The organism is Halobacteriovorax sp. RT-2-3 (genome assembly GCF_047085075.1).
Lineage (GTDB): Bacteria > Bdellovibrionota > Bacteriovoracia > Bacteriovoracales > Bacteriovoracaceae > Halobacteriovorax_A.
On the sequence record NZ_JBKIYF010000001.1, the window covers coordinates 171,398 to 402,083 of the forward strand.

General features: G+C 36.6%; 198 protein-coding genes, 1 tRNA gene and 1 riboswitch (2 of these 200 cut by a window edge). Of the genes, 101 read left to right on the top strand and 98 right to left on the bottom strand.

The genetic code is table 11. The features are described 5' to 3' along the window. Nucleotides 1–1,991, bottom strand: partial view of a hypothetical protein gene (locus tag ACMAYX_RS00835; protein ID WP_412469480.1) — the 5' portion only. 1,192 nt of this gene lie to the left of the window's left edge; the window shows 1,991 of its 3,183 coding nt (coding positions 1–1,991); the start codon lies at nucleotides 1,989–1,991; the stop codon falls past the left edge of the window. 236 nt (nucleotides 1,992–2,227) lie between these two features. Between ACMAYX_RS00835 and ACMAYX_RS00840 the strand changes: the two genes are divergently transcribed. After that, the gene (locus ACMAYX_RS00840) at nucleotides 2,228–3,889 is read left to right on the top strand and encodes an RDD family protein (protein WP_146037785.1); all 1,662 of its coding nucleotides are present in this window, start codon (nucleotides 2,228–2,230) and stop codon (nucleotides 3,887–3,889) included. Between the two features lie 23 nt (nucleotides 3,890–3,912). Then, nucleotides 3,913–4,710: an undecaprenyl-diphosphate phosphatase gene (locus ACMAYX_RS00845; protein ID WP_103217103.1), complete on the top strand. Its 798-nt coding sequence runs from the start codon at nucleotides 3,913–3,915 to the stop codon at nucleotides 4,708–4,710. Here the strand turns inward: ACMAYX_RS00845 and ACMAYX_RS00850 are convergent. The 8 genes from ACMAYX_RS00850 to ACMAYX_RS00885 are packed head-to-tail and all read right to left on the bottom strand — an operon-like array spanning nucleotide 4,687 to nucleotide 12,797. Further along, a complete protein-coding gene (locus ACMAYX_RS00850) occupies nucleotides 4,687–5,664 on the bottom strand; it encodes an NAD-dependent epimerase/dehydratase family protein (RefSeq protein ID WP_412471389.1) in 978 nt (325 codons plus the stop codon). The genes ACMAYX_RS00845 and ACMAYX_RS00850 overlap by 24 nt on opposite strands. 4 nt (nucleotides 5,665–5,668) lie before the next feature. After that, nucleotides 5,669–7,300 carry a fatty acid CoA ligase family protein gene (locus ACMAYX_RS00855; RefSeq protein WP_412471390.1) on the bottom strand — a complete coding sequence of 544 codons (1,632 nt, stop codon included), beginning with the start codon at nucleotides 7,298–7,300 and terminating at the stop codon, nucleotides 5,669–5,671. Beyond that, on the bottom strand, nucleotides 7,284–8,150 hold the full coding sequence (locus ACMAYX_RS00860; protein ID WP_412470585.1) for an alpha/beta fold hydrolase: 867 nt from the start codon (nucleotides 8,148–8,150) through the stop codon (nucleotides 7,284–7,286). The genes ACMAYX_RS00855 and ACMAYX_RS00860 overlap by 17 nt, the downstream gene beginning before the upstream one ends. Next, nucleotides 8,150–9,178, bottom strand: coding sequence for a 3-oxoacyl-ACP synthase III (locus tag ACMAYX_RS00865; RefSeq protein ID WP_412471391.1), 1,029 nt, complete (start codon nucleotides 9,176–9,178; stop codon nucleotides 8,150–8,152). The genes ACMAYX_RS00860 and ACMAYX_RS00865 overlap by 1 nt, the downstream gene beginning before the upstream one ends. A gap of 10 nt (nucleotides 9,179–9,188) precedes the next feature. Continuing rightward, nucleotides 9,189–10,577, bottom strand: coding sequence for a phytoene desaturase family protein (locus tag ACMAYX_RS00870; protein ID WP_412471392.1), 1,389 nt, complete (start codon nucleotides 10,575–10,577; stop codon nucleotides 9,189–9,191). A 45-nt stretch (nucleotides 10,578–10,622) separates the two neighbouring features. Beyond that, nucleotides 10,623–10,868, bottom strand: coding sequence for an acyl carrier protein (locus tag ACMAYX_RS00875; protein WP_103217109.1), 246 nt, complete (start codon nucleotides 10,866–10,868; stop codon nucleotides 10,623–10,625). 25 nt (nucleotides 10,869–10,893) lie between these two features. Next, nucleotides 10,894–12,138: a beta-ketoacyl-[acyl-carrier-protein] synthase family protein gene (locus tag ACMAYX_RS00880; protein WP_103217110.1), complete on the bottom strand. Its 1,245-nt coding sequence runs from the start codon at nucleotides 12,136–12,138 to the stop codon at nucleotides 10,894–10,896. Then, nucleotides 12,135–12,797, bottom strand: a complete 663-nt coding sequence (locus ACMAYX_RS00885) for a GbsR/MarR family transcriptional regulator (protein WP_103217111.1) — start codon at nucleotides 12,795–12,797, stop codon at nucleotides 12,135–12,137. Before ACMAYX_RS00885 ends, ACMAYX_RS00880 begins: the two co-directional genes overlap by 4 nt. 336 nt (nucleotides 12,798–13,133) lie before the next feature. On the opposite strand from ACMAYX_RS00885, the gene ACMAYX_RS00890 reads away from it, so the two are divergent. From ACMAYX_RS00890 to ACMAYX_RS00900, 3 genes are all read left to right on the top strand, one after another. Beyond that, nucleotides 13,134–13,979 (top strand): hypothetical protein, encoded by an 846-nt coding sequence (locus ACMAYX_RS00890; protein WP_103217112.1) that lies wholly within the window; start codon nucleotides 13,134–13,136, stop codon nucleotides 13,977–13,979. A 145-nt stretch (nucleotides 13,980–14,124) separates the two neighbouring features. Further along, entirely contained in the window at nucleotides 14,125–17,253 is a 3,129-nt protein-coding gene (locus ACMAYX_RS00895; RefSeq protein WP_412471393.1) for a hypothetical protein, read from the top strand. Next, nucleotides 17,250–20,087: a S8 family peptidase gene (locus ACMAYX_RS00900; protein WP_412471394.1), complete on the top strand. Its 2,838-nt coding sequence runs from the start codon at nucleotides 17,250–17,252 to the stop codon at nucleotides 20,085–20,087. The genes ACMAYX_RS00895 and ACMAYX_RS00900 overlap by 4 nt, the downstream gene beginning before the upstream one ends. On the opposite strand, the gene ACMAYX_RS00905 is transcribed toward ACMAYX_RS00900, so the two are convergent. Continuing rightward, nucleotides 20,080–20,886, bottom strand: a complete 807-nt coding sequence (locus ACMAYX_RS00905) for a TIGR02147 family protein (protein WP_103217115.1) — start codon at nucleotides 20,884–20,886, stop codon at nucleotides 20,080–20,082. The two genes, ACMAYX_RS00900 and ACMAYX_RS00905, sit on opposite strands and share 8 nt — an antisense overlap. 119 nt (nucleotides 20,887–21,005) lie before the next feature. Here ACMAYX_RS00905 and ACMAYX_RS00910 point away from each other — a divergent pair, with 119 nt between their 5' ends. Continuing rightward, on the top strand, nucleotides 21,006–21,467 hold the full coding sequence (locus ACMAYX_RS00910) for a hypothetical protein (RefSeq protein WP_103217116.1): 462 nt from the start codon (nucleotides 21,006–21,008) through the stop codon (nucleotides 21,465–21,467). A 9-nt stretch (nucleotides 21,468–21,476) separates the two neighbouring features. On the opposite strand, the gene ACMAYX_RS00915 is transcribed toward ACMAYX_RS00910, so the two are convergent. Continuing rightward, nucleotides 21,477–22,322, bottom strand: coding sequence for a hypothetical protein (locus tag ACMAYX_RS00915; RefSeq protein ID WP_103217117.1), 846 nt, complete (start codon nucleotides 22,320–22,322; stop codon nucleotides 21,477–21,479). Between the two features lie 53 nt (nucleotides 22,323–22,375). Between ACMAYX_RS00915 and ACMAYX_RS00920 the strand changes: the two genes are divergently transcribed. Further along, a complete protein-coding gene (locus ACMAYX_RS00920) occupies nucleotides 22,376–23,674 on the top strand; it encodes an inosine/guanosine kinase (protein ID WP_103217118.1) in 1,299 nt (432 codons plus the stop codon). Nucleotides 23,675–23,682: 8 nt separating this feature from the next. On the opposite strand, the gene pyrF is transcribed toward ACMAYX_RS00920, so the two are convergent. The 3 genes from pyrF to ACMAYX_RS00935 are packed head-to-tail and all read right to left on the bottom strand — an operon-like array spanning nucleotide 23,683 to nucleotide 29,765. Then, on the bottom strand, nucleotides 23,683–24,357 hold the full coding sequence (gene pyrF, locus ACMAYX_RS00925) for an orotidine-5'-phosphate decarboxylase (protein WP_412471395.1): 675 nt from the start codon (nucleotides 24,355–24,357) through the stop codon (nucleotides 23,683–23,685). Continuing rightward, on the bottom strand, nucleotides 24,350–28,798 hold the full coding sequence (carB, locus tag ACMAYX_RS00930) for a carbamoyl-phosphate synthase large subunit (protein ID WP_412471396.1): 4,449 nt from the start codon (nucleotides 28,796–28,798) through the stop codon (nucleotides 24,350–24,352). The genes pyrF and carB overlap by 8 nt, the downstream gene beginning before the upstream one ends. Continuing rightward, nucleotides 28,779–29,765, bottom strand: a complete 987-nt coding sequence (locus ACMAYX_RS00935) for an aspartate carbamoyltransferase catalytic subunit (RefSeq protein WP_412471397.1) — start codon at nucleotides 29,763–29,765, stop codon at nucleotides 28,779–28,781. Before ACMAYX_RS00935 ends, carB begins: the two co-directional genes overlap by 20 nt. 113 nt (nucleotides 29,766–29,878) lie before the next feature. Between ACMAYX_RS00935 and ACMAYX_RS00940 the strand changes: the two genes are divergently transcribed. Genes ACMAYX_RS00940 through ACMAYX_RS00965 form a run of 6 tightly spaced genes read left to right on the top strand, consistent with a single transcriptional unit; the run spans nucleotide 29,879 to nucleotide 34,034 of the window. After that, a complete protein-coding gene (locus tag ACMAYX_RS00940; protein WP_412462554.1) occupies nucleotides 29,879–30,916 on the top strand; it encodes a hypothetical protein in 1,038 nt (345 codons plus the stop codon). 1 nt (nucleotide 30,917) lies between these two features. Next, nucleotides 30,918–31,871 carry an HAD-IIIA family hydrolase gene (locus ACMAYX_RS00945; protein ID WP_392992092.1) on the top strand — a complete coding sequence of 318 codons (954 nt, stop codon included), beginning with the start codon at nucleotides 30,918–30,920 and terminating at the stop codon, nucleotides 31,869–31,871. Between the two features lie 33 nt (nucleotides 31,872–31,904). Next, entirely contained in the window at nucleotides 31,905–32,330 is a 426-nt protein-coding gene (locus ACMAYX_RS00950) for a hypothetical protein (RefSeq protein ID WP_103217124.1), read from the top strand. A gap of 12 nt (nucleotides 32,331–32,342) precedes the next feature. Further along, nucleotides 32,343–33,299: a lipoate--protein ligase gene (locus ACMAYX_RS00955; RefSeq protein WP_412469492.1), complete on the top strand. Its 957-nt coding sequence runs from the start codon at nucleotides 32,343–32,345 to the stop codon at nucleotides 33,297–33,299. Between the two features lie 15 nt (nucleotides 33,300–33,314). Further along, entirely contained in the window at nucleotides 33,315–33,662 is a 348-nt protein-coding gene (locus ACMAYX_RS00960; RefSeq protein ID WP_392992088.1) for a Crp/Fnr family transcriptional regulator, read from the top strand. 12 nt (nucleotides 33,663–33,674) lie between these two features. Then, complete coding sequence (locus ACMAYX_RS00965; RefSeq protein WP_103217127.1) at nucleotides 33,675–34,034, top strand: Crp/Fnr family transcriptional regulator; 360 nt, start codon at nucleotides 33,675–33,677, stop codon at nucleotides 34,032–34,034. Here ACMAYX_RS00965 and ACMAYX_RS00970 read toward each other — a convergent pair. From ACMAYX_RS00970 to pgsA, 4 genes are all read right to left on the bottom strand, one after another. Beyond that, nucleotides 34,031–34,582, bottom strand: coding sequence for a leucine-rich repeat domain-containing protein (locus ACMAYX_RS00970; RefSeq protein WP_412462556.1), 552 nt, complete (start codon nucleotides 34,580–34,582; stop codon nucleotides 34,031–34,033). The genes ACMAYX_RS00965 and ACMAYX_RS00970 overlap by 4 nt on opposite strands. 28 nt (nucleotides 34,583–34,610) lie before the next feature. Then, entirely contained in the window at nucleotides 34,611–34,955 is a 345-nt protein-coding gene (panD, locus tag ACMAYX_RS00975) for an aspartate 1-decarboxylase (RefSeq protein WP_021267374.1), read from the bottom strand. A 93-nt stretch (nucleotides 34,956–35,048) separates the two neighbouring features. Continuing rightward, nucleotides 35,049–36,254 carry a phosphoserine phosphatase SerB gene (gene serB, locus ACMAYX_RS00980; protein WP_103217129.1) on the bottom strand — a complete coding sequence of 402 codons (1,206 nt, stop codon included), beginning with the start codon at nucleotides 36,252–36,254 and terminating at the stop codon, nucleotides 35,049–35,051. A gap of 15 nt (nucleotides 36,255–36,269) precedes the next feature. After that, nucleotides 36,270–36,932, bottom strand: a complete 663-nt coding sequence (pgsA, locus tag ACMAYX_RS00985) for a CDP-diacylglycerol--glycerol-3-phosphate 3-phosphatidyltransferase (protein WP_103217130.1) — start codon at nucleotides 36,930–36,932, stop codon at nucleotides 36,270–36,272. Between the two features lie 111 nt (nucleotides 36,933–37,043). On the opposite strand from pgsA, the gene ACMAYX_RS00990 reads away from it, so the two are divergent. The 8 genes from ACMAYX_RS00990 to ACMAYX_RS01025 all read left to right on the top strand — a co-directional run bounded on the left by ACMAYX_RS00990 (nucleotide 37,044) and on the right by ACMAYX_RS01025 (nucleotide 45,804). Next, entirely contained in the window at nucleotides 37,044–37,763 is a 720-nt protein-coding gene (locus ACMAYX_RS00990; RefSeq protein WP_103217131.1) for a PilZ domain-containing protein, read from the top strand. A 115-nt stretch (nucleotides 37,764–37,878) separates the two neighbouring features. Further along, nucleotides 37,879–38,832 (top strand): class II fructose-bisphosphatase, encoded by a 954-nt coding sequence (glpX, locus tag ACMAYX_RS00995; RefSeq protein WP_103217132.1) that lies wholly within the window; start codon nucleotides 37,879–37,881, stop codon nucleotides 38,830–38,832. A gap of 32 nt (nucleotides 38,833–38,864) precedes the next feature. Beyond that, entirely contained in the window at nucleotides 38,865–39,293 is a 429-nt protein-coding gene (locus tag ACMAYX_RS01000) for a type II toxin-antitoxin system RatA family toxin (protein ID WP_412462557.1), read from the top strand. A gap of 10 nt (nucleotides 39,294–39,303) precedes the next feature. Then, nucleotides 39,304–39,627, top strand: coding sequence for a hypothetical protein (locus ACMAYX_RS01005; protein ID WP_103217134.1), 324 nt, complete (start codon nucleotides 39,304–39,306; stop codon nucleotides 39,625–39,627). Further along, complete coding sequence (locus ACMAYX_RS01010) at nucleotides 39,624–40,256, top strand: YggS family pyridoxal phosphate-dependent enzyme (RefSeq protein WP_412471398.1); 633 nt, start codon at nucleotides 39,624–39,626, stop codon at nucleotides 40,254–40,256. Before ACMAYX_RS01005 ends, ACMAYX_RS01010 begins: the two co-directional genes overlap by 4 nt. Nucleotides 40,257–40,422: 166 nt before the next feature. After that, nucleotides 40,423–41,379, top strand: coding sequence for an isopenicillin N synthase family dioxygenase (locus ACMAYX_RS01015; protein ID WP_103217136.1), 957 nt, complete (start codon nucleotides 40,423–40,425; stop codon nucleotides 41,377–41,379). Nucleotides 41,380–41,567: 188 nt separating this feature from the next. Beyond that, nucleotides 41,568–43,358, top strand: a complete 1,791-nt coding sequence (locus ACMAYX_RS01020) for a hypothetical protein (RefSeq protein ID WP_103217137.1) — start codon at nucleotides 41,568–41,570, stop codon at nucleotides 43,356–43,358. A 28-nt stretch (nucleotides 43,359–43,386) separates the two neighbouring features. Next, nucleotides 43,387–45,804, top strand: coding sequence for a hypothetical protein (locus ACMAYX_RS01025; RefSeq protein WP_392992075.1), 2,418 nt, complete (start codon nucleotides 43,387–43,389; stop codon nucleotides 45,802–45,804). Nucleotides 45,805–45,874: 70 nt separating this feature from the next. Here ACMAYX_RS01025 and ACMAYX_RS01030 read toward each other — a convergent pair whose 3' ends face one another. Further along, entirely contained in the window at nucleotides 45,875–46,765 is an 891-nt protein-coding gene (locus tag ACMAYX_RS01030; protein WP_103217139.1) for an ImmA/IrrE family metallo-endopeptidase, read from the bottom strand. A gap of 225 nt (nucleotides 46,766–46,990) precedes the next feature. Between ACMAYX_RS01030 and ACMAYX_RS01035 the strand changes: the two genes are divergently transcribed. Next, nucleotides 46,991–47,476, top strand: a complete 486-nt coding sequence (locus tag ACMAYX_RS01035; protein ID WP_412469494.1) for an Hsp20/alpha crystallin family protein — start codon at nucleotides 46,991–46,993, stop codon at nucleotides 47,474–47,476. Here ACMAYX_RS01035 and ACMAYX_RS01040 read toward each other — a convergent pair. After that, entirely contained in the window at nucleotides 47,463–47,873 is a 411-nt protein-coding gene (locus ACMAYX_RS01040) for a response regulator (RefSeq protein WP_103217141.1), read from the bottom strand. The two genes, ACMAYX_RS01035 and ACMAYX_RS01040, sit on opposite strands and share 14 nt — an antisense overlap. A gap of 209 nt (nucleotides 47,874–48,082) precedes the next feature. Here ACMAYX_RS01040 and ACMAYX_RS01045 point away from each other — a divergent pair, with 209 nt between their 5' ends. Further along, nucleotides 48,083–48,538: a cupredoxin domain-containing protein gene (locus ACMAYX_RS01045; RefSeq protein ID WP_103217142.1), complete on the top strand. Its 456-nt coding sequence runs from the start codon at nucleotides 48,083–48,085 to the stop codon at nucleotides 48,536–48,538. A gap of 30 nt (nucleotides 48,539–48,568) precedes the next feature. Beyond that, nucleotides 48,569–49,705, top strand: a complete 1,137-nt coding sequence (locus tag ACMAYX_RS01050) for a CpaF family protein (RefSeq protein WP_103217143.1) — start codon at nucleotides 48,569–48,571, stop codon at nucleotides 49,703–49,705. A gap of 3 nt (nucleotides 49,706–49,708) precedes the next feature. Here ACMAYX_RS01050 and ACMAYX_RS01055 read toward each other — a convergent pair whose 3' ends face one another. Next, a complete protein-coding gene (locus ACMAYX_RS01055; RefSeq protein WP_146037789.1) occupies nucleotides 49,709–49,957 on the bottom strand; it encodes a hypothetical protein in 249 nt (82 codons plus the stop codon). A gap of 196 nt (nucleotides 49,958–50,153) precedes the next feature. Between ACMAYX_RS01055 and ACMAYX_RS01060 the strand changes: the two genes are divergently transcribed. Then, entirely contained in the window at nucleotides 50,154–51,029 is an 876-nt protein-coding gene (locus ACMAYX_RS01060) for a hypothetical protein (RefSeq protein WP_412469495.1), read from the top strand. 2 nt (nucleotides 51,030–51,031) lie between these two features. Here ACMAYX_RS01060 and ACMAYX_RS01065 read toward each other — a convergent pair whose 3' ends face one another. Further along, entirely contained in the window at nucleotides 51,032–51,760 is a 729-nt protein-coding gene (locus ACMAYX_RS01065; RefSeq protein ID WP_103217146.1) for a hypothetical protein, read from the bottom strand. Nucleotides 51,761–51,812: 52 nt separating this feature from the next. Between ACMAYX_RS01065 and ACMAYX_RS01070 the strand changes: the two genes are divergently transcribed. The 5 genes from ACMAYX_RS01070 (at nucleotide 51,813) to ACMAYX_RS01090 (ending at nucleotide 56,691) form a co-directional block, all read left to right on the top strand. Further along, entirely contained in the window at nucleotides 51,813–52,589 is a 777-nt protein-coding gene (locus ACMAYX_RS01070; RefSeq protein WP_158246810.1) for a glutamate racemase, read from the top strand. A 63-nt stretch (nucleotides 52,590–52,652) separates the two neighbouring features. After that, nucleotides 52,653–53,933, top strand: a complete 1,281-nt coding sequence (eno, locus tag ACMAYX_RS01075) for a phosphopyruvate hydratase (RefSeq protein ID WP_412470595.1) — start codon at nucleotides 52,653–52,655, stop codon at nucleotides 53,931–53,933. A gap of 39 nt (nucleotides 53,934–53,972) precedes the next feature. Next, a complete protein-coding gene (locus ACMAYX_RS01080; protein WP_392992068.1) occupies nucleotides 53,973–54,599 on the top strand; it encodes a hypothetical protein in 627 nt (208 codons plus the stop codon). A 56-nt stretch (nucleotides 54,600–54,655) separates the two neighbouring features. Then, nucleotides 54,656–55,837 (top strand): hypothetical protein, encoded by a 1,182-nt coding sequence (locus ACMAYX_RS01085; protein ID WP_412471399.1) that lies wholly within the window; start codon nucleotides 54,656–54,658, stop codon nucleotides 55,835–55,837. 83 nt (nucleotides 55,838–55,920) lie between these two features. Next, the gene (locus ACMAYX_RS01090) at nucleotides 55,921–56,691 is read left to right on the top strand and encodes a hypothetical protein (RefSeq protein WP_103217151.1); all 771 of its coding nucleotides are present in this window, start codon (nucleotides 55,921–55,923) and stop codon (nucleotides 56,689–56,691) included. A gap of 37 nt (nucleotides 56,692–56,728) precedes the next feature. Here the strand turns inward: ACMAYX_RS01090 and ACMAYX_RS01095 are convergent, their stop codons facing one another. The 4 genes from ACMAYX_RS01095 to lexA form a co-directional block, all read right to left on the bottom strand. Continuing rightward, nucleotides 56,729–57,463 carry a trypsin-like serine peptidase gene (locus ACMAYX_RS01095; protein ID WP_103217152.1) on the bottom strand — a complete coding sequence of 245 codons (735 nt, stop codon included), beginning with the start codon at nucleotides 57,461–57,463 and terminating at the stop codon, nucleotides 56,729–56,731. Between the two features lie 139 nt (nucleotides 57,464–57,602). Further along, entirely contained in the window at nucleotides 57,603–58,349 is a 747-nt protein-coding gene (locus tag ACMAYX_RS01100) for a trypsin-like serine peptidase (RefSeq protein WP_103217153.1), read from the bottom strand. 91 nt (nucleotides 58,350–58,440) lie between these two features. After that, nucleotides 58,441–60,543, bottom strand: a complete 2,103-nt coding sequence (locus tag ACMAYX_RS01105) for an AMP-binding protein (RefSeq protein WP_412471400.1) — start codon at nucleotides 60,541–60,543, stop codon at nucleotides 58,441–58,443. After that, a complete protein-coding gene (gene lexA / locus ACMAYX_RS01110; RefSeq protein WP_103217155.1) occupies nucleotides 60,536–61,192 on the bottom strand; it encodes a transcriptional repressor LexA in 657 nt (218 codons plus the stop codon). The genes ACMAYX_RS01105 and lexA overlap by 8 nt, the downstream gene beginning before the upstream one ends. 176 nt (nucleotides 61,193–61,368) lie before the next feature. On the opposite strand from lexA, the gene ACMAYX_RS01115 reads away from it, so the two are divergent. Beyond that, the gene (locus tag ACMAYX_RS01115; protein WP_103217156.1) at nucleotides 61,369–62,112 is read left to right on the top strand and encodes a hypothetical protein; all 744 of its coding nucleotides are present in this window, start codon (nucleotides 61,369–61,371) and stop codon (nucleotides 62,110–62,112) included. Between the two features lie 38 nt (nucleotides 62,113–62,150). Here the strand turns inward: ACMAYX_RS01115 and ACMAYX_RS01120 are convergent, their stop codons facing one another. The 3 genes from ACMAYX_RS01120 to ACMAYX_RS01130 are packed head-to-tail and all read right to left on the bottom strand — an operon-like array spanning nucleotide 62,151 to nucleotide 67,935. Further along, a complete protein-coding gene (locus ACMAYX_RS01120; RefSeq protein WP_412471401.1) occupies nucleotides 62,151–66,170 on the bottom strand; it encodes a hypothetical protein in 4,020 nt (1,339 codons plus the stop codon). Between the two features lie 54 nt (nucleotides 66,171–66,224). Next, the gene (locus ACMAYX_RS01125; RefSeq protein WP_103217158.1) at nucleotides 66,225–66,980 is read right to left on the bottom strand and encodes an N-acetylmuramoyl-L-alanine amidase family protein; all 756 of its coding nucleotides are present in this window, start codon (nucleotides 66,978–66,980) and stop codon (nucleotides 66,225–66,227) included. Nucleotides 66,981–67,005: 25 nt separating this feature from the next. Beyond that, nucleotides 67,006–67,935 (bottom strand): class I SAM-dependent methyltransferase, encoded by a 930-nt coding sequence (locus tag ACMAYX_RS01130; protein ID WP_103217159.1) that lies wholly within the window; start codon nucleotides 67,933–67,935, stop codon nucleotides 67,006–67,008. Between the two features lie 184 nt (nucleotides 67,936–68,119). On the opposite strand from ACMAYX_RS01130, the gene ACMAYX_RS01135 reads away from it, so the two are divergent. Together ACMAYX_RS01135 and ACMAYX_RS01140 are read left to right on the top strand one after the other, a co-directional pair. Further along, nucleotides 68,120–69,052: a hypothetical protein gene (locus ACMAYX_RS01135; protein WP_103217160.1), complete on the top strand. Its 933-nt coding sequence runs from the start codon at nucleotides 68,120–68,122 to the stop codon at nucleotides 69,050–69,052. A 33-nt stretch (nucleotides 69,053–69,085) separates the two neighbouring features. Continuing rightward, a complete protein-coding gene (locus ACMAYX_RS01140) occupies nucleotides 69,086–72,214 on the top strand; it encodes a hypothetical protein (protein ID WP_412471402.1) in 3,129 nt (1,042 codons plus the stop codon). Between the two features lie 45 nt (nucleotides 72,215–72,259). Here ACMAYX_RS01140 and ACMAYX_RS01145 read toward each other — a convergent pair whose 3' ends face one another. After that, nucleotides 72,260–72,613, bottom strand: coding sequence for a response regulator (locus ACMAYX_RS01145; RefSeq protein WP_392992057.1), 354 nt, complete (start codon nucleotides 72,611–72,613; stop codon nucleotides 72,260–72,262). 98 nt (nucleotides 72,614–72,711) lie between these two features. Beyond that, the gene (locus ACMAYX_RS01150; protein ID WP_412469501.1) at nucleotides 72,712–74,304 is read right to left on the bottom strand and encodes a peptide chain release factor 3; all 1,593 of its coding nucleotides are present in this window, start codon (nucleotides 74,302–74,304) and stop codon (nucleotides 72,712–72,714) included. A gap of 184 nt (nucleotides 74,305–74,488) precedes the next feature. Here ACMAYX_RS01150 and ACMAYX_RS01155 point away from each other — a divergent pair, with 184 nt between their 5' ends. From ACMAYX_RS01155 to ACMAYX_RS01190, 8 genes are all read left to right on the top strand, one after another. Beyond that, the gene (locus ACMAYX_RS01155; RefSeq protein WP_412469502.1) at nucleotides 74,489–76,021 is read left to right on the top strand and encodes an arylsulfatase; all 1,533 of its coding nucleotides are present in this window, start codon (nucleotides 74,489–74,491) and stop codon (nucleotides 76,019–76,021) included. A gap of 53 nt (nucleotides 76,022–76,074) precedes the next feature. Next, nucleotides 76,075–77,037, top strand: coding sequence for an AAA family ATPase (locus tag ACMAYX_RS01160; protein ID WP_412471403.1), 963 nt, complete (start codon nucleotides 76,075–76,077; stop codon nucleotides 77,035–77,037). 5 nt (nucleotides 77,038–77,042) lie between these two features. Further along, the gene (locus ACMAYX_RS01165) at nucleotides 77,043–77,960 is read left to right on the top strand and encodes a DUF58 domain-containing protein (RefSeq protein WP_412471404.1); all 918 of its coding nucleotides are present in this window, start codon (nucleotides 77,043–77,045) and stop codon (nucleotides 77,958–77,960) included. Then, complete coding sequence (locus ACMAYX_RS01170) at nucleotides 77,953–78,423, top strand: hypothetical protein (protein WP_392992048.1); 471 nt, start codon at nucleotides 77,953–77,955, stop codon at nucleotides 78,421–78,423. The genes ACMAYX_RS01165 and ACMAYX_RS01170 overlap by 8 nt, the downstream gene beginning before the upstream one ends. Before the next feature lie 73 nt (nucleotides 78,424–78,496). After that, nucleotides 78,497–79,390: a VWA domain-containing protein gene (locus ACMAYX_RS01175; protein WP_412469505.1), complete on the top strand. Its 894-nt coding sequence runs from the start codon at nucleotides 78,497–78,499 to the stop codon at nucleotides 79,388–79,390. Beyond that, nucleotides 79,387–81,006 carry a vWA domain-containing protein gene (locus tag ACMAYX_RS01180; protein ID WP_412469506.1) on the top strand — a complete coding sequence of 540 codons (1,620 nt, stop codon included), beginning with the start codon at nucleotides 79,387–79,389 and terminating at the stop codon, nucleotides 81,004–81,006. Before ACMAYX_RS01175 ends, ACMAYX_RS01180 begins: the two co-directional genes overlap by 4 nt. Continuing rightward, on the top strand, nucleotides 80,999–82,261 hold the full coding sequence (locus tag ACMAYX_RS01185) for a hypothetical protein (protein ID WP_412471405.1): 1,263 nt from the start codon (nucleotides 80,999–81,001) through the stop codon (nucleotides 82,259–82,261). Before ACMAYX_RS01180 ends, ACMAYX_RS01185 begins: the two co-directional genes overlap by 8 nt. Further along, the gene (locus ACMAYX_RS01190; protein ID WP_412471406.1) at nucleotides 82,261–84,495 is read left to right on the top strand and encodes an ammonia-forming cytochrome c nitrite reductase subunit c552; all 2,235 of its coding nucleotides are present in this window, start codon (nucleotides 82,261–82,263) and stop codon (nucleotides 84,493–84,495) included. The genes ACMAYX_RS01185 and ACMAYX_RS01190 overlap by 1 nt, the downstream gene beginning before the upstream one ends. A gap of 329 nt (nucleotides 84,496–84,824) precedes the next feature. Here the strand turns inward: ACMAYX_RS01190 and gcvPB are convergent, their stop codons facing one another. Continuing rightward, nucleotides 84,825–87,875 carry an aminomethyl-transferring glycine dehydrogenase subunit GcvPB gene (gene gcvPB / locus ACMAYX_RS01195; protein WP_412471407.1) on the bottom strand — a complete coding sequence of 1,017 codons (3,051 nt, stop codon included), beginning with the start codon at nucleotides 87,873–87,875 and terminating at the stop codon, nucleotides 84,825–84,827. 121 nt (nucleotides 87,876–87,996) lie between these two features. Here gcvPB and ACMAYX_RS01200 point away from each other — a divergent pair, with 121 nt between their 5' ends. The 5 genes from ACMAYX_RS01200 (at nucleotide 87,997) to ACMAYX_RS01220 (ending at nucleotide 92,707) form a co-directional block, all read left to right on the top strand. Beyond that, nucleotides 87,997–88,815: a class I SAM-dependent methyltransferase gene (locus ACMAYX_RS01200; RefSeq protein WP_412469510.1), complete on the top strand. Its 819-nt coding sequence runs from the start codon at nucleotides 87,997–87,999 to the stop codon at nucleotides 88,813–88,815. An 86-nt stretch (nucleotides 88,816–88,901) separates the two neighbouring features. Then, complete coding sequence (gene yaaA, locus ACMAYX_RS01205) at nucleotides 88,902–89,678, top strand: peroxide stress protein YaaA (protein ID WP_103217166.1); 777 nt, start codon at nucleotides 88,902–88,904, stop codon at nucleotides 89,676–89,678. Between the two features lie 16 nt (nucleotides 89,679–89,694). Next, complete coding sequence (locus ACMAYX_RS01210; RefSeq protein ID WP_392992035.1) at nucleotides 89,695–90,693, top strand: adenosine kinase; 999 nt, start codon at nucleotides 89,695–89,697, stop codon at nucleotides 90,691–90,693. Nucleotides 90,694–90,705: 12 nt separating this feature from the next. After that, nucleotides 90,706–92,118 (top strand): asparagine--tRNA ligase, encoded by a 1,413-nt coding sequence (gene asnS / locus ACMAYX_RS01215; protein ID WP_103217167.1) that lies wholly within the window; start codon nucleotides 90,706–90,708, stop codon nucleotides 92,116–92,118. Continuing rightward, on the top strand, nucleotides 92,108–92,707 hold the full coding sequence (locus tag ACMAYX_RS01220) for a hypothetical protein (RefSeq protein ID WP_412469512.1): 600 nt from the start codon (nucleotides 92,108–92,110) through the stop codon (nucleotides 92,705–92,707). The genes asnS and ACMAYX_RS01220 overlap by 11 nt, the downstream gene beginning before the upstream one ends. Here ACMAYX_RS01220 and ACMAYX_RS01225 read toward each other — a convergent pair. The 5 genes from ACMAYX_RS01225 to ACMAYX_RS01245 form a co-directional block, all read right to left on the bottom strand. Then, entirely contained in the window at nucleotides 92,697–94,175 is a 1,479-nt protein-coding gene (locus ACMAYX_RS01225; protein WP_103217169.1) for a stage 0 sporulation family protein, read from the bottom strand. The genes ACMAYX_RS01220 and ACMAYX_RS01225 overlap by 11 nt on opposite strands. A gap of 72 nt (nucleotides 94,176–94,247) precedes the next feature. Further along, nucleotides 94,248–95,099: a hypothetical protein gene (locus tag ACMAYX_RS01230; protein WP_412471408.1), complete on the bottom strand. Its 852-nt coding sequence runs from the start codon at nucleotides 95,097–95,099 to the stop codon at nucleotides 94,248–94,250. Continuing rightward, the gene (tmk, locus tag ACMAYX_RS01235) at nucleotides 95,077–95,760 is read right to left on the bottom strand and encodes a dTMP kinase (protein ID WP_103217171.1); all 684 of its coding nucleotides are present in this window, start codon (nucleotides 95,758–95,760) and stop codon (nucleotides 95,077–95,079) included. Before tmk ends, ACMAYX_RS01230 begins: the two co-directional genes overlap by 23 nt. Before the next feature lie 68 nt (nucleotides 95,761–95,828). Next, nucleotides 95,829–97,079, bottom strand: coding sequence for a hypothetical protein (locus tag ACMAYX_RS01240; protein ID WP_412471409.1), 1,251 nt, complete (start codon nucleotides 97,077–97,079; stop codon nucleotides 95,829–95,831). A 138-nt stretch (nucleotides 97,080–97,217) separates the two neighbouring features. After that, nucleotides 97,218–98,120 (bottom strand): hypothetical protein, encoded by a 903-nt coding sequence (locus ACMAYX_RS01245; RefSeq protein WP_103217173.1) that lies wholly within the window; start codon nucleotides 98,118–98,120, stop codon nucleotides 97,218–97,220. Between the two features lie 197 nt (nucleotides 98,121–98,317). Between ACMAYX_RS01245 and ACMAYX_RS01250 the strand changes: the two genes are divergently transcribed. The 11 genes from ACMAYX_RS01250 (at nucleotide 98,318) to ACMAYX_RS01300 (ending at nucleotide 109,760) form a co-directional block, all read left to right on the top strand. Then, complete coding sequence (locus ACMAYX_RS01250; RefSeq protein ID WP_412469515.1) at nucleotides 98,318–99,661, top strand: hypothetical protein; 1,344 nt, start codon at nucleotides 98,318–98,320, stop codon at nucleotides 99,659–99,661. Between the two features lie 13 nt (nucleotides 99,662–99,674). Beyond that, on the top strand, nucleotides 99,675–101,003 hold the full coding sequence (locus ACMAYX_RS01255; RefSeq protein ID WP_412469516.1) for a hypothetical protein: 1,329 nt from the start codon (nucleotides 99,675–99,677) through the stop codon (nucleotides 101,001–101,003). 11 nt (nucleotides 101,004–101,014) lie between these two features. Then, nucleotides 101,015–101,266, top strand: a complete 252-nt coding sequence (locus ACMAYX_RS01260; protein ID WP_103217176.1) for a Flp family type IVb pilin — start codon at nucleotides 101,015–101,017, stop codon at nucleotides 101,264–101,266. Nucleotides 101,267–101,405: 139 nt separating this feature from the next. Next, nucleotides 101,406–102,425: a hypothetical protein gene (locus ACMAYX_RS01265; RefSeq protein ID WP_412471410.1), complete on the top strand. Its 1,020-nt coding sequence runs from the start codon at nucleotides 101,406–101,408 to the stop codon at nucleotides 102,423–102,425. 125 nt (nucleotides 102,426–102,550) lie between these two features. Further along, nucleotides 102,551–103,840 (top strand): thiolase family protein, encoded by a 1,290-nt coding sequence (locus tag ACMAYX_RS01270; RefSeq protein WP_103217178.1) that lies wholly within the window; start codon nucleotides 102,551–102,553, stop codon nucleotides 103,838–103,840. A 27-nt stretch (nucleotides 103,841–103,867) separates the two neighbouring features. After that, a complete protein-coding gene (locus ACMAYX_RS01275) occupies nucleotides 103,868–105,985 on the top strand; it encodes a 3-hydroxyacyl-CoA dehydrogenase NAD-binding domain-containing protein (protein WP_412471411.1) in 2,118 nt (705 codons plus the stop codon). 77 nt (nucleotides 105,986–106,062) lie between these two features. Further along, a complete protein-coding gene (locus ACMAYX_RS01280; RefSeq protein ID WP_412471412.1) occupies nucleotides 106,063–107,163 on the top strand; it encodes an ABC transporter permease in 1,101 nt (366 codons plus the stop codon). After that, a complete protein-coding gene (locus ACMAYX_RS01285; protein ID WP_412471413.1) occupies nucleotides 107,163–108,290 on the top strand; it encodes an MBL fold metallo-hydrolase in 1,128 nt (375 codons plus the stop codon). The genes ACMAYX_RS01280 and ACMAYX_RS01285 overlap by 1 nt, the downstream gene beginning before the upstream one ends. A 20-nt stretch (nucleotides 108,291–108,310) precedes the next feature. Beyond that, nucleotides 108,311–108,829 carry a lipocalin family protein gene (locus ACMAYX_RS01290; RefSeq protein WP_412469521.1) on the top strand — a complete coding sequence of 173 codons (519 nt, stop codon included), beginning with the start codon at nucleotides 108,311–108,313 and terminating at the stop codon, nucleotides 108,827–108,829. Nucleotides 108,830–108,971: 142 nt separating this feature from the next. Continuing rightward, nucleotides 108,972–109,334: a hypothetical protein gene (locus ACMAYX_RS01295; protein WP_412469522.1), complete on the top strand. Its 363-nt coding sequence runs from the start codon at nucleotides 108,972–108,974 to the stop codon at nucleotides 109,332–109,334. A gap of 18 nt (nucleotides 109,335–109,352) precedes the next feature. Next, nucleotides 109,353–109,760: a hypothetical protein gene (locus tag ACMAYX_RS01300; protein ID WP_392992016.1), complete on the top strand. Its 408-nt coding sequence runs from the start codon at nucleotides 109,353–109,355 to the stop codon at nucleotides 109,758–109,760. A gap of 136 nt (nucleotides 109,761–109,896) precedes the next feature. On the opposite strand, the gene ACMAYX_RS01305 is transcribed toward ACMAYX_RS01300, so the two are convergent. Beyond that, complete coding sequence (locus ACMAYX_RS01305) at nucleotides 109,897–112,263, bottom strand: Tex family protein (protein ID WP_412471414.1); 2,367 nt, start codon at nucleotides 112,261–112,263, stop codon at nucleotides 109,897–109,899. A 121-nt stretch (nucleotides 112,264–112,384) separates the two neighbouring features. Here ACMAYX_RS01305 and ACMAYX_RS01310 point away from each other — a divergent pair, with 121 nt between their 5' ends. Next, nucleotides 112,385–113,341 carry an FAD-dependent oxidoreductase gene (locus ACMAYX_RS01310; RefSeq protein WP_412469524.1) on the top strand — a complete coding sequence of 319 codons (957 nt, stop codon included), beginning with the start codon at nucleotides 112,385–112,387 and terminating at the stop codon, nucleotides 113,339–113,341. Here the strand turns inward: ACMAYX_RS01310 and ACMAYX_RS01315 are convergent. Both ACMAYX_RS01315 and ACMAYX_RS01320 read right to left on the bottom strand, forming a co-directional pair. Then, on the bottom strand, nucleotides 113,324–114,079 hold the full coding sequence (locus ACMAYX_RS01315; protein ID WP_412470611.1) for a DUF3050 domain-containing protein: 756 nt from the start codon (nucleotides 114,077–114,079) through the stop codon (nucleotides 113,324–113,326). The two genes, ACMAYX_RS01310 and ACMAYX_RS01315, sit on opposite strands and share 18 nt — an antisense overlap. 58 nt (nucleotides 114,080–114,137) lie before the next feature. Next, entirely contained in the window at nucleotides 114,138–115,760 is a 1,623-nt protein-coding gene (locus ACMAYX_RS01320; RefSeq protein WP_412471415.1) for a YiiX/YebB-like N1pC/P60 family cysteine hydrolase, read from the bottom strand. Nucleotides 115,761–115,889: 129 nt separating this feature from the next. Between ACMAYX_RS01320 and ACMAYX_RS01325 the strand changes: the two genes are divergently transcribed. Next, on the top strand, nucleotides 115,890–116,405 hold the full coding sequence (locus ACMAYX_RS01325; RefSeq protein WP_103217192.1) for a TetR/AcrR family transcriptional regulator: 516 nt from the start codon (nucleotides 115,890–115,892) through the stop codon (nucleotides 116,403–116,405). Nucleotides 116,406–116,445: 40 nt separating this feature from the next. Here the strand turns inward: ACMAYX_RS01325 and ACMAYX_RS01330 are convergent, their stop codons facing one another. The 3 genes from ACMAYX_RS01330 to ACMAYX_RS01340 form a co-directional block, all read right to left on the bottom strand. Next, nucleotides 116,446–119,304: a hypothetical protein gene (locus ACMAYX_RS01330; RefSeq protein WP_103217193.1), complete on the bottom strand. Its 2,859-nt coding sequence runs from the start codon at nucleotides 119,302–119,304 to the stop codon at nucleotides 116,446–116,448. After that, entirely contained in the window at nucleotides 119,291–120,481 is a 1,191-nt protein-coding gene (locus ACMAYX_RS01335) for a hypothetical protein (RefSeq protein WP_412462583.1), read from the bottom strand. Before ACMAYX_RS01335 ends, ACMAYX_RS01330 begins: the two co-directional genes overlap by 14 nt. 230 nt (nucleotides 120,482–120,711) lie before the next feature. Next, nucleotides 120,712–120,788, bottom strand: a tRNA-Met gene (locus tag ACMAYX_RS01340). Nucleotides 120,789–120,879: 91 nt separating this feature from the next. Here ACMAYX_RS01340 and tilS point away from each other — a divergent pair. The 6 genes from tilS (at nucleotide 120,880) to ACMAYX_RS01370 (ending at nucleotide 127,982) form a co-directional block, all read left to right on the top strand. Then, nucleotides 120,880–122,037, top strand: a complete 1,158-nt coding sequence (gene tilS / locus ACMAYX_RS01345) for a tRNA lysidine(34) synthetase TilS (protein WP_412471416.1) — start codon at nucleotides 120,880–120,882, stop codon at nucleotides 122,035–122,037. Between the two features lie 144 nt (nucleotides 122,038–122,181). Then, nucleotides 122,182–124,092, top strand: coding sequence for an ATP-dependent zinc metalloprotease FtsH (ftsH, locus tag ACMAYX_RS01350; protein WP_103217196.1), 1,911 nt, complete (start codon nucleotides 122,182–122,184; stop codon nucleotides 124,090–124,092). Nucleotides 124,093–124,098: 6 nt separating this feature from the next. Next, complete coding sequence (locus ACMAYX_RS01355) at nucleotides 124,099–124,944, top strand: dihydropteroate synthase (RefSeq protein WP_412462584.1); 846 nt, start codon at nucleotides 124,099–124,101, stop codon at nucleotides 124,942–124,944. A gap of 61 nt (nucleotides 124,945–125,005) precedes the next feature. Beyond that, complete coding sequence (locus ACMAYX_RS01360; protein WP_103217198.1) at nucleotides 125,006–125,944, top strand: trypsin-like serine peptidase; 939 nt, start codon at nucleotides 125,006–125,008, stop codon at nucleotides 125,942–125,944. A 3-nt stretch (nucleotides 125,945–125,947) separates the two neighbouring features. After that, a complete protein-coding gene (locus ACMAYX_RS01365; RefSeq protein WP_021267033.1) occupies nucleotides 125,948–126,340 on the top strand; it encodes a glyoxalase/bleomycin resistance/dioxygenase family protein in 393 nt (130 codons plus the stop codon). A 241-nt stretch (nucleotides 126,341–126,581) separates the two neighbouring features. Continuing rightward, nucleotides 126,582–127,982, top strand: a complete 1,401-nt coding sequence (locus tag ACMAYX_RS01370; protein ID WP_412470617.1) for a S8 family peptidase — start codon at nucleotides 126,582–126,584, stop codon at nucleotides 127,980–127,982. Here ACMAYX_RS01370 and ACMAYX_RS01375 read toward each other — a convergent pair. The 3 genes from ACMAYX_RS01375 to ACMAYX_RS01385 form a co-directional block, all read right to left on the bottom strand. After that, entirely contained in the window at nucleotides 127,969–128,586 is a 618-nt protein-coding gene (locus ACMAYX_RS01375; protein ID WP_412471417.1) for a response regulator, read from the bottom strand. The genes ACMAYX_RS01370 and ACMAYX_RS01375 overlap by 14 nt on opposite strands. Before the next feature lie 109 nt (nucleotides 128,587–128,695). Further along, the gene (locus tag ACMAYX_RS01380) at nucleotides 128,696–129,376 is read right to left on the bottom strand and encodes a response regulator transcription factor (protein ID WP_158246814.1); all 681 of its coding nucleotides are present in this window, start codon (nucleotides 129,374–129,376) and stop codon (nucleotides 128,696–128,698) included. 86 nt (nucleotides 129,377–129,462) lie between these two features. Then, nucleotides 129,463–130,434 (bottom strand): 2-hydroxyacid dehydrogenase, encoded by a 972-nt coding sequence (locus tag ACMAYX_RS01385; protein WP_412469532.1) that lies wholly within the window; start codon nucleotides 130,432–130,434, stop codon nucleotides 129,463–129,465. A 153-nt stretch (nucleotides 130,435–130,587) separates the two neighbouring features. Here ACMAYX_RS01385 and ACMAYX_RS01390 point away from each other — a divergent pair, with 153 nt between their 5' ends. Continuing rightward, nucleotides 130,588–131,949, top strand: a complete 1,362-nt coding sequence (locus ACMAYX_RS01390) for a S8 family serine peptidase (RefSeq protein ID WP_412470618.1) — start codon at nucleotides 130,588–130,590, stop codon at nucleotides 131,947–131,949. A gap of 38 nt (nucleotides 131,950–131,987) precedes the next feature. Here ACMAYX_RS01390 and ACMAYX_RS01395 read toward each other — a convergent pair whose 3' ends face one another. Next, complete coding sequence (locus tag ACMAYX_RS01395) at nucleotides 131,988–133,592, bottom strand: hypothetical protein (RefSeq protein WP_412470619.1); 1,605 nt, start codon at nucleotides 133,590–133,592, stop codon at nucleotides 131,988–131,990. A 75-nt stretch (nucleotides 133,593–133,667) separates the two neighbouring features. After that, nucleotides 133,668–135,869 (bottom strand): penicillin acylase family protein, encoded by a 2,202-nt coding sequence (locus ACMAYX_RS01400; RefSeq protein ID WP_103217205.1) that lies wholly within the window; start codon nucleotides 135,867–135,869, stop codon nucleotides 133,668–133,670. Nucleotides 135,870–135,952: 83 nt separating this feature from the next. Here ACMAYX_RS01400 and ACMAYX_RS01405 point away from each other — a divergent pair, with 83 nt between their 5' ends. Both ACMAYX_RS01405 and ACMAYX_RS01410 read left to right on the top strand, forming a co-directional pair. After that, nucleotides 135,953–137,299: a KamA family radical SAM protein gene (locus ACMAYX_RS01405; protein WP_412470620.1), complete on the top strand. Its 1,347-nt coding sequence runs from the start codon at nucleotides 135,953–135,955 to the stop codon at nucleotides 137,297–137,299. A gap of 172 nt (nucleotides 137,300–137,471) precedes the next feature. Further along, nucleotides 137,472–141,731, top strand: coding sequence for a hypothetical protein (locus tag ACMAYX_RS01410; RefSeq protein WP_412470621.1), 4,260 nt, complete (start codon nucleotides 137,472–137,474; stop codon nucleotides 141,729–141,731). Between the two features lie 42 nt (nucleotides 141,732–141,773). On the opposite strand, the gene ACMAYX_RS01415 is transcribed toward ACMAYX_RS01410, so the two are convergent. The 3 genes from ACMAYX_RS01415 to ACMAYX_RS01425 all read right to left on the bottom strand — a co-directional run bounded on the left by ACMAYX_RS01415 (nucleotide 141,774) and on the right by ACMAYX_RS01425 (nucleotide 145,946). Next, nucleotides 141,774–143,126 (bottom strand): TldD/PmbA family protein, encoded by a 1,353-nt coding sequence (locus ACMAYX_RS01415; RefSeq protein WP_412471418.1) that lies wholly within the window; start codon nucleotides 143,124–143,126, stop codon nucleotides 141,774–141,776. Next, nucleotides 143,126–144,511 (bottom strand): TldD/PmbA family protein, encoded by a 1,386-nt coding sequence (locus tag ACMAYX_RS01420; RefSeq protein ID WP_103217567.1) that lies wholly within the window; start codon nucleotides 144,509–144,511, stop codon nucleotides 143,126–143,128. The genes ACMAYX_RS01415 and ACMAYX_RS01420 overlap by 1 nt, the downstream gene beginning before the upstream one ends. 82 nt (nucleotides 144,512–144,593) lie before the next feature. Beyond that, the gene (locus ACMAYX_RS01425) at nucleotides 144,594–145,946 is read right to left on the bottom strand and encodes a cyclic nucleotide-gated ion channel (RefSeq protein ID WP_103217209.1); all 1,353 of its coding nucleotides are present in this window, start codon (nucleotides 145,944–145,946) and stop codon (nucleotides 144,594–144,596) included. A gap of 192 nt (nucleotides 145,947–146,138) precedes the next feature. On the opposite strand from ACMAYX_RS01425, the gene htpX reads away from it, so the two are divergent. After that, a complete protein-coding gene (gene htpX, locus ACMAYX_RS01430) occupies nucleotides 146,139–147,023 on the top strand; it encodes a protease HtpX (protein ID WP_412471419.1) in 885 nt (294 codons plus the stop codon). Here htpX and ACMAYX_RS01435 read toward each other — a convergent pair. Next, nucleotides 147,020–148,144, bottom strand: coding sequence for a succinylglutamate desuccinylase/aspartoacylase family protein (locus ACMAYX_RS01435; protein WP_412471420.1), 1,125 nt, complete (start codon nucleotides 148,142–148,144; stop codon nucleotides 147,020–147,022). The two genes, htpX and ACMAYX_RS01435, sit on opposite strands and share 4 nt — an antisense overlap. A gap of 154 nt (nucleotides 148,145–148,298) precedes the next feature. Here ACMAYX_RS01435 and ACMAYX_RS01440 point away from each other — a divergent pair, with 154 nt between their 5' ends. Then, nucleotides 148,299–152,474, top strand: a complete 4,176-nt coding sequence (locus tag ACMAYX_RS01440) for a hypothetical protein (RefSeq protein WP_412471421.1) — start codon at nucleotides 148,299–148,301, stop codon at nucleotides 152,472–152,474. Nucleotides 152,475–152,483: 9 nt separating this feature from the next. Here the strand turns inward: ACMAYX_RS01440 and ACMAYX_RS01445 are convergent, their stop codons facing one another. From ACMAYX_RS01445 to lysC, 5 genes are read right to left on the bottom strand one after another with little or no spacing between them, the layout of a single operon-like run. Beyond that, nucleotides 152,484–153,680, bottom strand: a complete 1,197-nt coding sequence (locus tag ACMAYX_RS01445) for a PLP-dependent decarboxylase (protein ID WP_103217213.1) — start codon at nucleotides 153,678–153,680, stop codon at nucleotides 152,484–152,486. 12 nt (nucleotides 153,681–153,692) lie between these two features. Then, nucleotides 153,693–154,448 (bottom strand): 2,3,4,5-tetrahydropyridine-2,6-dicarboxylate N-succinyltransferase, encoded by a 756-nt coding sequence (locus ACMAYX_RS01450; RefSeq protein ID WP_103217568.1) that lies wholly within the window; start codon nucleotides 154,446–154,448, stop codon nucleotides 153,693–153,695. 5 nt (nucleotides 154,449–154,453) lie between these two features. Next, nucleotides 154,454–155,350, bottom strand: a complete 897-nt coding sequence (gene dapA / locus ACMAYX_RS01455; protein ID WP_412471422.1) for a 4-hydroxy-tetrahydrodipicolinate synthase — start codon at nucleotides 155,348–155,350, stop codon at nucleotides 154,454–154,456. Nucleotides 155,351–155,379: 29 nt separating this feature from the next. Further along, nucleotides 155,380–156,060, bottom strand: a complete 681-nt coding sequence (locus ACMAYX_RS01460; protein ID WP_412471423.1) for a 4-hydroxy-tetrahydrodipicolinate reductase — start codon at nucleotides 156,058–156,060, stop codon at nucleotides 155,380–155,382. Further along, nucleotides 156,060–157,430, bottom strand: a complete 1,371-nt coding sequence (gene lysC, locus ACMAYX_RS01465; protein WP_412471424.1) for a lysine-sensitive aspartokinase 3 — start codon at nucleotides 157,428–157,430, stop codon at nucleotides 156,060–156,062. The genes ACMAYX_RS01460 and lysC overlap by 1 nt, the downstream gene beginning before the upstream one ends. A gap of 105 nt (nucleotides 157,431–157,535) precedes the next feature. Next, a riboswitch (Lysine riboswitch) is annotated at nucleotides 157,536–157,748 on the bottom strand. A 90-nt stretch (nucleotides 157,749–157,838) separates the two neighbouring features. On the opposite strand from lysC, the gene asd reads away from it, so the two are divergent. The 5 genes from asd to ACMAYX_RS01490 all read left to right on the top strand — a co-directional run bounded on the left by asd (nucleotide 157,839) and on the right by ACMAYX_RS01490 (nucleotide 162,410). After that, nucleotides 157,839–158,936, top strand: coding sequence for an aspartate-semialdehyde dehydrogenase (gene asd / locus ACMAYX_RS01470; protein WP_103217217.1), 1,098 nt, complete (start codon nucleotides 157,839–157,841; stop codon nucleotides 158,934–158,936). A 7-nt stretch (nucleotides 158,937–158,943) separates the two neighbouring features. After that, on the top strand, nucleotides 158,944–159,687 hold the full coding sequence (locus ACMAYX_RS01475; RefSeq protein ID WP_103217218.1) for a phytanoyl-CoA dioxygenase family protein: 744 nt from the start codon (nucleotides 158,944–158,946) through the stop codon (nucleotides 159,685–159,687). A gap of 91 nt (nucleotides 159,688–159,778) precedes the next feature. After that, the gene (locus ACMAYX_RS01480) at nucleotides 159,779–161,341 is read left to right on the top strand and encodes a DUF1254 domain-containing protein (protein ID WP_103217219.1); all 1,563 of its coding nucleotides are present in this window, start codon (nucleotides 159,779–159,781) and stop codon (nucleotides 161,339–161,341) included. Between the two features lie 8 nt (nucleotides 161,342–161,349). Continuing rightward, nucleotides 161,350–161,526, top strand: a complete 177-nt coding sequence (locus ACMAYX_RS01485; RefSeq protein WP_412462596.1) for a hypothetical protein — start codon at nucleotides 161,350–161,352, stop codon at nucleotides 161,524–161,526. Nucleotides 161,527–161,603: 77 nt separating this feature from the next. Further along, nucleotides 161,604–162,410 carry a hypothetical protein gene (locus tag ACMAYX_RS01490; protein ID WP_392991967.1) on the top strand — a complete coding sequence of 269 codons (807 nt, stop codon included), beginning with the start codon at nucleotides 161,604–161,606 and terminating at the stop codon, nucleotides 162,408–162,410. A 10-nt stretch (nucleotides 162,411–162,420) separates the two neighbouring features. Here the strand turns inward: ACMAYX_RS01490 and ACMAYX_RS01495 are convergent, their stop codons facing one another. Further along, the gene (locus ACMAYX_RS01495) at nucleotides 162,421–163,791 is read right to left on the bottom strand and encodes an alanine/glycine:cation symporter family protein (protein WP_103217221.1); all 1,371 of its coding nucleotides are present in this window, start codon (nucleotides 163,789–163,791) and stop codon (nucleotides 162,421–162,423) included. Between the two features lie 354 nt (nucleotides 163,792–164,145). Between ACMAYX_RS01495 and ACMAYX_RS01500 the strand changes: the two genes are divergently transcribed. Then, nucleotides 164,146–167,514 carry a hypothetical protein gene (locus tag ACMAYX_RS01500; protein WP_412471425.1) on the top strand — a complete coding sequence of 1,123 codons (3,369 nt, stop codon included), beginning with the start codon at nucleotides 164,146–164,148 and terminating at the stop codon, nucleotides 167,512–167,514. 13 nt (nucleotides 167,515–167,527) lie between these two features. Here the strand turns inward: ACMAYX_RS01500 and ACMAYX_RS01505 are convergent, their stop codons facing one another. Together ACMAYX_RS01505 and ACMAYX_RS01510 are read right to left on the bottom strand one after the other, a co-directional pair. Then, complete coding sequence (locus ACMAYX_RS01505) at nucleotides 167,528–168,361, bottom strand: MipA/OmpV family protein (protein ID WP_158246817.1); 834 nt, start codon at nucleotides 168,359–168,361, stop codon at nucleotides 167,528–167,530. Beyond that, on the bottom strand, nucleotides 168,316–169,440 hold the full coding sequence (locus ACMAYX_RS01510; protein ID WP_392991962.1) for a DegT/DnrJ/EryC1/StrS family aminotransferase: 1,125 nt from the start codon (nucleotides 169,438–169,440) through the stop codon (nucleotides 168,316–168,318). The genes ACMAYX_RS01505 and ACMAYX_RS01510 overlap by 46 nt, the downstream gene beginning before the upstream one ends. A 225-nt stretch (nucleotides 169,441–169,665) precedes the next feature. Here ACMAYX_RS01510 and ACMAYX_RS01515 point away from each other — a divergent pair, with 225 nt between their 5' ends. From ACMAYX_RS01515 to ACMAYX_RS01525, 3 genes are all read left to right on the top strand, one after another. Further along, nucleotides 169,666–170,625: a hypothetical protein gene (locus tag ACMAYX_RS01515; RefSeq protein WP_412469544.1), complete on the top strand. Its 960-nt coding sequence runs from the start codon at nucleotides 169,666–169,668 to the stop codon at nucleotides 170,623–170,625. 78 nt (nucleotides 170,626–170,703) lie between these two features. Continuing rightward, a complete protein-coding gene (locus ACMAYX_RS01520; RefSeq protein WP_103217226.1) occupies nucleotides 170,704–171,207 on the top strand; it encodes a hypothetical protein in 504 nt (167 codons plus the stop codon). 76 nt (nucleotides 171,208–171,283) lie between these two features. Then, nucleotides 171,284–171,847 (top strand): hypothetical protein, encoded by a 564-nt coding sequence (locus ACMAYX_RS01525; protein ID WP_412470630.1) that lies wholly within the window; start codon nucleotides 171,284–171,286, stop codon nucleotides 171,845–171,847. A gap of 146 nt (nucleotides 171,848–171,993) precedes the next feature. Here the strand turns inward: ACMAYX_RS01525 and ACMAYX_RS01530 are convergent, their stop codons facing one another. From ACMAYX_RS01530 to ACMAYX_RS01555, 6 genes are all read right to left on the bottom strand, one after another. Beyond that, nucleotides 171,994–172,632: an HNH endonuclease signature motif containing protein gene (locus ACMAYX_RS01530; RefSeq protein ID WP_412471426.1), complete on the bottom strand. Its 639-nt coding sequence runs from the start codon at nucleotides 172,630–172,632 to the stop codon at nucleotides 171,994–171,996. Nucleotides 172,633–172,793: 161 nt separating this feature from the next. Then, the gene (locus ACMAYX_RS01535) at nucleotides 172,794–173,669 is read right to left on the bottom strand and encodes a CPBP family intramembrane glutamic endopeptidase (protein ID WP_412471427.1); all 876 of its coding nucleotides are present in this window, start codon (nucleotides 173,667–173,669) and stop codon (nucleotides 172,794–172,796) included. Then, entirely contained in the window at nucleotides 173,666–174,460 is a 795-nt protein-coding gene (locus ACMAYX_RS01540; RefSeq protein ID WP_412471428.1) for a hypothetical protein, read from the bottom strand. Before ACMAYX_RS01540 ends, ACMAYX_RS01535 begins: the two co-directional genes overlap by 4 nt. 76 nt (nucleotides 174,461–174,536) lie before the next feature. Beyond that, nucleotides 174,537–175,397: a trypsin-like serine peptidase gene (locus tag ACMAYX_RS01545; protein WP_412471429.1), complete on the bottom strand. Its 861-nt coding sequence runs from the start codon at nucleotides 175,395–175,397 to the stop codon at nucleotides 174,537–174,539. A 184-nt stretch (nucleotides 175,398–175,581) separates the two neighbouring features. After that, the gene (locus ACMAYX_RS01550) at nucleotides 175,582–175,860 is read right to left on the bottom strand and encodes a hypothetical protein (protein ID WP_412469549.1); all 279 of its coding nucleotides are present in this window, start codon (nucleotides 175,858–175,860) and stop codon (nucleotides 175,582–175,584) included. 118 nt (nucleotides 175,861–175,978) lie between these two features. Continuing rightward, entirely contained in the window at nucleotides 175,979–176,413 is a 435-nt protein-coding gene (locus tag ACMAYX_RS01555; RefSeq protein WP_412471430.1) for a hypothetical protein, read from the bottom strand. A gap of 109 nt (nucleotides 176,414–176,522) precedes the next feature. Between ACMAYX_RS01555 and ACMAYX_RS01560 the strand changes: the two genes are divergently transcribed. Next, nucleotides 176,523–177,407, top strand: a complete 885-nt coding sequence (locus ACMAYX_RS01560) for a LysR family transcriptional regulator (RefSeq protein WP_412471431.1) — start codon at nucleotides 176,523–176,525, stop codon at nucleotides 177,405–177,407. Here ACMAYX_RS01560 and ACMAYX_RS01565 read toward each other — a convergent pair. Both ACMAYX_RS01565 and ACMAYX_RS01570 read right to left on the bottom strand, forming a co-directional pair. Further along, nucleotides 177,396–177,818, bottom strand: coding sequence for a hypothetical protein (locus tag ACMAYX_RS01565; RefSeq protein WP_412471432.1), 423 nt, complete (start codon nucleotides 177,816–177,818; stop codon nucleotides 177,396–177,398). The two genes, ACMAYX_RS01560 and ACMAYX_RS01565, sit on opposite strands and share 12 nt — an antisense overlap. Nucleotides 177,819–177,926: 108 nt before the next feature. Further along, the gene (locus ACMAYX_RS01570; RefSeq protein ID WP_412470637.1) at nucleotides 177,927–178,361 is read right to left on the bottom strand and encodes a thioredoxin family protein; all 435 of its coding nucleotides are present in this window, start codon (nucleotides 178,359–178,361) and stop codon (nucleotides 177,927–177,929) included. A 157-nt stretch (nucleotides 178,362–178,518) separates the two neighbouring features. On the opposite strand from ACMAYX_RS01570, the gene ACMAYX_RS01575 reads away from it, so the two are divergent. Then, on the top strand, nucleotides 178,519–179,244 hold the full coding sequence (locus ACMAYX_RS01575) for a hypothetical protein (protein ID WP_412471433.1): 726 nt from the start codon (nucleotides 178,519–178,521) through the stop codon (nucleotides 179,242–179,244). 33 nt (nucleotides 179,245–179,277) lie between these two features. Here ACMAYX_RS01575 and ACMAYX_RS01580 read toward each other — a convergent pair whose 3' ends face one another. After that, entirely contained in the window at nucleotides 179,278–179,616 is a 339-nt protein-coding gene (locus tag ACMAYX_RS01580; RefSeq protein WP_392991941.1) for a hypothetical protein, read from the bottom strand. A gap of 112 nt (nucleotides 179,617–179,728) precedes the next feature. Further along, entirely contained in the window at nucleotides 179,729–180,487 is a 759-nt protein-coding gene (locus tag ACMAYX_RS01585) for a lysozyme inhibitor LprI family protein (protein WP_412471434.1), read from the bottom strand. 100 nt (nucleotides 180,488–180,587) lie between these two features. Between ACMAYX_RS01585 and ACMAYX_RS01590 the strand changes: the two genes are divergently transcribed. Further along, on the top strand, nucleotides 180,588–180,896 hold the full coding sequence (locus tag ACMAYX_RS01590) for a hypothetical protein (protein WP_412471435.1): 309 nt from the start codon (nucleotides 180,588–180,590) through the stop codon (nucleotides 180,894–180,896). A 201-nt stretch (nucleotides 180,897–181,097) separates the two neighbouring features. Here ACMAYX_RS01590 and ACMAYX_RS01595 read toward each other — a convergent pair whose 3' ends face one another. Then, nucleotides 181,098–181,649, bottom strand: a complete 552-nt coding sequence (locus ACMAYX_RS01595) for a hypothetical protein (RefSeq protein ID WP_412471436.1) — start codon at nucleotides 181,647–181,649, stop codon at nucleotides 181,098–181,100. A gap of 184 nt (nucleotides 181,650–181,833) precedes the next feature. Here ACMAYX_RS01595 and ACMAYX_RS01600 point away from each other — a divergent pair, with 184 nt between their 5' ends. Then, a complete protein-coding gene (locus ACMAYX_RS01600; protein WP_412471437.1) occupies nucleotides 181,834–182,496 on the top strand; it encodes a hypothetical protein in 663 nt (220 codons plus the stop codon). A gap of 24 nt (nucleotides 182,497–182,520) precedes the next feature. On the opposite strand, the gene ACMAYX_RS01605 is transcribed toward ACMAYX_RS01600, so the two are convergent. The 13 genes from ACMAYX_RS01605 to ACMAYX_RS01665 form a co-directional block, all read right to left on the bottom strand. Beyond that, a complete protein-coding gene (locus tag ACMAYX_RS01605; protein ID WP_412471438.1) occupies nucleotides 182,521–183,522 on the bottom strand; it encodes a tyrosine-type recombinase/integrase in 1,002 nt (333 codons plus the stop codon). After that, complete coding sequence (locus ACMAYX_RS01610) at nucleotides 183,522–184,139, bottom strand: hypothetical protein (RefSeq protein WP_412469558.1); 618 nt, start codon at nucleotides 184,137–184,139, stop codon at nucleotides 183,522–183,524. Before ACMAYX_RS01610 ends, ACMAYX_RS01605 begins: the two co-directional genes overlap by 1 nt. Nucleotides 184,140–184,359: 220 nt before the next feature. Then, on the bottom strand, nucleotides 184,360–187,836 hold the full coding sequence (locus ACMAYX_RS01615; RefSeq protein ID WP_412471439.1) for a DUF3857 domain-containing protein: 3,477 nt from the start codon (nucleotides 187,834–187,836) through the stop codon (nucleotides 184,360–184,362). Between the two features lie 107 nt (nucleotides 187,837–187,943). Further along, nucleotides 187,944–188,861: a hypothetical protein gene (locus ACMAYX_RS01620; protein ID WP_412471440.1), complete on the bottom strand. Its 918-nt coding sequence runs from the start codon at nucleotides 188,859–188,861 to the stop codon at nucleotides 187,944–187,946. Between the two features lie 70 nt (nucleotides 188,862–188,931). Then, complete coding sequence (locus ACMAYX_RS01625; RefSeq protein ID WP_103217242.1) at nucleotides 188,932–189,501, bottom strand: hypothetical protein; 570 nt, start codon at nucleotides 189,499–189,501, stop codon at nucleotides 188,932–188,934. 37 nt (nucleotides 189,502–189,538) lie between these two features. Further along, the gene (locus ACMAYX_RS01630; RefSeq protein ID WP_412470645.1) at nucleotides 189,539–190,120 is read right to left on the bottom strand and encodes a hypothetical protein; all 582 of its coding nucleotides are present in this window, start codon (nucleotides 190,118–190,120) and stop codon (nucleotides 189,539–189,541) included. Next, entirely contained in the window at nucleotides 190,120–191,697 is a 1,578-nt protein-coding gene (locus ACMAYX_RS01635; RefSeq protein ID WP_412469562.1) for a hypothetical protein, read from the bottom strand. Before ACMAYX_RS01635 ends, ACMAYX_RS01630 begins: the two co-directional genes overlap by 1 nt. Before the next feature lie 25 nt (nucleotides 191,698–191,722). Next, nucleotides 191,723–193,063, bottom strand: a complete 1,341-nt coding sequence (locus tag ACMAYX_RS01640; protein WP_412469563.1) for a cytochrome P450 — start codon at nucleotides 193,061–193,063, stop codon at nucleotides 191,723–191,725. A 12-nt stretch (nucleotides 193,064–193,075) separates the two neighbouring features. Further along, a complete protein-coding gene (locus tag ACMAYX_RS01645) occupies nucleotides 193,076–194,008 on the bottom strand; it encodes a hypothetical protein (RefSeq protein WP_412471441.1) in 933 nt (310 codons plus the stop codon). 132 nt (nucleotides 194,009–194,140) lie between these two features. After that, nucleotides 194,141–194,716, bottom strand: a complete 576-nt coding sequence (locus tag ACMAYX_RS01650; RefSeq protein WP_103217247.1) for a hypothetical protein — start codon at nucleotides 194,714–194,716, stop codon at nucleotides 194,141–194,143. Nucleotides 194,717–194,790: 74 nt separating this feature from the next. After that, nucleotides 194,791–195,771, bottom strand: a complete 981-nt coding sequence (locus ACMAYX_RS01655) for a PHB depolymerase family esterase (RefSeq protein WP_412462624.1) — start codon at nucleotides 195,769–195,771, stop codon at nucleotides 194,791–194,793. Between the two features lie 119 nt (nucleotides 195,772–195,890). Further along, nucleotides 195,891–196,337 (bottom strand): hypothetical protein, encoded by a 447-nt coding sequence (locus tag ACMAYX_RS01660; protein ID WP_103217249.1) that lies wholly within the window; start codon nucleotides 196,335–196,337, stop codon nucleotides 195,891–195,893. Nucleotides 196,338–196,506: 169 nt separating this feature from the next. Then, nucleotides 196,507–197,862 (bottom strand): hypothetical protein, encoded by a 1,356-nt coding sequence (locus ACMAYX_RS01665; protein WP_412471442.1) that lies wholly within the window; start codon nucleotides 197,860–197,862, stop codon nucleotides 196,507–196,509. Nucleotides 197,863–197,957: 95 nt separating this feature from the next. Between ACMAYX_RS01665 and ACMAYX_RS01670 the strand changes: the two genes are divergently transcribed. Together ACMAYX_RS01670 and ACMAYX_RS01675 are read left to right on the top strand one after the other, a co-directional pair. Then, nucleotides 197,958–198,431, top strand: coding sequence for a hypothetical protein (locus tag ACMAYX_RS01670; RefSeq protein ID WP_103217251.1), 474 nt, complete (start codon nucleotides 197,958–197,960; stop codon nucleotides 198,429–198,431). 38 nt (nucleotides 198,432–198,469) lie between these two features. Beyond that, on the top strand, nucleotides 198,470–200,734 hold the full coding sequence (locus ACMAYX_RS01675) for a hypothetical protein (protein WP_412471443.1): 2,265 nt from the start codon (nucleotides 198,470–198,472) through the stop codon (nucleotides 200,732–200,734). On the opposite strand, the gene ACMAYX_RS01680 is transcribed toward ACMAYX_RS01675, so the two are convergent. Further along, a complete protein-coding gene (locus tag ACMAYX_RS01680) occupies nucleotides 200,727–202,382 on the bottom strand; it encodes a S8 family serine peptidase (RefSeq protein ID WP_412471444.1) in 1,656 nt (551 codons plus the stop codon). The two genes, ACMAYX_RS01675 and ACMAYX_RS01680, sit on opposite strands and share 8 nt — an antisense overlap. Nucleotides 202,383–202,556: 174 nt before the next feature. On the opposite strand from ACMAYX_RS01680, the gene ACMAYX_RS01685 reads away from it, so the two are divergent. Then, a complete protein-coding gene (locus ACMAYX_RS01685; RefSeq protein WP_158246820.1) occupies nucleotides 202,557–202,859 on the top strand; it encodes a metal-sensitive transcriptional regulator in 303 nt (100 codons plus the stop codon). On the opposite strand, the gene ACMAYX_RS01690 is transcribed toward ACMAYX_RS01685, so the two are convergent. Then, nucleotides 202,856–203,131, bottom strand: a complete 276-nt coding sequence (locus ACMAYX_RS01690) for an acylphosphatase (RefSeq protein ID WP_103217255.1) — start codon at nucleotides 203,129–203,131, stop codon at nucleotides 202,856–202,858. The genes ACMAYX_RS01685 and ACMAYX_RS01690 overlap by 4 nt on opposite strands. 70 nt (nucleotides 203,132–203,201) lie before the next feature. On the opposite strand from ACMAYX_RS01690, the gene ACMAYX_RS01695 reads away from it, so the two are divergent. Next, nucleotides 203,202–203,930: an SOS response-associated peptidase family protein gene (locus ACMAYX_RS01695; protein ID WP_103217256.1), complete on the top strand. Its 729-nt coding sequence runs from the start codon at nucleotides 203,202–203,204 to the stop codon at nucleotides 203,928–203,930. A gap of 10 nt (nucleotides 203,931–203,940) precedes the next feature. On the opposite strand, the gene ACMAYX_RS01700 is transcribed toward ACMAYX_RS01695, so the two are convergent. Continuing rightward, complete coding sequence (locus tag ACMAYX_RS01700) at nucleotides 203,941–204,417, bottom strand: GreA/GreB family elongation factor (protein WP_146037798.1); 477 nt, start codon at nucleotides 204,415–204,417, stop codon at nucleotides 203,941–203,943. Nucleotides 204,418–204,510: 93 nt separating this feature from the next. Between ACMAYX_RS01700 and ACMAYX_RS01705 the strand changes: the two genes are divergently transcribed. The 3 genes from ACMAYX_RS01705 to ACMAYX_RS01715 all read left to right on the top strand — a co-directional run bounded on the left by ACMAYX_RS01705 (nucleotide 204,511) and on the right by ACMAYX_RS01715 (nucleotide 206,593). Beyond that, nucleotides 204,511–205,347 (top strand): hypothetical protein, encoded by an 837-nt coding sequence (locus tag ACMAYX_RS01705; protein WP_412471445.1) that lies wholly within the window; start codon nucleotides 204,511–204,513, stop codon nucleotides 205,345–205,347. Nucleotides 205,348–205,423: 76 nt separating this feature from the next. After that, nucleotides 205,424–206,056: a PAQR family membrane homeostasis protein TrhA gene (gene trhA / locus ACMAYX_RS01710; RefSeq protein WP_103217259.1), complete on the top strand. Its 633-nt coding sequence runs from the start codon at nucleotides 205,424–205,426 to the stop codon at nucleotides 206,054–206,056. 102 nt (nucleotides 206,057–206,158) lie between these two features. Continuing rightward, entirely contained in the window at nucleotides 206,159–206,593 is a 435-nt protein-coding gene (locus ACMAYX_RS01715; RefSeq protein WP_103217260.1) for a Dps family protein, read from the top strand. 13 nt (nucleotides 206,594–206,606) lie between these two features. Here ACMAYX_RS01715 and ACMAYX_RS01720 read toward each other — a convergent pair whose 3' ends face one another. Continuing rightward, nucleotides 206,607–207,215, bottom strand: a complete 609-nt coding sequence (locus tag ACMAYX_RS01720; RefSeq protein ID WP_412469570.1) for a tRNA-uridine aminocarboxypropyltransferase — start codon at nucleotides 207,213–207,215, stop codon at nucleotides 206,607–206,609. 60 nt (nucleotides 207,216–207,275) lie between these two features. On the opposite strand from ACMAYX_RS01720, the gene ACMAYX_RS01725 reads away from it, so the two are divergent. Beyond that, on the top strand, nucleotides 207,276–209,036 hold the full coding sequence (locus ACMAYX_RS01725) for an acyl-CoA dehydrogenase family protein (RefSeq protein WP_392991900.1): 1,761 nt from the start codon (nucleotides 207,276–207,278) through the stop codon (nucleotides 209,034–209,036). A gap of 34 nt (nucleotides 209,037–209,070) precedes the next feature. Here ACMAYX_RS01725 and ACMAYX_RS01730 read toward each other — a convergent pair whose 3' ends face one another. Beyond that, nucleotides 209,071–209,781, bottom strand: coding sequence for a hypothetical protein (locus ACMAYX_RS01730; protein ID WP_146037799.1), 711 nt, complete (start codon nucleotides 209,779–209,781; stop codon nucleotides 209,071–209,073). Nucleotides 209,782–209,858: 77 nt separating this feature from the next. On the opposite strand from ACMAYX_RS01730, the gene mnmD reads away from it, so the two are divergent. Further along, nucleotides 209,859–210,611, top strand: coding sequence for a tRNA (5-methylaminomethyl-2-thiouridine)(34)-methyltransferase MnmD (mnmD, locus tag ACMAYX_RS01735; protein ID WP_412471446.1), 753 nt, complete (start codon nucleotides 209,859–209,861; stop codon nucleotides 210,609–210,611). Further along, nucleotides 210,601–211,545 (top strand): NAD(P)H-dependent flavin oxidoreductase, encoded by a 945-nt coding sequence (locus tag ACMAYX_RS01740; protein WP_412471447.1) that lies wholly within the window; start codon nucleotides 210,601–210,603, stop codon nucleotides 211,543–211,545. The genes mnmD and ACMAYX_RS01740 overlap by 11 nt, the downstream gene beginning before the upstream one ends. Here ACMAYX_RS01740 and ACMAYX_RS01745 read toward each other — a convergent pair whose 3' ends face one another. Beyond that, nucleotides 211,546–212,304 (bottom strand): hypothetical protein, encoded by a 759-nt coding sequence (locus tag ACMAYX_RS01745; protein ID WP_103217265.1) that lies wholly within the window; start codon nucleotides 212,302–212,304, stop codon nucleotides 211,546–211,548. Nucleotides 212,305–212,316: 12 nt separating this feature from the next. Beyond that, nucleotides 212,317–214,512, bottom strand: a complete 2,196-nt coding sequence (locus tag ACMAYX_RS01750) for a hypothetical protein (protein ID WP_412471448.1) — start codon at nucleotides 214,510–214,512, stop codon at nucleotides 212,317–212,319. A gap of 293 nt (nucleotides 214,513–214,805) precedes the next feature. On the opposite strand from ACMAYX_RS01750, the gene ACMAYX_RS01755 reads away from it, so the two are divergent. After that, nucleotides 214,806–215,369, top strand: a complete 564-nt coding sequence (locus ACMAYX_RS01755) for an HNH endonuclease (RefSeq protein ID WP_103217267.1) — start codon at nucleotides 214,806–214,808, stop codon at nucleotides 215,367–215,369. A 36-nt stretch (nucleotides 215,370–215,405) separates the two neighbouring features. Here ACMAYX_RS01755 and ACMAYX_RS01760 read toward each other — a convergent pair whose 3' ends face one another. The 3 genes from ACMAYX_RS01760 to ACMAYX_RS01770 form a co-directional block, all read right to left on the bottom strand. Continuing rightward, entirely contained in the window at nucleotides 215,406–215,879 is a 474-nt protein-coding gene (locus ACMAYX_RS01760; protein ID WP_103217268.1) for a hypothetical protein, read from the bottom strand. A gap of 135 nt (nucleotides 215,880–216,014) precedes the next feature. After that, nucleotides 216,015–216,989 carry a DUF4423 domain-containing protein gene (locus tag ACMAYX_RS01765; RefSeq protein ID WP_392991890.1) on the bottom strand — a complete coding sequence of 325 codons (975 nt, stop codon included), beginning with the start codon at nucleotides 216,987–216,989 and terminating at the stop codon, nucleotides 216,015–216,017. An 82-nt stretch (nucleotides 216,990–217,071) separates the two neighbouring features. Beyond that, on the bottom strand, nucleotides 217,072–218,613 hold the full coding sequence (locus ACMAYX_RS01770) for an FMN-binding glutamate synthase family protein (protein WP_103217270.1): 1,542 nt from the start codon (nucleotides 218,611–218,613) through the stop codon (nucleotides 217,072–217,074). A 149-nt stretch (nucleotides 218,614–218,762) separates the two neighbouring features. On the opposite strand from ACMAYX_RS01770, the gene ACMAYX_RS01775 reads away from it, so the two are divergent. From ACMAYX_RS01775 to ACMAYX_RS01795, 5 genes are all read left to right on the top strand, one after another. Then, a complete protein-coding gene (locus tag ACMAYX_RS01775) occupies nucleotides 218,763–219,626 on the top strand; it encodes an acyl-CoA desaturase (RefSeq protein ID WP_392991886.1) in 864 nt (287 codons plus the stop codon). Nucleotides 219,627–219,726: 100 nt separating this feature from the next. Next, nucleotides 219,727–220,683 (top strand): tyrosine-type recombinase/integrase, encoded by a 957-nt coding sequence (locus ACMAYX_RS01780; protein ID WP_412462635.1) that lies wholly within the window; start codon nucleotides 219,727–219,729, stop codon nucleotides 220,681–220,683. A gap of 440 nt (nucleotides 220,684–221,123) precedes the next feature. Beyond that, on the top strand, nucleotides 221,124–222,095 hold the full coding sequence (locus ACMAYX_RS01785; RefSeq protein ID WP_233189698.1) for a ribonucleotide-diphosphate reductase subunit beta: 972 nt from the start codon (nucleotides 221,124–221,126) through the stop codon (nucleotides 222,093–222,095). A 3-nt stretch (nucleotides 222,096–222,098) separates the two neighbouring features. Further along, the gene (locus ACMAYX_RS01790) at nucleotides 222,099–224,468 is read left to right on the top strand and encodes a ribonucleoside-diphosphate reductase subunit alpha (RefSeq protein WP_103217273.1); all 2,370 of its coding nucleotides are present in this window, start codon (nucleotides 222,099–222,101) and stop codon (nucleotides 224,466–224,468) included. Between the two features lie 100 nt (nucleotides 224,469–224,568). Next, nucleotides 224,569–225,219 carry a hypothetical protein gene (locus ACMAYX_RS01795; RefSeq protein WP_412471449.1) on the top strand — a complete coding sequence of 217 codons (651 nt, stop codon included), beginning with the start codon at nucleotides 224,569–224,571 and terminating at the stop codon, nucleotides 225,217–225,219. A gap of 27 nt (nucleotides 225,220–225,246) precedes the next feature. Here the strand turns inward: ACMAYX_RS01795 and ACMAYX_RS01800 are convergent, their stop codons facing one another. The 3 genes from ACMAYX_RS01800 to ACMAYX_RS01810 form a co-directional block, all read right to left on the bottom strand. Beyond that, nucleotides 225,247–225,567, bottom strand: coding sequence for a hypothetical protein (locus tag ACMAYX_RS01800; protein ID WP_103217275.1), 321 nt, complete (start codon nucleotides 225,565–225,567; stop codon nucleotides 225,247–225,249). A gap of 10 nt (nucleotides 225,568–225,577) precedes the next feature. Next, on the bottom strand, nucleotides 225,578–226,996 hold the full coding sequence (locus ACMAYX_RS01805; protein WP_412471450.1) for a DUF4105 domain-containing protein: 1,419 nt from the start codon (nucleotides 226,994–226,996) through the stop codon (nucleotides 225,578–225,580). Nucleotides 226,997–227,103: 107 nt separating this feature from the next. Next, complete coding sequence (locus ACMAYX_RS01810; protein WP_412471451.1) at nucleotides 227,104–227,961, bottom strand: methyltransferase domain-containing protein; 858 nt, start codon at nucleotides 227,959–227,961, stop codon at nucleotides 227,104–227,106. A 93-nt stretch (nucleotides 227,962–228,054) separates the two neighbouring features. On the opposite strand from ACMAYX_RS01810, the gene ACMAYX_RS01815 reads away from it, so the two are divergent. Both ACMAYX_RS01815 and ACMAYX_RS01820 read left to right on the top strand, forming a co-directional pair. Further along, nucleotides 228,055–228,630 carry a Maf family protein gene (locus ACMAYX_RS01815; protein WP_103217278.1) on the top strand — a complete coding sequence of 192 codons (576 nt, stop codon included), beginning with the start codon at nucleotides 228,055–228,057 and terminating at the stop codon, nucleotides 228,628–228,630. A gap of 95 nt (nucleotides 228,631–228,725) precedes the next feature. Next, nucleotides 228,726–230,342, top strand: coding sequence for a YiiX/YebB-like N1pC/P60 family cysteine hydrolase (locus tag ACMAYX_RS01820; protein ID WP_412471452.1), 1,617 nt, complete (start codon nucleotides 228,726–228,728; stop codon nucleotides 230,340–230,342). 1 nt (nucleotide 230,343) lies between these two features. Here ACMAYX_RS01820 and ACMAYX_RS01825 read toward each other — a convergent pair whose 3' ends face one another. Continuing rightward, nucleotides 230,344–230,686: the 3' portion of a dihydrofolate reductase gene (locus ACMAYX_RS01825; protein ID WP_199177521.1), read on the bottom strand. Its footprint extends 146 nt past the window's final position; 343 of the gene's 489 nt are visible here — the last part of the coding sequence; its start codon lies off the right edge, out of view; the stop codon is at nucleotides 230,344–230,346.

Sequence of the window (230,686 nt, forward strand, 5' to 3'; positions counted from 1 at the left end):
GCTTGATCAAGGTCTTGAAGTTTTCCAAAAGTTAAACCTGAAGAAGCTGGAATACCATATGCTCTTGCCATTTCTGGTGTTAGGTTAGGGAACATATTTTTGTATGCATGATCCGAAACTTTTTGCATATGTGCTTGCATTTGCGCCATAAGTGCTTTTGCTTTATTTTCGTATTGCTGCATTTGTGCGTTGTAGACGTCTGCTTTTTGCTTAAGTTCTGCTGTTTTTGCGTTTACTAGTGTTTCTGTAAAAGTAGCACATGTATTAACATTGTCTGAACAAGCTGCGGCCTGTGTTACACAAAATGATTTACTAGAAGTTTCGTAAACATCTGGGCCACACTTGCTAAGCTCAACTGCATTTCCATTACAGTTGTAAATAAGCTCATCGATTTCGGCCATGATACTTCCACTCCCTTCAGAGGCAAGTGTTCTCTTTGTAAGAGACTGAAGTTCTTTAGCTTCTGCCTTAAGTGCTTTCGCTTCAGCACGGTATGTTTCAAGGTTTGCTACATCACCAGCTGGCTTAAGGTCACCATTGTAGATGGCCACACATTCATTTTTAATATCGCTATAGTATTCTCTAGCTGTTTTTGTCACACTTTTTCCACTGCTATTAGAAACAGTGATTCTAATATCATTATTATTAAATGAATTTGCTACGCTATCTAAAGAAGATAATGAAGTCGGATCAGAGAAGGCATTTGAAGCAGCTCTTTTAAAAGATGATAGTGTATCACCTTGGTTCCCAAGTCTAACGTTATCAAATGAGTTAACTGCTTGGTTAATTGGAGTCGAGTAGGCTGCGGCATTTTTACCTGTCATACATTCGATAATGAATTTTTCTTTGTATGAGTCTTCTGATTTTGAAGCTAAGCGATCAACTTTAATTAAAAAACTTGGATCATCAAATTTTGGAAGGTCTGCATCGCTTACACCAAGACTAGAAAGCATTGTTTGAACTTTCTTAAGTTTTGCTGTTGTATTTTGAGCAGCAAAAGTTCTTGCAGATGAGAATAGGTTAGCAAATTGAGTACCTTTGAAAAGGTCTTCTCTTAATGCTTCATCATATCCACCTGTAGCAAGTCTTTGAGCAACTTTCTTCTTATCAGACTCAATTTGATTTCTCATTGTGATAAGAGAGCTTCCTCTAAAGCGCTTTGCTTTACGATCATCACTGCTCATTCTATCTTTTAATCCTACTAGGCCACCTTGCTTCTTGATGATTTTATTTACATCATATGCTTCTACACATGAAGCAGGCATTAATTTGTTAAAGTCAGTATTAATAAAGTCCTGACTTACGTTATTTCCACCACCATTTAGTAGGGCATGGATTTCTTTAATTTTGATTCTATTCTTCTTTTGAATTTCTGCTACTTGCTTAAGCTCTGCTTCGAATTGTTCAATCATGCGATCATACTGAGATGTCATTGAAGCAAAGTTATCTTGAATACTCTTCATACCATCTTCGATACATTGAGATCCAATGTAAGGAGGTGTGTTTCTTGGTTTTAGAAAACTTGTATATTCGTTTAAAATATTTTGTCCAAACTCTAGTGCCTGCTCTGGAATTTTTAGATTCCCACCAATATTACAAGCTCCGTTTGGTGCAAGGATTGGCTCAGGTGCAAGAGGACAATTAAATGCAGGGTGCATTCTTCTAGACTGAAGCTTTTGTTGAGCATCGGCCTTTGACTTGTTGAAAGCTTGAAGTGCTTGGATCTCTGTATTTGAAAGACGTCCTTGGTTGTACATTTGTTGAGAGATATCCCCAATCATGTTTAGACCACCAATAACCGTCTTCATACCTGAACCAGACGTGAACTCTGACCAAGACTCACCATTTTTCTTAAAAGCGAATGCGCTCATTGGAATAGATGAATGAATAAGAGTCAGTGCCATTACGCTAACTTTAACTTTTTTGAAAGAGGAACTCGTTCCTTTCTTTCCTAAGTTATTTTGCTCTTTGGCCTTCGTTAATCTTTTCACTTTACTTCCCCTGTCAATTCAATGCTTTATACTTATCGACATTTTAGTAATTTTCTTTATTTTATTAATGAATCGATGCCTGACCTAATAAATTGGTTAATAAAATGGCCAGGGGTGCAAATAAGTCGCTGATTTTATGTGATGGAACATGAGATTTCATAGTGTTAAAATACTTCTATAATTGAGAATATTTAAAATTTCAGTGCCAAAAATAGTGGCCGTTGGTTGATTTATCTATGACGTTTTATTCAAATCGCTACCTAAGAATTACTGCTACCATCATCGATTTATGCCTGTGCTTATTTATAAGTTATGCTCTACTTGGTAGTGAATTTATCTTATCCATTACAAATGCTATTTTTTCGATAAAAAATCTAAGCGCTTCACTACAGCATCTCTATGTTTATCTGATGACGTATTTTCTCTACGTTTTCTATTGCTCATTATTTTTCAGCATAACAATTGGACAATACTTTTGTGGTGTAAGGATCATTGCTAATACGGCCATGCAAAAGAGATTGGGTGCAATCATGCGCTTGATTCTCTTACCAGTACGCTTATTACTTGATGTTTTTGCAAAGGGGATTGAGTCTCCATTTAGTGTGAGGCTTACAGCATCCCGAATTACATATAAGTCAAAAGTAGTCTCTTATCTCATGGCCACAATCATCTGTGTTGTTGCAATTGGAGTAACTCCATTTAGTGCCTTAATGTATAAGCAACAATTGTTTAGCTCGCAGTTTGTTGATTTCGGCCTAAAAACTTTTGTTGAGGGTGAAATTACTGATTTTGAATCTTTTGCTGAAATTGGCTCAACATCTTTGGGATTTTCAAGTTTTACAAATTTAGATAATTCGAGATTTACAATTAGGCCTAGTTTTGAAATTAGAAAAGTTGATTCGAAAACGATTTATCGTCCACTAATTTCTATTTGGGATACGAAGCTTAATAATAAGGGAATCTTTAAAATTTCTTCTCGCTTTGATCTTTATTCGTTGGTTAAGATTGCTCGTGATAATCTGTTTCTATTTGATCTGTATTATCCCGAGTTGAGTAAAGTATTAGAGTTATCAAAAAGGGGAGATGATGAACTTTACTATTTAAGTAGTAGAGCTAGTTTGGAGTTATTTGAATTGATTTCAAATGCATTTCTCGTTAACTATAAAAGTATTCCGAGTTTACTATTAAGGGGTCATTTTCAATTCCTTCCTTATCTTCAACTTAAGTTAGAATTAGAGAAGTTACTTGAAATAACTAATGATAATTATATCGACTTTATTAAAAGTGGTGAAAATATCCTGATTAGAAAAAAAGATTATTCTGGTGAAAATATAATTTACCGTGAGACTTTTTTCAGCCTTTCACTTCTAAGGCCTGTCGTTTATAAAAGCATTTGGGACAGAAACCTTGATAATGATAAAGCGCAAACTGCTTTTGCAAATGCTCTTTTTTTTAAAGCAAGATGGGGAGAGCAAGTAAGTGAACGCTTAGCAATTTGGGTAAAAGATCAGATTTTTAATCCATTGGCAGGTTTTGATCTTATCTCTAATAATTCACAAGTCGAGATCTCGAAAAACTACTCCCGTGGACTAGAGAACTACCTAGTTGAATATTACAAGAAAGATGCAATTAGAGCGATAGAGTCTGGAAATGATAATTATATTTCTAGTGTACGTTCGGCCTTACAGCGATTTGCATTAGTTTTTCAACTAGCAATGGAAAAAAATGTAAATTCTTATTCAAAGGCAACAATAAAAGGTTTTAATGATATCTTACTTGCTCTAAAATTAAAGGATGCAAAAATGCTTTCAGAATTAAAGAGTAATTCTGAAGACAAGAAAAAAGATACGTCAAAAAATACTAAAAAGAATAAAAGTAAGCGCAAACGCAAGCGTTAAGAAGTAACAAAGGAAGTTGAGAGATGACATTATGGATGGCAGTCGTCTATGGAATTATTCAGGGGCTAACAGAATTTTTACCAGTTTCTAGCTCTGGACATCTCGCTCTACTACCTTTTATCTATGAGTTTAAAGACCCAGGTATTTTCTTTGATTTGGCCATGCACGTAGGGACTGCTCTTGCGGTTGGTATCTATTTTCATCACGATGTGAGAAGAATTGCTAAGAACTCTTTCTTATTTTTTATTCCCGGAAGAAGCTGCGATAACTTTACTAAGAACTTTATTATAGCAACTTTCTTCACGGGCTTTTTTGGCCTAATCTTAAAATCTACGGCCGAAACTTATGGCCGAAACGAAGTCTTTATTGCATTTAATTTGGCGTTCTTTGGTATTTTACTTTTTATTTCAGATCGAATCGGTAAGACGAATAAAAATATGGAAGGCTTCAGGGCATCTTCTTCAATTGTAATAGGCCTTTCGCAAGTTCTATCAATCTTTCCTGGTGTTTCTCGTTCTGGAATAACAATAACGGCAGCTCGATTTCTAGGGCTTTCAAAAGAGGATGCTTCTTCTTTTTCATTCCTTTTATCTCTTCCCTTAATCTTTGCCGCATTCTTATTAAAGTCTTACAACTTGATTGGCAATCCACAAGACGCTCAATTTGAGGTTTTAAATTGTGCTATTGGCGTTCTTGTTTCTTTTCTTGTAGGCCTTGCGACAATACATTTCTTTATGAAATTGATTAAGCGAATTCAATTCAGCTACTTTCTGATCTATCGCTTAATCCTAAGTGCTTTAGTTTTTTATCTTCTCAATTGATTCGTCGATTGAAATTCTTGGAGAATAGCCAAAATCATTTAATGCGTTATTGTGTTTAAAATAATGAGATGTTCCCATTTGAAGGGCCACAAATCTTGTCATTGCCGGTTGGCCATCGTATTTACCGATTAACTTATAGATGAACTCACAAATTGCACCAATAATGTAGACTATCCTTAATGGTACTTTCTTTGTTAAAGGAGCAACTCCTTTTGCCATAAGTAGTTCATTAATAAAGTGCCATAGATTTACTGGTCGCTCTTGACCAATAAAATAGGCCTTACCTTTATTCTTGGCCTCTCCAACAAGCTCATTTAGGGCCATTACATGCGCATAAGAGGCATTCTCGACATAGTTAATATCGACGAGATTATCTCCATGACCAATTATTTTTAATCGTCCACTCTTGGCCCTTTCAACTAGAGTAGGGATGATATTCTTGTCTCTTTCTCCGTAGATTAAATGAGGGCGAATTGCTGTTGTTAGAAGATCTTGAGTGTTTGCTGCAAGGACAAGCTTTTCCGCAATAGATTTTGTCCTGGCATATTCATTCAAATAATTTTCTGGATATTCTAAGGCTTCATCACCATTTTTTATTTCATCTTTTCCAAAGACAACACTTGGGGTACTCGTGTAGACAAGATATTTAACGCCTGCTTCTTTCATTGCTTTTAAAAGATTTTTTGTTCCTTCAATATTAATTCTTTCAAAATCTTCTTTTCTTCCCCACATCCCAACTTTTCCGGCAACGTGGAAAACAGCATCGATTTCAGACAATGCGTTTCTGATATCTTGATAATTGGTAAGGTCTCCTTGGTGTGTTTTTATACCCAGCTCTTTAACTTCATCAGTTTCACGTCTAGAGAAGTTAAATACATCATGACCTGCGGCCAAAAGATCCTTTGCTATATGATAGCCTAAAAAGCCTGTTACACCTGTGACGAGTATATTCATTTAATTACCTAAGTTTTCCCTGTTGTGCCATTTGGGCCAGTGCCTTGCGATCAATTTTTATATTATGTCTAATATCTACTGGAAATTTAGAACAGATGTAGATCTCATCTATATCTTTAGTATGACTATATTTATTTGCCATAATCTTAAGCTCTTGCTTAAGGCGTGATTTATTAAGAACTCGTCCTTTCGGTTCAATACTCAGGGCAGGACGAACACGGTTATTTCTTAAAATCCAAATCAGTGCCGATTTATTTACTTGAGGGTGCTTATTGAAAATTGCTTCCGTTGAAATAGGGTAGTATGTCGTAGCGTGGGCCTTTACCTGATGGGCCTTTCTTCCATAAAACCATACTCGCCCTTGTGCATCTATCTTTCCAAGGTCTCCCATTCGGTGCCAGAATGTATCACCATCATAAATTTTAGCTTCTCTCGTTTTGTTTGGAAGCTCATGATAGGCCGCTGTCGCAGTTTTTGTACGAACAATAATTTCCCCAACAACACCTTTTGCTAATTGCTTAGTATCTTGAATGTCTTTGATAACACCATCAACATCTTTAATGATTCTAATTTCGACACCAGGACAAGGTAGGCCTATACAAGTTCCACCACCTTGTGCCGTCTCAAATTGTGTGTTCGTTAAGACTTCTCTTCCATTAAAGCAGCTCACAGGCAAGCACTCAGTTGCTCCATAAGGTGTATAAGTGTCAGCATCCTCTCGTTCAAGGCGAGCGATTAGTTTTTCATGGACTTCATTTCTAACTGGCGCTCCAAACATGACGACATATTTCACCGTCTTTAGTGTTTGGTTGGTTTTCTCTAGGTAGTCCCCAACGCGCTCCCAAATTGCTGGTGAGCCAGCAATGAAAGTGGCACCATTATCATTAATATTCTTAACAAGTGCCTCAGGATTACATTTTGCAGGCTTGCTTGGGTTCATATCTGGAATGACACTCGTCATCCCCATCGACATTGTAAAAAATGAAAAGAGGGGAAAGCCTGGTACATCAACATCTTCAGGTGTTAAGCCAAAGAGTTCTTGTAAGACATCAGTTTGACGATTAAAGATCTCATGAGTGTATTCTACACCCTTAGGTCTTCCTGTTCCGCCTGATGTAAAAAGAATTGCTGCAAGATCAGAATTTTCAACTTTCTCAGTATCATATGTTAGCTGATCTTTTTCTTTTAGTGACTTGGTTGTTGTTAAATGTGAAAATAGTTTACCTTCAGTCGTAAAATATTTTTTTATACTTTTGAAGCTATCCTTTTTAAACATTCTTAGGATATGAACAATATTTACTGCAATTAGGTAGTCAGGTTTTGCATCTTTAATCGCTTTAAAAAGGTTTTTAAGTCCCATTCCAGGGTCAATTAAAATTGGTATTGCTCCAATTTTAAAAAGTGCAAATGTTAGGGCAGGAAAGTCAAAAGATGGCCTTACAAATAAAAGAACCTTGTCTCCTTTTTGAATTCCTTCCTGGTTTAATGCAGCTGCATAGTGAGAGCTTAATTGATTAAATTCTTTAAATGTCAGCTCATCATAGAGATAACCACTACCAGTTTTTTTAGGGAATTTTAAACAGATTTTATCAGGTGTCTTTTGGGCCCAATTTTCGATCCTATGCGCGATATTCATTTAAGAAACCTTTTATTTCCTTAAGACAATTTTCTTTCTCATCTTCAATCACGTAGTGGCCAGCATCTTGGTATACTACATACTTGCTGTCAGGGTAAAAATCCTTCCAACGCTTTAGGAAATCCATATTAAAACAGAAGTCTTGAGCTCCCCAAAGAAACATCTTAGGGCATGTTACATTTTTCAAATTGTCTTCAATTTGAGAAAGCTTCGAATATGTTGGATGTTTACTTGATAAAGGGATATCCTTTACAAAGCGAGCTGTCGCAATACGATTTGCATAGTTATTGTAAGGATGAAGGTATCCTTCTTTAATATGCTTTGCTAAAGGCTTTGTCGTCGTCATAAAAGTTGCAGGCCAAGCGAATGCATTAAATGCACGCACCATTGGCTCTCCAATTACAGGCAGCTTACAAAGGGCAATTCTTTTTGGAATATCAAGAGATCTGAATGCTGCTGTATTTAGTAAGATTACACCAGTTACATCTTGCGGGCGTGATGTTGCAACACCCATTCCAATCGCACCACCCCAATCATGAACAAGTAGTTTAAATTTTTTCACTCCCAATTTATCTAGGAGAGTCAATACATTGTTAATATGATTTTCTAATGTATAGTCATAATCTTGTGGCTTATCAGATAGGCCGCAACCAAAATGATCTGGCACAATACAGCGGTATGTATCTTTTAATTCATTTACAATATTTCTGTAATAGAACGACCATGTTGGGTTTCCGTGAAGCATAACAATGACTTCAGCATCTTTATTTCCTTCGTCTAGATAGTGATAATTCTTATTCTCAATTTCGATGAAGTTACTCTTATATGGATATTCTGTTTTCCAGTTCATTACCAACTTACTCCTAGTACTGAGCATGATAGCCCAGACCCAATGCCAACAAGGGCAATTTTCTTACCTTTTTCAATTCCTTCAATGTCATTCATCTTTGCAAGAGTGATTGGTAGTGCGGCAGAGCCGGTATTTCCCAATGTATCAAAGGTATCAAAAGTTTTATGATTAAGTAGACCAAGTTCTCCCAAGACTATTTCTTTGTGGGCCTTTCCTACTTGATGGCCAATCACAATATCAATCTCGTCTTGATTAAGTCCTGAGTCAGCAAATGTTTTCTTTGCAAGGGCCTTTCCATACTTTAGTAATTCCTCTGAATCCGTCTCCATTACTAAAGATTCTGGATTCCCATCACCTTGACATAATTTATTTGCCGCTGAATCACTACGATTTGTAATAGAAGTAATTTGCGGCGCACTTGGTGCTTCGCTTTTGTGAGCAAGGCAGTAGGCGACACCTGCTGAACCAATTGTTAAATTTGCAAAGAATTTCTTCACAGACTTTCTTGTAATTGACTCGTCTTCATTTAAAGTTTTGATAGTATTTTCTAATAGAGGAGCGCTGTTTTCACCTGAAACAATAATGGCCCTTTTAATCGCACCTGTTTCAATCATATTGGCAACCACTTCCCAAGCACTCACCATTCCAAGACAAGCATTTGAAATATCAAAGAGCATGCACTCGCTAGGCATCTCTAAATTTGAGTGTATTACTGATGCTGTTGATGGCTCAAGAAAGTCACGACATACACTTGAATTGATAAGAAGATTTACATCTGCTTTTTTAATTCCTTTCTTAGATAATTTATCTAAGAGTTTATTTGCAGCTTCTGTTGCAATTGAACTTGGCCTAGTTGAGTTAGGCCAAAAACCACGTGATTTGATTCCCGTCATAAGCTCAAGCCTTCCTTGTGGAAGCTTTAGTCTCGTGTAAAGAGGTGAGAGCAGCTCTTCAAGTTTATCACTTGTTAGAACCTCTGGCGGTTCGATGTATGCATAGTCTTCTATTACAACATTATTATATTTCATATGGTGCCTTTTATTCCATTAATCCATGTAGGTTTGCCATGGAAATTCCACTTAGCATGGATCCGATAATCCCAAGGAAGCCTTGATCCGTTCCGCATAGATAAAGTCCTTCAACTGGAGTTCTTCCATCTCTTAGCTTATCTGTTGATCCATATACACATCCACGAAGGTGTCCAGTGTAGCGCTCAATTGTATGTGGAGTGAAAACATCTTTGAATTTCACATCAAGTGAGGCATTTGGATATATCTTTTTTAAAGTTTGAAGTGATTGCTCATAAACTTCATTTTTCATCGCAAGGTAGGCCTTGCGATCTGAGTTTACTAACTCTTTCCATTTTTCATAATTTGCCATATAGGTAAGGCGAATAACTCCCTCATCACTATCATCACTTGCAAAATTATTTGGAAAGCAGATTACGGCGCTCTTATTGTCAATAAAGTCGCTTGGCCCGCGATACTGATAATCTTCTCTCTCATTATAGAAAAGAATAGTATCATTCATGTCAAAGTCTTTTGGTCGCTCATCAAGACAAAGAATTGTTTCACAAAAAGTCATCGGTCCTACTGCAACCTTTTGTGCGCTTTGACCTTCTGTAATGGCCATCGTTTCTGGATGTCCCATGCTTGAGATGACCTTGTCACATTCAAGGATTTCACCATTTTCAAGAGTCACACTCGTTACTTTATCTGAGTTAGTGTTAATAGAAGCAACACCTGCGCGAAAACGAAGTTCTCCGCCAAGTCCTTCATACTTATCAAGTAAGAGGTTAATGATTTTTCTAACCCCACCATCAGGTCTTGCAAAACCTTCAAGGTAGATACTCTTAAACATGATAACAAATTGAGAGAAATCCATATCATCTTCCCATGCTGATCCGTAAATCAACAGCGGAGCAAAAATCATGGAAATTAGCTTTTCATTCTTAATATATTTTCTGGCAACATCTTTTGCCATATAAGTTTCATTATTTAGGGCGACTTCGTTGAAGTCTCTAATATAGGCAACAAATTGATTAAACTCATCAATTGATGCTGGGAATTTGTCTGCAATTTCTTGCGTAAGAACTGCAAAGTCATTTGTAAATGTCAGTGTTGTCTCAGGGAATATAATCTTTGATTGTTTCTGTTCAATAAGATCAAGTTCTGACCAAGGAATTCTTAGTTGTTTAAGAAGTTTTGTTAGAGGTTTTCCTCTTTCTCCTCTGGTCGCAAAATTTGTTAGGGCATGAAGGCCAACATCGAAATTTCTTTTACCGCGACGGTAGTAAGAGTTAAGCCCTCCTGAAATTGAGTGTTTTTCTAAGCACACAACTTTCTTGCCAAACATAGCAAGGCGAATGCTTGCTGCAAGTCCACTCATTCCAGCGCCAATTACAATTACATCATATTTTTGTGTCATAGTTTTTACTTTATAAAAGGGCCACGGTTGTGGCCCTTATTAAATTTATTGAAATTTTGGTGTTAGGTAAGCAACACAAGAGTTCATTGAAGCTAGCTCAGGGTAATCTTCTTGAGGTACTTCAATTGAGTGTTGTTTCTTAAGTTCCATTACGATATCAAGGAAGTCCATTGAATCTAGGTCTAGTTGATCTCTTAGTGGAGTTGCATCATCGATTGAAGTTACATCGTCATCAACTGCAATATCTGCGATAATATCAACTACGATTTGTCTTACTTGTTCTGGTGTCATATTTTTCTCCTGTGATAATTTAAAGTTAAGCCTTAGCTTCGTATTTTTTTATAATTAAAGTTGAATTAATTCCTAACATCCCAAATGAGTTGTTAAGGATATATTTAACGTCTTTCTTTAGTGGTGCTTCAAGTACAAGCTGATCCATTGCACACTCAGGATCGATTTCATCAATCTTGTGACATGGGTGTACTAGGCCATCTTCAAAACTAGGTAGGTTCCCTGCAAGCTCAAGTGCTCCGGCCGCACCCATTGCATGACCAATTAAACCTTTAGTGCAATTTACTGCAACTTCTGGTGCATCTTTAAAAGCTTCTTTTATTCCTGCTACTTCTTGGATATCACCCATCTTTGTACCAGTTGCATGAAGGTTCACAATATCGATATCATTAATTGTGATACCTGCTTTTGCTATTGCTTTGTGGACACATTCCATCTGGCGCTCAGGATTAGGAAGAACAAAGTCTGTTGCATCACTATTTGTATGATAACCTGCAACTTCTCCGTAAATCTTAGCTCCACGAGCTAGAGCATCTTCTAATCTTTCTAAAGTGTAGACACATCCACCTTCTGAGATAACGATTCCATTTCTATTATTATCAAGTGGGCGCGAGGCACGCGTTTGATCTTCTGGAAAATCTGCTAGTGCACCTTGTGCTTTGAAAGATACATGGTTACCAAATGAGTTCGATGACTCTGAAACTCCACCAGCAAGTGCAAGATCAACTTCTCCAAGTTGAAGCATTTGAACTGCTTGAATTAGTCCCATATTTCCTGCCGCACACGCAGCTCCAATTGTATAGTGAGGTCCAGTAATTCCAAGGTTTAGTGAAACTTCCCCTGCAGGATTATTTGCAACTGTTCTTGGGTTATGGTGATGAGTCCAAAGCTCAGGCTTTTCTTCATTGTTTTTATAAAATTGGAAAAGCTCTTCTTCAGTTTCAACAGGTCCGTGCTCTGTAATACCTAAGTAAATACCAATTCTTGATTTATCAAGTGTTGCAAGATCAAGTCCAGCATCATCGAGCGCTTCTTTTGAGCAGTAGACAGAGATTCCACCGACGCGAGTTCCACGTTTTCTCATTTTTCCTTTTTGGTGCTTTCTTTCGTCAAAGTCACATTTTCCTACAGGGATCTGGCCCATAAAACGTACTTCTTCATAAGTGATTCCCGACTTTTGCTCTAAAAGAGCGCAGCGGAATTCATTTAAGCTATTTCCATTTGGTGCAGTAAGGCCTACACCCGTGATGACAACACGAGATAAGTTCATTCATTAACTCCATTATTACTATGTTTTTCATTTTCTATTTTTGAAACAATATTAAGGAAAGAGTTCCTTAAACCAGATGTGATCCCTGACTTTATTTGATTAATATCTGTCAGTGAGTTCTTCAGCACTTTAGTGACCATTGGAAACTTTTCAATGGCCATATAAGGATTATCAAGCTCCTTGCTAATAGAGATGATAAATTCACTTAGAGACCTAGCAAATCGAGTCGTTGTTAGGATGTTAGTTAAGCGCTTCTTTCTTTTTTCATCGTGAACAAATTTAAGAGATTCTTGTGTGATATTTTCAAATTCTTCGATTATTTCGAGCTCACGCTTCTTTACGATATTTGAGACAATATTGATGGCATCATCATTGGCCTCATGTATCTTCATACGTTTAATTTCTGGGTGATCATGAGTGATGATCATTTTATAAGTCGCAAGAGTCTTTAGAGCACTAGAGACTGCAGGCTGAGATAAGCCTAAGATTTTTTCAATTTCATCAGAAGCTAGTGGCCTAGATGAATAGACAAGTACACCAAAGATGGCACCTTCAATTCTTTTAAAGCCAACTTTTGAAAAAAATGCTTCATAATGAGGTAAGTACTCAAGTAGCTTCTTTTCAACAATCTCAATGTCCATATCAACAGCTTCTTTCATCTTGAAATAACCTTTATATTTTAAAAATAAAATATAAGTAATATTGTCTAAGTGGTCAATCTTAAAAGGATCCTAAATCTTTATTGGTGTGCACAGTGTCTTTATTTTGCGATGCAAGGTGCATCTTGGACCTGATATTTCTAACAGTTTCTTAAAGCACCAGTAAATAATCCAGTTTAGGGCCAATGTGGTACTAAAAACATCAACTTTATGAGACAAAAGTTGGCATGAATCTTGAACTAGTTTCATTATTCTAATTTTAAAATCACGAAGATTTTATTAATGACTGGCCTTGCTGAATAGCAGAGGTATCAATTTTTTTGAGGGAGAGTATAAATGAAAAAATTATTAGCGGTTGCAGCACTTGGTACGTTACTTGTTTCTTGCGGTGGGAGCGGAGGCTCAAGTTCATCGTCTACTTATGGAAGATACACTTCTCCATATGTGACAGCACAAGGTTTTGTATCGGCACTTAATAGTGTAGATCCTTATTACTATGACCTAAACACTCTTGAGAAGGATCAGTATGATTCTCTTAGAGAAGATTTCTTTGTTTATTTCGATGCTAAGTATAATGAGTTCGTAGCAGTTGATATTACATACCTAAGAACACTTGCATATTGGGATTACTATTCGAATAACCAAGGTTTAGCTGATGAGTTCCGTGATATTCAATCAGATGATGCTTGGGACTATGGAATCATCGGTGATGGATGGGGTGATAACTATGAAATCGTTGATTATGTAGGATCTGATGTATTTGGTGATCCAGTATTCCAAGGTTTTGATACTGGTTACTACTATGAAGATGAAGAAGAGACAATGGATACAGGTCTTATGGCCGCAAATGATGAAGAGCTACAGATGTTCAATAAAGCATCTCTATACTCTCAGGCCTTCAAGCTTCCTGCTGATAAGGCACTTTCTCTAGTAACGATGGAAAAAGAAGTTAAAAAGATGCTTGATAATGCAAAAGATGGTGAGCTACTTGAGCAAGATCAACAAGCAATCGCAAACAATATCAAGCACTTCACAGGTAAATCAATCGAAGAGTTTATGGCAGCTAAAAATGATCTAAATGCACGTGAACAAATCATTGATGATGTAGCTGGACACCTAGGAACAACGACTCAAAATATCGAAGACGTAATTCTTCCAGAGCTACTTTCAATTGAATTATAAGTAATTGAAATTATATCCAAATACCACACATTTAAGAGGGCCTGAATAGGCCCTTTTATTTTGAACTTGTACATCGCTTAAACAGCACTTGTAGATCTTTCAAAAGATCGGTCTCATGCGCCAAATATTGTTATTTTATAACGTAATGAAAATATTAAATTTAAGTATATTGATTTTACTGATCTCGATCTTAACGGCCAAAGTTTACGCCGCCGATGGACTTGTTGCCATTAATGGTGAATCACTTCCAGCAGGTGATCTTTATAGTATAGAATATGGGCCAATTGATTCAGAACAAGCATATGAGCTTCAGGCCGAAGGAGTTGATCTTTCAACTCTATCTCCCGTTTTATCTAATCTTTGGAATGGCGCCAATAATTTCTCCGATTACAAAGATGATCTCAACTTACCAATTAACGACTTTGAAACTTTGAATTTTTCTGGTGTGATTAGCTCTCCTGCGGGAGTTTTGAGGTTTAATGCACAAAATGGAGAAGGAAATTTTCAGGTACATTTATCTAAAACACTTCATACGATTCTTCTTAGAAAGAATATGCTTAGAAGATTAGGTTATGTTGTTCCAGCTTCGAAGTATCTTAAAAATATAAGAATTAACTTCAAAGATGAAAAGCAAAAAGATTACTTCAAAGATGTTGAGCTAGTAATTAAGTTGGGTGCTTCTTATAAAAACTGGCTAGTTGAAGAGGGAAGTGATTTTCTTGTTTTAAAAGATATCTTTGTAAGGCAGCCTAAAGAAGACGATTTCTATGATGTTGCTCTTACATCAATTAATGACACAAAAGACTTAAGAACACTAAGAAGTCTTATCGTGGTTTATTCACTTCTAAATCTTGAAGAATCGATTAATAAGTATTCTTTTAATTTTCTAAAAATAAAAAATGATCACTTACTTTTTGAGTATCCTAGTTCAACTGATTTCAGTGCTACTTATGATGATGTAAAATGGATTTCGCGATTAATCGGTGATCTTAATCGCCACGAGATTACCCAAGTCGTAAAGCAGTCACACTATCCGGCCGTCGTTGAAAAACTATTAATTGAAAAGATTATTGGCCGTCGAAATAACCTTATATCAACACTTAAGTTAAATGCACCACTTATTGAATATAGTAAGGATATTAAAGACCCTCTTGTTAAAGATGGATTTCTAATTCCACATGAATTTGAAGGTTACGCTGGCCAGTTTAGCTTCGGTGCTAGTAAGTCGCCAATGGATGATATTCCGGCCTTTCTCTTTTCTGAAGCGCAAAGTAGTACATTCAAATGGATTACGGGCAAAATTAGTGAAGGACTTAGCGCATTTGATCTATCAAAGGCCAAGGTTAAGTGGTTACAAGAAGATTTCCTTGCAAATAAAGACTACGCTATTGATTATTTTGCGGAACATGGAGAGTTTCCACCTCTACCTTTCTCATCTTGGAAGTCTCCAGTTGTTAGAGGAAATATTATATTTGGCCGAGACATCGTTGTTGGTCAAAGCCTTGGTACGGACAACTTTGTTCAGCTTGCTGACACAATTGGCTTCACAACAAACCTTGGCCTATTTATTGGCCTAGAAAGATTTATTTCTCAAACAACAGGTGGGTCAGTTTTTCCAAATATTGGGATCAATACAAGTTACACGCATGTAAGGCCAGTTCAAGACCTAAGAGTCGCCGTAAAGACTCCATATAAGAATATGCTAGTTGGTAAGACACTTCGTAATATTGAAGAAAAGCTTAAGCAGTCAATCAATATCTCAGACCTTGATAATGAAACGAGAAGAGAGGATCTTCACGCAATTTATAATGAAATTTCTCAGCAATTTGGTGTTGGTGAGTCCATTATTATTTCGACTTCAGTTGTACCTGATGTAACTCTTTCTCTAAATGCTCCTTTATTTGGCGTTGCAAACGGTTATGGTTCAATCAGTACAAAATATAAGGAACTTTCGAGAATTCATATTACAAGAAAGTCAAAGTACAAGTTTCAAGTCTACTATGATGAGGCCAATGTTAGTGAGGTTAGGGCACGTGGTGGCCTTTCATATTTAATTCCAATTATTATGAGTGAAGCGGCCGCAATTAAGTCAAAGCTTGATTTAAAGTTTTATGAAATCAATATGGACCCTGAACAAGAAGATTTAGAATTTTCTAAAAATGCGGTTAAGTTCCTTTCTATTCTAAGAGATCGTTCTAATGAAGCAATGGGGCCAGAAGATATTCAAGTGTATAATCATTCAAAGGATTCTACTTTTAACCTAAATCTACTTTTCTTTGTTTCACGTACTTTAAAGTCTATTACAGAGCTTTTTGTGAAAATTAAGGATCAAGTCAATATTAAGTTAATATCATCGACTTATGGTGAAATGGATGGGATCGCTGCTGGAAAATTCTTAAAGAATATTGCCTCTTATCATCTAAAGAAATTTATTAATAATTTAGAAGTAAGCTTTGATAAGAGCTATATCCCTATGATTGAAGAGGCCAAGCACTACTATCAAAATCCAGGTAAAGAGCTTTTTGGGGCCGCAACGACTTATGAAACTAAGTTTGAATCTAAACTAAGTGATATAAATGCCAAGGCAAGCTTTGATAACATGAATGAGCTATATCTTCACTATCGTAAAACTCATGAGAAGGCGATCATGAAAGAGAAGACAATTAAGAAGTATCTTAAAAAAGAGAATGAAGCTTTCAATCTTGATTTCTATACGCCTTCAGATGCGAATGATGCTGGTGATATGCACTTTGTTCGTCTTGAGAGTAAAATTCACTTCTTTGATAAGTCAGTTAAAAAAATTCTCTCAATTACTTCAAGAGATTTAGATAAGATTTCTCAAAAAATGAAAGTCAGAAATTGTTTTAGAGGTGGAAATCGAGACAATGATAACTCCGGGCGAACGATATCTGAAAAGCTACGTTGTGGCGACCTTGATCCAATTAAGAGTAAGCTCTATTGGTGTAATAAGTATTTAAATAAGGCAAAGACTGAAAAAGGCCTTAAGTGTCTAGCTCATGTTGGTCACTACTTTGCTAAATACGTTGATGCAAGAACTTTACTCGAATTTTTCGGTGAAGATAATATGTATATTGAATCTCAACTTTCTGGCTACCGTGTTGGAAGTGAGCTAATGACTAAGCCTATTGTTGGAAATTCGTATGGGAAGATTAATTCTCGAAATTTTGGTGGGCCAATTAATAAATTAGTTACTGTCCTTGGAATGATTAAGGCTGAAGTTTTAGGCTTTTGGTATAGGGAGACACTAAAATGATAATAAGAAATATAATGCTCCTTTTTATCATGTTATATGCTCTATCTAGTCAGAAGGCTTTTGCAGTAGATCTTTCTGGGAGACAGTGGAATATCAAAAATACTGGTCAGTCTTATATTAGGAAAATTTCTGAGCTTGGATTTGAAAATATAGAGGGTATAAAAGGTGTTGATGTAAATTACTTTACAGAGAAGCAATTAGCTTCATTTGGTTCTAAGAAAATTATCGTAGCGGTTATAGATACTGGTGTAGACGTTGATCATCCTGAGCTAAAAGACAATATTTGGAATTATCCAGGCTGTATCGGTAAGAGTGATGAAGAGAAAAAGGCACTACCATGTCGTGGCTATAATGTTCTTGATGGAAATGGAAATGTTTCAGATGATATTGGACATGGTACTTTTGTGGCCGGGCTATTGGCCGCTAAAAAAGATGGGATCGGCGTTGACGGACTCCTTCCTGAAAATATTGAAATTATGCCAATTAAAGCGATTACTAACTTTAGAGGCTTTACGCATGAGGGAAGTGTTGTTTCTAGCTATATTGCAAAGGCCATTGCCTTTGCCGTTAATAATGGTGCACAAGTTCTCAATCTATCACTTGGTATTCCTAAAGTCATTGAAACTCCACAGATAGTAAGTGCCATTGAATATGCACTTAAGAAAAACGTTATAATTGTAGCTTCAGCAGGAAATAATAATAAGAGAAGAAATATATTTCCATGTAATTATAATGGTGTTGTTTGTGTTGGAGGTTATGATATTCAGGGACAAAAAGTATCCTCGTCAAATTATGGACAAACTGTAGATATATTTGCTCCTGGAGAGAAGCTTGTTGGGACGATTCCATCTAGTATGGAGTCGACTGTACTACGTGTCGGAAATTATGATATTAAAACTGGTACATCATTTTCTATTGCTCATGTCACGGCCCTCGCTGCAGCAGCAAAGCTTAAAGAAGTTAAGACTAATAGTTATGAGTTTCTTGCAAGGCTTAAAGCAACTTCAAGAACTCTAGAGACATCAGAATTGAATTCTCCTGATTATCAACGTTTTCATAATTCATTTAATGAGATTTCTAATACTTTTCTTTCTCCTTTATTTCTAACAAAGAATATCGATAGTATTTCAGTTTCATTTGATAAGAATAAAAAGCCTTTCGCTAAAATGAGTTTTGATATTCATTCAAATCAAATTTTAGAAAATGTGGATATTTGTTTGTCCTCAATTGTCTTTGATCCCACAAGAAGTTGTAAAAAGAATAACTTAAATAAAGGCCTTAATCGAATAGAGTTAAGTTCTTATTTAAGTGGCCTAGATATTGAGAGCTGGCAAAATCTTCATTTGGAGCTCATTCATGATGGAGTATCTCTCTCTTCAAAATCTTTTGAAGCTCAATTCTTCATTCCACTACCTATTGTTGAAAGTAAGAAGATTTCTAAAATTGCAGCAGGTGCTCTTTTAAGAATCGCTCCAAATATTAAGAGTTCCCAACTTCAAAAAGTTATCGAGTTCAATGCTAGCAAGAGTGAACAGGACTATTTTGTTTTAAATAGTCGCTCATTAAAAAGCATATTCTACCTATCTGAAGAGAATAAATCATTTGAGCCTTTTCAAATCAATTTCTCGCAAGACATAAAAGTTATTAGTGTCATGAAAGTCGATATGAATGTTGATGGTAAATTAGATATTCTAGTTTATGGAACTTCTGCTAATAATAGAGAGTATATTCTTGAGTCATTTGACTCAAGAGGTAGGCCGTTATTTGGCAAATATTCAAGCTGGAGCTTAAACGCGACTCAATTTGGTGGGCTTGATTTTAATCGTGGTAGGCCATATTTCAATTTTATCAAGGCCCAAACTAAAGAGTTGGGAACAGTCTTGGTTCCGCTTGTAAGTAAGGTATTTGAATTACCACAAATTGATAATAATGCAGATCCAATTGATTTTATGAATAATATCCAAAAGAAAAGGCCATATTACCTTCTACCTTCTCTTGAAGAGGAAAAATTGAAGTTGCAGATTCGAACTCTAGAATCATATAAATTTGATTCTAAATTAAGAAAGATGCTTGATCTTCCATTCTTCAAAAAACTACAATTCGTATCTTATCTTGAACAAGATAAATCCTCTCAAAATAGTGGGCGAGTTAGGCTTGTTTACGCCGTTGGAGAAGTTACATTTAATGAATATTATGAAATCGTATTTGATGATATCGACTCTTTTACAATTGATAAAAAGGGAAGATCTCTCCAGATTCATCAATCTAATATTGCTACAATAAGATCGACGGCAAATGGTGATTTTATTGATGAGTATCTTATTACACGCCAGCAGGAGTTGAATAAACTCTCATTTAAGCTCTCTGATGGAGGAAGAACTCTTCGTTTCCAAAGTGACTGGAATGATCCTTTAGCTTCAATTCTGGCCGTCTATAAAGAAGATGAAGCCTACTCTGTTTACATTGAAGGTCGTTATCATATTCATTTAGTTGTTACTGATGGTAAAAAAATTATTAGAACTTCGAAAACGGCCATTAACCGTGAATCAAGTTTTCCGGGTGGGAATTTTTCTCAGCTCTTTCAAATGGGCCAAATCAGTCCGTCTCAAGGTGCTATCTATACTGATATGCAAAGACTTTTCGGTGATAATATTCGTTTGATTACAAGTGAAGATCAGAGTTTAAGTAAGATGCTAAAATATAATTATGCAGTACCTTCTCAATGTGCACTGATAGGGCATACACAAGTTGAAAAATATATGCAAATAAGGCTTCATTGCCTTGGCCCTGATAATTTGTCATCTGTACTCATTTCAAATGGTGCAATTAATTAGTGAAAGGAAAGAAGAGTGTCGATAATGTAAAGATTTGATGCTCTTCACTGTTGCCATTTTCGCAGTCAAACTCTTCTGTAAATTCATCGATAAACTGCATGATCTTTTTCTTAGCATTTGAAAGCTCAGACTTTTTCACATTGATTAGAAAGTGTTCTAAGACCCTTTGTTCCTTTGGAAGGTAATAGCTGTCACTTGATAGTTCACAAATCTCTTTATGAAGAGGTAAGAACTGTGACATATCAAGTTTGTATTGTGGGGTATAATCTTTGTTCAGATAAATTTTAGAATTTTCTATATTGATGATTTTTGCACTCTTCATTTGTTTGATGATTTGTGCGTAATCTTCATGACCTTTATAGATTAATTTTTTAGAATTGAGATCTTTAATCGTATTAAAATCACTCCATTTAAGCATTTCTCTTAAAAGGGCCATTTCCCATTTAAATTCAACCTGTCGATCAGATCTTGTTACATCAGAAGTACGTTTTTCTACTATGGCCTTAAAGGTTTCTTCATCTCCTTTAGAATTCTTTTTAGCATCAACTAAGGTTTGAAAGAATTCGGCCTCTTTCTTATTGAGTTCAAGATTCTTAATGAGCATGGCCGTTATTTGTGGCCCTGGATGCCTTTGGCCTTTTATAATCATGGTTAGGCCTGAGACACTTGATATTCCAAGCTCCTTGGCCCAACGGCCAAATGTATACTTTTTATCGACTGCTTTACGACTTAGATAGATATCTTCTAAGTATTGACGATAATCAATATAGCTAAATAGGTCTATACCCCTAATTTCCATGGTTTACGTATCGACATCTCTTAGAAAACATTTAGTAAGTACCTAAATATATTACACACATACTTGATGAAAATGCTTGAATATAGGATAAATATCCCCATCATACATAAGGGACTGAAATGCTAAAATCAATTTTACTATCTATTCTTATCTCATTTAATACTTTCGCACTTATTTCAAGTGAGAACCCTTTCACGTACAAAGGAAATCAAATTGATATTGATTTTAAAACTGGATGGGGTGCTAAGACTGGTTGGGGTGCTGATGAAATTGAAGATATTGTAATCGATGTAATCAAAAGAGATTACAAGAAAGTATGTTTAGATGGACAGAAGTCAGCTTTATCGATTGCTGAAGATGAGCTGAAATTTAATATTTACTCTCTTAATAACTTCGATCAAGAAAGTCCTAGTGATAGTACAATTTATCTTTCTGTTTTTGTTTCAATGAAAAGTCGTTATATGTTCTCAGGTGTATTTGACAATTATCTTGTTAAAGTAGATTACGATGAGAATCTTGATCAGATTTTTATTAGTTATAGAAATGAAAACGGCGAAAATAATTCAATTAAATGCTTCTAGCTCTTTGAGCTAGAGGCGAAAGCTTATTCCAGCACCGATTGTCACACCACCTACAGATGAAACAGTCTCTGTGACAAGAGTATCCATTGAACTAGTATATAAAGTCGATATCCCGGCCTGTCCGTAGAAGCCAATTCTTGAGTACGGAGCAATCCTTATACGGCCACCAATATTATAACCATAGGCCATACCTGTTGCTTTTTCACCGAAGTTCTCTTGTTCAAAATCACCGGTTAAGATTGCACCAAAGTAGCCTTCTGCTACAAAGCTATTTCGATTAATGAAGCGATATTGGTACTGTAGTTCTCCGAGAATGCTGTTGATTGAGCTATAAGTTGCGGAGGCAAAAAGATAGCCAAGAGAAATTTTAAAGCCATGGCGATGTTTTGGGTCTCTGTATTCAATCGCAAGATTTATACGATTAAAAGCAGGTGAAGTCTCGTTGGCATATTGTGCTTGAAAGCTATCCCAGTCAGTTCCAACTTCAAGTCTAGAATAGTCTAGCGAGAAGAAGCTATTTTCTCTTAATCTTTGAGCATCATTAGTGAAAATCGTTTTTACATCGTGGTCTGTTAATTCTGGAACGTGCTCGAGTTTAGTGCCATCTATTGAGTAACTAATATCATTAGTTCTCACATATGCAATCTTTCCTGATACAACTAGTGGTACAATCGTGCCTTGTTTTAAGTCATTGTCACCAACTTTGATTTTACGGCCACTTCGAATGTAGCCAATTGGTGCCGATAAATTTACATCAGCATAAACAATTGTTTGGCGTGATTTTGTCACAGCAAAACGATAGGCGAGAGAACTTAATTGAGTAAGAGAAAAAATTAACACTAAAAGTTTTTTCATATATCTATTATAATCAAAATAGAATTTTTGACTACATTAGTTTAGGATTATTTATGAGATTTCCAGGTAAGAGAAGATCAAAGCATTATTTCCCAGTAAGTGCTAAAGGTCGACTTTCTTTTGAAACAGATTTTAACCGCAAAGAAAATGTTTATATTGTTGGTATCGATCAACTGCTTGTTGATATCGAAGTCGACGCTTCATTTGAGCTTCTAGAAGAATTTAAGCTTAAGGCCGGAGAGTCTTATGTTCTATCAGATAAGGACGTGGAAGACTTGTATCAGCGCTCTTACGAAGAGGGAAGAATACTTGGCCAGTATGCTGGTGGAGCCGTTGGTAATACATTACATAATTACTCGGTATTGTCGGACGACCAATCTTTTGCTCTTGGAACAATTTGTGAAACGATTAAAGTAGGTGACTACGCCTTTAAATATATTTGTAGCACTTCTTCAAAAGTAGACTTTAGCTATCTTCAGCCATGTGCTGGTAAGATGGCGAGGGCAATGTGTCTTATTACTCCAGATAAGGAGCGAACTTTTGCAATTGGTAAGGGGATTATGAATCAACTTACTGAAGAGTTTATTCCTGATGATCTTATTAAAAATTCTAGTGCATTACTTGTGACGGCCTTCTTATTAAGAGATCGCAATGCGCCTCTATTCAAGGCCACTCTTAAGGCCGTAAATATTGCTAAGGAAAATAATGTACCTGTCGTTTTTGCTCTTGGAACAAGCTCTCTTATTGAAAGTGATACACACTTTTTCAAAGAATTCATTAGAGAGAATGTAAATGTTCTAGCGATGAACCGTGATGAGGCCCAGGCCCTTCTTGATATTGATGATCCACTTCTAATAGGAGAATCTATTTTAGATTATACTGATCTTGCTCTAATCACAGATGGGGAAAGAGGGCTTTATATTGCCTCTTGGGCCTGTCAGACAAGGGCCCGTGAAACAAAAGATAAGCTACATTCTAAGTCGATTGAAAATTATAACCAATTCGAATATTCACGTTCTCAGTTAAAAGTTGATTGCCAAGAGCCTATGAAAATTTACTCTCATATTAATCCTTTTATGGGAGGGCCTGAGAATATTGAAAATACTAATGGTGCAGGGGATGCTGCTTTATCGGCCATTCTTCACGATATTGCGGCCAATGTTTATCACCAAAAGCTGCTTCCTCATTCAATTAAGCATGACGGGAAATACCTAACTTATTCTTCGATTCACCAACTTTGTAAGTATGCTAACCGAACAAGTTATGAAGTTTTGAAACAGAAGTCTCCTAGACTTTCTCATAACCTACCTGTTAAGGAACAAAGTCTAGAAGAGAGCTACTGGGATATGTAAGGAAATTTTCAAGGAAAGAGGTTTTCTTGTAAAACCTCTGGATTCTTTGTAATCGGTCTGCCAACCACAAGATAGTTAGCACCCGCCTTTATGGCCGCTTCTGGTGTCATGACTCTAACCTGATCGTCATGGTCTCCATCAAGTCTAATTCCCGGACATACTTTAGAAAAGTTGAGATTACTTTCATTTTCAAAGAAATTAACAATCTCAAGATCAAGACCTGAGCATACAATCCCTCTAACACTTGAGGCCTTAACTTCCTGGAGTAAGTTTATAAGCGCATCTTTGTGACTTCTTCCCCAGATATTTTGAATATCATCTTGATCGTGAGAGGTTAGGATTGTTACCGCCAAAATCTCACAACCTGGAATTACTTTTGAAATACTTTCTTGAGCAAGACTTAGCATAGCGGCGCCTCCCGTTGCATGAACAGTGAGAAAGCGAATATCTAATCCCTCAAGAGCATTGCATGCTTTAGCAACAGTTGTTGGAATGTCATGTAGCTTTAGATCAAGAAATATTTGTACTTTAAATTTTTCCTTTATTTCCTTAACTAGCTCTCGTCCGTAGCGGAGAAATAACTCAAGTCCAATTTTGACATTTTTTATTTGTGGATACTTAGACAAGAGATCTAAGACCTCTTGTCTATTCATTCCATCAAGGGCAACAAAGGTTTTATTCATTCGTCATCTCCTGAAGGCTAACCGGTGTTGCCTGAGCTTTGTTGGCCGAAATAATGGCCTTACAGACAGCATTGATATTTTCAATTCTCGTAAAACAAGGGATTGCATATTGAATGGCCGTGTTTCTAATGAATTCACCATCTGATTTTGAGCGTCCTTGATTTAGAGGCGTATTTAAAACCATCGCAAGATCTTCATTCTTAATGGCCTCTAGCATTCCAATATTACTCCCATCATCTGAAAGTTTATCTACTAGTGTTGCCTTGATTCCACATTCATCACTTAAGAATGAGTAAGTTCCCTTTGTGGCAAAGAATTTAAAACCTAGAGAATTTAGCTCTTTTATATTTTGAATCAATTGCTCATCATCTTTTCTCGCAAGAGATAGGAGAACAGACTTCTTAGTTAGAAGATCTGGGTAATTTCCAAGATAAGACTTAATCATGGCGATATCTCCATTCTTATCAATCCCTAAAGTTTCACCAGTTGATCTCATTTTTGGACCAAGAATAATTGAGTCTTGTACGAAACGGTCAAATGGAAAAGTCGATTGTTTAATAATCTTATAATCACTTTTGAAATTGTGATGGTTTTTAATCTCTTTGCCTAGAAGTGCTTTTGTTGCGATGGCCGCAAGGTTTACATCATAGGCCTTTGATAGAAATGGGATTGTTCTTGAACCTCTTGGGTTGGCCTCGATACAGTAGATCTCGTCATTTTTAAGGGCAAATTGGAAATTAATTGGTCCCGTTATCTCCATTGTATTGGCCATATCAGTGGCAAGTTTTCTCATTTTATCCACTATTTCATCTCTGGCCTTTACAGGAGGAGAGATCATTCCTGAATCCCCTGAGTGAACACCTGCATATTCAATATGCTCACAAATAGTAAAAACAGTATTTCCATTTTTGTCTCGAATAAGATCGACATCATACTCAAGAGCATTCGAAATATAATTTTCAACTTGGAAAGTGATAGTGTTTTCGTGAAGGGATTTTAGAATTTCTTCTGGAAGGTTTTCAATGTCCTGTGGCCCTTCAAAGATAAACATACTTTCACCACCAATTACATAACTAGGCCTTATAATAACTGGATAACCGATTTCTGTAATTGTACTGATAAGGTTTTTATAACCTCTAACTTCTCTTGATGTTGTATGTGCAAGATCGATCTCTTTGGTTAGAAGATCAAAGCGCTTACGGTCCTCAACTGTATCGAGAAGTTCAAGACTTGGGCCTAGAAAATTAAATTCTTGGTGTTTTGTTCTAAAAGGTGCCTCAAGATGAGCACGTATGTTTATTCCTGTCTGCCCACTAAATGATGTAATAACATGAGTAGGGTTTTCAAAAGCTAGAATCTCATAAAGATCTTCTGAAAATAGTGGGCTCAGGTAGAGTCTGTCTGAGCTATCATAATCTGTTGAAACTGTTTCAGGATTAGAGTTAAGAAGAATTGATTTAATACCTTGCTCTTTAAGCTCTTTAGCACTTTTTACACATGAGTAATCAAACTCAATACCTTGTCCGATTCGGTTTGGCCCTGAGCCAAAAATTGCACAACTCTCTTCGCTAATTCTTTGAACATCATTAAATTGTGTATAAGTCGAGTAGAAGTATGGTGTTAGGGCATTAAATTCCCCCGAACATGTATCAACGGCCTTAAAGACTGGCCTTATTCCAGCTTCAATTCTTTTGTCGAGAATTTGCTCCTGGCTTTTTCCAGAAAGAAGGGCCAGGTACTTATCTGAGAAACCGAATTTCTTTAATTCATAGAGTTCGTCTTGGTTGTTGATTATTTGTGAATCTTCTTTTAGCTGCAATTCCTTATCTAAGAAGCATACCATTTGATCGATAAACCAAGGAGTAATCGCACTTACTTCATGAATCTTTTGTGGCGATATCCCAAATCTTAGTGCTTCTAAAACAGTAAGTAGTGATAATTCTCTTTGATTCTTTAATCGCTCTAGTAAGTAATCTTGTGTTATCGGATATGGTGTCGTCTTAAGCTGCTCAAGACTTGGAATCTCAAGTCCTTGCTCTGTTGCTCTTAAAGCTTTCATAAAAGCTTCATTGAAACTTCCTCCAAGAGCTAAAACTTCTCCAACTGATCTCATTTGGGGACCGAGGATTTGAGAGCTTGAAGGGAACTTATTAAATGGGAAGATTGGAATCTTAATCGCCACATAGTCTAGCGTTGGCTCGAATGCAACAGGTGAGATACGTGTAATATCGTTTAGAATTTCAAATAGTGTTAAACCTACAGCAAGTCCGGCCGAAATTTTTGCAATTGGATATCCTGTTGCCTTTGAGGCAAGTGCTGATGAGCGTGAAACGCGAGGATTCATTTCGATAACAACGATATCATTTTCATCTTTTGGATTAACTGCAAATTGTACGTTGGCGCCACCTGCAACAACATTCATATGCTTGGCAATGTTTAGCGACATTGTTCTTAATTGCTGATAGCAGTGATCTGAAATCGTTTGTGCGGGTGCAACAGTAATTGAGTCTCCTGTGTGAATTCCACAAGGGTCGATATTCTCAATTGAGCAAATGACAACACCACAGCGGTTCTTATCAACCATAACTTCAAGCTCAAGCTCTTTCCAGCCCAGTAATGACTTCTCCATAGTGATTGGGAATTTAATATCACTTGAAGAAAGAGTTTGTGCCAGTTCTTCTAAATTGTGAACAAGTGCCGCTCCTTTACCTCCAAGGGCAAAGTCTCTTCTTATAATCAGTGGAAACTTCACTTGGTCATCAGCTAACTCTAGTGCGTGATTAAAACTTTTTGCACTAAATCTCTTTCCAGATTTGTAGCCAAGCTTATCCAGCTCTTTTGCAAAGAGCTCACGATCTTCAGTTTTTTCAATAGTATCAATATTGGCCCCTAAGAGCGCAACTGCGTGATCTTTTAGGAAGTTTTCCTTCTCTAGATCAATACACATATTTAGTGCTGTTTGGCCTCCCATTGTGGAAAGAACAGCGTCAACCTTTTCTTTTAGTATGATTTTTTTAATCGTCTCTTTGGTAATTGGCTCGATATAAGTACGATGACTCATATCCTTATCTGTCATGATTGTTGCAGGGTTTGAATTAAGAAGTACTACTTCAAAACCTAGCTCTCTTAATGACTTAAGGGCCTGTGTCCCACTGTAGTCAAACTCTGAAGCTTGTCCAATTTTAATAGGGCCTGAACCAATTAATAGGATCTTCTTATATGGTGAGTTGAGTTCTCCTTCGTGATACTCAGGAATATCCGTGATTTCTTCAGGAGTAATTTCCTGTGCTCCATTTTGGAGATACTCCTTGATCTCACTAAAGAATATGGACGCATCTTTTGGGCCAGGGTTTGATTCTGGGTGAAATTGTACACTTCTAACTCTTGAGTCATAACTTCTGAGTCCTTCAAGAGAGCGATCAAATAGTGAAGTGTACTCACAAAATAACTTAAGCCCAAATTGATTTTCCAATCTCTTGCTCTCAAAAGATTCTTTTTCAATTGCATAACCATGATTTTGACTTGTGATAAGAAGTTCTTGGTTATAATGAGAATAGACAGGGTGATTAGCGCCTCTTTGTCCGAAAGGAAGCTTGATTGTTTCCATTTCACATGCCAGACCTATTAGTTGGTGGCCTAGGCAAATTCCACGAATTGGAATATCTGTTTTAAGTAAATCTCTTACAGTATTGATTTCTTCTTTATAAAGCTTAGGGTCTCCTGGGCCATTAGATAAGAAGACCATCCTTGGTCTATATTCCTCAACTTCATGTGCTGGCGTATTATGTGGTACAACCACAAGAGGGTAACCTAAATCTTTTATATAATTTACGATGGCCTTTTTAATTCCGTAGTCGATAACGACAATTGGATTATCTCCATCTCTAATAACTTTCTTCACTTTAGATGAAACTTTTGAAAGCTCATTGCACTCTAGGTTGTAATCTGAAAAATTTGGCGCTTGCTCTGTTGTCGTTATTAGGCAGCGATGATCTTTTGATTTACATGAAAGATATTTTGTTAGCGCCCTTGTATCGACATCACTTATAAGTGGTAAGTCACAATTTTCTAAAAATTTATTATAAGAGAAGTTTCTTGCAATTAGGCTTGTGGCATAAGGTTTTGTGGAGTTTAGGCCTTGAGAGACTTCTTCATTGAATTCATAATTTCCTACGTGAGCAGTTGTATAAATAATATGTTGACCTAGAAAAGATGGATCAGTTGCTGTTTCTTGATACCCACTCATTCCTGTTGTAAATGCGGCCTCTCCAAAGATGCCATCTTTTAGACGAGTGTCATTTTTGTCGAGATTAATATAGGCTTTAAAAATTGTTTGGTCAGGAAAATGAAGGAAAATAGGAGTCGTTTTAAGAGATTTTTGAAAGAGTAATTCTTGGGATTGAGATAGGAGTGCGTGCCTATCAAACTTTGCTTTCGTCATTTTCCGTTAGTCCTTTTAGTGCTGAGATATGATTATAACGAGCACCAATTTTAGTGTCGCCATTAGTTATCATGGCCTCAATAATTGCCATTCGAATATAGATAGAGTTTTCAACTTGCTTATGGGCCATCCAGAGGTCTGAGTTAACGATTTCACTGTCAACTTCAATTCCGATATTTGCAGGGCCTGGGTGAAAAATTGGTGCGGTCTTTCCAATACTTAAAAGGCGCTCCACATTGATTCCCCATTGAAGGTTATATGTCGACATATCAAAGCTCTTCTCATGTCGCTCATTTTGAATTCTAAGAAGATAAATCGCATCACTATTCTTAAGCGTTTCATCAAGATCATCACTTATTTTAATTAGTTTATTATCTGGCAGTTGGGCAGGCATAAACTCTTCTGGTCCACACAGTGTGATCTCGATGCCAAATAGTGGAAGTAAATCCATAAGTGAATGAGTTACTCTTGAATGAGTGCAGTCTCCAACAATACAAACTTTCTTACCAGCAAGCTCGCCTTTGAAATATTCTTTTAGCGTGAATAAGTCGAGAAGGGCCTGGGTTGGGTGCTGATTTGTTCCATCTCCACCATTAATTATCTTAATTGGCGGGTAATCCTTAAATTGCTCCAGTAGCTTTGTCTCTGTTGTACGAACAATACAAATATCAATACCTTGATAGAAGAGAGTTAATAGAGTTTGTTCGAGAGATTCGCCTTTTTTGAGAGAAGATTTCTCAGCATCGAAATTAATATGAATACCTTCAAGTTTCTTGATGGCCATTTCAAATGATAATTTTGTTCGTGTTGAATTCTCAAGAAAAGATGTTGCGACTGAAATTTTTCTTTTAAGGGGAAGTCTTGCCGGGGAACCTAATTTAAGTTCCTGGGCGCGGTGGAGGAGTTGCTCAACTTGCTCGCGGTTTAAATCTTCTATTCCTTCCAGAATAGATGGAAATCCAATCATGACATTCCAGTAGTGTTGAGATACATTTATTGAAGAAAGAATAATAAAGAGATACTCACTTGGCCACAAAAAAAAACATATTTTTTTGCAGCTTAACGAGTTAAGGAAATTAAGTGTCTACGAGCTCTGGCAATAACCAATTCATTAATAATTTCAAAGAAATTCATAACCGTACACAACTTGAAGCTTTGAAAAACGAGATCAAAGGTAATCTTTTTGAGTTTCTCGTTGCCAAGGAAATTTCCGTTTTAAATAAAATAGAAGCAAATTTTCTTAAAAATATTGATCAAGAGCTAATGAGAATGATGCGCGAATATGAAAGTTGGTTAAGGCTTCATGCGCGTACTCTTTTGGATGAACTTCCAAAACTTGCTAGAGAGATGGCCAGGGCAATAAATGTAAATATAAAAGGTGATATTACCAATATTACAGTTGTTGGAAAGTTAAGTGATCATCTGATAAAGTCACAACTCCATGAAGCAGATATTGTTGCTCAAGTGAAAATTGATGATGAAGTGCGAATTATTCCTATTAGCTTAAAGTTAGTTAAGAGTGGGGCCAATATCACAACTAAATCGGCCGGAGCTAAAAGTATTTTCCAAAAGTATTTCAAGTCTTACTCAGATATTGATTTTACTCAACATACATTGAATGAATATATCGATCAGGAATTTTCTCGCTTTAATAGAAAGCTCTATGAACGCTATGATCTTGAGTACAGTGGACGTTTTGATTCGCAATGGGAGATGACCCAACTTCCTGGGGAGCTTGAAGGAGAGGACCGCGAGGATCTATTTGAACTGTATCGAAGCTTAATCAAACATTATCACGATATATTTTCAGGATTACTGGAAAAGGATAAAGATAAATTTATTTCGTCGCTATTGCCACTTATGGGCCTAGGCAATAAAGATGTTGTCCAAGGGATATGTTTTTATAAACACAATAGTTATAAATTAGATTTTTGCCACGTTGTCAATTATGCCCAGGCCGCTAAGATCTCTATCTGTGAACTTAATCCGGAGATCTCTTCATTTAATATTGAGATTGAAAACGATAAACTACAGATTCGCGTAAAACCTATGAATAAGTTTACAGCGCCATCGTACAAGATTAATTGCTCGATGAAATTTGACTACAAAAAGGATTAATATGTTTGATATTGTATTATGTCAGAGAGACTTTCAAGAAATTAAAGAATGCTTTGGTGACTCTGGAAAATTTGAAATTCATGAATTCTCTGGCGACTCCCAATTACGAGCATACTTGAATGATAATAAAACAGTACTCTTAATTACGACAAAAAGTAGTGTGAAACCTGATCTTTTTAATCTTTTTGAAATGCCAAAAAAAGGCAATTGCGAATACTACTACCTTTCTAAGTTAAATCTCGATAGAGATGAGCTTGAGGCCTGTGAGAAATTCTTTCCAGATGTGAGAGATATCTCTGTTTGTGCTGATTATTATAGTGCTAGTGGTGTTTTTTATATCGATCAAATTGATCCAGTGGGAATGCCAAATTTTTCAAAAGAAATTATGCCTGTTCTAAAGCGCTACTTCAAAGATAGCGATTATAAAGAGGCGCTCTTTCTAGATCGTGATGGAGTATTAAATATCGACCATTCTTATGTTCATAAAATTGAAGAACTCGAATTAGTCTCAGGGGCCTACGAGTTTCTACTAGATGATTACAATAAGACTAGGCTTAAGATTGTTCTGACAAATCAGTCAGGTGTATCAAAAGGTATGTTTGAGTATACTGATGTTGAAAAATTTAATAGTGCATTAAATGAATCACTTCATCATTTAATTGATGCTTTCTATATTGCTCCATTTGAGTTTCTAAAGGGTGTTGGTCAGTATAAGTACCATTCTCTTTTAAGAAAACCTCACCCAGGGATGCTGCTAGAAGCTTGTTTTGACTTTGCTGTTGATTTGAAAAAATCATATATGGTAGGGGATAAACAAAGTGATCAACTCAACTTTCCTCTTCTCGAAACGATTCATCTAAAGAATCGCTATCCTTTAGAAGGTGTGAAATATTTGGCAAATAATTTTGCGGAAGTATTAAAATTTGCCAAGACGTTGCCAAATAAGACAAATTGAGTCAAAATAGCAGCTATGTAAAAGGAATTACATATGAAAATAATAGACTCTATGGGCCTAGCTAGATTTAATAATTTAAGTACTCTCTTTGCCCTATTTTTAACATTTATAACTTCTGCAACTTTTGCTCGACCTCTAATGAATACTGAGCTCGAGTTATCACGTCAGTTAGACTCTCTTAAAGAAAAAAGTAAAGAGTATATCTCTGTTATTAGTTCTCGCACTAATCTTGAAGAGCTTCCTATATCTAAGTATCTTTCTTTCGTTATCTTAAAAAATGGTTGTGCGCCTTTTGAGCAAACAATCGAAGAGATTCAATTACAGGATGAGTCTTTTCCTGATCAGAGTGAAGGATTACTTGAAAAGCTAAACTTATGTCGTAAGTCAACTCGTGCGCTTAAGGAATTTGATGTAAGTGGCCTGGATGCAAGTGTCATTGAACGCTTAAGTGAGGAATAATAAGCTCATCACATGGCCTCTACTCCAATTAAATTCTACTATATCCATTCAACTAATCCCTATGTCAATTTAGCATTTGAAGATTATTTGTTTCGTAAACATCAGCTTGATAATAGTCATGAGCAAATTCTCATTCTTTGGAAGAGTGCTCCAAGTATTGTGATGGGGAAATTTCAAAATCCATGGATTGAGTGTCAGGTAAAAAAAATAAGAGAGCTTGGGATTAATCTTGTTAGAAGACAAAGTGGTGGGGGCTGTGTTTATCATGACCTAGGTAATTTAAACTACTCCTTCATTTGCCCTAAGTCTGCTTACGATAAATCTAAGAACGCTTCCATTATTGTATCAGGACTTAAGTCTTTGGGCATTGATGCTTTTGAAAATCATCGTCATGATCTTAGGCTTATACATAATGAAGTGGATTATAAAATATCAGGTTGTGCCTTTAAAGAAACAAAACATAGTGCCCTTCATCATGGAACGCTTTTAATTGATGCTAACCTTAATCAGTTAAATGATCTTCTGCGCTCGAAGCTTACGGCCGAAGCGGCCATGGGAGTTAAGTCTGTTCCTTCACAGGTGATAAATCTGAAGCAAGTAAATGCTGATATTAATGAGTCAGTTATTGTTTCTGCCATTAAGAAGTCTTTTGAGTTCAATTATAATACCCAGAGCGAGGCCTTTGAATTAGCTGAACAAGATATTTGTATGATCGATTCCCTGATGGAAAAGATTCAGTCAAATATGAGTTGGGACTGGGTTTACGGTGCAACTCCTAAGTTTTCATTCAAGGTCGCAGACTACTTGGTAACAGCTAAGTACGCTAAAGTTATTGCTTGTAATCCAGAAAATCCTTCTTTAATTGATCTAATCGTCGACAAGGATTATTATTTATCAAGACCAGATTTTAAACTTACTCAGCAGCAAAGCGAATTTATTAAGGAATGTCACCGTATTCTCTTTGTTTAGCTTATCGGAGAAGAAATGAGAGAGACTATTCATATTATTCCAGGTGAGGCCATCATCAATGAAGGCGAGGAAAGTAGTTGTATGTACCTCTTAAAAGAAGGCACGCTGGCCGTCTATAAAGATGTTGAAGGTGAACAGAAACAGATAGGAACGATTTATAGTGGTGAATTTGTCGGTGAAGTAAGTTTTCTTGATAAGAGAACTCGTTGTGCCACTGTTAAGGCCATTACTGATTGTGAGCTTGAGATTTTTGATGCACAAAAATTCAATGAGTTTATCGAGTCGAGGCCTAAATGGTTACAGAGTATGATGAAGACCTTGGCCGATCGCCTTCGTTCAACTAATGAAAAGATAAAAGTTTAAAAGGATAGTGATATGAGTAGCCCAACTAATTTATTCATTAATGCTAATCAATATCTTATTCGTGAAGGTGATGAGAGTACAGAAATCTATATCCTCGAAGAGGGAACTCTTGGGGTCTATAAAGTTAGAAATGACCAAGAGGTTAAGATTGGAACGATCTTTCCTGGAGAGTTAGTTGGTGAGATGAGTTTCTTTGATCGAGGGCCACGTTGTGCCACGATCAAGGCACTGACAAACTCAAGGCTAATAGTCATCCCTTCAGTTAAATTTGAAGCTTATTTAAGTAAGCAACCTAAGTGGTTTAGAAATTTATTAGAAACTTTAATTGATCGAATCCGAAAAGCATCAAGTCGTATTAGGCCAGAAGTTTAGCTATTCTTGAGTCTTCTAAAATCATAAAGATTTTCATCAGTGATTTCATTATTGTCACATGAAAGGTGGTGTAGCTTCTCTATTGTTGCAAGGACTCGTGGCACTTGCTCAAATTTGTTGTTATCGATATTTAAGCGTCTAAGTTCTTTGAGCCACTCAAACTCATTAGGAAGAGTTGTAAGTTGATTGTTTTGTAGCTCAAGGCTTTCAAGCTTGCTTTGTTCCACGCACCAATTAGGAAGTATTGTAAGATTGCAATTTGCTAATTGGAGTATTTTTAAGTTTTTAAGATGACTTCCTGCTAGCTCTTGTAAGTTGCATACACCCTTGAGCTTTAAGATCTCAAGCTCTTGAGCATTACTCAGTGTAAGTTTGCACTGAGCTTGGGCGTATATATATAGCTTTCTTAAAGACGATAGTTTTGCACAGTCGATTATGATGTGACACGAGTGCTTAAGTGAGAATTCGAGATTTTCTACGGATAAGTAATTATCAATATTTTTGCTGGCCTCAAAGAGGTCATGCTTCTTACTTAGCTTTAGTAACATAACTACTATTGTAGCATAGCTAAAAAAATTAGAGGTATTGAATAAATTTATTATTCTTATCGACTAAGATCTGTTTTGGTCTAATATCTTTTTGGTCAGTCATTTGAAAACCAATAATGATAACTTCGTGGCCCACATTTATAAGATGAGCGGCAGCACCATTTAGACAAATCTCTCCTGAACCACGTTCGCCTTTGATAACATAAGTTTCTAAGCGCGCTCCATTCGTATTAGAGACGATAAGAACTTTTTGTCCTGGCCATAAGTCGACAAGCTCAAGTAACTCTTCATCAATCGTAATTGAACCGATGTAATTTAAGTCGGCCTGTGTAACCACGGCCTTGTGAATTTTTGATTGTAACATTTCACGCATAAGAGCTTTTTATCAAATTAGTCTTGGCCCGCCAATGAAAAATTAAGGTTTTGTTAACTAGTTCACCTATAAAATTTCTAACAATCACAATACTTATTGTTTTGAATCTGGCCCTGGAATACCTAGGAAGTACAAGATAGATGTCATTGGTCCGTGACTCATGTGATTTTGAGCATTTTTACGCACGATGTCTTTTGCATGGAAGGCGATTCCTAGGCCGGCCTGCGCTAGCATTGGAAGATCATTTGCACCGTCCCCAATAGCAACAACTTGTTCAAGCGAAATATTTTCTTGTTGAGCAATAAGGTTAACAAGAACGGCCTTCTGGTCAGCGTTAATAATTGTTCCTTTTACACGTCCAGTGAGCTCGCCACCCTCAATTTCAAGTTCATTAGCAAACGCATAATCGAGGTCTAATTTCTCTTTTAGGTAATTAGCAAAGTAAGTGAAGCCACCAGAGATGACAGCAACTTTGTATCCATATTTCTTTACTGTGCGAATAAAGTCTTCAACACCATCTGTAAGAGGCAGATTTAAAGAAATATCTTGTAGTGTCTTCTCGCTTAAGCCTTTTAAATGTGAGACGCGTTCAATGAGAGATTGATTAAAATCAATCTCACCATTCATTGCTCTTTCTGTGATTTCTGAAACCTTGGCCCCTATTCCGTGCACCTTTGCAAGCTCATCAATGACTTCGGCCTGAATTAGTGTTGAGTCCATATCAAAGACGATAAGTCTTTTTGAGCGTCTAAAGACGTCATCACGGATGAAAGCAATATCTGTATGATGACGATTGCTTATATTAAGTAGGTCGGACTTTACCTTATTTAAGCCAACTTTCTCAGGTACGTCAGTTAGAACCTCAAGAGAGTTAAAGCCTTCTTTTGATACATTATCAATTCGGTAAATGTTAATATCGTTATGTGCTAAGCATTGGGCAACATCAGCGATAAAATTTGCAGAGATCTTCTTTGGCGCAACACAATTTAAGATAAAGCTATTATAAGGAGTTTTATAAGTTGTCTCTGCACTTACAATCGAATACTCAAGTTTAAGTCCCATTTCATGGGCCGTGAAAAGTAGTTCTTTAAGAACATTTTGATTTTCACCTTTCTTCTCACTCATCTTAATAACAAAAGATAGCGACAATAAGTTATGTGTAATTGCTTGGTTGATATCAGTTATATCAGTATTGTTCTCACTGATAACTTTCATGAGGCCAGCTGTAATACCTGGACGGTCTTGTCCTGATACGGTGATAATGATTTCTTTTATTCCGTTTTCTAAGCTATTTGGCATGGCTGATCCTTCTATTTATTTTTGCTTTCGCTCTTTTCTTACTTCTGAAATCTTCTTAAATAAGCCAAAGGTATAAACTAGGGCCGAGAAAACAGAAAAAACGAACGAAAGGTAAATAAGTATTGTCCCTACTAATGGGAATGAGAAACCAAATGGTTTATCCCAGGCCATAAGCATTGGAATGGCCATCATTTGAAATGTTGTCTTCCATTTTCCAAGTTGGTTAACACTTACTTTTAGGCCTTTTTCCATCGCAAGTAGACGAAGCGCTGTCATATACATTTCACGCACAACTAAAACAATGACAACAATCACGTTGACGCGATCGAGGGCCTGTAAAAGAATAAGAGATGAGACAACAAGGAACTTATCTGCAATTGGATCAAGAAATGAGCCAAACACAGTAACGATATTTCTTTTGCGAGCTATATAGCCATCTAGAAAGTCTGTGAATGATGCGAGGACAAATGTCCATGCCGCAATATAGCCAAGTGTTTTAACAGTGGCCTTAAAAATATTTTCTTCGAATAAACAGAGGTAAAGGGTCAGGCAAATAACGGGGATGAGTGCAACTCGGAAAATTGTAAGGCGATTGGGGAGATTATCGATTTCCCATTCACTGAGAATTTCCTTTTGCGAGACAGTATTATGTGAGTTTTGCATTTTATTTTCCGACATATTTACTCAATGAAGATTTTTCCTATTTATTAAACTTTAAACCTTCGGCCCATAAACGTCTATAATAATTAACATAAATTACTTAAATCGAATAAAAGGATAACTCGAGCTATGAAAAAGCATCTCAATCTTATTAAAACAGGTCACCAATCTATTGAAAAGCGTGTGTTTCCACGTTTTCCTTTTAGTTACTTAGTTTTTAAAAGAGAAGATAATTCGAAAAATTATCAAGTTCGAGATATTTCATATGGTGGAATGAGTCTAACACTTAGTGATGGTGATTTAGGCGCGCAGATGGAAGATAAATTCTCTGGAGAGATTCACTGGTATGACCAAAAAGTAAAAGTAAAATGTATTGTAAGAAGAGTTGAAAAAGACAATCTTGGAATTGAGTTCATTAAAGATGATATCTTTGACAAGACGCTTTTAAACTTTCTATCAGTTGCTAATGTTTCAAAAAATCTTAGACCAATTCACGAGTATGATGAGCAGCTTGAGCTTCCTGTGGGACTTAAGACTTGGCTTCGTTGTGACGGGCCATTTGAGATTTTCATATGGCACCACAGAGATGGTGAAATTTCAAAAATTCAAATCCTTATGATGGACTCTATTCTAGAGTGGACTGATGGCGAAGGGATTCAGACAGGAAAAGTTCTTAATGTTAGAAGCTCTGACAAGCCATTAACGCACGAAGAAGAATTTGAATTCCTTATTGATACTCCAGTCGATCAGGATCGTTTAGACTTTGCACGTGAACTTGTTGCCCACGTTCCAAAGAGTCTTATTTCCGAAGGTGATCTTGAGTTTCTAACGCGAAAAGTTATTGGTTAATATAACCTTAAGCGCTTAATCGTTAGTTTAATTCATTTATTTCAAAACGAAGCTTTTCAATTGAGGTTTATCTCCTTAAAATAATGCTAAATGTTTTGAATTAAAAGGATTGATAATGAATAGAAACCTCGCTTTAGAATTTGTAAGAGTTACTGAAATGGCCGCTATTAGCTCAGCTAGGCTAATGGGACGTGGTGATGAAAAGGCCGCAGACCAAGCAGCAGTTGATGCCATGAGAACAATGCTAGACTCTGTTGAGTGTAATGCAACTGTTGTTATTGGTGAAGGTGAGCGCGATGAGGCACCGATGCTCTACATTGGCGAAAAGGTTGGTTCGGGCAATGGCCCAGAGCTTGATATTGCTCTAGATCCTTTAGAGGGAACGACAGTATGTGCAAATGGTGGTTGGAACTCAATCGCAGTAATGGCCATTGCTGAAAAAGGTAATTTCCTAAATGCTCCTGATACTTATATGGAAAAAATCGCTGTAGGTCCTGAAGGAAAAGGTCTTATCAATATTGATGATACTCCTGCCGAGAACTTAAAAAGACTTGCTGAGGCAAAGAAGTGTCGTATTCAAGATCTTACTGCTGTTATTTTAGATCGCCCTCGCCACGAAGAATTAATTAGACAGGTAAGAGACGCTGGTGCTCGTATCCAATTAATTGGTGACGGTGATGTTTCTGCTGCAATTGCTTGTAGTGAACCAGATAGTGGTATCGATATCCTTTTTGGGACAGGTGGTGCACCTGAAGGTGTGATCGCTGCAGCGGCCCTTCGTTGTATTGGTGGAGATTTTCAAGGAAGACTTAAGCCAAGAAATGATGAAGAAATCGCTCGTGCTAAAACAATGGGAATTGATGATATCAATAAGATCTACACAATCGATGAGCTGGCTTCCGGAAATGTAATGTTCTGTGCAACAGGTGTTACAGATGGAAGTTTTTTAAATGGTGTAAAATTCAAGTCATGGGGTGCGATTACTGAATCAATCGTTATGAGAAGTCAGTCGGGAACGATTAGAAGAATCGTTGCTGAACATAGATTTGATACAAAACCACGCTACTAATTTTTTAAATAATAATTACAAGGAAGTTGATTATGGCAAAGGCAAGCCGCACTGAAGTTTTTGATATTGATATTAATAAACTATATGACGTTATTGTTGACTTTGAATCTTACCCAGACTTTGTTCTTGGTGTGAATGAAATTAAAGTTCATGATATGACTGAAGCAAGTGGTGTTGTTGAATACTCAATCGATATGATTAAAAAATTAAATTACCAACTTGATATGGAAATGAGCCGTCCTAATAAGGTTGCTTGGACATTCAAGAAAGGTGATTTATTTAAAGTTAACGACGGTGGATGGGATTTAAAAGATCTTGGTGAAGGTAAAACTGAAGTAACATATAGTTTAGAGATCGAAGTCAAAGGATTTATCCCAGGCGCTAAGATGATCGTAAATAAGCTTACTGAAACATCACTGCCTTCTATGATGAAAAGCTTCTACGAGCGCGCAAAGAACTAGTGAGTCGATTATGAGCGAGTCTAAGAAAACAGATAAGTCAGATGGAATTTTAGGTGATACGATAAAGAAAGTTGTCTCAATTGGCATTGGGGCAGCTTTTATGACAGAAGAATCTGTAAAAAAGGTTCTAGATGATCTGCCTTTGCCAAAAGATATTGTATCTGGACTTATGACAAACGCTAAAAAGACAAAAGAGGATTTTGTCATTTCTGTTCGAGAAGAACTTCGTAGTTACCTAAAGAATGTTGATCCTAAAACAATTGTAGAATCAATACTTGAGGATTATGAAGTTACTGTAAGTTTTAAGAAGAAAGAGAAAAAATCTGAAAAATGATTTCTAAAAATTATCAAAAAATTCTTACTCAAGTTGGTGACAAGAATAAACTCTTGGCGGTAACCAAGTATAGTGAGTTTGAAGATATCATAACTGTTTACGAATTAGGACATAGAGACTTTGGTGAGAATCGTATTGAGTCACTTATGCCTAAGGCCCAAAAGGCACATGAATTAGGTTTTCATGATATTAGATGGCACTTCATTGGTCATATCCAATCAAATAAAATTTCAAAAATTTGTCAGGTTCCAAATTTAAAATGTATTCAATCTCTTGATAGCTTAAAGCATATGCGCCTTTTCAATGAAAAGCTTCAGTCTCCTTGCGAGTTTTATATTCAAGTTAACACTAGTGGTGAAGAACAAAAAGGCGGCCTTTGGGATCTTGACTCTGTTAGAAATTTTATCGATGAGGCCAAAGATCTTAGCAATATTCATATCGTGGGCCTTATGACCATGGCCGCTGCTAATGGAGCTGCTCCTCGTGATAGCTTTAAAAAGTTAGTAGAAATTCGTGATGCTGTCGATAAAGAGCTAAAGCTTTCAATGGGAATGAGCGGTGATATGGCCGATGCTCTTGCATTAGGCAGTGATTGTATTCGTGTAGGAAGTGCTATTTTTAAGGCATAATTATTGTATCCTTACTATCTAATTTCTCAAAATCCCTTTCTAACTATATGTAATTGCATTGTGTATTAGTCGTGGCTTATAATTGTCATTATTGACTTTAATTTATGCGCACTGTAATAAATTTTTATCTACTAAAATAAATCGACATCAAATATGGAGAGTCATTATGAGTACTGCAAATAATAATGAAAGAAGAGTTCCAGAATTAAGCCTTACTTCTTACACTGAAGGCTCGACTGCTGATCAGATTAAATTTGTCGACGACTTAATGTACGGCCTAAAAGAATACGGTTTTATCATTCTAGATAATCACACTGTTGATCAAAATAAAGTTGATGAAGCATATGATATGGTAAAGAAATTCTTCTCTCTACCTGTGGAAACTAAGCTTAATTACCAAGGACAAAACGGTGGTCAACGTGGCTACACTCCATTTGGAATGGAGCACGCAAAAGATAGCAAGCACCCAGACCTAAAAGAGTTTTGGCACGTTGGGCGTGAGCTTGCAGCGACTTCACAATACAAAGGGGTTTATCCTGAAAATATTTGGCCTGCAGAAGTTCCTGGCTTTAAAGAAAAATTTCTTTCTCTCTATGAATCTATGGATGCTACTGCAAATGTTCTTTTAGAAGCAATTGGAAAAGGGCTAGACGTACCACAAGGCTTCTTTGCAGATATGGTTAATGATGGAAATTCAATTCTAAGAACGATTCACTACCCGCCAACAACTGGTCACGATACAACAAACTCAATTAGGGCCGGTGCACACGAGGATATCAACCTTATCACAATGCTTGTTGGTGCAACTTCATCAGGTTTACAGCTTTTAGATCGTGATGGAACTTGGCTAGATGTAGATTCTAAACCAGGACAACTTGTTGTTGATTCTGGAGATATGATGGCAAGGCTAACGAATAATGTACTTCCTGCAACTACTCACAGAGTAATCAACCCAGACAATTCTGGTGAAGAAAGATACTCTATGCCATACTTTGTGCACCCGCACTCAAAAGCATCTCTAGCTTGTTTAGAAAGCTGTGTAGGTGAAGGCAAGAAGTGGGAAGATATCACTGCTGGAGACTTCCTAAATCAAAGACTAAGAGAAATTGGTCTAATTAAGTAATTTTAATAAATACTGGGGAACCAGAACAACAACACTACGAATAATAAGAATGTAAAGGCCTCGCAATAGTGAGGCCTTTTTTATTTGTTGATTAAATGTCTATTTGTCTAAATTCTGAACACTTTCTAAACTCTAAATGCTTATAATTTAATCAAAATGGGTGGCACTTTTTTTGCATATTAATTGCCATGCAAAACCTAAAGAAATCGACTTTAATCAAGTTCGTCACTATTCTTGTATTCAATTTCACGATCCTAGCATCTGCTTCAACGCAATTTAATCGTGAAGTTTTATCAATGAAGAGGGCATCTTCTAAGATTCTTGTTCGCTTAAGAAATATGGCCAAAATCCATAATTCAGAATATCAGCGAAATGGATATACAGAAGCCTATTACCAATATGAGAATATTCATTCTGCTATTAGAAAGTTTCACAAGAGAGTTTTAAAGAAGGGCCAACTAGGCACAGATAAAGAAGGTGAGTACACAGATGAGCTTGCCTATAAAGAAACACTCGAGTTCATTCAATACTTAGATAAGCTTATCCCAACATTTTCTAAGACAAAGGGATACGAGAAGCTCCCATCTTCTCGTAAGATTCTTATCTCTCAAATTTCAGCATCAGCGCTTAATTTAGCAGAAATGTTAAAAGAAGAAGATATTTATATTCAAATTTCAAAACCACTTAGAGAGGTTGCAAGGGTATATCAAAAGCAGGAAGAATTCCTTAAGCAAAAAGAAGAATTACTAGGTGACTTCTATAATGCACAAGATGAATTAGAGATTTCACTAACAAGAATGATTGATCATCTTTCACTGTTTATTAAAAGGAATCATGGGCCAAGAAAAGAATATCGTCGTCCATATACTGCCGAATCCTATGACTATATCAAATATAAGAAGATCTTAAAGGAAGTAGAAGAGCTTCTCGAAGACTTTGATATCAATGATGGAGCACAGTTTGCAAAGCTTACACAGTTAGTGTCACAGACTAGACAGCTAGTAAATCTTACAAAGACAAATACAAAAAATGCGCGTGTACTTTTATCTCGTGTATATAAGACGTTCAACTTATTTTCTTTAGAAGCTAAAAGCTTAAATAAGAGATTAGTAGTGATTGAGCTTGATCCAACGCTTGGTCTTAAAGAGATGGAGTTTAAGTATTATCGTGCGACCCAAGTATGCTCACTACTTGGCGGGCCAGGAAATATTCTTCTTAGAAGATCACTAGAAAGTGATATCGATCTTTTTGAAGACTTTAGTCCTCGAACTTCAGGGGCCATCAAGCTTGTCGAGTTTTTAAAGTTTAATGATCGAAGTCTAGAGTTTAGACACGCTGAGATCATTACAGAAATAGAGCGTGATACGCGTATAAATACGATGGGATTTTACCCTCTTAGCTTTAATTGGGGAAAGGAAGAGGAAGATAAGATGCCTCCTTTTCTCGAGATAAAGAAGGGATATCGCAAGTGTCATTCTGATGGTTGCGATACTTATGATGATTATCGCACAAATTTTGCATGGCTTCGAGTTAATGAAAAGAGTGCAAAGAAGATGACTCGTACCAAAGAGAAGGCATTAAAGAAAGTTGAAAATAAAGAGGATTATTCAAAGCTAGGTGTTTGTTCTGACTTTGTGAATTGGGCATTTGGAAATGTCATAACTTCAAATTGGAACCAGATTCCAATAGTTAGAAATCTTATTCAGATTATTTATCCTCCAGAAGGATTGCAGACACCAGATAATCTTTATGACTCTTACAAGACTGATGTTATTTGTGAAGTGGAAAGAAGAAAACTTAAGTATCCACATTATATCAATGCCCACCATTTAAAGGATCAGGTATTGAGAGACTTAAATTCGCAAAACCCTGCGATAAGCACTCATGCGAAGAATACGTTAAATGAATTAATTAAGAAAAATATAATGGATAACGAATTAAATTTGAACTATGACGTTATTAATTTTGAAACAAAGTAAGAATAAAAACGAAAAAGGAGAGAAGAGAATGAACAACAAAAAACAAAAGCTTCTAGTTGCCGCGTTCTTGATGACGCAAGCACCTGCTGTTATCGCGGGTTATTACAATTCTTCAATCGAAGGGATTTCTTTAGATGGTATTTATACACCGGAGAACCTAAGTAATATTTCTAAAACTGTTTGTAAGAAAGTTTATGATGATCCAAATATGGATAAAGAACACACTCAAATGTGTGAGCGTGGAGTTCAGTCTGCTCAACGCATGGCCGCTGTATATGCCGCTGGAGAAGGGACACATTTAGGTTGTGTTGATGGTTATCAACAAGGTCTATATCGTGGGTTTAATGTGACTTCAAACCCGTCGGTTGATATCTTAAGAGACGAACAACGTGCTCTTAAAGGTGTGACAATTGAAAACGCTGTAGCACTTGGTAAAGATAAGGCCGCAAAGGATTCACGTTATTCAACAGAATCTGAAATCATCTCACGTTTTAGAGATAATGTAAGAGATGATGCTTCTCAAACTGTAACAGCTCCATCAAAAGATTATTCTAATGTTCTTAAAGTTCCACGTTTTGAAGGTTTTGATGATGGTTATGCAAGAGATGGGAAAGGTGGATCATTTAGTGATGTAATTAACGCTGGGTGGGTTTCTTCTTCATCTGCAATCTCTAAGAGAATTCACGCTCGTGCTGTTGCTAGACAATTTGGTCTTAGATCAAGTTTAGCAGATAAGTGTTCTTCAACACCTATTCTATTCGATAAAGGTCTACACACTGTTTCAATGTGGGATCTATTCTCTGCATACGGAGAGTATAACTTCAAAGACTATGGTTGGAAGTCAACAACTCGCGCATGGAATAAGTTTCAAGCATCTGATGAACAAGAAGCAATTGCTTATCGTAATATCCAAGATGTTAAAGAAGCATATCAGCAAAGAATTGGTTATCACCAAAAAAGTGTAGCTGTTGAAATCGATGAGATCGGTGCTGATGGACAGCCAACAGGACGCAAAGTAGTAAAAAGAGATGCAAACGGAAATATCGTTTATAAGCAAGTTGATGACTTAAATCGTCCAATCTTTGAAACTCGCTACCGTACTGTTTCTGGAAAGTCTGCTAAAGACCTAAAGGCCGTATATGCTGACGCATTTGCTGAGTCTTATAGAAATCTTGCAAAAGAGCACTTTGGTAAGGCCTTCGTATCAACACATACAATGGCACGCAACCTTGGAGAAGATTCTGGGAAGGCCGTAGGTCTAATCGTTGCACGTGATCTTGCCAAGCAACAAGCTTATGATGAAGTTTACAAGGCACAGTCGGCAACTTCATTTGCTAAAGAATACGAAAACCTATTTGTAGCTTCTTGGAATAAGAATTTCGATTACTTTGTAAATAACCCAATGGTTGAGATCACTGGTTTCGATCTTTCTGGTGACGGAAATGGAATCTTTACAAGAGGTGAGTCACTTAAGTCTGTATTAGGTTTAAGAAACTTAGGTCTTAAGTCTGGAAATATTAAAGTTTCTCTTGATTCAGCTTCATTTGAATCAGGTTCAAGTCGCTCAGAGTACGTAACTGCTCCAGCTTCATTGAACTTTACTCACACTTCAGCAAAAGCTCAAGGTAAGCTTTCAAATAACCTAAATGTATTTGATTCAGCAAGACTTACAGTAAGTATTGATGGAAGCGATATCAAGAAGGTTTACGAACTTAAGAGTACAGATAGCAAAACTATCGAAATCTTAGATGTAGCACCAGTTTACCATGCACAAACTCAGATTAACTCTGTAGTAGCTGGGGACGCAACAGTATACGTAACTGTTAAAAACCCTTCAAACTCAGAAACTTCAGCCTCTGTTGATATCTCTGTAGCAATGAATGATGGTAAGACTTATACAGCTACAACAACAGCTCTAAAAGCAGGTGAGTCAAAGAGAGTTCCTGTTCGTGTTACAGGAGTTGATCCATTATTCATTATCAATAATGGGCTTTCTGGTAAGGTAACATCAAAAGTTGGTGGAAGAATCATGAATACACGTAGTGCTTCTTTTGATAATGTGAACTTTGATAAGTCCGTTGCGGATTACTTCAACTCAATCCTTACAAACTCAACAACTAACTACGGTGATGATGGGTATAAAGAAGATAGAGTTGAAACTTTAATCTCTATCATCTTAACTGCTACTGAAAGAGAAATTAAAACTGATTGGGATAACAACGCAAAAGTTGCTAATACAATGATCGGTGCTCTACAGAAAGAATACAAGGCATCTTCAGCTGCTGGTAAGCTTAATGAAGAAGCAAAAGAAACATATAAAGTACTAGCTCAAGAACTAGAAGCTTTATATGACTCGACTTTTGGATACAAAGATTACATCAATCAATTAAAAGTATTCAACGGTGATCTTGAGACTCGTTCAAAGAAAGATCGTAAGAAAGACTAATTCATAGTCCATTAAATAAGAAAGGCCCGCATCTTGCGGGCCTCTTTATTTTCAATAATTTAATTTTTAATTATTGTGCTTCAACTACAGCTTGACCTGGTTTGAACCAACATAGTGGTCTTAGTCCAGTTGTGAAGTTTTCAGTTCTGTTACAAGTACCGATGTTTGCATCGTTTTGATCTACATCTGTGTAAGCGTCAACAGTACATAGAGCACCTTGGTAGTAAGTATCTAGACGACACTGTGGTGCTGGGTGGTTGTCATTAGTTTTAGAAACTACAGCTGGATCTGGAGTGTCAAACTTAAGCTCAGAAGTCATGCTTCTTAGTGCTCTGAAAAGGTTAGCTAGTGACATACCTGCCATTGAACCTCTTAGACACATTGCATATTCGTTTTCGTTAACAAAGTTTTTCTCACAGTTCTTAACTGCTACAGCTGGAACTTCAACTTCGCTCATGATTGAAGCGTTATCATCGTTTTCCATGAACTTTCTTAGACACTTAGAAGTAGCGAAGTAATCAGCTTGACCTTCGTTTGAAGCCCATGAAGATCCCCACCAGCTAGCTTTCTTAGGTGCTCCACCTAGGTGGTGACCAAGCTCGTGACATACAACAGTTGCAAATCCGTCTCTTGTGATTGTTTCGTGTCTTGCAAGACCACCAAACATACTAACACGCCAAGTGTTACCAATTTGCTGAGCGTATGCGTTAACAGTTCCATCTTCCCATTTTCTTTCGATTTCTAAAGTTTTACCTTTAGCAGCGATAATCGGTGCATAGATCGCTTCAATCTTATCAATGATTGAGTTGAACTCACCTTCTGAAATTGTGTTGATACTTTTAACATTTGAAGGAATCCATAGGTTGTTGTCTTCTACGATTCCTGTTGTTCCGTGCTCGTCACATGCGAAAGAAAAAGTCGATACACATGCAAGTAGTAGAGCTAAAATTCCTTTTTTCAAATCAGTCCTCCCTGAAAAGTATATTATTGATTTGCCAATTCTTTTTCTGGTTTAGCGTAGATATGATTTTTCTGAATTTTTTACACTATGTAAAAGTCTTTTTTTGATTTGGGCCTTAATGTAAGATTTTGTTGGTTTCTAGATGCTGTGCTGCATTGTGAATGTGTTAAAGTTTTTCACCACTCTTTGGTTAAGTCATTAAAATTATGATAAAGTTTTAGCATTATGAAGAAGATAATTTGTATCACTTTTTTTCTACTTTCAGTTGTAAGTTATGGCCAAACTAATGATCCACTGGTTGATCAAATCACACAAATGCGTGATGAGATGTTTAAGCAGATGCAAGCAGGGGATAGCTTTGATGCCGAGATTCAAAAGATGTTTGAGCGAATGCAGAAGTTAGGCCAGATCAAAGGACTTCCTGATCGCTTCAATCGTCATGTGAATATGGTGGAATACTTTTGGCAGGATGCTGACACTCTCGTTATCAAAATTTCTAAAGATGATGAAGTCAATGTCGAAGTGAAAGAAAACATCATAGTTATTAGTGGTCAAAAGGTCATTAAATCGCCAAATGGTATTTCAAAATCATCTTTTTCACAGAGTATCCCATTAAGAGCTAATCTTGACTCGACTTCAGTTAAGATGAGTATGAAGGATGGTAATATCGTCATGGACTTTAGGCCTTTAAAGAAATCTAAGCAGCGATAATTTCTCCATTTAAATTTTCGAGAATTGCGTAGAGCTTATGATTGAAGTCCTGGGCGTTAAATGGCTTTGTCAGAACTTCTTCTACATTTATCTTTGAAGCATCATGAATCTTGTCGACATCGATATCTCCCGAAATGAGCATGATATGTGGATATTTCTCACGTTGCTTTTCTTCGAGGTGATAGAGTCGTTCAATATATTGTAATACTTCTTGGCCACCCATTTCTGGGAGATTTAAGTCGATCACAATGAGATCATAATTATCATTTTTAATCATCTGACAGGCATCGACTCCATTTGAGGCCATTGATACATTTGCAAAATAGCCACTGCTTGCAATTAGTGACTTAAGGGATTCTGATATTGTTCTTTTGTCGTCAATGATGAGAGCTTTCATAGGTGATTTCCTTATCAGTTACAAATGCAGCGTTGATTCAAAATTATAAACAATATGAGCTTATTTTAATTCGTCACATTATTTTTTATAACTAAATTAATCTATAATATTTGTTAATGTTACTAAACTACTGAAATAACGAGCAAAGTAGTCGGCTAAATTTGAGTAGACGACTAAAGTATCCACTATAAGATACCGATAAATAATTTATGAAAAGCTTCGTTGTGACGTTATTGACATTGATTATTACATCCTTTGCCTTTGGCATCCAGGAGACTTACTTTCATAAGAAAGAGGAATTTGAGATTCCTAAGAGAGATCTGTCGATTATCGCTACAGATAAAGGTTTTTTTCCTTCAAAGGTTACGGCCTTCGTTGGTGAGAAGTTAAACCTTTATGTTACATCAGCGACAAAACAGCCTAGTTGTCTAATATTAAAAGAGCACGAAGTATATGTTGAGGCCAAGACTGGTGAAGTTAGGGAAGCTTCAGTTTTTCTTGATACGCCTGGACGCTTCAAATTTTACTGCCCGTCGGGACAAATCAGTGGAATTTTAACTGTTATTGAGCATCCACGAGAGAAGGCAAAAAAAGACGAGCAAAAAAGAGAAATCGCATCTCGTGAAAGTGAGCGAGTGCGTGTTTGGCGTCCAAAAGACGACTGATTTATATTTAGAGATTGATTGTGAGGGATTATGTCTTCGGTATTTAACGATGCGATTAAGAATTTACTTTATCCAATAGGCGACCTTTTGGAAGATGAAGGTGTTTCCGAAGTTATGATTAATGGGCCCCATGAAATTTTTGTTGAAAAGAAAGGTCTCGTTTTTAAAGTTCCAAATCAATTCGAAGATGAATCATCACTTATCTCTGCAATGCGTGCCATTGCTCAATCGGTAAATCGAACAATTGATGAAGATAACCCGCGCCTAGATGCGCGTCTGCCAGATGGTTCACGTATTCACGTGGTACTACCTCCAATGGCAAAGAATGGAACGACGGTGGCCATTCGTAAATTTTCTAAGGAAAGTCTAACTCTTAAGGACCTTATCTCATTTGGTTCTATGTCTGATGTGGCCGCAAGGTTTCTGGATATATGCGTGTATCTTGGAAAGAATGTTCTTGTATCTGGTGGTACGGGTTCTGGGAAGACGACGATGCTAAACGTTTTAGGGGGAAGAATTCCTAAAACACAACGTCTCATCATTATTGAGGATGCGGCAGAACTACAAGTTGATGCTGAACACGTCGTAAATTTTGAAACGAGAAAGGCGGATGAGTTAAAGGGGATTGAGGAAGTTTCAATTCGTGATCTCGTTATTTCTGCCATGAGGCTTCGCCCTGATAGAATTATTGTTGGGGAGGTTCGTGGAGATGAGGCCCTGGATCTTGTTCAAGTTATGAATACTGGTCACGATGGTTCAATGGGAACTGTTCACGCCAACAACCCAATCGATGCCTGTACTCGTCTTGAGACACTTTGCCTTATGGGTGATACAAAAATTCCACCAGATGCTGTTAGGAAAATGGTTGGGAGTGCTCTGCAAATTGTTGTTCAGTGTAGTCGTTATCATGATGGGGGACGTCGTACGTCGCATATTTCAGAAGTATTAGGTGTCGATAATAATGGGAATTATATTGTTCGCGATATCTTTCGCTGGGTTCAAACTGGTAAGGATCCGCAAACTGGTAAGTATATAGGAGAGATGGTGCCGTGTAATTATGTACCAACTTTCTTTGAAGATATTGTTGTCCATAAGCTACCATTTCCAAAATCTAATTTCCTTGCCCCTGATTGGGTGAAGGATATGGTTAAGAAAAAGGTCGCTTAATTATTAGATATCAACTTCGATACCATCCTCATAGATTTCAACGATAAATCGGTTCTGATCTAGCTCTTTAGTCTTGTCGACGATTTCCTTGATATCATCCACTTCAAGTTCTGGTTCAAGCTCCATATCAGCGCTAAAAACCTTGATGATAGCGATGCTCATCTTAAAATCACTTAAGTCATTGAATTCAGATAGGGGGAATGTTACCTTGTAACCCCCTGAAAACTTGTCAATATCCACGTCTATTTTCATATAATTAATTGTAATTACATTAGAGTAAAAAGCAATAAAATTTAAACTACGTAGATTCCTGTAGTGCTGTCTAAAATTTGGTGCATAGAAAATGAACATGGCATTACTATTTTTCAACTAGGCCCAATAAAGTCATTTCTGCTGATATTATTGAAGGCGTCAAATAGCTTAATTTTATTTTTGAGGGAAAAATTAAATGAGAAATAGAACTACTTCATTCATCAAATCAACTCTTGTGATGACAGCGATTGCTCTATCTGCAAATATTTTTGCACTAGAAACAATTCAAGATGATATTGATTCTATTCGCTTTCAGCTTAAGTCTGAGCAGATCTACACTCTTAAAAATTATGGGCAGGGACAATATAAAGAACTTGCTTTTACTCGAATTGAAAAACCAAATCTTAAAGTTGGCCTAAATAAGAAATCTGCAACAGAAACACTAGAAGTTGCAATTGATGAATCTCTTTTAGTTGAAAAGAATTCTCTTGTTCACATAAAGTTAGAAAAAAATAACTTAGTAAATATTGAATCTGCCAATGATAAGGCGGCGGTTTTAACAAAGCTTAAAAATAACGGACTTGGCCTTGATAAAAATCAGGCGGCAAAAATACTAAAGAAAGATATTATTGCAAATCTTAATCGTGTTATTGCAAAAATTGGATTTCGCGATAATACAAAAGTTAGTTATGAGATTAAAAACCTTGCATTTAACTGTCCTTCACTAAAAGGGCGTATCACAAATTGTCGTGGTAAATATGATGTTATTGCTACATTAAAGAATGAAAAGAAGAAGACTTCAAATCTTTCAGAGATCCTTATTAACTCTACTAAGAATTTGAATAATTTTGGTTCTGAAATTGATATTAATGCATATATTGGGGAACTTCGTTCAATCAATAAGCAGCTTAATAAACTATCGGAAGGTAAGCCTAAGGGTGTTGATCTAAAGAAGCTTTACGCTCTTAAAAAAGATGTTCAATCAGAAATTCTTGATTCGTACCAGTACACTGCGATTGCAACATCAAGTGCAAGGGACTTCCTAACAAAGCTTAATTCAAAGCTTAACTAAAACTAGCTGACGCTTTGTTTTAAACTCACAAATAAATTAATTATTTCATTTAATACATCATTATGAAGCTGGCCAAAACTAGCTTCATATTTTTTTGCTTGAGAATCAAATTCAGCTCGATTCTCTTTATTTTTAACTTCTAGCTTTAACTGATCCTTATTGAAAATTAGCTTAATATCAAGATTGTAAATCATGACTCTAAGAATAGGTGATTGCTCCCATTGTCCAAAAAACACCTTGTAACTTAAAATTGTATTTCTATGATCAATACGGGCCAGTGACTTTTTTAGCGTTAGTAGAGTTACTTTTAGCCACTCAAGTGATTTGTCTTCGTTTAGTCCTGTCTTTGGTGGGATTGATTTTAAGTTCTCAATTGAACCATCGATCATGGCCTTAACGGCATATTGTTCAAATTTCTTTGCATCAAAATTTTCGACTTCGTTTTGATATTCGATAAATTCTTTATCCACTAAATTGAGAATGTTCATTTGATCAAAGTGCAAAAGTAAATTATGGTCATTGCTCTCAACGTGAAGATAGATATCATGAAGATTTTTTCGATCATCACGCAAAGGTGTCTTTTCAAAAACATTATGGGCCAAGCAAATTCTCACCGGACTTTGTAGCGACTCTTGCATAGACTTTAAGAGCTTGTCTCTGCTATCATCATTAGATAGACGGTTTTTATTAATTCTAGTGAAAAAGTTTACGAATTTATTTTTAATACCCATAAGGGATAAAATAACGACTTTTTTAGGGATGTCTAGCATTTAAGGTGAAATATTGAAGATAGGTATTTTTGATTCTGGCATTGGTGGACTTAGCGTGTTGCGTGAAGTCGCAAAACTTATGGATCGTTGCGAAATTTATTACTTTGCAGATCGCCTGAATGCACCATATGGCAATAAGACAAAAGAAGAAGTATTTACTTTTTGTCAGAGTATTGTCGAAGACTTTATCTCTCATGGAATTGATACCATTTTAATTGCATGTAACTCTGCTACGGCCATGGCCATTAATGAATTACGCACTAATTACCCAAATATTCGCTTTTTTGGGATTGAACCATTTATTAATGTCATTAACCTGCGCCCAGAGCTTAAAAAGCAAAAGGGAGTGGTTTTAACAACTAAGATTACTGCAGATTCTATGCGTTTTCAGAGCTTGAAAGAGCGCTATGATCCAAAAGAACACTTGGTTTACCGCGTATCAAAGAATTTAGCTAAAATTATTGAAGACAGTTTTGATAGTGGAAGGCTCAATGAAGATGAGATTTCTAAAGAGATAGTTGATTCAATTTTTCCTTCAGGCCAGAAAGAGAGTTATGATTATATAATTTTAGGTTGTACTCACTATCCTTTCGTCAAAGAGCTATTTAAGGCCAATGTTGGGGCCCAAAGTATTTCTCCTTGTTATCATGTGGCCAAGCATATGGCAGATCAATGTGTCATAAACGAAGATGCTCAAATCGTCGATTTCTTCTATTATCGTGATAGTCGAAGCCCAGATTTATGGCGCAAAGTTAAAAAGCAAAATTTAGAAGGTTTTCCCTTTTTCTAAGTGACGATCCTTAAAAGCGTAAGTTAAAATATGGCAAATTTTAAACTAACGAAGGATTGGTATATGTCTAAAATTAAATCTATTACTCCACGTCAAATCTTAGACTCACGAGGAAACCCAACTGTTGAAGTTGATTTAGTAACTGAAAATGGTTTTATGGCCCGTGCAGCAGTTCCTTCTGGGGCATCAACTGGCTCTAAGGAAGCGCTTGAGTTAAGAGACGGTGACAAGTCTTACTACCTTGGAAAATCTGTTAGAAAGGCAATTTCAAATATCAATGAATATATCGCGCCAAAAATTATCGGAATGGATGTTTTTGACTTAAGAGCTGTTGATCAAGCAATGCTTGATGTTGATGGAACAGAAAATAAAGAAAAGTTAGGAGCTAATGCTATTCTTGCTGTTTCAATGTGTGTTGCTCGTGCAGGTGCTCTTGAAAAAGGAAAGTCTCTTTATGCTTATTTAAGAGAAGATCTAGGTGTTCCTGTGGCAAGTGATAAGTATCGCTTACCAACTCCTATGATGAATATTATCAATGGTGGGGAGCACGCTTCAAATAATCTTGATATTCAAGAATTTATGATTATTCCTCATATGGAAAAGTCATTTAGTGAAAACCTAAGAGCTGGTGTTGAAACTTTTCACGCTCTAAAAGGTGTTTTAACAGAAAAAGGATATTCAACAAATGTTGGTGATGAAGGTGGGTTTGCACCATCTCTTAAGTCACACGAAGAGGCCCTTGATCTAATTCTCAGCGCTATTGAGAAGGCCGGTTATAAACCAGGTCAAGATATCTCGATCAGCCTTGATGCAGCTGCTTCAGAGTTCTATAAAGATGGAAGCTACAAAATGCAAGGTAAGAGCTATTCAAGTGAGGATATGGTTGAATATTACTCAAATTTAGTTTCAAAATATCCGATATATTCAATTGAAGACGGGCTTGATGAAGCTGACTATTCTGGTTGGGTAAAACTAACTGAAAAGTTAGGGGATAAATGCTTACTAGTTGGAGATGACTTATTTGTAACAAATAAGAAGATCCTAGCTGAAGGTATTGAGAAAAAGCAGGCAAACTCAATCTTAGTTAAGATTAATCAAATTGGTTCTCTAAGTGAAACATTTGATACGTTAAAGCTAGCTTTTGAAAATAACTTTAGAGCAATTATCTCTCACCGCTCAGGAGAAACAAGTGATGCCTTCATTGCTGATCTTGCTGTAGCAACTTCGAGTGGACTTATTAAAACAGGTTCTGCTTCAAGAAGTGATCGTCTTGCAAAATACAATCAACTACTAAGAATTGAAGAGGCCCTTGGTAGTGAAGCAAAGTACGACGGATTAATCTAAGTCAAAATATAAAGGCCTCGTTTTAAGAGGCCTTTTTTTATGTCTAAAAATATACCTAAGTCAGATAACGAAGCACTACATTTTCTCCATGATCTTCTCAATCACACACATGGCCTGAAGCTCTATTTAGAGTCTCGTCATGGTCAGATGGAGCAAGCAAGTCTTAATCTTATTTATAATGAAGTGCAGGCCTTAGAAAATCAAATATCATCCCAATTTAAGCGTTTAAAGGATACAGATTCATATAGTGTCGAAAGTCTTATTGATACTTGTAAGAGACAATTTGAAATTTATCAATTAAAGGTCGACTTAAAAGTTTCAATTTTTCAAAGTGATCTGGCCCCTATTGAATTTTCTTGTGATGGACAAATTTTTGAACGCCTAATAAAAAATATCTCAAAAAACTTATATCTTTGGTCGAGTCCCAAAAGTATGATTGAGTGTCACATCAGTGAAGTTGATGAGAAGATTCAACTAACTTTCTCAAATGAAATTAATGAGCACACAGACTTAGAACAACAATCAAATGGCATTGGCCTACTCTCAATGAAGCGTCTTGCTAGTGAAAATGGCATTACATTTCAAAGTTACTTAGAGAATGAGAAATGGATAACGATAATCCTGATTAATAAAATCGGACATATTAAACAAAATATCGCCTGCTAGGTAAAAGAATTCTATCTATATTAAAAAGTAATAAAGAAGGTTATTCTATATAACATATGGAATTTATAAAGATCTTTATTTCGTTAACGATTTTGTTTGCCTCTGGCCTACAGGCCTTAGCAAACCCTCGAATCTATCAATCAGACGCTACTGCACTAAATAAAGGTGCATCCAAAGTTAAGATTGAAGGCAGCTTTTCTTCGACTCTTTCTCAAGTTGATAGTGAGGGTAATGAAGTGGTTTACAATGATGATGTAAGCTACAATTTACTTGATGCAAATATTGATTATCAATATGCCATCATGCCTAAGTTTCAACTTCTTGCTGGCCTTAAAGGACGATATGTAAGTAGTGGTGATACTCTTGAGACGCAAACGACAGCTGGGCTTGAGTCTTTTTATGTCGGAGCATTCTATGCTTTTGATAAAATGCATGGAAAAGATTTTGCTGTAAACGCACTTTATCGCTTCAGGCCTTATACTGTTGATACGTTTTCTGGTTCAGCGCCAAGTGATGAATTAATTTTAGGTGACGGTGGAAATGATCTTGAGCTCAATTTCCTAGCTAAATTTGAATCAACAAAGTGGACATCATACGACTTCAAGGTTGGTTACCGTATTCCTGGGGCCCCTATTTCTTCAGAGATCATTTTTGATGCAAGACTTGTAAAGCATTATGTTGATTGGGCCTTTTGGCTTTCTGCAAATGGTGTCTACTCATTGGGTGGTGATGAATACACTGATAATCCGAACGCAAAGCCTGTTGTTGCTAGTGGTTACACTTCAAGGTGGAATTCGATTAATCGCCAATTCCTAAACTTAGACGTTAGTGCTCAAACTCTATTTGGAAAGAAGTATCTTGCTTATGCAACAGTTGGTGCAAAGGTTGTTGGAACTTCAACTGATAAAGACTTTTATACAACTCTAGGTCTTACTTGGACTACTGGTGGTGTAACTGCTCAGCAGAAATTTGAAGAGAGTTTTAAAGAGTACTCTGTCGAGGCCAATGTTATTAAGGTTTCTCCTAGGGGAGTTTTCATTAAGATTGATCATGGCTCTCTTGATGATATTCAAGTTGGAAATATTGTTGATATTTATAAAACAGACTACTTCGGCGGAAATATATTAGTTGCTCAAGGCAAGGTTTATGAAGTTTCAAGTGCTTCATCAATTATAAAAGTTGTGGCACGTTACCGTAAGGTGCCAATAGAAAAAGGCTTTGCTGCCAGGATTAAGTAGTTGAAATGAGGAAATATTTAGTAATTGATATAATTGTAAGTTAAGCTAAAATATTGAATATAAACATAAAAAGGATATTATCGATGATGAAGCAAATTCTAATTGCTTTCTACCTACTGGCCACATCAGCTGTAATTGCAAAACCTTATACTTCTAACTTTCTTGAGTTCGAACTACCAAATGGTTGGGAATGTTCTATTGAGGGAAGTGAGTATGTTTGTCAGTCGACAAATGATAGAAGAAAGAAAGAGGCCATCATTATTTTCGCGGCCAAGCACCGTGGTAAACAAGATGACTTAATTCAATACAAGGCCTATTTAGAGCAGGCCAAAACATTTAAGCTACCTGGTGGAAAAACACAAATTTCAGAACCTTCATACACGAGAATGAAGAAGATTCAAGGTCAAGGTCATACTTGGGTTGATTCACTTCACTTATCAAGTGAGGTTCCTGGCTTTTATACTCGTTATCTTGCGACTGTAAAAGGAGAGTTAGGTGTAGCTGTAACGTTCTCAGTTGCAAAGGAACACTACCAAACTTATAAGCCAATTTTTGATAAGATCATTGAGACGATGCAGGTATTTTCTCGCATTAAGAATGATGCTGATGGGCTTAAGCTCGCTGGTAATAAAGGTGAAGCAGTTCCGGGTGCTTCAGGTGACTTCTTAGATAACGAAGCAGGTCTTAATGATATTGGCGTTGGTGGCCAAAGACAAAAAGGTAAAGGTGCCGGTGGTGATGATATGACTCTTTATCTGATCCTTGCGCTTGTTGTTGGTGCTGGAATCTTTATCGCTAAGAACCGCAAGAAGAAAGGTACTAAGAAAAAGAAAGGTAAGAAGAAAAAGAAATAAATTTATAAAATAAAGCCTCTCTTATGAGAGGCTTTTTTTATTCTGAATCAAGACAAGCTTGAATCGCTTTATTGAATGATATATTTGTCGAAACGCTTGTTCCAAGATTTGTTGTATTACTATAGTGATTGATTGAGCAGCCACCATGTGAGTGAACACCAACAATTTTTCCCGATTTTAGATTAATAATACTTGAGCCAGAATTACCACCAGTCGTATCAACCTTATGGCGAATTAGGCCAGTTCTTCCAATACTCTCTATATAACCGATGCCGTTTTGTTGAGCAAAGGATCTTTCTGCTTCAGTATCGACTCCGTAGCCAGTAATACTTATAAGTGATTTACTTGCTGCAACAGAGTAATCTAATTCATAAAAGCCTTGAACATCTCCAGCATACTTTTGTGTCGTCTCATTTGGTAGTATTTTCATAACGGCCCAGTCATTTCCTGGTCCAGCATCACTAAGAGTAATTGAGCTTTGATCTACTTTATATGTGTCTTCTTTAGATGAGTAGTTTATGCCATTTTTGTCAGATTCAGGCGTATTGAATTCGATGATATTAAAGTACTTCTTGCAGTGGCCTACTGATAGGGCGCAACTTTTTGAAATCATCGTGACTGTACAGGCATCAGTTGCAGTTTCATTACGAAGAGCTCTACCTACCTTGGGTTCATTTGAAGGAATTCGATCATCATTACCACATATTGACTTTTCTAAGGCAAATATTGAAGGCGTGATAAGTAATATAAAAATAGGTAATAATCTATTCATGGAAATCCTTGTTGTTGCGTGATGCGTTAATTTAAAGGATTTCTGAATTGTTATCAATGCTTAGTGTAGAGTTTATAGAGATAAAAAGGCCTCTGACTTAGCAGAGGCCTAATATTGTAGTCAATAGAATTAGTTTTCTTTATTCACTTGCTAGGCAGTTTTCAACGGCCGCTTTAAACTCTGCATGTAGTTGAAGAACAGTTCCAGCGTTCGCATTTGATTCATCACTTCCGTAGCATCCACCGTGAGAGTGTACTCCAACGATTTCACCTGTTTCAAGGTTAAGTACGCTTGAGCCAGAGTTTCCACCCATTGTATCAACTCTGTGGTTTAAAATTGCAGCACGATGCTGTCCATAATAGTCACCACCGATTTCAGTTAATGGGCCAATATTATTTTGTTGAGCAAACTTTCTTTCAAATTCGTTATCGTTTCCATAACCTGTGATTGAAAGAATTGTCCCAACTGCAGGAATATCTTTAGCGATAGGGTAGAAGCCTTGTGCTTGACCAGGTAGTAGACCTGTCGTTCTATGAGGCTTGATTTTGAAGACGGCCCAGTCATCTCCTTGGCCATTGCTCTTATATTTAATAGTCGCTTTATCAGCTTCGTAAATATCTTTAGGGTCTGGGTGTGCAATTCCTCTTCTTGTTGAAGCAGGAGTGTTGAATTCAATAACATTGAATGTAGCAGCACAGTGACCTACTGAGATAGCACATGAGTTTGATACAAGTGTTACTGTACAACCTGCTTTATCTCTTGCTCTTTCAAGTGAGCGACCAACTTTTGGATCACTTGAAGGTACTCGATCATCCATTCCGCAAATTGTCTTATCCGTGGCAAAAATTGAAAATGGTAAAATCGCTAGTAGAAATATTTTTTTCACTCTTCTCTCCTTAGTTCGTGAAGAAATATATTAGGTCGTCAAAAAGTAAACGACAAATATGTATTTGAGATAGTAAGAAGTTGTTAGAAAGTTAAGATTTGAATATTTTTTTAAGAAGATTTGAATAAGTCTCTTTATTCATAAAGTGTATATTATGAGAAGCATCATCTATTATATAGCTATGAAATTTCACGTGATCAGATTGTGTGTAGGCGTTAGAGTATGCCTTGTACTTTGTATCTAGAGCGCCGCAGAGGTAATGATATGTGATGCCTTGTGGTAATTCGTTAAGATCTCTTAAGTCCCTTTGCATAGCAACAGAAAGTTGTGGTGATACCTTAGACCAGGCTTGAGCGTACTTTACATATTCTTTCTCTTTGCGAGTAAGCATTTCATCTATGCCAAGACAATCGTTCATTCCTTTAAAGACGCCTTGATCATACCAATTTCGGAAGAATGTTTTTTCATTCTTTCCATCAAAAAGGCCAGAGTCATGTGCGAGACGTTTTTGTCTTTCTTCTTCATTTCCTAGAAATCCTGGAGCGCCGCTTTCATTTATAAAATTCTTAATATTAGTAAGATCTGCTAATTCATTGTCTCGAAGAATCTCGTTAAAGATTCGCCCGGACATCGAATATGTAATGAAATGTACATTCTTATCTCTATCAATTTTCTTAAGAGAAGAAATTAATTGTTGCTTAAATGTTTTAAGAGAATTTAATTTGTAATTCTTTCCGTGTCCCGGTAGGTCGAGATAGATAAGTAGGTAGTCCTTTGCCAGGCCATTTGTGGCCTCTTCTAGCTCTAGTGCATTTCCCATAAAACCGTGAGAAATGAAAATAAGATCACCATTAGGGTTTCCTTGAACGCTGATTGCAATTTCTTCATCAAATTTTAAAAAGAGTTTATTAGTGAGCTCTTTTATTTTTTCTCGATTTATTTTCACCGCCACTTGCACGTCTTTGAGGTCCATGGCCTTAAATAGTAGGTGAGGTCTCTCAAAAGAGATAAGCTCTCGCTCAATAGTCTCTTGCGCATCTTTTAATGAAATGTCATCGCAATAAGTAATGGCAATAAGATTTTCATACCTTTCGTTTTTTAAGGGTGACACATAAATATTCTTGAAGAATTTAGAAAGTTTCTCTTCAATGATTTCAGGATTTATATTCTCTGCAGCTTTTTGGAAAACGAAATCACTTCGCCCTTTGATTGTGTAATTACCGTCTTGATCAACTTCGATCAGGTCATTAGTATAATACTTCTGATTGAAGTCTTGGCCGTGTAGGTAGCCAAGAGCGATGCTCTTTCCCTCTAGAACACATTTAGCATCGATAATGCTAATTTTGCCATCCATGGGTTTGCCACATGTGCTTAGAAGTTTTATGTCTCTTGTAAAGGGGGTTGCCAGAAACTGCGCACAAGACTCACTTGCCCCAAATGAGTTTGATAAATAAATCCCTTCTTGTGTTGCTTTATTTATCAATGCTGTTGCCACTTTTGATCCACCAAGAACGACACCCTTCATTTGACTCATTCTCGAAATCATTTGAGGATCATCGATTAATCTTGCTAGTTGAAGTTGAACCAGAGAGCAGATTGTAATTTGTGTATTGAGTATTAAATCATTTTCTAATTGTGCGGCGTTAACAATAGTAAGTGAGCTGGCCGCAATAAGGCTGCGCCAAGCAATCATGATTCCACCGATGTGAAAAAGTGGAAGTGATAAGGCCCAGTTGTCATTAGGGGTTATATGATAATGTTCTACGGTTGCTTGTGCACTATTTAAAAGTGACTCAAGACTTAGTCTTACACCTTTAGGACGGCCCGTGGAGCCAGAGGTGTAAATGACACTTGCGCATGATTTTTCGTTTAGAATTCCCTCAAGCTTTGCATTTATTAAACTATCGAGCTCATAGTCTTTGGGCGAAGCTTCTAATCTTCTTGCATCAACTAGGATTGGAGTTATTCCATGCTCGATTAAGCGAAAGTATTCAATGAGGAAGCAAATATTATTGTCTGGACGCCAGGATAAAACTTTGTAGCTTAAGTTTTTACCATCGGCCTTTGATGCTTCGTCTAGTTCTTGTATTTGAGATTTTAATTCTTCATAGCTAAGAACACACTTACCATCTTGATAGATAAATGGCCCCGGGGCATTAGCAATGAGTTTTGATATAAAACCAATTTTATTCATAACTTCGCATTAGACCAACAACAACACCTGCGATTCGAAAGTCATTTTCTGCTGTGATGACAAAAGGTGAGAGGCGATCATTTGCAGGATGCAACTCAACTGAGTTTTTCTTTTTAAAGAAGTTTTTAACTGTGGCCTCATTATCAACAAGAGCGATGACTGTTTGGCCTTGGTTAGCATTTTCTTGCGCACGACAAACGAGAATATCTCCCTCGTGAATACCGTCGTTAATCATAGAGTCACCTTGTACATTTAGTGCAAAGTATCTTCCTGGCCTTGAGACCATATGACTTGGTACGAGAGTGTGCTCACTTGGGTTTTCGATGGCCTCAATTGGATTTCCTGCTGCAACATCACCAAGAAGGGGAATCTCGCTAAATTGTGGACTCATATTTGTTAAGGACGCTAGTTGTTGATCAACATTAGATGTTGTTTGCTCCACATCAAGTAACTTAATTCCACGACGAGCATTCCAGTCAACTTCGATTTTTCCGGCCTCTTGCAAATAGTGCATATATTTATTTACGGAACCGAATGACTTAAGGCCAAAATGCTCTTTAATTTCTTTTTGCGTAGGAGCATAGCCCTCGGCCAGGTAGTAATTCTTTATATAGAGATAAACTTGGTTTTGTTTCTTTGTTAATGCCATAACAATATGTTATGCGTAAGATATGCGTAAGTCAACATAAGTTTTGTTCACATACTTTGTGAATATTTTTCACGGTTTTTGTGAAAAAAACTTACAATCAAAAATCATCTCTTTCTTGAATTGACGTAGGGCCTTGAAATAGCTACTTATAGGTCATCAAATTAAAGGGAGGGTCCATGAAATCGTTTACAAGTTTAAGTCGTTTGGCAGTTATCGCTACATTACTATTTAGTACGAATGCATTCTCTCTAGATGCTAGAGCGCTGAATAAAGCGAAGTTTGAAAAGCTCGATGCAAGAGATCAAGAACAGTATCTTGAGATTGTTGATCGTGAAGTAACTGAAGTTTATCCTCGTTATGGACTTGTTTATAACAAGTTAACAAATGAGAAGAGTGGCGCAGGACTTGGTGAAGTCTTTATGACAGTTGATAAGATTTTGGCCCTTGGGCAAAAGATTTGGAAGATTGTCGATGCAGGAAAACCTGTTAGTAGCACAAAGTTTACAAAACCAATCAGTATCATCCCAAATATGGAAGATGTTAATGGAACATTCTCTTCAATGTCTCACTGGAGAGCTCCAATTGTTCGCTCATTCAAAGTTGCTTACCGCAATGGATTTGGCTCTGAGGTTATCTCATTCGTTTATACAGTTGTATTTCAATACGGTGGAAAGTTTGAAGGCAAGGGATCTTATATTACTGGCCTTTTTGTAAGTGCAAGTAACGTAAGTGTTTCTTGGGGATTTAACTTCTCAGCTTCAAGTGAGATTATGTCAATTGCAAATCAGGGAAGCATGGATTCACCAGTTGCTTCAGCAGTAGTTAATATTAACTACAAGGCATCATCAGTTTTGAAATCGATTGATGAAACAGATATCTTCTACGTAAATGGAGATGGCCTACTACAAAGAATGAATTAAGAATTAAAATAGAAAAGGCTTCCATCGGAAGCCTTTTTTTATAGTTTGTTTGCCTCTTTTAAAGCATCTGTTAGCATTGATTTGAAACGATCCAGCCTTTCTTCTTGCTGGTTCTTATACTTCTTAGAAGATGCCCTTTCCGCGCTTAAATCACGCCCTTCAATCGCTGGTGCAATAATTTCTTTAATTATATATTCTCGAGCACGAGCACCAGTTCTTGTTTTAGTAATTTTATACCATTTGAAATCTTTCTTATCGATAATATTTAGGAGGTCTCCTGCGTTTATCGTAAACTCTCTAAAGAAACCTCTTAGGCCACGTGAGCGATTTCTCATGCGATTAAGCTCAGTTTGAACAAGAGCATACGAAAGTTGATCGCCAAATGATCCATCTTTTGTATCACTTGTAAGTGCTTGAGCAAGTAACTTTCTAAGATTAGTATCCTCTGCAATATTATCAATTGCACCTTCTTCAACTTTTTTAAGAATATATTCTTTAAGCTTGCGCCCTTGTGGTGTTCTCATAATATCTGTTAGCAGACGATTGTTTGTAATATCTTCAATCTTTTCGATAACAAGATTATCTGGCCCATTATAAGAAGCTAGCTCTTTTTTAAAGACTTCATTTAAATTCATTCCCAGTTGTGAAGTGATGAGGTTTTCAAGCAGTTCACTTTCCATGAGGGCCTGGGTATTTTGTGCTGTTGAAGACGAAGGATTATCAAGGCCATGCCTTTGCATTGCAATTGTTGTGTTGTGAATTGCCTGATCGCAGATAGCAGTATTATTTTCGCATGAATACTTAAGTGTAGATCCTACTAGCTCAAGAGTTGAAATAAGTTGTGCATTCGGCATTCCCTCAGAAGATGACGAATCTTGTTTGTGACCAGTTTCTTGAGCTTTTGCAGGAATGGTGAGGAGGATATCCATGACCTTTCCTAGTTGCTCTGGGTTTTGTCTTCCATAGACTTGAATGAAACGATTCTTAACTTCATCTTTTGCTTGTGCTTCAAGTTTAGTAACACAAGAGTTCATATTTTGAGTGGCCTCTTCTAGATCAGGGTTTCTAGGCCCATCAATACAACGTTCAAATTCGCGGTATGCTTGTGATTTCGTGAAGTCCTGTAATGTTGCATTTGGATTTGCAAACTTATTAAGATCAGAAAGGAGAGTCTTTGCAATTGATTTGGCGATATTTCCAATTTCACTGCTAAGGCAATCTTTTGCGTTATCCTGTGCTTTTATATCATCACTTACCGAGTCAAGACACTTCATTAAATTTCTTGAAGATGTTTGAGTTAGAGATGCTACTTTGTTTGGTTCGTTGCTAAAAAGTGGTGCAATCGTTTCTTTTATAATCTTTGGAGCAAGTGAACGGTAAGCATCCTTAACAGTCACTGACATACAAATACTCGCTGCCGTTGTTGCGTTTATTTCACTGTTTCTTTCTTTATCTGCAAGTGTCTTATCAAGACAATTGTTAAGTTGGGTACTGATTTTCTCTTTTGCTGCTTCAAATTCAGCTTTTGTAAATTTCGACTTAAAATCCTCTAGAGTCTTTTCAATTGCTCCAGGAGCAACTCTTTTAATAAGTAGAGGAGTTAGGGTGTCGACGTTGCTATCAAGATTATCAGGAGTACTATTAGTTATGTGATTCTCGATAAATCTATTGAGGGAATTAACCTCGTTTGTTGGTAAGTTAAACTCTTTTACCTGAGCATGTGCCATTTCTTTTGCAATTAAACCAATGACACTTCTTTGGGTTTTAAATGTACAGGCCGAAATAATATTGTTCATTTCATCTTGATATGAGCCTAATGATGTGTGTTTTGAAAGATCGCTTTCTAGGCAACCTTTCATTGTATTCTTTACTCTTGATAGCTCTTGCTCTGATATTGCCGCTTCAACTACTGTGTCAGTAATACCTTTGTCACTTGTTGCTTTATAAATACTATCTTTTAGAATTGATCCTGAAAGGGAAGTGATGGCCCCTGTTAAGCACTGGTTAATAAGATTTTCATCAATGTTTTTTGTCAGGTCTCGATATATTTCTCTTTTTGCTCGTTCAATACAAATTTCATAATCTCCAATAATTCTTTGAGAAAGACGAACTCTTTGGGCCTCGTCGATATTAAGAGCATCAAATTGTTTATCAAACTCAAGTGCTAAAATTGACTTTGCAGCTTGTGCTGTTGCCATGGCCGTAATAAATGCTGAACATTCATTTCCGTCAGTTGTATTCTTTGCATTCATACAGGCCGGTAGATGCTTCGTTTTAATTTCTTCAATTAAAAGATTTTTTTCATTTTGAGATAGGCTTTCAGATATCTTTGGATTAGTTAAGATTGCAATTTCTACTACATCGTAAGTTGCACTCATCTTAAGACTATCAATACATTCACCAATTGTTTTTGTGAATTGTTCGGTACTCATTTTAGCAAGCACAAGATATTCTTGTGGTGTTTGACCCTTTTCATTAACAATAGGTGCATAACGACAGTTATTTGACTTCCTTAGTATATCTCCAACAATAGCGTTGTTTTGTGATTTTCCTGTGTAGCCTTTAATTGCATCATTAACACGTCCAGCACGAGTACGATGATAACTTTCTAGGATTCCTGTATAGACACAACCTTTAACGACTGATGTTGTGTCGATGATCTTTTCAAACTTATTAAAGTTTTCACTCACACACTTCATATATGCGTTTGTTGACTTTGATTTAAGTGTCGGTATGCCATCTTCTGGTGTGAAATTAAGGCCAATTTGTTTTTCTAATTCTTTCTCACCTATAGCTAGTGCAATATTATTTGTGAATATATTTGAACATTCGATGACTTGATCTTTTCTGACGGCCTTATTAAGACACTTATCTAAGTCTTTAAGGTAAGGTGTAACAAAGGCCATCTTTTCTTGTTCACTAGAAAAAGTCTTCATTTCATCAAGTAGTAAATTGACAACTTCTTTTGAGTAAGCGCTTGCTAGCTCCCTTATTTTATCGAAATTACCAATATCCTTCTTGTTAACATCATCAAATATTTCTTTAATTCTTGCCTCTGTTAAGTTTTCAGAAATTGCACCAATATTCTTAAATGTTGTATACAGAAATTCTTCTTTATCAAATGGATTAATGCTTCCAAAGAAGTTAAAGACACCAATAGCACCTCTTTCAATGACTCCCATTGTTTTGTCTCCAAAGTCAGGGGATTCCATATTTGAGTAGCTAAGCCTTGCTGTAAGTGACTTACGATGACACTCTTTTTCAAGATCACGAAATTCATTTGTAAGCTCTTGCCTTTCTTTTGCAATAGAAGTTTTTTCGTATCCATTTAGCTTAGAGATGATTTCGTTTAATTGATCATTTAATTCAATGGCAGGAGTAATAAGGTTTGCAATACACTCTGCTGCATTATTACAAACGATAACTGCCGATTCTTCACTATAGGTTGTGTCCTCAAGAGTTGCTAAAAAATCAGACTCAAGCTCATACTGTTCTTTCAGTTTATTCATAGGGATAAACTGTCCATCACTAGAGATTATCCCAGCAAGGATCTCTTCTTGATTCGTTTGATTTTGGCAAATAATAGGTGAAGCGCTATATGACTTCGAAAGTTTAAGCTTTTTAATATCACTTATAAGATGTGTTGATCTTACATCAACTTCTTTTGATGCTGCTTTAATTTTACAATTAGAAAGTTTTTCGTCGCTATGATGCTTTGTTGGAAAGTAGGCGATGGGTGTGTCTAACTTTAGGGTTTTATGAGCAGCATCTCTTTGATTGTATCTGACAGCGGGAATTCGATAGCTAATGCTATCGTTATGACAAGATACATAATAGCGAGTTAATTGTAGGGCCCTTGGATTAGATGTACGTGTACAACTTTGTTCATATACTATCGTATTTCGATCGAGGATAGTTGCACTACATATCGGAGTTGCACTTTGTGCATCTGATTTAATATTGCCACGTTTTAAAACACAGGCCGACAGATCGTCTAAAGCATAGACTTGAAAGGTCGTAGATATAAATATGAATAAAATAATAATAAAACGATACATTTCATTGATCTTTTCGGAATGTTTAGATTAATACTTGAGGGAAATGTTGAGGTATTAAAAAAGACTTGGGCCAGAGATTGAGTCTAAGTAGCTGATAATCCCTTTTGCTGAGTATTTTGCATAGAGGTGATGAAACCAATCATCTAAAACAAGAGAGGCTTCAGTAGTGTTCGTAAGAAAGCCGGCCTCTAAGAGAATAGAAGGTCTTTTTGATAATGCTAGTACATAGAAAAGGCCCGGTTTTAGGCCTCGGTCTTTCATCTTATAATTCTTTGTTAGAAGCTTTCCTAATTCATCGTGAACTTTAGTCCCAAGCTTTTTAGATTCTGGTGCAACACGCTCAACGACAAGATCAGTTAGAATATTGTTGATGATGACCTGTTTTCCTTCGAGATCTCGGTTTTCTACCGCTTCAATTTTTGCGATCGCAGCATCTTGGTGATTGTTTAAGTAGTATGTTTCAAAGCCACTTGAGCTATTGTCTTCGGCCGCATTTAAGTGGATTGAAATAAAAATATCGGCCTTAATAATGTCGGCCATATCTGCTCTTTTTTGTAGAGAGACTGTTTTATCAATTGTTCTTGTTAAATAAGCGCGGTGCCTCTTTGTTTCATTGATATACTTTTTCAATTTAACAGCAATTTTTAGTGTGACATCTTTTTCACAAACAACGTTTAGCTTCTTTTTTCTCCACACTTTTGCCTTGGCCCCACAGTCTTCACCGCCATGACCAGGGTCAATCAGTACAGTCGCTGCAAACGTCTGTGATACGAGTAAGATGGAACAAATAAGAAGTAAGTTTTTAATCATGTATAGTTATTATATGGATATCCCTCTAGCAGTGCAAATGGATTTTATAAAGCTTATGAATCTTTTGATCATGAAAGTCCTCAGGGATGCTCCATCTTGTCATATCCTTGACTTCAAAGCTCTGTTGTACTTGCTCACTAAGTTTAAAGCTACGTAAGTTATTTGAAAAATAGAGGACGCCACTATCTTCAAGAAGTTTTGAACAGTGCTCAATTAAAAGCTCGTGGTCTTTTTGCACATCAAATACAACATCCATTTTTTTAGATTTTGACATTGATGGTGGATCAAGGATGATGACATCGTATTTCTTGTCCTGCTTTAAAGCTTCATCTTTTAGGTATTTTAAAACATCTTCTCTAATGAAAGTATGTTTATTGATATCTAATTCATTAAGTTTAAAGTTTTCTTTTGCCCAATCAAGATACGTATTAGACATATCAACACTTGTTACAGTTGCTCCAGCATATGCACTTGCAACAGATAAGCTTCCTGTATAGCAAAAAAGGTTTAATACTTTTTTATTTTGAAAATCTTCTTTTGCTAATAATTGCCTTAGTGGCCTATGATCGAGAAAGAGGCCTGTATCAATATACTTATTTAAAACTAGTTTAAATTTTAAATTACCTTCTTGAGAAATAAGGGGAGTTTCACCTTTAGATTTTTCATATTGAAAATCCTGTCCTTGTACCTTTCTTTCTTTTATGAAAATGGCATCATCGTTAAGTTCAGTGTGTTCCTTAATGGCCTCAACCAATAGGGGAAGATGGTTCTTATCAGCGTCAATCTTATCAATGCTTCTTTTATAAATAACACAGTAATTGGCGTGAATATCAACAATGAAAGGAAAGTCAGGAATGTCTCTGTCATAGAGGCGAAATGAATCAATATTATTTCTCTTGGCCCATTTCTTTTTATGTCGATAAAGTTTTTTGATGCGGCCATTGATTGCACTCATGATTTTTCCTTCTGTAAATTCAAGCAGCTGATATCACAAAGATTATGCTTAAATTTTAATATTTTGCAAGTACCTGACTAAAGTATGCGACTAAGATTTCCGTTAAGTAAGACGATATTACGAAAGCTTATCAATTTTAACATATATACAATTGATTCACATTCTATTTCGTGAGGAGAGTTTAATGAAATTTATGGGTAGAAGTATGCTTGCGCTGTATGCGTTTGTAGCAATTTCTGGAAGTACTTATGCAAGTATCTTTACTTTTGGCGAGCTTTTATTGAAGCCGGTCTCAATCAAATCTAAAATTGTGAAAGAAGGGGTCTCTGGCGCTTCTGTTACAAGCCTCAAAGATTCGATTAATAATAGTGTCGCTTCGCTTTCGCATGGACATGCAAGTTTGAGTGATGCCCTTGTTGAGCTAAGGCCAAATACGACAAAAGAAGATGCTGCAAAAATAGGTCGTATTCTAGCTGCATTAAAAATGAATCACGATACCGTAACAGGGCAAGAGTTTAAGGATATTGTAAATGATCTTGCTTATATTGCATCTGTTTATGGTGAAGACTCTAGTAAGATTTTAAATTGTTCATATTGTAAATCGGATCAATTAGCTAGTCTTGGATTCAAGTCAAATATTACTGTTGTTGCTGATCCAGTTTTAAAAAAACAAGTTTCACGACTTCCAAAAAGTTCTACATCTATTTCTCGCTACATTAGCAAGATGTCTCGAAAGGGCAATGCTAAAGATGTCACTCGTTACCTCGATGCAGGTGAGCGTAAGACTCTAGCGTTATTCTTAAGTTTTAATGATCGAGGAGCAAAGAAAGAATACAAGCAGTTCTATGATGCTGTTTCAAAATACAATGCTGACAAGGCCGGAAATGTGACTCTTGCTGGACCTACTGCAAAGGCATCTTTCTGGAAAATTATTGATGGTAAGTTTTCGCCACAAAGAGCAGCGAAATTAGCTAAGGCCATTAATGAAGCAGCTAAGAAGCCAGTTTCTAAAAGAGAAGATGAGTTTTATAAGCAACTTTATAAAGTTAGCGATAAGACTCCTGAAACAGCAAATAGTATTGAAGAGCTAAAAGCTAAAAAGTGTTTTTTCAAATAATTAAATAAATAATAAAAAATGAAGGTATAGCGTATGAGTGATACTAATAGAAAATTTAAAGATCTTTATTTGCCAGTTGTTGGAACTGTTGCAATTGGGACAGCTGCTTTTTTTGGGGTATCCCAACTTAAGCATGGTGATTATCGAAATCCATCTTCTGATGGAAGTTTCAAAACTGCTTATGAAGCATGGGCCGATCTTCAGTATTCTGGAGCATCATATAGTGCCAAGGCGCTTTTAGTAGATGATAAAACTCTTCCAGGCATGCTTGGAGGGGTAACTTACGGTGCCGAAAAAGAAGCGTCTTCTTCTCTATTAACAAGAGTCATGTCTCCTTCGACGGCAATTATTAAAAAGAATATTGATACTCTTTCAGATGCAAATAAAGAGCTTTTCTTTCGCGATTTCTTAGAAAATTATGCAAAGGATTCTAATGGATATCGTACTTATAAAGACGTTACGACAGGTCGAAAGATTGATCTCGCAAGAGACGTTGTAGACGCCGAAGGAAACCCTAAGGTTATTGACTTAACTGAGCTTAAGGCAACTGATATCAAAACAGCTGACTTAGCAACTTTAGAAAAAGTTTTCTACAATCTATTTGAGCAGATGGAAGATCGATCAATGACTTTCATTAAGCCGACTGTTAGGCGTAAGTTTTTTACTGGAAACCTTCCTGGTCTTCCAAAGATTGTTCAACCAGAAGGTGGTGGTTGGTATAGCAAACCACATAAATTTCTTGGTAACAAGCAAGACTACCGCGAGTGGAAGCCTAACTTTGGTAAGGCCGAAAGATTTCTTACAGATGCCCATGGCCACGGTGGTGGTAATGGTGGTTGGGAGATTAACTTTAAGGCCCAAAATACTTATGGTGAATTCGAAGAAATGGTTGCATGGTTTAGGGAATCTCTTTCTCAAGTTGTGCGCGATCCTTTAACTGGTAAGAATAAAGTTCAACTCTTTCAAGCTCCTGGTCACCAGAGACTTGTTTTTAGAAAGCACCCTGATCTCGATGAAGCAAAGCTTTCAGAGTTCTACCGTACGATTCAGTCTTATATTGTATTAAATGGTATTAAAGGTAACTCTGGAATTGAATTTGCCAATTATAAGAATGTTCAAACAGAATCAAACCTTACTAATCTTTATCATGGTGGACGTGGTGTAATTAGACCAGACGATCAGTGGAAGCCATGGATTGAAAAGACTGGTGGTTTAGGTATAGAGTTTAGGGCCGGAACAAAGAACCTTGCGCCTGCAAGATTTTATCAAACGACACTGGCCGCTCGTATTGGGGCCAATGACTTTAGTGGCATTGCAAGTATTTCAGACTATAACTTGAATAGCCCCGCATTTAGAGAGCCTGAAAGTATTGCAGCTCGATTTGGTATTGAACTGAGTGTTGTCGAACAGGCAATCGCTAATATGCAAAAGGCAGGAATTAAGGCCGACTACCGTGTGATGTTCTGGGGCTGGACAGAACCAGAGGTTGCATTCATTGGGGATACAAAGCGCGGGATCATTAAAAATCTTGTTAAAGATTATACACAGAAGGTCGCTCTACTTGATCCGAATATGTCTCAAGACAAATTAAAGCAAGAAATTCGTGAAATGAATCGTACATGGGTTTCAGCTTCTAAGTTAATTGATGATCTTGAAGCCTATATGCGTCCTAAGAAAATGGACTATAATGCATTAACAATGGACTTTAAGGCCAACGTCGATGCTCCTAATAGAGTTGCAAATCCAGTCGATGTTAATAAGATTGATCTTGGTATCGAGTACTCTGGTAAGTTCCCATTAAGACTTAAGTCGATTACTTCTAAAGATCGTCTTGAAGATGGTAAGCGCGCTTGGGTACAAACTGTTATTGATCTGTCATCACAAGAGCGTGAAGCAATTATTAAAAGAGTTGCTCAAGATCTTTATGAAGAAATTGGTGGAGAAGAAGGTGAGGCACCTGTTAAACTAGAAGTTGATGGACACGGGCACGGACTTGATGTTGCCTATGCAATTCGCGATTCTAAAGGCCGAAAATGGCAAGTTGAATGGGATGGTATTGGCCGCTCATATACTCCTTCTGGTGAGATCATTGCAGATTCTCCACGTGGGGGAACGATTGAGCTAATTACGCCAAAGTTTACTCCTACTATTGAAGAGGTATCGTCGGTATATAAAGCTTTTGAGAAGAATAATGTTCTTCCATCATTAATGGCCGGTGGTGGTCACGTCAATATTGACCTTGCTGCATTTGATGGTAACCCTAAGGCCCTTGCAAGATTCTTAACAATCTTCCACGAGCATAGAGGGATCATTTCATTAATGTTCCAGCATATTAATCGTACACACACTTCAGAGCCTGTCGTTGTAAGTGATACACTTAAGAATGCACTTAAGGACTTTAATGGATCTGAAGAAGAACTTAAAAAGCTTCTTTATAATGAAAGGTACTTTAATACTCGCTTCGGACGTAAGACTCGTTATATCCAACTTGATGTTTCAGCTTACTTTCAGGATGTTATCCCAGAAGAGTTTGTAACAGATGACTTTGATATCTCTAATCCTACAACAGATTGGAGAAGAACTTTTAGAGTCGATCCAAAAATTAGAAAAGGTGAGTTTAGAATGTTCAATGCTCCTCGTGATGCGGCCGAATCAGCAATGCAGATTCAGCTTGTAAGAGCAATGCTTGATAAGGCCATCAATAGTACGACTGCCTTATCTGGTGAAATTGATAATACGACTCACGTTGATTATGTTAAGAAACCAGATATGGTTGAAGATGATCTTAAAAAGTTATGTGATGATTTAGGACTTGATGTTAACCAATTCCGTACAGCTGCAATGGAAGGTTTATCTATTTCTCAACTAGAGTCAGATAAAATATTCTTTAGAAGTATTGATGAGAAAATGGCAATCCATCCTCATCAACCTGGTTGGGGAAAAGCTGTTGATGCAAGAAGTAGCGATGAAGCTCTTAACTCTACTGGACGTCAGTGGACTCCAGGGCCAGCTGATGAGTTAAATACAATGGATAATGAGCACCGTATCCGTGCAGCTCTTGCTGCCCAAGAGATGAGACAAGATATTGTTCCAGCTCGTGAGCTACCAGGAGAGTTTGTGAGAACAAATAGTTGTGAAGAATTATTAAATGAAATTTTATAGAAAAGAAAAGGGCCTCATCAGAGGCCCTTTTTTTTATATTAATTTTTAAGCTTGTAAATCCTGAATATAATCCATAAAGACTTGATGGCGAATTGGCTTATAAAGAATGTCATGTGCGCCTAGTTCTTTTACTTCATCAAGAGACACTTCTTGGTGGGCCGTTACAAAAATAAATTTCTTGAAATCTAGTCCTTCTAAAATAAGGTTTTTTAAGAAGTCGATTCCATTCATTTTTGGCATGCGAATATCAGAGAAAATATAATCGAATTTTCCATTCTTAACTTTCTCAAGCGCCTCTTCACCATTGTACGCAACTTCATAATCTAATCCGATGCGATCAAACATGTATTGATAGAGCTCTACTAATTCAACTTCATCTTCCACAAATAAAAACTTCAAATTAAAAATCCTGTTGTGCCGTGCTGTGTTGTCTAAAAGACACTTCATCATAGTTAATTTTTATTTGTTTATCAAGCAATTTAGTTTGATTGACTTAACTATTTGAAATCATTTGTCTTGAAAAACTCTACATCAGCATACTTTTCCGTTGCAAGCTTAAGGTCCCATTCCGTGCGGTAAATAAAGCAAGGGCGGTCCTTAATATCAAAAGCGATATTTGCACTATAGCGGGAAATAAACTCGTCTTTAATTTTCTCGCTTGGAAATTTTATCCATCTAATACCGTTGTAAGGGAAGCCTTCGTATTCTCCCTTAACATTATATTCGTCTTCTAGGCGACGTTGGACAACTTCAAATTGCAGGGCACCAACTGCACCAAGAATTTTCTCTGTTGAGTTATGGCGTCTAAACAACTGAACAGAACCTTCTTCTGATAGTTGCTGTAGACCTTTATCAAGCTGCTTTCCTTTCATTGGGTCTTTTAAGAGAACTCTCTTAAATAGTTCCGGGGCAAAGCTTGGAATCCCTGTAAACTGCATGATTTCACCTTCTGTAAAAGTGTCTCCAATTTGCAGCTTTCCTGAATCGTGGATACCAATGATATCTCCTGGAATTGCATATTCAGTAATTTCTCGATCTTGCGCTTGAAAGATTAGTGGAGTTGCTATTTTTAATTCTTTTCCTGTTCTTGCTAATGTAACTTTTTGGCCACGAGTAAACTTTCCTGAACAAACGCGGATGAAAGCGACGCGATCACGGTGCTTCTTATCCATGTTTGCCTGAATCTTAAATACAAAACCACTAAATTTAGATTCACTTGGCTCAACAATACGTGTTTCACCTTTTTCTAGTGGTGCAGTGATTACTTCACGCTTTCCTGGACCTGGCGCAAATTTAGAGAATGTATCTAAAACTTCTTTTACACCAAAGTTATTAAGAGCAGATCCAAAGTACATTGGAGTCATGATACCTGCTAAAAACTCTTCTTCGTCGAATTCTGGCATTAGTTCACTAATCATTTCAAGATCGTTTTCTAACTTCTCTAATAATTCTTCGCCAACAAAGTCGACAATGTGCTGAGCTCTTAAGTCGCTTGCATCAATGATATTTGGACTAAATGGATCTTGAGCATCTTTAAAACTCATAATTGTTTTCTTCTTAAGATCGTATACACCTTTGAAGTCAACACCTGAGCCAATTGGCCAAGTCATTGGCACACACTGAATAGAACAAGTCTTTTCAACATCATCAATTAGTTCAAATGGGTCAAGAGAATCGCGGTCAAATTTATTACAGAAAGACACAATTGGTGTATCTCGCATTCGACATACTTCCATTAGCTTCTTTGTTTGAGTCTCAACACCTTTGGCCGAGTCAATCATCATTAGAACACTCTCTACAGCAGTTAGCGTACGATAAGTATCCTCGGAGAAATCCTTGTGACCAGGAGTGTCGAGAAGGTGCATGGCACGTTCATTATATGGAAATGACATAACTGATGAAGTGATTGAGATACCACGTTCTTTTTCCATCTCCATCCAGTCTGATTTTGCGTAGTTACCTTGCTTACTCTTTACCATACCTACGCTGCGTACAACTTGACCAAACCATAAAAGTTTTTCTGTCATTGTTGTTTTCCCCGCATCTGGGTGAGAAATAATTGCAAAGGTCGCTCTTTTTAAATCTTCCATTTAATTCGTATCCTAATTTTATAATTTTATGATGCGACACTGTAACACAGTGTGAATAAATTGAATAGCTTACTTCAAATCTTATTTATTTTTTAAATTTACTTAATTGAGTGTCTTGGGCATACTCTTAGTCAATAATTTCTTTATAGAAAAGTTAACAAAATTAACAATTTAAGGAGAACTGATGAAAGGTTTTAAATCTTTAATTGGTCTTATTTGTGTTGGTGCTATTTCAGTTAGTGCCCAGGCCGCAAAAAAGCCAAATTTTTTAATTATCTGGGGAGATGATATTGGTGTTGAAAATATCTCTGCCTACAGTCACGGTATTATGGGTTATAAAACTCCAAACATCGATCGAATTGCTAAAGAAGGGATGATGTTTACAGATTACTATGCTGAACAATCTTGTACAGCTGGTCGTTCAGCGTTCATCACAGGACAAGCAACTCTTAGAACAGGTCTTTCAAAAGTTGGGCTTCCTGGTGCTAAGGCTGGACTTCAAGATCGCGATATCACAATTGCAGAGGTATTAAAGACTCAAGGATATGTTACGGGTCAGTTCGGAAAGAACCACCTAGGTGATAGAGATGAGCATCTACCGACAAAACACGGTTTTGATGAATTCTATGGAAACCTATATCACTTAAATGCTGAGGAAGAGCCAGAAGATCCAGATTATCCAAAAGACAAGGCGTTTCATAAGAAATTTGGTCCTCGTGGAGTTCTTCACTCATTTGCCGATGGAAAAGTAAAAGATACTGGTCCACTGACGAAGAAGAGAATGGAAACAGTTGATGAAGATATTGTTAATCGTTCAATTAAATTCATGACAGATGCTGTTAAGAAAAAGAAGCCTTTCTTTGTATGGGTAAATACAACTGGAATGCACTACCGTACACACCCTCGTCCAGAGGCCAAAGGACTTTCAGGTCAAGGTGACTACAACGATGTATTCGTACAACACGATATGTATGTAGGTCGTCTTCTTGATTCTTTAGAGAAGAATAAGATCAAAGATAATACTTTTGTTATGTACTCAACTGACAATGGTGTTCACTTCAATACATGGCCAGATGCTGGTATTACAAAATTTAGATCTGAAAAGAATACGAACTGGGAAGGTGCTTACCGTGTTCCTGCTCTCGTTATGTTTCCTGGGAAGATTAAAGCTGGTCAAATCTCAAATGAAATTGTTTCTACACTTGATTGGATGCCGACGATCACAAAGTGGGCAGGATACTCTGATATCAATAAGAAATTTCTTAAGGGAACTCGTATTGGTAAAAAGAAGGTTAAACTTCACTTAGATGGGTTTGATCTTACAAAATATCTTGAAGGTAAGGAAAAGAAGTCTCCTCGTAATGAGTTCATTTACTTAGATGATCAGGGTGTTCCTGTTGCCGTTCGTATGGGAGATTGGAAAGTTGTTTTCTCTGAACAAAGAGCAAAGACAATGGCACTATGGGCCGAACCATTTGTTGATCTTCGTGTTTCAAAGGTATTCAATCTTCGTCGTGACCCTTATGAAAGAGCAGACCAAAACTCGAATACATACTGGGACTGGATGCAGTACAAAGCGGCTTACGTTTACATGGCCATGGATGTTACATCGAAGTTTCTTGAAACATTCAAGCAGTACCCACCAAGTCAAGCTGCTGACTCATGGAGTATGAAGGATATTACAAGAAATATTCTCCAGCAAAATAAAAAGAAATAACTTACTTTGATATGGCGGACCTAGTGTTCGCCATATTTATATTTGGAATGATTATGTCTGTTTTAAATGAAATTCAAAATATTCAAGAACAATTAAATAATCGAATCATTGGTCAAGAAGAGATCATTGAAAAGATCATTCTTGCAGTTCTATGTAATGGAAATGTTCTTCTTGAAGGTAATCCTGGAACAGGTAAAACGACAACGGTAAAATACCTGGCCGGACTGATTGGTGCCGATTTAGGTCGTATTCAATTTACTCCAGATTTACTCCCATCAGATGTTGTTGGTTCTGAGTTATATTTGACTGATGAAAGTGGTAAGGGCCGTATTGAATTTAGTAAAGGACCTGTTTTTAACAATCTTCTTTTGGCAGATGAAATTAACCGTGCCCCCTCAAAAGTACAATCAGCTCTTCTTGAGGCCATGGAAGAAAGGCAAGTTACAGTAAATGGTGTTACTCATAAATTACCTAAACTTTTTATGGTTTTAGCAACTCAAAACCCAATTGAACAAGATGGTACATATCCGCTTCCTGAAGCACAATTAGATCGCTTTATTTTTAAGTTAATTCTCAATTATCCTAATAAGGATAATGAAATGAAAATTATGCAATTAATTCGAGATAATTATAATGCTCCACAGATCAAGAGTGTCTCAAGTGAAGAGATCATTTTTGAGGCGAGAAATGAAATTCAAAAGATTACTTCTTCGGCCGCAATTGATCAGTATATTGTTGATATTGTCGATGCAACAAGAAGTAGCGATAAACTCCCTGATGATACACGTAAGTATATAACAATGGGACTTAGTACTCGTACGACCCTCTCGCTAGATATTGCTGCTAAGGCCAAGGCCTGGCTTTGTGGCAGCGAATTTGTTACTCCTGATCACGTGCGTTCAATAATGAAGCCAGTTCTAAGGCATCGATTATATATTAGTTATGAGGCCATCGCTGATGGAGTCTCGGCCGATAATATAATTGATCAAATAATAGACTCAGTAGCTGTATTGTAAAAACAATGATTCAAGAGAATACGATTTACATATCTAAGAACTATCTAATGGAGCTTAAAGCTAAGATGGTTCATTTTCGTACATTCATTGATCGTCCGATTAGGAATAAGTATGTAGGAAGGTTCGCATCTAAAGTAAAAGGCCAAGGCCTAATTTTTGAAGAGATGGATAATTATCGTCTAGGAGACGATATCAGAAATATGAACTGGAAACTTACACAGAAACTTTCTAAGCCTGTTGTTAAGAGATATACCGAAGATAAAGAAAGACCGGTCTACTTAGTTGTTGATCAAAGCTCAACCATGTTCTTTGGTTCAACAAGTAAAATGAAGTCTGTAGTGGCCTGTGAGTTAGCAAGTATCTCATATTGGAGTGTTGTAAATAACCAAGACCCAGTCGGGGCCTTTGTTATTTCTAATGATGGACATAGCTTTATAAAAGCATCAAAGTCACAAGCAAGATCTGTTGCTATATTAAGTGAGTTAGAGAGCGCAAATCGTAAACTCGATGTAAGTAGTTTGACTAATAAGATGGATGTGGTTGAAGAGGCCTTAAAGCGTCTTAGACATGAAGTTAGACAGAATTCTCTCATTATATTTATTTCCGATTTTTTGGATTTTAATGAAGGTGCTTTTACACAATTGAAGTTGTTGGCCAATAAGAATGAGTTAGTTTTAGCTCATATTGTTGATCAAAATGAAACAAGGCTTCCAGAGGTTAGTAATTTTGTCATATCAAATAGTATTGATGAACTAACTATTAACTCGAAAGGGGAGAAATTACAAAATGCTTATAAAGAAAATTGGGATAAGCATATTGATAGACTTTATGGCCTATGTCGGAAATTATCGTTTCCTATATTTGAAATAAATACTCATGAGAATATTTTTACTCAGTTAAAACAGAGGCGTTTTCATGAGTAAGGCCCTCGAAACAATTAAGCATGAGTATTTTGGGAATCTATCGATTAAAGGAATTCAAGAAGTTTCTGTTGAAGTTAGTAGTGTCTCATTGTTGCCACAAACTTGGGGATGGGCCCTACTGCTCATTATAATAATTAGTTTTGTTCTCTACTATATTTATCAACGTATTCTTTATCTGAAAAAGTATGGACCCTATCTCAGAATCTATAAGGGCCTTACTAATAAGGATAAAGTTGAAGATATTTATCTCTTATATAAAAAAGTTTTCAAATTAAGATTTAAAAAGCAAATTAATGATCGATTCTTAGTTGATAATGGACTTGGAGAGTATTCTCAACTTGAGCAAGATGAGCTTAATGAATATATCTATTCAGCTAAAAATATAGATGTTGAAGATGAGATCATTTTAAAAAAGAAAATGCTTTTAGATATTGGAGTTATTTTAGGGAGGTATCGTGATTAGTTTCGAGCATCCTATTTTCTTTCTGATTGTGTTATTGCCAATATTTGTTCATTTCCTTTTTAAGCCTTTTAGGATGCGACAAACTTCTATTAGAGCATCATTTTACAATATCGTTGCTGAAAGTATGCAAACAGCAGCAGGTGCTGAAAATATTAGAAAACGTAAACATATTCAAAACTCCTTATTAATAATTTCATGGGTTTTGTTTTGTGTCGCTCTTTCTAAGCCTGTCATGAGTGGTAAAGAAATAATAAAAAATATTTCTTCAAAGAGCTTCTATATCGCATTGGATTTGTCTGGCTCGATGAGCTATCAAGATACCCAAACTGGTGAGACAAGACTTGATGTTGCGAAGAAGAATATCACAAAATTTATTAACGAAAGAAGTGATGACTTTCTAGGACTTATTGTCTTTGGAGACTCTGCTTACCTTCAGGCCCCATTATCAAATGATAAAAAATCACTTGTGTCACTTGTTGAGCAATCTAGTGTCGGGATGGCCGGTCTTAGTACCAGGTTAGGAGACGCCATTGGACTCGGAATTAAGCGATTTCGAGATACTAAGGTTAAAGAACGTGTTTTCATCTTATTAACTGATGGCAATGATACAGGTAGTGAAGTTCGTCCTATTGATGCTGCTCAAATAGCTAAAAATGAGAATATTAGAATTTATGTTTTGGGGTATGGAGATCCTACTACTGTAGGTGAGAATAGCCTTGATACAAATACACTCAAACAGATCGCCACGTTAACTAATGGCCGATTTTACTTACCCAAGAATGAGAAAGAGCTTGAAGAGGCATTTAAAGAAATCAACTCTATTGAAGTTCAGCAAATGACAAGATTAACATATCGGCCAAAGTACGACCTCTTTTATTACCCAATTATTATAATTTTATTATTATATCTCTTTGCCATTGTAATCGTGATATCTAGTCGACGCTTTAGACATAGGAGTGTGCAATGAGTGAAATCTTGGCGCTAGCTAAAGCATTTATTATACGCTTTTATACTAATATTGCTGCCTTCCACTTCATTAGGCCATGGTGGCTGCTTTTGCTTATTATCGTAGCTCTATTTGCTGTACTCTATTTACGAAGTAAGAAGATGGGGGAGCTTGGACAATATTTTGGCCGTGATATTTTAAATGCTCTTGTTGTAAAACAACGAGGAGAATACCTTAAAGATCCACAGTTATGGGCGCTAGCATTAGCTTTTATGCTTATTCTTGCCGCTAGTGGACCTAGTTTTGAAAAGGTAAGGACATCCTTTGATGAGAATGAATCTAAAACAATGCTTGTCTTTAATCTTTCTGAATCAATGGAGTCAATTGATATATCACCATCGCGTATTGAAAGAGCAAAATTAAAAATTATCGATCTATTAAAAGTTACTCAAGGCTCTTATTACTCTCTTGTTGTTACATCTGGTAACTCATATCAAATTCTTCCCTTTACAAGAGATTTTAATATCTTAAATAATTTCATTACAGCACTTGATACCTCTCTTGTAACAGGTGAACTCTTGCGCTTATCAAGTCTTGAGAAAGTAGTGGCATCTTCCTTTTCAAAAGATGGCCAGGGGCAAAACTTAATTTTTATCTCTGATCAAGTTGATGATGAATCGATTCCAATTATGGCCCGTGGGCTTGAATCTTATGATGTTAACTTAATAGTCTATGGTGTAGGCCGACCAGAAGTTGAATTAGATAGCAATACTTTTAATCCTACTTTACTTCAGAAGTTTGCTTCAGCAGGAAATGGTAATTATATAGAGTTCTCTAATGATAATAGTGATATTGCTCAAGTGAGTGCTTATTTAACAAAGTATTACCCCCTAGATAGCGATAGTGATCTTCCTTGGCATGATCTTGGTTATTATCTACTCTTTCTATGCATTGCCCCTTTTGTTATGTACTTTAGGCGTGGTTGGGTGGCCGTTATTCACTGTTTTATTATTTTTGTTTGCTTCTCTCCAAAGACTGTAAAAGCAAATATAATATTGGATCCATTCTTAACTTCAAATCAACAAGGCCATTTATTTTATAAGCTCGGTTATTTTAAGAAGGCCGCTAAAGAATATGATGATCAGTATAGTAAGGCCCTCTCTTATTATTTGGCTGAGGACTTTAAGAATGCTCAGCTATATTTTTCAAGCCTTGATTCTCCTGCTGCGAGATTTGCAAATGCAAATTGCATTGCACATATGGGTTATTACTTATCAGCACAATTAGAATACGAAAAGATTATTAAGAGTGGTGGCCCCTATGCAAAGAAGGCAATGCAAAATGTTGAGATTATGAAAAAACTTGTTGCTGAGATTGATGCAACTAGTTTGGCCCAAAGGGCCGAAGGGGACGAGAAGACAAAACTCTACCGTGAGAAATTTAAGATATCTCGCGGGGCCAAGGTATTAGAGACAAATACAAAAGATTCAAGGGAATCAAAAGATGCTCTAAATGTCGATTTATGGATGAATAAAGTTCATTCACCTCTGCGAGAGTTTTTGGCCCGTAAAATTCAAATCATAGATCAGCAAATAGAAACTAAAAAATCTGATAATGATGAGGTTGATAATGAATAGATCATTATTTTATTTCCTCTCATTTTTTATACTGGTTTTTCATCGTCATTCTTATGCATTAAATGGAATAAAAAGTTATTTGAACTCAGGCGAGATTGAGTTCTCGTTTGTAAGAGCTGGTGAAGGGAAGATTGTTCCAAAACAATTAGTTGTTTTCGATCTTTTTACAAAATATCAAAAAGGCTTAGAGGTTGATGTTAGAGTTCTCGATATCAACTTTTCCAAAGGACTAGCAACTCAGCAAAGCACTCGCGAATACTTCCTTCAGTCTTCTGGCAATGTTTTATTGAAATCTCAGAGTATTCAAGTCTTTCCAAGTTATAGTGGTAACCTTCTTGTTGAAGGCGTTAGACTTGCCGTTACTGTTCGTAATAAATCGACAGGTGTAAAAGGCCGTGAAGAAATCTTTTTGCCTGGCCCATCTTTTGAGGTTGAAGATGTGGGAGCTAATTATGATTTTGTTGCCTTGGGAGTTGAGGAAAACCTCACTCAAATTAGTGAACAAAATGAAGACTCAGATGCTCTTGTTTTTGAATACAAAATTGAAGCGAGTCAGACAAGTGTGGCGCTTTTACCTCAAATGCGTTTTAAGAGGCAAGATGATGTCTCGTTTTATTATGAAGTACTTGAAAAGGATGATCGTTTTGATCGTGGAGAAGCGAAATCTATTATAAGAGAAAAGATAACTGTCGTCTTTAATCGTGCTGGTAGCGTTAAGCTTGAGCCCACAAGGATTCGTTATTTTGATATAGATAATGATGAAATTCAAAATAGTGAACTACAAAATATAATAATACACTTGGGAGGATTTTACTTCTCTACTAAGACTAAACTCTTAATCTGTGTCATCGCTTTAGTTCTTGTGTTTGTTTTTTATCTCTATCGACTAAATCGAGAATCACTCGCATATTTTTATAATAATTTAAAAGAAGAGTATAATAATCGACGTGTTTTCAAACAGATTATAAAAAAGCGAGATGCAGTTGGACTAATCAACTACTTATATCGATTTGCGCATGATGCTAATGAGCTTACTCTGATGTCATTTTTTGAAAATTATGGTATTGATGATTCTGCTATATCTAATATTTCTAATGAAGAGGCCATTGTCGGTATTGAAAAACTATTTGCCGATCTTTTTTTAGAATCTAAGCAGTCTGAAGATTATTGGCCACACTTCGAAAGATTATCGCTTAAGAGAGATCTCAAAATGGCATCACTTAAGTATGGTAATCACATAAGTGAGCTTAACTAGTGCAAATTATACTTAATATCATCTTCTTTGTTCTCGTTCTTATTGCTGCTCCTTCGTGTTTTAATAAAAAACTAGAAGTTACAAAGTTTGATCCCACAAAAATTTCTTATGAACAATTAAAGAGTAATAATGATCCATCAACATGTTTTCAGTGTCACGAGGATGTCGCATCTCAGTGGAGCAGCTCAGATCATTTTCATTCAATGAATAAGGGGACTAAGGAATTTGTAAAAGGTGATTTTAATAATAAAGTTTTTGAAGCAAATAGAACAAAGTATCTATTTGTCGAGAAACAAGGTCAGTTTTATATTTCTATCAACGGCCTCGATTATAAAGTTCTTTATACATTTGGACATTATCCACTTCAGCAATATGTTGTTGATACTGGAAAAGATGGTAAATTCCAAGTACCTCCAATTGCTTGGGATATCGAAGCTAAGAGGTGGTTTAATACTTTAAGTGAAGTTCAAGTAAATCATCCACACCTTAGTGATTCACTAAAGTGGGATAATAGAGTTAATAATTGGAATAATCGCTGTGCAAGCTGCCACTCTTCAGGCCTAGATAAGTCTTATGATTTTAAAACTGATTCATATAAGACTAAGTCTTTAAGTGAAAATGTCTCATGCTTTTCTTGTCACGGTGATGCTAGTACACACCTTAAGTGGGCCAGTATGCCTTTAGAAGATAGAGACTCTAATCTGACAAACAAAGGCTTTTGGCGTAATTCAACAAATGGTTATAAAGAGATTATTCCTGCAAAAGATGGTGGTGTGCATACGTATATTACAGAACATGATGCAAACACGACTTGTCTTACTTGTCACAGTTTAAGAGAAGACATGAGTGATCATGCTGACTTTGCTGCTGACTTCTTTAATCAATTCTCTCTGACGATTGTAAATGATAATCAGTACCATATTGATGGCCAGCAGAAAGAAGAAGCTTTTGTAGGTGGCTCTTTTCTCCAATCAAAAATGTTCCATAATGGTGTCAAATGTATTAATTGCCACAATCCTCATAGTGGTAAACTTAAAAAAGAAGGAAATGCTCTTTGTTTACAGTGTCACGATCTTTCTTATGATAAAAAGGCCCATCATGGACATGAAATCGCAAGTGCAAGTTGTGTCGACTGTCACATGCCTAAAAAGGCCTTTATGGGAATTGATATGAGGGCCGATCATAAATTTGTCATTCCTAGGCCTGATTATTCTCTTTCCTATGGTGTACCTAATAGTTGTACTTCTTGTCATAGCGATATTTCAAAAGAGAAGATGAACTCGATGTTCCAAACTAAGTTTCCAAATCTTAAAACAAGAGATGAGCTCCTTGAGATAATTGGTGAAATGAAGAAGGGGAATTTTAAAAATAAAAATCGACTACTGTCGTATATCAATAATGTTGACATGCCAGAGATGAAAAGGGCCGCGGCCATTGTTCTTCTAAGAGAGTTTCCTAGCATGAAGAAAGTCGATTACGAGAAGTTATTAAGTAGTGATTCAATTTTGATAAAAAAAGCGACATTGGAATTGTTGTTAAACTTTCCAGATATTTCACAGCTTCAGACGGCCATTATCGATTTGGCAAAAAAAGGACCTAAGCTTCTATCTTTCTCAGCGGTTTATGTTCTAGCAACTCATGGCCTTAATTTTGAAAAGGCTCCAGGCATTGATCTTAGGCCTCAGCTTGATTCTCTACTAACTATGTTAGAGCTTCATAGTGATGCTCCTGATAATATTCTTAAACTGGCAACTTTGTCTCGTTTTGGCCTATTTCCTAAAACACCTGCACAACTTCTTGAGGCTTCCATAAAGAAGTATCCATATTTTATTGCGGCCTATATCAATTTGGCCGATCTTCATCGCTCAATTGGTAATGAAGCACAGACGGTACAAATCTTAACGCAGGCATTGAATAAAAACCCACAGGATGGCAGTGTTTTAACTGCACTAGGTATGCATTACACGCGACTAGGAGATTATCGTAAGGCCCTTGATTATTTTAAATCTGCGAGTGACTTGAATAAAGATAATGCTTATTTTAGCTACCTCTATATACTTACCTATAAGCAGGTTTTTGGTGCTGAGCAGGCGCTTGGTGAAGCTAAGAAATACGAATCTCGCTATGAGGCATCATTCCTTTTTAACCAATTACTTTTTGCTTTAAGTGTAGAGCTTCAGGATGTTGAGAATACGAAGTTCTATAGTAAGAAAATAAATCGTTTTAGACAGTGATTTTGAAACAAAAATTACTGTGAAAAGTCGTGATTCTCTTACATTTTTAAGAATTTTTAATGAAGGCCATTAGGTCAACAAACTACTGTTGTAATATTTACATGTGCAAAAATGATAGGTTGTAACATCTCAAATCACGTCGTATAAACCACTCATTAATGTAGCAGGGATTGATGAATAAACATATCGATAAAGTTGTGTTGTTGTTCTTTGTTCCCCAAATTCGTGTTAATTTTCGTGTTGTTGTTATTCTCGAATTATTCGTATGTTTTTCAATTTCTGCTACACCTAATATATATAAAGGCCTGCATTGCAGGCCTTTTTTTTTCTTATTGTTTTAATTCTTTGTGCTTGTCTTGAATCATTTTAACAATTTCTAGTGTGTCTTTCGTGCGTAACATCTTAGGTGAAATCTCGTCACTTGGAAGCTCCCAAAGTTTATCTAGGGTACGGTAGAACTTAAGGTTCTTATTTGCCCATACCTCATCAACTTTACTAACAGCAGTGAAGTGAGGTGCTGTGTGTAGTACTTCTGGAGAATCAGAAAGAACATTTTTGATTGCTATTAGAACATCTGTAAAATCATCTAGCTCTTTCTTTGTGAAAGATTCAGTTGGTTCAATCATAAGACCAAATACTTCTGGGAAAGCAACTGTTGGTGCGTGAAGCCCGAAGTCTAGGAATAACTTTCCAACTTTTGCAATAATCTGATTTTTAAGAGTTCCTGACTTTTCGATATGAGCAAACATATCGTCACTTAGTGTAATAATAAATTCGTGCATACGTGGTGTTTCATCCGCTCCATGTGGCAGCATTGGATAAACATCCTTAAGCTTTTGGAAAAGATAGCGTGCGCTTAATACTGCAATTTGTGACATTGTCACAACACCGTCTTGACCTAGGGCCTTTAGATAAGTGTAGGCACGTACTTTGTGAGCAACGTTTCCATCGTGGCGGTGGAAGTCTCCAATACATTTTGGAGCACGTACTTTCTTGTATGAACCATCAGCTAATTTCTCAATTTGAGTTCCAGGAATATAGTCAACAAGTTTGCTACTTACAGCAACGATAGCGTCTCCTGGTCCACCTCCACCGTGTGGTATAGTCCAAGTTTTATGAAGGTTGTTGTGGCAAGCATCCACTCCTAATTTCTCAAGAGAAACAATCCCTGCAATAGCGTTCATATTCGCACCGTCCATATAGACTAGGCCGTCAACAGAGTGAATAAGATCCGCTACTTCTTTAAAGTTCTCTTCAAAGATACCTGCTGTATTAGGATTTGTTACCATGATACCAGCAATGCGCTCGCCATCTGTTTTGATAATCTCTTTTAGTTGCTCAAGATCAATTTGACCTCTTTCATTAGCATCTAAAGTAATGATACCAACTTGTTTCCCGTCAACTTTAGCTGGGACAAAACCAGCTACTGCGGCAGTCGCTGGATTAGTTCCGTGGGCAGAGCGTGGGATAAGAATTACATTCTTAGTTTCAGCGTTACCTCTATCTGCATGATAGGCCTGGAACATCTTGATACCAACAAGTTCTCCCTGTGCACCGGCCACTGCTTGAGTAACAAGTCCTGGAAGTCCTGTTATCGCCTTAAAATCTTCTTGGATATTGTAAAGTAGCTCAAGTGTTCCTTGAGTATACTTATCATCTAGGTCTGGGTGTGCCATTGTAAAGCCAGCAAGCCCTGCTGCCCAGTCATTCACATATGGATTGTATTTCATTGTACATGAACCAAGAGGGTAGATGGCATCATCTGGAGAAACGTTTAAGCTTCCACACTTGTCGTAAAATGCTTTTACTTCTTCTGTTGTGAAAGTTGCAATCCCTGGTGCATCTTCTCTTATATATGTTTGAGGGATTTCCGGCATGAAGAATTCTGATTCACTTTGCGCTGAAAAATTTGCATTAAAAGCAGCAATTAATTTATCGAGATCTTCTTGAGTGTGCTGGTCACCAAAAGAGACTTTTAATAGGTTTCCTTCTAGATTGTGGCGGCCACTAATATCTTTACCAGCAACTAGATCTTCAGTTGAGGCAAGCATGTCACTTACTTTCTTATCTAGCTTTAGAACAACTTCATTAAAGTAAGGAGCATCAAAGGCAAGCTCCACACCATCTAGGTGTAGAATATTTGAAAGGAAGTATTGAGTGTTTTGTCTTGAAGTTGCAAGCTTATCTGATAAACCTTCATCACCAAGTGCTAAAAGTGCAGCACCTGCAATTGTTGCTACAAATGACTGGTTTGAGCAGATATTACTTGTGGCCTTCTCACGACGGATATGTTGTTCACGAGTTGATAGTACCATCGCAAGACATTCTTGATTATTCATATCAACTGCATTACCTACGTAGCGTCCAGCAGTTTGGCGAATTTGATTCTTATTTGCGTCGTTAAAACGAATTCCAAAGATACCTAAACCTGGTCCACCATAGTTTGCGTCTAGGCAAAGGTGTTGACCTTCACCAACGATCATTGTTGCACCGGCCTTGTCACTACCGTATTCACTTGGCTTCTTTAAACCACCCTTAGCAAGTAGCATTGGATCGATAATAGCAATTGAGAATACTTCGTTGTCACGACATAGGTCAGTTAAGGCATCAACATCTTCTAGTAGACCAAGTGAGTTTACTTGGCCAAATGCAAATGCAGCAATTTCTTTATTTGTTTCAAGTAACTCTTTTACTTTATCGAAGTCTGTTAGACCGCTTTCTTTATTAATTGGTGCCCATAGGATTTCCAGATCAGTATGTGCAGCATTTGTTTCAAGTACACTTCTATCTTGAGGATAGATTGCTTCACTTACTAATACTTTTGTTCTCTTGCGTGCAAGACGTACTCCTGTCTTTAGTGCTTCAAATAAACAAGTTGATCTTTCGTATAAAGACGCATTAACCGCTTCATAACCAGTTAGTGCTGTAATTGCACTTGAGTAGATCCAAAGAGTGTTTAGTGTTCCTTGTGATCTTTCTGGTTGGTAAGGAGTGTATGCTGTTGTTAGTCCTCTAATATTGCAAACATATGGAACGATCTCATGAATTTTAAACTGTGGAAGTCCATCACCTAAGAAGTTTGTAGGGATTTTATTCTTTTTTGATAGTTCATCAAGATTAGTAACGAGATCATCATAAGATAGTCCTTCTTTTAAAGGAATTTTTGATGAGAATTTTACATCGTCTTTAATATGAGAGAATAATTCTTCTAGTGTCGTTAGACCTAGTTCGTTTAACATCTGTTTAATTTCTTCATCACTTGCACTGATATAATTCTTTGCAAGTTCACGATTAAGATCACCAGAGTTTACTTTTAAATTTCTTGGGTCAAAACCAAGTTTCTCAATAGTTGAGTTTGATACGTCTTGTGTGTGTGACATCTGTTCTCCGTGTGTGTTATATCTAGATAAATTAATTCTAAAGTATGTATTTACGAAAAGTATATATAGCATAGAAAAAACTGGCCATCTACTTGATTTTAATATGAATGAGACTTCACTAATGACTAATATTGATATTGTAATTGACTGCGCGCAAGAAGAAGATTTAAAAATAGAATCTCTGAATCAAGCGCTGCGCAACTATTTGCAGAAGCTCTCTTCTTATAAATTGACTTATCAATTGCACATGACAGGTGAATCCTTACAAGGGGTTTATTTAGTTTGGAAAGATAATGAATTGTGCTTATTTGATCCGGCCCGAGATTCTTCATTGAAGCTTGATTGGGCAACAGACTTACAAACTCATTTAAAAAGGAATTATGCTGTAACAAAAGAGCCTCTTTTTCGTGCCCTAAAACTGAAAGGTGGTGACATCGAGCATAATAAAGTTGTTGATGCAACCCTAGGTACAGGTAAAGACGCTTGCTTACTTTTAAGCTTTGGCTGTCATCTCGATTGTTTTGAAAGAAATCCCTATGTTTTTGGACTTGCTCTTTGGGCGTATGAGAAGGCCATAAGTTTTGAAAATGAAAAGATTTCTAATATTTTCAAAAAATATATGAGCATCAGCTATGGTCAAGCAACTTTGGCCGATACGGGAAGTGATTTTAAGCGATGCTTTTACGATCCCATGTATGAAATGACAAAATCCAAGGCCAAGAGTGCGCTTAGTCGCAAGGAAATGGAAGTCTTTAAGGACTTAGTAGGTAAAGATACTGATCAGGATCTATACCTATGGTCTTTGTGTACCAAATTTCCTTTAGTTTGCTTAAAGAGGCCAATTAAAGCAAATGAGGTACAAATTCCTACTGATTGTAAGCATCAAAGAGTCGTCTACAGCGGTAAATCGACACGTTATGAGCGCTACTTTCTTCCTTAATATTCTTAAGAAAACATAGTCTTTTAATAAAGTTATTGTTATTATTTCAAGCGTTTAGTAACTCAAACTCAAATTAAAGGAATTTCATGGATATCGTTATTTCTCCAGCGAAGAAACTTAATTTTGATCACTCAGATATCACTGTTGCTCAAGATGTAAATCTAGAGAAACCTACGTTCATAAAAGAGGCCACTGAGCTTGCTACTAAGATGGCAAATTTTGAAAGTGAAGATTTATCTAAAATGATGAAGCTTTCAAAGGCCTTGGCCGATTTGAATGTTGATCGTTTTAATAATTTTAAGAAAACAAATGATCTTGGCGCTGCAATTTTTAGTTTTGCAGGAGATACATATCAAGGCCTAAATGCGGGTGAGCTTAAAAAGAGTGAGTTAAACTATGCTCAAAAACACTTAAAGATTCTTTCTGGCCTCTATGGTGTTCTTGCTCCATTTGATGAGTTACGTGCTTATCGTTTAGAGATGGGAACTCGTATTAATGGCCAAGGTCTAACAAATCTTTATAATTTTTGGGGCGAAAAAATTGTTGAGAAAATTAATGAAGATGCAAAAGCGAATAAGTCTAAGTATCTTGTTAACCTCGCTTCAGAGGAATACTTCAAGAGTGTTAAAAAAGACAAACTCGTTCCTGAACTTGTTAATGTGCGCTTCTTAGATTTTAAGAATGGCCAATATAAGGTTATTTCTTTCAATGCTAAAAGAGCACGCGGTATGATGGCACGCTTTATTATTGAAAATAAAATTAAGGATATTGAAGGCCTTAAAAACTTTGATGTTGCTGGTTACAAGTATGCTGACTTTGATGAAGTAAATAATGAACTTATTTTTAAAAGAAAAGAGTCTTAAATATAAAGGATTAAGTATGAAGAAGTATGATGTGTACGGAATGGGAAATGCCCTTGTTGATATGGAATTTAAAGTTTCTGATGAATTCCTAAACGACCACCTAATTGAAAAAGGCCTAATGACTCTTGTTGAAAAAGAAAGACAAGATCACCTTCTTAACTCTCTTAGAGGAAGTAATGTTGGTCATTCTCGTGCTTGTGGGGGATCTGCTGCAAATACGATTATTGGTGCTACTCAACTTGGTGCTAAAACTTTCTACTCATGTAAAGTTGCACAAGATGAAACAGGAGAGTTCTATAAGAATGACCTGCTTGCAAATGGTGTTAAGTCTAATATTGAACAAGGTCTATATGATGGTGAAACAGGTAAGTGTCTTGTCATGATCTCTGAAGATGCAGAAAGAACTATGAATACTTTTCTTGGAACGACTGCAACATATTCAGATGAACAACTTGATCTTGCCGCTCTAGGCGACAGTAAGTGGCTTTATATGGAAGGTTATCTTGTAACTGGTGCGGCGGGAATTGCTGCCTGTCAAACGGCCAGAGATTTTGCAAGAAAGAATGATGTTAAAGTTGCATTAACATTTTCTGATCCTGGTATTGTAGGCTTCTTTAAAGATGGCTTCAAGCAAATGATTGGTGATGATAAGTTGGATCTTCTTTTCTGTAACGAGGAAGAAGCAAAATCATTTACTGGAATGGATTCAGTTGAGAAAGCATTTGAAGCGCTAAAGAATATTTCACATTCTTTTGCAATTACTGCTGGCTCAAAAGGAGCTTTCCTTTATAATGGTTCAGAGCAAATTAATGTTTCAGCTCCAAAGGTTTCTGCTGTTGATACTAACGGTGCAGGAGACTTATTTGCAGGTGCATTCCTTTACGGGATTACTAATGGGCTAGACTTTAGCGCTGCAGGAACACTTGCATGTGCGTGTTCTGCAAAGCTTGTAACACAATACGGGCCAAGATTAGAAAAAGAACAAACTCATTCTATTTTAAAAGAAGTTTTATAAGAAGGTATTTAAATGACACAATTAAAGCGCATCGAACTTAAGCAATTATTTGATCAGGCATCTGACTTTATCGGCTCTGTTGTAACTGTTAAAGGATGGGTACGTTCGGTAAGAAAATCAAAAGCATTTTCTTTTATTGTTTTAAATGACGGATCTTCTCAGGATCTACTACAAATTGTAGCTGATGGTGGTATCGAAAATTATGAGGCCCTTTCGACTATGTTAACTGGTACTTGTGTATCAATTACTGGAAAGGTTGTTGAGTCTCAAGGTAAGGGGCAGACAATTGAGATGCAGGCGACAACTGGTACTGTAATTGGTGCAGTTGATGATTCTTATCCTCTACAAAAGAAAGGTACTTCACTTGAACACTTAAGAGATATTGCTCACTTAAGAGTTAGAACAAATCTATTTGGAGCAGTTTTTCGTGTTCGTCACGCACTTGCTATGGCAACTCACAAGTTCTTTGATGATAAAGGTTTCTTCTACCTAAACTCACCAATTATCACTGCAGTTGACGGTGAAGGTGCTGGAGAAATGTTTAATGTTTCAACGCTTGATAAGCACAATCCTCCAAAAACGGATAAGGGTGAAGTTGACTTCGCTAAAGATTACTTTGGTAAAGATGTTTCACTATGTGTAACTGGACAACTAGAAGGTGAGTGTCACGCATTAGGACTTGGAAAGGTTTATACTTTTGGTCCAACGTTTAGATCTGAAAATTCAAATACTAAGCGCCACCTTGCGGAATTCTGGATGATTGAGCCAGAAGTTGCATTTGCTGACCTTGAGGATGTGGCCGAACTTGCTGCTGATTATATTAAGTATATGATCGAGTATGCCTTTACACATTGTCGTAAAGAACTTGAATTCCTTTATTCAATGCCATTTACTGATGTTGATAAGAATCATTTTGAAACACTAGCGGCAGTTCGCGATAGTGAGTTTAAGAAAATTACTTATACTGAAGCAATTGAAATTCTATCTGCTTCAGGTGCAAAATTTGAATTCCCGACAAATTGGGGAGAAGAGCTTCAAACTGAGCACGAGAAATATTTAACAGATGTACACTTTAAATCACCTGTTATTGTTACGGATTACCCAAAAGATTGTAAGGCCTTCTATATGAAGCAAAACGATGATGGGAAAACAGTTCGTGCGATGGACGTTTTAGTTCCAGGTATTGGTGAGCTTATTGGTGGATCTCAACGTGAGGAAGATCTTGATAAACTTACAAAGCGTATGGATGAGATGGGAATGGAGAAAGAAGGTTACTGGTGGTACCTAGAGCTTCGTAAATTTGGCTCAGCTCCTCACTCTGGATTTGGACTTGGTTTCGAGCGTGCAATTATGTACATCACAGGTATGAGCAATATCCGTGACGTTATTGCATTTCCAAGAACTCCAGGAAATTGTGACTTCTAAAAATCGCGAAACGATTATATTTTTTCCGGGGCTTAATCAGGCCCCGGCATCTTTCATCTTTTCAAACCCAAATGTTAAATTTATCTCACTTTCTTTCAACAAGAATTCTCGTCCTGATATTGAAAAGGATTTAGAGCGAATTAGAAAAGTATTTAAGGAAAACGGGCGATCTAGTATCGTTGCTCATTCTTTGGCGGCCTTACTTATTGAGTGGTTAATTCAAAATGAGAATCTTGATATAAGAAATTGTAAAATTACTTACGTCGCCCCTGCGTTTTACCCACGTAATTTGCTTACTAAATTTGTTAAGGCATCAGCAAGGGGAGCGCTATCTCGTCTTCCTATTCCTTCACTTGCGCCACTCAAGACTCGAGTTCGTTCCTATGTCGAACTTGGGGTTTACGCAGAGATTTTGGCCTTAAATGAGGGAGTTCTACTAAAGAAGATTAACGCTTCTGTTATAGTGGATAAGAGAGATGAGATGCTTAATGTAAAATATTTGAAAGCTATCTCAGGGCTTGAAATTGTGAGGGAAAATCATTTCCCTCACCATCGTTGTTATACATCTTTAAAAAGAATTATTGATTAGATTTTGTTTCCGTATTCTTTGGTTTATCACCAGAAGGTTTACGGAAGTTTCCGCTTTTTGATTTATTGCGGTTCCTATTGCGATTGCGATTCTTGTTTTGTGACTTATTTTGGCCATCTTCAGATTGTGCATTTTTATCCTGAGGCCTTCTGTTTCTAGGCCTATCATCACTATCTTTGTCACCTTTTTCATTTCTATTTGTTGGGCGACGCTTTGGACGATTGTTATTATGGCGCTTCTTTTCAATTTTTTGCTTTGGAATATTGTCCGATTCATCTTCAGTTGAATCTAATGGAATCTTCTCAATATCCTCGTCGTCACTATTATTTGATTCTTCTTCATCATCAAATAACTCGTGCGCATCTTCTTCAATATCATCGCTATCACTATCGTTATTTAGGCTCTTAAGGAAGGCCTGCTTTCTTAGACGTAGCTCTTCTTCTAACTCCTCAATTCCAATAATTGTCGAAGTTTCTTTTGTGATTGATCTAAATTCAGTAGGGAAGCTCCATTCTTTAGGTGGACGACAACGTTTTTTATCAAATTGATTCTTATAATAGCGACGGATATAGCCTCTATCAGTTAACATTTCAAATTGTTCTAATAGAATATGAAGCTTTAAAACCTTTCCGATATCACCATTCTTAGTGCGGATATAAGATCCTTCTCCTGGAAGGAATTCTCTCTTATTTGTGTAAACATCATCTTCGTATTTGATACAACACTTAACTTGTCCACAAACACCATTAATTTTTGAAGGAATTAGGGCAAGGTTTTGATTCTTTGCCATTTTTATGGATACGTTTCCGTAGTTTGTTAAGAAGTACGAACAACAAGTTTGAAGTCCACAAGCTCCTGTTGCACCAAGTGCCGCAGCACGATCTCTTACTGAGATTTGGCGAAGCTCGATCCTCATCTTAATCTCTGACACAAGGTCTTTTACAAGATTTCTAAAGTCTACACGCTCTGGAGCAGTGAAGTAGAATACGGCCTTTTTTCCAAATTGAATAAACTCAACGTGTGTTAAGTTCATATTTAGATTGTACTTTTCAATGAGGCGAAGGCAGATGATTTCGGCCTCGTTCTCTTTTTTCAAATAACTCTTTTGTTCGTCGATATCTTCCTGAGTTGCAACTTTTGAAATTGAACGAATAGGGAGCATCGACTTATCGAATGTGACTTCGTATGGGAAAGAGTTGATATAACCAACAGTCATTCCTCTGTCACTCATCGCTATTACTTTTTGTCCGTATGTGAATTTTCTCTTACCTAGTAAGAAAGGCTGACTTTTAGCATTTCCTGGGAAGCGAACTCTTACCATTGTAAGTGTTTGACCTTCTTCGAATTTACCATCTTGCTCTTTAGCAAGTTTATCATCATGCTTGTTGAATTTATTTACTTTCTTCTTACCACCTGACTTATCATTGTCATGTGATTCAGATATATCTTGCTGATCTTGGTTCGTCATTTTGTCCCATCAATTTTTTTTGAGTAGCTTCAATTGTCGTATTATTGGTAGCTTATGTCTAGCCAAATTGCATTAAATCACAAGTTGAAGTAGACGTGCTAGTCGTGATTTAGATGAACCATTAAATGGAATTTCAAAAGTTGAGGCCTTTGTCGCATCTAGACAGCTTTGAGCATCATCGAAGCTATAGTTATTGCTCTGATTCATATGTGAGGCCACTAAGTGATGTATATTTGCTTCTCTGCTTGGTTCTTCTTTAATTAGGTCTCTTAACTCATCTAGTTGAAGATTATTTGGCCTGATCGTTGATAGAGTTTTGGCCAACGCTTCATCCTCACATTCTTTTGTGATGAAATCAGAAAAGCTCATATTCGTTCTACGCTCAATACTACTATGATAGTGAGAGACAATGTTGATTTTGATTGTTCTTGAATCAATTGTAGGAAGAGTCTTTTCATCATTTGATTTGATAAAGACGAAAATATGGCCTTCTGGTGGCTCTTCAAGTGTTTTGAGTAGCTTATTTGCTAGTATTTGAGTGATCTTTTGCGATTGTTTAAAAATCGTAAATGAATATTTAAGTTTCGAAGGTTTGAAACGGATGAAATTGAAGAATTCCTCAATACTGTCATCGCTAACTTTATAGGACTTCTGGTCTGTTGAGACAAAGAGAATATCCTCATGTCCACGCTCGAGAACTTCTTTGGCGTGAGCTGGCTCCCAACCATTCTCATAGCAAAGAATATTTATTAGAAATTTATTGGCCCATTCTTGCAGAATTTCGTCTTTGGACGAAACTTCACGGTGACCACCTGTATGAAGAGTGTAGAAGTGGGCCAATTTTTGCTCTTTGTAACGAGCAAAAAGCGCTTCAAATGGAATATCTTTAACTTTTGAAGAATTATCCATTAATAATCGTTTCAATCTCTTCAATTAGTTTCTGAGTGACTGATTCAAGCTGTGCACTTCCATCGATTGTTGCAATACGATTAGGAAAGATCTGTGCACAATAATCATATCCTTCAATCAGGTCTTGATGAAAACTATTGTCACGTGACTCAAAGTAGTCCTTTGGCATATTTCTTAAACGTTGTCTCTCTAGTGATTTTTCTAAATCAATTCTTAGGTAGAATGTTTTATGAGGGACAATATTTAATGGAAAGCTTGAGTGAATATTTAAGATATACTCTGGCCCTAGTTTTCTTGCCACTCCTTGATACGCAATCGAGCTATCTAGGAATCTGTCACAAATTACTACTGTATTTGGTGAATCGAGCTCTTTCAAAATCAGTGCATGTAGATTTTGTGCACGAGCACTCGCAAATAAATGTGCTTCTGCTGCAGGGTGAATATCTGTATTAGAAGTTAAAATGGCCTGTCTTAATTTTTCACCGAAAGCAGTTCCGCCTGGTTCGCGAATAACGATAACGTTAAAGCCTTTATCTTCAAGGTAATCCTTGATTTTTACAATTTGTGTCGATTTTCCTGAGCCTTCAATTCCTTCAAAGCTGAAGAAGAATGATCCAGGGAAGGCCGCTTGGCGAAATACATTAGTTAGTTGCGTGATATCTTTAGTGTGTTCCATAACTTAAAAGTAACATAAACAATCAATTATTGACTACTTATTCTTTCAATTTTTATGGAGACAACCTATTAGAATTGTTCACCTTCTATAGCATCTTCAGGTGTGAATTCATCACTAAGTCCTGGTGATTCATCTGGGTTTGCACCGGCCGCAGGCGAGCGATCTAGATACTCATCAACGATTTCTCGTGCCGCATCAAGCTCGTCATAATTATTTAGCTCTTGCTCTGGTGGATCAAATGTCTCTTTTGAGATTCTCTCTCGTACAGGATCTAACTCTAGTGCCTCATTGGCATCATCGAAGATAACCTCTGGTGGAAGATCAGCAGGGTCCATTACTGCATCATTCATCTGCCTTGATTCAGATAGAAAGTCAGCGTTTCCAATTGAATCGTTACCTTTTGTAATTTGACGCCTATTTTGCGCTCTCTTCTTAAAGGCGCTTGGAGCTTCTCTTCTTCTTGAAGTTTTAGTCACTGTCTTTGCTGAAGGCTTCTTTTGCACCTGTGCTGCAGGAGTTCTCTTTGTTTGTGTTCTGGCCGTTTTCTTCGTTTTTGCAACAGGAACATCAGGCGTTCCAGACATCTTGCTAAATACAAAGAAGATAGCAAATACAAATACAAAACTTGCAGCAAATGCTCCTAAACGAAACATTGTCGCTGGGTCTGATTTTTCTTTTTGTTCAAAATCGTCAATTGATGCTTTATTTGGGTTTAGCTTTTGATTTCCAATATAAGCAAGATCGTAAATGAATTCACGATCTTCAGAGTCTTGCTTAGATAGCTCAATTGCTTTGTCTGCGTCTAAGATTGAGTTTTTAAAAATATGACCTTGAGGCGATTCTGGTAAACTTTCGTTTGAGCGGCTGCGACGATCAAATACTTCAAATTCATGAATTGTTCCCCAACTTTGTCCGTTATCGACAGAAATAAAGTCAGTGTAGAGTAGTTCTAGAGAATCTAGCATTGCCATAATTTCACTACTCTTATATGGCCCGTCTTTCTTATTGCTTCTTAGTATAAAGAATTGGTCGTCTTCATCAACTTGAAACTCTTTAATGATCTCTGGCCTTCTTCTTTGAAATAGAGGATGGGCCGTAATGACAGACCATTGTTCTTCCAACATGCTTTTTACGAAGACCTTTTGGTTAAATAATGAGTATTCTTCAATAAATTCCTTTAGATCTTCTTGCCAAAATGGCCCAAGTTCCTTGCCACCATCTTTGATAAAGTAGACTTCATTAGGCTCATAGAGTCCTCCTGAAATTTGTTCTTTCGTAAGTAGGTATTCAGTAACTTTTTTCTTTGTACTAGTGGCCATAAATCCTCAAACCCTGATTAGATTAATCACTTTCTATTAGGTTTATCGGAAATTTTTGCCTGTAGTTTAATAAAGACTTAAAAAAACAAAGCCGACTATTAAAGTCGGCTTCGTAAGTATTTAAAATGGAGTAGTTAATTAAAAAACTGGGAAAAATGCTGATACGATTAAAGAAGCATTCTTTAGTGTACCATCAACGAAATCTGGGTCTTCACCTCTGAAGTCAACTGGCTCAAGAGCAAGTGCTGCAGATAGAGAACAGATTGGGAATGAGTAACCAATTTCTGGTGAAAGTGAAAGAGTTTCAGACTCTGTAGCACCAGTTTTTCTCTTTGTACGGTAGTACTCAATCGATAGAGCTGTATACCACTTATCATTGATATAATAAGTTGGAGCTACGGCAGCATAGTAGTTCTCTAGAAACTTAGATGAACCAGTATTTCTGATATAATTTTCATAGAACGCATATGTTCCAATCTTGAAGTTATCAGTGATTTTCTTACCACCAATTAGGTAAAGTCTATTCTTTACATCGTACCCTGAACCATTTCTAGTTGCTGCTGGGTAGTAGTAAATTCTGTTTTGTAGGTATAGATCAAAACCGTTCTTTTCATCAGTTAGGATATTCTTAACGTAAAGACGTGCTTGAGTTGCACCGTATTGTTGGTGAACTGTACGGCTTCCGTCTGCATTCTCTTGTCTCTTAGTAAAGTCTGTTTGCCAGTATGGAACAAGCTTAACTGCGAATGTCTTATTGATATTGTAACCAAGGTATAAGTAGTTGTAGAAACTGTAACCATTGATCGATTGTTTAAAGTTGTTAGAACCTTCAACTAGGTATTGCATATTAAAAGGTGAGTCTTTTAATTTTTGGTACCATGAAGTTCCTGTTGAAGCTTCTGAAGTTGTTGCAGAATCTGTTGAAGATGCTGCTGTTGAAGTTGATGAGCTTGACGATGGCACAGATACTGATGACGTTGATGTCGCCGCCATAGAACTTACTGCCACGAATGCAATGATTGCTCCCTTTAAAATTCCCATTTTTTCTCCCTCTTTCTTTTATAGACTGTAGATATTGGAATTTTTTTTATTGAATTGCAACAAATGATTGTAATTTAGTGAATTAATATTTCAGTTTGTAAGAACATGTCAGAAAAATATGTTGATTTAATTACTTTGGTGTCAAATGGACCTTATTTTGGCTTCTATATTAGAAAAAACCTCATTATAATATACCTATGTTATTGATTTTTCTTATTCAGGCAATTGTAAGAATTGCGCTCTATCCATTATTTTTTGTGCTTTATCTATTAAAAGTGGGACCTTTCTACGCTCGAGTCTCCTTTGAAAGAAAGAATTATCGAGATGAAGGTTGTAGGCCCTTTGCTCGATTTGGAAAAAAAGCACACTGTGTCTTTCACTTCTCAAGTGAAGGAGAGTTTGAGCAGATTAGACCTTTGGCCGACGAGCTTATCTCTTTGGGCAAGAATGTTGAGCTAATTTTCACATCTCCAAGTGTTGAGCATAAGGTTATTGATTACTATCAGGCCAATAGAGAGAATATTCGTTATTTACGTTTGCCTCTGATGATTTATTTCCCGCTTCTTTCACGCCAGAATATCATTGCTTGGTCGAGCGCAAAGAAAATGATGATGGTTCGTTATGACTTTTTTCCAGAGCTACTTTATCTTGGCTCTAAAATGAAAGAATTTATTCTTTTTTCAGCAACTGTTAAAAGCTCACGTATAAAGACCACAGATATTAGTGAATTACGCTTACCTGGCCTTAAGAAGTATATCTATTCAATGTTTAGTAAGATTATTTGTGCAACTAATGAAGACTATATGATTATCGGTAAAGATATTAGCGCTGATAAACTAGAGCACCCAATTGAGCTTAGAATGTTGCAAATTGATTCTCGTCAGCACTTCTTTCGAAGACATTCTTTATATGAGGACTTGAATAAGCTCTTATCTTTGGCCGAATATGAAAAGAGAATCTGCTTGGCCCAGACTTGGCCTGTTGAAATGGATGCTTTTTCTGATCAAGAATTTTGCAAGCTGATAGGAGCAGGTGAGTTATTTGTCTTTATGGCCCCGCATGTACTCAAAGAAGATAATATTGAAAATTTAAAAGTGCTTATATTAAAGCATTGCCCTGATTTATCAATTCATATGCTGACAAAAGAAATCATTGAAAATAATCAAATAGACTCATTTATCTCAAATTATAAGCAAAGACCTGGACTCATTATATCCACTCTTAGAGGCATATTATGTGAGATCTATCCTTATTTCCGAACTGTCTTTGTAGGTGGAGGACATGGGAAGGGGATTCACTCTGTACTAGAACCCTTTGTTGCTGGGGCAAATATATTTTGTGGGCCAAATGTAAAGCGCTCGACAGAGTACGATACTATTGTAAAGTCTGGGGTTGGCGTTGGTGTGATTAATAATATGAATGATGCCTATTCAATTATAAAAAGCACTAGCACCAATAAGATGGCCAATGAGTTGATTTCTGATATGATTAAAGAAAGTGAAATGGCCAAACGCAAACTTATCGCATTATTAACGAATTAAAAAAATATAATATATGAATAAAAAAATAGATACTCTCGTCATTGGAAATAATATTGCTAGTTTTTTAACAGCAACTCAAATTCTTAAAAGTGGATTTGGTGCAATCTATTTGAGGGATAAAAGAATTAAGGCAAGTGATCCTTATTTTAAGTTCTTTGGGCCTTTAGATTTAGCATTTATTGAAGCTTGGGCCAGTGATCTCGAATTAGATTCGACAATCTTTGATAAGGATTCATTTGTTCACGCTCCTTTTTATTTAAAATATAAGAGCGAGCAAACGCTTTGTGCAGGACTTAGTCCTTATTTAAACTTCTCTCAGATTTGTCGTCATTTTCCTGAGCTTTATAATGAGTTTATCAATCGTTTAAGAATTGAAGAAATTGATCAAGAGAAGTTTGACCAAGATTTCATGTCTTCTGTTAAGCGCCTTGGAGAGTCTTTGTGTCGTTATAAAACATTCCATCAGGTGACAGTTAATACTCTAAGATCTGCTCTTCCAAATTATATTCATGATATTTATGAAATTTTTAAAAAACATTTAAGACTTAATAAAGACCTTCAACGATTTGCTAGTTGCTTTCGCTGTGTTTATACAAAGACATTAGAGCTAACATTTTCAGATCTTGAAACAATATACTTCTTTATCCTTATGTTATCTCCTCGCTTTAGGTTTCAGTGGCAACTTGAAAAAGAAGAGCAGGCCACAAAGACTATTGAATGTTTAGGAGGAAGTAGCTTTGAGGATATCGTTGAAGAATTTAGCTTTTCTAGCAGAAGACCTTGGGCGGCACAATTGTCGTCTTTTTCAGGGGTCGTCGCGCCTCAAAAGATCGCAATTTTTAGCTCTAATTTAGACAAATTAAATATCGCTCATAATATCACTGACCTCTATCGCTGTGTGAAGCTGGATTATGCCTTGGCCGATAAGCTAATCAGTGCTGATTACTACTACTTTAATGAAAGTTCATTTGGTGGTGATATCGTCTTTATCAGGAAAGAAATAAGCTTGGATGGTACTTGTCAGATTAAAATGTTTAAACAATTTGATGACTGCTTAAAGTATGATTTCTGCGAAAAAGAACTTCATCAATTTCTTTTAGATAACCAGATAATTGATAAAAACGACACTCTTTTAAAAGGTAAACTGACAAATGAAACTTGCATGCTTCGTAATCACAGTGTGATTAATTCTGGCTCAAGGATTAATCTTAAGTTTAGAATGGGTCAAGCTGGTAAGTTCGAGTCTGCAAAAGGCGTCTTCTACCATGGGCCACTAAAGAAGAATAACTTAGGTATCACACAAACATTATTAGAGGCACGTGACTTTAAAACCTTTATTTAAGTATAGGTATAATGAAGAGAAGCTACACTACAACCATTCTAAAATCACAAAGCGGTCAAACCGCAGTTGAGTATCTTCTACTTCTAGTGGCCGTCGTCTCTATTCTCTTTGCGGTCTTTCAAACTCTTGATGCTCGCTTCAAGGCCGACCCTGAAGCATGCCAACAAGGTAGTATAAATCCTCTTTGTTTTCTTAAAACTATCGGAATTGATGGCTCCAATGAGGTCGATCCTAAGAAATTTCGCACATTCAGGCTTCGTTAGACAGTTCTAACTATTTAATTTTAAAGAACTTTTTCCGTTTTCATGAAATTATTTCATCAGCGTTCGCTTTTGAACAGATTAATCTCGCAATGTGTTATAAGAAACTGTAACTCTATTTAAAAGAGACAGGGAGAACATCATGAAAACAACAATGATTAACTCGGCCGTATTGGCCGCACTTCTAATTTCAAGTGCAGCCTCATATGGACAACAAGACGATCCATTATTAAGTGAAACAGATCAAGTTGTTCATACTGACGAAATCAATATCGACGGGTTCTACAAAAAGAAAAAGAAACCATCACAAGCTGACAAAATCCAAAAGCTACGTCGTGAGCTAGAGGAGAAACACGAGCAGATGATGAGAAAGAATGTTGAGGATATGCGTCTACAAGAAGAAAAGCGTATCGCTGACAAGATCCAAAAGGCACTTGAGGGACAACTTAAGGCAATGGATGAAATAAATAATCAACAAGCAGCACCTGCAAGAGTACAAGCGGTCGCTCCTGTTGTAGCAGAACCAGTACTTCCAGAACTTAGCAATAAACTAACAATTGAGACTGGATATAAGAGTATTACTGGTGAGCAAAAAGAATGGACAGCAGGGATCAATTTCCAAGCTTCTGTTGAAACTGTTATTTCTGAAAGAGTTTCAATCGGAATTAGCGCTGGATTTATGAACCTTACTATTCAAGGTAATGAGCTTAGTAACTACAACAACTATGGTTACTATAATTATAATAACTATAATGCTTATAACTCTTATTCTCAAAATGATGAGATTTCATATAATGAGTTTAACTTTGGTGGATATGGTAAATTTTATTTCTCACGTTCAGCTAAGATTAAACCATACTTAAGTGTTGGAACTGGAATTCACTTTGGATCTTTTGAAATCCAAAACCCAGTTGATACTTATAACGAGACTAAGCAATCGATGAAGTATGTATCAGGTAGTGCATCTCTTGGAGCAGAAGTTAATTTTGCTAAAGAATTTAGCGCACAAGTTGGCCTATCTTACGAAAAGAATATTTTTAGACTTGGTGAAGAAGCACAATACAATGGTTCAACTAACCAGAAGGCATTAGTTGACCAAGCTAGAAATATTGAAAATGCTGACACATTTACTTTAGGTGTTGGACTTTCATACCTGTTCTAAACAATTGTTTAAAAAAACCATGTTCTCATAAAAAGGCTCCGCTCAGGGGCCTTTTTACTTTTCATTGCCACTGATTATCCTTACAATATTAAGCAAGTAAAATAATTTGAAGAAAGGAATCATCAATGAAACCAGTCTACATTGTCGAGGCAGTGAGAACTCCTCATGCAAAAGCCGGAACTATAATTAAAGATATTCAAGCCCCTTATTTAGGTGCTTACCTTGTTCGCCATATTATGGATGGAACTTCAATCGGTGACGATGAAGTTGATGAGGTTATTTTTGGAAACACAGGTACTCCTGCAAAGTATCCAAACGTAGGACGTGTTATTGCACTAGAGGCAGGCCTTCATAAGAAGACTTCTGGTTACTCTGTTCACAGAAATTGTGCTTCAGGACTTGAGGCCGCTTCTCAAGCTTTCATTAAAGTAGCAAGTGGACGTTGTGATGTCGTTGTTGCTGGTGGTGTAGAGTCAATGTCAAATATGCCACTTATTTATGGGAAGCAAATGACTGAGCTTTTTGCTTCACTTATGAAAGCAAAAACAACTGGTGATAAATTAAAAGTTCTTTCAACATTTAAACCTGCATACCTTTCTCCAATTATTGCAATTGAACAAGGTTTAACGGATCCTTTTTGTGGCCTAAATATGGGACAAACTGCAGAGCTTCTTGCACGTGAACTTGGGATCACTCGTGAAGAGCAAGATATCTATGCAAATGAGTCTCACCATAAAGCTATTAAGGCCATTGAAGAAGGTCGTTTTGCTGATGAGATCGTGCCACTGATCTATGGTTCAAAATTAGATAAATTACTTATGAATGATCATGGGCCACGTAAAGAATCTTCTGTTGAAGGTCTTGCAAAAATGAAGCCTTACTTTGATCGTAAGTCAGGAACTGTTACAGTTGGAAATAGCTGTCCAATTACAGATGGTGGATCAGCGATTCTTTTCTGTTCTGAAGAGGCCGTAAAAAAATATAACCTAGAGCCACTTGCAAGAGTTGTTGATTATCACTTCCATGGACTAGAGCCTGAGCGTATGGGAATGGGACCACTTCATGCAATGGATGGTGTCTTTAGAAGATCTAATATGACTCTTGAGCAAATGGATCTAATTGAAATTAACGAAGCCTTTGCTGCACAAATTATTGCTGTTAAGAAAGCATTTACTGATAAGAAAGTTGCTGACTTCTTTGGTATTGATAAATTATGGGGTGAGATTCCTGCTGAGAAACTAAATGTTAACGGTGGTGCTATCGCTCTTGGACACCCAGTAGGATCAACTGGATCACGCTTAATTGTAACTCTTGCTCATGAGCTAAAGAAGAGAAAAGCAGGATTTGGTGTTGCTTCACTTTGTATCGGTGGTGGTCAAGGTGGTGCCATGATTATCGAGAACTTACAAAAGTAATTAATTTAGAAAATATAGGATATAGCAATGACATATAAGAGAATCAGTTTTGAAATCAAGGACAAGAAAGCATATATCGGCTTTGGTTATAATGACAAAGCTTCGATGACTGTTTTCGATGAAGAAACATTAAAAGAGCTTCAAGATATCGTTGAAGATCTTCATACAAAAGAAAAAGAGCTAGATGGAGCAATCTTCTTTTCACACAAAGACAGATGTTTCATGGCAGGCGCAGATATTAAATTATTCGATACCATGCATACTGCAGCAGATGGACAAGCAGGAGCTGAAGCAGGTCAGACAATCTTTAATCGCATTGAAGACTTGAAGATGCCTACTGTTGCTTGTATCCACGGTGTGTGTCTTGGTGGTGGTCTTGAATTTGCTCTTTCTTGTAAATCAAGAATTGTAAGTGATGACAAGGCAACAGGTCTTGGCCTTCCTGAAGTTAAGTTAGGACTAATTCCTGGATTTGGTGGGACTTTTCGTCTACCAAAAGCAGTAGGGCTTCCAACTGCTCTTGATATGATCCTTTCGGGAAAAACTCTTAATGCTAAAAAAGCAAAGAGATCTGGACTTGTTGACGAGGTATACGCAAAAGAGCGTCTTGTTGATCTTGCACCAAACCATTTCAAAAAGAAAGTTGATAAGCGTGGATTCATGGATAAGATGCAAGACGCTGCAACTGATAATGTATTCACAAAGAAGATTATTTTTCAAAAGGCACGTGAATCAGTTTTAAAGAAAACTAAAGGTTTCTACCAAGCTCCTCTAAAAATTCTTGATGTGATGGAAGCTGGAGTAATGAAAGGTCGCACATCTTACTTAACTTCTGAAGCTCAGGCTTTTGGAGAGTTATGTATTGGTGAACAATCAAAGAACCTTCGCCATATCTTCTTCCTAATGGAAGGATCTAAGAAAATGGATGATGCAAAAGGTGTTGGAAGAAAGCTTCGTCGTGGTGCTTGCCTTGGTGCAGGTACAATGGGTGGTGGTATCGCTTGGCTTATGGCAAAGAATGATATGTTTCCAATCATGAAAGATCTTAATCAAGTTGGACTTGAGCTCGGTCTTAAACAAGCTTCAAGTAACTTTGCTGGTGCAGTAAAAAGAAAGCGTATGTCTCACGATGATTTTGAGCGCAAAATGAGATCAATTAGTGCTCAAACAGATTACCGTGGATTTGAACACACAGACCTTGTGATTGAGGCCGTTGTTGAAAATATGGATATTAAAAAGAAGGTCTTTGCTGAAACTGAAACTAAAGTTCGTAAAGACACGATCCTTACATCAAACACTTCATCTCTTTCAGTTCAAGAGATGGCAAGTGCGCTTGAAGATAACTCAAGATTTGCAGGTCTACACTTCTTTAACCCTGTTCACATGATGCCACTTGTAGAAATTATTAAACACGATGGTGTCTCTGATGAAACGATTGAGTCACTTTATGATTGGGTAGTAAAAGTTAAGAAGACTCCAGTTGTTGTTAACGATGGCCCAGGATTCCTTGTTAACCGAATTCTTATGCCATATATGAATGAAGCAGGCTTCTTATTAGAAGAAGGTGTTTCAATCAAAGATATCGATGATGCTTGTCTAAACTTTGGTATGCCAATGGGGCCTTTTAGACTTCTTGATGAAGTTGGGATCGATGTAGGTGATAAGGTTTCTAAAATCATCTATGAGGGACTAGGTGAGCGTCAAGCTTCAAATGGTATTGGAAAACAAATGCTTGAAAAAGAATTCTTTGGAAAGAAAAATGCTAAGGGATTCTACCTATACGATGAAAAAGGTAAGCCAACTGGTCCTAACCAGGAAGCTTGGAATATGCTTCCAAAAGCGTCTAAGAAGCTGAGTGAAACAGAGATTCAAATGAGAATCTTTCTTCCAATGATTAATGAAGCTGCTACAACACTTGAAGATAAAATCGTTGCAAAAGCAAAAGACGTTGATTTAGGTCTAATCTTTGGTATCGGTTTCCCTCCGTTTAGAGGAGGTCTTCTAAGATATGCAGACACTCAAGGGATCACTCGTTTAAGAGATGAAATGCTTAAGTTTTCTGAAAGTGTAAGTAAGGCCAGGTTCACTCCATGCGCACTTATTAATAAGCTTGCTGATGAAAACTCAACTTTTTACGAGTTATAGATTAAATGTTTCTAAGTTTTTTTAGATTTTTTCTAAATTACTTATTTAAAGCTAAGACTCGCCAAAGGCTACTTATTATGGCCTTGGCGAGTCTTATCATATCAAGCTTTTCACTCCTAAGTGTTCAGTCAGTTCTTAAAGGACTTCAAACCAATCGCATCGAGCGTGGAAAGCAAACTCTTGGCCGATACATTATTGATCTTCCAAAAGATCTCGACTTTGAAAAAACACAGTCTTACTTAGATGATAATAAATTAAGATATTCATTTGAGTATGAAATAGAGGGCCTTATTCGTCTTGAAGGCTACTTAGCACCTGTTATTTTTCATGGTGTTGCAAGTGAGACTTCTACGATTTTACCTAAGGCCATTGATCATTGGCCTGCAAGAGAAGAAATCCTCTTATCACCTTATTTAGGTCGAAAGATTTATGCAGGACTTGATGATAAGATTCAATTTATTTCTCCGGCCCATACAGATGTTTTCTTTGGTGAGCTTCCTCGTTTTAAGTCACTGATGATTGAAAATTTCACTGATTCAATGGACCCAGATATCGATGAACTTCACGCCTGGGGACATGCTTATAGTGCGTTCTCAATTGCAAAATCACGCCGTTACAATAAACTGAGGGTTTATAGTGTTTTGGGTGCCGCTGAAGCAGGAGAGCTCAAGCAGTATTTAACTTCAAAAGGTGCAAGCTTTAAAACATGGGAACAGTTAAATCAGAATCTTGTTTATGCTCTGGCGCTAGAAAATAATGTGGTTCTCTTTTTATTTTTAGCAACGATTGTTCTTGTTACATTTTCGATTATCTCAGGGCTTTCAATTTTCTATGCAAGAGTTAGAAATGACTTTGCTTCTTTTTGGATCCTTGGAATGAGTATGGATCAGATTAAGAAGTATGGGGGACTTAATATTGCCATTATTACAGTTTGTGCAATTGCTTTAGGTAATCTTCTGAGTTTTATTGTATTAAAGCTATTAGCGCAGTTTTCTCCTGTTATCATGCCGGCAATGTTTGTTGATCGTTCACTACCTGTTCGATTTACGGCCTCGTCGTTCGTATTTTCATTCTTGGTACCTGTGATTATTACAGTAATCTTCACTCTTTTTTCTAATTGGAGATTTTTCAAGGATAATGGGAATTTCATTAGTTTTGTTAAAAAAGTAGGAACTTAATGTTTAAAAATATTCTTCTATTATTTATCTTATTAAATTTTTCTGGATGTACAGGTATGAGTAAAGTTGCTTCTGTATTTATGTCTTCTCTTGGGGCCCACCCAAATAAGAATGAGTTAAGAACATTTGAAAAGTCGGAAAACTTCGATTCTTCTAAGCAGGTCTTTGTCAATCGCAGGCCTAATATAACAAAAGAGCAACCAATTCAAAAAGATGGTTTTGGCCTTTCTAAGTTTATTGAATTCTTAGGAAAGGGCGGAGGGCGCTATCCTGAAAAAACTTTGCCTTCTATAAAGCCTGATATGAAGATATTCTTAGAAAAGTCAGATCACGTTAAATCGATTTGGTTTGGTCACTCAACGATTCTTTTAAATATCGATTCAAAGATTGTTCTAATTGATCCGATCTTTTCGGGCTCGTCATCTCCTGTTCCTTTATTCGTAAAGCGCTTTGCACCTCCTGTGCTTAGTTTAGAAGAGCTTCCAGAAATTGATTATATTATTATCTCTCACGATCACTATGATCACCTTGATATGACGACGATGAAATTCTTCGCCAAAAAGAAAGACGTCAAAATTATTACGCCTCTTGGAGTAGGTTCACACTTAAAAAGATGGGGTTTTGTTGATTCCCGTATAACAGAGCTCGATTGGTGGCAAGATGTCGAGTTTGACGGGATTAAGTTTACTGCCACGCCTGCCCAGCACTTCTCAGGGCGTGATCAGGCCCATGAGAATACGACTCTGTGGGCATCATGGGTTGTAAAGACTCAAAATAATAACCTCTACTTTAGTGGTGATACTGGCTACGATATTCATTTCAAGGAAATCGGAAGTCGTCTAGGTCCATTTGATGTGGCGTTTATGGAATCTGGTCAATATAATCCAGACTGGTTTGCGGTACACTTACTTCCTGAAGAGTGGCCTAAGGCCTATGCCGATATCAACGCGAAATACTACTTCCCAATTCATTGGGGTGCATTTTCACTTTCATTTCATACATGGGATGATCCGATCTTGAAGTTAGATGAATATGCTCAGCAAGGTGTTCTTAAGCTAATGGCACCAAAGTTAGGAGAAATTGTCTCTTTTGATGAACAAGAATATGTTACAAAGAAGTGGTGGTAATCCAAATAGTAGGAGGCCTTTTGAAGTTTCTTATCTTAATCGTATCTTTCTTTCTCTTAAGTTGTAGCTCGACTACTTATCATAAAACAGTGGACTATGTTGATATTGATCGCTTCATGGGGGATTGGTTCGTACTAGCGGCAAGAGGTACATTTCTAGAAGAAGGCCAACATAATTCAGTTGAGACTTATACGTGGAATGAAAAAGAGAAGCGTATCGACGTTAACTTTGTTTTTAATAAAGACTCTCTAGATGGAGAACAAAAAGTCCTCACACAAAAGGCCTGGATCGAGGATACAAAAACCAATGCCCATTGGAAGATTCAGCTTTTTTGGCCTCTTAAATTTGATTACCTTGTCGTTGCTCTTGATCCAAAGTACGAGTGGGTGGCCATCGGCGTCCCTGATGAAAAGTACCTGTGGATCATGTCTAGAAAATACAGCAATGACTATGCTTCTAAAACAGTTGCTAAGGCCATCAAGCAATTAGATGAGCTTGGTTACAACACAAGCGAACTCATCCTTATCCCGCACCGATAAAATTTCAGATAGTTAGATTCGTTTATTTTTTGATCATATGTATATTTATTTCAATTTTTCACACTATTTCTCTTTATACTGTATTGTGAACTTGTTTAGTTAAGAAAGTAAATTCAAGAAATTATAGTAATGGAGATTATTTATGAAAAAATTATTACTCGTTCTACTATCACTGACTGCATTTTCAGCTTATTCGGCTACATACTCAGGTCAAAATGAAATGGATAAGGCCCTCGTTGGAAATGAGAATGTTGAAGTTACGCAAATCGTAGCTGGTGAGAAATACAATCTTAAGATGAATTATGCTGGTCAGCTTGCTGTTGATACAACTTGTGAAAAAGATCGTGTTGAAAATGGATCTATCGTTTTCAGCTGTATGATCTATGAAGAAGAAAACCACAAAGTTGATCTAGTTTTTTGGAAGCAAATGGGTATTCAGGATATGATCACAATCGATCTTAACACTGGAATGGGATTAAGAGTAAATTTAGAAAGAATTGATTAATAACAGAGAGGTCAGAAAATGAAGAATATTTTAAAACTAGTTTTTGCTTTAATGGTTATTTCTAACATTAATGCAAGTTCGAATGATTGCCATTATTTCTTAGTTCTTTCAGATGTTGATGGACGAACTGATGTAACACAGAAAGTTATGAAAGTTTATGAAGATAAAGGTTATACTTTCACAAAAATCAGTAACTTAAATGAATTACCACAAGAAGGTAGTGTGAGTTATATGACAATTTTCTCTGATGTACATCACTACAGAGGAGCTTATACAAGTGTTAAGCTAAAGGATCTTGTTATAAATGATGGAGAGATTGTTCAAGAGGTAGAGTCTTCTTACAAGCTTACTAAGAAGCCACTATTTGGTTCTTGGACAAAGAGTCTTTTAAGATCTGTTAAGAGAAAAGTTTCTTCGTGTAAATAATTTTTAAAAGTTATATATCTGATTATAAAAGGGCCCATACCGGGCCCTTTTGTTTTTATTAAGTTAGTTTTTTATTGCTTCAGATACAATTATAGTTGCCTCCAATAGTCTGGCCTATGAGCAGACAATGGCGCACCTACTTTACTTTAAATCCTGCAAGCGCCGCAAATGCATTATTCTTTAAAGGTGCATCGTTTTGCTTTGGCATCTTAGGCTTTCCACCACCGCGTGGTTTACTCTGGCGAGGTCCACCTGAAGGGCGCTCATAAGTTTTTGCTTCTTCTGCACCATCTGATTTAAGAGATAGGGCAATACGCTTTCTATCCATATCAACATCAAGAACAACTGCTGAAACCTCTTGTCCAACTTTAAGAACGTCAAGAGCATTATCAACAAAGTGGTCTGCCATTTGTGAAACGTGGACAAGGCCGTTTTCTTTGATACCGATATCAACGAAGGCACCAAATTGAGTGATGTTTTTTACGATACCTGGGTATCGCTCACCAATTTTAATATCTTTAATTTCACGTGCATCTTTTCTAAATTCCGTCGTCTTGAATTCTGTACGTGGATCTTGAGAAGGAGCTGTTAGTGATTTGTAGATATCATTAACTGTGAACTCGCCAAGCTTTGCAATTAGGTCCTTATCTGATTTAAGTTGGTTTGCAACAGCATTATCTGTTGTTAACTGCTCAAGTGTGAAGCCTTTCGATTGTGCCCAGTTCTCTAGCATTTCATAGTTTTCTGGGTGGATGAATGTTGCATCTAGCGGGTTTGCACCATTGTAGACACGTAGGAATCCTGCGGCCTGTTGGAATACCTTATCTGTAAAACGTGAAACTTTTAAGATTTCACTTCTATCTGAGAATAGACCGTTCTTATCTCTGTGCTTAACAATATTGCCCGCAACAGTCGGTCCAATACCAGAGATAAAAGAAAGTAGAGGAGCTGAAGCAGTGTTAATATCAACACCAACAAAGTTTACACAGCTTTCTACGACACCATCTAGTGACTTCTTAAGTCTGATTTGGTTTACATCGTGCTGATACTGGCCAACACCGATTGATTTTGGGTCTATCTTTACAAGTTCAGCAAGTGGATCTTGGAAACGACGTCCGATTGAAATTGCACCTCTTACTGTTGCATCTTTATCAGGGAATTCTTTCTTTGCAATTGCAGATGCGGAATAAATTGAAGCACCATCTTCTGAGATCATTGTTGCTTTAACTTTTCCATCTTTAACTGCTGTGACGTTATCTTCAACAAATTGAAGAGTCTCACGTCCAAAAGTTCCGTTTCCAATAGCGATATACTCAACATTGAACTGTTCAATCATTGCATTAAGAATTGTTGCTGACTCACGAACCTGATTTCTTGGTGGGTGAGGGTAAACAACAGTATCAACAACAAACTTACCTGTGTTATCGACAACAACTGTCTTACATCCCGTTACAACACCTGGGTCAAGTGCAAGAACCGTCTTAGGTCCTAGGTATGGTTGAAGAAGTAGGTTTTTAAGGTTTACACCAAAAACGTCAATTGCAGATTCATCTGAAAGCTTCTTAAGCTCACCCTTGATTTCTAAATCAAGTGAAGAGTGAATATAGTTTTTGTAGGCCTTTGAAGCACAGTCAACTAGTGCTTTGTAGCTTGTAACACCAGTGTCAGCAAAGTGTTTTGAAAGAATCATATTATTTGCGTATTCTTCATCAAATACGATTTCTACTTTTAGAATTTTTTCTGTTTGTGCACGACGGATTGCTAGGAATCTGTGGGCCGCTTTTGGATCACGAAGATCCGCTACTTTTTGTTCATACTCAAAATAGTCTTTGTATTTTTGCCAGTCTTTGATTTCCTCATAACCTTTTCTTGGTGATGACTTAATCAATGCCTGTGCCCAGTAATCATTTCGAAGAGTCTCTTTCAGCTCTGTATCGTGTGCGATTTCTTCAATGATGATATCGCATGCTCCTTTTAATACATCTTCAAAAGTTGCAACTTTCTTATCTTTATTAATGAATTTTAAGGCCTCTTTTGCAAGCTCTGGCATAGGAAGCTTCGAAGTCTTCATTAGGATTGCAAATGGCTCAAGCCCAGCTTCTTTAGCAATTTGTGCTTTTGTTTTTCTCTTTGACTTAAATGGCGCGTAGATATCTTCAAGTTGGTTGATATTTGTCGCTGCTTTAATCTTCTTTTCAATCTCAGGTGTCATCATCTCTTGTTTTGTGATGGCCTCAAGGATGAAAGCACGGCGTTTTTCACGCTCAATATATTCGTCGTATTTTTCTTGGATTAGACGGATTTGTTCTTCATCTAAACCACCTGTTTTATCTTTACGGTAACGTGTGATGAATGGGACAGTACAGTCTTCAACAAGTAACATGGCAAGTACGGCCATGATTTGTTTCGCTGTGATATCTGTGTTGTCTACACAAAATAGGACGGCATTTTGATCGATGATATCCATTGGGTTTTTTGCTGCTTTTTCTGTCGTCTCTGACATAATTCATACTCCATTAACTAAATTTGAATTAAAATTGTATAGTTATTGAATTTGGAATGACAATGGAAAACTTGAGTAAATTCGACTGGTTAACTTAAAAATATTGATGTAAGAAGTTATTATGACAAATGAATTCGATTATTTAGTAGTTGGTGATGGCATTGCTGGCCGCGCCATTTTATATTTCTTAACAAAAAAATATCCAACGGCACGAATCGCTCAAGTATATGATGACGAGGCGTTTCCAGCTTGTTCGAGACGCACGACAAGCGTTGTATCATTTGGATTATTTGAAGAAGGGATTTCGAAGCTTGGAAATATTCTCTTTCATGCTCATGAATTCTTAAAAGACTTCGTTGAAATAAATAGGCCATCTGGAGTTTATAGCTGCAAACAATTCTATCTTCCTCCAAATATTAAAGAGGATCCTCTAAAGTTTAAGCAATTTGAGGCCCGTTATGGTGCAGACTTTATTGAGTTTAAGAATCAGCAGACTGTTGCTAAAGATGCATATGTTATCAATCCTGATGAATTCCTTAATTTCTTTAAAACTGATGTCGAACAAATTAGGGCAAGAGTTAGTGGCGTTAATAAAGGCGAGCTCAAGACTAATATTGGAAGCTTCAATGCTCAAAAAATTATTTTAGCAACAAGTGCCTACACGTCATTAATCTTTAAAGATAAGAGTTTACCAGAGGGCAAGCCTGTTAAAGGCACTTACTTTACTTGGGATATCGATTTAAACGAAGAATCCTTTGTGATTTCTCGTGGTCACTTTAATCTTATTTATCGTGCTCAGGATAATCTTCTACTATTTGGTGCAAATTCAATTGAGGGGCTTTCTCATCTTCATTCTCCTAAAGAAGTGTATGAGAAACTAGAAATCTTTCAAGGCTTATTTCCTGAATTTAAAAATCTTGAAAAACCAATGATTCACACAGGAATTCGTCATAAAGGTAAGAGACGCACACCTTTTTGTGGTGAAGTTTGCGAAGGTGTCTACGCTCTAAACGCTCTATATAAGAACGGTTGGAGCGCTGGAGTTTCTCTAGCAAAAGAATTAGTGGATAGGCTCTAAGTTTTCTGAACGGTTTGCTCTAATTTCTTCTAGAACATAATCCCACATCTGTGCTCTAAGTTTAAGTGAATCAAGAGCTACTTGCGTTGCTTGTTCTTCTTTTTCAGCAGTGTCACAAAGCTGTGAAAGAAGTTTTCCCGCAAGGTCACCATGCTCGTCACCATCAAGTTCAATATGACGAACAAGGTAGTGTTTAAAATATGGAGCATCAATATTCTTTTCTTCTAAAACATTCACAAATGGTTGAAACAGATCAGGGATCAGGTTTTCTCTTCCATAAAAGAATGCTGAAGCAACGGCACTTGGATGGGCGTTAGTGACAAGGTTTAGGTTAAATGCCGTAAATTTTGCGATCTCTTGAGGGAGCTCATCAAATGAGAAATCACTAAAGAAGTTTTCAATTGGCGTTGTATCAGCACCAACTTCCTTCATCGCATTTAAGTACATTGTGAAGTGATCAATATGGCCACCGTTTAGATCTTCATCACTTTCTTCACCTAAAACAATCTCGTTAATGAAACGAACGCACTCTTTGTCATACTTTGAAGGCATCCATGGCGTTGACACACATGTCACTTCACGTTGAAGGCCTTTTAATAGAGACATGAAATCCCATACTGCAAAGATGTGCCACTTCATAAGAATTTTCACATCATCAATATCGTTGATATTTGAATAAAGTGGGTGAGCGCATAGCTCGTTGTGGGCGTTTTGAATTGCTATATTGACCGTTTTCATATGCGGCCAATATAGCGTAATTTACTTAACTCTTAAAGTGCGAATTAACCCTTTAGCTTTAGTTGTGAAATAAGTGGTGGAAATCAGGCCTACTTAATGAGCGGCGTCTTCTTGGGCCATTGCGTCGACCACCTTGCATTTGAAGCTTTTGATTATACTTCTTGTCTTCAATATATTTTATGTACTTATCTAAGTCTTCTTTTCGGTAACTCTCAAGTTCTTGAAACATTTCATTAAAAGAGAGGATTCCTCCTGCTTCTTTCTCCGCCTTTGCAATCCTTTCGTAGAGCTTCTCACCAACTTGGTCTAGAACAACAAAGAGATCAATCTGTTTTGAACCTAGATTGAGTGGAAATTTCTCTTCTAAGTTTACACCTGCTACAAATTTAATAATACCGCGACTGATAACTGAACGACGTGCAAGCCAAGCAAAATCATTACCTAGTTTTGTTCCAAAGCTAGGATCAAATTCATATCTTTCCTTTTCCATCCATTCAAAAATCTTTGAAAGAATCGCATCTTTGTAACGTGTATCCTTAAGTTTATCTGGGGTTCTCCATTCGGCAACGAGATCAAAGCGTGAATCAAATTGAATTTCGCCAGGGCCGAATGTTTTAAACTTTGCGATATTTTCACTTGTCACTTGGAGACCAAAGTCTTGTAGAAATGAAAGTAGGGCCGGGTTAAAGCTCGTTTTAAACTCTGGGATATCCATAGCTGTTCCAGAAAGCTTTTCACTGGCAACTTTGTAACCATGATAAATAACTTCAGAGCAAAAGATTTGCGAGTCATCGTTATAGTCCATGGCAAAGTCGTATGGGATATTTTTATCGTGTTTCTTAGTAAATTTAGAGAAACGCTCATGCATCTCTTTGGCCGCTAAATGCGCTAATTTAGCGTCTTTGTGACGAAAGACAACAGTTCTAGAATTTGCCTGATCAAGGTGTACTTGAAAGGGAGCAACAACATTACCCACTTCGATATGGGCCTCTGACGTGAAAAGCTCGCCTGTCTTCTTGTCTTTATATACTAATGTTAAGTGTGAAAATTGATGATCATCATCGCCGATTCGAGCAATAGCGGCACTTGAGTAGGCATTCCCGCGTGATAGAATAATATCTCCTGATTTGAGATCTCTCGGGCCTGAAAAACTATATTCAGGATTAACCATAAAGTGAATAGGAGAGTCGCCATCAAAATTTAATGTGCTAAATTGGCGCGGTACTTTTCCCTTAGGCCTTGAGGCATAGTAGGACTCGATAAAGTAGTCCTCAAGATAGCGTAGGGCCCTAAAAATATCTTTTACACCCTTAAGACATTGCTTTTCATCTTGATCAAGTTCCTTAGTACTATTGAGATCTTTTAATTTCTCCTTGAGATCAAGGCGAATATTAAAGGATGCATTCACGAAATCTTGCATTTGATACTGCGAGAATTCAGAAAAATCGATATCTGTTGATTTAATGGAAAAGAGGCGATTGTAGTAATGTTCAGTCTTTGTCGCACATTCTGCAGGAGATTTTACGCCCTTGGATACCTGTTCGTGCATCTCGTGCATGAGGGATTCAAACTTTGAGCTCTTTAATGAACTTGGCATTCGATAAGACTTCTGATTACAAGATACTAGCAAGGTAGAGACGATAATCGCTCCGGCGATCCCTGTAAGTTTCTGATTTTTCATTGTTTTCCCCCACAATTCTGAAAAATATAAATAGCTAAATAATCAAAATTGAACATGACTCAATAAATTTTTATCGGATTTTACCTTTTAAAACTTAAGTATTATTATCGGGTATAGAGAGATTTATTTATGACAAGCAATAAAAGTGAAGAAGTACATTATCGAATTTTAAATGCAGTAACCAAATTAGAAGTTGCTAAGGGACACCTTAACTGGAAAATCGCCGAGGTGGCCAAAGAGGCAGATGTTACTCGCTCACTCATCTATTATTATTTAGGTAAGGAAAAGGATGTAATCCTTAAGGAAGCGGTTAAGTATATGATTGCTCGTATCTTTAACCTATCTCAGGAAAACTCTGTTGGAATTCGTGAGCGTATTAAAATAGTTAGAAAGCAAATCATTCAAATGCCATATCTGTTAGCACTTTATATGATCAATAAGGGTGCTGGTAATGAGTTGTCTGATATTATTGTGGAAGCCGAGGCCGAGTTATTTGAACTTCTAAAGAAGAAATACCCTAACGTTGATCCTCGTGAGCACTTAAAAATTTATCTTATGGAATTAGGGGTATGTCTTTACCGCGATGTGGATGATGATACTCTTGATTATATCTTTTCCAAATATGACAGCTTTGAAGCAAAGTAATTAAAATAGAAAAAGGCCTCTTTAGAGGCCTTTTTTATTTCTAGCAAAAATCAATTGATGCGTGATTGTACTGATCTGGTGGAAGTTCACACTTGTCTTCTGAGAAGTTGTGATCTCCGCCATTTTTAATTGGGTCATACTTCTCAACCGTACCTGGAATTGCTTGGTCATCGATTAAGTCGTGGTTGCTATCAAATGCTTCTTTATAACTCTTGTACACATCTAGCATATAAACATCTGGTGACTGAGTCTTTCTTTCTTTGATGTTAAACATCGAGCTTGAAGCTTTTGCTAGGAAGTCAGTAAACTTATAAAGTGTCTTTCTTCCTCTAAACATCATTGTGTATTGGTTTTCAGTCATTCCAAGTCTATCTCTTAAGATTGAGTTGAATTGGAAACCTTCACCTGTAAAGTACCATGTTTCTTCTAGTCTTTCTTTTCCTGCACTTGGTTTACATACTTTGTAACGAATCGGATTGTTAACAGTGTTGTAAACTAATCTACCACCAAGTCCGTGATTTGATGGATACTTATCAGAGATCCATTCTGCTTTAAACTTTGATGTTCCTTCGATCATAAAACACTGGTGTGTTCTTGCTTCAAAGTTTAGTGTAATTGCTTCAGCGTATAGATCAATTGATTGTCCGCTGTCACTTCTATTGTTATCACCATTTGAACGATCTAGTGACCATGCCGTTGACCAGTCGTATCCTGCAGATACACCAACTCCACCGCTTACTGGTAACTTTTCTCCAAATGGAAGTTTGAAGTCAAGTTTTGCACCAACACCTGTTTTATATCCGTGAGAGAATCCAACTCTTCTGTTTTCAGTAAAGTAAGTTCCGCTACCAGTTGATTTAGAGATTCTAATAGTATTCGAGTGGCTAACTCTTGGTTTTGAAAGAATCTCTTGTACGTGACTTACTGGTGTAATCATCATGAATTCCCATGGAGACTCAATACACTTTTTCATATTGTAGTCTGAGTAAGATTTCCAGATTAGACCTGTTTTTTCTTGGCTAAAGAATGTCCCACATAGCTTTGCAAGTGTTGCTGAGTCGTATTGGTCTTCGTATAGCTTAGAGATTTCAGTCGTCGTAAGCTTATTTTCTTCAATAAGTTTTTTGTTCAGTCCAGTGTGATCAACTTTAATTGTCTCATCAAAAAGCTCGTGCTTCTTAAGTTCGTCAGAGAAGATCGCCTCAGAACTTTTGTTGTAACGAGGAGCTAGTTTAGCTGCAATGATATCTTTCTTTGTCACACCTTTTACATCGTTTGATAGTTTTTCTAGGTAGTTCTCAAGTTGTACCATTTCATTCATTTTCTTATCAATTTTTGTATTTGTGAAATCTTGCTCTTCAAACTTATCCGTCACTTGAAGTTGAGTGTGAAGGATTGAGTGAAAAGACTTTGATGATGCGTGGAATGTGCCTGCTGCCCAAGCTGGACGAGGTGCATTTCTTGGATCATCTCCCTCTCTTAAGATCGGTGAAAGTTTAATTGCCGCATAAGTTCTCGTGTGGATATATGGCATGTCCACAAACTTGATTGGCATATCAATTCTTGCCTTTAGTAAGTTGTTTTCTACTTCTACTTCACGTGAAGCAACTGAGATAAGTTTAAACTTGTGCTTGTTCTCATTTGTTAAATCAATATCACCCTGTAGTGGCGCTAGGAAGTATACTTCTAGCTTAAGCTTTCCTTGGTAGAAAGGCTCAATTGGGTTCATGTGGTGTACGTAGTTACCGTAGTTAACTTTTGGGTACATCTTAACAATGAATGACTTCTCAATTACTAGATCAAGGTTCTTGTTAAGGTGGAAACCATTATTATTATCGTGTCCAAGGAAGCTATAGTTAACTTCATCAACAAATAGTCTTGCTCTTTGGTTGTTATTATCTTTTTCACACTTTCCAGTTCTTGAAACTTCAGCAAAAATCCAACCGTTATTTGACCATGGGTAAAGACATAGTCCACGTGTTACTTTTGCATTTTGAAGTGTTTCATTTTGAACTTCAATTTCTAGGTTAAATGGAATACGACGAGTGTTTGTGTATCTTTCGTGCTCAAGGTAGAACTTGATTTCACCACAACCTGACTCATCTAATTGACCGTCAGTAATGTCATACATTTCAGTTACTGCATGCTCTTCACCGTTTTCTTGTTTTTCAAGGTTGATTAGTCTTGCTTTAACAAATTCGTTTGATAGTGAGCTACCATTTGCCTTAAGGTTTAAACATCCATTTACAACAACTTTTTGATCAATAATTAAATTATCATTTCTTGGATCAACTTGACCAAAACCTTTAGGAGTGATTTTTACGTTCTTAACATTGATGATCTCGTCTGCACTTAGACGGTTCTTGTTAAGAGAAGTTTTCATCACATAGTTATTTCTGTGAATAATGCTATTTGTATACTGATTCATCGACAGTTTTAGGTCGTATGAAATATTAGCACTTGTTGCAAGAGTTACTACTCTTTCACCCATTGGAAGGTAAGTGTTTGGAAGAGAGTAGTCCATAGTAATTGGCTCATCCCAAAAGATACAGCTATTGTCATCAGCAGTTCTTTCTACAGTTTGAAAGTTTTCACCAGATACGTAGAAAGTTTGGTACTGTAAGCTCTTTCCAAGTTTTGAACTTAGACATGCTTTTACATGAAATGTCTTACCGTAAGCGATTCTTGACTTCATCGATGCCTTATCTTCTGTTACTCCTTCTACTGTGAAGCGTGAAACAGACACAAGAGCACTTTCATTTGCAGAAGCCTTAAGCTGTCTTGCAAGTTGCTGTCTTTCGTCGTTGGAAGTGTCACTTCCACAACTAACAAGCGTTGTTAGTGCAAGCATTGAGATGCTTAGGAGAGTGATGTTCTTCATGTTCTTACAAAATGTCATATTCTTTCCTTAGGGAGATTGTATAAACTTGTTCGTCACTGTAACCATCAATTAAGTACGCTGAATCAAGGTTTCCGAGTACAGTGCGATTAATATAATTAAATTCTGTGCTAAATCCTTTTTGTGTTTCTAATTCAAATCCTACGGCATATCCTTTGTAGTCATTTGAAAAGATTCCACCACGGTAGAAAGCTGGAGCAGTATCTGCTTGGTTTTCAAATGCTAGGGCAGAAAGAGTAATTTTCTTGTCACCCATATTTGTTTTGAAATCTGCTCTGTATGAGTAACCAGTGTTCTTATCATCTGGAACTACTGATTCAGTGTTTTTAATATATGAGCCTGAAAGCTTAAGAGAGTTATCTCCTAAAGCAATTTCAATTCCTGCATTAGCAAAGATTCCTGTAAAGTCATAAAGGTATAGACTTTGATCAATTGGTGTACCGATGCTTACAGAGTTCCCCCAGTAGTAGTCTTTGTTAGCAAGATCACCTGAAAGTTTCTTGTAGCGGTAACTACCTACAGCACCACCAATGCGTAAAGCTTTTGTAAGGTAGCTAATGTCTGCTGACTCAGAGAAGAATTGTGGATCACCTGAATCATCAATATTAAAAGTTTCTCTTAAAATTGCATTTTGTGGCTTAGCTTGTGTTGCTTGAAGGCGAAGGTAGAAGTTTCCAACCTTAGTTGCAATCACTTCTCTTGCACCAATAAACGATGTTCCACCGTTAATGAATGGAGAGATATACTGACGCTTAGTTGAGTTATCAAGAGCACCTGCACTGATCTTTACAAAACTAAGTGGCCTAAAATCAAAATAACCATAGTCATAAGTGAACTTTGGCTTGTAAGTTTTAACTCTTTCTGCTTCTTGTGAAGAAGAGTTACCTGATTGATAGCTAAAACCACCACTGAAGTTAAAGTCGATATTTTCAACAACCTCTGCTTCAAGCTCTAGGTTCATCTTTGTCTGATAAACACTTCCCTTATCAGTTCTTGAATCAAGAGCACCATAATCCGCCCCAAGCTCTAGCCCTACATTTTTGAATCCTGCTGTCTTTAGAGTAGAGCTAAGCCCTTCTGTAAAGATTTTTGCCGATTCGTTCTGTGCGAAAGCTTGTGCCTGGCTTAGTAAGGCCAGTAAAATTAAATGTTTAGTTACGTTTTTCGCTTTAATCATGTCATTCCTATTTGTTTTGATACTAGAATAGATGCATGAATGATGCCATGTGTAATGAAACAAGTTCACGGGTGTAAAAAGTTTAAACTGCTGAAATGTGGTGTAAGTATTGAAATTTAGTTTAGGAAGTTAGTGTTAACGAGCTGAACACTGTATAATAAATGAACAAACACTGATTTGCTATGTCTAAGAAGTAATTTGTAATTTATTGGAATTAGATAAGAAGAGAATGGTGCGAAAGGGCAGATTTGAACTGCCGACCTACGGGATATGAATCCGTCGCTCTAACCAACTGAGCTACATTCGCACATTTCGATTGATTAGGATATTAATGACTTGCGCCTCGTATGTCAATATTATAATTTATCAAAAAGTTAAATTTTGTGAAAATAATGGCGATGAATCTAAAACCTAAACAAAAAAAATCACATTCGCTTGAAGCTAAGATGATTTCTCATTTTAAGAAATTCAACGTTGATATGGGCCTTGATCTATCTCGACCTATGGCCGTTGCATGTAGTGGTGGCGTTGATTCTATGGTTTTGGCGCATCTACTGGTTCAAGCAGGGGCCAAGAAACTTAGACTTCTACATATTGATCATGGCACAAGAAAAGAGATTGAAGACGAAGTTGAGCTGATATCAAGTTTTGCTAACAGACATGGCCTCGAATTTAAGACATATAAGGTTCAACACTTATCTTTAAAGACAAGGAATTTCGAATCTATTGCACGCCAAAAAAGGTATCAACTATTATTGTCGAATCTAGCAGCGGGAGAGTTACTTCTTACTGGTCATCATCTTGATGACTGCTTTGAATGGTCACTTATGCAGCAGTTTAAATCTTCGGCAAAGCAGATTGATTTAGGTATGCCGTATCGTAATGGCAATATTTATAGGCCACTTTTTGCATTCTCTAAGAAACAGATTCTCATGTATGCTAAATTGGCCAAGCTAGAGTGGCTTGAAGATGCCTCTAATAAAGACTTACGCTACGAACGCAACTTTATAAGAAGTCTTGTTGCAAATCAGATTGCTCCACGCTTTCCTGGACACCTTAAACACTATTGTAATCGCATGAATAAGCTGAAAATGATTAAAAAAGAGCTTAGTCGTGCACAAGACTTCAAGGTTATTCAGCGTCAGTGGGGGATCGTGATTTCATATCATGGTGAAATTAGTGAGGGCATTGAGCAGGCGATTCTTTCACAATCTCATTCATCAAAAGGGCGAACTCATTCACAGTTTAATAAGCTACGCTCTCTTGTAAAGTCTTCGAGTATTGGGCCATTAAGCTTTAGCGGAGGGCTACGAGTATTTAATTTTAAAAATCATTTGGCCGTGGTCAAGAAAGGTCATAAGATTAATTTTAGCATTAATCATTCGCAGATTCCTGAAGGCGTTCCATTTCTATCAAATAACACTAATACTAAGCATTCGCTTAAGATTTGTCCGATAGCTGATAGGGATGGGAACCTAAACAAGTTCTTTTCTGAAATTAGTCTTCCAGTTCATTATTCATGGCGTAAAAGCGGTAAAGTTTTAGTTTGGCTTTAAATTACTAGGCTTGACACTCACTAAAATGATACCATTTTAATAACTATAAGGTTACAATATAGCTTTATATTTTATTAAGAATTGTAATTAGTTAGTGAATATTTGATTAATAGTTAATTTGAAAATTAATTAAAAAGGATTTTAATGAAAGGACAAAACAAAACACTCCTCCTATGGATTATCTTAATCCTTATGTTTGCGGCCATCGCTAAAATTTCTTCTGAAAGCCGCCAGGCATACAAGCCTGTGACATACCCGGACTTTGTTAGTGCAATTAAAGGCAAACATGTTGATAAAGTTGTTCTAAAGGGTAAGGACAAGATCTTAGGAAAGTTTAAGGACGGCTATGAGAATGGAGCTTGGTTTGAAGCGACAGGAACGACAGGTGCCGAAACTTTTAAAATTTTAGAAACTCACGGAATCTATCCAGAGTACGAAGCGGAAGAGAAACAAAACGTTATCACAACTTTCTTGCTGCACTGGGGACCGATGATTTTCCTATTCCTCATTGTTATTTTCTTCCTTCGCCAACTTCAATCAGGTGGTGGCAAGGCAATGAGTTTTGGAAAGTCTAAAGCACGTATGCTTTCTCCACACGATAAGAAAGTTACATTTTCTGATGTATCAGGTGTAGAAGAAGCAAAAGAAGAACTAGAAGAGGTTGTAGACTTTCTTAAGGATCCAAAGAAATACACTAATCTTGGTGGTAAGATCCCTAAAGGTGTAATCCTTGTAGGTCCTCCTGGTACAGGTAAAACTCTTCTTGCAAGAGCTGTTGCTGGTGAAGCAGGTGTTCCATTCTTTTCTATTTCAGGTTCAGACTTCGTTGAAATGTTTGTCGGTGTTGGTGCATCTCGTGTACGTGACCTATTTGAACAAGGTAAGAAGAATGCTCCTTGTATTATCTTCATTGATGAGATCGATGCTGTTGGACGCCACCGTGGACACGGTATGGGTGGTGGACACGATGAGCGTGAACAAACACTAAACCAACTTCTTGTTGAAATGGATGGTTTTGAATCAAATGAAGGTGTTATTCTTATTGCGGCAACAAACAGAATTGACGTACTTGATAAGGCCCTTCTTAGACCTGGTCGTTTTGATAGACGTGTAACTGTTGGACCTCCAGATGTTCGCGGACGTCTTGGAATCCTAAAGGTTCATACAAAGAAAACTCCACTTGATACAGCTGTTGATCTTGAAGTAATTGCAAAGGGGACTCCTGGATTCACAGGTGCAGACCTTGCAAACCTTGTTAACGAAGCTGCTTTATTTGCTGCTCGTTACGGTAAGAAGGTTCTTCAAATGATCGATTTCGAACAAGCAAAAGATAAGGTTCTAATGGGCCCTGAAAGAAAGTCGATGGTACTTTCTGATCTAGAAAAGAAAGTAACTGCGTACCACGAAGCAGGACACACTCTTGTTGGTATGAATCTTCCAAAGACTGATCCTATCCATAAGGTTTCTATTATGCCTCGTGGAGGAGCTTTAGGTGTGACGCAAACTCTACCAAACGAAGACATGCACAACTTAACACTTGAGAAAGCTGAAAACTTCATTGCTTTCCTAATGGGTGGACGTGTTGCTGAAGAAATCGTTTTTAACGAAATCTCAAATGGTGCTTCAAATGATATCGAAAGAGCAACTCAACTTGCTTCTAGTATGGTTTGTTCATGGGGGATGAGTTCTAAAATGGGACCTCGTAACTTCCATCAACCAGGTAATTCTCCATTTGGTTCAACTGCACCAAGTGAAGGTGTAGGGTACTCTGAAGAGACAGCACGTGAAATCGATACAGAAATCACACGTTTCTTAGATGAGAACTATAAAGTTGCTAAAAAGATTTTAACTGATCACCGTGATGCGCTTGATAGAATTGCTGAAGGACTAATTGTTTGGGAAACTCTTGATTCAAAACAAATTCAGTCTTTAATCGATGGTGAAGATATTGGTGTTCCTTTAGTTGAAGAGGTTAATAACCAACAAGCACCTTCTCAAAAAGCAGCAGGTGAGTCGACAATTTCTAAACCAATTGACGATCCAAAATTAGCATAATCTAAAATGACAAAAATATCTTTTTTAGGGGTAGTTAACACTACCCCTAATTCATTCTCTGATGGCCACTTAAATCTCGATCAAGACTATCAAATCAAACAATTAGAAAAGTTTAAAAACGCCAATTACGGTATCGATATTGGTGCTGAAAGTAGCGCTCCTTTTAATGATCCTGTCTCCTTACAAGAAGAATGGGCCAGGCTTGATTCGTATTTGTTCCAGCACCTTAAGTATCTAAATGAATTTAAAACGATTTCAATTGATACCTATAAGCCTGAAACAATGAGGCTGTTCTTAGACAAGTACGCTAAAGAGTTTGAACGTATTATCTGGAATGATGTTTCTGGTGTTATCGACGATAAATGTATAAAGCTTTTAAATGATTATCCAACGATTGAGTACGTCCTTTGTCACACTCTCGTTCCTGGCCGCGATAAGACTCTTGAGCATATGAATTACTTGGATCCTAAGCTCAATGCTAACTCTCTAAAGACTTTTTTCAAGCAGGCAATGGATAAGCTTCAAAGCTCAGGCATAGCTTCTGAACGAATCATTTTAGATCCTTGTTTTGGCTTTTCAAAAACCACAGATCAAAATCTAAATCTATTAGATGAGTTACATGAGATTCAAACAATATCTAAGCGTTGGCTCATTGGTATTTCTAAGAAGTCTTTCTTGCGTCATCTTATTAGCTTAGAGCGCCCAGAGATTCGAGATGATAAACAGGCCTTACTGGCCGCGAGTGAAGGTCCGCACTGGATGTATCTTGGCCAGTTTGCACGTGATTTCAACGAGGTAGATGATCTTATTTTCCGTGTTCACGAGGTTGGAAAAATTACAAAAATTACGTAAATACTCGTGTTTATCAGCTTTTTGGCCTATATATATGAACATTATTTTATAAAGGGCCAAAATGAACAAATTAAAAGTATTATTTTCTATTACTTCACTTTTTATTTCATTCAATGCTTTTGCATATCTTACGCCAAGTATTTCAGATTTAATTGATAATATTGATAAGGCCATTTATGGTGATCTTGATATCGTTGATGTCAATGCAGGAACGTTAATGCATTCTCCTGTTGCAAAGATAAATGCTCACTCGAGTGCTATTGTTGTTAATCGTTGGAGTTTAAACGAAGTAATTAGCGGTAGGCTATTTTCTATAACCGGTTCTGATTTCACAAAGAATGCACGTCTTTGTGAGGGGGAAGAGAAGTTTCTTGACCAGAAAGCGTATGGAAAGTGTAGTGCTGTTCTTGTTGGGCCAAAGCAGGTTCTAACGGCCGCACATTGCATTCAAAATGTTCAAATCGCTTGTGATCGTAAAAGCTTTATCTTTGATGCACGTGAGGATCTTGGAAGTAGTAATGCAACTCAATACTTTGTGAAATCTCAGGTATATAACTGCAAGAAGATTCTTGCTTATAACCAAAGTCGCGATAAGACATTTGATTACGCACTAATTGAGTTAGATCGTACAGTTGAGGGTGGTAGAAAGCCTGTGGAAGTAGAAGAAACTAAACTAGAAGTTTCAGATGAAGTCTATATGATTGGTCATCCAAACGGTTTCTTATCAAAGTATTCTTATAATGGTTTTGTCAGAGATATTGATCCTTTATTTTATATCACTAATCTAGACGCTTTTGGTGGCAATAGCGGTGGGCCAGTATTTTCAAAAGAAAGTAATAAGATGGTTGGCCTTCTTATTCGTGGCCATGATGATTTTGAGTGGGATACTAAAGCTAAATGTAACCGCGTTGTTCACTGCCAAGAAGATGGTTGTGATGGGGAATACGTATTAAAAATCAATGCCATTATTGACGATATCGAAAAGGCCCGTAATAATTAAGAGATGAAATTAGGTCACATCGTTTTATTTAGCTCAAATGCTCATTTAACTTCCACTTTTTTAAGTGAAGTTTTTGATCTTGAAGTTGAAGGAGCGTCTGACTCAGTTGTTGTCTTTAACGATGAGTTACGATTTCTCGTGGTTGAACGTCCTAAACTTGCCCAAGTTGGTAATAATATCGTTTTTGATTTTGTTGTTGATAATTACGATGAGTTAATTGAGCTACAAAAGAAGGTTGAGTTTGTAAACTATCGACTAGAAAGCTCTGGTGAAAACCTTAATATTCTCTCTAATGAAAAGATACCTGAAATACTTGTGCATGAAGGTGTGCAATTCTTCTTTATAACTGATCCAGACAATCGTCGTTGGAAAGTTACCTTAATTGAGTCCAATTAAATCAAGCCTAATTTTTTTAAGCTAATTTAAATTTTATTTAAGTCACAATTCTGACACCTTTTTCTTCGCAATTTGGCCCTAGCGTGTGTCATTTTGACAGGTAAATGCTGGGATGTAGCTGATATCGTAAGATGAACAATTGGCACGGTTTGTGCTTAGTATATAGTAGTTGCCTCAGGCAGGATGCCACAGGCCTTTCTTTATATAAGATATATAAGATCAAAGAACTCAAGGATTGAGTATGCGACTTTTAGTACTTGCTTTGGCCGCCTTCAGTGCGGCCAATATTTCGGCCGATTTTATCATTAAATACAAAGATGGAAGTGTCGAAAAATCAAAAATTAATCCAAGCTCACAATTTTCTTCATTCGCTTTAAGTGACGACGTTGAATACGTGGAAGAAGATTTAAGGCTCTTTGCTAATGGTGGTGAGTACAACGACACTTACTATCCTAGTCAGTGGCATTTCACAAATTACCTCGACAATACTTTCTATCATGCACGAGAGTATGCAACTTCTGAAACAGATACGAGAGTTAATGTAGCAGTTATTGATACGGGGATAACAGACCATTTTGATCTGAATACAAATGTTGTAGGTGGATATGATTTTATATCCGACTCTGATAATTCAAGAGATGGCGATGGCCGTGATGCAAATCCAAATGATGAAGGGGATTATGGCTCTGCTACTACTGCATGTAATTCTGGTACAAATGCCTCAACGTGGCACGGTACACACGTAGCAGGAATTATTGGTGCAAGTTCTAATAATAGTTATGGTGTCGTTGGGGCCGCCAAAAACGTTAATTTAGTGCCACTTCGTGTTTTAGGTGCATGCGGTGGTCTTACTTCAGATATTGCTGATGCTCTGAGATGGGCAGCTGGCGGTAGTGTTTCCGGAGCCCCGGCCAATCCTTATCCTGCCCGTGTTGTAAATATGTCTTTAGGTGCACGTGGTAGTTGTAGTCGTTACATGCAAGAATCAATTGATTTTGCGCGCTCTAAAGGTGTTGTTGTTGTGGTTGCAACTGGAAATTCAAACGCAGACGCTTCTTTCTATACTCCATCAAATTGCCGTGGAGTTTTAAGAGTAGGTGCCGTTGCAACAACACGTGCTCGCTCTTCCTATTCAAATTATGGCCGTATTGTCGATATTGCTGCTCCAGGGGATAGTATTTTATCGACTGTTAATAGTGGACAATCAACGCAAGGAACTGCTGTCTTTTCAAGAATGAATGGAACTTCAATGGCCGCTGGCCTTATTTCAGCAACTGCCGCAATGATCTTTCAAGCAAATCCTTCTTTATATCCAGATCAGGTTAGAGATATCATCACAAAAACAGCTGTTGATTATTATTGCGATCGCAGCTCTTGTGCAAAAGGTGCTGTTGATGCATACGAGGCAGTATCTCTAGCATTTTCGACAACTCCTAATGCAAGTTTCCGTTATAACGATCCCGTTCTAGTAGGTGGAACAGCTGCTTTAAACGATAGCTATAGTAGTGGCAAAAGTGGTGGAGGAGCCTGCGGAACGATTGAAGATGTTAATAATAGTGGCAGCGGTGGAAATATGCTAGCTGGACTTCTTTTGATTATTGCAATTGTCGTAGCTCATCGTATTAAACTTATGAGGCCTTAACGGGACTGCATTCGACTTCAATATTATTGTCGACTATTTTACAACTATCAACTTTATAAATTTGAGCTCTCGAAGAGTGACCATCTAATTTAATAATGGCATTCCTTGGAATCTCTTCCTTTGTTAAAAGCTTTAAGTGTTTATGATCTTTTTCAACGACACGATAACCTTGAACAACATCACTTATTTCAAATACCTCTATAATATCTCGACCGAGTCTATTTTCATCATTGATCATTTTATTAATCTGGTTAATCACGACATCAAAGCCTTGTTGTTTGAGTACAAAGAGATCGATACCTTTGCGTGCGGCCTCTTCTATTACTTGGCTGTCATTTTCATTTGTTACTAAGATAAAACTCATTTCTTTATCGAGTAATGAGATCTCATCGTACAATTCAATTCCATCCATCTGTGGCATCATATAGTCGCAAATAATATAAAGCTTCTCTCCGCGATTAAGCTTAATTGTTTGTATATCTTCAATGGCCTTAAATGGATTAGTGTGAAAACGAACATGTGAGTTAAATGTGTTCTCGAGGCTAGTGGCAAGGAGCTTGGCAGTTTCGTAGCAGTCGTCAATAACCATGATATGCTTTTTCATAGGAACAGTATAATTGACTTAAGTGCTACCATAGGGATAAGTCGTCTAAATTTAGCTTAATTTAGATTAAGTAAGACGTTATTTAAACAGTCTGTAGGCCTATTAAGACCTACAGTGATACCTCTTGAATTTTGTAACCTTCACCGTAAACACTTCTGATGATAAAGTTAGAATTTTTGATCTTCTTTCTAATTGAACTTATATAAGTATCAATCATGCGATCGTTAACCTTATGATTATCAGGAGCGATATGATTGAGAATTTTCTCTCTCGCCAAAACGTTTTGCTCATTTTTTAGAAGTAGATGAATTATTTTGAACTCTGAAGATGTAAAATGAATTCTTTCTCCACGTATTTTAACTTCTTGAGATGGGATATTAAGAGCAATGTCGCGGTAATTAATCACTTCAAGTGCATTCTCATTGTTAACAGACTTAAGAGTTGTGCTAATAATGCTTTTAACTTCTGAAGGCTCAAATGGTTTACTGATAAAGTTTATGCCACCAAGTTGATAACCAGTTACTCTTGTATTCACATTATTCTTTGAAGAAATGAAAACAATTGGTGTATCTTTAAGTTCATCATTCATTTTTAATTGCGAGCAAATTTCAAATCCAGATTCATTTTGTAATAGTATATCTAAGAGGATTAGGTCTGGCTTTTCTTGCCAGGCCGTCGCAATGGCCTCATCCTGATTACTTGCTTCAACGATATTATAATTACTTTCTAGTAGCGCCCTAAGCAGGTCTCTGATTTCTTGATCGTCATCGATTATTAATATTTTTTTCATGAATAACTCCTTTATATTCATGAATATAATGTATAAATATATCAAAAAATCTTCAGCTTAATTTAGGTAAACCTTATATAAAATTCTTAAACACTTGTTTTTAAATCTTCGTTATTTGCAAAGCTTTGAATATTATCAAAAATGAGCTTGGCCATATCAGAACGTGCAACATCATTTGCTGAACCAATATGTGGAAGAATGAAGATATTGGATAGTTCTCTCAAAGGGGAGTTACTACTTAGTGGCTCGTTACAAACAACGTCAAGTCCTGCCTGTGCTTCTTCATTATTTTTAAAGAAGTCATACATTGCATTTTCATTTATAATTTCACCTCTTGCCGTATTAATTAGAATTAAATCTTTCTTCATTAATTTAAAGGCATCGTGACTTAAAAGCTCATGTGTTGACTGAGTATATGGACAATGAATAGAGATGATATCACTTTCTTTTAAAAGTGTTTGAAGATCAACATAAGTTGCATTGCACTCATTTTCAATTTGATCTTTCTTGCTTGGGCCAGTGTAGAGAATCTTTTGGTTAAATGCGCCCTTACACATTTTTGCAAATTGAGTCCCAATTCTTCCTGCTCCAATAATTCCATGTTTTAAATCAAATAAAGATTTTCCAATAAAGCCTGCTGGCTCCCATGTTTGCCATTCTTTATTAATTACATTTTGTCTTGCTGCTTCAATTTTTCGTGCACTACAAAGCATCAGTGCCATCGCAAGCTCTGCCGTGGCCTTTGTGAGAACATTCGGCGTGTTTGTGACAGCAATATTATTTTTTCTACAGTAATCAATATCTATATTATTAAAACCAACTGCATATTGAGAGATGAGTTTAAGTTTTGGAAGTTTTTCTAAAGTTTGTGCATCAAATTTATTGCTCAGCATTGAGATAATAACATCACATTCCTTTGCATTTTCGACTATGTCATCTTGAGTGATTGTTCCATGTTTTAAACGATCCCAAATTTTAACTGTATGGCCTTGTTCTTTTAAATCTTGGAATAGGGGACCTTTGATGACATCTGTCGCAAATATCGTTAAATGACGCATGACTTCCTCTGCTGTATTTGAGTTCTTTATACTATATAGTATTTGTTCTATGTAAGACGTTGTAAGCTATCTTCATTTTACATATGCAATCTACATTTTAAAATAGATAATAGAGCTTAAATTTAATCAAAATATATTTCATTGGAGGAAATTTTGAAAATATTAGCAAATATATTAGCAGTAGCACTTTTATCAAGTGCGACAAGTGCTGCAACAATCGCAATTATTGATTCTGGTACAGATATGATGCATGAGCAGATTGCTCCAAAAGCATGGATTAATGAACTAGAAATTCCTGGTAACGATCGAGATGAGGACCGTAATGGTTATCAAGATGATGTCTACGGTTGGAACTTTGCAGAAAGTAATAATCAAGTTATCGACTATAAGTACCTTGGTACTTTAAATGATGACATGGTTAAGTTCTTTGAGCTTCAAGAGAAGTCAATGAGAGGAACAATTACTGAAGAAGAGGTTACTTGGATAAGAACGATTGTAAAAGACGAAGACTTCATTAAGAGAATGACTGTGTATGGAAACTTTATGCACGGAACACACGTCGCTGGTATCTCTGCTGAAAAATCTGATGATGCTAAAATTCTTGCAGTTAAGCTTATTCCAACAGAGGTTAAGCTTCCTGGTCAAAAAATTGCTGTTAATTCATTCTTAGGTGGATTTGTTGAAAAACTAATTAAGGCAGGAATTGATCAACTTGCAAAAGCACAGACTTCAACATTTAACGAAATTGCTTACTATATCGCAGACCACGGAGCACGTGTTGCGAATGGCTCTTTTGGTACAGGTTACCCACAAGCAAAGATGATTGTTGAAACTGTAATGAAGACTTTTTCAAAGAAAGAACCAAATCCAGAAACAGTTGATATGTATGCAAAGTACTTTCTAAGTGCTCTTGTTAAAAACTCTCAATCAATGCTTCAGGCAGCTCCAAATACATTATTCGTTTTTGCAGCAGGTAATGATGGCCTTGATAATGATGTTTTCCCAACTTCACCAACAAATATTCAAGGTGATAATGAAATCTCTGTAGCTGCAACAATTGACTACGATCAACTAGCTCCATTTTCTAACTACGGTGCGAAGATGGTTGATGTTGCTGCTCCTGGTGTAGGAATTCTTTCTAGTGCTCCAGGAAATAAATACATTAAAGTATCAGGAACATCTCAAGCAGCTCCATATGTTGCTGGTGTTGCAGGTAAGGTATTTGATATCAATCCTGAACTGACGCCGCTACAAGTAAAGAGAATTATTCTTGAAACAGTTGATGTAAAAGGCTTCCTTGCTGGAAAAGTAAAAACATCAGGTGTTGTGAACTCTGAGCGTGCACATCGTGCTGCTGTTTTATCTCTAACAGTTTCAGTTGATAATGCAATTGCATCAGCGAAAAATGAAGTTTTAGATATGGAGTCACCTCGTCTTGAAAAAGGTGTAAAGAAGCCTATTTATATTGAAGGCTCAATTCTTCCACTTCCATCTAACTTTGTTATGTCAAAGTAATTAATAAAAAAGGCCGCTTTAAGCGGCCTTTCTTTTTCTTATAATGTTTCTTTTAATTCTTGTATTGTTCCTCTTTTGGCCGTTCCAAAATCCGGAGTCTTTCCCTTTTGCTCAAGTTCTTTTTTCTTAAGTCCTTTCATGTAGACGACAAGACTTAATTGATTTTTACGAGTAGGGTCTTCTATTTGATTGATGAATGTTTGTACTAAATCAAAGCCATACATTGCAGGCTTGCCCATCACAAGGTTTACATCCCATTCAATTCCTTGCTTGTCTTCATTAGGATTTGTTTCATAAGAGTATTGAATAAGTTCCGTACAAACGAAACGAGAATACGAATTTCCATTGAATGAATAATCATACTTCTTTCCAATACTTTTAAATGTACGCTCTAGTGCAAGCGCCTTATCTTTCTTTGTTAGGTTAGGTCGAAGAATAACCAAATTATCCCAGGCCATTGATGGACCTAGTTCCATAAAAACAACACCTGGCTTTAGTCCTTCAAGTGTTACATATGGCCTACCCTGTTTTTCACTATCTTCATATTCTTTCATAGACTCAGGATATTTCTCTTTTAAATACGACATATAGTCCTGGCATTTCATGAATTCGCTAACGCACCTTTTTGCAAAAACTTCATTTGTTTCTATATCGTCTTTAAAGTAATTATTAAATTTAGAATACTTTCCAATAAACATTAGGCCATGGGTCCAGTTACCTTTAAATACGAGATTAGATAACTTTCCATATCGTTGGATTGCACCAACGTCTCCTGGTTCAAATTCTGCCTCAGAAATTTTCTTAAGCTCATCTACCTTTATTGCATGCTTTATAGGCAGGGCAATATAGCTAAAACTTTTTAAAATAAATTCTTTGATATTGTAGAAGATTGTATAGCGGCCAGCATTCCAACTTGTTTCTCTAAGTAAGCTTTTAAATGAAGTTAGCTCTTGGCGAGCTTCTTCAATATCATTTTCAATATCTTCAACAAGAAGCTTTAGGCCCTTATCGTTACCTGCAAGCTTTAACACTTCATCGTCGAGATTGTGAAAATCTGTGATTGTCGCAGCTTTAATGTATCTCAGTTGATAGCGATTATAAGGAGCTGAGATATGATTTCTGCCTGTCTGATTATTTACACGATTGGAGTCGCTTAATTGACGTTTTGTTTCTTTGAAATCTGCTTCAAAATGTTTCGACTCGTAATTTATATCTTCAAAGTCATCTGAAAAGACTGAGATAAAGTTTTCACCTGACATCATCATGTAGTTCATAAGTGACAGCATTGCTTTGTACTTGGAAGTACGAATTCTTATAAGCTCTAGTGCCTTGGCGTTATTTTTCTTTCTTATATGATGAGTGATTTTTTCTACTGCTTCATCATGTACATGTAGTAAGTAGTCGAGTTGTTCGTAGGCCGCTATTAATTCCAGTCTCTCGTGGTAGCGAACAATATAACGTGGAGTAAAAGTCGTTTGATAGGCAATGTCTTTTGTCTCATAAACGAAGTCCATCAAAGCAGCTTGAAGCTGCTTATCATATGAGGCCGCAGACTTTTGAAAGTCTAAACTATTATATTCTTTTGCCTTAATTGTTAAAGGCAGTGACGAGGCAATTAGTAGCGATATAAATAGAGTTTTCATTCTCTCTTTATAGCAAATTTATTTGAATAGCAGCTTTGGCCTGTAAAGCTTACAGACCAAGTATTAATAGGTTAGTCACTTACCATTCGTGATTACATTGTGGCGGTAAAGCCCATTAATCCAGTTACTTACATCACTTTTGTAGTTATTTGAGAACCTGCGATCACTTAAGCCTCCTGGTAAGACTGTGTAGACGTCTGCTTGATTGTGGTCAGTAACCATTTTCCATGAAGGTACAAAAGAAGTCGTCCTACCATGGGCCTCATAGACTGCCCCTTGGGTAATGGTCGATCGGTTGCCTGGTATTTCAACATTATCAATATCAAAGCCTAGGAAAGCAGGGAGTTTTCCATCAAATAAAATATGCTTCATCTTATAACGATTCTTATCTCCCCAGCGCATATTCTTTGGTGCTTGGAGTTGACTTTTTTCTAGTGCTTTTTGAATATAGTGTTCTTTTTCTTTTTTATCTTTAAACCAAATATGGTCAATATCATTTGTTAGGAAAATACGATCAAATAAACCGTAGAAGTCAGCGATAATTGACGTTTCATCCATACAATAAGTTGTGACTTGTTCTCCTAGAAGGTGATCACTAAAGAAGTCTTTAAGTAGGGTGCGATAGAAATCTTCAAATAAAGTTGCTTCACAATTGTCGACATCATAGTTGCGCTTCCAATTTATTAGGCGTTGGCCTATCTCATTCTTTTCAAAGACTGAATGAAAAACGTTAATATAAAGATCTGCTTGTCTTGAGAATGTGTCAGATTGCATCTTTTTAAACATTTCAACGTTATGATCTTTGTTGCCAATCAATAGCTCTTCAATTCTATCTTTACGATAAGATGCCATCGGCGCATTGATGGCCGTTGGGAATTGCTCATGCTGAATTCGATTATTAGCAGTTGCAATTATTTTAATATCAGGGTTTTTGTAATGATATAGCTGATTGCCTTCATGATAACCTTGCCAGATATTTTGCTTAAAATAACCTTCAACAGGGTATAGGCCAGAATGGGCCCTCTTTGGAAGTACTCCAGATTGATGGTAACCAATATTTCCGCTTGAATCTGATAATAGCCAATTACAGCTAATGGCCACATTAGAAACACATGCGAATAAATCATCGACATTTTTTGCGTAGAGAAGATCTATGATGGCCTTTAGTGTTTTTGCGCCACCTCTTTTTCGACATGACCACGCCATCGATAAGTAGTGTCCATCAGTTATGCTCTCTAGCTCACTATTGACTTCAAGAAAGCCAGCATGAGTTTCACGCATATATATTTCAACATCTTCTTTCTTCTTTCTTTTAATGAGATCTCTTCTTATTTTGAAATCAAATAGGTTTGATTCAAAACGATACTTATTGTCACGGACCTCTTCAATGAAGTGATCTACCATATCCATGAAGCCGTATGTGAAAGAAAAGGCCGTATCATCACTTCTTCCCATAACAAATCCTGGTACACCAGGCATAGAAATACCAAAAAAGTTACCAACATTTTTTATATTGGCCTTCATTTCATACCAAATTGCAGGAAGTCGATTACATTCTAAATGCGGGTCACAGGCATGTATTGCATGTCCCTGCATATTTGAAACCCAGTTATTTGAAGCTTGAATCTTTGGAATGTTTTTTAAAAATTTATAACTTTCAGGAATAAGTGGATTGTAGATTCTAACTTTATTAACAAGATTAACTTCACTATCTGTAATTGTATCAAGAGCACCTTTGGCCAGTGACTTAATTCTTTCGACCTGTGTTTGTTGATCGTTTTTGTCGTCTAATTTTTGCGCGTTCTGTAGTAATTGAATAATTAATTTCTCTAGATCCTGTTGCCCTTGGGCCAGTCCTAGAAAGCTCATTGCTTTAATTGTTAGGATTGTATCACTTATTGTCCACGCACTTGGTTTGTGGCCAAGAATTTTGAATTCAAAGGGATAAGCTTCGTGAATGGCCTTATTTATCCCATCTACATAGTGTGTTAATAAGCTATTTGTTTCTTCATCAATATTTTGTACTTCTTCTTTAGCATAGTGATTAATACCCAACTCACGCATATACTTATCAATTGCAAAAGTTTCCTCACTATCTTTAATGCACTCACACAAACGACCTTGTGCGATTAGACGCAACATCTCCATTTGCATTAAACGATCTTTGCCGTGATAGTAACCTTGAGCGAAGAGAAAAGAGTTGACGCTCTCGCATGAAATCTGTCTAGTGACATTATCTAAAACATCTGAGGTATAATCTAAATTAGGTTTTTCCATATATTAATAATGACACGTTTAGCGTTTCCTAAAAAGGAATTTTTTAGGATATAATATGTAAAATTACATTCAAGGATTATTTTATGACGACAATTGATCAAGGCGTAGATCACTCGAAGATTCCAGATTTAGAACACAGAAATTTTAGAAATGATGACTTTTGGAAACAAATTCCTGCTTGGGAAAATGTTACTAGAGGCGAGTTCTCAGATCATATGTGGCAACTTAAGAATTCGATTCGAAAAATTGACCAAGTTAAAAAAGTTCTTGGTGATAAAATTTCAGATGAGTTTTTTGAAGACCTAAAGCAAGGTCAACATATAACTCCAATGAATATTCGTATCACTCCATATGTATTTGCATTAATTGATTGGGATGACCCTGTAAACTGTCCTTTAAGAAAGCAATTCCTTCCTATTGGATCTCAATTCCTAGAAGATCACCCAATGCATATGGCCGACTCTTTAAGTGAAGATGTCGACTCACCAGTTCCAATGCTAACTCACCGCTATCCAGATAAGGTCCTTTTTCTACCTCTAACAATTTGTCCAGTTTACTGTGCTTATTGTACACGCTCTCGTGTTATTGGTGGCTCTACTGAGACAGTAGAAAAAGAATCATATGGTGCAAATCAGAAGCATTGGGATAATGTATTTGCATACCTTGCAGCTCACCCAAAAGTTGAGGATGTTGTTATCTCTGGAGGGGATGCATTCATGCTTAACCCTAAGCAGATTCAATACATTGGTGAAAACTTATTAAAGATCCCTCATATTCGTCGTATTCGTTATGCTACGAAAGGGATTGCAATTTTTCCACAAAAGATCTTAACAGATGATGCGTGGATGGAAGCGCTTATTAAGGTTAATAATCTTGCCAAGGGTTTTGGAAAACAAATGGTGATCCATACTCACTTTTCTTCTCCACTTGAAATTACGAAATGGTCTCAAATGGCCATGGATCGTCTTTTTAGTGAAGGTATCCTTGTTCGTAACCAGGCCGTACTTCAAGAGGGCGTAAATAATCATGTTGATACGATGGTTCTATTAACTCGTAAGCTTGGTTATATGAATATACAGCCATACTATGTTTATATGCACGATATGGTTCCTGGTTGTGAGCACTTCAGAACAACTCTTGCAGAAGGTGAAGAGCTAGAAAAGGCCGTTCGTGGTACGACTGCTGGTTTCAATACTCCTACTTTTGTATGTGACCTTCCTGGAGGTGGTGGAAAACGCCATGTTGCTTCTTATGAGTACTATGATCAAGAAAATGGAATCTCTGTTTGGCGAGCACCTTATGTTAAGCCAGATAAGTTATTCACTTATTTTGATCCGATTCATAAATTAGCACCAGATGCTAGGGATCGATGGAAAGATGCGGCCACTCGTAAGGCCATGATTGACGAAGCAATCGCTAAAGCTAAGTAAAAGCTAAGTATCTAATATTACACTTGTGTGTGGCATTAAGTTGGCACACGCAAGTTGTTGATTTTCCGAATTTTGTACCTAAAATTAAAGATTTATATTCTGCTTGAGTAAATTACTCATTATTCCGATAAAATATATATAAATTTAATCTTAAGGGAATTAAGAGGGAAATATGTTTCGTCTCATAATATTATTCACATTCACTACCTTGTTCAATTTTCATACCTATGCTTCAAATGAAATGGCCAAGCTTGCTACTGAAGAAGCGAAAAAGCTAGAGGCAATTGTTGGCAAGGGAAAAGAAATCGATAAGAAAGCTTTAAAAGCTTATATGAAAGAAAACCTTGATGGCACTAGTGATGAATATATTCAATTTCTCATTGATAAAGTAAAGAAAAAGCCCGTAAACACTCGTGCTAGAGAATTATCTCTTCTAATTTATACAGAAGCAAAATTTATTCCAAAAGGTGGCCCATGTTATTCACCAACTAATCAATGTGTGAAAGGTACAGTATGTGGACTTCCTCTTTATTCAAATTCAAAACATGTTTATGAGAAGTGTCTGGTTTCAAAAAAAGAAAATCAAGCTTGTTCTCCTTTAGAAGACTTTTGTGAGTCTGGCTCATGCAAGAAGATGAAGCGTCTAACAAATATTAATACATGTAGTATTGAAAAAGACTCTTGTTCAAAAGATAGCGAATGTTGTTCAAATTCATGTGATAAGACTCGAAAAGTATGTCGTGCAAATTATAAGTGCTCAAGTTGTTTCAGTGTTGGTCAACGACCTGATAAAGGCGGAGAGTGTTGTGAGTCTCTATTTAAAAACTCAAATGGAGTTTGTGCTCCAATTCTACCAACATTCTCAAAGCTGATGAATTTATTAATTCCTAGTGCCCATGCCTTTGGCAATGCAGGTGATTCATCAGAGATTCAATCTAAGGTCTCTACTCTTAAGTCAAAATTGAGTGCTTTACTATCAAATAATCAGGTCACAAGCTCTAGAGCTAGTACATATATGGCAACTGTTGATAGTGAGTACAATTCATGTTTATCAAAACCTGAAAGAGTATATGATAATGATGCTCCAACTCGTTACCCTCGTAAGGAATGTTTTGAGCAGCTATACGTTGGTGTCTCAACAGAGTACTCTCATCAACAACAAGTTGCTGCAAAAACAAGTGAGGCCACTAAATTACTAGATCACTTTAAAGAAGAGACGCAGGCAAATCCAAAGCATCCTCAAAACTCAAGTGATGCCTTTAATAAATTTGCGGCCCCATATCAAAATGCTATTGTTTCTTGTGCCAATAAGGGTGCTCCTCTCGGTTCAGACCATAGCACTCGTATGAAACTTGTTAATCAATGTATTGATAACGCTAAGATTACTATTAATGATGGAGTCGTAGAGGCAAATTATATTTCAATGATGACAGGGAAGGAGACAACTGACCCTGACTACACTCTTTATAATGGCCATCAAAATGCTTCACCTCTATTTGAAGATGTTTACGTCTCAGATATGAAGTCTTGTCGTGTAAATCTATTTGGTGACTTTTTATCTGCTCAGTCAAATGACTACTTTGAAGTTATGATGATGATGTATGCAATGGACTATACTACTGGTGGTAAGGACGAAGGTGACTTCTTTCATATTAAGTCTCAGTACAATACATATCGTCCTGCTAGTGGAAGTTATACTGGAACAGACAACCAACCGTATAATTGGAATATTCAAACGAATTCAATGCGTGGATTTAATTTTTCTCGCTTCGATCCCTCTATCGTAGGACGTGGTAAACCGCTGTGGGATGAATTTGATTACACTGTGGGTGAAGAGGCCTTAAAAGAGATCACAAATTATATTGAAGATTTACCAAAGAATGAAAAGAAAATATTCCTTCACTTATTCTATAACGGAAAGCTTACACCAGAAGCACGTAATAATATTGTAAATTACTACATGAAAGACGATGCAAAGTTTCTTGAAACTTTTGATGGCAATGATCCTAAGTCTGGTGCTGGACGCTATAATATTCGCGATGTGGTTCGTTTTGAGGCCATTAAGTATAAGCACTCTCAATTTAAACTCTATTCTGTTTTAAAGAAAAGATCTCTTGAGATGATGTGTCGTTGTGTTGATACTGTAGGGCCGATGAGTCCAGAAGACTGGCTTCAGCCAGATGTTGAGGCCAATTACCTTGCTAATTGTAATGGGTTAGGAAAGTATGACACTTACGTTTTAAATAATGAAAAAGAAGTTTGTGATGAGACTGGTGGAAACTGTAAGAAGGTTTCTGATAAAGACTATATGCAAACAATCACAGAAAAAGAAAAGCAAGGTGTTGAGGCCCTTGGTGGTGAGTCCGCTGTTGAAGAAAACTCTCTAGGAAATGCTGTTGTTAAAAATGATGGATATTCTCTTAGAGATAGAGAACAAGACTATTTTGTGCAAACCCTAGATCAAGTAACTGCTTGTATTGGAAGTGGTGAGTGTACAAAATCTTCTCGTTACGGAGAGTTTGTTCAAAATGGTAAGGTTACTTTTACAGATGCAAGAAAAGAGACAGCAAAGGGCCATGGTATGGACTTTACTCTCTTTTTACGTGATATGGCCCTGATGAAGATTAAGGCCATTGAAGATGCAACTCTACAAAATATTAGCGCTGGTACGGCCCTTTTTGAATACACTGTGCAGTGGCTTAAGGAATACAATTGGAATTACATCAAATACAATGGAAAGAGGTACACTCTTGGTAAGAAGTGTCTCTATCCTGTATGTTGGATTATGAAGTTAATGAAGTTCTTTGGACTCCATAAGAATAGTCTTATTGGAAATCTCGTAAATATCACAACAGGTGGGATACTATTTGGTAGTGACTACGATGTTGATCTTGACCCTGAAAGAGGGCCAGAAAATATTTGTGGACCAAGAACCAGCTCGACTTGGAAGATTGCACGCGTTCCAGTCGGCCGAAAATACAAGATTAAATGTATGAGTTTTCACTCCCAGAATAATGATGTCTGTAATAAGGAACTTGCTGCAGGTGCTTGTACGAGAAATACTTATGCTAAAAAAGAGGGAAGTGTTGCACTTAAACTACTAGATCCGTTCTTACCAGATATGTCGAGCCTGTATTCGACAAATTATACTTCACGCACAAAGATTCCATTTAATGCTGGAAAGAATGATATCCACAATTACTATGTGTTTAATGATCGAATCACAAATTTCTATCGTGACCATGCAAGAGGCTATTTCTTATCGACTCTTGTTTCAGAAGATAATGGTGATGAAAAAGAAACTGAAGACCGTAGAAGAATGGCCGATGAATTTGCCCAATATGCTTATCGTTACCATTTTTATGCGCCAAAGGTGAGTCGTCTTGACTACTATATAACACCTGGTCTTATTCCGTACTTTGAAATGTTAATTGCAAAACTTAATAATTTCATGGGACAAACACTAGCAAACCTTTCTGGAACGGCAGCATATGCTTTAAAAATGCATAATTACTATCATACTGTTAACGACGGTATTAATGCTTCCACTAATGTTGAGCGCAAGCAAACACACCGTGGTATTCCAGATGTTCAATTAAATAATGGATTTGGCCAGTTTACAAATTGGTTAGGTGGTTTTAGTACTGCAGGCGTTAAATTTGCTGATGCACTTAAGGGTGAAAAAACTCTTGATTCGACAGTTAGTGGAAAACTTCAAACAGGTGGAAATTCAACTAACTCAGCTATTTCTCGTTTAAGTAATGGTATTAGAAAGCAGCTTGATCGCAATGCTAAGAGACGTAAAGATACACAACTAATGAAAGACACCCTTGCAAAACGTGGTAAGAGTGGTGAATTTGCTTCTCTTCAAAGAATTGCAGATAAAAGAAGTGCTGAGCATAACTCAAACCTTTCTTCACTTACAGATTCTTTCCTTAATTCAACTCTAGGAAGTTCAGCGGCATCTCGTATTAAAAATCGTATGGCCAATCAGGGCCGTGGTGATGGAAGTTTATCTGGTGAAGGTTATACTCAAGGGGAAATCAATCCAGATGCACTCTCTTCAAACTCTAAGAACGCACGCGCAGCAAAAGGATATGGAGCTGGAAGTGGTGGCGATGGCCTAAATGGTTCAGGTGGCGCTGGTACGGATGGTATCGGAGCTGATGGATCAATTGCTGCAATTTCATTTGATAACCTTGATGAGACTGACGGACTTTTTGATATGGATGATGGTGCGATGGTTATGCTTGGTGATCAAAAGATGACTGCAGGCCAACTTAAAAATTATATTTCAAATATTAAAGATAAGCGCCAGCGCCAAAACCTTTTTCAAAGAGATGATAAGGAGTGGGAGCGTGAAGGTGTAACCCTATTTGAACTGATTTCTCAACGCTATCAAGAATCTGCATTTCCAAAAATGCTCAAATAAAAAAGGCCGCGATAAGCGGCCTTCTTTTTTAATCTTTCAGTATTATGATCCTGCAATCATTAAATCTTTGAAAAGAATTTTTGGTGTAAAGAATGAGTGGTCACTCGATTCTTCAAGCTTGTCACCAATTAGCTCAATTTCACTTAGCATTTTAAAGAAGTTACCACTAACTGTTACATCTTTAAAATAACCTTCAATTTCACCGTTATTCCATACACGCCCACTTACACCAAGTGAGAATTCACCACTAATTGGTCTAATCCCACTGTGAAGGCCCTGAGCTGTTAGGATTTCGACATAACGTCTAGAATTAAATTCGTCTTTTGTATTTGTACCAGCTTCAATGATGAAGTTTGAAGTCGTTGCTCCTAGTGCAGACTTCGCTCCACGAGTGGCACAGAAGTTATTGGCAAGACCTAGCTCTTTTGCTGTGGCACTATTGTGTAGAAACTGGGCAAGTTTACCATTTTCTAAAAGAGTATTTACTTGTTTCTTTTTTCCCTCTCCATCAAATGGACAAACACTATAACCACCAACATAGAAAGGGTCGTCTTTAAATGTTAGGCGAGAGTCAGCAACTAATTCTCCTAGCTTGTCACGCCATGGATTTGACTTATCGATGGCCGCACGTGCACTAAATAGAAGCATAAAGCTTGAAAGAATATTATCAAATAAATCAATTTCAAAATTTACGTCATAGTCACCAGTTTTAATTTGTTTAGCATCGATGAAGTTATTAGCTACTTCTAGCGAGCCATTGATGACCTTATCATAGTCAAGATCCCTAAAGTCTCTCTTGGTATCTGCTAGGTAGTGCATAGCATTTTTATCTCCCTTTTTTACAAGGGCCGAAGTATATGCTGTGTATGCCTTTGATTGATGAGTACAAAGAACACCTTTTGAGTTACCAATGGCAAAGTTTGAAACACCTTCTGCAATCCCGTTATAAGGAGCACTTTGGCAATTTTCATCACGACGCCTTACTTCTGATTCTAGATAGAGAGACTTTTCAATCATCTCATTTGCATCTGGTGTGTGAGCGATATTCACACTAGGATTAGCGTCATCGACAGAGATTCCTTCTTCGATTATTTGGTGCTCATCTATTTTTGAGAACTTTGAGTTTTGAGAAGCATTGTATAAGGTTGTGCGAATCGCTTCGTCACTTAAGTCCTCTGTAAAACTTAGTCCGATTCTTTGATCCTTTACAACTCGTACTCCAAGAGCTCCAGTATTTGACTTCTTATATTCACTTAATTCACCTTGTTCGGCCTTAAGTGAAAATGACTCAGATCCTGAGATGATAACGTCAACGTTATCGATTCCCATATCCTTTGCCATATTAAGGGTGCGGTTAATATAGTCTTTTTGTAGCTCTGTTTTATTCTTACTCATTATTTACCTCCACCCACAAGAATTTCATCAACTTTAAGGGCAGGTTGTCCAACTGTTGTGTTTACTCCACCTGAAATTGAACCACAAACACCGGCCGCAAAATCAAGATTATCTGAAACCATTGATATTTGCTTTAAAGCATCTGGGCCTGTTCCAATTAGAGTGGCCCCTTTTACAGGATCTCCAATCTTTCCATTCTTAATTTCGTAACCTTCGATAACAGAGAAGTTAAATTCACCTGTACCAGGACTTACTGAACCACCACCCATTTGAGCACAGTAGATACCGTGATCAATTGAAGCGATCATATCTTCAAACTTATCCTTACCTGCTTCAATATAAGTATTTCTCATACGTGAAGTTGGTGCATATTTATAGTTTTCACGACGTCCAGAACCAGTACGCTCAAAACCAGTCTTCATTGAACCCATCTTATCAACCATAAAGCTTGTAAGCTTACCGTCTTTAATAAGTTGAGTCTTTTGTGTCTTCATTCCTTCATCATCGATATTGATTGAACCCCAGTAGTTTTGATTAGTACCATCATCAACGGCACTAACTACACTAGAGGCAATCATTTGATCCATCTTATCCCAGAAAACAGAAGCTTTTTTAGCAACTGAAGTAGTTTCTAGTAAGTGACCACAAGCTTCGTGGAAGATAACGCCACCAAAACCATTATCAATTACTACTGGCATTTTTCCGGCCGGGCATGGCTTTGCCTTAAGCTTAGTTAAAACTTCTTTTGCCAGTTTTTCCGAAATATACTTAGGGTCTTGACCTTGAATGAACTCCCACCCAAGCATCGCTCCTGGTGAATAACCAGCACTATCTTGAATCGTTCCGTCAGATGCAATACAAGACGCTCTAAGGCGTACATAGTTTCTCTCATCTGTGACGTGAAGTCCTTCAGAGTTGAAAATTTCAACCTCTTGGAAGCGTTGACTTGTTCCAATTGGAACTTGTGTGATCTTATCTGTTGTCCCACGAGTCAGGCGATCAATTTCAAGTAGAAGTGGAATTTTTTGATCAAGAGAAATATTGTTTTTAAGTCCAGTTTGAACAAAGTGATTTTGAATTGGTTTCTCAAAATTAAAATTTGTTGCAGTAACGAGAGGATCACGAAGATCTTTTGCACTTAAAGATGAAACAATATCGAGTAGTTCTTCTTTATTTGTTGAATTTGTATAACCGTAGAGAACTTTTGTTCCATAAAATAAACGGATACCAATTCCGAAGTTAATTCCGTTTTCAATATTTTCAACATTCGAACTCTTAATGCTGATTGATTCAAACGTTTGGCGATCGACAAAAATTTCTGCAAAGTCAGCGCCGCGAAGAAGTGCGTAGTCGATAACTTCCTTTGCAATTGTACTATCTAACATCATTGTGTTTCCTCCAAAATATTAGAATATCTTAACAAAGAATGGGGGTGATTAAAAGGCAACAAGCGTTTTTGAGTTGAATTTAAGCTGCTTCTGGTTCGTTTTTTTCCTGATCCTTAAGCTTTTGCTGAACACGTTTCACGCTTGGGCTGTGACGCTCTGAACGATCTGTGGAACGGCGAGTTGTTAAACTTGTGATACTAACGAGTAGGTCATTATGACGAGTTGTGATTTCATCAAATTGATCTTTATCAAGTCTATAAAGCTCACAATAACCAATGGCGCGAACATTAGCGTTTCGCTTGGTGTCGTGTAAAAGAGCACTCTCTCCAAAGAACTGGCCTTCGTGAAGAGTTGCAACAACATTTCCATCACTCAGGATAACCTCAACACTTCCGTGACCAATAAGGTACATTTCGTGTCCAGTTTCACCAATATTGATTATTGTTTGGCCTGGCCCATAGTATTTTTGCTCAAGGGCCGCGGCCACTTCTTTTAAGCAACTTGAACTTAGTGTTTTAAAGATAGGTAGATTACGAATAAGTTTTATATTCATATAAACTGTAAGCTCTCCTTGAAGTGCTTGAGGCAGTTCATTAATAATCTTATTATCATTTTCAGTTAATCTTTTTGTGACAAGGTGATTGTAGTAACTATAAACATTTTGCTGAAGACGTTCAGGAACGTTGTAATGCTTCATAAAACTAACTAGATCATGCATTTTTTCACGGTTTTGCTGCTTATAGCGCTCACCATCTTGGACCATCTTGTTGACTGTACCAATAACAAAACCGTAGACACCAACGCCTAAGATCATAATAACCATGGTAAAGAGGCGCCCTTCATTAGTTGTTGGCGTAATATCTCCATACCCAATCGTTGTCAGTGTCGTTACTGTCCAATACATGGCAGTGATATAGTGAGTTGCACGATCTTGTACAAGAGACTGGTCAATAGGAGTGATCATAATCCAGCATAGACTAATCCAGTGTACAGCAACCATAAAGAGTGTAAGTACAGCTGTGAATTTAATCATCTTAGGAACAAAGGCCAGATTTGAAACCATCTCAAAGAGACGTGCAATTCGCACTAGGCGAAAGAGCCTAAAATAAGTAAAGGCATGAAAGCCAAATGCGTAACTTAAAATATCATAGGGTATAGAGGCGATTAAATCGATCCCTATTAGTGCATACCACTTATTCTTATGGGCCTTAGACGTAAAGCTCATATTCTGCGATCTCTTCTTACGAATTCTAATAATCAAGTCACAAACAAATAGCGAGGATACTGCAAAGTCACAAAAGAGTTGCCACTGTTGAATTTTAGTTTGAAAGATAAATGAAAACGGCGCTTCGATGGCCGTAAAAATAACTGCTGCAAAAATGATCGCATTCCATAAAATTTCTTTTCTTGTAATGTGTTTATTGTTGATCATTTTGCTCTTTTTAAATGAAAATCGTTAACAGTTCCTTATTAAATAGTCGGTTATTTATTATATTTCTTTAGGCCTTTCTGGTTTATTACTTTGAATTGTTAAATTTTTGTAAACAATAATTTGTCTTATTGACCAAATTTAGAATTAATCTCTATGATATTAAGAATATTATTTTTTAGGAGTTAATCTAAAATGCTAAGATCTGGTTTATTTTTACTTACAAACATATTGGTCATTGCCACAATCGGTATTGTTCTTAATTTACTTGGTATTCGCGGCTATATGGCCGAAGCGGGAATGAATTATAATTCCCTGATCATCATCTGTGCTGTTTGGGGACTTGGTGGGTCTTTTATATCTTTGGCCCTCTCTAAATTCATGGCAAAAATGGCCTATCGCATGACAGAGATCTCTCCAAATGATCCTAATTATGGATGGGTTGCTCAATCGGTTCACCAATATGCTCGCGCTAGTGGGATTAAGAATCCAGAAGTTTATATTTATAATTCAAATGAAGTAAATGCTTTTGCCACTGGGCCAAGCCGTAATAATTCAATGGTTGCGGTTTCAGCAGGTCTCCTTCATACAATGAGCCGTGATGAGGCCGAAGGTGTTATTGGTCACGAAGTCGCTCACATTGCTAATGGTGATATGGTGACAATGGCACTCGTTCAAGGTGTCGTTAACGCTTTTGTTATGATCCTATCTCGTATTGGTGCTATGGTAATTTCAAATGCACTTCGTTCAGATGACGAGGAAGGACCGGGACTTGGACCTTTGGCACATATGGCACTTGTTTTTGTTCTCGATATTATTTTTGGTCTACTTGCTATGCCAATTACAATGTGGTTTTCACGCTTTCGTGAATATCGAGCAGACGCTGGAAGTGCGAAACTTGCAGGGCGTGACAAGATGATTGCGGCCCTTCAAAAATTACAACAAAGTACAAAAATGGTTGATAACTCAGATCCAAATCTTACTGCATTTAAGATTTCAAGTGGTCCATCTTTTGCTGAACTTTTTAGTTCTCACCCAAGTCTTGATAAGCGCATTCGCGCGCTACAATCGGGACTTTAAGATTCCTTTAACGTAAAATTCGTAAAAGCTTCTAATATACTCATGCCCCTTTTCACATTTGAACTTGGGGCATGATTAATCACAATCCCATCACAAGGGGCGATAATAGGGGAGATAACCTCTTCTAAGCTTTCAAGTTTATCGAAATGATAGACACTCATGATCTTTTCACCTTTTTTAAACTTTTCTCCTGGTGCTTTATGGTACTCAACAAAGCCTGCACTTGGTGAAAAGAAGCCCTTGTAATTCTTTAATTCGCAAAAGTATTGAGCATTCTCTTTTGTATTGATTTCGCTAGAAGCAATAACTCCTCTTTTTACAAGGTAGTTATAAATATTGATTGCATCTACTTGGCCGGCCTTAGAGTCGATGACTTCTTCACTTCCTAACTCAAGCGTATATGATTCAAAGCTATTTTCACTTTCATGGACTTTATGAAATTTAACCCAAGGAAAAAAGCTGGCCTCATCCATTGCACCACCAAACTCAGGAGGTATCACTAGATGAAATGGAAAGTTAAAATCTGCCATCTGATTTTTAAGATAATCTGGCCCATAGATATAGCGACAACCAACACCTGCTGTGTGGAGATCAAGAACAATATCCGCATCACTTGCTAATTCTTGAAGAGTGATAAAGAGGTTCTTATTCTCATCAATACCATAGGCCTTGTGGTAACTTCTATATTCAGAAAATTTACTTTTAAGAAGTTCTTTATAAGCTTGTTTATTTTCACAGGCCTTAATCTCTTCTTCACTTATGAATCCTTGTCCCTCTTTTTGAGCAAAGAGGTTTAGATACATTCGATTCCAATTATCTCCTGTAATCGGGTTAAAGCGTCCATAAGTATATGTTCCCATCTTTACTGATGTCGCATATGGGTTTGCATTAGGAATCATCCTAATTCTTGCATTTATCTCTTCGTCTTCTAAAAGGTTTAAGAGTTTGAATATTGCCATATTCCCTTGTAGCTCAGCTCCATGAACATTTGCTTGGATATAGATTGTTGGCACATTCTCATCAATTTTATCAGGTATTAAATCGTAGATATGAATTTGGTACTGGGCGTGGTTTGTTTCATCAATTGCAATTGTGCTTTTTTCTAGTTTCCAATTAGACATGCTCAACTCCCTAGTGCCTCATTTATAAGTCACTAAATTTTCGAAATTTGACAGATAACCATCTAATTATACATGAAAACCCGTAAGTTGTTTGAATTAATCAAAATTTAAATAATAATTAAGTAATTTCTGATGGCCAGACGATAAGGTAGCGATGATAAAAATAAGTCGACTTTTATATTCAGCTTTTCTAGTTCTAGCAGTAGTTCTATCAACAACTGCAAGTGCTAAGGTAGGTCAACGTATTTATACGCTTGATTTAACTAAACCAGAGTATAAGAACTTTATCACGCTTCAGTACTATCATAATTCAATTGTTGATTTTCATGAAAAAATTGAAAATGCAAGAAAGTATAAAAATCGTTATACATTCCAATTCTTAATTGAAGAAGCATACGCCGCTTCAAGTGAGTGCTTCCTTGCGGGACACAAGTCTACACTAGTAAATGGTAAGTGTCAGATCCCAAAAAGTATCTCATGTGAGACCAGTTTCTTTGGTAATAAAATTTTAAAGCTTAGATGTAATCCTCTACTATTTGGCCCAGGTCAAGATGGGCGTGGCGCTTGTGTTAATGCTCGTCAAAAGGGAAGTAGTAGCTCTAACTTTGGTACAAGAGCATGTAAGAATTCTGCAAGCGAATATACCACTCCTCAAATTGTGAAAGAATTATTAGACGATGAAAAGAAGATGCAGGCCTTTGATGATCTTGCTTCACAAGTTGAAGAGTTTTGTCGTGATAATATGGCCGATGCTTCTTGTTTAGAACAAAAAGATAGAATTGCTAAGATTAAAGAAAGTGTTGCTAAGGCAAAAGAGAATCAAGAAGGTATTGAAAAGGGTGTTGGCCTAGGGCTTTCTAAAGGCGTCGGTATCCTTTCACGTTGTGAAAAAGATTACCGTGCACAAGCTGAAGATAATACTCTTGGAACTTTCTTTATGAGTTCAAGAAATATTGGTGATACTCTTGTTCAAGTTGCTTGTAGTAATGACCAAGTAGTACAAAGTGTGAGTAGTTCTGAATTAAATACTCTTTCTGAGGATTTTGGACGAATTAAGAGACACTCTTCTATTAAATCTCTTCTAGATGATAGTTTAAAAATTGGAAGTGAACTTTCAATGAAGAATTATATTCTTCATAAACTTAAGTCTGATGGTGCTAGTGAGAATAATCTTGATCGTGCAATTGATAAAATTTTAAAGGAATCTCCAAGTTTCGCACAGGAGCCTTTTTTAGGTATTCTAAATAGTGCAAAAGATGAATTTAAAAAGGCCATCGCTGATGGAAAAATCAAAAAGACTAATAAGGGAGAGTTAAGATCAAAAGTTAATGATCTACTTGATGGAATCAATAATCAATGTGATAAAATTAAGACAAAATTTCCATGTGTAACTTCATCTCAGGTAGGAAACTACTACATGGGTGATACACCATATTGTACAACTGTAAGAAGTTCTCGAGCGTATAAAGACTTTATCGCGACGGAACAGAATAATTATGTTTCTAATTTAATGAGTTTTTCTAATGAAAACCCTGATTTTAGAAAGTATTACGCAACAAATGAATTTCGTTCGAAATTTCATGCACCATCAAATGACTTTGCAAAGGACTGTGCGGAGAAAACTTCTTTATTTGGGACAAGTAAGCCAGCAAGTGCAATTTCTACAAGTGATTTTGCAGATCTAGATAAGACTGTAAGTGAAAATATGCTTGAAGACTTAGAAGATCTTGAAGACAAGATTCCATCTTCGTCAAAAGATATTAACGATATGGATGACGATTTAAAGGATCTTCTAAAGTATAGGCCATATCTTGTTGCGCAAGCATTCAAGAACAATCGTGCAATTCCAGGCCTACAAGATATGCAAGCATCATTCCTATGCAGTCAGATGCGCGATATTTATGCCAATGATGAAACTTGGAAGCTAGCAAATATCACAATGGCCGGGGCAGGGATGGCACTATCTGGCGCCCTTGTCATGACAGGAATCGGAAGCCCAGTGGGGATTGCACTTGCTTCAGCGAGTTCTGCACTAATTGTTGGTGAGGCGGCCGTAGGTGTAAGAGAAATTAATGATGCTAATAAACAGCTTGATACAACTGATACAAAACACTCTCTTGGCCTTTCTTCAACTGAAGAAAATATTGAGGCCATTGCAGCTGCTGAGTCTCAAAAACTTAGTGGTCAGATTGCCGTTGGTTTATCACTTGTTAGTGTTGCAACCGATGGTGTAGCTGTAGCAAGATATGGTGCTGAGGCCCTGAGTGCAACAAGAGCTGGCCGAAGTGCAGGTTCTACGACTGGTGCAGCTGTCGCTAAAACAGCTAAAGGTACACAGGTCGCGACAACAACGACAAATGTATCTCCTGCACCAATTGGAATCTTAAATACTAAAACATTGCTGAACGCACCAAAGTCTCAATCTGTTATTGCACTACCTCCACCTAAGGTTCTTGGACTTCCGGCACCAACGACGACGAGTAAGGCCGTTGCTGTTGTTGATGATCAGTCACAAGTTCCAGCGATGCTAAGAAGACTTGAAAACCAATCTGGTGGTAAGTTAACTAATGCAAGATTCTTATCTGATAAGCTCATTCCAGAGGTGAGAAGCTATATTAATGGATTTGATGAAGCCGCTAACCCAAATGTTGTTTTCTATACGCGTTTAGGAAAGCGTATGGAAACATTAAAAGAAGGAAAGCTACTTGAGGATGGAAGTGGTCTAATTATCAATAAAGGTTCTGATAATTATCAGGCCATCATTGATTCAGGACTAGGAACAGTAACTGATAAAGGTGTTGTCCTTAAGTTTGGTATTGATATTGATAATATTAAAATTCTTTCTGATGCTAAGACTGCTCAAGGTCAGGCAATGAGAGCAGAGAGACACTTTGTTTTTAAAGAAACTCAGCTTCCGCAAATGAATGGAGCTGTTCGTAGCCTTGATGATGTTAAGGATGGAATCTATGATTTTTCTGGTTTAAGTGACCTTCAAAAGGCCACGACTTACCAAAATATTGAAAGTAAAATTACTCGAGGCGAGCGCCTAAGTGATATGGACTTACTTGCTTTGGCCTATCGTAAAGATGTTGCTAAAGGTGGTGAGCAAAGAGCACAGGGGATTCTTGACCTTGTTACATCAAGAGATCCATCTATCATTGATAAGTTAATTAGTGGCCCAAGTGCTGCTTCAACTGCTCGTCGTGAAGTTCTAAGACAAGCGGTAAGCTCAGGTAAGCCTACGACGCCGCAAATAGCATCAACTACCTCAAATGCTCTTATTACAAGACCAGCTCGCGCTCCACATGGGACTCCGCAAGGAGCAATTGCTGGAGAGAAGGCCCTCGGACTTCCTGCTCCGACTCAAGCTAATCTTCCTGTTCCAACAAATCCGGGAAGCCTAATAAAGGAAACAGGACAACGTATTGTTGATAAGGCCAGACAATTGGCCCATACAATTGCCAGAACAGATGATAAGATAGAGCTAATTAAGGCCGCTAATAAAAAAGCAAGTGATGCAAAGACAGCTAGTGACACTAAGACAGCTGTTAATGATGGAATTACAATTGAAGGTGAGTTTACAGATATTACGAATCAGGTAAATGCACCTAGATTAACTTCTGGTTCTAATGGATCAGTGAGACCTGGATTACTTGCAAACCCAGGTGTTAGACTGGCCGGTGTTCATGCTGCTCAAGGCTCAAGTGCGATTGAAGCGACTATTGCTACAGTAGTTGAGGAATATTTAGGTGGCGGTGAGGATACTCAGCACGAGCTAGATATTAATGAGCCAGATCCACCAGCAGCAACAGAGCCTACTGATGAAGCTCAACCTGAACCTCCAGCAGCACCGGCAAGTACAGATGCAGATATTAATATTGATTTCAATGGTTCGAAACCTGCTATTACTGTAACTTTTGAAGCGACAAAGGTTAGTGCTTGTAAGATTAAAAAGACATATTTTGAAGAAGATGACGATGGAAACCGTAAAGAAAAAGTAAGTACCTTAAACTCTTCACTTGAAAGTGGTAAGGAATACGAGTTATCTTCTTATGATTATGCCTACATTGTCTCTGTTGAGTGTAAGGCCACAGAAGGTGACTTTAAATTAGTTACAACTGAAAACTTCAGTGATCCAAAACTATTTATTACAGGGTTAAATGAAGGTAAGGCAGAGTATGTCGTAAATGAGTGTGATGGCGAAAGTTGTGCTTCTGAAAGCTCTAATGGCCCAGGTAGAGGAGTTCCAAGACTTACTCCTGCGCAGCTTAGACAAATGGCCCCGCCTAATATTCAACTGGAAAATATTCCAATTTTAAATACTTTATAATTTGGTAGATTATTCAACCCAATCGGCACTTGTTTTAATTGTTCTAGGAATCATAACGTCTCCTTTGTATGAAACAACTTCCGCCGGTAGATTATGACAAAGAAAAAATGGCATACTCTCAGTAAAGCCATAAGCGCCACATTGAGTGAAAACTAGCCAATCTCCGTAGTCACAATCTTGTGGTAATTCAAAGACCCCAAGCTTGTCCAGAGATGTGCACAAAGGACCGTGAACGTGAAATTCCTTAGTTTCTTTGGCCTTTTTATCTTCATTTAAAACACGGCAAGGAAAGGCCTGATCCGTAAGGGCCGGTCGTGCGATATGATTGATACCGCCGTCAAGTACAAGAATCTCTTGGCCACGTACATTTTTTCGATCAATGACTTGGCTTAAATATAACCCGCATTCACCAACGGCAAAGCGTCCTAGTTCCATCCAAATTTTCTTAAGATTATGCTTCGCTTTCAAGCGCATAAGGGCAGCATTAATATCTTTAAAATCTATTCGCGCGTCTTGATTTTGATATGGAATACCAAGGCCACCACCAAGATCAATGACCTCTGGAGTGATATTCATCTTGCTAGCAAGAGTATTGATGCGCTCACAGGTTTTATCCCAAACCTCTTCAAGTCTTTTGGGATCAAGAATATTTCCCCATTGAAAAACATGAAAGCCAATGGCCTCTATATTTTCGTATTCATTTAAATCGATTGATGACCACGTGTCCTCATCAAGTCCAAAGGCCGTAATTTCATCTCCACCAAGAACAGACTTTTCTTGAGTGTCCCATTCAAGTTGTACCCTTAAAAGGGCACGGGCCTTAATCCCTAGCTCCTTAGCTTGTTCATTTAACCACTTTAGTTGATAGATACTTTCAACAACGACACAGTTAATTTCATGCTCGAGTAGAGTTCTAATATAGCCTCGAGACTTACTTGGGCCAGTAGAGATAATGTCACAAGACTTCACACCACTGGCCACAACTTGGGTAAGCTCTCCCTTGGAAGCAACATCGACGCCGATTCCAAGGTTTCTGATAAGTTTTAAAATCGAAGACAGAGGATTGGCCTTACAAGCATAGTAAAGCTTTATACTTTCATCCTTATTGTCTGTGATATAGCGCAGATGCTCTTCAAGGGCATCTAAATCATAGAAATAAAATGATGAATCTAATCTCTTTGTTAACTTCGTTAAAACTTTTTCCATTAAAAATTTGCCTTATCTTAAAAATGCTTCTAGCTCAAGTGAGGCATCTGATTTTTCATCACGGTATTTAACAATCATGGCACAGTTCATTGAAAGGCCCATATCTCTTGCCCATGAAAGCTTCTCGTTAACAGGTCTTGTTCCTGGAACGACAATTGCGCCTTCTGGAATTGGCTCACCTGGTTCAAGTCTTCTTTCATTAACACAATCATATACCGGAACACCTTTTGATAAGATAACCCCTGGAGCAATAACAGCGCGTTTTAAAACTTGAATTCCTTCAACGATAACTGCACCGGCACCGATAAAAGCATCATCTTCAATGATTACAGGAGCAAGGCCAATTGGCTCAAGAACGCCACCAATTTGTACCCCTGCACTTAGGTGAACATTTTTACCAATCTGTGCACATGAGCCGACAAGAGCGTGAGAATCGACCATTGTTCCTTCATCAACATAAGCTCCGATATTTATATATGCAGGAGGCATGATAATAACACCACTAGAAACATACGCTCCACGACGTACACTTGATCCACCTGGAACCATACGAACACCACGGTCTACACTAAATTTTTGTGCTGGAATATTGTGTTTGTCGACAAAGCCTGGCCAGCCAAATTCAGATTGTTCAACATTTTTTCCAGCTTTAAAAACCTCAAGGATCATTTGTTTTACTTCAGTGTTCGCAACCCACTTACCATCAACTTTAGAAGCTGATCTTAAAGTTCCACTCTCAAGTCCTAAAAGGATTTCATCTACAGTCATTGTCATTATGCTTTTCTCCATTCATTAATTTTCTTATTTGCATTTAAAACATTAGCTTCTAATTTCATATCTTTGATTGAAAGTGGCGGTCGAAGACTTGCATCTTTAATTTGCCCATTCTCTTTCATAAGCCATTTTGCAGGAACTGGATTTGAAGCAACAAACATTGCGTTGCTCGATTCGACCCACATTTTAGTCTCTTCTTCACTTAATTCGCCACCTAAGCAAGCAACCGTGTATGCATGAGTTTGGGCCGGCCATGGATTTGAAGCGACTGAAACGAGACCTTTGGCTCCTAGAGGTGTAAATTCTGGAAGCATTCCATCATCACCACTATAGACTCGACCTAAATCACCAGCTGCTTCGACATATTTTGCAAATTTCTCAGGGCTTCCACTTGCTTCTTTAATTGCCCAAAATTGCTTATGCTTATTAAGGCGTTTTACGGCCTCAAATGAGAGCTCAATTCCAGCACGAGAAGGAACATTGTAAAGCATTACAGGTTTGTTTGAAACATCCATTAGGGCCTTAAACCATTCATACTGTCCTTCTGCTCCTGGCTTTGCATATAAAGGAGTAACCATCAAATAAGCATCGATTGCTAGGCCATCAAGGTATGATACCCATTCACATGTTTCAGTTAAGTTGATACCGCCAACCCCACACATTAATGGAACTTTTAAACCAAGATCAATAACGAAGTTTAGAATATTTTTTCTTTCTTCAAGATTTAGATTTAAGGCCTCACCTGTAGAGCCTAAGATTAGAATCCCATTTCCTGCTTTTTCTTGTTCTCTTAAAATAGACTCAAGTGAATCCAGATCAATCGTTAAATCTGCGTTAAGGGGAGTGATTACTGCCGTCCAAAGGGGCGTTGAATTTATATAGTCGTGATTTGCCATTTATATAGCTCCTTAAATTATTTTCTTTCTTAGCTATTTCTAATTACTTGTAGTGCAATATCGCTAAAGTCGTGTAAACCAGGCGCAAGATTACTTACGCGTTCACAGGCCCAAAGAGCACCTGCTGCAAAAATTTTTCGATCCTTAGCTTCGTGTTTAATTGTAATATATTCATTCGGAGTATCAATCTTTAATTCATGAATTCCAATAACATCTCCAATGCGCTCACTTGTAATAGTTGAGTCTTTTTCTAACCATTCTTGCCATGAAAGGGCAGTGCCACTTGGAGCGTCTATTTTTTTTGTATGATGAACTTCATGGATTTCATATTTTAGATCACTGGCAGGAAAGAGTGCTTGGGCCTTGGCCGCAATACGGATCATTTCTTTTGCTAGATTCATCCCAAGACTAAAATTAGTTGCTTTAATCCATGGTGACTTAATTTGACTAATTAATTGCGCAGTCCAAGTGAAACCAGTAGAACCGGTTACTACGCAGATTCCTGACTCGCTTAATAATTCGAAATAGTGCTCTAAAAATACATCACCATTCAAAAAAGAGAGGACTATATCAAATCTATTAAGATCATCTTTCTTTAAAGGATTTTTTGAATCAAAAACTTCTAATTGAATATGTGAATATTCTGGTGATTCACAAAGCTCAAGTACTTTTGAGCCAGTTTTTCCTTTTCCTAAAAGTGCAATTTTCATTAAATGAATTCCTTATGTAATCTTTGAATCGTTTGATCAGCATCATTCTTACCTACTAAGAAACAAAAATTATGCTTACTTGCACCCAAGCAAATCATACGAACATTAATTCCTTCAACAGCATTAAAAATTCGTGCTGCTAAATTTGGTGTGTGATTGATTTCATTTCCAATTAGACTTACTAATGTTAAGTCCTTTTCCACTTTTACGCTACAAAGCTCAGATAAACGATCAATAATCTTCTTATTTAATAAAGCACTATCATCTAAAGTCAGTGCTACAGAAATCTCTGATGTCGTAATGGAATCAATACTGACTTTAAATTCATTAAAGATCTTAAAAATTTCAAATAGAAATCCGTGTGCTTGAAGCATTTTAGGTGTTGATAATGTGACAAGGCTTTGTTCACGTCTTAGCGCCATCGCACGAATTAGTGGCGCTGACTCAGTATCATTCTTAATCCACGTTCCAGGCTCATTTGGCTCATAGCTCGATCCAACAAAGACCTTAATTCCAGCACGTAATGCCGGAGTTAAGGTCGTTGGATGAAGTATTTTTGCACCAAAAGTTGCCAACTCGGCCGCTTCAGAAAACGTTATTTCATTAAGAAGCTTTGCTTCTTTCACTATTCTTGGATCTGTTGTGGCAATACCAGCAACATCTGTCCAGATCTGTAATGTGTCAGCACCCATGGCCTCAGCAACAAGGGCCGCTGAATAATCAGAACCACCACGACCTAAAGTTGTCGTAAGCCCATCACTCGTTGCACCAATGAATCCTTGCGATACATAGACAATATCGCCATATTTTGCATTCACAAGAAACTGGTCAGCACGAGCTTTTGTCGCTTCAATATCCGGAGCTGCCTTTGTAAAATTATCATCCGTTACAAGAACTTGTCTGATATCGAATAATTCAACTTTCTTATTTGATGCTAACTGTTCATTGATGCGTACTAGAACTTCACTGAAGACAAGGGAAGAAAGTCGCTCACCAAGGCTTACAAGTGAATCATAGGCGCGATCCGAACACTCTCTTAGCAGTAGCATTCCTTTGGCAATCATCGTTACTTCAGATAGAAGTACTGTTACATCATCTTTTAAACTTTCAGAAGCCTGCATTTCTTGAAGGATTTGGCGGTGCTTGTCTTCGATTTCATGAATAAGCTCATTAACTCGTTCTTCGTCACCAGCAGGTGCCTTTTTAGAAATTTCGACAAGTAGATTTGTGACACCATAGACAGCTGAGACAACGACCATATTAGCGCCTTTATTAACACTAATTTGAGCACTACGAGTCATGGCCTCGAGATTTGCCATCGACGAGCCACCAAATTTCGCTACAATAACTTCATTTGTTTGAGTTGACATAAGTCTCCAAAGTAAAAACGTTTAAAGTTTTAAAATTAAGTTAATTGTATGTAGGAGAATAAAGAAATGCAAAAAAACATCTAGCCAAAAGAATAAGCTAACATTTGCATTTGAAGCTCTCCACATAACTAAATCCTAATTTCGTTAATTAAAATTTACTATATGACAGTCCTAAGGCTTCTCCCTTAGTAACCAATAAGATAAGTTGCACACTCTGATCTTATTTCGGCAATGAACCCATTGTGTTGACTGATAACGGACTAATATAGTTGTGCATCCTTATCAACACGCTCTGAACACTGCGCCTCTTCAATTGAAATTAATTGTAGTGGATAGACACATTGATGTCTATACTTTTATAATTTTAGGCGTAATTATATGAAAAGGCCTTTGCCTGTGGAGATCAAAATGAAAAAAGTTGGAATTATTGGTTGGCGTGGAATGGTAGGATCTGTTCTTTTAGAGAGAATGGAAAGCGAAGGTGACTTTGCTAAGATCGATCCGTACTTCTTTTCAACTTCTCAAGCAGGACAAAGTGGTCCACTTATTTACAATGCGACTCATACTTTAAAAGATGCAAATAATATTTCAGAACTTGCAGATATGGATATCATCATTTCTTGCCAAGGTGGAGACTACACAAAGCAAGTGCGCCCAGAGCTTGAAAAAGTTAATTGGCCAGGATTTTGGATTGATGCTGCTTCAGCAAAGAGAATGGATGATGATTCTTTAATTATTCTTGATCCAGTAAATCGCGACATTATTGATAAGGCCCTGAATGATGGGATTAAAAATTTCGTAGGTGGTAACTGTACAGTAAGTCTAATGCTTATGGGAATTGGTAGCCTTTTTCAAGAAGGTCTTGTTGAGTGGATGAGTACAATGTCTTATCAAGCGGCTTCTGGTGGTGGTGCTCGTCATATGAAAGAACTTTTAACACAGATGGGAGTTATCGGAAATATGGCAACGCCATTGATGGATGGACCGATTCTACAACTTGATCAAGATATCTCAAATCTTTTGAAAAGTAATGAGCTTGATAGTGACTGCTTTGGTGTTCCATTAGCGCTAAATCTAATCCCTTGGATTGATAGCGCTGTTGAAGATGGCCAAACACGTGAAGAATGGAAAGCATTTAGTGAAACAAATAAAATTTTAGGTCGTACACAAAACCCTATACCAATTGATGGAACGTGTGTAAGAGTTGGAGCTCTTCGCTCACACTCTCAAGCATTAACTGTAAAATTAAATAAGTCTGTTGATCTTAAAACGATTGAAGAAATGATTAAAAACTTTTCTGAATACACTGAGTTTGTTGAAAATACACCTGAAGCAACACGTGAAAAACTAAATCCACGCTATGTTTCAGGAACTCTTAAAACAACAGTGGGACGTGTACGTAAGATGAAAATGGGTGATGATTACTTGAATATTTTTACAAGTGGTGATCAACTTCTTTGGGGAGCAGCAGAGCCATTAAGAAGAATGCTTAATATCGTGCTATAGTAATTATATGGAATTAGATTTTGATAAATTAGTTAATGATTTTTATGAAAATGGTTTTTGCATTGTTGAAGGCCTTTTTGACTATAAAGAAATAAAACGCATCAAACGCTCATTTGATAACCTTTATGAGGCGTCACAAACAATCAATGAGACGCAAATGCTAAAGCTTGCTCAATTTGTTTTTGATAAGAGCGCTCTTAATCGCATTGTCTGGTGTGGTGGATATGATGAGCACTTACTTGATATTGGTGCTGATAAAAGAATTTTAAATATTGTTAGTAAGATTCTAGAATCAAATGAAATGGTTCAACTCATTAATCAGGCCCACTTCAAGTTACCAGGACAAATTGTAGAGTTTAAGTGGCATCAAGATAGTGAACACCGTCGCTACGGCACTGAACTCTGGGAAGATGTTGATGGGCGAGGAAGTTATGTACAAACCGTAATGGCCATTGATGATATGAATTCTTTAAATGGACCACTTAAGTTTATTCCTAAGTCACACTTACAAGGTCATCTTAATTACAAAGAAGATCCAAGTATTATCGACGAATTACTAGATAAGCTTCCGTCTATCGACTTACAGCTTAAAGCTGGAGATGTTGCCTTCTTTGGCCCGTATACTTTTCACTCGTCATCTCTTAATAAAACAGATTCACCAAGAAGAGTTCTCATCAACGGATATGCACAGCCGGGAGCTAATAAGAGAGAGTATCCAGGTGCTGGATACGGCAGACATTTGACTCTTTAAATATTTAACTTTAATTCACGATTCTTAAGTCCATTGCTATTTTCCTTGCGCTATATTGTGACTAAGCACACAATAAAACAAGGAAATAGCTATGAGCAAATCAAGTTATAAGAAGTATCTTCTTCCTAGTTTAGGGGTGACTCTTGCCATTACATGGATTTTCACCGTTACCTATCTTATTCAATCTAATACACCTGAGAGTTCTCAAACACATTTAACGCGATCAGAACTTGATAAGATTTATTATGGGCAATCAACAGAAGCAGAGCGCTCGATTGCATCAGTTCCAGTTAAAGATGATCCGTTATTAAAAGAGGCCTATTCCTTAGGACTAAATGCTTACCTCTGGGGATCAACTCTTGTAAGAATGGAGAATATTGCTCGTACATATACTGATGTCGTCCAAAAACAATCTGAGACAAGTTATCGCGCACCCTTAAATGAATTTGGTCACTCAAGACGCTTACCTGGCCCTACTGATACTGATATGCCAACGGCCAATCAAGACACTCTTTATTCCAGCGCAATTTTGGACCTTAATCAATCAGCGATAGTCCTATCGACACCTGAAGTAAAAGATCGATACTATGTTATTGATGTTTTCGATATGTGGCACAACCTTATCAAATATGTTGGAACTAGGCAGACAGGTACGAGTGCTCAAAAGTATTTAATCGTCCCACCAAATTCTAAAGAAATGTACCAGAAGCAAAAAGGAGTGGAAGGTCTAACAATTATTGAATCTCCAACTTCTAAGGTTTGGTTATGGGGAAGAACCCAGATACTGAAGTCAGATGATATGGAAAAAGAATTAAATGATGTACACAAAATCCAAGACCAATACAAACTAACAGAATTAGATGAATATCTTGGTAAGAAAAATCGTGTCCGCATTTATCCTCTGTCAAAACGTGTTGGAAGTGATAGTGACCCTTTACGTTTTTTTGAAGAATTAGGAGAGTATTTAAAAACTAATCCTGTTAGTGAAAAGGAGAAGGCATTATTTGGGCAATTTAAGAAAATTGGTCTAACTAAAGAAGGATTTAAAAAAGAGATGCTCTCTCAGCAAGTACAAGATGTTCTAATACAAGCTTTAAATGATGGGCCCCAAGTGGTTGCTGCGCAAATAAGAAATCCAGCAAATACAAAATTCATTAATGGATGGAGCTATGTCTTTGATCTAGATAATTTTGGTGATGACTATGCATTAAGATCAATGGTCTCTCATCCGTACCTAGGCGGGCAAGGGGCCAAGGAAGCTCTATATCCTTTGGCCGAAGTAGACTCTAAAGGAAATAAGCTAAGCGGTTCTAAGATGTATCGTATTCGTTTTGATCGTGAGCCAAAGGTTGGAGCATTTTGGTCTGTCACTGTTTACGATAGTGTAAGTAAAATGCTTATCGAAAATGATCTCAAACGCTACTCATTAAACAATAGTAGTAATTTAACAAAGAATTCTGATGGTAGTTTTGAGCTATACTTTTCTAACCAAGTTCCAAAAGATGAAAAGAAGAAAGCGAACTGGCTGGCCACACCGAAAGGAAACTTCTACGTTATTATGCGTTTATATATTCCGTCTCAAGAGATTTTAGACTTAAAGTGGAAGGTTCCAGGGATCGAGCAAATTGAGCCGAAGGTAATTTCAATGAAATAGGTGAAAATGTGGCAAAAAATGATTTTTCCAAATTTCGAAATATAATTCTCTCAGTCATGGCCGTCATTTTATGGGTGGCCATGATTTCATATCTTTATATTGAGCATGAAAATCGTAGCCGTATTCCTGCTTCAATGAAAGATAATGACTCAAAACAAAGACCTCATCGGCTCTATCGCAATTAGCTGACTTAGTTTTTGACACCTATGTAGATTTTTTGAAGACAATGAAAATAGGGCCATGCTTTTGCTATATTTTAGCTATGCGATTCCTATTACTTCTCATTCTTTTTTCAATTTTCAGTGTGAATTATTCATATTCTCAGGACTATGGACTTCTTGATGTAAAAGGATCAATTTATTCAAAAAGAAATGTCGACAATTATTTAAGGCCATTTCAAACAGATGGCTGCTCATCGATTTCCCCACAAGGTACTTTTAATGCTCCTAAATTATGGCAACATTGCTGTATTGAACACGATATAAGCTATTGGATGGGTGGCCCATTAATGGATAAAATTAAGGCCGATGAAGATTTAAAAAGCTGTGTATCTGATGTATTTTCAAGTATTTTTGGCAAGGCGATGCAAGTTGCTGTCTATATTGGTGGGAACCCAACTTTTCATACAGGTTATGCTTGGGGCTATGGTTGGAATCATATTCGAGGCTATCATGAATTATCGAGTTCTGATCGCTACGAGATTTCTAAAAAAATGCCACAAGATCCTTTAAATCAAGAAATCGTCGAGCTAGGTTTTGATAAAGAAACAATTCCTTTAAAGAATGACAATATCTGCTTAGAAGAAATTAATGACTTTCTTGAGAAACGCATTAAAGCAAAAGTTGATATTAAAGTTATCGAAGAAATTGATACATTCTTTTCGAAAGGATTCTTCATTGAAGCCAATAACTGTAAAGGTACCTTAAGAGCAATTATGAGACATGGTGTTGATCATAATGACTGTCGAGATATTCCTTATGAAAACAAATGGGAAAGAACGGTACGTTCACTTGAGGCAACTGGAGAGTGTGCTGAGATTTATGGAACCCAGCACTCTTTAAGAAATTAATAGTATCGAATTATGCTTTCTTAACAATATACTTTGCGAAATACTCATCCAATTTATGCTTAACTTTTGGTGCCAACCAAATTGTCGCAACCATATTTGGAATGGCCATTAGAGCAAAACCAATATCCATCGCATTTACCATATCATCAGGTGCCGAGATCGCTCCCATAAGAACCGTTGATGAATAGAAAAGTGCAAAAGTTAATCTTGCCCCAAGAATGGGGATACCCCCAAAAAGAAAATCCCAACATTTCTCACAATAGTTTGATGCACCTATTACTGTTGAAAGTGAAAAGAGAATGATTGAAAGTCCTAGTAAATGTGATCCTGCAACTCCAAAGTTTTTAACAAAGGCCATTTGAGTCATTAGAACTCCATTAGACTCTTGAAGTTCTTGTGGTGTCAGAGAGCTTAGAATTACAATTGAAGTCATCGTACATACAATGATTGTATCAATAAAAGGGCCAATCATCGCAACAAGACCTTCCGCAACGGGCTCACTTGTCTTAGCATTTCCGTGGGCCATTGGAGCAGAGCCGACACCTGCCTCATTAGAGTAAGTCGCTCTTTTAATCCCAGTCTTAAAAATGTGAACAACGGCCAGTCCAGATGCTCCACCAACTGCAGCTCGTCCATTAATGGCCTCATTAAAAATAAGAACAAAAACATCAAGAACACTTGATAGATTCATAAAAATAATAGCAATGGCACAACCAACATATAAAAGGCACATTGTTGGAACAATTTTTGAAGTTGCTTCTCCAATTCTTCTAACTCCACCCATGAGAATATAAACCATCAAGGATGCAGTGATAAAACCAGAAATGTATGTAGGTATACTGTAATTTGATTCGATGAAGGTTGCCATTTGATTTGTATTGAATACACCGAGTGAACCGATTAAGCCTGCTACAGCAAAGAAATAAGCTAGGAAGTGCATATACTTAGGTAGGGCCTCTAAGATTGTATACATTGGGCCCCCTTGAATTTCTCCATGGTGGTCATTCTTTCGATACATAACCGCAAGCGTACATTCAAAGAATTTTGTATTCATCCCAATTAGAGCACCAACCCACATCCAAAAAATAGCACCTGGGCCACCTTGCGAAATAGCAACGGCAACACCAGCAACATTTCCCATTCCAACAGTTGAGGCCAAAGCATTTGTTAGTGCCTTAAAATGAGAAATTTGCCCCTTACTCTCATCATCGTGTTCATGGTGAAATTTACCTACGATAAGCTTTATGGCGTGAAAGAAACCTGCTAGCATTTTGAAACGTGAAACGGCCACAAGATAGAGACCTCCGCCAACGAGTAAGATTACCAAAGGTAGTCCCCAGACAATATCGACGGTTTGCGCAAGAAATGCAGAAATATTCATAAAGGTCCTTTAAAATGCGGGTAATAAAACTTATTTAAAATTTTTCCACACAAAAACGTAAATGGCCAGACAATGGAATACAACCTCGATGTATTTGGAGGCAACTCAGGATCAGCGATTTATAGTATTGAGCAACAAGCTGTTATTGGAGTCCATACATTTGGATCTGCATCCCTCATGTACTGGCACAGGTGGCCTTGCAGGAGGTATGCCTATTCGTGAAATACCATCTTATTTTCTTAATGATCTAAATTAATAAAGTTGGCACTCTAGTTGCATCATATATCTCTAAGAAATCATTGAGAGAGGTATATGGTGTTAAAATCTAAGTTTTTACTAGTTATTCTTTTGACAGTGACTATTTTTTCGACACAAGTGCAGGCCAAGCCTATGCACAGTGGTCCAATTAATTCTCGCGCCGATGAAGAATGGGGTAATGAAGAAGCATTAGTTTCACTTAAATGGCCTCTTAAATTTCTTCGCTATGATCTTCAGGACTTACTCGTTGGAGATGGTAAAGGTAGCTTTAAAGAGATCTCCAAGATTGACCTTGATCCAATCAATAGAACTTTTCACCTTGATGCCACCGTAAATATTCCAGACTCGATGCTTTTATCGATGGAAGATAAGGCCGGCGATAAACTCTTAAATGAACACTCAATCTCTCTTGTACTTGGCTTTCCTCCATATGTGCGTGGACAATATGTTGAGTTAACAATAGAGAAATTTGTCTTAGATGACGTTGATTATACAAATGGTATGCATATTGTAACTAATGTAACTGCGGCGCTTTTAAGAAATCGAAGCTTACTCAATTACTTCATGGCCGATGATAAGGCCCCTACAGATTATTCTGATGAAGACCTTTCTAAAACAATTAAAGATTTATTTGATAATGAAGATATCGTTTTAAAGGACAACCGAGTTCGTCTGCGTTTCAACTTTATGAAACTCTCCGGCCTAACACGTTACCGTGATCTCGAAAATCTTCAAGTTTGGTATATTGGCCCAAAGAAATTAAAAGGAACAAAGCAAGGAGCTTCATTTCTAATTGAAGGTGGAATTGGAAATCCTTCTCTTAGTTATATCAAAGGGATGAAAGAAGAAGGAAAGGTTGCTGCTGATGAGCTTAAAAAACTTCGTGAAGCAGAATATAAGACATATGCTTTTAGCGCTGATACTGAGCTAAGACTCTCCAAAATGCACTCAAGACTCCTAGAAGAGACAGGTATTTATAATTGGAATGATCGCGAAAGAATGATTATTAACGAAATTCTAAAAACGTCTATTACAAAAGCAAGAAAGGCCCTAAGCCTAAAAGACCTATATTTTATTGATGAGCCACAACTGGCAAATATCAAATTCTTTGAGCAAGCAGGCGAGTTTTTAAGAGTCTCTATTGCTGACTTAAAGCTTAGACATGCAGTTGATTGGGAAACTCGAAATGGAGGCCGTAAAGGCTCAGAGATGCCTTTTGTAAGCTCTCGCATCTCACAAAATGCGGTTTCACAATTCACAAATTTCTTTCGAGACTTCAAACTAATTGATAAGGAGCCACTATTTAAAGAATTGAATGTTGTACTAGCTCCGCATCTTCCTGGAATCATCTTAAGAGGACGTGTAAATCTTGAGCTAAACTCGCTATTTGAGATGGGCCTTGAAGGTGAAGGAATTGATTTTAACAATCCAGATATTCGCCTTGATAGTAAGACTTATGGTAACTCTGTTCCATTTGAAATTTCTTTATATACATATATGAGAGATAAGGGTGTTTTAGAGCTAGATATTAAAGATGCGACACTTGGTAGTGGAAAAAATAGCGTTCTTCTTACTCCTAAAACTGACAAAGGATACTTTCTTGAAGAGTTCACAAAGCTTGCAACAGCAAATATTTTAAAGACGTACCTAATTAGTGATCCCCTTGCGACAAAAGAAGATGAAGTTGTAGTTGATGAGGCAGAAGTAAAAAGAAAGCTTATCGAAAAACTTGAAAACTTCAAAAATAACTTTCAACTTGCACAAACTGTTAAGACAGAAGAAGAAATCATAGCGGTTAAAAAGCTTGATCTTCAAAGTCCATTTAATTCGATCCCTGAGGAGATGACCGAAGAAAACTTAGTTGAGTTCTTCAATAATATCCTTGGAATTGATCGCCGTACAGGTAGACTTCAGATCAATCTTGATCCGACTATTTTAAGTGAAAAGATTCTCTATGCTCAAAATAATGTACAAGTTTGGAATATAGAGCCAATCTTCGATAAATTAATGGATAAGACCTATATCGATCTAGCAATTGGTCACGGTGTAAGAACAAAAGACTTCTTATCAAATATTTATAATCGTCCAGAAAAGAAAGATAGCCTAAATTTTGTAGGTACTTCTGGTGATTTTAATAACGAAGGACCTACTGATTACTCATTTAAGATAAATCTTAGAGAATTCGAATCAATGGTAAACTCGATTCTTACTGCCTCAATTGCTCCACAAGTAAAAGAGGCCAAGGCCCAGCTTGCATCTCTTGAAGAAGGAAGTGTTAATATCCTTGAGGATCTTACTGTAAGGTCACAAGGTGATAATCAGCTATACTTATCAATTGCCCTAAATCAAGTTGAAAAGAAGAAGCGCTGGTTTGGAGCAAGAATTGTTAACAATATCTTTGGTAACGAAGACAAGAATTATGTTATTGAGAATAATCGCTCATCAATAAGTGCAAGAATTAAGCTGCATGCTGTGCCTTTAAAAGACTATAAGAGTGATCTAATTGCAAAGAATCAGGATGAAATCTTTTTAGGAAATACTCTTCTAAAGATTGAATTAGAATCAATTGGTCGCACGGCAAAGAATCCTGGACTATTCGGATCGGTTTTAAACGCCATGATAGGGGATGTTAACCTTAAAAATGGCATCGTAGGCTCTAACCTTAAAAAGCTAGTCCTTAAGATTGCAGGGCCAATGCTAAACCCTACAGATGAGAGAAATGGTAATGCAACTCTAGCGGGATTTGCACTCAATAATTACTTAAAAGTATTTACGACTAAAAAAGATATCTTATTACAGCTTAATCCACGTCTTGCAGGCCCAGTATGGGATCTACTACTTGTCCAAGACCAGGACTTTAAGGGACGTAAGATTGGAATTGGTGTGGATTATCCAAGTGAGACAATTAACTTTGACTTTAAGATGGTCTTTAACCCATCGACAGTTGATAAGCATGAGCTTTATTTAATTATGAAGGAAGCAAGTGAGATTTCCCAATCAGTAAAAGATGGTAAGATTAAATCGACTGCAGACTTCTTAAAAGTTTATGATCGTCTTTTCTATAATAGTGACATCACAAAGCTTTCACTTAAGCATCGACTGATTAAAGTAATTGATAGCTACAATGCGCTTTCTGTTTTGAATGAAGAAGAGACTCATGCTGATAATTACTCAACAACTGGAGCAGAGCTTATGCAAATTGCCACAGCGGCAAAGGTTTTAAGAGATGCCTTAACAAGAGTAAGTGATCTTAAGCAACCAAAAGGTATTAGCACATATGCTAATAATGCACATAGAGTTTTAGCTGAGCTTGATGAAAGATTTATTGGGCCTTATTATCGACTTTATAATAAGCGCTACAAAGAGAACAATCTTAAAATCATAAATGCACAGATTACGGATTGGACGCTTTACATCCTTCCTGATGCACTCTTTGCACAGAAGGCCTTTGAGTTTCTTGACTAGATATCACAAAAATCTAGCGAGTTGACTCTCCAAGAATATAATTTAGACCGAGAAAAATACTTTCGCGATAGCCTCTTTTAGTTAAGGGGCTATCTTCTACCGCTCCGGAATACTTCGTATACGAATAGAAGCTATTTAAAACGTATTTCTTTCCAATAGGGTAATTAACAATAAGCCTAGCACTTAGCTGATGAGAGGCCCCTGGAGTGTATTCAGGACGATCTGCACGAGCTTCAGCACTTGAGACACCAAAATAGTAGCGACTCCAATTGTCGCTATACTGAGAGTATGTGATACCTGGAATAAGAACGATCTTTTCACCCTTCCAAGGCTCAATTGGGAATGCCTTAGAGACTGAAACATAGTATTTGCTAGCTTCAGAGCGGCCACTAATATCGTGCGTATAACTAAATCTCGTCATAAACCACTTAGATGGCAGAATAAAGGTTAGTCCTAAATCAAGGGAGCGATCTCGCTCACGAAGTCCGTCATTATATGTACCAGCTTCGGCCTCGACTTTGTTAAAGTCTGGAGTAAGAGTTAGGCTTGTGAGAGGAAACAAGCGAAAGCTTGCTGCAATCCCACGAAATGAAAATCTCTTATAATTGTAGTTAATTGAGGGAACAACTGGGATATCGAATTGATCCCCAACTTTATAGAGAGAAGACGAGAAACTTGTTCCTAAACCAACTTGATTTGTTGGCGGCGGTCTCTTATCTCTTTGTCTTTCTAACTCGTTGATCCTCTCGGTTCTACCATTAGAAAAAACAGGGGCCGAAATAATAACGGCCCCTAATGTGATTATTTTGAAAAATAATTTTTTACGACTTGGCAAACGTACTCGCATTCTTCTTCCGTGATATAGGCGAAACATGGCAGGTTTAAAACTGCTTTACTAATATAATCAGCATTTCCGTGATCAATTGATCCAACACTATGGGCAGGAGCACCTTCTTGCTTGCTCATTGCACCTGGATAAATTGTTCCGAAACCTACATTTGCTTCTTTTAAAGCAGCTGATAGCCCATCTCTAAGCTCTGGCTCAATTAAAGCAACACTACAGTATCCATTTTCTCCTACGTGAGCTGGAACATCTTGAATCTTAAGAGGAAGCCCCTGAAGATTCTTGCGGTAGTATTCAACAGCTTTACGTCTTGAATCTAGTCTTGCATCGATATGCTCAAGAGATAGGTTTAGAAATAGTGATTCATAAGCACCAATTCTTGAGTTCCAACCAATTAGGCCGTGGCTATAGTGACTTGTACGTCCGTGGTTAATTAGAGTCTTACAAGTGTTAATTAGCGTTTCATCGTTTGAGAAGATTGCACCTGCATCCCCAGAAGCTCCAAGAACTTTTGCTGGGTAAAAGCTTGTCGTTGAGATCTTAGCTGTTCCTAGAATCGACTCTCCATTGATTGTCGTTCCAAAACACTGAGCACCGTCTTCAATAAGCATTACGCCATTATCTTCAGCGATTTTTCTGATTTCCATTGTATCTGGACATGCCCAACCATATAGGTGAACAAGAATAGCTGCCTTAGGATTGAATTTTTCAACGGCCTCTTTAAAAGTATCTTTATCCCAGTGTAGAGTTTCACGGCTAACATCAACAGTTGCAGGGTTTGCACCTACGTTAACAACTGCCTCAAAAGTCGCCCAGAAAGTCATATCTGGAACTAATACAACGTCGTTTTTTTCAACGCCACTTGCTCTTAGAGCAATCTGGATTGCATCTGTACCGTTGGCACAACCAACTGCGTATTTTGCACCAGTCTTAGCTGCTAGCTTCTCCTCAAGCATATTAACCTGAGGTCCACCAATAAATTGTGTGTTATCAAAAAGTGTTTCAACGCCTGAAAGGAATTCATCACGAAACCCGTCTTCAAAGCGATTTAATGTAATAAATGGTACGCCGTTAACTGACATATTTCCTCGCATTTTTAAGTAATTACAAACATTATAGGGGAAAGAATATGACTTAGGAATAGCGAATATTGTTAAATTTGGGTCAAAAATAGGGGATTTCAAAGGCGATTTCAAGCTGAATTTTCAAGGCCTTACGGCCCAACTTTAATCAACAAAATCTATACACCACTATATATAGATTTCAACATCACTCATTGCGTTCAGATTATCTGTTATATAAATAAAATGAAAACAATCTCATTAGCTATTATTTCTCTAATATCAACTAATATCATGGCCTCTAGTGCGATCACGACGGAAAGTGAGTTTCGTGAAGTCATTGAGAGCGTCCTAAGTATCTACGACCAGAAGTTACCACAAGGCAATCAGCGCCAAGTTGATATTAACTGGGAATCTAAAACATTAAATGCGTCAGTTGGTTACAAGAGAAATTCAGAATCTGTGCGCTTTAGCTTTCACGGAGAGTTTGTTCGAAAAAACCAATTAACAAAAGATGCTTTTGCTCTTGTTGCTTGTCATGAAGTTGGCCATATCATTGGTGGTTATCCGAAGGTTATGCCGACCCAAAAGTATTCAAGTGAGGCGCAGTCTGATTACTTTGCTACTAATGAATGTTTAAAGAAATACTTTGCTTTAAATAACTCTGATAGCTTTGAGCTAAATGGTATTAGCGCTGAGAATCTTTTAGAGTGCAAGCAAGATAAATCATGCCTAAGAGGCCTTGGTGCCATTAGAGATGCTTCAGTCATTTATCCTGGAAGTAATATCAACGCTAAGTCAGATCATGTCTCAAAAGTGACAATCTTTAATGATTACCCACAAAGTCAGTGCCGTGTGGACACGCTAAAAGCAGGCCTTTTAAATCAACCAAGGCCAAATTGTTGGTTTAAGTCTTATCAAGCTGAGCGCTATGAATATCAGTATGACTATGAATATGAAGAGGCCCAAGGTGTCGCAGAGATTACTGAAGTAACAGCAACAGATTTCGGTTGTCATATTCGTACGAAATACCCCGATGTATGGATGGGAAGTTACTTAAACCCGCTGTCAGAAAGCGAATTATTACTTAGAGGCGTGCGCTACGTAGGTACTAATTGCAAGTATCAAGTAGGGGATACACTTAGTGGTGCCATGACCCTATTTCGTGGGAATTTATACCTAAATCTAAATCCAACGGATAAGTAAATCTTAAGTTTTCTTAACTATTAAGATCGCCCCCATTTGCATAATAATTGTTAAATATTATTTACAGTTGGGGGACAAATGAAGATTTTAACTAAAATCTCTATTGCATTAACATTAATTTCAGCAGTATCAACAATCGCAGCAACCGTAGACTTTGGGACAACGAATCACATTGCATTCCGTTGCCAAGTAGATATCTTTGAGAAGGTTGTTAATCCAGTCTCATACCGTGCATATGCCGGAAGACTTATTAATTCAGTATTTCACGAACAGTACAATAATATCACAGGCCCAGACCTAAAAATGCTTATGGATTATGGCAATGGGCGCGCACTTTTTTCTAATGTAATTATTGGTGGAAATGGCTATTTCAAATGGTCTGTTGTGGAAACCGATGATCATGCAATTGATATATTAGATGCAAAATGGCCTATTTCGGCCCGTGTTCTATACAGTCCGAGACACTTTGATCGTGCCAAAAATGGAAAAGCAATAGGAGAGTCAAACGACCATCTCTATCGCGTTGAATGTTTTGAAGTAAAACAAGCACCTGGTGACGACGATATCGTTATTGGTGTCTAAAATAGTGATTGAAAAATCCCCTTCTTTTATGAAATAATTTTTGCTTACTTATTGTTTTATAAAAGAAGGATTTTTCATGAAACTTTCCCTGGTCATTTTAGCAGCTATTTTTAGCTGTTACTCATACGGCTTAAATTTTCAAAATACACAGCAAAATACCTATGAAGCTGCGACTTTAATTGGTGGTGTTGGCATCAAATGCGACAACGGCTCAAATCAGGCCGTAAAGGCCTTCGGATGTAAAACACGACATCTATATCCCGTAAGATTTGAAGACTTCATTGTGGGGCAAAATTTAGAGGCCGATAAAATCGTCGTGTCATACACGGACGAAAAAGGTCGAAATAAATCGAAAACTCTCCGTTACGATATGACTAGTCAGCGCACGAAAACTTCAGTCAATCTATGGGCAAAAAACCTTCGAAAAAAACCTGTGCTACACACGGGCAAAAATATCATAAAAATGAGCGCATATTTCAAAGGCCGTTTAGTTGAAGAAAAAACACACGAAATCTTCGTTGAAGATCTAGGTCAAATTTCATGTGGATCACAGATGTTTATCTCACGTGATATGTCAGATTGTTTCTCAGCGGCCAGAGCATGTGAGAAGCTATATCAACTGACAAATTTCTGTCGTTAAAGCTTGTTAAAATTTGCCTAGATGTATGAGGCGATATTTCAAGATATAATCATTATCATAAGTTATAATATGGTCTTACCCCATATAACTGATATTATATGATATAAAATATTTTCCCCTATAACACTTAAGCCCGTCTGAAAAAGTCACTCTCTAAATGCTTTATATCCATAAATTATTCTATGTAATTCATTATATTTTTTATCTGCGTCTTTTTGTTTCTTAAAAGAGCCTCCATGAATTTGTAAACAAGCCTTCCACTTTTTTTGTTTTGTACAAAAATTACTTCCAAAAGTATCGCCAGAATTTCGCTGACTTCTTCTTAAATGATTTTGCTTATGTGATACCCATTCTAGATTCTCGTAGAAATTATTGGCCCTGTTACCATCAATGTGATTTACACTATCAAAGTTACCAGAGTTTTCTACATGAAATAAAGCAACTAGTCGATGTACATACATGGTCTTACTTTGATTATTTGTTAGACTTAGGGAACACTGCTCATATCCAGCTCTTGTTATCCACGAGCTCAAGAGCTTAGACCTTCTTTTACTAAATATAGTCCCATCTCTATTTACAATATATTTAGAGGAAATTTCTTCTTTTAAATTATTTAAATTTTCAGTAGCAGCTGAGTAATTTTTCTTTTGTTTTCTTAATCTAAGAATATATTCAGCTACACTGAAAATTTCAGCACAGAAGTCTTTCTCATCTGTAAACATAAGTTTATGTTCTTCGTATAAGCATGTTAGTTTTTTGTATAGGATGTCCTTTGAGTCATCCATATCACCTCTCTTGATTGTATGAATAATGAAAGAATACCAACGCTTTTTAAGAGATTCAAAAACTAAGAGTATAATTTAGTTTATATTTCGCCTTGAAAATTTGCTTTAGGGGCGCACCCTAAATAAGCAGATTGAATACAACAACCCTTACCATAGAATCTCTATAACTGAACTCTCTGGCCTTGCCTATGTTGTTTGCTTGACTTCTTATTTTGCAAAATTGTTATAACTATAAATGTTAGCCCAACCAAAATGCTAAATATCATTTCAATGTACTCACCTGTTTTTGGATTAGATGGCCTTATTAGATAAATACCTGAGACCGTATTGTTTATTCCGTGTAAAACAGCACAAACCCAAATTGAATTAGACTTTATTTTAAACCACCCCAGGGCAAAGCTCATAAAAATAATAATTAAAGGGAAAGTAATAAAAGTAGTCAGAAAAACGTTCTCTGCACCATTTACACCTCCTAGGTTTGCAGGAATATGCCAATATGCCCAAATCAATCCAACGAGAAGCGTTCCCTTTAAAAAGCCGTACTTAGTAGTTAAAGTATCTTGTAAATACCCTCTCCATCCAATCTCTTCTCCAAGAGTGGCCATAATTGTTGTTGGAATAGTTCCAATTAGAATTGTTATAAATAGATTCAAAGCAAGGAATGAATATGACTGCTCACCTGTCCCTAGCATTAAACCAATCTTTTTAACTTCAGCTATTCTGGAAAAATCGGGACTCAAAACAAAGCTTTCGCTATTCCATGCCCCTAAATCAAGCATATAAAAACTTAGCTGTGACAGGATGTATGGCGTCAGTGCAACGATAGGCGTGAGTGCCATATATTTAAAAGAAAAAACTCTTAGATTTTTAATAACGTCCTTAGCTTCTTCACCAAGTCCCAGTAGGCCAATCGCAGGAGTCCACATCGCAATAATTAGGAATAAACTATTCTTGTAATAAAGAAATAATCCCTGACAAAGAAAACCACTAATAAAAGTAATTAACAAAAATTTAAAAAGCTTCTTATCTTTAATCATAGAACCTGAGTAACCATATTGCATCGAACAAACCCTTTCTTCAGATTCTCTTTCAATCTTGTTGTACTAACTAAATCTGTTACGGAAGAATTATCTTCAGCATATTTAACTGCACAGCGGGTAACTTTCTCACCTTGTGATTTACAAAGAGCTGCAGTATCAAAAAATTGAGTAATAAGTTTTCCAAATGATGATTCGTTAGAGATATTTCCGACACACTTCACTGTTTCATAATCATACTCATGGCATAACATTAGATTGTAATTAAAACCGTAAGTCGAAAGAAGTGAGCTTGTCGTAACTGCACATTCAATAGTTTCACCTGAATACTTCTTACAAGTCGTTAAGTTGTCCTTAAATGAATTAGGTATCCATATTGAGTTATTATCAGATAAATCTAATGAGCAGTTTATATCTTCTTGGCGCTCGTTTGCGCAGTAGCTTACAGCTTCTTTGATATTTAAATTTGAAACTTTTTTATTCAGGTCTTTCCCGCACTCTAGTTGATCACGTGTGTAATTTAAGCATAATTCAATACCCGCTTTAATATCTCGTGGTGATAGATCTACCCCACACATTATATTTTCAATATCTAGTGAATATTCTCGGCAAAGATTAAGCGCCTTTACTTGGGAAAGTTTCGTGTTACTTGCTGTGTTTTTAAGGATCTCAATTGAGCAATCAAATTGTTCCTGTGTTACCTCGTTTACACTTGAACAACTGTCTTGTGCTACGATACGCATCGAAAACAGTAATGAAATTGTAACTATAGAAAATTGCATAATTTTCATGAAACACTCTCCTAATGATAAACATTTAGAGAGTGATACTATTTTTATTGAAGTAGATAAATACGACCTATAATAATTACTTTCCTTTGATAGTGAATTTCATCCATTTTTTATCAGGAACTCCACCATTTATGATTGTTTGAAAGTCTTCGAGTCTAGAGTTTGTGATCTTTGCACCAAGATTAATCGAAGGCAACTCTGAGCTAACGATACCAAATACTTCATAATCATGAGAATTTTGGTTGTATCTAAGAAGTGGCCCTCCAGATTGACCTAAATAAGTATCACACTCAAACTTAATACTACTTCTATTAAAGAAACGATTTTTAACCTTACAATCTTTTTGAAAGTACTGAGTTCCTATTATTAGATCACCAGGATAACCAATTGTCAGAATTTCATCAGTCTTTTTTGTGGGTCCATCAGCTGTCATCTGAAATTCACCAAGTAGCCTACCAGCAGATTCACCACGAGAATTCTTTTTGATTTTTAAGATCGCAATATCAGTATTAGGATTTACTGTTTCTAAATCTTCTTCGAAATATTCCTTTAGAATATAGGCTTGAGTAACAATGAAGCCACCTTCGGGCGTACTCTCACTCGTTAGCTGCCCAGGATAAAAAATAGTATCAGTCTTAAAGTATATTTTCAGACTCATAATACAATGAGCGGCCGTAATAACATAATCATCTGCAATGAGAGAACCTGTACATGTAGAAGTACTAATAGAATTCCTTAAGGGAATTGTTGAAACTAACTGGCCAACTCTATTGCTTAAACTGCGGGGGAGATTATTTGCACTTACTCTTCTATCATCCTTACCTATAACACTATTACCTGCAATAATTTGATTATTAGTATTAATGCTATCTTTTCCACAGCTAGTACTTAGAATAGCAAGCATGAGTAATGGTAGAATTTTTAACAACTTAGACATATAACTTCCTCAATTTTGTTAAATAATAGCGTATTACTTGATTACAATGATATCTATTGAAGCTTTTACTGGTACTGTTAAATTAATATACGACCACTCTCCTTACTAAGAGCGCTTTATTAGTGATAAAAAAAGCAGAGAAAAATCTCTGCCTTAAATATATCGTTTAGAATTTTATTTCTTTCTATTTACACACATCAATCGAACGATATTTCTCGTAGTCTGAATAAGCATCGCCATAACTCGAGTAGCATTTTGCGTTTAGCGCATTCTTCTTAATTGAACCATCGGCCGATAATGTAAAAGCAATAATTCGGTACTCATCACAAGTGTATTTACCTTCAACGGCATTCATATCATTACCTTCAAAAATTCCACAATTTAATGGAAATTGGTTAAGCGCCTGACTTGCAACAACGTTAAGTGCACAAAATGTCGAAATTAAAACTAATAATTTTTTCAAGTGGGACTCCTATTAACTAAAATTACAATATTTTATTTACTATGCCAGAATTCCTCATCCCAAAGGCCATATTTGTAATATATTTAACGATGTCCATAAATTTAACGGCCTGTCTCCCCTACAAATTCTTAAACTCAATGGCAGTATATCCATTGAAATCTATATTCATTACGTATTGGTTTCGTGTGACATATTCGCGGTAGTCATCACAGTCATCATAAATTTCAAATTCTACTTCATTAAGTTGTGCAATAAACTCCAGTGATTTATCTAATTTGTTAGTGATGAAATCATAAGCTTTTTGCGCTAGCGAAGGCTCCATAAATTTCGACTGAAAGAAGACCTTTTCATCATTAACTTGTGCCCAAAATACGATATTTGATACATTAGTGTAGACGCTCTTGATCTGCAGTCTTTCACGATAAACTTTGGCCGTTGTGAGATACCCTGGTCTAATTGAAACTATATACTCATTATAACCAAAACAGCCTGATGCATATGCATTTGTAAAAGTTAAAAAATTTACAATAAATAAAGCGGCCAAAACCTTCATAAACTCTCCTATTAGTTACAAGTTGAAGTATTTATAGTTGAAACCACTCAATAGATATAATATATAATAAATATAATTATCATTCTTAATATGAATAATAGGAAGTCTTATGGAATTAGGTCATTTGAAACATTTCTACTATGTCGCTAAGTATGGAGGCTTCACAAAGGCGTCTAAGAAGCTCTACGTCCAGCAACCATCGATTAGTAAAACAGTGGCCCTATTAGAAGATCAGCTTGGTGTGAAACTCTTAAACCGTGAAAAGAGAAAGACGACCCTGACTGATATTGGCCAAGAGATCTATGCCAAATGTGACCTTATTTTTAAAACAGTTGAAGATATCGAAAATATCGCAAGTGATGGAAAGTTTGAATGTTCAGGCCCTTTAAAGTTTTGTGCCAGTGAGCCGATCTCTGCACACTTCGTCCCGCGAATCTTAAAAGAATTCCTTAGTGAATATCCGCAGGTACAACCAGCGTGTTTTACAAGTTTCTCATCTGACTTATTTAATAAGATTGAAGACGGAGAGTTTGAATTTGGACTCTTTTTTCATACTCCAGAGATGGCCAAATACGCCCACAAACTTGAATTGGAGGAAATTGCATCAATCCCCTATGATTTAGTTATTAAGGCCTCTGAACATAAGAATTTGAACGTTATACGATCATTCATTGGCTCACGTGAAGTAGATGATGTGACAACGAAGAAATACCCGACAATTTCTAAGATGAATAAGGACTATAAGAACGTTAAGATTACTATCTCATCAAACAGCTTAACGTCACACAAGGAAATGGTCTTACAAGGCCTTGGGGTTTCAATCCTGCCGTCAATTATGGTTGAAAAAGAAATCAAGGCAAAAGAGCTTAAAAGATTATATCCAAAGGGGACATTTCACTTCCCTCTTAAGCTTGTCACAAAGAAGAATCACTTTCTTTCACGAAATGCACAGGCGTGGATTAAGTGCTTAAAAGAACAATTATCAATCATTTAAACAGCTTGAAATAACTTGGTAGCCAGCAAGAATGATATCAAGTCTCCAGGCCGATGCTCTGACAATCTTTATAACCTGCTTCTTATCTTCCTTGCTAAGTTCACAGTAGCCTGCACTCAGATAACAAGGAACGTGGTGAGAGATGGCCGTTTTCTTGAACTCTTTACAACTAGACTCAGAAGAAATGTCATTCATGCCCGAGATTAGGCAGGCCTTAACATCCTGAATCCATTTCTTACCCTCTTCAGAAAACTTCTCAACCCTAGAATCGAATTTATTGCAATATTTTTGCCCAAAGGCCAAGGGATAACCACGCTTTCCACATACTCGCTCTTTTTCTATACAGCTGTAATACGCACAGTCGTCACTTAGATCAGCACAATCATTTGCAGCAAACGAATGCGTGGCCAAAAAAATGGAGAAAAAGGTGAAAATGATAGATTTCATCATCAGTAAGTAGCAAATTAATCATCGCTTAGTAAACTTAATGAAAAGTTTATATTCTCTTTACAAGATGGCCTATGCAAAAAAGATAGCTAGAGCAAAGGCAACTAACAAACTAATGACGATTGCTTCAAAGAAGTAGTTCTTCTTTGTCTCCGGTGCCTTAAACTCACCTGTTAAACGAAAGTGTGAGTCGTTGATATTGTTTATCACGTATTGAATTTCCCCTAGAGGTGTAATTCCTGTGAAGTCATAAAGAACTTCTCGGTTTTCACAAATGGCCGTGTATGGAACTCCACGAACACCAAAGTGATCCGCAATCTCAGGACTCTCCATGGTATTTACTTCATATACATTCACGTCTGGATTATTCTCATTTAAGGCATCAAAGACAGGTGCCATTGTTTTACATGGGCCACAAGTGTCAGAATAAAACTTGATAACGAAAACGCCTCTTTCACTAGATACAACAGATTCAAAGTTTTCATTATTTATTCTTTTTATATTCATAAAAGCACCACCCTGATAAATTCAATCTTACTATAACCATTCACATTAAAATTTACAACAAACTTAATTGGATATAACAATTTGTATTCAGGTGGCGTCTACCTTCTATTTACAGTAGAATAGTATTTTTAACCTACATAAAGAAAAGGCATATATTATGAGAGGGACTTTCTTCTTAAAACCATTAGAGTTGAATTTAGAGCTTGCTGGCGAGAGCTGGCCCCAGGGCGAGCAGATAAACGGAGATCTTACGATTAAGGCCCATGGTGAAGCCGATCTATCAAAAATAGGCATTCACCTGTGTGAAGTGAATATAAAGAAGTTTAAGGCCAAGGACGAAGCGGCATTTAAAGTTATTGAAACAGTTGAAGCAAGCGGTGAGCAGACAAGCTTTAGTTTTAAACTAGCTGAAAATTGTCTTATTACAGAAAAAGCAACTTCTCTTTATGTTATCTGTGGAGATATTGATACACCATTTGAGTGTGGGCATCTTCAACTTGATATCCTTCCAAATAAGAATATTTTGAGCTTCATTGAAATCTTTGAAAATTTTCTTAAATTCAAATTTAAGCCCCTTAAAAATAAGGCCGGAATGATTCAAGCAAAAATCACTCCACCAGATATAAAAGACTGGACAAGTATTCAGACCATGAATCTTGGAATGTCTTGTATTGATAATATTCTTTCACTCGATTTCGCTTTTAAAGTGAAGAAGATGTCATACGAAGGCGGCGCTGTGGAGACGAAAGAAGTTAAGATTAACAATAAAGTTGAATTTAAACCTAAGGATTACATCCTTTTTGAAAGTACACTAAACCAAGATTTCATTACTGGAGAGTTAAACAAAGTTCTTGATGAGGTAAGGTTTAAGCCGGTTATCTAATAAATGAAATATGGCCACTGATGTGGCCCTTTTTTATTTCGAAGAAACCTTCATGCAGTTCTTACTTTCATAATTCTTTTTAACGGCTATAATCTGACCTCTAACACTAGCAAGTTCAAAGGCTTCAACGCCATCGCCTTTTCCTATGCCTCCAAACATGAGTGCTTGGCTATAGCTATCATCAACCCTTCTTCGTTGAGCATCAACAAGAACCTTCTCATGCTGCTTTAATCCGCCATACTCACTTACAAGCATCTTGCAATCAAAGTTTGCGTATTTTTGTGGTGAAACATAACTTGCTTTTACATGCTCTGGTTCAGTCGACATATTTGCACAGCTTGTAAGCAGAAAAAATAGAACGATCTTTTTCATAACTCTCCCTATTCAATTCTTTTGTTTTATATCGGTGTAAAGTCACCAATTAGTGAACGATTTCAACACCTTAAGAATTATTCGAGAATTACTTGGTAAGCATACGAATTTATTATTTTGTGATTTGTACCCTTGTCCAATCTTTGCATTGGACGAAACTTGATTTTGAAATCAGGCCAGTTTTTGAATCAATTGAGAATGATTTTCCATCACCAATATATTCATTTTTGGTTTTACTCTCAATTAGAGTAAAGGACTTATCACCATATTCGGCCTTAATAGAATTATAATAGCTCGTCTTATAAATATTCATTACAATTTCAGCGCGGTTTTGCTTGCAGATAAGGCCATAAATTTCATGAGGCCTTAAAAGATCCCACTTCGTTTGAAGATATGAAATTCTGTATTTGTAATTATGCTCGATACAAGAGTAGAGATTGCGATCTTTCCAACAATCATTGCGTCCTTTGCCCCAGCCCCTTTGCATGGCCTTAAGCCTTTTCAATGAAGTTTCACGCCCTTCATCTAATGCTTCAACTTTACGAATTGAATCCTTATAGACGATGGCCATATGACGATCATGATTAGCAAGTTCGCTCTTTTCACATATTAATGTTTCTGCCTTATACGTCGCTTTTTGACAGTCAAAAGTTGGGGCGATTGGCCCTGATGCTTCACGTGTCTTAGCTATTGGAAACGTGTACTCTTTATCTTTATACAAAATCTTGCAGACCTTTTTATAGCACCCAAGATTCTTTACGACCTGTTTTTTGCCTTTGATTTCAACCTCAAGATAGTCTGGACCTGATGCTGTTGCAAAAGCGTTGTCATTGAAAAAGAGAACGGAACAAACAAATAATACTTTCTTCATTCCTATATTTTAACATAACTACTCGTACAGCTAGATACTTTTTCATTTACATTTTCGATCTAACTATAGAAAATTAGAGCAACACGATTACACAAGATTTATGAGACAATTACTATTACCTTTTTTTATATCACTGCTTATTCAGCAAGCTCTTGTTGCATGTGAAATAAGTATAAAAAATTTTAGCTTCGACTATATCGATGAAGTTTCTCTTACAAATGATGAATGTCGTCTCATTAACAATAGAATCATCCAGCTAAAGCAGGAATTCCAACTAACAAATAAAGCCCAAAAACAAAATCAAGAAAAGTATATCAGCAACTCCGAAACCATCAGCCTTCAGATTCAACAACTTCGAATTAATGGCCAGGTTTACGGACAAGTCTTGATCGGTAAGTTTTTACTCTAGGGGCGCGGGTACCAATCGAGATATCGGTAAATTACATCGTGCTTATTATATGTATCACTATTTCCTGCTCAAACAATGAACAACAATCGAAAGTAAATCGAATTTCTAGTAGTATTTTTGTTCTTATTCAGGAAAAAGTAGGAAGATTTGAGTTAAACCTATCTCTAAGTACTGGAAATCTCCATTGGTACCCGCGCCCCCTTAAGGAATGAGACCAATTTTTCGCTCTAGGCTTCTATCATTTTGAAAGAATTTCACTTGGCATCGGTAAAATTCAACGACTGTGTTTTCCATCTCAGGATAAACACTCTCCTTTAAGTAGCTAATTAGCTCTAGTGCATTCACTTGCATATCAGGCTTGTCCTGAACGTACTTAAAGTAAATTATATCTTGCACTTTCTTGTAGCTGATATCGAATTTAATATTCTCTGCTGGTTGTATATTCTTATTACCATCCATGTGAAGCCTTAATAAGATTGAAAATTTCCAATAACCATTTTCATCTAATCTTACGGCCCCATGTGGAGTGTAAGAAACATCTTCATTAATTGGAGAGTAGTATTCTCCTTCATCCTCTTCACTAAACTGAATAGTTGGGACAAGCTTAATAAGATCGTACTCACTCTCTGCAATACCCAAATGACTTTTAAAACCTTTAAACAAAGTTGCTGCAAAATTTGAGGCATCATCATGGGTTTTAAAGAAGAGCTCTCGAGATTTCTTATATTCGCTACATAGATCCAAGTATGACATGAAGGGTTTATCGGGATCGTTTAAACATCTAAGTACTTAAATATTCTTAAAAAAGTGTAAAGCTTACACACTTTTTGAAAACGTCACCTGATGTAAATGAGAGAAATTCAGCTATCGATTATTTTGTCCTCACGTAAAAACAAACAAACAAACAAAACATGATTATAAAAACGAGGAGAAAAACATGAGAAAATTATTATTAGCACTAGCATTAGTATCAACACTTTCAGCATCTGTTTCAGCTAATTGTGTAGGAATTTATGAAAACACTACAATCCAGCACAATGAGAAAGCTTCTAAAAATGTCTTAGCAGTTATGGGCAGTGAGTATAAAGATATGTTCGAATTTCTATTGGCAAGTGGAGATGCATACTCAATTATTGTATCGCCACTTGCTGCAGTATTGGTATCACCAATTGTTCTTTATAAGTCGATTCATTACAAAGGGACGTATAAATTCTACAAGAGATTTGTGTCGACGATGAACGAAAATAGTGAAGATCATAAGAAAGATTTTAAAAAGTTTAAACGCTCAGTTGCAAAACGTTTTAAAATTTCGAATGAAGAATTCCTTGGTGTATTAAAGGATCTAAATGACAGCAGGTCACTTTGTGAAGGGTATAAGAGAAATACAGTTTTAACAGAAGAAGGTATCGCTTACTTAGAGTCAAGAGGCTATAAGACATTTCTTCAAGCAGCTCTAAACGGAAAAAGAGATCCTGTAACATTTAGAGAATTACAATCAAATCCAAGATACTTCACAGTTGTTTACGGCGGAGTAATTGATGCATATGATTTTAAAAAGATCGTAAGAGCAGAAATTGAAGCTCGCGGTTACGAAAAATAATTAATAAATTAAATGGCCTCGACTTTAGCTCGAGGCTTCTTCGTCTTCTTGTTTATCTAGATAATTCACAATATTTGCAATTTCATTAATCTTTTCTTTTCGACGCTTATTATACAAAAAAGTCATACGCGGGTCTGAGTGCCTCGCATACGTTGCCTGATCCTCAAGGCTTGCTCCGTTCTCATAGAGATTACCAATGCCTGTAGCACGTGATGAGTGGGGCGAAATCTTATGCTTGATTCCTGCAAGCTTTGCATATTTTTGAAAGATCTGATCGATGGTATTTCGATTAAGAGCTTTAAGCTCATTTGCCTTACGGCCAGAGGTAAATAAAGGCTCATTTTCAAGAAATTCACGGCGAACTCTAAAGACTTCCATATAGTGTTTAATGTCACTAAAGGTTTCATCAGAGATGTAGACCTTTTGTTTCTTGCCACCCTTACTTCGTACATGAAGGTAATTGCCAATATTATCACTAGCAAAGTCCCCTACTTTTAACGCAATTAATTCTGACTTTCTAAGTAAGGTATAGAACATCACACGTAGAATCGTATAGTGAAGGACACCACTTAGATTATAGCTACCATCGCGGTTGTTTTGATTAACACTCTCAAAGAGGTCCATAACCTCAGGTGCACTAAGATCATTGGTTTTAACTTCCATGACAACTTTAGGGCGAAAGACTCCAGTTGCTGGATTCTTATAGCAAAGCTCTTTTTCAACTAAGAAGTCAAAGAAGCGCTTTATGGACGACAGATGTCTTGCCACCGTGGCATCTTTTAGTTCTTCGTTTTTTAGAAGATGGTCTCGGTAGGCCGAGATATGCCTCTGGGAAACATCAGATAGGCTTGAAAAGGTCTCAAATCCTTTTAGAAACGTTAGAAACTTTTTTAAGTCTCGTCTATAGGCATCTCTAGTATGAGCAGAATTAGACTTGGTTAGAAAGTCTTCAAAGATATCGTTAATTTTTGCATTCGATCTAGCAGGCCTTATGGCCCTTGACCTAGAATAGCTTACTCCAACCATTACTGAAACGATCCTTTATCAACTGTATGCTTATAACTCTTAGACCATGACTCTAGTGCTTCTAGAAGGTTTTCCTTAGGCGAGATAACCCATGTATTAATTTGGGCCAATTCTTTCTTTGTAAAGGCCTCTAAAAGGTCATCTTCATCAAACATATATTCGAAGTGAAGTCTCTTAAAAATATGGCGTCCTTTAAGGACACGCTCTTGGTAGTGCTGGGCCTGTGAGATACGGCCATGTTTCTTATTAGAGATTAAAAGCTCTGTATCATCAATGATTAGATCAAAAAGGTTTCTAAGCTTTGTTAGGAGTCTCTTCTTACGAATAAGCTCCTTATCATATTGCTCAACTAATGCCTTTAGAATTGTCCCAAGTCCTGGTTTCTTTCTTGTAATCTTTGAGGCCACAAGATCGTAGGCCCAAGAAATATACTTAGACTTAATCATGAGAGTCTTATGGATAACTTCATCATTATTATGCTTTTGGGCAAATTCACTCTGATTGCTTCCACTAGATAGAACAATCATATCGTATTCATCATATGTCGGTTTTGTATTATCGATTAAAGGTGTCGATGCTTGAGACGTCCTTCCAGACAGAGATCTAAGCTGTTTCATAAGCGCTCCTTGCTTATTTTAATTTTATCATTCACATGGGTCATATATCAATTTTTCCCCACGTCGATTTCTATTTTTTTATATCTAGGCATAACTCCAATTATGCCTACATATACTACATGTTACTTTAAACCTAAAAACATGTCATGTTTTTGGAATCAAAATTTGTCACGGTAAATATTTTTAAGCGACATTAAAATTATAGCAATAGACACTATTGTTACGATGCAATCTTGTCTTTAGTCGATTTAGTTAGTGCTTTTCTTTTTTTCTTCCTTCTTTTTCTACGCCTTTCTTTTTCGGCCATGATCCTTTTGTGTCTTTTATGTAACACTAGAATTAAAAGTAAAACGCAAATCAAAGAAAATTCTTTTTTGTAATGTAAAATAATATTTATTACCAAATTTAGATTTTGATTATCACCATCACCGAGAACTGATGCGATATTTCGTCTTTGCTTTTCTTGCTCTATACGTTCTGGAGTAAACATAGCAAATCGATCACGATATTGTTGTGTAAGACTTTTTTGTGCATCAGATTTTGATAACTTTGATAGTGTACCTAGTACATTATTTCCATATTGAATTGCGGCTTTATCAAAGCTCATGAAGGCATAGTTATAAACAACACTTAGAATAAAGTTTACTGACTCGTAATCCTCCTTAACTTCCTTAACTTTAAAGAGCATTTTCATTTTTTTGTAGAAAACCGAGATTTCTTCTTTTTGATTATTTTTAGCGAAGTAATGAGCAGCAGTGGCCATCAAATATGTTTGATAAACAGGATCATTCTCTTCTGGATTCATCTCTTGTGAAAACTCTAATAACTCCTTATCCTTCTTTAGAGCTATTAAAGTATCTACCATCTGTTTATTAAAAGCATTTACATAGTAAGTATATTCAGGGTTCTTGAAAGCGAGGTTTAAATTCTCATATGCCTCATTATATCTTTTAAGTTTATTTAATGACTTGATCAGACCAAGGTATGCTTTACCAGTTTGCCTAATTTTCAAGCTTTTTTTGTACTGAGTAATTGCCAATTCATACTTCTTCTCTCTTCTTAGATGCGCTCCATAGTCAATGTGAGCATAAGTATACGCATCAACTCCATATCCGTTCTGTTTTATCTCATAGGCTTTCTTTCCCCACTTTATAGCATTTTCAAAGTCCTTTTCATCAGCATAGCTATACTTCATACTTATAGCGCATCTCTGGTAGTTGGGTCTTAGGCTTAAACATTGTTTAAGCTTCTCTCTAGCAAGTTCAAACTTTTTCAAGTAAACGTAATTAATACCAATATCACTATAGGCTTTATAAAGCTTTTCATATCGAACTTCATCGACAATGCTCTTTTCGAAGTAGTCAATCGACTTCTGATAATCCTTCTTATCCTTATAAATCTTTCCGATGAGTGCATAGAACTTATTCCTATCTTTTGGATACTTTTCAATCATCTGTTTAGCAACAGGTATCATATCTGCTTTTGGTGTTAAACGATGTGTTAACCAAATCTTCTCAACAATTGCATCAGTATAATCAGGATCAATCTTAATGGCCTTGCTAATAAGGGCGTCGGCATATCTAATTTTTGCTACATCAGCTGGCCCTCGAACAACAGAAAAAGATTCATTTATTTTAGCTGCATGATAAAAGGCCTCCTTATTATTTGGATCATCATTTATGATACCCATTAACAATTCTAATTCCTTAAACCCACCACCATCTTTTTCAGCTATTTTACTTTTAACGTATTTTAAACGTTCATCGACATTCATTTTTGCAACTTCAACGAGATCACTTTTTTTAATTTCTCTATTCATTGATGTAAACTTGGCAATATCTCCAAAGAAGCAATTATCTATTTCAGTATTAAGCTTATTGTGTTCTTCACTTTTAATATCAGCTCTGCTGATCACATTTTTTTTAACTGTATAACTTTCAAAAAGACTAAGAGTATTGTTTTTATAATTAATCTTGCTTTCGTAATCGATCCATTTCGATCTAATTAAACAGTTAGACTTGTTGAATTCTCCGAGTTTTGCATTATTTATTGTAATATTTCTTTCAAATGAAATTTTTGGCCCAAGATACCGTGCAAAACTATGCTTACTCCAAAATGCCTTAGATAATGTCGTCAGTGGCTTCGCTTCCTTAGTGCTAACAGGGACACCATCCTTATCACTATCAGTTAACACATCTTTATATGAAAAACTTGCTTCTACATCTTTATTGAAACTATACTTATCGACATCTAGGCCTTTAAAATCAATCTCATTTACTGTATCGATATCACGCATAATACCGACAAGAAATTTATTCACCAAAGTGTCTCCACCTTGTTTTTTTATCTCACTAAGTAGAAGTTTATTTGAACCAGTAAACTTAACTTTTCCATTTACAGCAAAGTTTAGGTCATCAAAAAGATCGTAGTTCTTATCAATACTAATAAGATTATCCTTGCCATTAATCTCAGGAATACTGTGAATAACATCTTTTTTGTCCCAAAGAACTAGTGCTTTTCTGTCTGCGATATCATCACGAATAGATAGGCCGAAAGAGCTAGGGTTAGTTGGATCAACCCAATAAGATTGACCTTTATGCTTTATGTGAACTATTGCATGGTTAAATGCACTACTTCTTGGAAGAGTCATGTCTATATATTCACTGCGACCGCTGGCACCACGCTTTACAAAAGCTGTATGTGCTTCGTAACCTAATTCTCGTAATATTTTAATGACACTAATTGAGAAGTCTTTACAGTCACCGTAGCCAGAAGAAGCGATATCTTTGAGTGATCGTGGTACATATCCACTCCCAATAGCACGCCAATCACCAATGTAATTGAATTTCTTAGCAATTTCGGCAAGAATATAATCAACTTGTTTTTCCAGTCCATTAATCTTACTTGCGTTATCCTTTATTAATTTTAGATTTTTTGGTAACTCATCTTTTAAACGATCCTCATACTTTTTATAATAAATTTGAGAATACTTAGACCAATTATCAATAGAGCTTAAGACCACCCAATGAACATCCTTATATTCCATAATTGCACCATACTCGTTAACTGGAACTGTAAGTAATGGTTTCAACTGAACAATCTTTACTTTGTAGATCCCGTCTAATTCAGTCGTTTCAACTAATACAGAGTCTGAAGGATCATTTTCTTTAATGTGAATGGGAACCTGTGAGCTTATTTCAACAACTGAGTTTTGTTCTAATATATTCATTCCATAGGTAAATACATTATCGAAAAAGTTACGAGGAATTTTTGTTTGTTTTGTATAAACAACCTTTAGCTTTGAATTCACCTGAAGATTAGGAATAGGAATAGCATAGTAGAAATTAGAATTTAGGCCATCATTTGATTGTGATGCAGGTGTTCTTTGTGCCTTAGAGAGGTCTACTGAAACCTCTTTGCCCTTGTTCGTAACAGTAATAGAATGAACATCAAGATTTACACTTAGTTTATTATATGGAAGTTTAAATATTTTAAAATTTTCGATCCCATGAGTATTTAAGATCTCATAAACAAGAGTATGTTTCTCTTTTTGATGACCTGAGCTTTTAATATTGTAATCTGAGTGACTATCAAGGATCTGATAACTTAAATCTTTTTTTATGGCATATCTAGCAAATGAGCTAAACCCAAAACATGATATAAATACAATAATAACTATGTAAACTCTGAGTTTCAAACCGTCACCTCTCTGTAATTACTACTACTTATCGGTGAAACAACAATAATTATTAAAAATATTTTATATTTAGGGAAACAATAGAAAAACTAGATAAGTTCATGATTTTAGCGACACTCACCATAAATAAGATACTTACTAAAGGCTTCATACTTTTCTCCCATAGCTAAGCAGCGATCAACTGCAACTGGACAAGACATGGGTATTTGGTCCATGGCCTTCTTGATATTTTTACGCATAAATTTCGATGTATAGGAATTACAATTTATCCCTTCATCCATTCCTTCATCAACAAAATCGGCCATATCGATATCACGAGTTGCTTTAAATTTCCCGTCTATACATTTTATCACACCGGTTCCAGTGAGGTCTTCATTAGTAAGAGGATCAACTCCTTTACCAAAGAGTTTCTGATAAAAGCGCATCCCTTGAAAGTTAGCGACAAGATCACCATTTGAAACAATGCCATTAAAGAATCCTCCCCACATGATATTTTCTGCATTCTTACCATAGTGAATTATCTCTTTAATTGATAGGCCATGTTCTAACTTTCGATAATAGAGGTAGCCGACATTAAATAGATGGCTAAATTTGTCACTTCCAACTAGAGCATCATTTACTTTTAGTAATGGAGAGTAAGGAGTTAGATTCAAAATTGGTTTATAGATAAGTGGAATATAGCGAAAGATGGACTCACTCTTTTTTGTCTTTACCAGATATTCTTTTCCAATTCTTCCCTTGTCGATATAGCGTTGAAGTGGAGCGCTGACAAAGAAACCTTTAAAACTTGCAACTAATTTTTTTTTAACTTTTCGACGTATTGTATATTCGCTACATGATTGTCCAAATATCTCATCCGCATGATTTGCTTCAGCAACGGCCGATCTAATTTTTCCATTAACGTACTTATTAACTTCATCTAAAGCATCATCCTTAACAAGGGCCTTATCGCGATGTGTGAAGCTATCAACTTCCAAGGCATATGAACTAAGATTGAAATAAATAAATACAATAAGAAATTTCATGAAACGATGCTAGCCCACAGGTAACAATCAAAATATTTAAAAAATCTTAATTTTCTAACTGCGTATATTATTAAATATCCTTGCCCTCTGTCGTAACTGAAAGTACTCCTGACTCAAAAGGATCATTTATATTAATAAAGTAATAGCATTTCGAATTATCTATCATGAAACCATTAGGTGTTTTAGAAGACATTTGCATACGCCAACCTCTAGCAAGAATTGGTACATCCACCTTTATCAGCGCACCTTTAGTGTCATAGTAGAAATTAACCATAGTCATTTTTAAAAAAGATGGGTCATCTCTAAGCTCACTACCGTGTAAGATATTAAATGTATAAACCATACCAGAAGATTGCTTGGCCTTTAGCACATAGGCATGCTCAGGTATTGCAAAGTAATAAAAAGCTCGCTCAAAATCCTTGATACACATATCTTGTTGGCCAAAACGATTTTCAATCATACCAAGGTTATCTCGGGCCTCAATTCCCCTATCACGCCAATTCTGATCGAGGCGTTCATAATCACTTAGTTCCTCTGAACTAGGCTTTCGCTCATCATCTTTCTTATTACTAGAACAAGAGAAAGCCGAGACTAAGATAAAGCAAATTATAAATATAAGGAGAGTGAGATACTTAATCATAAGAAGCTCATCGGGCATAAGTGTATTTAAACAACCATCAAAGTACTTTTTTAAGAATATTTAACTTATGAAATAGGCCCTTAAAGCTATCGGTATTCCTACTAGGTTCCGCTCGTTGCTTAGAAGCTAGGCCTTGTTCAAAACAAAACTGATTATTGATCTTTGCCGCAACACCAATTTTTCCAATCTTCTTTTGTAAGAAAGTCTTTGAGGTATTTTTTGGATATTGAATTTCATCCCAAGATTTCTTTAACGGCATAAGTTTGTAAATATCTAACTGAAATTCTTTTTGCGTGTACATTAACTCTCTATAGAAACAGCGTAAAATCTTGACTGACATGATATTACTTTGCTTATCATCGCTAGTGTATAGGTTCTCAATTGCGGCAACAACCTTATGAAGTGAATCAGTCATCGTTTTCTTAGCTTCAGCAGAAATTTGTAATGTTGATATGGCCTTATTAAGATCAGCAATTGGCCTTTGTGCATATCCATCAAAGAGACTCTTATCAAGTAATTGAGAATCAACATATTCTTTATACTTTCCAAAGCCAATGGCCGCGATAATTGTCGTGACAAATATTAGTATTAAAATTACCAGAATTTTCTTTTGTGACATTAGTAAAAATCATCCTCTTTTAAGCTATTTCGTATTTCCTGTAGCTCAAGAGTGTGTCCTGTCCCGAGACCGAGGTGATCATTTAAGTAGAGATCATCAATCACAATACTTAACGAATCTTTAACACTAGATGCATAATAGTCGTTATACATATCAGTATCTTTCATTCTCTTATTTAAATTATCCTTTATCGCAGATATATTATTTTTAAGTAGCTCTAAGGTTTTTACAGGATCTTGCTTAATGTAGGCTTCATGAAATACTGAAGCAACAATTCGAGCTGAAGGGTAGGCCGCATAATCAGCAGAACTCTCTGCTTCAATTTTATCAATCAGTTCATTGGCCATTTCATTATCATACATTTTTGGCCCCCAATCAGAGACAATTAAAGTCGATAAGTGCAATCCTATCGGATTAAAATATTCACCTTGAGCACGAGCAAGAAGCGCTTGTGCTTCAATGCTTCCTGGATTTTCCTTTATATAGTTTATTGTGGCACGCATTCCATTACTTGATAGGTAAGCATGTTTTGAATAATCTAAGAAATCTCTTACATAACGAACGTCACCTTCATTATTATAATCTCCCTTACATACTCGACAAGCAGCTTCAACTCGTGCCTTTTCATCGTCACTATTATAAGACAAGCAACAGTCCTCACAAGCGTAAGAAAACTCAAATCCCTCGCCATGAGAATAGCCTAGGTTATGAAGTTGCTCATGGAAGAGAGTTTTTCTAAGTTCATTTCTTTCTGCATCACCTTCAGGAGTAAACTCTAGAGATGTGGGTTGACCAGGATTGATGGCCATATAAGGGTGTTTAACTTTCCCACCATATGCGTCCTGTGTTTTTTCTGAAACAGAAGCATAGGCCAGAGTTCCTTCCCAGTACTTCATGTCATCGGCACGATCTGTACACATTACAGTAACTTCATTTTTACTTAGAAGTTGTTCTAAATCATATGCAATGCGAGTTGAACCCACGGGATTTTTAATATCTTTTCCTAGCTCTTTTAAACATGCAATACCGTCATGAATAGAGCTCTTTAAGAAGTTTGGAAAATCCTGTCCCCATTTAGAAAGACAAGCATTTTCAATGCGATAACCAAAATCAGTAGGTAGGAATCCATCATCAAAGCTTGCACTGACTTTATTAACAAGAGCAGATAGCTCGCCAATTACAGACTTCGATTGTGGTAAATGGCATTCTTGTTTCTGAATTAAGCTTTGGGTGTTTTTATAATTTATTTCAAAGACGCCATCAAAATCCTTATCAACCTCAATTGTTGCCTGAAATTGAGAATCATTTAGTTTTCGATAACTAACCCTACGATCAATTTTCCCATCACCGTTGGTATCTTGTAATGTTTGTTTATATATCTCTTTTAGGTTGAACTTCGTGATAAACTCAAATTTCCCATCGCCATTTCGATCTTCTTGAATTTCAACAATTTTCTTTCCAAGACTTATTTCGATGCGATCGATCTTACCATCTTTATTGATATCAATTTTCTTATGGCGTAATTTTTGAGCTGCATAAGTATTAAAAAATAAGGAAAGGACTATAATAAATCTCATTCCTAAATTTTAACATATATTGGATTTATCGACGTATAAATTCTAAAGAAATTTCACGATCACTACTGAAAACAAATTTTTGCTTTGGTTTTACTTGCGCTAAATCACATGCTGGCCTGATATGATAACTTCTTAATATATGGGCAAGAATGAGCTTTACTTCAATACTTGCCATTTCACGCCCTAGACAAGTACGTGTTCCTGTTGAGTAAGGAATATATGCTTTCTTCTGCTCACTTGTTAAATGATTAAAACGCTTTGGATTAAATTTATCGTGATCTTCACCCCAAATTTCTTGATTATTGAGGATTTTACCCAGAAGTGAAAAGACGATTGTCCCCTTCTTAACTTTGAATGTAATATCTTCGCTTGTTAACTCTTCATCTTCTGCTGCTTCTCTAAACAAGATAGGGAAGGCCGGCCTTAAGCGAAGGGTTTCTGCAACATAATTTTCCAAGAATTCATTTTTAATTATTGAATTTGAATCGTTAAGATCTAGTGTAGCTAACTCTTGATATAATTCATTTTGTAATTCTTGATTTTGAGCTAGAAAGTAAAGGGCCCATGTTAAAGAGACCGCTGTTGATTCAAAAGAAGCTCCTACTAGGCCATATATTTGACCAATAATTGCTTCAGTATCTAGGCCTTGATTTTTTAAGTGAGTAATTAATGTATAACTAGTTGTTCCTTTCTCAACTTTTTCACGAACAAATTGTTTTCCTTCCTTAATAAATTTAGAAAATCGTAGGTTGCTAAGCGTTGGTAAGTATTTCCACATTGGGCCATAGTTCATTCGCTTAGTAAGTTCAGCAATAAGAAATTTTTGAAAGTAATAGAAACTATCGCTATCTGCATTTGAATTTGTAATTTCCTCTTTATTAATTTGAAAATTATGTTCAATAAAGAACTCACTTGTGATGGCCAAAGCAATTTTTCCCATCAATACTTCAACATCATCAACAATTGAATGATCATCAAATAGTGGAAGTGACTTTTCAAGTCGCTTGCTTGTAATATCATATAGGTTTTCTAATACCTTAGGTGTAAAGAAATGGACTAACTCCCCTCTTAAATCCTGCCACGTTTTACCATCGGCATCTAGAATTGAGGGCCTCCCTTTATTGATGTGTTTAATCTCATTAAGGGTACTTCCTTTTAAAAAAGTATTTCTTTTTTTAACAATTACTTCTTTATAGAGATCATAATTTCCGATTACCACAATATCTTTATGAAAAATTTTAAAACGATATGAATCTCCAAGCACCTTGCTTTTCTCATTAAGCTGATCAAATAGACACTTTTTGAAGTCTAACTCTCCAATACTGCCGATTACAGGTAATGTTTTTAAGCTTGGAATTGTACTCATATTAACCTTCTTTTATAGTCCTAAAATATCGCCAATTCGATCAAAGATTCCTCTTGCAGTATCAGCAACAGGCTTCTTTAGGCCGTATTCAACTGTTCTTGGAGAAGTAACAAATCCAAGTGCCTCATATTCTCTTGCATCTAGTTCAACAAGAGAGTCTTTAATACAAGATTTTTCAACTTCATCTATTTTAAGTGAGCCTGTTTTTAAGTAATTCTCAACACAATTTTTCTCTTCTTTCGTATTAATTGCAGCAGTAAGAAGAACAGCTGAAACTGTTGGTGCAGGATATTTCATATCAAGCTCACCTTTTCCAACATAGTTTCTAAGAACAGATAATCCGTAATTGGCCCCCTCTTCATCATCCAACTCATAAGCAGAACAGGCAGCAATACTAGCAACCTTAAAAGACGAATAACTTGTTGAGTAGCTAACACAAGTAAACTGTTGCTTTGAAGAAATTTGATTACAATATTCAACGACTTTATCATCAATATTAAAGTCTTCTTTTAAGTAATCCACACAAGCAGGCGAAGCATCAAGTAGTCCGGCCTTTACTTTTTGAATAATAAGTTCCTTCTTATTGACACCTATACACTCAACATCTGCATCAACAGAACAATAGGCCATATCACCTGCGATATAACAGTCTGAATTACTAAAATCTATTTTTTCATTATTGTCACAAATTCTTTTTATACTGAAAGTAGCATTGGCCTTTGCTTGTTTCGTTGCCGCCAGTTTTGCCTTAGTTTCAGCAAAAAGTTTTCCTTCAACTTTTGATTCACCTTGTGAGCGAAGACTTAGATCTGCACGATCACCATATTCATGCAGGCGAATCTCTTGGTACTCAACACTATCCATTGCCTGATCAGCAATTGAGATCGCTCCATGGGCCATAGAATTTAGCAAGAAGAATGCAAGTAGTGATAGTGTTTTTTTCATAAGTCATTACCTTTAAAAATTGTACACCTATAGGCCAGCTGTCCAAAAATAAAACAGGCATAGTCCTCTAAAGTGCTAAATTCTTTAACAAATTAAGTATTCAAGGTAATAAGTTGCAAGGGATGGGCCAATTTAGAAATTTGTTTCGTAACCGCTTTCTTTAAACTCTAATTCACGCCATACACTTTTCCAGTCATCCTTAAGTAGAGTTGACGGCGTAAGTCTTGCTTGATTAGGTGTATCTTCTTTGAGCTCGATTTTCTCAAGGCCAGAGATGAGAAACATTTTATCTTTATCGAATTCAATATAAAAATCAGATTGGAATAAATGTCCCTTTAATGTCTTTCCCTTTAGGAGTACGAGGAGATAATCACTTGTTTTACATTTCTTATCAAGACGATATAGAAGCTCGCTTTTTGCGTTGTAATAGGTTTTGCGCAAGTCCCCCAAGTTTAAGCGCTTCTTACCAATCATAGGAAAAGCGATATTCTCTTTAAGTAGATAAGAAACTGTAGTCGGGGTATCTGGATAGTTAGAATAATATTCTTTAAAGCATTCTTTGTTAAAGAAGCTACCTCTGGTTGTAGCAGCAAGTTGAGACCTTACTTCATAGACCTGGTCAACAATGTGATCGTTGGAATAAGTTGAATATTCATAGAAATCGACAACGACTTCGCCTGCTATTACAGGAGTCGAAATAGTTATCAAAATAAATATTAACTTAGCAAAATATCTCACAATACTGTTTGTTTACCATAAAAATATAGTGTTTCAATAAACACTTAAGGTTTTTGTAAAATATCTAAGACCATGGCCTTGATTATACGCATTTGTTGGCCATCTTTCAGGTGATAATTTGCTCCTGAATGTCCCCACCAGTCCCAACAACCGTGTGGATTTCTTCCAGGAATTACTGATTTCTTTGCTTGAGGAAAAAGAACAACAACATCAAGCTTATCAGCAGCTTCTTTTATTCCAGTATCATTAATATAACTCATGCCAATATGATCTACAGTTTGCTTACAGCCATGAAAAGCTACATGCAGGTCACACTTTCTGTCACCTTTACAACGCGAAGGAATATAGAGATATGCCTTGTCTTGTAATAGTGGCGTGAATGCTCCAACATCAAAAGCTGTAAAGTGCTTGGCCTGATCAACTTCAACTGTTTTTCCTTTGAAAGTAAAACGCCTTTGCTTCTTTTCAGGATAGAGCGCACTAAGCGACTTCAAAGCACCATTGTAATTACAATTTCCAATATAAGGAACTTCTGAAAGCTCACACTCAACTCCTTTATTTTCAGTAGGATAAGTATGGCCAGCTGCTAATGTACCTTCGTACTCGAGATTTTTAACACCAAAGAAAGCATACAAGTCTCTAAGTTCTTCACTTACGCTAGAAACGACTGTTTTATCGTTTTGCCCAGAAAAAATATAAACCTTATCATCTTTTAAATTTGTCGTAGGATCAATAAGGCCCATCATGGCCAATCCACTGGCAAATACATACGACTGATAAGCACTGCCCCAGGCACCATTTCCCTTCATACATGTATTTGTCGCCAAGGCCACAGAGCCCTTTGCGCAGTAATAAGGGCCTGCTGCAAATATAGCTGCACCTTCTACTAGGTTGCTATTGGCAATGTGAAACTGATGAGCAAAGAAGCCTCCTGAGGAGATCCCTGATACAGTAATTTTCTCACTCAGGTTAAGAGCGAATACATTTGAAACTAAGATTATATAAATAGCTAAGATTATTTTCATTTTTGCTTTATAGAACAAAATCTATCGAATTTAAATGAGCATGAAATAAGTAAAGGGGGGCCTCCTCACAAAGCCCCCAATTATGCTAGAACAATCAGCAAACCCCTAAGAATTCTTGATTATTCCACAACAATAAAGTTGAATTCACATACGTATTTTCCGCCACCGAACATACCTTTTTTGTAGAAATCAACATCTCCAAAAACATATCCGATAGTTGTATTGATGATTCTGTTTCTCATTTTCATACACTCAGTATATGACTTATCGTAGTTATTAGTGATTTTCTGTTTAATTTGCTTCTTAGATAGTACTTGCTCGTAACTATCAAGAGTTGTTCTGATTTCACAAATGTGATGGCTACCACTTTTTCTAGTGATAAATTCAAATTCAATACCTTCAACTTTGATATCTTTGATTTCATCATACTCAACTTCTGCGTCAAGACATGCTTTCTTGGCCTGCTCCTCTGTGTCATAACGATCTATTTCGATGCTTGATGATTGAAGCTTTGCAAAAGATGATAAAGAAAATACTGCACATAAAATTAAAAGTAGGTGTTTCATAAGTTTCCCCTCTGTTTTTCAATTGTTAAAAAATAATGTTTTTTCTTGAGAAACTTATAGCCAATGAGACTACTCAGGTCAGTTTAAGAAAGGTAAAGTTAAAAGTGAAAATGTATAAACTCTCTTAACTTTACATTATCTCTGGAATTTTGTTGGTAATTTCGGATATTTAGCTAATTCGTCGTTGAAAACCTAGTACCACAAGGGAAAAACCGAAGATGACAAGCCCCATAACTTTATAAATACGAGTTGGATCAAAAGAGACATTTAACTTAACCTTCTTGGGTGTATGTGGGCTTAGTGGATCTAGAGAAATTAACCAGCCACTTATATTAGCTTTTGAATTCTTCAAGTTTAAAATGTATTTTTGATCTGAAATTGAAAGTTCATAACTACTTTCATTATTTTGTTTTGAGATTTTGTCTAAACGAATATCAAAAGGAAGTTTAAATTCCTTATTATGAAATTTAAGATCATAGAATCTTCCTTCACTATCAATAATCTCTCTCGTTTCACCTAATTTCATTTGATAAATTTTTTGAGTATTTCCCTTCTCATAAAACTTAAGAATGTCACTATCATGCTTTTTAAAATTACTGCTATAGCGATATTCTAGTTTTAGGCCAGTATCCTCTAGAAAGTTATTTAAGCGGTACTTATAACTATCACCAACAACTTCTAACTTAACTTTTTGCATTTTACATTCATTACCTAAAGAATAAAAACCATCTTCTTTAAGAGCATATTTATTAGTTAAACAGTATTCTTTTTTGAGCAATGATATTGACTTTCTTCTTGTGTACACTGAACAAGCAGGGTTCACATTTGATAAATTTTCCAAGCAATTGAGCATTGATTGATTAAAGAGAACAATCTCCAAATTACCATCCTTTATACTAGTTGGATGATCAAGACGACTTGAAGAAAGATAAATCAACTCACTATTAACTCCCGAAAGGTAGCGAGACTCCTTCAAAACGACAGCACTATTATCTCCTGTACTTTTAAAATTTGCGTGAAATTTTTCGCTATAAGGTAGGTATGAAATTAGATAAACCGGACCAAAATCGAGATTAAGGCCTTGAGGTCTTACTGAAAAATTTAGATCAATATATAAAGTTTTTCCGCTAGATCGCTCTCTTAATTGAGCTTGATACTGATCGAGCATAGCAGTTTTAACTTCCGACTTCTCTAAGAGTTCTATATGACCCTTAACTGATGTGAAAGTTGAGACTATCGTCGAGACACAAATAGTAATTAAACCAATATGTGTTAAATGAATACCTAGTAACCTAGTTCTTATTGGAAACTTTTTAAGAAAACTTACGACTAATGATAATGTTACAAGTGAAAGTAAGAAGATAAAAAATGGGCCATTAAAAATTAGGGAATTTGAAATCTTCGGGCCATATAAATAATCGACAACCGCACCTATGACCAAATAAAGGACAAAAATGATGACTAAAGTGATAGCACTATAAACACTACTAAAAGAATGATTTAGTTTTGATAAGACTTGTCTCATGACAATAGAATAACTTGGGTCAAAATATCTGTCTACGTGCTAAAAAAGCGCTAAAAGACGTAAAGCACTTCATTAACCAACCGATAATATAAGGTATGAGAAGAGCTATTATAATTACACTTTTACTACTATTTAATTTCACGGGCCAAGCTAATAAAAATCAAGATTTAGAATGGGAACATGACTTCAGTTTTGACAACATTCAGGTCTGGAAGAATTCTCATAAGAGACTAACAGTCGAGGATAAGAATTCATCGAATAAAATTGAGAATTATAATAAAGAAAAAATAAGAAAATACTTAGATCAAAGAAACAAAATACTCAAGTATAGCGATTTCTCACAATTTAAAACAGAGTCCTTAGACTTCACGAAAAAGAAAAACTATATTCAAGTCTATAAGCTTGGTAGCTATAAAAACTCAAGATCCAAAACAATCTACTTAGCTGAGATACATCGTCTTTATAAAAATCGCACGATTATCACAATGCTAAGCTCTGAAAAAAAGATATCAAAATCAGATATAAAAGACTTAAATGAAAAATTCAAATTTGTTACGGAGCAAAGATAATGAGAAAACTTTGTACCGTACTTACTCTAATTATAAATATGTCAATTCACGCATTTGTCCCAATGAGTAATTATGAATTGGATCTTAGTGTTGCACAGACTCAATGCTTAGAAATTGGAAACCTTAATATTCTTGATGAGGCAAATTCACAACAATTATGTGAAATTGTTGTAAACTCACCTGCCTGCGAAGATGTTGAAGCAATAGATAAAAGAAAATGTGATCCGGGCCTTATAGTCGAGAGCAATGTTGCTGTTGATTTTATCTCTTGCCTACAGGGTCTTTGGGGTTCTGCGGTTGAGTTTATGAAGTTCATTGGTTCAGTCGTCGATTATATTATTGATGATGAGTATCGTGGAGAAAAGAATGAAGAGCTCCTTAATACCCTTCAAAGCGCCAAACACATGCTCGCTATGGAATGGTCGCGCTCACTAAGTGAAACTGATGGTATAGGGCCTTTGCATTATATCAATGCAGCAAAGCACTTCTCAAAAACAATGGGAACAATTATTTTTAATATGCTCCAAGATGCTTATTATTCGACGCAAGCAAACTACGCTTGTCTTTCACCAGCGGCAAGAACAAAAGCAATATGTCAATTTGCGGGTTCTTATGTTATTCCACCAACAATTGTGATAGCAAAGGTTGCGAAATTTCTATTAAAGTCAAAAACTGGTATAAATCGCTATACTCGCGAAGACTTTGCAAAAGAAGAACTCGAAAATAATATTCACGAGAAAAAAGATATTGATGATGAAGATGTCGTTGAAACAAAAGGGCCTTATTCAGAAGAATCAAGCTTTTTAGCAAGACTCGATTTATCACTAGCCAAAAGAGCGTTTGAAAAACCTGATCAGATCACAGAGATTTCAAATGCGCAGACAGAAGGAATATTAAAGGTAATCAATAAAATTGAGCTTCCACATCGAATAGATATTATTGAAATTCAAGGAAAGAAAACAAAACGAATTGTTCTTTATGAAGGTGATCTTGTAGCAGCAAAATCAGATGCGGCCAAAGAACTACTTGCATACATGAAACAAACGGGAAGAAGTCAGATCGTTATCTCACCTCAAGAGATGTATCAAAGAAGTAGTGCTCTTCTTGCATCAGATAAAACAACATTCGTCTCAGGTACTGGTCTTGCAAATATCCTACGCCTTAATGAGAAGAATAGTCTGAATCAGAACAGGGCCTCTGCAGCAATTGAGGCAACGATGATTGATTCATCAGATGAAAACATAATTAGACTTGCAAAAGAGTTAAATGATCAAGGCTTCTCAGTTCGTGTTATAGAAAGAAAGGCCGTTAATAAAGAGACGAATCAGAATGTAACTAAAAAGGCCCTACAATTTAATAAATTTGCTGCAGATCAAGACAACCCAGCAGTAATTAGACTAAATAGATTCAGAAATGAAGATTTCAGACAAAAGATAGTCTTTTATCCAGATGACCTAAAGAAAGCGCAAGGCTCTTCAAATAGAGGAACTAGAACTGTCTCATTTAATTTTTCAAACTTAAGAGAGCTAATTAATGGAGGCCATGCTAATACTCTACCTCATGAGTTTAGACATGCTAAGTTTGAATATAATCGCTCAATCGGAAAAGAATCAGCTTACGATCTACGTGTTCAACACTTAAAACCAGACGGCAAGCTTCATGATGGAAGAACTTATACAAATTATTTTTCAATGGAAGAGCTTTATAATCACGCACAAGATATTCAAAGTGTGACAAGAAAGATTCAGAAAGACCCTCAAATAGGTTTCACACTAGAAAAGGTCGCTGCAAAGGCAGATACGATAATCAATATTGCGAAAGGATTCAAAGTACAAAACGACTCTCTTAACTTGAACTTAATGTCGAGAATTCTTCCCTCGCAACTTAGTAGGCCTATTAGAGATCAGGGCACGTATAAGATAAATGTTGGGAGTGATAGTTATGTTAAAATAATAAAAGATAATAATAACTATTTCTCGATTGTTTTAAAAGATGATGATGTCGAACACACGGTACCAATGACATCAGAAAACTCAAAAAATGTGCTTAGAAACTTCATCAGAAATGCAGATAATGCAGCTCAAACAAATGATATGAATACTATTGCGAGTGAGTTAAAAACTGTTCTAAGAGATGTGGTTGCTAAAAACAATGAAAGAAGAAATCTCATTCGTTCAATTGAGCCAAGAGCAAAGGCATTAAAAGCAGCAGTTAAAAATACTGATTACTCTAACAAAAGCTTAGAAGAAATTAGAGAGCTGTCACGCCAGCTCTCGCAAGCTACAAAAGGTCGTGTTAATTAGACTTTGTTTTTAACACGGCCTTGTAAAAGGCTTCAGGATCAACGATCCCACCACTTTCACATGGAAGCCTTCCGCTTTTTGGAATATAGGCAGTTGATAGAAGCAGCTCTTTTAATTTTAAAGGAGAAAGCTCTGGATTAATTTTGTGTCCTTTTAACAGTACGTTTGTCACAAAAGGAGCGGCCATAGAAGTTCCATTTAATGGAATTGTTCCACCACCTGACTGAGCAGAGACAACACCTTGCCCCGGGGCGAAGATTTGTACTTTCTTGTTTCCAAACTTTGAAAAGCTAGCAGGTTTATATGTGTCCATCTTCTCCTTTTCAAGTGTTGCCGTATTTAGTGCTCCAACTTTAATCATATTATTGTAATCATAGCTTGCTGGGTAATTGTCGTTTCCTTTTAAATCGAGATCAAGATTTCCACGAGCGTTCCCTGCTGCCACAACAAAGATAGTCTCTGGATTTTCAACGAATGTATTTTCTAGATAATAGAATGATTCACGTGGTGCCGACATTGGTGCACCAGGATAACCAATAGCAAAGCTCATATTAACAAATTTAACATTCTTCTCTTTAATATATTCTGCAGCTTTCTCTAAGTGATCAGAGATGGCCACATCTCCAGCAAAACCAACAAGGCCGTACATATCTAAATCTTTTAAAGCAAGGGCCGCTACGTGGGTTCCATGAGAAACAGGATATGGAGTATGAATAAGGGAATGCGTTTCACGAATATTGTTATTGTCTAACAGGAGGCTTAGGCCAGCATCATCTTGTCTTTGCCAACCCCAAGAATCATCGACTCTCCCATTTCCATCATTATCAATACCATCACCTACTAAATCAAATGGCGAGTTATATAATTTATGAGTTAATGAAGGGTGCATAATATCAAAGCCTGTATCAATAATAACAACAGGCTCACGAGTCTTGTCTTCAAAGATACTTAATCTACGCTCGTATTCTTCATTTGAAAGATTAAATTTTTTAAGCTGATCACTAACATTAAAAGGTGCAACTTCATTATACTGGCCGATCAATTCCCCAGATGGTGTGAATGCCTTAAACTCTGAAACGAGATTAGCAAGAGGCGCTTTCATATTATAAACAACTTCGTAGTATTTTGAGACCTCGCCATCTTTACCAAGAACATCAATTCGATAAGGCTTTACAACAAAGAAGTCATCATCATTAGTTTCATCGTAACGGTAATGTTTAATTCCAATTTGCTTATATGAGCTTTGTGAGATTACCCATTGTTTTAAAATTGTAGGATCTTCGGCATCACCTTTCATAAGAATCTTTTCTTTTATTTTGTCTGAGACAATGCCATTTTCATCAATAACGTAAACACTTTTTAAGCGCTCTCCATTGTCAAAATATTCAAACTCAGCATGATATGTATAGATACCATCAGAACTCCAGGAGTCATTTGTTAGTATACGCCCTTGTTCATCGTATGTGCTAGCTCCCGTTTTTGAGCCCGTCTTTAAATATGTTTCAAAAGAAGACGTCAGTTTATTATTTTCACATTGGTAGGTCGTTTTCCAATTTCCATCGATTACGATTTTATTCGTTGGACAAGGAGCGGCCATAAGTGAAAGTTGAGATAAAATAAGAGTTGTTGCTGTTGTGATATATTTCATGCCACGGTTTTTACCACACATAGACGCACCGCAAACAATGCTTGAATAGATTACATGAAAAATTTTTAAGACCATATAGTTTCAATGAGTTAAATGTCTTTTTAATACCCCATCACCTATATTTCTGATCACTTTATATGGACGGATTCTGGCCTCTTCGCTAGTATGGCGCTCATGAACGAAATAGAGTTAGAGAAATTTATCAATACACCAGGGGCAGATCACCGCTCGCACCTTAATCGTCTTAAAAGAATTCAGGGACAACTTGAATCCCTCATAAATCTGGTTGAAGATGGAAAGTATTGTATCAATATCGTTCACCGCTCAAAAACAATTCGCGGCGCCCTTCGAGGTTTTGAAAGTTCAGTCATGGAAAATCACTTAAGAGGTTGTGTTGCAAAAGCGATCCAATCACAAGATACGAAACTGATTGATGAAAAAATTGATCAACTTTGTACAATTATCAGAAAGGACTAACCAATCTGAAATTCTGTAAAATTTGAGACTGGCAGCTCTTCAATAATTGTCACATTCGTAACCTTGGCCGTCTCTGGGCCGACCTTTAAAAATTCTTCAAGATTGGTTATATCGTCTAATTCGCCACTGGCCATAACCTCAACGCTTCCATCTTTGAGATTTTTTACATAACCAGTAATTGTAGGTGTATGTTTAAGAACATACTCGTATGTACTTCTTCGAAACCAAACACCCTGAACGACGCCTTCAACGCGGTATCTTCTGTTAATCATAAATCCATCCTAGCATGTTCATACATCTTGAAGATGTAATTTTTCTTAATTTATATGTTAAGATATTACCATGTGTTTTTCGATACAAGCGCAAACAAACTTGAAAGTGCTTTCACAAAAGCTTAATACTCCTTTAAACACGAAGGCTTATGAGTCATTTCGTCTGTTGCAAGAATTAGAAGCTTCTCTTGATCCGCAAGAATTAAAGAAAATACTGGGCCTAAAGAGAAAACCAAGTAGTGATATCTTTAAGTCAGCTGATAAAGAAGGGCGAATTTTTCCAAATTATTTTGCAAATGTTATGACGCAAGAATACGAAGAGAGAAGCATTTCACCAATGCGCTACCGTGTTCGCCCAAGAGGATCGCAAGAAGAAATTCCGACCAAATTCAATGTCTTTAATGCCAGACTTGATTCACTCGAAAAGAGACAAACATGGGCACCACTTTTTATGAAAAACCATGGAGTCATTGCCTTTGAAGCATTTTACGAATGGGTTGAAAGAAACGGCAAGAAAACTCTTATTAAATTTCTTCCACAAGATGGAAAGCTCATTCTTGCACCTTGTTTGTGGGATGAGTGGACATCAAATGATAAGCAAATAAGCTTTAAATCATTTGCTATCATAACAACTGATCCACCAAAGGAAATTGAGGAGATGGGACATGATCGCTGCCCTATCTTTTTAAAAGAAGAGTATTTAAACGACTGGCTTAACCCAAAAGGCTTAAGCAAAAATGATACATATGAGATTCTTACCCATCCGTACCAAGAGCATTATGATTACGAATGGGCCTAATGATTTTATTTTAAGAAATTGAAATAACTTCGTATTCACGAGTAATATCACCCGTTTCAACATCAAAGAAATCTCCAACTTCCATCCCTAAGGCCTCATTTCCAATGGGAGAGAAAACTGAAATAACAAGAAGTGGTGTTCCATCAAGATTTAGCATTGTTCCACCTGCAGTTGGTGTGATGAAGTAATGCCTTGTCTGATCATTGAATTTAAGTTCAACAAGTGAGCCTAGTGCGATTTTATCTCCCTTAGGAAGATCTTCAGAAAGCTCTTTAATCATGTTGATATCGATTTCTAGCTCATCAACACGCTTCTTTTGAGCCCCTGCAAGATAGCCTGCTTCAATAGCGCGAGTATCGTACTTACCTTCTTGGGCCATATCAGGCTCTTGAGACATCACTCGAGTCGTCTCAAATGCAGCTTTGGCCTTTGTCAGTTCTGTTTCTAAATTTTCAATAAGTGTAGAGATGATAGATTCTTTATTCATAATAAATAATTTCGCTAGATTACCTTTAAGAAATGGTTGTATTATTTTCAACAATATACCTCAAAATCCCCTTTTGTACTATAAATTGGGCATATGAAAATCTTGCTTACCTTGCTATGTGCACTATTAACTTTTTCGGCCCTTGCTACAACTAGTGAGAGAAATCCTCATGAGTATCAAATTCTTGCTCATGAAGACCTTGGTTCAGAAGTAAAAGAACAAGATTTTTACTTTGTCGTTGTTGAAGCCTTGAGGCTGTATCAAGACGAAGCGATAAAACAAAAGCGTGGTATTTCAGTGAAAACCCTCGACTGGCAAACTCCGTATTTTAGTGCTTGGGCCTTATACGATGACAAGGCAAATCACTTTAATATTAATTTCTGGGGAGGCTTTGCTCGCATGCCTAATATGACAAAAAGAGCATACGCCTTTACTGCCTGTCATGAGATAGGACATGTTCTTGGAAAAGCACCGCGTATGGAAAATAAGCATTTTTCACAAATGAGTACAGAAGGACAATCGGACTTCTTTGCAGCAGCAAGTTGTTATAAGAAATTTGTCATTAATAATCCAAACTACTTTGACTCTCCAATAGAGCTTGACCCATATGCGGCCTCATTGTGTCTAGAGAAGTTTTCTTCTGATAATTTTAACCAAGAGCTTTGTTTTGAGACAATGCAGGTTGCTCAAGACTTCCCTAAGGCCATTGCTCATATGAGTTCTGACCCAAATAAGCACGCTAAAATAACGAACTCAGATCCTACGACTGTTACCAAGACCCTTGATAGCTATCCAACATTACAGTGCCGTATGGATATCATCAAAAACGGGGCACTTCTTGACTTTAGCGGGGACGAAATATCAATAAAAAACCTCGAATCGCGCTTGCCATGTTGGTTTGCAAATTCAGCTACTTCCCATATCCATTGACATAAAATAGCTCTAACGAGTTAAGAGAAAGTTTGCCGTATCTATATAATTTCTTAACTTCTGATATAATTTCAATATGCACGAACGTAACGGCGAACTCTATTCTAAGTTTGAAGAAATCATCAACTCAACAACACACAGCTTGGGTATCATCCTAGGAATAGTTGGAACAATTATGATGGTTTTGAAGGCCAAGTCTGGCATTCACACTTTCGCCTATACTGTATTTGGACTTTCAATCACTTTCCTTTATACAATGTCCACTCTCTATCATGGGACGGCCCATAAGAAGCTTAAGAATATTTTTCGTAAAATGGATCATATTGGCATCTATCTTTTGATTGCCGGCTCATATACGCCATTTCTTATGCTGGCCATTAAAGGTGAAACAGGAATGTGGATGATGATCAATATTTGGGCCTTGGCCTTTATTGGGATTCTGATTAAGCTTTTTGCCTTTAATCGTTCTGAAGTTCTTACGATAATTCTGTGTCTGATTATGGGTTGGATGGTTCTTGCTATTCGCACAGAAATGATCGCAAATCTAAGCTTTGATTGCCTCAAATGGATTGTCATTGGTGGCGCCTGCTATATGACAGGAGTTCTCTTCTACCTGCGTGAAAGTCTATACTTGGGTCATGCAATTTGGCATATTTGTGTCCTTTTAGGCACTACTTCTCACTTTTACGCAGTGTATGCATACGTCTAATCTTTCATAAACTTCAATAGATTTTTACTATGAGCTGACATAGATTCTTTATTGGATTCGTATAATTATTATTGTTATACTTTAGAAAATAAAGGAGAACGTATGAACACGATTAACCAATTAAAACTAATTCAAGCTGATGCACAAGTATACTTTATGAAACTTCACAACATTCACTGGAATGTAACAGGAATGATGTTTCAACCAATTCACGCGCTAACTGAAGCTCTATACAACGAATTTGCGATCGTTTTTGATGACCTTGCAGAAAGACAATTACAACTTCATCAGAAACCTGTTTTAACGATGTCAGGCGCACTCGAAATAAGCCGCATAAAAGAGACGAATGAGTCATCTTTTACAAGTACGCAAGCGCTAGAGCTAATACTAAAAGACAATCAATACTTCCTAGAAGCCTTCAAAGAGTTATCGGCAACAGCTGGTGATGAAAACGATGCTACAACAGTCGCTTATGCAGACGAAAAAGTTGCTTGGCTAGAGAAAGAAAATTGGCAATTAAGAGCAATGCTAGAATAGTCTAAAATATCCACTAAAGCCGAAAGTCACCCTTTCGGCTTTTTTTTATTCTTTCCACTATCACCTTAAAAGCTTCAATCATATGATCCTTAACCTCAGATCCCTCGAGAACCTCTAGAGCGTGTGCTATGGCCTCATATGTACACAGAAAATTCTCACCAGGAGACTTTCTTAATTCGTAGATACTGTGTCCCACATCAATTAAGTGATATTTAGGCATACGCCCAAGTACTTCTTCACGCTTGTGAAATTTCTTGGCCTTTGACCAAGAACCGTCAGGCACAACAAGACAAGTCTGCTTACCTTCTTCGGCTTTATAATCCTGCAAAGGAAGTGAGTCTTGTGTTGGAAAAAGATAGATATAATCAAAGGTATCAAAGTCGAAAAGCTGGGGCCCAAAAGGCTCATGAACATTTCCTCTTTCGAAAATTTCACATTTCTTAAGTACCTTGGTCGCGAAATAGGCCGTATTACTCGTCAGCCATCTCTCAGTATAATGCATAGGGATGATGACTTTAGTTTGGTTAGCAAACGGTTTAAGCACGTCACAAAAGCACCAATGAGTATTGATGCGACAATTTGGACAGCGGGAATCTCTTGTATCTCGGCGTGACTTTGACATAGGTTTGATTTATCATAATTAGTGCATTTATTCGATTTTAAAATAAAGGAAAGGTAAAAAATGAATTATTTTAGTGATGAAAGTGAATGGAAGTGGATGCTTAGAAACGCAATTGATTGGAAAACTATTATTCCAATGTACTATCCTAACTTCCCTACTGAAGACGGCTTTAATAATGAAGAAGAAATCCTAAGCTTTATGGAAGAGCTTCTTACTCAAACAGGTAGCTGGGCAGCTGATGCAGTCTATGCCAGAGCAGAGGCCATTGATCAAAATGGTGCTGGAGAAGTTAAAGATGGTAGAACGATTCCTGGCCCAGAATTAAATGCATTCTATCAAGAGGCAACTGAGCTGGGAGCATTTGGAGTAAGTCTTCCTACTGATTTTGGAGGAATGGGACTTCCTGCTGTTGCACTAATGGTTTTACTAGAACAACTATCACGAGCGTGTAACTCTCAATGTACACAGCTTGCTTTCTTTACTTCAATCGCAGATATGGTTCACCGTTTTTGTGACCACGAAACAGCACAAAGAATTGTTCCTAAAATTATCTCAGGAGAACTTTCAGGATCAATGAATTTAACAGAGCCTGGCTGTGGTTCAGATCTTGGTATGATTAAAACTTCCGCAACTCCAGTTGGAGATGGCACATATAAGCTAAATGGTTCGAAGATATTTATCACTAATGGTGGTGGCGGTATTGGCTTTGTATTGGCCAGAGTAAAAGGTGCACCAGAAGGACTTTCAGGTTTATCACTCTTTCTATGTGAGCAAGATGAGCCAGGTGTTGAAGGCCCTAATTTTATCGTTGCCAAAAACGAACATAAGATGGGAATGCATGGATCATTTACTTGTGAAATCGTTTATGAAAATTCTATTGCTCGCCTAATTGGTGAAGAAGGTCAAGGATTCAAGTATATGCTTCACCTCATGAATGAAGCTCGTATCGCTGTAGGTATGCAGGCACTTGGTGGAATTGAAGGCTGTATTGGCTATGCTAGAAAATATGCTGATGAACGTATGCAATTTGATAAGCCAATTTCAGAATTACCACTTATGAAAAGAAATCTTGAAGACTTTGAAACTGAAAGAGATGCAATTAGAGCACTACTTGTTGATACGATTTCTTCATATGATATTTTTCAAAAGTTAGATCTAAAAAAGAAAATAACAGGTGAGCTTACAAGCGAAGAAGAAGCTCAATTTAAGAATGCTTCAATTTGGACAAGAAAACGCACTCCTCTTGTTAAGTACTATTCATGTGAAGCTTATACATACCTCTCAACTAAGGCCATTCAAGTTCTTGGTGGTTATGGATTTATGGAAGAGTATCCTATGAGTCGCTATCACCGTGATTCGTTTGGTCCACTTCTATACGAAGGAACAAGTCAAATTCAAGCGCTCATGGCCCTTAAAGACATGATTAAATATATTGCAAAGAACCCTGACAAATACTTTAAGAATCTCTTTATTAAGCACCCTGCATTTAGTTGGGTTAGTGCGGAAAGCAAAGAACAAAAAGAGCTTACTTCTACACAATATACTTTTAAGAAAAGTCTTGTGAAATTAATCATCAAATGTCTCAAGCCAGATAGCCTTTCAGATCTTGCAAACCCAAAGGCATGGATGAATGAAGAAAATGTCGACAAACTTATGATCCACGCTGAAACGATCTGCCAAGGACTTTCATATCTTGAAACATTAAGAGTTCTTGCAAATCACGCTTCAATCGATAAACAGAGATATGATTTATTCTCTCGCTACTTAAGACTTGTTACACCAAGACTAACAGCAATTTATAATGATTGGGATTTAAGATAATGAATGAAGCCTCTTATTAAAAGTGAGAGGCTTCTTATTTTAAAGTATATTCTTCAATATTTTGATAATCATACTTAACATTGTTATTTGAGCATTGTGTTTCATATTCAATTTTTTCGATCATTGCATTTCGAGAAGCAGCTGAATTGGCTTCAATTGTATAAGTATACTTTTGCGACAAGACCTTTTCGTTTGCAGATCGATCAGTAACGATACTTCTTACAAAGATATTTGAATTTGGAAATGAATAAACAATTCCAATTCCTGCAAAATTTGCGTAAACCTGGTTAGGATTTCCATTATTGAAGAAGGCCTGACAAAATAATTGCATAAATCCATCTTCATCTGTTTGCACTTGAGTCTCTAAGAGCTCACCAGGTACATCGAAGGCACCAGATACAACTTGTAGGCTTATTTTATTATTATAAACAGCATCAATACTTGCCCTTACATTTCTAACACTCGGGTTAGCACTACAAGAACCTTTTCTAACTTCAAACTTAACAGTCTCGATATCATCAGTACTTGCTAAATTCATACGCATTGCTCTTAAACGAGAACAAGCAGAGCGAGCATTAGATAAAGAAAGTTCATCTAAAGATGGCTGAACTTCAACTATACTACCAACTTGAGAACTAGAAATAGGTGCAGGACCACCACCGTACTCACCACATGACGACATCACAAATGTGCCGGTGATGGCCAATAAAATATGAAAGAATTTAGATTTTAAAACCGTATTCATCAAATAACTATTCGGATTCGGTTAACTAAACTTAAATTTCCATGGCCGTGAAATAGCTCAAGTGTTAAATTTTACCTATGAAATTCAAAACAAAATTAGGCGAATACCAAGCAGTAGAAACCGCTGATGGACATCTAACACTACACAGTGGCCTCTATGATGAGAATTGTCATTCAACTGCTGGTGCCTATGAAGAAACCCTCCATAACTACGTCTATGGCTGCAGCGTCATTGACCGAGCAAACAACTCACCTATAACAATTTTAGAGATTGGCCTTGGGGTAGGCCTAGGAGTTCTTGCAACATTCAATGAAGCAAAAAACTGTCAAAATAAGATCAAATTTATCTCAACAGAAATTGACCCTGAACTAGCTCAATGGGTTTGTCGACAACATGGTTTTTCAAATGGCGAAATTTCAAATGATAAAATCAAGTTTAATATAGACGATAAATTTGAAGTTGAAATTCTAATTGGTGATGCCAGAGAAACTATAAAGAAACTTATCCTAGAAGAAATTAAAGTGGATTGTATTTTTCAAGATGCTTTTTCGCCTACAAAAAATCCTTCTTTATGGACAAAAGAATGGTTCAGGAATCTGCGTAGCTTATGTAATAATAATTCCGTAATGACAACATATAGCGCATCAGTCAAAATTAGAAAGGCCATGCTCGAAGCAGATTTTCACGTTACCAATATGAAAGGTTTTGGCAATAAACGAACGGCCACTCGTGCTTTTACTGACGGCCTATTCAAAGACGAGAAATTAGAGGGAGAGCTCAGTCGATCAAAGACTCCCCCTTTTTCAGATAAGGATTTAAATGAAATTTGATATGTTTAACTTAAAAGATAATGTGATTTGTAAGCTCTTCAACATTGAATACCCTATCATTCAAGGTGGGATGGTTTGGGTCTCTGGCTCAAAATTAGCGGCAGCAGTAAGCAATGCCGGAGGCTTAGGCCTTATTGGTGCAGGTTCAATGAAGCCGGATCTTTTAAGGGAGCATTTAAGAAAAGCTAATTCACTTTTAGATGATGGTAAGCATATTGGAGTCAATGTCCCTCTTCTCTATCGTCTTGCAGAGGAACAAATCCAAACTTGTCTTGATGAAGGCATTAAAATCTTTTTTACATCAGCAGGCTCACCTAAGAAATATACAAAGTTTTTAAAAGATCAGGGATGTACAGTTGTCCATGTCACTTCAAGTCCTGCCCTTGCAAAAAAATGTGAAGATGCGGGCGTTGATGCAGTTGTCGCAGAAGGCTTTGAGGCCGGTGGCCACAATGGACGAGACGAAATTACAACAATGTGTCTTATCCCACAAGTTTGTGACACAGTTAATATTCCTGTTATTGCGGCCGGTGGCATCTTTGATGAGCGCACAGTTGCCGCAGGCCTTTGTCTTGGAGCAAGCGGTGTCCAACTTGGAACTCGCTTTCTTATGACCAAAGAAAGTAGCGCCCACCAAAATTATAAAGATCTTATTTTAAAAGCAGGCCCTGGAGACACTCGCCTTCAGATGAAACCATACGTTCCCGTAAGACTTTTAAAAAATAAATTTGCCATGGAGTCACTTAAACTAGAACTCGAATGTGCATCAGTTGAAAAGCTCGTTGAACATTTAGGAAAAGGCCGCGCCAAGCTTGGAATTCTTGATGGCGATATTGATGAAGGTGAATTAGAAGTTGGCCAGGCCTCGGGGGCCATTGACGATCTTCCAAGTGTGGACGAGGTTATGTTAAAACTATCATCGGTTTTTAATTAATTACCAACCTTTATAATCTTGAAATTGGCCGGCCCTATAACGACGATCTAATTCTTTATAGAAGATTTTCATATATTGAAAATCTTCTACTTTTATACGAGCATCCATAAGCTCTGTATAAGTTAATTGCGTAAAGCGCTTTGCCTTGGTTAGATCATTATCGAAGTATTCACGATACAACTCGAATTGATATGGAAATAAATCAACTCCTTTAAAACCAGAGCAATATTTAAAATATGCAGTAAATTTAAAACGATCATACTCAGGACTTTTAAACCTATTTCTAAGACTAGAAAAGAAATTATTATAATAATTTTTTCTTTGTGGAGTATTAAAGTAGAGCGCTAACAATTTTCGTTTTAAATAATAATCATCAAACTTAAGATTATTATCAATACAAAACTCTAAATTATTATAGAGCTGAATCTCACGTTCAACCTGAGTATGGTACATATTCTCTAATTCAAATATTCTTTCAAAGGTCCTCAAATACAAAGAAGCTATCTTCCTCTCCTCTTCAGTATCATTCTTTAAATTTGCCATTACATAATCAAACACATCGTCTCTAATTCCATCACCATTTTTATCAACTCCTCTAAGCGTATCACTTAGATCCTGCTTTAATAGTACATGTATTGGTGGAGTTGATCTCATTTTCTCAATGATCCCATAGAGTAATAAACCTATCGCATTGGCCTGAGTAGCAAAAATGAAACAAACCAAAATTTTTAACATTAAACTATTAGTTATTTTTTTCATTTATGAAATCCGTTATTGTACCATTATCATGTTATGTCCACGATCTTTATCAGAATAAAATATTGCTGTGACAAAAGTTTTAGTCCACGATTCAGATGTAGGGTATTGCAAATTAAACATCCTATACCTAGGATATACTCTAACAACAATATCTTCGATACCATCATTATTGATATCACCATAGGAAGTAACGAATACTCTCCTGTCACATATAACATAGTCATCACTTAAAGAAGATTTTTCACATTCGTAAAAAATATAATCTAGTTCCTCACTCCCATGTTTTTTTGTATAGATTACTGCCTTATTTGAATCCTTAAGCTTGATACCAATCTCTGAATTATCTTTATTATAAAGTGTAATCTTCTTCTTATCTTTAAGAGCATACTCTTTTTCATACTCACCTGCATTTAACTGAGCTAGGTTATACAGAGTTTGAATTTCTGAAACTTTGAGAAGATATACACATGAATCTGTAGAAATATTATTTACGAGTGATTTATAGGAAATTAAATCTGTGGCCACAACATGATCACCCTTTGGCTCAACAGATGCAATGAATAAATCAATAGGTTTTAAACGATCATCAAGGCATGCCAAATCAAATGGTTTTTTTAAATCATTTTCATTATCTAAAGGACGAAAACTATATTTCTTATTTCTTGTAGAGACTATATCCACCACCTCTTTATTGAGACTAAACCTAATTTTATCATTTCTTAGAATCTTTCTATTTTTTATAAAAGTAGATAATTTAGCATAAGCATCGCTAACACTTTTCTCATAGACACGGGATTGTTTCATTATCTTGCCAAGTGTTACATCTTGATTCCGGTTGTATTTAAATTCTTTATTGAATCTTTTCTTGTATTCATCTTCAAGATTCAAAAATTCTTTATAAATAAAGTTCGAAAATTCATAATATTTTTCGAAGCGAACAAAATCACCACAAGACTTTAGAAACTGAGAAATCAAAATAGGTAATTCTTCATCTTCAATTTTTCTTTGCTGAATTCTTTGAGAAGGAATCATGCCACTAGAAAGAGCGAAGAATGCATTATATAAACGATTCTCCCATGCGTACTCAATAGCTGTAACTCCACTTGCTAGTTTCGTTAATGAATTAATACCAAAATTATTATAATCCTTAATATTTGGATTCTTTAAAGCGGCTTTGATAATCTTATCATTAAGATCTGTGTTTTTAATTTTAGCAATAAATGGAGCAAGCTCATAAAGATATTCACCAATATCCTTGCGATTAGAAAACTCCAGGATATAAAGAAGAGGTATGACATCTTCTCCATTAGAGTTTTCAAATCTCTCTACAAATGAATATCCTGATTTATATAAATCACTAATGCTATTTTTATCTAAGTAAAAGCTAGTCTTATAAGTATTCGTAACAAGCATTAGAGACTCATTAACACTAAAACCAGCTTTAGCAAGTGCCTTAGCTTTATCAAACAACGTCTGATCTTCTTTGATCATGGTAAAGATATTATTGTATTTATTTTTTCTTTTGAATGGTTCTATATTCATCAAATCAGTCATGTATGACTTTCTTGCCTTATCGCTAAATTTATATTTCGATAAAATTGGAAAAAAGTAGTCATCATACATTGATGCCTTTAATAATGTATCATTTCCAACAACGTTCGTTATTTCATCGACATTTCCATTATAAAAATAACTTAAACGTAACGCCAAAAACTTTAAAAAGTCTGAATTGTAATGATTAAATAGTATTTTTAAATTTTCGAAATTATGACTACGAACCGCTTCTAAAACATATGCAAAAGAAGAAGAATAGTGATTTACATCCTGCTTATTTCTATAGCTTACGAAATTACTTTTGTAAGCTATAAGACGAGAATACAATGCAAAAAAATATTCATCTGAGGGTATTTTTATATTTGTAAAAGTGACTTCGCCAACTTTCAACTCAGGCTTGTCTATTATAAGTTTTTCAAATAATTTCTTATTTGTTTCCAACCTTTCTTTTAATAACTTTTGGCTTTCTTTGTTTCTGACAAGCTTCAAAACGTCCTTATCTTCACAAAGAAAAAATTCGTCGGCATATAAACCGTATGTCACCTTACATGTATATACTATTTCTTCTTTTTTTATATAAATAGATTTGTATGCAAAAACTGAGTAACTACACAATAAGAAGACAACAAAGTATTTCATAATATTTTTTTTCAATTAAAACTTCCCAATTATTAATTTATCTATTTATCGACAAATAAAACCTGTTCATTAAACATATATTACTGTTTGATAATCTATATTTGTGGCGCCGCTCTGATCCTGACTATTTTTAACAGTTACTTTGTGTCACCTGTTCAATCTTTTTTTTAGATAATAACCATCTAATATTGTTATGTTTTTTGGCATGGCCCTTGCTTTATATAAAGCAAGGAGGTGAAAAAAAGTCCTAACACTAGGCACACACAACACACGCACATTACACAGACATTTTGACGGAGGAAAACGCAATGAATGCAATCGCGATGAATGGATTATCGTTTGGTTTCTATCGTGAATTGGCCATGACACTAGTATGGTATATTGGCTCACTCTCGTTGATGTTATCGCTATTTGTTTTTGTTATCAGACCAAAATTTGGTCTAGCGCAAGCGCAGCAAGCTGAATTTAGAACACAGATGGAGATTGCAAAATTTATTCACACAAGAAAGTCCCAAGTAGCATTTGGGAATGAAAAAAACTGGAAGTATCTACGTAAGCAAGTCTTTCGTATCCAAGGCACAAAGTGTCTAAAGTGTGGAATCGAGCACGACAATATGCACATTGATCATATAAAACCTAAATCGATTCACCCACACTTAGAGTTTATGATTGATAACCTTCAGGTTCTTTGTCCAAGTTGTAACCGTGAAAAGTCGAATAAAGAAGAAGTCGACTATCGCAAGGGACATCATTTAATGGCATTAGTAAATACCATTAAGGAGAATAAGTTATTAAGAGAAAGGTATACTTATGACTTTGACAAGCTAACGGGCCTTACTAAAGAAAAAATGCAATTTGAATTAGCAGCATAATCAAATGAAAGAAGGGAGCACAGGCTCCCTTTTCAATTATAGATATTCGATTTTAGTTACTGAAAATAAAAAGACGTCCTCTTCAGTTTCGACCATTGTCTCTACTGAGGAAATTGAAGGCCTACGGCCCTTATAGTACACATCGATCATACCAGCGTTTGTAATCGCATAATCAAGTTTTGAATATTTAAAAAGTTGAGTTACAAGTCCACCAGACCCACTTAAGTAATAATTTGTATACGCAGATGATCTTGTATAGTCGTAGCCAAGATCATGAGAAACATTCTTAATAAGAAAGTTATCACCTTCTCCAACATTGCAATTGAAAACATTCAAACTATTGTTCCATTCAAGAACTTGTGTAACTTCACATTCAGCTGAAATAACTATTTCATTTGTCAGCATATTTGTAATTTCAAAGTCAAATTGAAATCTTGCCGTAGACTTGGCACTTGCATTCGAACTAATAAAAATAAATGATAAAAGTAGCGTCAAAATTATTCTATTCATAAAAACTCCCTAATGAAAATTTAAAGATAGGTTATAAATTTTGAAATGAATAGAATATATTCAGGATATGAAAGTTGGAAAAACTCTCCCCGATTTTGTCACAAGAGTAACAAATTCAGACACAATTAAATAAAATCAGTCATTTATATCATCACTACCAGGATTAAATAGATTGAAATTGAGCACTAAAGTAACAACATCTTCATCAGTATCTTCAGAAACTATCTTTTTAAAATCTTCAAAAAATCTCAAGTAAAGAGCAATGATTTGTTGTCTTGCAGATTGGCTTGCATTAAAAACCATAGAACCGTAAGCATCTTTTTCTGACTTATCCTTTATATTTGCGATGGCCTTTTCAAGCCAGAACTTACGAATATCATTCATTTGCTGACGGCTACCTCGATCACTAATTTTAATTTTTCCAGCACGATAGATTCCATCGACTTTTTCAATCAATTTATTATTTTCACAAATAACTAGAATATCATTAACTTCTTTTATACTAAGGCCTGTGGCCTTTGCTAGAAACGAATCCTGATGAAAGCTAAGTTTTTTATATGCAGGTAAATCCAAACAAATAAGAACAATTCCAATATTTGGGTTATCAAAATAGTGCTTAGTAATCTCAAGGCGCATCTTATTATAATTATCAAGGAGTGGAATTGACTTGTGTGAAGTTAATTCGAAGACAAGGGCCATCGATTCCATCTCATCAAGTCCAAATACGATTTGTAAGAAATCATTTAAACACAGTCCTGTCTCGCCACTTTTTAAACGTCTTAATTTTGATGTAGTAATGCCACATGAGCTAGAGATGTCATTTAAGGATTTATTACTAAAAATAAAATCAAGTAATTTAGATGGCTCTTGTAAGGTATCTTGATAACGTAAATAGGACAAAAGAATATTTTTAAGATCAATCTTAAATATGTCACACAAAGATAAAAAGTCTTCCCATGAAGTCTTTGAATGACCTTTTTCCCAACGATGGACAATATTAGAGCTGGCGCCTAATTTCTGATTAACCCATTCTTGGCTTTTGTCACCACGAATTGATCTTATTAACTGTTGTGATAATTCATCAAAATCAAAATCTGTCGTAATACTCATAATCTCTTATCGACAAATTTCATTCATATTTAAGTGAAATATTGGATAAAAAAATGCTAGGGCCTAAGCTCTAGCATTTCCTTTATAACGTCTTATATGAAGGATAGATATCTTCGTAAGAGTTTACACCGTGATTACTATCGCGTTTAAAGATATCCTTACGCTTTAGATCCTTAACATTTTCATAGCCAGCAGCTGCGACAATTTCTCTAACGGCCTCAACTGTTGCGTGGTGAAAGTTTGCAACACGCTTACCTTTTTGATCCACATTAAGACCTTTAACGAGATCAGGGTTTTGCGTTGTGATACCAACTGGACACTTATTTGAATTACAAGTAAGAGCTTGAATGCAGCCAATTGCAAGCATCATTGAGCGCGCGCCATAACATGCATCAGCACCAAGTGCGATGGCCTTTACAATGTCAAAAGCTGTAAAAATCTTTCCAGCGGCAATTACTTTGATTTCATCCTTTAGGCCGTATTCAGTTAAAATATTAACGACAGCTGTTAGACCTTCAATTAAAGGTGTTCCAATTGAGTCAGAAAACTCTAAAGGGGCAGCACCTGTTCCTCCCTCGGCACCATCAACTGCTATATAATCAGGATAGTTTCCAAGCTCTTTAAAGGCCTCAACCATTTCGACAAACTCGTCTCTACGCCCAAAACATAATTTAATACCTACTGGCTTGCCTCCACTTAACTCCCTTAAGCGTTGAATGAAAGCAACCATCTCTGTCGCATCTCTAAACTCTTTGTGAGATGGAGGTGAGTCAACCTCAGTGCCCTGTTTAACTCCACGAATACGTGCAATTTCAGCAGTATTCTTTCTGGCCGGTAAAATCCCTCCATGCCCAGGCTTTGCACCTTGAGAAAGTTTTAACTCAATCATCTTCACCTGATCCAATGTGGCCTTCTCTTTAAAGCTCTTATCACAAAAGCCACCTTCTGGAGTTCGTGCCCCGAAGTAGCCTGTTCCAATTTGCCAAATAAGATCACCTCCACCCTTTAGATGATAGTCACTAATTCCACCTTCTCCTGTATTGTGAGCAAAGTTATTAAGCTTTGCACCAAGGTTTAATGCTTCAACTGCACGCGAACTTAGAGAACCAAAACTCATTGCAGAAATATTGAATATTGAAAGATTGTATTTCTGATCACAATGCTTGCTCCCAACCACGACTCTGAGATCTTTTTGGACTTCATAAAATTCTTTAGGATACATTGAATGATTGATCCATTCATAACCTGTTTCATAAACGTCTTTTTGAGTTCCAAAAGGTTTTGTACTAAGTGCTAGCTTTGCTCTTTGATAGATAACGTTTCTAGTTGTTCGTGGGATGGGTGTTCCATCTTCATCTGATTCAATAAAGTATTGATAGATCTTAGGCCTTAGATCTTCCATAACATAACGAAAGCGTCCAACAACAGGATAGTTGCTCTTTAGTGTATGCTCACTTTGCACCAAATCGTAAAATCCCAGTAAATAGATTGGGACTAAGATTAAGTACTGATAGTAGAAGAACTCATTAAAAAAGACTCCAGCAAATATCGTTGCCACGTTTGTAATAAGAAAAAACAACCAAAATAATTTACGTGGACTAACCCCGCGACCAAGATAGGCCATAGATACCTCATTCGTAGTGAACAAATTATGTTTTAATTTGTCAGTTTTTACTATTTATGACTTACTTATCGTCAACATTTACATTTGTTTTACAATGAAATTGCTCGTGAATTGTTAAGATTAGTTAAACACAAACACGAGAGACACCTATGTGCAAAAAGACTTATTCATTAAAAAATCTAAATAAAACAAATACACTCTTTCTTTTAATCACACCACTAATTGCTATTGCAGGAACAATTGCATGGCTTAAAATTGATGGTTTTGATTGGAGAATTTTAGCGTTATCGTTAATTTTCTATATCGCAACGGGGCTAGGAATAACGGCCGGATATCACCGACTATTTGCTCACAGGTCCTACCAAGCGAGTTGGCCAGTAAGACTTTTACTACTGATATTTGGAGCTGCGGCAGTACAAAACTCTGCACTTAAATGGTGTAATGACCACAGAGTTCACCATGGAAAAGTTGATACCGAACTGGATCCATACAATATCAATGAAGGATTTTTCTACGCTCATATGGGCTGGATTCTACTTTTAGAAGATCAAAATGAGTACAAGTACTCTAAAGACCTTCTAAAGGATCCAATGGTTATGTTTCAACATAAATTCTATCTTGGCTTCGTTGCACTTTTTAGCTTTGCCCTGCCAGCACTCATTGGATACCTATGGGTAGGATCTTGGCTAGGTGGCCTATTTGTGGCCGGTGTTGCTAGAATTGTTTTTGTTCACCATTGTACATTCTTTATCAATTCACTATGTCACGTTGTTGGGACTCGCCCTTACGATAAAGGACAAACAGCACGTGATAGCTGGATTATGGCGCTTTTCACATATGGTGAAGGTTATCATAATTTCCACCACACATTTCAAACTGACTACAGAAATGGAATTAAATGGTATCACTTTGATCCAACAAAGTGGCTCATTCGATCTTTAAACTTCGTAGGGCTTACGTGGAATCTTAAGAGAACACGTCCTGAGTTAATTCAAGCCAAAATTCAGGCCTAAACGAAGCTTATATACCTGTTAAAGGCACACCAGAATAGAAATGGTGTGCCTTTTTTTTCCTCCACCATACCCCAGATAAAAACCTTGCTAAAATTGATATATGTTCGATTTAAAGCAAGAAGATATTGGTCATGACTTTATTCTCGATGAAGAGTTTTTTGAAAACTTTACTTCATCTCATACAAGAAAATCTTATCTAAATGATATTAACCAATTCTTATGTTGGATTAGTGATTACTATAAGCTTAATGACTACGATTCAATTGAGCGTATACATATCATCAAATTTAGAAATTACCTCTCTGAATTTGGAGGTCACAATCAAAACCCTTCAACACCAAAGACGATCAATCGAAAGCTTGCGAGTTTAAGTGCATTCTTTAAGTATCTCGTCGAGAAAAATCTACTTAAGGCCAATCCTGTCTCAAGTGTTAGAAGACCAAGAAGTGAAGTTAAATCCCCTACTAATGCCCTTAACAAGCAACAGGTTTTAGAGCTATTTTATCATATGGGACAAAATGAAAAGAGCAAGTATCTTCACTTAGCACTCTTTACAACGTTTTTTACAACGGGACTTAGAAAGAGTGAAATTTTAAATCTACGTTTTAAAGATTATCAAATACAAGGCGCTAATAAGATTCTTCAATATCGTGCAAAAGGTGGAAAGCTTGGTAAGAAAGTTTTGAATCCTATCGCGATAAAGGCCCTTGATGAATATATTGAATGGATGAATGAGAATGAACGAGACACAGCAGAAAATGACTGGCTTTTTCAACCAACTAGAAATCCAAGTGATCCAACAAATTTAAACAAACCTATAAACCCGAGAACTATTAATGAGCTTTTAGACAAGTATGCTCTTAAAGCAGGTATCGGATTTAAGATTACTCCCCATTCGGCCAGGGCCACTTTTATCGGAGAGCTCCTAGAAATTGGTGTCGATATCTACACAATTGCAATTGAAGTAGGTCACGCATCAGTGAAAACAACAGGTGAATACGATAAGAGAAGAAACAAAATTAAAGAATCTCCTACACTAAAATTAAACTGGGAATAAGTTAGTTTTTTTATTTCGCACCCCATTGTTCGTATATTTTAACAAGATATAGTAGTGTCAAAAATATTACGGCCACAATATATGGTATAAGCACATCGTGTCAAAGACTCCCCTTGCTAATAAAAATTAGATGACAGAATTTTTAAGACAGTATTTTTTTTCTAAAAATAAGACTTGAAAAAGTGCCGAAACCCCTTGTTTAATGGGTCTAGAAAGACACATCAACCTGATCAAGTATAAAAATTAGCGGCCCTTAAAAAAAAAGAAATATCTATTGAGTCTTGTGTATTGAAATAGAAAGTAGGCAGTCATACACTGAATAAGAACAACACAACACGATCTTATTAAATAACATTTAAGAGATTTTATATTTTTTTTACTAAATATAAGTTGCATGTATTTAGCACACACACGCTATTGCAAAAGTTAAGGAGGAACTTGTGACTTCACCAATTCTAGCACAGAATGACGATAGATTCGTCCTTTTCCCAATCGAATACAATTCAATCTGGGAAATGTACAAAAGACACATGGCAGTTTTCTGGACTGCTGAAGAAATCGACTTGGCCCAAGATATTACTGACTGGGAAAAGTTAAATGACAATGAGAGACACTTCATTACTCACGTACTTGCATTTTTTGCAGCAAGTGATGGGATTGTTAATGAAAACCTAGCTGTACGTTTCTACAATGATGTACAAAACCCTGAAGCTAGATGTTTCTATGGTTTTCAAATTGCAATGGAAAACATTCACTCTGAAACTTACTCTCTACTAATTGATACATATGTAAAAGACGCTAAAGAAAAAGATCGTCTTTTCCACGCTGTTGATCACTTTGAGCCAGTTAAGAAAAAAGCTGACTGGGCAATGAAGTGGTTATACTCAAAAAATACATTTGCTGAAAGATTAGTTGCATTTGCTGCCATCGAAGGAATCTTCTTCTCTGGTTCATTTTGTGCAATCTTCTGGCTAAAGAAAAGAGGCCTAATGCCAGGTCTATGTACTTCTAACGAGTTTATTTCTCGTGACGAAGGTCTACACTGTGAATTTGCAGTTCTTCTACACTCACTACTTGATAAAGAAGAACAATGTAGCAAAGAAAAGATCAAAGAGATCCTTACTGAAGCAGTTGAAATTGAAAAAGAATTCATCACTGATGCAATTCCAGTTTCTCTAATTGGTATGAATGCAGACCTGATGAAGCAATATATTGAATTTGTAGCTGATTTCTGGATGCAACAATTTGGTCTAGAGACTCACTATGGTGCAGCGAACCCATTTGACTGGATGGAGCTAATTTCTCTTGAAGGTAAAACAAACTTCTTTGAGAAGAGAGTTTCTGAATACCAAAGACCAGGTATTCTTTCTGAAAAATCAGAAAACACATTCACACTAGACGCGGAGTTTTAAGAAATGTACGTACAGACAAGAAGTGGCGAGAGAGAGCCAATTAAATTCGATAAAATTACAGACAGAATCAATACACTTGCCTTTGGACTAGAAGGTAATGTTGATGCAACAATGATTACTCAAAAAGTAATCGAAGGTATCTACGACGGTATTACAACAACTGAACTAGATGGACTTGCGGCCGAAACAGCTGCATACCTTGCAACAAAGCACCCAGACTATAACGTACTTGCTGGACGTGTTGCAGTTTCTAACCTTCACAAAGAAACAAAAGGTTGTTTCTCTGAGAACGTTAAGGAAATGTACCACTATGTTAACAAGGCAACTGGTGAGCACGCTCCTCTTGTTTCAAAAGAACTATATGAAACAGTAATGGCAAATGCTGAATTACTAGATAAGACAATCGTTGATAAGCGTGACTTCAACTACGACTACTTTGGATTCAAAACTCTTGAGAAGTCTTACCTTCTTAGAATGGATGGTAAAATTGTTGAAAGACCAGGCCAAATGCTACTTAGAGTTTCTGTTGGTATCCACATGAATGACATGGATGCTGCAATTGAAACATATAACCTAATGAGCCAGAAGTTCTTTACTCACGCAACTCCGACTCTATTTAACTCGGGAACAACTAAGCCACAGCTTTCTTCTTGTTTCCTACTAACAATGAAAGATGATTCAATTGATGGAATCTACGACACTCTTAAGCAAACTGCACTGATTTCTCAGTCTGCTGGTGGTATCGGTCTATCAATCCACAATATTCGCGCAAAAGGTTCATTCATCAAGGGAACTAATGGTACGTCGAACGGAATCGTTCCAATGCTAAAAGTTTTCAATGATACTGCTCGCTACGTAGATCAAGGTGGTGGAAAGCGTAAAGGTTCATTTGCAATTTATCTTGAGCCATGGCACGCAGATATCTTCGAATTCCTAGAAATGAAGAAGAACACTGGTAAGGATGAGCAAAGAGCGCGTGACCTTTTCTACGCACTTTGGACGCCAGACTTATTCATGAAGCGTGTTGAAGAAGATGGACAGTGGTCACTATTTTGCCCACATGAGTGTCCAGGTCTAGCTGAATGTTATGGTGCAGAATTTGAAGCTCTTTACACTCGCTACGAGGCAGAAGGTAAAGCTAAGAAAACAATCCGTGCACAAGACCTTTGGTTTGCAGTACTTGAATCACAAACAGAGACTGGTTCTCCGTACATGCTTTACAAAGATGCAGCTAACGAAAAATCAAACCAAAAGAACCTAGGTACAATCAAGTCGTCAAACCTTTGTACTGAAATTCTTGAATATACAGCACCTGATGAAGTTGCTGTTTGTAACCTTGCTTCAGTTGCTCTTAACAAATTCGTTAAGACTGACAAAGATGGAAATGTAACATACGACCACAAACACCTTTATGAAGTTGTTTACCGTATGACGAAGAACCTTAACAGAATCATCGACATCAACTACTACCCAGTAATTGAAGCGAAGAATTCTAACATGAGACACCGTCCAATCGGTCTTGGTGTTCAAGGTCTTCAAGATACTTTCTTTATGATGAGACTACCATTTGAGTCTGAAGCTGCACTTCAGCTTAATAATGACATCTTTGAGACAATCTACTTTGCAGCTGTAACTGCTTCAAAAGATGATGCAATCATTGATGGGCCATACTCAACTTACGAAGGTTCTCCAATGTCACAAGGTCAATTCCAATTTGACATGTGGGGACATACTGCTCACTCAGGAAACTGGGACTGGGATGGACTAAAAGCAGAAGTTGCAAAGCACGGTGTAAGAAACTCTCTTCTAGTTGCTCCAATGCCAACGGCATCAACTTCACAAATCCTTGGTAACAACGAGTGTTTTGAGCCAATCACTTCAAATATCTACGTAAGACGTGTTCTTTCTGGAGAATTTGCAGTTGTTAATAAATTCTTAGTTCGCGACCTAATTGATCGTGGCCTATGGGATGATACTTTAAGAAATGAAATCATTGCTAACAATGGTTCAATTCAATCAATTGAAAGAATACCTGAGGATTTAAAAGCTCTATACAAAACTGTTTGGGAAGTTAAGCAAAAAGCAGTTATTGATATGTCTGCTGGACGTGGCCCTTATATTGACCAAGGTCAGTCACTTAATATCCACCTTGAAAACCCTAACTTCGGGAAACTTTCTTCAATGCACTTTTACGCTTGGAAGAAAGGGCTTAAGACAGGTATGTACTACCTACGTTCACGTGCTGCAGTTAACGCTGTTCAGTTCACAGTAAAGAATGAAGGTAAGAAAACTCCTGAGCAACTTGAGCAAGAAGCGGCAGCAATGGTTTGTTCAATCGACAATCCAGAAGATTGCCAAATGTGTGGAAGCTAGAAGTTACATTAAAATTAAATTTGATCCAACTCCGGTTGAATCGAAGTGCTAGAAAGAGGGGCCAAGGGATTTGGCCCCTCACTACATTTAGAGCGATAATATGAAAATTGAAACAAATCAAAAACAAGATAACGCAAAATTTTGGCAAGAGGGATGGGATAAAGGCTTCACAGGCTTTCATCAGAGTGAATACAATCAGGCCATGATTGATTACTTCGACGATCTTGATCTAAATGGTAAAACTGTACTCATCCCCTTATGTGGTAAATCACTAGATATGATCTATCTTGCAAATAAGGGGGCAAAAGTAATTGGCGTTGAAGTCGTTAAAGATCCTGTTGAACAGTTTTTTAACGAGAATGAAATTGAGTTTAAAAATAATGATCAAGTCTATTCTTCTAAAGATGGAAAGATCGAAATTCATAACAAGGATTTCTTCAAGATCGAAGACTTAGGTAAAATTGATTTTCTCTACGACCGAGCTTCAAATGTAGCACTTCCAAAGTGCATGAGAGAAGAGAAGTACTACCCTACAATCAAGAGACTAATCCAAGAAGAGACCAAAATTCTATTGATTACAATGGATCACGATGGATCTCGTGACTTTGGTCCTCCTTATGCAATAAATAAAGAAGAAACAAAAGAGCACTACCCATTGATTGAGCTGACTAATGAAGATAGTTCTAAGGCAATGGAGCGATTCCAAGAAGAAGGAATCAAGAAAGTAAGACGCTATATTTGGGCCAACTAAAAAAGCGGGCCCAAAGTATAAGCTAAATTAGTAATCGTAGCTTGCAAGAAGTTTTAGACAGTCAGTTTCTGGAGATTCAAACTCAGCTCCGTCTGACTCAATACACTCTTCTAGCCTTCCTTTAAGTTCAATCGACATCTCTTGACGTTCTTCTTCTGTCACAACACCATCAGCAATAATGTGTCCAGCTTCTTCAAACTCATCAGTTGTTAATGCATCATTAATTGATTCAGTCGTCGTAACAAATGGTGAAATAGTTAAAATAGTTGAAAGCTCTCTCTCAGAAACACCATCTGAATGAGCATTTAGACTTAAAAGTGTCATAACGATTAGTGCGATATTTTTCATAAACTCTCCTTTATAAACGTTTTCGTTTGTTGATATCTTTAATTAATTCTTTCGTTGTTTTTATATTCAAAGCGACTTCTTTAATTCGCTCAATTCTGTGCATAAAGTGAATACGATAGAATTGATCAATTCTATTTGTGACATCATTTGCCTTAGGCTTCTTTCCTTGTCTTAAGAGTAAATTGCTCTGTCGATACCAATCCTTATACTCGCTAGCAAGAGCTTCAAATTCATTGGCAATAGATGCGTTCTCATTTTTTGAAGCAAGCTCGAGTAAATTCATATTTTCTGTCGAAAAGGCCATTGTTTCTAGAAACACAAATGCATGTAAAACTGAGGTATCATTAGAATCTTGACGAGAATGACGATGATGAAACATCTGCGCTTTAGCGGCCCTTAAACTAGGTTCAAGTAAGAGATAATCTTCAAAGCTTTTAACATCAAGTAATGCAAGACTCTCTAAAACCTTTTTCGATTTCTCTTTTAAAGTACGACTCTTTTTAGTACTTACATATCCACTCTCTTGTAATTCTTCTAAAAGACCCTTTGGAGTAGAAATATTTGAGCGCAATTTAGTGTGGCCAAAAGCTGCTCTTATGAGCTTGTATGATTCTGTCGCACAATTTGCAGAAAAGAACTTGTAGCGTCCCATATCTTTGTTCTTATATAGATTAAGCGCATGAGAGATAAATCGTCTCTTATCACGTCCTGTTACATTCAAGTCGTATTGGTAGAGGTCTCTAAATTCTTCATAATTATATTTTTGTTTAACTTGGGCAAGTGACATGAAATCAATCTTTGCAGCATAACCACCAAAGATACCTTTGAAAAAACCGGGAGATAAATCATCAACATCGGCCGCAACACCAAGAACAAATTCGACCTGATCTCTTGTTGGACAATTCTCTATATCTAGCTTACATGCAGAAACATAGAACATACTGTGGCCAAAGCGGCTCATTGCACTCTTTCCATTAGAGGCCATAAGGTATGAAATCTTAGTTATACGATTCGTATAAAAACTAATTTCAACAAGGCCCATTTGATTAAAAATAAATGTTGAAAAATGATTATCACACTTACTTGATGTGGGCCTTATACCTGTAACATCGGCCATGAATTCATAAATAGCAAAACGCTCACATTTAAAATTTTCATCGAGATAAAAACTTTCTAAGACTGAAGAAAACTCTTTAGCTGGTGATTTGAAATCTGATTCTAGATTAAGAGACTTGTAAATAACTTGCCTCTTTCTTACGCCCCCATGATGAATCGTACGTAGACTTCTTTTCCAATTTGTCAGTGAAAGGAATTGATCCCTATGGGCCTCACTTAACTTACGAAACTCTAGTTCTCCAGCAATAGCTGGCACTATCATTAGGCACATGATGAGTGTCGTAAATAATTTGGAAGTTAGACGTAATTTCATAATTACTATAATTACGCTAAACTAAGGCCATTCAGTTAAGAAATGAAAGAATGTTAGAGGCCGTCTACTCTCTAGACGGCCATTAAATATATGAAATTATGGAATTTTTAGTTCGCGTTAGCGCTTGCTTGAACAAAACTATAGTAGAAAACCGCATTTGGATCATTAGAGACTTTCTTTAGCTCAATTCTCATCTCATCAACTGTCTCTTGATCCACACGTCCTTCTTTTACAAGTTGAGGGGCAGCAGATAATAGCAGCTCACACCAGTAATCGATGAATTCCTTTCTCTTATCGGGACGTCGATTATCAAGGTGCCACGTCTTTGATTCGACCTTAATATTTCTAAAACCTTGTTGCATAAGAAGGTTTCCAAGTTTAGCACCAATAAACGGGTCACCGCCCATATCGTATTGATAGTCATTAAAGGCCTGCCAATACTTCCAAGTATTTGGAGAATATGGATCAAGAAGAAAACTAGAATTCATAACTTCAGTAATATAAATACGCCCGCCAGGTCTAAGAACTCTTCTTGCTTCTGAGAGAACCTTTGCTGGTTCAGGCACATGCTCAAGAATCCAACACAGAAATGCTCCATCAAACTTACGTGAATCAAAAGTTAAATTTGTTGCATCCATCTGATGCAGTTCAAAACGATCCTTAAAAGCACCATTAAGAGTGCTCCCGAGAAATTCCTTTGCAGAGGCAAGCTGATGTTCACTGCGGTCGACGCAAGTAATGTGCATATCAGGAAATCTTCTTAAAAGTATTTCCGTTTGAGCACCAACGCCACATCCAATCTCAATTAATTCCTTTACCCTCGAAAGATTTACATCCTTATAAACAGTTTGTTCTGCAAAACGGGCCTGAGCACGTAAGCGATCCTGTTCAGTTTGGTCAAAACCATGAAGATATGGAAACTCGCTAGGATTTACATTATTATTATTTTCATTATTATCAGACATAGATTACCTCAATAAAGTTTGGGTTATTATATCATGAATGGCCCAAGCGTGATAGATTTGCTAAGTTATGAGAAATCGTTTTCGGAGTAAATTATGCAGTTAATATTAGGAAGTTCATCACAGTTTCGCCAAGCACAATTAAAACAGCTAGGCCTAGAATTCACATGTATTTCACCAAATATTGATGAAGAGGCCATAAAAACACAAGGCCTTACTCCACTTGAGGTTTCTCGTGAATTATCTCTACAAAAAGCACAAGAGGTTCTCAAAACTAATCCTGAATCAATTATCATCGGTGGAGACCAAGTCCTAAACTTCAATGGAGAGATTTTTAATAAGCCAGAAACACCAGAAAATGCTTTTAATCACTTAAAGCGCCTACAGGGTAGTACGCATGAGCTCATTACAAGCATTGCTGTCATCTCAAAAGAAAAGCAAGTGATTGAGACTGTCGTCTCTAAAATGAAGATGAAACCATTAACAGATGAACAGATCAAGCGCTATATCGAAATTGATGAGCCACTATGGAGCTGTGGTGCTTATAAACTTGAAACACTTGGGATCGCGCTTTTTGATGAAGTCGAATGTCCAGATCACTCTTCAATAATCGGGCTACCACTTATATCACTCTCAAAAATCTTAGAAGATTTCGGTATCAAGGTTCTATAAATAACTGAAAAAACTAGTAAAACAAATATCTGACTAAATAACTCCCTCAATATTGCCGATGAATAATTGGTATTGATAAATATGAGGGAGTTATCATGATGAGAAAGAGTGCAATAGTTGCTCTTATGGCAACCAGCTTATTCGTTTCGAGTTGTACGAAAGACTATGCAGACATAAATAGAAAAATATCATCAGTAAGTCTCTACGGCCCAGAGGTCGAAACCTATTATGATCATGAAGAATTAGAAAATTATCAAAATAGAATCGAAGAAATTCTAGTCTGGCGCCACAACGCTATTGATTTCATTATCGACATACAAGAACAGAAAGTCTTAAAGAGTAGTCAAATCACTACAATGCACGAAGAAGGAACTGAAACCTACAAACGATTTAGAGATTCGGTATGGCCAAAAATTGATGAAACCAAATGGATTGTTGATCGCTATAACGAAGTAATTATCACAACAGATCGTCCATCAGAAATTTTAAAGAAGAAAAAGAAAGTAAGAACGAATCATAATCAAAAAAGAGATGCCCACGAAAATTATCGTTGGCAGAAATACAAAGAGATTACAATTAACCCAACTGATGAATTAGGTAAGGCCCTTATCTATGACATGAAGATGTCTATCGCTACAGCTCTTGTTATGTACGATAATTACATGATTGTACTTTCACAAATACAAGAGATGAAAAAGATTCGCCACCTCATTAACTACGATAATGCTGAATTAAAAAATCAACTAGCAAAGATTACTTTTAGCTACAACAAATATGACAATTACAATCGCGTTGAACGAGGCTTAGAACAATACCAAAACCTTCTAAAGTTCTATGCTGAAAATAATATTGCAACAGACCGTGCTAATTACTACCTAGATTCTCTCATTCAATCATCTATTAGTTTTGATAAATTAAATAAGGAATTTAAAAAAGGAATTCTTGGTAGAAAGATTTCGATGATCTGGCGCTATATTGGCGACTACTTTAAAGAGAGTAAAAATAATGCCACCCATATTATTTCAAAAGGTTTTGGAAACACTGCAGGTCTTGTTCAAACAAGACGTGGAAAGCTTTATGATCCATCTCCAGAAAAAATTCAGGAGCTTGAGGCACAACTACAACCTCTTGATGTTTTACTAGAAAAGACACCATTTAGACTTACAGATAAATTCATTCCTGGTCACTGGGGACACGTTGCCATTTGGACTGGAAATAAGGCCCAGCTTCAAGAATTAGGAATATGGGATCATCCTGAGGTCGTCCCTTTCCACGATGAGATCGAAAATAAAGGAAAGCGAATTATTGAAGCACTTAGACCAGGTGTTCAGTACAATACTCTTCATCACTTTATGGACATTGATGACCTAGCTGCTGTTCGCTACCAAAGAGAGTTAACTCGTGAGCAAAAACAGGATTACTTAATCAATGCTTTCAAACAAGTTGGTAAGGTCTATGACTTTAACTTTGATGTTGAGACTGATGAGAGAATTGTTTGTTCAGAACTTGCTTACGTCACATTTGATGATATGGAATGGCCTGTGGCCAAGGCCGCTGGGCGCTATACAATCTCACCTGATAACGTTGGTGAAAAAGTTGGAGATGATAAATCATTTACAACAGTTCTACTGATTCACGACGGAAAAGAAGTAGCAAAGGATCTCAATGGAAACTTTGCTCAACTTATGAAAGATAGTACTTTAATTAAATAGATTACAATCGATTTAAAACAGAGAATTTCCAAGCTGGGGAATTCTCTGTTTTTTCAAAGAATACCTCTTCACTTACACTAAATTCACTTCGGTCAAACTCAGGAAAGAACACATCGGCTTCTCCTTCAAAATCAACTTCAGTTAAATAGATTCTATCAACCATTGGTAGGTAATATTCGTAAATGAATGAGCCACCAATAACCACGGCCTCTTCTACTCCAGCAGCTTTTAAATTATCTAAGACTTCTAGTGGATTAGAAAAAACTTCGCAACCTTCTATCGTTAAAGAAGGATCACGAGAGACGACAATATTGCGTCTTTTTGGCAGAGGCCTGCCGATTGAA

Excerpts from the sequence above, each read along its gene's own strand:
- ACMAYX_RS00840 (WP_146037785.1), top strand. The coding sequence starts at position 2,228 with ATGACGTTTTATTCAAATCGCTACCTAAGAATTACTGCTACCATCATC.
- ACMAYX_RS00845 (WP_103217103.1), top strand. The coding sequence starts at position 3,913 with ATGACATTATGGATGGCAGTCGTCTATGGAATTATTCAGGGGCTAACA.
- ACMAYX_RS00850 (WP_412471389.1), bottom strand. The coding sequence starts at position 5,664 with ATGAATATACTCGTCACAGGTGTAACAGGCTTTTTAGGCTATCATATA.
- ACMAYX_RS00855 (WP_412471390.1), bottom strand. The coding sequence starts at position 7,300 with ATGAATATCGCGCATAGGATCGAAAATTGGGCCCAAAAGACACCTGAT.
- ACMAYX_RS00860 (WP_412470585.1), bottom strand. The coding sequence starts at position 8,150 with ATGAACTGGAAAACAGAATATCCATATAAGAGTAACTTCATCGAAATT.
- ACMAYX_RS00865 (WP_412471391.1), bottom strand. The coding sequence starts at position 9,178 with ATGAAATATAATAATGTTGTAATAGAAGACTATGCATACATCGAACCG.
- ACMAYX_RS00870 (WP_412471392.1), bottom strand. The coding sequence starts at position 10,577 with ATGACACAAAAATATGATGTAATTGTAATTGGCGCTGGAATGAGTGGA.
- ACMAYX_RS00875 (WP_103217109.1), bottom strand. The coding sequence starts at position 10,868 with ATGACACCAGAACAAGTAAGACAAATCGTAGTTGATATTATCGCAGAT.
- ACMAYX_RS00880 (WP_103217110.1), bottom strand. The coding sequence starts at position 12,138 with ATGAACTTATCTCGTGTTGTCATCACGGGTGTAGGCCTTACTGCACCA.
- ACMAYX_RS00885 (WP_103217111.1), bottom strand. The coding sequence starts at position 12,797 with ATGAAAGAAGCTGTTGATATGGACATTGAGATTGTTGAAAAGAAGCTA.
- ACMAYX_RS00890 (WP_103217112.1), top strand. The coding sequence starts at position 13,134 with ATGAAAAAATTATTAGCGGTTGCAGCACTTGGTACGTTACTTGTTTCT.
- ACMAYX_RS00895 (WP_412471393.1), top strand. The coding sequence starts at position 14,125 with ATGAAAATATTAAATTTAAGTATATTGATTTTACTGATCTCGATCTTA.
- ACMAYX_RS00900 (WP_412471394.1), top strand. The coding sequence starts at position 17,250 with ATGATAATAAGAAATATAATGCTCCTTTTTATCATGTTATATGCTCTA.
- ACMAYX_RS00905 (WP_103217115.1), bottom strand. The coding sequence starts at position 20,886 with ATGGAAATTAGGGGTATAGACCTATTTAGCTATATTGATTATCGTCAA.
- ACMAYX_RS00910 (WP_103217116.1), top strand. The coding sequence starts at position 21,006 with ATGCTAAAATCAATTTTACTATCTATTCTTATCTCATTTAATACTTTC.
- ACMAYX_RS00915 (WP_103217117.1), bottom strand. The coding sequence starts at position 22,322 with ATGAAAAAACTTTTAGTGTTAATTTTTTCTCTTACTCAATTAAGTTCT.
- ACMAYX_RS00920 (WP_103217118.1), top strand. The coding sequence starts at position 22,376 with ATGAGATTTCCAGGTAAGAGAAGATCAAAGCATTATTTCCCAGTAAGT.
- pyrF (WP_412471395.1), bottom strand. The coding sequence starts at position 24,357 with ATGAATAAAACCTTTGTTGCCCTTGATGGAATGAATAGACAAGAGGTC.
- carB (WP_412471396.1), bottom strand. The coding sequence starts at position 28,798 with ATGACGAAAGCAAAGTTTGATAGGCACGCACTCCTATCTCAATCCCAA.
- ACMAYX_RS00935 (WP_412471397.1), bottom strand. The coding sequence starts at position 29,765 with ATGATTGGATTTCCATCTATTCTGGAAGGAATAGAAGATTTAAACCGC.
- ACMAYX_RS00945 (WP_392992092.1), top strand. The coding sequence starts at position 30,918 with ATGTTTGATATTGTATTATGTCAGAGAGACTTTCAAGAAATTAAAGAA.
- ACMAYX_RS00950 (WP_103217124.1), top strand. The coding sequence starts at position 31,905 with ATGAAAATAATAGACTCTATGGGCCTAGCTAGATTTAATAATTTAAGT.
- ACMAYX_RS00955 (WP_412469492.1), top strand. The coding sequence starts at position 32,343 with ATGGCCTCTACTCCAATTAAATTCTACTATATCCATTCAACTAATCCC.
- ACMAYX_RS00960 (WP_392992088.1), top strand. The coding sequence starts at position 33,315 with ATGAGAGAGACTATTCATATTATTCCAGGTGAGGCCATCATCAATGAA.
- ACMAYX_RS00965 (WP_103217127.1), top strand. The coding sequence starts at position 33,675 with ATGAGTAGCCCAACTAATTTATTCATTAATGCTAATCAATATCTTATT.
- ACMAYX_RS00970 (WP_412462556.1), bottom strand. The coding sequence starts at position 34,582 with ATGTTACTAAAGCTAAGTAAGAAGCATGACCTCTTTGAGGCCAGCAAA.
- panD (WP_021267374.1), bottom strand. The coding sequence starts at position 34,955 with ATGCGTGAAATGTTACAATCAAAAATTCACAAGGCCGTGGTTACACAG.
- serB (WP_103217129.1), bottom strand. The coding sequence starts at position 36,254 with ATGCCAAATAGCTTAGAAAACGGAATAAAAGAAATCATTATCACCGTA.
- pgsA (WP_103217130.1), bottom strand. The coding sequence starts at position 36,932 with ATGTCGGAAAATAAAATGCAAAACTCACATAATACTGTCTCGCAAAAG.
- ACMAYX_RS00990 (WP_103217131.1), top strand. The coding sequence starts at position 37,044 with ATGAAAAAGCATCTCAATCTTATTAAAACAGGTCACCAATCTATTGAA.
- glpX (WP_103217132.1), top strand. The coding sequence starts at position 37,879 with ATGAATAGAAACCTCGCTTTAGAATTTGTAAGAGTTACTGAAATGGCC.
- ACMAYX_RS01000 (WP_412462557.1), top strand. The coding sequence starts at position 38,865 with ATGGCAAAGGCAAGCCGCACTGAAGTTTTTGATATTGATATTAATAAA.
- ACMAYX_RS01005 (WP_103217134.1), top strand. The coding sequence starts at position 39,304 with ATGAGCGAGTCTAAGAAAACAGATAAGTCAGATGGAATTTTAGGTGAT.
- ACMAYX_RS01010 (WP_412471398.1), top strand. The coding sequence starts at position 39,624 with ATGATTTCTAAAAATTATCAAAAAATTCTTACTCAAGTTGGTGACAAG.
- ACMAYX_RS01015 (WP_103217136.1), top strand. The coding sequence starts at position 40,423 with ATGAGTACTGCAAATAATAATGAAAGAAGAGTTCCAGAATTAAGCCTT.
- ACMAYX_RS01020 (WP_103217137.1), top strand. The coding sequence starts at position 41,568 with ATGCAAAACCTAAAGAAATCGACTTTAATCAAGTTCGTCACTATTCTT.
- ACMAYX_RS01025 (WP_392992075.1), top strand. The coding sequence starts at position 43,387 with ATGAACAACAAAAAACAAAAGCTTCTAGTTGCCGCGTTCTTGATGACG.
- ACMAYX_RS01035 (WP_412469494.1), top strand. The coding sequence starts at position 46,991 with ATGAAGAAGATAATTTGTATCACTTTTTTTCTACTTTCAGTTGTAAGT.
- ACMAYX_RS01040 (WP_103217141.1), bottom strand. The coding sequence starts at position 47,873 with ATGAAAGCTCTCATCATTGACGACAAAAGAACAATATCAGAATCCCTT.
- ACMAYX_RS01045 (WP_103217142.1), top strand. The coding sequence starts at position 48,083 with ATGAAAAGCTTCGTTGTGACGTTATTGACATTGATTATTACATCCTTT.
- ACMAYX_RS01050 (WP_103217143.1), top strand. The coding sequence starts at position 48,569 with ATGTCTTCGGTATTTAACGATGCGATTAAGAATTTACTTTATCCAATA.
- ACMAYX_RS01055 (WP_146037789.1), bottom strand. The coding sequence starts at position 49,957 with ATGAAAATAGACGTGGATATTGACAAGTTTTCAGGGGGTTACAAGGTA.
- ACMAYX_RS01060 (WP_412469495.1), top strand. The coding sequence starts at position 50,154 with ATGAGAAATAGAACTACTTCATTCATCAAATCAACTCTTGTGATGACA.
- ACMAYX_RS01065 (WP_103217146.1), bottom strand. The coding sequence starts at position 51,760 with ATGGGTATTAAAAATAAATTCGTAAACTTTTTCACTAGAATTAATAAA.
- eno (WP_412470595.1), top strand. The coding sequence starts at position 52,653 with ATGTCTAAAATTAAATCTATTACTCCACGTCAAATCTTAGACTCACGA.
- ACMAYX_RS01080 (WP_392992068.1), top strand. The coding sequence starts at position 53,973 with ATGTCTAAAAATATACCTAAGTCAGATAACGAAGCACTACATTTTCTC.
- ACMAYX_RS01085 (WP_412471399.1), top strand. The coding sequence starts at position 54,656 with ATGGAATTTATAAAGATCTTTATTTCGTTAACGATTTTGTTTGCCTCT.
- ACMAYX_RS01090 (WP_103217151.1), top strand. The coding sequence starts at position 55,921 with ATGATGAAGCAAATTCTAATTGCTTTCTACCTACTGGCCACATCAGCT.
- ACMAYX_RS01095 (WP_103217152.1), bottom strand. The coding sequence starts at position 57,463 with ATGAATAGATTATTACCTATTTTTATATTACTTATCACGCCTTCAATA.
- ACMAYX_RS01105 (WP_412471400.1), bottom strand. The coding sequence starts at position 60,543 with ATGAATAAAATTGGTTTTATATCAAAACTCATTGCTAATGCCCCGGGG.
- lexA (WP_103217155.1), bottom strand. The coding sequence starts at position 61,192 with ATGGCATTAACAAAGAAACAAAACCAAGTTTATCTCTATATAAAGAAT.
- ACMAYX_RS01115 (WP_103217156.1), top strand. The coding sequence starts at position 61,369 with ATGAAATCGTTTACAAGTTTAAGTCGTTTGGCAGTTATCGCTACATTA.
- ACMAYX_RS01120 (WP_412471401.1), bottom strand. The coding sequence starts at position 66,170 with ATGTATCGTTTTATTATTATTTTATTCATATTTATATCTACGACCTTT.
- ACMAYX_RS01125 (WP_103217158.1), bottom strand. The coding sequence starts at position 66,980 with ATGATTAAAAACTTACTTCTTATTTGTTCCATCTTACTCGTATCACAG.
- ACMAYX_RS01130 (WP_103217159.1), bottom strand. The coding sequence starts at position 67,935 with ATGAGTGCAATCAATGGCCGCATCAAAAAACTTTATCGACATAAAAAG.
- ACMAYX_RS01135 (WP_103217160.1), top strand. The coding sequence starts at position 68,120 with ATGAAATTTATGGGTAGAAGTATGCTTGCGCTGTATGCGTTTGTAGCA.
- ACMAYX_RS01140 (WP_412471402.1), top strand. The coding sequence starts at position 69,086 with ATGAGTGATACTAATAGAAAATTTAAAGATCTTTATTTGCCAGTTGTT.
- ACMAYX_RS01150 (WP_412469501.1), bottom strand. The coding sequence starts at position 74,304 with ATGGAAGATTTAAAAAGAGCGACCTTTGCAATTATTTCTCACCCAGAT.
- ACMAYX_RS01155 (WP_412469502.1), top strand. The coding sequence starts at position 74,489 with ATGAAAGGTTTTAAATCTTTAATTGGTCTTATTTGTGTTGGTGCTATT.
- ACMAYX_RS01160 (WP_412471403.1), top strand. The coding sequence starts at position 76,075 with ATGTCTGTTTTAAATGAAATTCAAAATATTCAAGAACAATTAAATAAT.
- ACMAYX_RS01165 (WP_412471404.1), top strand. The coding sequence starts at position 77,043 with ATGATTCAAGAGAATACGATTTACATATCTAAGAACTATCTAATGGAG.
- ACMAYX_RS01170 (WP_392992048.1), top strand. The coding sequence starts at position 77,953 with ATGAGTAAGGCCCTCGAAACAATTAAGCATGAGTATTTTGGGAATCTA.
- ACMAYX_RS01175 (WP_412469505.1), top strand. The coding sequence starts at position 78,497 with ATGCGACAAACTTCTATTAGAGCATCATTTTACAATATCGTTGCTGAA.
- ACMAYX_RS01180 (WP_412469506.1), top strand. The coding sequence starts at position 79,387 with ATGAGTGAAATCTTGGCGCTAGCTAAAGCATTTATTATACGCTTTTAT.
- ACMAYX_RS01185 (WP_412471405.1), top strand. The coding sequence starts at position 80,999 with ATGAATAGATCATTATTTTATTTCCTCTCATTTTTTATACTGGTTTTT.
- gcvPB (WP_412471407.1), bottom strand. The coding sequence starts at position 87,875 with ATGTCACACACACAAGACGTATCAAACTCAACTATTGAGAAACTTGGT.
- ACMAYX_RS01200 (WP_412469510.1), top strand. The coding sequence starts at position 87,997 with ATGACTAATATTGATATTGTAATTGACTGCGCGCAAGAAGAAGATTTA.
- yaaA (WP_103217166.1), top strand. The coding sequence starts at position 88,902 with ATGGATATCGTTATTTCTCCAGCGAAGAAACTTAATTTTGATCACTCA.
- ACMAYX_RS01210 (WP_392992035.1), top strand. The coding sequence starts at position 89,695 with ATGAAGAAGTATGATGTGTACGGAATGGGAAATGCCCTTGTTGATATG.
- asnS (WP_103217167.1), top strand. The coding sequence starts at position 90,706 with ATGACACAATTAAAGCGCATCGAACTTAAGCAATTATTTGATCAGGCA.
- ACMAYX_RS01225 (WP_103217169.1), bottom strand. The coding sequence starts at position 94,175 with ATGACGAACCAAGATCAGCAAGATATATCTGAATCACATGACAATGAT.
- tmk (WP_103217171.1), bottom strand. The coding sequence starts at position 95,760 with ATGGAACACACTAAAGATATCACGCAACTAACTAATGTATTTCGCCAA.
- ACMAYX_RS01240 (WP_412471409.1), bottom strand. The coding sequence starts at position 97,079 with ATGGCCACTAGTACAAAGAAAAAAGTTACTGAATACCTACTTACGAAA.
- ACMAYX_RS01245 (WP_103217173.1), bottom strand. The coding sequence starts at position 98,120 with ATGGGAATTTTAAAGGGAGCAATCATTGCATTCGTGGCAGTAAGTTCT.
- ACMAYX_RS01250 (WP_412469515.1), top strand. The coding sequence starts at position 98,318 with ATGTTATTGATTTTTCTTATTCAGGCAATTGTAAGAATTGCGCTCTAT.
- ACMAYX_RS01255 (WP_412469516.1), top strand. The coding sequence starts at position 99,675 with ATGAATAAAAAAATAGATACTCTCGTCATTGGAAATAATATTGCTAGT.
- ACMAYX_RS01260 (WP_103217176.1), top strand. The coding sequence starts at position 101,015 with ATGAAGAGAAGCTACACTACAACCATTCTAAAATCACAAAGCGGTCAA.
- ACMAYX_RS01265 (WP_412471410.1), top strand. The coding sequence starts at position 101,406 with ATGAAAACAACAATGATTAACTCGGCCGTATTGGCCGCACTTCTAATT.
- ACMAYX_RS01270 (WP_103217178.1), top strand. The coding sequence starts at position 102,551 with ATGAAACCAGTCTACATTGTCGAGGCAGTGAGAACTCCTCATGCAAAA.
- ACMAYX_RS01275 (WP_412471411.1), top strand. The coding sequence starts at position 103,868 with ATGACATATAAGAGAATCAGTTTTGAAATCAAGGACAAGAAAGCATAT.
- ACMAYX_RS01280 (WP_412471412.1), top strand. The coding sequence starts at position 106,063 with ATGGCCTTGGCGAGTCTTATCATATCAAGCTTTTCACTCCTAAGTGTT.
- ACMAYX_RS01285 (WP_412471413.1), top strand. The coding sequence starts at position 107,163 with ATGTTTAAAAATATTCTTCTATTATTTATCTTATTAAATTTTTCTGGA.
- ACMAYX_RS01295 (WP_412469522.1), top strand. The coding sequence starts at position 108,972 with ATGAAAAAATTATTACTCGTTCTACTATCACTGACTGCATTTTCAGCT.
- ACMAYX_RS01300 (WP_392992016.1), top strand. The coding sequence starts at position 109,353 with ATGAAGAATATTTTAAAACTAGTTTTTGCTTTAATGGTTATTTCTAAC.
- ACMAYX_RS01305 (WP_412471414.1), bottom strand. The coding sequence starts at position 112,263 with ATGTCAGAGACGACAGAAAAAGCAGCAAAAAACCCAATGGATATCATC.
- ACMAYX_RS01310 (WP_412469524.1), top strand. The coding sequence starts at position 112,385 with ATGACAAATGAATTCGATTATTTAGTAGTTGGTGATGGCATTGCTGGC.
- ACMAYX_RS01315 (WP_412470611.1), bottom strand. The coding sequence starts at position 114,079 with ATGAAAACGGTCAATATAGCAATTCAAAACGCCCACAACGAGCTATGC.
- ACMAYX_RS01320 (WP_412471415.1), bottom strand. The coding sequence starts at position 115,760 with ATGAAAAATCAGAAACTTACAGGGATCGCCGGAGCGATTATCGTCTCT.
- ACMAYX_RS01325 (WP_103217192.1), top strand. The coding sequence starts at position 115,890 with ATGACAAGCAATAAAAGTGAAGAAGTACATTATCGAATTTTAAATGCA.
- ACMAYX_RS01330 (WP_103217193.1), bottom strand. The coding sequence starts at position 119,304 with ATGACATTTTGTAAGAACATGAAGAACATCACTCTCCTAAGCATCTCA.
- ACMAYX_RS01335 (WP_412462583.1), bottom strand. The coding sequence starts at position 120,481 with ATGATTAAAGCGAAAAACGTAACTAAACATTTAATTTTACTGGCCTTA.
- tilS (WP_412471416.1), top strand. The coding sequence starts at position 120,880 with ATGAATCTAAAACCTAAACAAAAAAAATCACATTCGCTTGAAGCTAAG.
- ftsH (WP_103217196.1), top strand. The coding sequence starts at position 122,182 with ATGAAAGGACAAAACAAAACACTCCTCCTATGGATTATCTTAATCCTT.
- ACMAYX_RS01355 (WP_412462584.1), top strand. The coding sequence starts at position 124,099 with ATGACAAAAATATCTTTTTTAGGGGTAGTTAACACTACCCCTAATTCA.
- ACMAYX_RS01360 (WP_103217198.1), top strand. The coding sequence starts at position 125,006 with ATGAACAAATTAAAAGTATTATTTTCTATTACTTCACTTTTTATTTCA.
- ACMAYX_RS01365 (WP_021267033.1), top strand. The coding sequence starts at position 125,948 with ATGAAATTAGGTCACATCGTTTTATTTAGCTCAAATGCTCATTTAACT.
- ACMAYX_RS01370 (WP_412470617.1), top strand. The coding sequence starts at position 126,582 with ATGCGACTTTTAGTACTTGCTTTGGCCGCCTTCAGTGCGGCCAATATT.
- ACMAYX_RS01375 (WP_412471417.1), bottom strand. The coding sequence starts at position 128,586 with ATGAAAAAGCATATCATGGTTATTGACGACTGCTACGAAACTGCCAAG.
- ACMAYX_RS01380 (WP_158246814.1), bottom strand. The coding sequence starts at position 129,376 with ATGAAAAAAATATTAATAATCGATGACGATCAAGAAATCAGAGACCTG.
- ACMAYX_RS01385 (WP_412469532.1), bottom strand. The coding sequence starts at position 130,434 with ATGCGTCATTTAACGATATTTGCGACAGATGTCATCAAAGGTCCCCTA.
- ACMAYX_RS01395 (WP_412470619.1), bottom strand. The coding sequence starts at position 133,592 with ATGAAAACTCTATTTATATCGCTACTAATTGCCTCGTCACTGCCTTTA.
- ACMAYX_RS01400 (WP_103217205.1), bottom strand. The coding sequence starts at position 135,869 with ATGGAAAAACCTAATTTAGATTATACCTCAGATGTTTTAGATAATGTC.
- ACMAYX_RS01405 (WP_412470620.1), top strand. The coding sequence starts at position 135,953 with ATGACGACAATTGATCAAGGCGTAGATCACTCGAAGATTCCAGATTTA.
- ACMAYX_RS01410 (WP_412470621.1), top strand. The coding sequence starts at position 137,472 with ATGTTTCGTCTCATAATATTATTCACATTCACTACCTTGTTCAATTTT.
- ACMAYX_RS01415 (WP_412471418.1), bottom strand. The coding sequence starts at position 143,126 with ATGAGTAAGAATAAAACAGAGCTACAAAAAGACTATATTAACCGCACC.
- ACMAYX_RS01420 (WP_103217567.1), bottom strand. The coding sequence starts at position 144,511 with ATGTTAGATAGTACAATTGCAAAGGAAGTTATCGACTACGCACTTCTT.
- ACMAYX_RS01425 (WP_103217209.1), bottom strand. The coding sequence starts at position 145,946 with ATGATCAACAATAAACACATTACAAGAAAAGAAATTTTATGGAATGCG.
- htpX (WP_412471419.1), top strand. The coding sequence starts at position 146,139 with ATGCTAAGATCTGGTTTATTTTTACTTACAAACATATTGGTCATTGCC.
- ACMAYX_RS01435 (WP_412471420.1), bottom strand. The coding sequence starts at position 148,144 with ATGTCTAATTGGAAACTAGAAAAAAGCACAATTGCAATTGATGAAACA.
- ACMAYX_RS01440 (WP_412471421.1), top strand. The coding sequence starts at position 148,299 with ATGATAAAAATAAGTCGACTTTTATATTCAGCTTTTCTAGTTCTAGCA.
- ACMAYX_RS01445 (WP_103217213.1), bottom strand. The coding sequence starts at position 153,680 with ATGGAAAAAGTTTTAACGAAGTTAACAAAGAGATTAGATTCATCATTT.
- ACMAYX_RS01450 (WP_103217568.1), bottom strand. The coding sequence starts at position 154,448 with ATGACTGTAGATGAAATCCTTTTAGGACTTGAGAGTGGAACTTTAAGA.
- dapA (WP_412471422.1), bottom strand. The coding sequence starts at position 155,350 with ATGGCAAATCACGACTATATAAATTCAACGCCCCTTTGGACGGCAGTA.
- ACMAYX_RS01460 (WP_412471423.1), bottom strand. The coding sequence starts at position 156,060 with ATGAAAATTGCACTTTTAGGAAAAGGAAAAACTGGCTCAAAAGTACTT.
- lysC (WP_412471424.1), bottom strand. The coding sequence starts at position 157,430 with ATGTCAACTCAAACAAATGAAGTTATTGTAGCGAAATTTGGTGGCTCG.
- asd (WP_103217217.1), top strand. The coding sequence starts at position 157,839 with ATGAAAAAAGTTGGAATTATTGGTTGGCGTGGAATGGTAGGATCTGTT.
- ACMAYX_RS01475 (WP_103217218.1), top strand. The coding sequence starts at position 158,944 with ATGGAATTAGATTTTGATAAATTAGTTAATGATTTTTATGAAAATGGT.
- ACMAYX_RS01480 (WP_103217219.1), top strand. The coding sequence starts at position 159,779 with ATGAGCAAATCAAGTTATAAGAAGTATCTTCTTCCTAGTTTAGGGGTG.
- ACMAYX_RS01490 (WP_392991967.1), top strand. The coding sequence starts at position 161,604 with ATGCGATTCCTATTACTTCTCATTCTTTTTTCAATTTTCAGTGTGAAT.
- ACMAYX_RS01495 (WP_103217221.1), bottom strand. The coding sequence starts at position 163,791 with ATGAATATTTCTGCATTTCTTGCGCAAACCGTCGATATTGTCTGGGGA.
- ACMAYX_RS01505 (WP_158246817.1), bottom strand. The coding sequence starts at position 168,361 with ATGCGAGTACGTTTGCCAAGTCGTAAAAAATTATTTTTCAAAATAATC.
- ACMAYX_RS01510 (WP_392991962.1), bottom strand. The coding sequence starts at position 169,440 with ATGTCAGTTAACGGCGTACCATTTATTACATTAAATCGCTTTGAAGAC.
- ACMAYX_RS01515 (WP_412469544.1), top strand. The coding sequence starts at position 169,666 with ATGAAAACAATCTCATTAGCTATTATTTCTCTAATATCAACTAATATC.
- ACMAYX_RS01520 (WP_103217226.1), top strand. The coding sequence starts at position 170,704 with ATGAAGATTTTAACTAAAATCTCTATTGCATTAACATTAATTTCAGCA.
- ACMAYX_RS01525 (WP_412470630.1), top strand. The coding sequence starts at position 171,284 with ATGAAACTTTCCCTGGTCATTTTAGCAGCTATTTTTAGCTGTTACTCA.
- ACMAYX_RS01530 (WP_412471426.1), bottom strand. The coding sequence starts at position 172,632 with ATGGATGACTCAAAGGACATCCTATACAAAAAACTAACATGCTTATAC.
- ACMAYX_RS01535 (WP_412471427.1), bottom strand. The coding sequence starts at position 173,669 with ATGATTAAAGATAAGAAGCTTTTTAAATTTTTGTTAATTACTTTTATT.
- ACMAYX_RS01540 (WP_412471428.1), bottom strand. The coding sequence starts at position 174,460 with ATGAAAATTATGCAATTTTCTATAGTTACAATTTCATTACTGTTTTCG.
- ACMAYX_RS01545 (WP_412471429.1), bottom strand. The coding sequence starts at position 175,397 with ATGTCTAAGTTGTTAAAAATTCTACCATTACTCATGCTTGCTATTCTA.
- ACMAYX_RS01555 (WP_412471430.1), bottom strand. The coding sequence starts at position 176,413 with ATGAAGGTTTTGGCCGCTTTATTTATTGTAAATTTTTTAACTTTTACA.
- ACMAYX_RS01560 (WP_412471431.1), top strand. The coding sequence starts at position 176,523 with ATGGAATTAGGTCATTTGAAACATTTCTACTATGTCGCTAAGTATGGA.
- ACMAYX_RS01570 (WP_412470637.1), bottom strand. The coding sequence starts at position 178,361 with ATGAATATAAAAAGAATAAATAATGAAAACTTTGAATCTGTTGTATCT.
- ACMAYX_RS01575 (WP_412471433.1), top strand. The coding sequence starts at position 178,519 with ATGAGAGGGACTTTCTTCTTAAAACCATTAGAGTTGAATTTAGAGCTT.
- ACMAYX_RS01580 (WP_392991941.1), bottom strand. The coding sequence starts at position 179,616 with ATGAAAAAGATCGTTCTATTTTTTCTGCTTACAAGCTGTGCAAATATG.
- ACMAYX_RS01585 (WP_412471434.1), bottom strand. The coding sequence starts at position 180,487 with ATGAAGAAAGTATTATTTGTTTGTTCCGTTCTCTTTTTCAATGACAAC.
- ACMAYX_RS01590 (WP_412471435.1), top strand. The coding sequence starts at position 180,588 with ATGAGACAATTACTATTACCTTTTTTTATATCACTGCTTATTCAGCAA.
- ACMAYX_RS01595 (WP_412471436.1), bottom strand. The coding sequence starts at position 181,649 with ATGTCATACTTGGATCTATGTAGCGAATATAAGAAATCTCGAGAGCTC.
- ACMAYX_RS01600 (WP_412471437.1), top strand. The coding sequence starts at position 181,834 with ATGAGAAAATTATTATTAGCACTAGCATTAGTATCAACACTTTCAGCA.
- ACMAYX_RS01605 (WP_412471438.1), bottom strand. The coding sequence starts at position 183,522 with ATGGTTGGAGTAAGCTATTCTAGGTCAAGGGCCATAAGGCCTGCTAGA.
- ACMAYX_RS01610 (WP_412469558.1), bottom strand. The coding sequence starts at position 184,139 with ATGAAACAGCTTAGATCTCTGTCTGGAAGGACGTCTCAAGCATCGACA.
- ACMAYX_RS01620 (WP_412471440.1), bottom strand. The coding sequence starts at position 188,861 with ATGAAATTTCTTATTGTATTTATTTATTTCAATCTTAGTTCATATGCC.
- ACMAYX_RS01625 (WP_103217242.1), bottom strand. The coding sequence starts at position 189,501 with ATGATTAAGTATCTCACTCTCCTTATATTTATAATTTGCTTTATCTTA.
- ACMAYX_RS01630 (WP_412470645.1), bottom strand. The coding sequence starts at position 190,120 with ATGTCACAAAAGAAAATTCTGGTAATTTTAATACTAATATTTGTCACG.
- ACMAYX_RS01635 (WP_412469562.1), bottom strand. The coding sequence starts at position 191,697 with ATGAGATTTATTATAGTCCTTTCCTTATTTTTTAATACTTATGCAGCT.
- ACMAYX_RS01640 (WP_412469563.1), bottom strand. The coding sequence starts at position 193,063 with ATGAGTACAATTCCAAGCTTAAAAACATTACCTGTAATCGGCAGTATT.
- ACMAYX_RS01645 (WP_412471441.1), bottom strand. The coding sequence starts at position 194,008 with ATGAAAAAAACACTATCACTACTTGCATTCTTCTTGCTAAATTCTATG.
- ACMAYX_RS01655 (WP_412462624.1), bottom strand. The coding sequence starts at position 195,771 with ATGAAAATAATCTTAGCTATTTATATAATCTTAGTTTCAAATGTATTC.
- ACMAYX_RS01660 (WP_103217249.1), bottom strand. The coding sequence starts at position 196,337 with ATGAAACACCTACTTTTAATTTTATGTGCAGTATTTTCTTTATCATCT.
- ACMAYX_RS01665 (WP_412471442.1), bottom strand. The coding sequence starts at position 197,862 with ATGAGACAAGTCTTATCAAAACTAAATCATTCTTTTAGTAGTGTTTAT.
- ACMAYX_RS01670 (WP_103217251.1), top strand. The coding sequence starts at position 197,958 with ATGAGAAGAGCTATTATAATTACACTTTTACTACTATTTAATTTCACG.
- ACMAYX_RS01675 (WP_412471443.1), top strand. The coding sequence starts at position 198,470 with ATGTCAATTCACGCATTTGTCCCAATGAGTAATTATGAATTGGATCTT.
- ACMAYX_RS01680 (WP_412471444.1), bottom strand. The coding sequence starts at position 202,382 with ATGAAATATATCACAACAGCAACAACTCTTATTTTATCTCAACTTTCA.
- ACMAYX_RS01685 (WP_158246820.1), top strand. The coding sequence starts at position 202,557 with ATGAACGAAATAGAGTTAGAGAAATTTATCAATACACCAGGGGCAGAT.
- ACMAYX_RS01690 (WP_103217255.1), bottom strand. The coding sequence starts at position 203,131 with ATGATTAACAGAAGATACCGCGTTGAAGGCGTCGTTCAGGGTGTTTGG.
- ACMAYX_RS01695 (WP_103217256.1), top strand. The coding sequence starts at position 203,202 with ATGTGTTTTTCGATACAAGCGCAAACAAACTTGAAAGTGCTTTCACAA.
- ACMAYX_RS01700 (WP_146037798.1), bottom strand. The coding sequence starts at position 204,417 with ATGAATAAAGAATCTATCATCTCTACACTTATTGAAAATTTAGAAACA.
- ACMAYX_RS01705 (WP_412471445.1), top strand. The coding sequence starts at position 204,511 with ATGAAAATCTTGCTTACCTTGCTATGTGCACTATTAACTTTTTCGGCC.
- trhA (WP_103217259.1), top strand. The coding sequence starts at position 205,424 with ATGCACGAACGTAACGGCGAACTCTATTCTAAGTTTGAAGAAATCATC.
- ACMAYX_RS01715 (WP_103217260.1), top strand. The coding sequence starts at position 206,159 with ATGAACACGATTAACCAATTAAAACTAATTCAAGCTGATGCACAAGTA.
- ACMAYX_RS01720 (WP_412469570.1), bottom strand. The coding sequence starts at position 207,215 with ATGTCAAAGTCACGCCGAGATACAAGAGATTCCCGCTGTCCAAATTGT.
- ACMAYX_RS01725 (WP_392991900.1), top strand. The coding sequence starts at position 207,276 with ATGAATTATTTTAGTGATGAAAGTGAATGGAAGTGGATGCTTAGAAAC.
- ACMAYX_RS01730 (WP_146037799.1), bottom strand. The coding sequence starts at position 209,781 with ATGAATACGGTTTTAAAATCTAAATTCTTTCATATTTTATTGGCCATC.
- mnmD (WP_412471446.1), top strand. The coding sequence starts at position 209,859 with ATGAAATTCAAAACAAAATTAGGCGAATACCAAGCAGTAGAAACCGCT.
- ACMAYX_RS01740 (WP_412471447.1), top strand. The coding sequence starts at position 210,601 with ATGAAATTTGATATGTTTAACTTAAAAGATAATGTGATTTGTAAGCTC.
- ACMAYX_RS01745 (WP_103217265.1), bottom strand. The coding sequence starts at position 212,304 with ATGAAAAAAATAACTAATAGTTTAATGTTAAAAATTTTGGTTTGTTTC.
- ACMAYX_RS01755 (WP_103217267.1), top strand. The coding sequence starts at position 214,806 with ATGAATGCAATCGCGATGAATGGATTATCGTTTGGTTTCTATCGTGAA.
- ACMAYX_RS01760 (WP_103217268.1), bottom strand. The coding sequence starts at position 215,879 with ATGAATAGAATAATTTTGACGCTACTTTTATCATTTATTTTTATTAGT.
- ACMAYX_RS01765 (WP_392991890.1), bottom strand. The coding sequence starts at position 216,989 with ATGAGTATTACGACAGATTTTGATTTTGATGAATTATCACAACAGTTA.
- ACMAYX_RS01770 (WP_103217270.1), bottom strand. The coding sequence starts at position 218,613 with ATGGCCTATCTTGGTCGCGGGGTTAGTCCACGTAAATTATTTTGGTTG.
- ACMAYX_RS01775 (WP_392991886.1), top strand. The coding sequence starts at position 218,763 with ATGTGCAAAAAGACTTATTCATTAAAAAATCTAAATAAAACAAATACA.
- ACMAYX_RS01780 (WP_412462635.1), top strand. The coding sequence starts at position 219,727 with ATGTTCGATTTAAAGCAAGAAGATATTGGTCATGACTTTATTCTCGAT.
- ACMAYX_RS01790 (WP_103217273.1), top strand. The coding sequence starts at position 222,099 with ATGTACGTACAGACAAGAAGTGGCGAGAGAGAGCCAATTAAATTCGAT.
- ACMAYX_RS01795 (WP_412471449.1), top strand. The coding sequence starts at position 224,569 with ATGAAAATTGAAACAAATCAAAAACAAGATAACGCAAAATTTTGGCAA.
- ACMAYX_RS01800 (WP_103217275.1), bottom strand. The coding sequence starts at position 225,567 with ATGAAAAATATCGCACTAATCGTTATGACACTTTTAAGTCTAAATGCT.
- ACMAYX_RS01805 (WP_412471450.1), bottom strand. The coding sequence starts at position 226,996 with ATGAAATTACGTCTAACTTCCAAATTATTTACGACACTCATCATGTGC.
- ACMAYX_RS01810 (WP_412471451.1), bottom strand. The coding sequence starts at position 227,961 with ATGTCTGATAATAATGAAAATAATAATAATGTAAATCCTAGCGAGTTT.
- ACMAYX_RS01815 (WP_103217278.1), top strand. The coding sequence starts at position 228,055 with ATGCAGTTAATATTAGGAAGTTCATCACAGTTTCGCCAAGCACAATTA.
- ACMAYX_RS01820 (WP_412471452.1), top strand. The coding sequence starts at position 228,726 with ATGATGAGAAAGAGTGCAATAGTTGCTCTTATGGCAACCAGCTTATTC.